General features: G+C 67.8%; 174 protein-coding genes and 2 pseudogenes (2 of these 176 running past the window's edge). 103 read left to right on the top strand and 73 right to left on the bottom strand.

Annotated elements, in window-relative coordinates:
* Together fapB and fapA are read right to left on the bottom strand one after the other, a co-directional pair.
* On the bottom strand, nucleotides 1-100 hold the beginning of the coding sequence (gene fapB / locus QSJ95_RS04125; RefSeq protein WP_285640276.1) for a fibril amyloid subunit FapB. 476 nt of this gene lie to the left of the window's left edge; only the first 100 of its 576 coding nucleotides appear in the window; it begins with the start codon at nucleotides 98-100; its stop codon lies beyond the left edge, outside the window.
* Nucleotide 101: 1 nt separating this feature from the next.
* Complete coding sequence (gene fapA, locus QSJ95_RS04120; protein ID WP_285640274.1) at nucleotides 102-548, bottom strand: functional amyloid chaperone FapA; 447 nt, start codon at nucleotides 546-548, stop codon at nucleotides 102-104.
* 605 nt (nucleotides 549-1,153) lie between these two features.
* Between fapA and QSJ95_RS04115 the strand changes: the two genes are divergently transcribed.
* Together QSJ95_RS04115 and QSJ95_RS04110 are read left to right on the top strand one after the other, a co-directional pair.
* Nucleotides 1,154-1,984, top strand: a complete 831-nt coding sequence (locus QSJ95_RS04115) for an undecaprenyl-diphosphate phosphatase (RefSeq protein ID WP_064583130.1) — start codon at nucleotides 1,154-1,156, stop codon at nucleotides 1,982-1,984.
* A gap of 16 nt (nucleotides 1,985-2,000) precedes the next feature.
* Nucleotides 2,001-2,687: a DUF1294 domain-containing protein gene (locus QSJ95_RS04110; protein ID WP_064585052.1), complete on the top strand. Its 687-nt coding sequence runs from the start codon at nucleotides 2,001-2,003 to the stop codon at nucleotides 2,685-2,687.
* A gap of 6 nt (nucleotides 2,688-2,693) precedes the next feature.
* Here the strand turns inward: QSJ95_RS04110 and QSJ95_RS04105 are convergent, their stop codons facing one another.
* Nucleotides 2,694-3,599, bottom strand: coding sequence for a LysR substrate-binding domain-containing protein (locus tag QSJ95_RS04105; RefSeq protein WP_064583131.1), 906 nt, complete (start codon nucleotides 3,597-3,599; stop codon nucleotides 2,694-2,696).
* 114 nt (nucleotides 3,600-3,713) lie between these two features.
* On the opposite strand from QSJ95_RS04105, the gene QSJ95_RS04100 reads away from it, so the two are divergent.
* Nucleotides 3,714-4,322, top strand: a complete 609-nt coding sequence (locus QSJ95_RS04100; protein ID WP_043316694.1) for an FMN-dependent NADH-azoreductase — start codon at nucleotides 3,714-3,716, stop codon at nucleotides 4,320-4,322.
* 51 nt (nucleotides 4,323-4,373) lie between these two features.
* Here the strand turns inward: QSJ95_RS04100 and QSJ95_RS04095 are convergent, their stop codons facing one another.
* On the bottom strand, nucleotides 4,374-4,847 hold the full coding sequence (locus tag QSJ95_RS04095; RefSeq protein WP_285640270.1) for a thermonuclease family protein: 474 nt from the start codon (nucleotides 4,845-4,847) through the stop codon (nucleotides 4,374-4,376).
* Nucleotides 4,848-5,453: 606 nt separating this feature from the next.
* Between QSJ95_RS04095 and tpx the strand changes: the two genes are divergently transcribed.
* From tpx to QSJ95_RS04070, 5 genes are all read left to right on the top strand, one after another.
* On the top strand, nucleotides 5,454-5,954 hold the full coding sequence (tpx, locus tag QSJ95_RS04090) for a thiol peroxidase (RefSeq protein ID WP_009621821.1): 501 nt from the start codon (nucleotides 5,454-5,456) through the stop codon (nucleotides 5,952-5,954).
* A 320-nt stretch (nucleotides 5,955-6,274) separates the two neighbouring features.
* Complete coding sequence (locus tag QSJ95_RS04085) at nucleotides 6,275-7,582, top strand: MdtA/MuxA family multidrug efflux RND transporter periplasmic adaptor subunit (RefSeq protein WP_285640265.1); 1,308 nt, start codon at nucleotides 6,275-6,277, stop codon at nucleotides 7,580-7,582.
* A complete protein-coding gene (locus tag QSJ95_RS04080; protein ID WP_043272897.1) occupies nucleotides 7,579-10,704 on the top strand; it encodes an MdtB/MuxB family multidrug efflux RND transporter permease subunit in 3,126 nt (1,041 codons plus the stop codon). The genes QSJ95_RS04085 and QSJ95_RS04080 overlap by 4 nt, the downstream gene beginning before the upstream one ends.
* Nucleotides 10,704-13,814 carry a multidrug efflux RND transporter permease subunit gene (locus QSJ95_RS04075; protein ID WP_064583134.1) on the top strand — a complete coding sequence of 1,037 codons (3,111 nt, stop codon included), beginning with the start codon at nucleotides 10,704-10,706 and terminating at the stop codon, nucleotides 13,812-13,814. Before QSJ95_RS04080 ends, QSJ95_RS04075 begins: the two co-directional genes overlap by 1 nt.
* Nucleotides 13,811-15,298, top strand: a complete 1,488-nt coding sequence (locus QSJ95_RS04070) for an efflux transporter outer membrane subunit (RefSeq protein WP_285640260.1) — start codon at nucleotides 13,811-13,813, stop codon at nucleotides 15,296-15,298. Before QSJ95_RS04075 ends, QSJ95_RS04070 begins: the two co-directional genes overlap by 4 nt.
* A 346-nt stretch (nucleotides 15,299-15,644) precedes the next feature.
* On the opposite strand, the gene QSJ95_RS04065 is transcribed toward QSJ95_RS04070, so the two are convergent.
* Complete coding sequence (locus QSJ95_RS04065) at nucleotides 15,645-16,190, bottom strand: C40 family peptidase (RefSeq protein ID WP_009621828.1); 546 nt, start codon at nucleotides 16,188-16,190, stop codon at nucleotides 15,645-15,647.
* 202 nt (nucleotides 16,191-16,392) lie between these two features.
* Between QSJ95_RS04065 and QSJ95_RS04060 the strand changes: the two genes are divergently transcribed.
* Both QSJ95_RS04060 and QSJ95_RS04055 read left to right on the top strand, forming a co-directional pair.
* Nucleotides 16,393-17,091, top strand: a complete 699-nt coding sequence (locus QSJ95_RS04060; protein ID WP_043272892.1) for an AzlC family ABC transporter permease — start codon at nucleotides 16,393-16,395, stop codon at nucleotides 17,089-17,091.
* Nucleotides 17,088-17,402 carry an AzlD domain-containing protein gene (locus QSJ95_RS04055; protein WP_009621832.1) on the top strand — a complete coding sequence of 105 codons (315 nt, stop codon included), beginning with the start codon at nucleotides 17,088-17,090 and terminating at the stop codon, nucleotides 17,400-17,402. The genes QSJ95_RS04060 and QSJ95_RS04055 overlap by 4 nt, the downstream gene beginning before the upstream one ends.
* 120 nt (nucleotides 17,403-17,522) lie before the next feature.
* Here QSJ95_RS04055 and QSJ95_RS04050 read toward each other — a convergent pair whose 3' ends face one another.
* The 3 genes from QSJ95_RS04050 to QSJ95_RS04040 are packed head-to-tail and all read right to left on the bottom strand — an operon-like array spanning nucleotide 17,523 to nucleotide 20,627.
* On the bottom strand, nucleotides 17,523-18,392 hold the full coding sequence (locus QSJ95_RS04050; protein WP_285640256.1) for a hypothetical protein: 870 nt from the start codon (nucleotides 18,390-18,392) through the stop codon (nucleotides 17,523-17,525).
* 5 nt (nucleotides 18,393-18,397) lie between these two features.
* The gene (locus tag QSJ95_RS04045; RefSeq protein ID WP_285640254.1) at nucleotides 18,398-19,198 is read right to left on the bottom strand and encodes a hypothetical protein; all 801 of its coding nucleotides are present in this window, start codon (nucleotides 19,196-19,198) and stop codon (nucleotides 18,398-18,400) included.
* Nucleotides 19,191-20,627 (bottom strand): lipase family protein, encoded by a 1,437-nt coding sequence (locus tag QSJ95_RS04040; RefSeq protein ID WP_285640252.1) that lies wholly within the window; start codon nucleotides 20,625-20,627, stop codon nucleotides 19,191-19,193. Before QSJ95_RS04040 ends, QSJ95_RS04045 begins: the two co-directional genes overlap by 8 nt.
* Here QSJ95_RS04040 and QSJ95_RS04035 point away from each other — a divergent pair.
* From QSJ95_RS04035 to QSJ95_RS04020, 4 genes are all read left to right on the top strand, one after another.
* Nucleotides 20,626-21,444: a hypothetical protein gene (locus tag QSJ95_RS04035; RefSeq protein ID WP_285640251.1), complete on the top strand. Its 819-nt coding sequence runs from the start codon at nucleotides 20,626-20,628 to the stop codon at nucleotides 21,442-21,444. The two genes, QSJ95_RS04040 and QSJ95_RS04035, sit on opposite strands and share 2 nt — an antisense overlap.
* Complete coding sequence (locus tag QSJ95_RS04030; RefSeq protein WP_285640249.1) at nucleotides 21,428-21,841, top strand: hypothetical protein; 414 nt, start codon at nucleotides 21,428-21,430, stop codon at nucleotides 21,839-21,841. The genes QSJ95_RS04035 and QSJ95_RS04030 overlap by 17 nt, the downstream gene beginning before the upstream one ends.
* A 3-nt stretch (nucleotides 21,842-21,844) precedes the next feature.
* Nucleotides 21,845-22,642, top strand: coding sequence for a hypothetical protein (locus QSJ95_RS04025; protein ID WP_285640247.1), 798 nt, complete (start codon nucleotides 21,845-21,847; stop codon nucleotides 22,640-22,642).
* Nucleotides 22,643-22,755: 113 nt separating this feature from the next.
* Nucleotides 22,756-23,295: a DUF4158 domain-containing protein gene (locus QSJ95_RS04020; protein WP_285640245.1), complete on the top strand. Its 540-nt coding sequence runs from the start codon at nucleotides 22,756-22,758 to the stop codon at nucleotides 23,293-23,295.
* A gap of 182 nt (nucleotides 23,296-23,477) precedes the next feature.
* Here QSJ95_RS04020 and QSJ95_RS04015 read toward each other — a convergent pair whose 3' ends face one another.
* Nucleotides 23,478-23,906, bottom strand: a complete 429-nt coding sequence (locus QSJ95_RS04015) for an organic hydroperoxide resistance protein (RefSeq protein WP_009622165.1) — start codon at nucleotides 23,904-23,906, stop codon at nucleotides 23,478-23,480.
* 138 nt (nucleotides 23,907-24,044) lie between these two features.
* Here QSJ95_RS04015 and QSJ95_RS04010 point away from each other — a divergent pair, with 138 nt between their 5' ends.
* The gene (locus QSJ95_RS04010) at nucleotides 24,045-24,632 is read left to right on the top strand and encodes a CGNR zinc finger domain-containing protein (protein WP_285640242.1); all 588 of its coding nucleotides are present in this window, start codon (nucleotides 24,045-24,047) and stop codon (nucleotides 24,630-24,632) included.
* Between the two features lie 3 nt (nucleotides 24,633-24,635).
* Here the strand turns inward: QSJ95_RS04010 and QSJ95_RS04005 are convergent, their stop codons facing one another.
* Both QSJ95_RS04005 and QSJ95_RS04000 read right to left on the bottom strand, forming a co-directional pair.
* Nucleotides 24,636-25,781, bottom strand: a complete 1,146-nt coding sequence (locus QSJ95_RS04005) for a YbfB/YjiJ family MFS transporter (RefSeq protein ID WP_285640240.1) — start codon at nucleotides 25,779-25,781, stop codon at nucleotides 24,636-24,638.
* Nucleotides 25,778-26,656 carry a LysR family transcriptional regulator gene (locus QSJ95_RS04000; protein ID WP_285640239.1) on the bottom strand — a complete coding sequence of 293 codons (879 nt, stop codon included), beginning with the start codon at nucleotides 26,654-26,656 and terminating at the stop codon, nucleotides 25,778-25,780. The genes QSJ95_RS04005 and QSJ95_RS04000 overlap by 4 nt, the downstream gene beginning before the upstream one ends.
* A gap of 89 nt (nucleotides 26,657-26,745) precedes the next feature.
* Between QSJ95_RS04000 and QSJ95_RS03995 the strand changes: the two genes are divergently transcribed.
* Nucleotides 26,746-27,789 (top strand): NAD(P)H-dependent flavin oxidoreductase, encoded by a 1,044-nt coding sequence (locus tag QSJ95_RS03995; RefSeq protein WP_285640237.1) that lies wholly within the window; start codon nucleotides 26,746-26,748, stop codon nucleotides 27,787-27,789.
* Nucleotides 27,790-28,069: 280 nt separating this feature from the next.
* Here the strand turns inward: QSJ95_RS03995 and QSJ95_RS03990 are convergent, their stop codons facing one another.
* Nucleotides 28,070-28,957, bottom strand: a complete 888-nt coding sequence (locus QSJ95_RS03990) for a DMT family transporter (RefSeq protein WP_285640235.1) — start codon at nucleotides 28,955-28,957, stop codon at nucleotides 28,070-28,072.
* Nucleotides 28,958-29,051: 94 nt separating this feature from the next.
* Between QSJ95_RS03990 and QSJ95_RS03985 the strand changes: the two genes are divergently transcribed.
* Complete coding sequence (locus QSJ95_RS03985) at nucleotides 29,052-29,843, top strand: AraC family transcriptional regulator (RefSeq protein WP_285640234.1); 792 nt, start codon at nucleotides 29,052-29,054, stop codon at nucleotides 29,841-29,843.
* A 206-nt stretch (nucleotides 29,844-30,049) separates the two neighbouring features.
* Here the strand turns inward: QSJ95_RS03985 and QSJ95_RS03980 are convergent, their stop codons facing one another.
* Both QSJ95_RS03980 and QSJ95_RS03975 read right to left on the bottom strand, forming a co-directional pair.
* Nucleotides 30,050-31,396, bottom strand: a complete 1,347-nt coding sequence (locus QSJ95_RS03980) for an aryl-sulfate sulfotransferase (RefSeq protein WP_285640233.1) — start codon at nucleotides 31,394-31,396, stop codon at nucleotides 30,050-30,052.
* Nucleotides 31,397-31,412: 16 nt separating this feature from the next.
* Complete coding sequence (locus QSJ95_RS03975) at nucleotides 31,413-33,761, bottom strand: TonB-dependent receptor (protein WP_043314903.1); 2,349 nt, start codon at nucleotides 33,759-33,761, stop codon at nucleotides 31,413-31,415.
* A 177-nt stretch (nucleotides 33,762-33,938) separates the two neighbouring features.
* On the opposite strand from QSJ95_RS03975, the gene QSJ95_RS03970 reads away from it, so the two are divergent.
* The gene (locus QSJ95_RS03970) at nucleotides 33,939-34,844 is read left to right on the top strand and encodes a LysR family transcriptional regulator (RefSeq protein WP_009622153.1); all 906 of its coding nucleotides are present in this window, start codon (nucleotides 33,939-33,941) and stop codon (nucleotides 34,842-34,844) included.
* Between the two features lie 414 nt (nucleotides 34,845-35,258).
* Entirely contained in the window at nucleotides 35,259-36,875 is a 1,617-nt protein-coding gene (locus tag QSJ95_RS03965; protein ID WP_285640232.1) for an alkaline phosphatase family protein, read from the top strand.
* 4 nt (nucleotides 36,876-36,879) lie between these two features.
* Here the strand turns inward: QSJ95_RS03965 and QSJ95_RS03960 are convergent, their stop codons facing one another.
* The 8 genes from QSJ95_RS03960 to QSJ95_RS03925 all read right to left on the bottom strand — a co-directional run bounded on the left by QSJ95_RS03960 (nucleotide 36,880) and on the right by QSJ95_RS03925 (nucleotide 44,378).
* Nucleotides 36,880-37,158 carry a gamma-butyrobetaine hydroxylase-like domain-containing protein gene (locus QSJ95_RS03960; RefSeq protein ID WP_009622151.1) on the bottom strand — a complete coding sequence of 93 codons (279 nt, stop codon included), beginning with the start codon at nucleotides 37,156-37,158 and terminating at the stop codon, nucleotides 36,880-36,882.
* Complete coding sequence (locus QSJ95_RS03955) at nucleotides 37,155-38,120, bottom strand: HEAT repeat domain-containing protein (RefSeq protein WP_285640228.1); 966 nt, start codon at nucleotides 38,118-38,120, stop codon at nucleotides 37,155-37,157. The genes QSJ95_RS03960 and QSJ95_RS03955 overlap by 4 nt, the downstream gene beginning before the upstream one ends.
* A complete protein-coding gene (locus tag QSJ95_RS03950) occupies nucleotides 38,117-38,971 on the bottom strand; it encodes an ABC transporter ATP-binding protein (RefSeq protein ID WP_285640226.1) in 855 nt (284 codons plus the stop codon). The genes QSJ95_RS03955 and QSJ95_RS03950 overlap by 4 nt, the downstream gene beginning before the upstream one ends.
* The gene (locus QSJ95_RS03945; RefSeq protein ID WP_061561714.1) at nucleotides 38,968-39,756 is read right to left on the bottom strand and encodes an ABC transporter permease; all 789 of its coding nucleotides are present in this window, start codon (nucleotides 39,754-39,756) and stop codon (nucleotides 38,968-38,970) included. Before QSJ95_RS03945 ends, QSJ95_RS03950 begins: the two co-directional genes overlap by 4 nt.
* Nucleotides 39,757-39,804: 48 nt before the next feature.
* On the bottom strand, nucleotides 39,805-41,211 hold the full coding sequence (locus QSJ95_RS03940; RefSeq protein WP_285640223.1) for an ABC transporter substrate-binding protein: 1,407 nt from the start codon (nucleotides 41,209-41,211) through the stop codon (nucleotides 39,805-39,807).
* Nucleotides 41,212-41,401: 190 nt separating this feature from the next.
* Nucleotides 41,402-41,647: a 4Fe-4S dicluster domain-containing protein gene (locus QSJ95_RS03935; protein WP_009622146.1), complete on the bottom strand. Its 246-nt coding sequence runs from the start codon at nucleotides 41,645-41,647 to the stop codon at nucleotides 41,402-41,404.
* Nucleotides 41,648-41,889: 242 nt separating this feature from the next.
* Nucleotides 41,890-43,632 (bottom strand): fumarate reductase/succinate dehydrogenase flavoprotein subunit, encoded by a 1,743-nt coding sequence (locus QSJ95_RS03930; protein WP_064583261.1) that lies wholly within the window; start codon nucleotides 43,630-43,632, stop codon nucleotides 41,890-41,892.
* A complete protein-coding gene (locus QSJ95_RS03925; protein WP_058071272.1) occupies nucleotides 43,629-44,378 on the bottom strand; it encodes a GntR family transcriptional regulator in 750 nt (249 codons plus the stop codon). Before QSJ95_RS03925 ends, QSJ95_RS03930 begins: the two co-directional genes overlap by 4 nt.
* Before the next feature lie 306 nt (nucleotides 44,379-44,684).
* Between QSJ95_RS03925 and QSJ95_RS03920 the strand changes: the two genes are divergently transcribed.
* Nucleotides 44,685-45,644 (top strand): alpha/beta fold hydrolase, encoded by a 960-nt coding sequence (locus QSJ95_RS03920; RefSeq protein WP_285640218.1) that lies wholly within the window; start codon nucleotides 44,685-44,687, stop codon nucleotides 45,642-45,644.
* Here QSJ95_RS03920 and QSJ95_RS03915 read toward each other — a convergent pair.
* The 7 genes from QSJ95_RS03915 to QSJ95_RS03885 all read right to left on the bottom strand — a co-directional run bounded on the left by QSJ95_RS03915 (nucleotide 45,632) and on the right by QSJ95_RS03885 (nucleotide 54,024).
* Complete coding sequence (locus QSJ95_RS03915; protein ID WP_285640216.1) at nucleotides 45,632-46,846, bottom strand: MFS transporter; 1,215 nt, start codon at nucleotides 46,844-46,846, stop codon at nucleotides 45,632-45,634. The two genes, QSJ95_RS03920 and QSJ95_RS03915, sit on opposite strands and share 13 nt — an antisense overlap.
* Before the next feature lie 32 nt (nucleotides 46,847-46,878).
* Nucleotides 46,879-47,688: an ABC transporter ATP-binding protein gene (locus tag QSJ95_RS03910; RefSeq protein WP_225617139.1), complete on the bottom strand. Its 810-nt coding sequence runs from the start codon at nucleotides 47,686-47,688 to the stop codon at nucleotides 46,879-46,881.
* The gene (locus tag QSJ95_RS03905; RefSeq protein ID WP_058489579.1) at nucleotides 47,685-48,743 is read right to left on the bottom strand and encodes a FecCD family ABC transporter permease; all 1,059 of its coding nucleotides are present in this window, start codon (nucleotides 48,741-48,743) and stop codon (nucleotides 47,685-47,687) included. Before QSJ95_RS03905 ends, QSJ95_RS03910 begins: the two co-directional genes overlap by 4 nt.
* On the bottom strand, nucleotides 48,740-49,858 hold the full coding sequence (locus tag QSJ95_RS03900) for an ABC transporter substrate-binding protein (protein WP_058489580.1): 1,119 nt from the start codon (nucleotides 49,856-49,858) through the stop codon (nucleotides 48,740-48,742). Before QSJ95_RS03900 ends, QSJ95_RS03905 begins: the two co-directional genes overlap by 4 nt.
* Entirely contained in the window at nucleotides 49,851-50,744 is an 894-nt protein-coding gene (locus QSJ95_RS03895; RefSeq protein WP_058489581.1) for a PepSY domain-containing protein, read from the bottom strand. Before QSJ95_RS03895 ends, QSJ95_RS03900 begins: the two co-directional genes overlap by 8 nt.
* A 7-nt stretch (nucleotides 50,745-50,751) precedes the next feature.
* A complete protein-coding gene (locus QSJ95_RS03890) occupies nucleotides 50,752-52,974 on the bottom strand; it encodes a TonB-dependent siderophore receptor (protein ID WP_225617140.1) in 2,223 nt (740 codons plus the stop codon).
* A gap of 144 nt (nucleotides 52,975-53,118) precedes the next feature.
* Entirely contained in the window at nucleotides 53,119-54,024 is a 906-nt protein-coding gene (locus tag QSJ95_RS03885) for a helix-turn-helix domain-containing protein (protein ID WP_082936770.1), read from the bottom strand.
* A 385-nt stretch (nucleotides 54,025-54,409) separates the two neighbouring features.
* Here QSJ95_RS03885 and QSJ95_RS03880 point away from each other — a divergent pair, with 385 nt between their 5' ends.
* Genes QSJ95_RS03880 through QSJ95_RS03835 form a run of 10 tightly spaced genes read left to right on the top strand, consistent with a single transcriptional unit; the run spans nucleotide 54,410 to nucleotide 72,065 of the window.
* Nucleotides 54,410-56,053, top strand: coding sequence for a (2,3-dihydroxybenzoyl)adenylate synthase (locus QSJ95_RS03880; RefSeq protein ID WP_058489582.1), 1,644 nt, complete (start codon nucleotides 54,410-54,412; stop codon nucleotides 56,051-56,053).
* On the top strand, nucleotides 56,046-57,776 hold the full coding sequence (locus QSJ95_RS03875) for an ABC transporter ATP-binding protein (RefSeq protein ID WP_058489583.1): 1,731 nt from the start codon (nucleotides 56,046-56,048) through the stop codon (nucleotides 57,774-57,776). Before QSJ95_RS03880 ends, QSJ95_RS03875 begins: the two co-directional genes overlap by 8 nt.
* Nucleotides 57,773-59,533, top strand: coding sequence for an ATP-binding cassette domain-containing protein (locus QSJ95_RS03870; RefSeq protein ID WP_058489584.1), 1,761 nt, complete (start codon nucleotides 57,773-57,775; stop codon nucleotides 59,531-59,533). Before QSJ95_RS03875 ends, QSJ95_RS03870 begins: the two co-directional genes overlap by 4 nt.
* The gene (locus tag QSJ95_RS03865; protein WP_285640204.1) at nucleotides 59,523-63,014 is read left to right on the top strand and encodes a non-ribosomal peptide synthetase; all 3,492 of its coding nucleotides are present in this window, start codon (nucleotides 59,523-59,525) and stop codon (nucleotides 63,012-63,014) included. Before QSJ95_RS03870 ends, QSJ95_RS03865 begins: the two co-directional genes overlap by 11 nt.
* Nucleotides 63,011-66,352: a non-ribosomal peptide synthetase gene (locus QSJ95_RS03860; protein WP_285640202.1), complete on the top strand. Its 3,342-nt coding sequence runs from the start codon at nucleotides 63,011-63,013 to the stop codon at nucleotides 66,350-66,352. Before QSJ95_RS03865 ends, QSJ95_RS03860 begins: the two co-directional genes overlap by 4 nt.
* Nucleotides 66,307-68,427 carry a thioesterase domain-containing protein gene (locus QSJ95_RS03855; RefSeq protein ID WP_285640200.1) on the top strand — a complete coding sequence of 707 codons (2,121 nt, stop codon included), beginning with the start codon at nucleotides 66,307-66,309 and terminating at the stop codon, nucleotides 68,425-68,427. The genes QSJ95_RS03860 and QSJ95_RS03855 overlap by 46 nt, the downstream gene beginning before the upstream one ends.
* Complete coding sequence (locus QSJ95_RS03850; RefSeq protein WP_225617141.1) at nucleotides 68,424-69,539, top strand: saccharopine dehydrogenase NADP-binding domain-containing protein; 1,116 nt, start codon at nucleotides 68,424-68,426, stop codon at nucleotides 69,537-69,539. The genes QSJ95_RS03855 and QSJ95_RS03850 overlap by 4 nt, the downstream gene beginning before the upstream one ends.
* 5 nt (nucleotides 69,540-69,544) lie before the next feature.
* Nucleotides 69,545-70,309, top strand: a complete 765-nt coding sequence (locus QSJ95_RS03845) for a thioesterase II family protein (protein ID WP_099049054.1) — start codon at nucleotides 69,545-69,547, stop codon at nucleotides 70,307-70,309.
* Between the two features lie 23 nt (nucleotides 70,310-70,332).
* Entirely contained in the window at nucleotides 70,333-70,653 is a 321-nt protein-coding gene (locus QSJ95_RS03840) for an isochorismate lyase (RefSeq protein ID WP_058489588.1), read from the top strand.
* The gene (locus QSJ95_RS03835; RefSeq protein ID WP_064583254.1) at nucleotides 70,650-72,065 is read left to right on the top strand and encodes an isochorismate synthase; all 1,416 of its coding nucleotides are present in this window, start codon (nucleotides 70,650-70,652) and stop codon (nucleotides 72,063-72,065) included. The genes QSJ95_RS03840 and QSJ95_RS03835 overlap by 4 nt, the downstream gene beginning before the upstream one ends.
* Here QSJ95_RS03835 and QSJ95_RS03830 read toward each other — a convergent pair.
* Nucleotides 72,047-72,964 carry an AraC family transcriptional regulator gene (locus QSJ95_RS03830; RefSeq protein WP_285640189.1) on the bottom strand — a complete coding sequence of 306 codons (918 nt, stop codon included), beginning with the start codon at nucleotides 72,962-72,964 and terminating at the stop codon, nucleotides 72,047-72,049. The genes QSJ95_RS03835 and QSJ95_RS03830 overlap by 19 nt on opposite strands.
* A 105-nt stretch (nucleotides 72,965-73,069) precedes the next feature.
* Between QSJ95_RS03830 and QSJ95_RS03825 the strand changes: the two genes are divergently transcribed.
* From QSJ95_RS03825 to QSJ95_RS03790, 8 genes are all read left to right on the top strand, one after another.
* Nucleotides 73,070-73,624 carry a carboxymuconolactone decarboxylase family protein gene (locus QSJ95_RS03825; RefSeq protein WP_009622140.1) on the top strand — a complete coding sequence of 185 codons (555 nt, stop codon included), beginning with the start codon at nucleotides 73,070-73,072 and terminating at the stop codon, nucleotides 73,622-73,624.
* Between the two features lie 54 nt (nucleotides 73,625-73,678).
* Nucleotides 73,679-74,740, top strand: a complete 1,062-nt coding sequence (locus tag QSJ95_RS03820; protein ID WP_285640186.1) for an acyl-CoA dehydrogenase family protein — start codon at nucleotides 73,679-73,681, stop codon at nucleotides 74,738-74,740.
* The gene (locus QSJ95_RS03815) at nucleotides 74,737-75,573 is read left to right on the top strand and encodes an ABC transporter ATP-binding protein (RefSeq protein ID WP_069865091.1); all 837 of its coding nucleotides are present in this window, start codon (nucleotides 74,737-74,739) and stop codon (nucleotides 75,571-75,573) included. Before QSJ95_RS03820 ends, QSJ95_RS03815 begins: the two co-directional genes overlap by 4 nt.
* Entirely contained in the window at nucleotides 75,539-76,738 is a 1,200-nt protein-coding gene (locus tag QSJ95_RS03810; protein WP_285640183.1) for an ABC transporter substrate-binding protein, read from the top strand. The genes QSJ95_RS03815 and QSJ95_RS03810 overlap by 35 nt, the downstream gene beginning before the upstream one ends.
* The gene (locus QSJ95_RS03805; protein ID WP_069865087.1) at nucleotides 76,735-77,496 is read left to right on the top strand and encodes an ABC transporter permease; all 762 of its coding nucleotides are present in this window, start codon (nucleotides 76,735-76,737) and stop codon (nucleotides 77,494-77,496) included. The genes QSJ95_RS03810 and QSJ95_RS03805 overlap by 4 nt, the downstream gene beginning before the upstream one ends.
* Before the next feature lie 81 nt (nucleotides 77,497-77,577).
* The gene (locus QSJ95_RS03800) at nucleotides 77,578-78,495 is read left to right on the top strand and encodes a ketopantoate reductase family protein (RefSeq protein WP_009622127.1); all 918 of its coding nucleotides are present in this window, start codon (nucleotides 77,578-77,580) and stop codon (nucleotides 78,493-78,495) included.
* A 410-nt stretch (nucleotides 78,496-78,905) separates the two neighbouring features.
* On the top strand, nucleotides 78,906-79,196 hold the full coding sequence (locus QSJ95_RS03795; protein WP_152604524.1) for a hypothetical protein: 291 nt from the start codon (nucleotides 78,906-78,908) through the stop codon (nucleotides 79,194-79,196).
* Between the two features lie 53 nt (nucleotides 79,197-79,249).
* The gene (locus QSJ95_RS03790; protein WP_009622125.1) at nucleotides 79,250-80,173 is read left to right on the top strand and encodes a CgnE/CgnB domain-containing protein; all 924 of its coding nucleotides are present in this window, start codon (nucleotides 79,250-79,252) and stop codon (nucleotides 80,171-80,173) included.
* Nucleotides 80,174-80,289: 116 nt separating this feature from the next.
* Here the strand turns inward: QSJ95_RS03790 and pheT are convergent, their stop codons facing one another.
* From pheT to QSJ95_RS03775, 3 genes are read right to left on the bottom strand one after another with little or no spacing between them, the layout of a single operon-like run.
* The gene (gene pheT / locus QSJ95_RS03785; protein WP_009622123.1) at nucleotides 80,290-82,602 is read right to left on the bottom strand and encodes a phenylalanine--tRNA ligase subunit beta; all 2,313 of its coding nucleotides are present in this window, start codon (nucleotides 82,600-82,602) and stop codon (nucleotides 80,290-80,292) included.
* Nucleotides 82,599-83,588, bottom strand: coding sequence for a phenylalanine--tRNA ligase subunit alpha (locus QSJ95_RS03780; protein WP_009622121.1), 990 nt, complete (start codon nucleotides 83,586-83,588; stop codon nucleotides 82,599-82,601). Before QSJ95_RS03780 ends, pheT begins: the two co-directional genes overlap by 4 nt.
* 38 nt (nucleotides 83,589-83,626) lie before the next feature.
* Nucleotides 83,627-84,370 carry a response regulator transcription factor gene (locus QSJ95_RS03775; RefSeq protein ID WP_009622120.1) on the bottom strand — a complete coding sequence of 248 codons (744 nt, stop codon included), beginning with the start codon at nucleotides 84,368-84,370 and terminating at the stop codon, nucleotides 83,627-83,629.
* A 424-nt stretch (nucleotides 84,371-84,794) separates the two neighbouring features.
* Here QSJ95_RS03775 and QSJ95_RS03770 point away from each other — a divergent pair, with 424 nt between their 5' ends.
* Nucleotides 84,795-85,925: an MFS transporter gene (locus QSJ95_RS03770; RefSeq protein ID WP_009622118.1), complete on the top strand. Its 1,131-nt coding sequence runs from the start codon at nucleotides 84,795-84,797 to the stop codon at nucleotides 85,923-85,925.
* A gap of 249 nt (nucleotides 85,926-86,174) precedes the next feature.
* Here the strand turns inward: QSJ95_RS03770 and QSJ95_RS03765 are convergent, their stop codons facing one another.
* From QSJ95_RS03765 to QSJ95_RS03730, 8 genes are all read right to left on the bottom strand, one after another.
* Nucleotides 86,175-87,035, bottom strand: a complete 861-nt coding sequence (locus QSJ95_RS03765; RefSeq protein ID WP_061561729.1) for an efflux RND transporter periplasmic adaptor subunit — start codon at nucleotides 87,033-87,035, stop codon at nucleotides 86,175-86,177.
* A 13-nt stretch (nucleotides 87,036-87,048) separates the two neighbouring features.
* Nucleotides 87,049-87,261: a DUF1656 domain-containing protein gene (locus QSJ95_RS03760; protein ID WP_009622113.1), complete on the bottom strand. Its 213-nt coding sequence runs from the start codon at nucleotides 87,259-87,261 to the stop codon at nucleotides 87,049-87,051.
* Nucleotides 87,248-89,245, bottom strand: a complete 1,998-nt coding sequence (locus QSJ95_RS03755; RefSeq protein WP_082033886.1) for an FUSC family protein — start codon at nucleotides 89,243-89,245, stop codon at nucleotides 87,248-87,250. Before QSJ95_RS03755 ends, QSJ95_RS03760 begins: the two co-directional genes overlap by 14 nt.
* A gap of 613 nt (nucleotides 89,246-89,858) precedes the next feature.
* The gene (aceF, locus tag QSJ95_RS03750) at nucleotides 89,859-91,469 is read right to left on the bottom strand and encodes a dihydrolipoyllysine-residue acetyltransferase (RefSeq protein ID WP_285640166.1); all 1,611 of its coding nucleotides are present in this window, start codon (nucleotides 91,467-91,469) and stop codon (nucleotides 89,859-89,861) included.
* A gap of 11 nt (nucleotides 91,470-91,480) precedes the next feature.
* A complete protein-coding gene (gene aceE, locus QSJ95_RS03745; protein ID WP_069865059.1) occupies nucleotides 91,481-94,129 on the bottom strand; it encodes a pyruvate dehydrogenase (acetyl-transferring), homodimeric type in 2,649 nt (882 codons plus the stop codon).
* Between the two features lie 218 nt (nucleotides 94,130-94,347).
* The gene (locus tag QSJ95_RS03740) at nucleotides 94,348-95,322 is read right to left on the bottom strand and encodes a DNA-binding protein (RefSeq protein ID WP_285640163.1); all 975 of its coding nucleotides are present in this window, start codon (nucleotides 95,320-95,322) and stop codon (nucleotides 94,348-94,350) included.
* 155 nt (nucleotides 95,323-95,477) lie between these two features.
* Nucleotides 95,478-95,792, bottom strand: a complete 315-nt coding sequence (locus tag QSJ95_RS03735) for a hypothetical protein (protein WP_043317688.1) — start codon at nucleotides 95,790-95,792, stop codon at nucleotides 95,478-95,480.
* Nucleotides 95,793-95,940: 148 nt separating this feature from the next.
* Nucleotides 95,941-96,450 carry a DUF4142 domain-containing protein gene (locus QSJ95_RS03730; RefSeq protein ID WP_285640161.1) on the bottom strand — a complete coding sequence of 170 codons (510 nt, stop codon included), beginning with the start codon at nucleotides 96,448-96,450 and terminating at the stop codon, nucleotides 95,941-95,943.
* 169 nt (nucleotides 96,451-96,619) lie between these two features.
* Here QSJ95_RS03730 and QSJ95_RS03725 point away from each other — a divergent pair, with 169 nt between their 5' ends.
* From QSJ95_RS03725 to QSJ95_RS03715, 3 genes are all read left to right on the top strand, one after another.
* On the top strand, nucleotides 96,620-97,117 hold the full coding sequence (locus QSJ95_RS03725; protein WP_285640159.1) for a sigma-70 family RNA polymerase sigma factor: 498 nt from the start codon (nucleotides 96,620-96,622) through the stop codon (nucleotides 97,115-97,117).
* 52 nt (nucleotides 97,118-97,169) lie between these two features.
* Nucleotides 97,170-98,132 (top strand): FecR family protein, encoded by a 963-nt coding sequence (locus QSJ95_RS03720; RefSeq protein ID WP_285640157.1) that lies wholly within the window; start codon nucleotides 97,170-97,172, stop codon nucleotides 98,130-98,132.
* Between the two features lie 98 nt (nucleotides 98,133-98,230).
* Nucleotides 98,231-100,657: a TonB-dependent siderophore receptor gene (locus QSJ95_RS03715; RefSeq protein ID WP_285640155.1), complete on the top strand. Its 2,427-nt coding sequence runs from the start codon at nucleotides 98,231-98,233 to the stop codon at nucleotides 100,655-100,657.
* A gap of 396 nt (nucleotides 100,658-101,053) precedes the next feature.
* On the opposite strand, the gene QSJ95_RS03710 is transcribed toward QSJ95_RS03715, so the two are convergent.
* Nucleotides 101,054-101,431: a hypothetical protein gene (locus tag QSJ95_RS03710; RefSeq protein ID WP_043317695.1), complete on the bottom strand. Its 378-nt coding sequence runs from the start codon at nucleotides 101,429-101,431 to the stop codon at nucleotides 101,054-101,056.
* A gap of 185 nt (nucleotides 101,432-101,616) precedes the next feature.
* On the opposite strand from QSJ95_RS03710, the gene QSJ95_RS03705 reads away from it, so the two are divergent.
* Complete coding sequence (locus tag QSJ95_RS03705) at nucleotides 101,617-102,162, top strand: GNAT family N-acetyltransferase (RefSeq protein ID WP_285640151.1); 546 nt, start codon at nucleotides 101,617-101,619, stop codon at nucleotides 102,160-102,162.
* Here QSJ95_RS03705 and QSJ95_RS03700 read toward each other — a convergent pair.
* Nucleotides 102,138-103,526: an aminotransferase-like domain-containing protein gene (locus tag QSJ95_RS03700; RefSeq protein ID WP_285640149.1), complete on the bottom strand. Its 1,389-nt coding sequence runs from the start codon at nucleotides 103,524-103,526 to the stop codon at nucleotides 102,138-102,140. The two genes, QSJ95_RS03705 and QSJ95_RS03700, sit on opposite strands and share 25 nt — an antisense overlap.
* Nucleotides 103,527-103,676: 150 nt before the next feature.
* On the opposite strand from QSJ95_RS03700, the gene QSJ95_RS03695 reads away from it, so the two are divergent.
* From QSJ95_RS03695 to QSJ95_RS03675, 5 genes are all read left to right on the top strand, one after another.
* Nucleotides 103,677-104,957 carry a hydroxymethylglutaryl-CoA reductase, degradative gene (locus QSJ95_RS03695; RefSeq protein WP_285640147.1) on the top strand — a complete coding sequence of 427 codons (1,281 nt, stop codon included), beginning with the start codon at nucleotides 103,677-103,679 and terminating at the stop codon, nucleotides 104,955-104,957.
* Nucleotides 104,954-105,874, top strand: a complete 921-nt coding sequence (locus tag QSJ95_RS03690) for a hydroxymethylglutaryl-CoA lyase (protein WP_061561737.1) — start codon at nucleotides 104,954-104,956, stop codon at nucleotides 105,872-105,874. The genes QSJ95_RS03695 and QSJ95_RS03690 overlap by 4 nt, the downstream gene beginning before the upstream one ends.
* A 33-nt stretch (nucleotides 105,875-105,907) precedes the next feature.
* Complete coding sequence (locus QSJ95_RS03685) at nucleotides 105,908-106,399, top strand: hypothetical protein (protein ID WP_285640143.1); 492 nt, start codon at nucleotides 105,908-105,910, stop codon at nucleotides 106,397-106,399.
* A complete protein-coding gene (locus tag QSJ95_RS03680) occupies nucleotides 106,399-107,781 on the top strand; it encodes a tripartite tricarboxylate transporter permease (protein WP_285640142.1) in 1,383 nt (460 codons plus the stop codon). Before QSJ95_RS03685 ends, QSJ95_RS03680 begins: the two co-directional genes overlap by 1 nt.
* A gap of 134 nt (nucleotides 107,782-107,915) precedes the next feature.
* Nucleotides 107,916-108,383: an aminoacyl-tRNA deacylase gene (locus QSJ95_RS03675; RefSeq protein ID WP_009622089.1), complete on the top strand. Its 468-nt coding sequence runs from the start codon at nucleotides 107,916-107,918 to the stop codon at nucleotides 108,381-108,383.
* A 15-nt stretch (nucleotides 108,384-108,398) separates the two neighbouring features.
* Here QSJ95_RS03675 and QSJ95_RS03670 read toward each other — a convergent pair whose 3' ends face one another.
* Nucleotides 108,399-109,304: a LysR family transcriptional regulator gene (locus tag QSJ95_RS03670; protein ID WP_285640141.1), complete on the bottom strand. Its 906-nt coding sequence runs from the start codon at nucleotides 109,302-109,304 to the stop codon at nucleotides 108,399-108,401.
* A gap of 99 nt (nucleotides 109,305-109,403) precedes the next feature.
* Between QSJ95_RS03670 and QSJ95_RS03665 the strand changes: the two genes are divergently transcribed.
* The 3 genes from QSJ95_RS03665 (at nucleotide 109,404) to ycaC (ending at nucleotide 111,739) form a co-directional block, all read left to right on the top strand.
* Nucleotides 109,404-110,270 (top strand): pirin family protein, encoded by an 867-nt coding sequence (locus QSJ95_RS03665; RefSeq protein WP_285640140.1) that lies wholly within the window; start codon nucleotides 109,404-109,406, stop codon nucleotides 110,268-110,270.
* 100 nt (nucleotides 110,271-110,370) lie between these two features.
* On the top strand, nucleotides 110,371-111,057 hold the full coding sequence (locus QSJ95_RS03660; protein ID WP_285640139.1) for a hydrolase: 687 nt from the start codon (nucleotides 110,371-110,373) through the stop codon (nucleotides 111,055-111,057).
* Nucleotides 111,058-111,112: 55 nt separating this feature from the next.
* Nucleotides 111,113-111,739, top strand: coding sequence for an isochorismate family cysteine hydrolase YcaC (gene ycaC, locus QSJ95_RS03655; protein WP_043317714.1), 627 nt, complete (start codon nucleotides 111,113-111,115; stop codon nucleotides 111,737-111,739).
* A 421-nt stretch (nucleotides 111,740-112,160) separates the two neighbouring features.
* On the opposite strand, the gene QSJ95_RS03650 is transcribed toward ycaC, so the two are convergent.
* Nucleotides 112,161-113,084 (bottom strand): LysR family transcriptional regulator, encoded by a 924-nt coding sequence (locus QSJ95_RS03650; protein ID WP_285640138.1) that lies wholly within the window; start codon nucleotides 113,082-113,084, stop codon nucleotides 112,161-112,163.
* A gap of 115 nt (nucleotides 113,085-113,199) precedes the next feature.
* Between QSJ95_RS03650 and QSJ95_RS03645 the strand changes: the two genes are divergently transcribed.
* The 10 genes from QSJ95_RS03645 to QSJ95_RS03605 all read left to right on the top strand — a co-directional run bounded on the left by QSJ95_RS03645 (nucleotide 113,200) and on the right by QSJ95_RS03605 (nucleotide 123,710).
* The gene (locus QSJ95_RS03645) at nucleotides 113,200-114,027 is read left to right on the top strand and encodes an HTD2 family dehydratase (protein WP_285640136.1); all 828 of its coding nucleotides are present in this window, start codon (nucleotides 113,200-113,202) and stop codon (nucleotides 114,025-114,027) included.
* A gap of 20 nt (nucleotides 114,028-114,047) precedes the next feature.
* Entirely contained in the window at nucleotides 114,048-115,208 is a 1,161-nt protein-coding gene (locus tag QSJ95_RS03640) for an acyl-CoA dehydrogenase family protein (protein ID WP_009622074.1), read from the top strand.
* Between the two features lie 25 nt (nucleotides 115,209-115,233).
* Nucleotides 115,234-116,583 (top strand): MmgE/PrpD family protein, encoded by a 1,350-nt coding sequence (locus QSJ95_RS03635; RefSeq protein WP_285640133.1) that lies wholly within the window; start codon nucleotides 115,234-115,236, stop codon nucleotides 116,581-116,583.
* Nucleotides 116,584-116,721: 138 nt separating this feature from the next.
* Nucleotides 116,722-117,912 (top strand): CaiB/BaiF CoA transferase family protein, encoded by a 1,191-nt coding sequence (locus QSJ95_RS03630; protein ID WP_043272759.1) that lies wholly within the window; start codon nucleotides 116,722-116,724, stop codon nucleotides 117,910-117,912.
* Nucleotides 117,913-117,936: 24 nt separating this feature from the next.
* Nucleotides 117,937-118,749, top strand: coding sequence for an HpcH/HpaI aldolase/citrate lyase family protein (locus QSJ95_RS03625; protein ID WP_285640131.1), 813 nt, complete (start codon nucleotides 117,937-117,939; stop codon nucleotides 118,747-118,749).
* Nucleotides 118,750-119,047: 298 nt separating this feature from the next.
* Complete coding sequence (gene eppA, locus QSJ95_RS32930) at nucleotides 119,048-119,224, top strand: EPS-associated small membrane protein EppA (protein WP_418323295.1); 177 nt, start codon at nucleotides 119,048-119,050, stop codon at nucleotides 119,222-119,224.
* Between the two features lie 385 nt (nucleotides 119,225-119,609).
* Entirely contained in the window at nucleotides 119,610-120,167 is a 558-nt protein-coding gene (locus QSJ95_RS03620) for a polysaccharide biosynthesis/export family protein (RefSeq protein WP_285640129.1), read from the top strand.
* Between the two features lie 26 nt (nucleotides 120,168-120,193).
* Entirely contained in the window at nucleotides 120,194-121,315 is a 1,122-nt protein-coding gene (locus QSJ95_RS03615) for a hypothetical protein (RefSeq protein ID WP_285640127.1), read from the top strand.
* 20 nt (nucleotides 121,316-121,335) lie between these two features.
* Entirely contained in the window at nucleotides 121,336-122,901 is a 1,566-nt protein-coding gene (locus QSJ95_RS03610; RefSeq protein WP_285640126.1) for a GumC family protein, read from the top strand.
* 11 nt (nucleotides 122,902-122,912) lie between these two features.
* Nucleotides 122,913-123,710 (top strand): CpsD/CapB family tyrosine-protein kinase, encoded by a 798-nt coding sequence (locus tag QSJ95_RS03605; RefSeq protein ID WP_285640124.1) that lies wholly within the window; start codon nucleotides 122,913-122,915, stop codon nucleotides 123,708-123,710.
* Between the two features lie 34 nt (nucleotides 123,711-123,744).
* Here QSJ95_RS03605 and galE read toward each other — a convergent pair whose 3' ends face one another.
* From galE to QSJ95_RS03590, 3 genes are all read right to left on the bottom strand, one after another.
* Nucleotides 123,745-124,707 (bottom strand): UDP-glucose 4-epimerase GalE, encoded by a 963-nt coding sequence (gene galE / locus QSJ95_RS03600; protein ID WP_064583218.1) that lies wholly within the window; start codon nucleotides 124,705-124,707, stop codon nucleotides 123,745-123,747.
* Between the two features lie 104 nt (nucleotides 124,708-124,811).
* Nucleotides 124,812-127,409, bottom strand: a complete 2,598-nt coding sequence (locus QSJ95_RS03595) for a glycoside hydrolase family 5 protein (protein WP_285640120.1) — start codon at nucleotides 127,407-127,409, stop codon at nucleotides 124,812-124,814.
* Nucleotides 127,406-128,950, bottom strand: a complete 1,545-nt coding sequence (locus QSJ95_RS03590) for an O-antigen ligase family protein (RefSeq protein ID WP_064583216.1) — start codon at nucleotides 128,948-128,950, stop codon at nucleotides 127,406-127,408. The genes QSJ95_RS03595 and QSJ95_RS03590 overlap by 4 nt, the downstream gene beginning before the upstream one ends.
* Nucleotides 128,951-129,047: 97 nt before the next feature.
* Here QSJ95_RS03590 and QSJ95_RS03585 point away from each other — a divergent pair, with 97 nt between their 5' ends.
* From QSJ95_RS03585 to QSJ95_RS03520, 14 genes are all read left to right on the top strand, one after another.
* Entirely contained in the window at nucleotides 129,048-130,424 is a 1,377-nt protein-coding gene (locus QSJ95_RS03585; RefSeq protein ID WP_285640117.1) for an oligosaccharide flippase family protein, read from the top strand.
* A gap of 102 nt (nucleotides 130,425-130,526) precedes the next feature.
* Complete coding sequence (locus tag QSJ95_RS03580; RefSeq protein ID WP_064585068.1) at nucleotides 130,527-130,721, top strand: hypothetical protein; 195 nt, start codon at nucleotides 130,527-130,529, stop codon at nucleotides 130,719-130,721.
* Entirely contained in the window at nucleotides 130,718-132,184 is a 1,467-nt protein-coding gene (locus tag QSJ95_RS03575; protein WP_064583214.1) for an FAD-dependent oxidoreductase, read from the top strand. Before QSJ95_RS03580 ends, QSJ95_RS03575 begins: the two co-directional genes overlap by 4 nt.
* Nucleotides 132,185-132,303: 119 nt before the next feature.
* The gene (locus tag QSJ95_RS03570) at nucleotides 132,304-132,921 is read left to right on the top strand and encodes an acyltransferase (RefSeq protein ID WP_285640111.1); all 618 of its coding nucleotides are present in this window, start codon (nucleotides 132,304-132,306) and stop codon (nucleotides 132,919-132,921) included.
* Nucleotides 132,914-133,867, top strand: a complete 954-nt coding sequence (locus tag QSJ95_RS03565) for a glycosyltransferase family 2 protein (RefSeq protein ID WP_285640110.1) — start codon at nucleotides 132,914-132,916, stop codon at nucleotides 133,865-133,867. The genes QSJ95_RS03570 and QSJ95_RS03565 overlap by 8 nt, the downstream gene beginning before the upstream one ends.
* Nucleotides 133,868-133,875: 8 nt before the next feature.
* Complete coding sequence (locus tag QSJ95_RS03560; RefSeq protein ID WP_064583211.1) at nucleotides 133,876-134,427, top strand: serine O-acetyltransferase; 552 nt, start codon at nucleotides 133,876-133,878, stop codon at nucleotides 134,425-134,427.
* Nucleotides 134,428-134,460: 33 nt separating this feature from the next.
* A complete protein-coding gene (locus QSJ95_RS03555; protein WP_285640109.1) occupies nucleotides 134,461-135,447 on the top strand; it encodes a glycosyltransferase family 2 protein in 987 nt (328 codons plus the stop codon).
* Between the two features lie 7 nt (nucleotides 135,448-135,454).
* Complete coding sequence (locus QSJ95_RS03550; RefSeq protein ID WP_082936927.1) at nucleotides 135,455-136,423, top strand: DUF535 family protein; 969 nt, start codon at nucleotides 135,455-135,457, stop codon at nucleotides 136,421-136,423.
* 112 nt (nucleotides 136,424-136,535) lie between these two features.
* A complete protein-coding gene (locus QSJ95_RS03545) occupies nucleotides 136,536-137,738 on the top strand; it encodes a glycosyltransferase (RefSeq protein WP_285640320.1) in 1,203 nt (400 codons plus the stop codon).
* Entirely contained in the window at nucleotides 137,735-138,925 is a 1,191-nt protein-coding gene (locus QSJ95_RS03540; RefSeq protein WP_064583208.1) for a glycosyltransferase family 2 protein, read from the top strand. The genes QSJ95_RS03545 and QSJ95_RS03540 overlap by 4 nt, the downstream gene beginning before the upstream one ends.
* Nucleotides 138,925-139,674: a WecB/TagA/CpsF family glycosyltransferase gene (locus QSJ95_RS03535; protein WP_064583207.1), complete on the top strand. Its 750-nt coding sequence runs from the start codon at nucleotides 138,925-138,927 to the stop codon at nucleotides 139,672-139,674. Before QSJ95_RS03540 ends, QSJ95_RS03535 begins: the two co-directional genes overlap by 1 nt.
* Nucleotides 139,675-139,997: 323 nt before the next feature.
* Nucleotides 139,998-141,422, top strand: coding sequence for an undecaprenyl-phosphate glucose phosphotransferase (locus QSJ95_RS03530; protein ID WP_285640100.1), 1,425 nt, complete (start codon nucleotides 139,998-140,000; stop codon nucleotides 141,420-141,422).
* 357 nt (nucleotides 141,423-141,779) lie between these two features.
* Nucleotides 141,780-142,934, top strand: a complete 1,155-nt coding sequence (locus QSJ95_RS03525) for a GNAT family N-acetyltransferase (RefSeq protein ID WP_064583205.1) — start codon at nucleotides 141,780-141,782, stop codon at nucleotides 142,932-142,934.
* 69 nt (nucleotides 142,935-143,003) lie between these two features.
* Nucleotides 143,004-144,125: a glycosyltransferase 61 family protein gene (locus tag QSJ95_RS03520; RefSeq protein ID WP_285640094.1), complete on the top strand. Its 1,122-nt coding sequence runs from the start codon at nucleotides 143,004-143,006 to the stop codon at nucleotides 144,123-144,125.
* A gap of 114 nt (nucleotides 144,126-144,239) precedes the next feature.
* On the opposite strand, the gene QSJ95_RS03515 is transcribed toward QSJ95_RS03520, so the two are convergent.
* Entirely contained in the window at nucleotides 144,240-144,584 is a 345-nt protein-coding gene (locus tag QSJ95_RS03515; RefSeq protein ID WP_285640091.1) for a cupin domain-containing protein, read from the bottom strand.
* A gap of 284 nt (nucleotides 144,585-144,868) precedes the next feature.
* On the opposite strand from QSJ95_RS03515, the gene QSJ95_RS03510 reads away from it, so the two are divergent.
* Entirely contained in the window at nucleotides 144,869-145,375 is a 507-nt protein-coding gene (locus QSJ95_RS03510) for a DUF3015 domain-containing protein (RefSeq protein ID WP_009622065.1), read from the top strand.
* 1,097 nt (nucleotides 145,376-146,472) lie between these two features.
* On the opposite strand, the gene QSJ95_RS03505 is transcribed toward QSJ95_RS03510, so the two are convergent.
* A complete protein-coding gene (locus tag QSJ95_RS03505) occupies nucleotides 146,473-148,056 on the bottom strand; it encodes a GGDEF domain-containing protein (protein ID WP_009622061.1) in 1,584 nt (527 codons plus the stop codon).
* 288 nt (nucleotides 148,057-148,344) lie between these two features.
* A complete protein-coding gene (locus QSJ95_RS03500; protein WP_043272766.1) occupies nucleotides 148,345-148,896 on the bottom strand; it encodes an RNA polymerase factor sigma-70 in 552 nt (183 codons plus the stop codon).
* A gap of 299 nt (nucleotides 148,897-149,195) precedes the next feature.
* Between QSJ95_RS03500 and QSJ95_RS03495 the strand changes: the two genes are divergently transcribed.
* The 5 genes and pseudogenes from QSJ95_RS03495 to QSJ95_RS32925 all read left to right on the top strand — a co-directional run.
* Nucleotides 149,196-162,167: a non-ribosomal peptide synthase/polyketide synthase gene (locus tag QSJ95_RS03495; RefSeq protein WP_285640083.1), complete on the top strand. Its 12,972-nt coding sequence runs from the start codon at nucleotides 149,196-149,198 to the stop codon at nucleotides 162,165-162,167.
* Between the two features lie 231 nt (nucleotides 162,168-162,398).
* Nucleotides 162,399-163,817 carry an aspartate aminotransferase family protein gene (locus QSJ95_RS03490; RefSeq protein WP_285640081.1) on the top strand — a complete coding sequence of 473 codons (1,419 nt, stop codon included), beginning with the start codon at nucleotides 162,399-162,401 and terminating at the stop codon, nucleotides 163,815-163,817.
* Nucleotides 163,818-164,234: 417 nt separating this feature from the next.
* Complete coding sequence (locus QSJ95_RS03485; protein ID WP_009622053.1) at nucleotides 164,235-164,453, top strand: MbtH family protein; 219 nt, start codon at nucleotides 164,235-164,237, stop codon at nucleotides 164,451-164,453.
* On the top strand, nucleotides 164,454-165,206 hold the full coding sequence (locus QSJ95_RS03480; RefSeq protein WP_082996403.1) for a thioesterase II family protein: 753 nt from the start codon (nucleotides 164,454-164,456) through the stop codon (nucleotides 165,204-165,206).
* Nucleotides 165,207-165,415: 209 nt separating this feature from the next.
* Nucleotides 165,416-183,689 (top strand): annotated as a pseudogene (locus QSJ95_RS32925) (non-ribosomal peptide synthase/polyketide synthase); the annotation flags it as partial.
* A 628-nt stretch (nucleotides 183,690-184,317) separates the two neighbouring features.
* Here the strand turns inward: QSJ95_RS32925 and fhuE are convergent.
* Together fhuE and QSJ95_RS03460 are read right to left on the bottom strand one after the other, a co-directional pair.
* Nucleotides 184,318-186,690, bottom strand: a complete 2,373-nt coding sequence (gene fhuE, locus QSJ95_RS03465) for a ferric-rhodotorulic acid/ferric-coprogen receptor FhuE (protein ID WP_285640072.1) — start codon at nucleotides 186,688-186,690, stop codon at nucleotides 184,318-184,320.
* A 178-nt stretch (nucleotides 186,691-186,868) separates the two neighbouring features.
* Nucleotides 186,869-188,524 (bottom strand): cyclic peptide export ABC transporter, encoded by a 1,656-nt coding sequence (locus QSJ95_RS03460; RefSeq protein WP_043319470.1) that lies wholly within the window; start codon nucleotides 188,522-188,524, stop codon nucleotides 186,869-186,871.
* A gap of 314 nt (nucleotides 188,525-188,838) precedes the next feature.
* Between QSJ95_RS03460 and QSJ95_RS03455 the strand changes: the two genes are divergently transcribed.
* Entirely contained in the window at nucleotides 188,839-189,672 is an 834-nt protein-coding gene (locus QSJ95_RS03455; RefSeq protein WP_285640065.1) for a formyl transferase, read from the top strand.
* Nucleotides 189,673-189,730: 58 nt separating this feature from the next.
* Here QSJ95_RS03455 and pvdO read toward each other — a convergent pair whose 3' ends face one another.
* The 3 genes from pvdO to pvdM are packed head-to-tail and all read right to left on the bottom strand — an operon-like array spanning nucleotide 189,731 to nucleotide 193,271.
* The gene (gene pvdO, locus QSJ95_RS03450; protein ID WP_285640063.1) at nucleotides 189,731-190,597 is read right to left on the bottom strand and encodes a dihydropyoverdine dehydrogenase; all 867 of its coding nucleotides are present in this window, start codon (nucleotides 190,595-190,597) and stop codon (nucleotides 189,731-189,733) included.
* A gap of 27 nt (nucleotides 190,598-190,624) precedes the next feature.
* The gene (gene pvdN, locus QSJ95_RS03445) at nucleotides 190,625-191,905 is read right to left on the bottom strand and encodes a pyoverdine-tailoring periplasmic protein PvdN (RefSeq protein ID WP_285640061.1); all 1,281 of its coding nucleotides are present in this window, start codon (nucleotides 191,903-191,905) and stop codon (nucleotides 190,625-190,627) included.
* Nucleotides 191,906-191,924: 19 nt separating this feature from the next.
* Nucleotides 191,925-193,271, bottom strand: a complete 1,347-nt coding sequence (gene pvdM / locus QSJ95_RS03440) for a pyoverdine-tailoring dipeptidase-like protein PvdM (RefSeq protein WP_285640060.1) — start codon at nucleotides 193,269-193,271, stop codon at nucleotides 191,925-191,927.
* A gap of 172 nt (nucleotides 193,272-193,443) precedes the next feature.
* On the opposite strand from pvdM, the gene pvdP reads away from it, so the two are divergent.
* Nucleotides 193,444-195,072, top strand: coding sequence for a pyoverdine maturation tyrosinase PvdP (pvdP, locus tag QSJ95_RS03435; protein ID WP_285640058.1), 1,629 nt, complete (start codon nucleotides 193,444-193,446; stop codon nucleotides 195,070-195,072).
* Nucleotides 195,073-195,282: 210 nt separating this feature from the next.
* On the opposite strand, the gene QSJ95_RS03430 is transcribed toward pvdP, so the two are convergent.
* The 4 genes from QSJ95_RS03430 to QSJ95_RS03415 form a co-directional block, all read right to left on the bottom strand.
* On the bottom strand, nucleotides 195,283-196,701 hold the full coding sequence (locus QSJ95_RS03430; RefSeq protein WP_285640056.1) for an efflux transporter outer membrane subunit: 1,419 nt from the start codon (nucleotides 196,699-196,701) through the stop codon (nucleotides 195,283-195,285).
* A gap of 11 nt (nucleotides 196,702-196,712) precedes the next feature.
* Nucleotides 196,713-198,692 (bottom strand): MacB family efflux pump subunit, encoded by a 1,980-nt coding sequence (locus tag QSJ95_RS03425; protein WP_285640055.1) that lies wholly within the window; start codon nucleotides 198,690-198,692, stop codon nucleotides 196,713-196,715.
* The gene (locus QSJ95_RS03420) at nucleotides 198,693-199,865 is read right to left on the bottom strand and encodes an efflux RND transporter periplasmic adaptor subunit (RefSeq protein ID WP_285640053.1); all 1,173 of its coding nucleotides are present in this window, start codon (nucleotides 199,863-199,865) and stop codon (nucleotides 198,693-198,695) included.
* Nucleotides 199,866-199,996: 131 nt separating this feature from the next.
* A complete protein-coding gene (locus tag QSJ95_RS03415) occupies nucleotides 199,997-201,010 on the bottom strand; it encodes a FecR family protein (RefSeq protein ID WP_285640051.1) in 1,014 nt (337 codons plus the stop codon).
* A gap of 284 nt (nucleotides 201,011-201,294) precedes the next feature.
* Here QSJ95_RS03415 and pvdQ point away from each other — a divergent pair, with 284 nt between their 5' ends.
* From pvdQ to QSJ95_RS03400, 3 genes are all read left to right on the top strand, one after another.
* Complete coding sequence (gene pvdQ / locus QSJ95_RS03410) at nucleotides 201,295-203,583, top strand: bifunctional acylase PvdQ (RefSeq protein ID WP_285640049.1); 2,289 nt, start codon at nucleotides 201,295-201,297, stop codon at nucleotides 203,581-203,583.
* Nucleotides 203,584-203,710: 127 nt separating this feature from the next.
* Nucleotides 203,711-204,013, top strand: coding sequence for a transcriptional repressor (locus QSJ95_RS03405; protein WP_051879225.1), 303 nt, complete (start codon nucleotides 203,711-203,713; stop codon nucleotides 204,011-204,013).
* 164 nt (nucleotides 204,014-204,177) lie between these two features.
* Nucleotides 204,178-205,509, top strand: coding sequence for a lysine N(6)-hydroxylase/L-ornithine N(5)-oxygenase family protein (locus QSJ95_RS03400; RefSeq protein ID WP_285640046.1), 1,332 nt, complete (start codon nucleotides 204,178-204,180; stop codon nucleotides 205,507-205,509).
* Between the two features lie 48 nt (nucleotides 205,510-205,557).
* On the opposite strand, the gene QSJ95_RS03395 is transcribed toward QSJ95_RS03400, so the two are convergent.
* The 7 genes and pseudogenes from QSJ95_RS03395 to QSJ95_RS03365 all read right to left on the bottom strand — a co-directional run bounded on the left by QSJ95_RS03395 (nucleotide 205,558) and on the right by QSJ95_RS03365 (nucleotide 212,020).
* Nucleotides 205,558-208,014 (bottom strand): TonB-dependent siderophore receptor, encoded by a 2,457-nt coding sequence (locus QSJ95_RS03395; protein WP_285640044.1) that lies wholly within the window; start codon nucleotides 208,012-208,014, stop codon nucleotides 205,558-205,560.
* Nucleotides 208,015-208,120: 106 nt separating this feature from the next.
* Entirely contained in the window at nucleotides 208,121-209,080 is a 960-nt protein-coding gene (locus tag QSJ95_RS03390; protein WP_285640042.1) for a FecR domain-containing protein, read from the bottom strand.
* Nucleotides 209,081-209,084: 4 nt separating this feature from the next.
* Nucleotides 209,085-209,609 (bottom strand): sigma-70 family RNA polymerase sigma factor, encoded by a 525-nt coding sequence (locus QSJ95_RS03385; protein ID WP_043315120.1) that lies wholly within the window; start codon nucleotides 209,607-209,609, stop codon nucleotides 209,085-209,087.
* Between the two features lie 128 nt (nucleotides 209,610-209,737).
* A pseudogene (locus tag QSJ95_RS03380) lies at nucleotides 209,738-209,995 on the bottom strand (site-specific integrase); the annotation flags it as partial.
* A 616-nt stretch (nucleotides 209,996-210,611) separates the two neighbouring features.
* The gene (locus QSJ95_RS03375; RefSeq protein ID WP_285640037.1) at nucleotides 210,612-210,788 is read right to left on the bottom strand and encodes a hypothetical protein; all 177 of its coding nucleotides are present in this window, start codon (nucleotides 210,786-210,788) and stop codon (nucleotides 210,612-210,614) included.
* A gap of 3 nt (nucleotides 210,789-210,791) precedes the next feature.
* Nucleotides 210,792-211,265 (bottom strand): hypothetical protein, encoded by a 474-nt coding sequence (locus tag QSJ95_RS03370; protein ID WP_285640035.1) that lies wholly within the window; start codon nucleotides 211,263-211,265, stop codon nucleotides 210,792-210,794.
* 563 nt (nucleotides 211,266-211,828) lie between these two features.
* Nucleotides 211,829-212,020 (bottom strand): hypothetical protein, encoded by a 192-nt coding sequence (locus tag QSJ95_RS03365; protein WP_285640033.1) that lies wholly within the window; start codon nucleotides 212,018-212,020, stop codon nucleotides 211,829-211,831.
* Between the two features lie 142 nt (nucleotides 212,021-212,162).
* Here QSJ95_RS03365 and QSJ95_RS03360 point away from each other — a divergent pair, with 142 nt between their 5' ends.
* The 7 genes from QSJ95_RS03360 to QSJ95_RS03330 all read left to right on the top strand — a co-directional run bounded on the left by QSJ95_RS03360 (nucleotide 212,163) and on the right by QSJ95_RS03330 (nucleotide 217,265).
* Nucleotides 212,163-213,284, top strand: coding sequence for a phage/plasmid replication domain-containing protein (locus tag QSJ95_RS03360; RefSeq protein ID WP_285640032.1), 1,122 nt, complete (start codon nucleotides 212,163-212,165; stop codon nucleotides 213,282-213,284).
* Nucleotide 213,285: 1 nt separating this feature from the next.
* Nucleotides 213,286-213,519 carry a hypothetical protein gene (locus tag QSJ95_RS03355; protein WP_285640030.1) on the top strand — a complete coding sequence of 78 codons (234 nt, stop codon included), beginning with the start codon at nucleotides 213,286-213,288 and terminating at the stop codon, nucleotides 213,517-213,519.
* A gap of 243 nt (nucleotides 213,520-213,762) precedes the next feature.
* A complete protein-coding gene (locus tag QSJ95_RS03350; RefSeq protein WP_285640028.1) occupies nucleotides 213,763-214,047 on the top strand; it encodes a single-stranded DNA-binding protein in 285 nt (94 codons plus the stop codon).
* Between the two features lie 340 nt (nucleotides 214,048-214,387).
* Nucleotides 214,388-214,645 (top strand): hypothetical protein, encoded by a 258-nt coding sequence (locus QSJ95_RS03345; RefSeq protein ID WP_285640026.1) that lies wholly within the window; start codon nucleotides 214,388-214,390, stop codon nucleotides 214,643-214,645.
* Nucleotides 214,646-214,656: 11 nt separating this feature from the next.
* On the top strand, nucleotides 214,657-215,967 hold the full coding sequence (locus tag QSJ95_RS03340; RefSeq protein ID WP_285640025.1) for a hypothetical protein: 1,311 nt from the start codon (nucleotides 214,657-214,659) through the stop codon (nucleotides 215,965-215,967).
* Nucleotides 215,967-216,281 carry a hypothetical protein gene (locus QSJ95_RS03335; RefSeq protein ID WP_285640024.1) on the top strand — a complete coding sequence of 105 codons (315 nt, stop codon included), beginning with the start codon at nucleotides 215,967-215,969 and terminating at the stop codon, nucleotides 216,279-216,281. Before QSJ95_RS03340 ends, QSJ95_RS03335 begins: the two co-directional genes overlap by 1 nt.
* 66 nt (nucleotides 216,282-216,347) lie before the next feature.
* Nucleotides 216,348-217,265 (top strand): zonular occludens toxin domain-containing protein, encoded by a 918-nt coding sequence (locus tag QSJ95_RS03330; protein ID WP_285640022.1) that lies wholly within the window; start codon nucleotides 216,348-216,350, stop codon nucleotides 217,263-217,265.
* A gap of 443 nt (nucleotides 217,266-217,708) precedes the next feature.
* On the opposite strand, the gene QSJ95_RS03325 is transcribed toward QSJ95_RS03330, so the two are convergent.
* Complete coding sequence (locus QSJ95_RS03325; RefSeq protein WP_285640033.1) at nucleotides 217,709-217,900, bottom strand: hypothetical protein; 192 nt, start codon at nucleotides 217,898-217,900, stop codon at nucleotides 217,709-217,711.
* Between the two features lie 142 nt (nucleotides 217,901-218,042).
* Here QSJ95_RS03325 and QSJ95_RS03320 point away from each other — a divergent pair, with 142 nt between their 5' ends.
* From QSJ95_RS03320 to QSJ95_RS03290, 7 genes are all read left to right on the top strand, one after another.
* Nucleotides 218,043-219,164: a phage/plasmid replication domain-containing protein gene (locus QSJ95_RS03320; RefSeq protein WP_285640032.1), complete on the top strand. Its 1,122-nt coding sequence runs from the start codon at nucleotides 218,043-218,045 to the stop codon at nucleotides 219,162-219,164.
* A 1-nt stretch (nucleotide 219,165) separates the two neighbouring features.
* Nucleotides 219,166-219,399 (top strand): hypothetical protein, encoded by a 234-nt coding sequence (locus tag QSJ95_RS03315; RefSeq protein WP_285640030.1) that lies wholly within the window; start codon nucleotides 219,166-219,168, stop codon nucleotides 219,397-219,399.
* A gap of 243 nt (nucleotides 219,400-219,642) precedes the next feature.
* Nucleotides 219,643-219,927: a single-stranded DNA-binding protein gene (locus QSJ95_RS03310; protein ID WP_285640028.1), complete on the top strand. Its 285-nt coding sequence runs from the start codon at nucleotides 219,643-219,645 to the stop codon at nucleotides 219,925-219,927.
* 340 nt (nucleotides 219,928-220,267) lie between these two features.
* Nucleotides 220,268-220,525 (top strand): hypothetical protein, encoded by a 258-nt coding sequence (locus tag QSJ95_RS03305; RefSeq protein ID WP_285640026.1) that lies wholly within the window; start codon nucleotides 220,268-220,270, stop codon nucleotides 220,523-220,525.
* 11 nt (nucleotides 220,526-220,536) lie between these two features.
* Entirely contained in the window at nucleotides 220,537-221,847 is a 1,311-nt protein-coding gene (locus QSJ95_RS03300) for a hypothetical protein (protein WP_285640025.1), read from the top strand.
* The gene (locus QSJ95_RS03295; RefSeq protein ID WP_285640024.1) at nucleotides 221,847-222,161 is read left to right on the top strand and encodes a hypothetical protein; all 315 of its coding nucleotides are present in this window, start codon (nucleotides 221,847-221,849) and stop codon (nucleotides 222,159-222,161) included. Before QSJ95_RS03300 ends, QSJ95_RS03295 begins: the two co-directional genes overlap by 1 nt.
* Nucleotides 222,162-222,227: 66 nt before the next feature.
* Nucleotides 222,228-223,145, top strand: coding sequence for a zonular occludens toxin domain-containing protein (locus QSJ95_RS03290; RefSeq protein ID WP_285640022.1), 918 nt, complete (start codon nucleotides 222,228-222,230; stop codon nucleotides 223,143-223,145).
* Between the two features lie 454 nt (nucleotides 223,146-223,599).
* Here the strand turns inward: QSJ95_RS03290 and QSJ95_RS03285 are convergent, their stop codons facing one another.
* The gene (locus QSJ95_RS03285; protein ID WP_134163431.1) at nucleotides 223,600-224,004 is read right to left on the bottom strand and encodes a hypothetical protein; all 405 of its coding nucleotides are present in this window, start codon (nucleotides 224,002-224,004) and stop codon (nucleotides 223,600-223,602) included.
* A gap of 113 nt (nucleotides 224,005-224,117) precedes the next feature.
* Nucleotides 224,118-225,350 carry an NADH:flavin oxidoreductase/NADH oxidase family protein gene (locus QSJ95_RS03280; protein WP_267852772.1) on the bottom strand — a complete coding sequence of 411 codons (1,233 nt, stop codon included), beginning with the start codon at nucleotides 225,348-225,350 and terminating at the stop codon, nucleotides 224,118-224,120.
* Between the two features lie 204 nt (nucleotides 225,351-225,554).
* Between QSJ95_RS03280 and QSJ95_RS03275 the strand changes: the two genes are divergently transcribed.
* Entirely contained in the window at nucleotides 225,555-226,550 is a 996-nt protein-coding gene (locus QSJ95_RS03275; protein ID WP_502945261.1) for an acetoacetate decarboxylase (ADC), read from the top strand.
* 324 nt (nucleotides 226,551-226,874) lie between these two features.
* Here QSJ95_RS03275 and QSJ95_RS03270 read toward each other — a convergent pair whose 3' ends face one another.
* On the bottom strand, nucleotides 226,875-227,336 hold the full coding sequence (locus tag QSJ95_RS03270; protein WP_009621970.1) for a MerR family transcriptional regulator: 462 nt from the start codon (nucleotides 227,334-227,336) through the stop codon (nucleotides 226,875-226,877).
* Between the two features lie 133 nt (nucleotides 227,337-227,469).
* Here QSJ95_RS03270 and QSJ95_RS03265 point away from each other — a divergent pair, with 133 nt between their 5' ends.
* Both QSJ95_RS03265 and QSJ95_RS03260 read left to right on the top strand, forming a co-directional pair.
* Nucleotides 227,470-228,300 (top strand): alpha/beta fold hydrolase, encoded by an 831-nt coding sequence (locus tag QSJ95_RS03265; RefSeq protein WP_009621968.1) that lies wholly within the window; start codon nucleotides 227,470-227,472, stop codon nucleotides 228,298-228,300.
* A gap of 130 nt (nucleotides 228,301-228,430) precedes the next feature.
* Nucleotides 228,431-229,417, top strand: coding sequence for an NAD(P)H-quinone oxidoreductase (locus QSJ95_RS03260; protein ID WP_285640318.1), 987 nt, complete (start codon nucleotides 228,431-228,433; stop codon nucleotides 229,415-229,417).
* Nucleotides 229,418-229,599: 182 nt separating this feature from the next.
* On the opposite strand, the gene QSJ95_RS03255 is transcribed toward QSJ95_RS03260, so the two are convergent.
* Nucleotides 229,600-230,373 (bottom strand): alpha/beta fold hydrolase, encoded by a 774-nt coding sequence (locus QSJ95_RS03255; protein ID WP_269963179.1) that lies wholly within the window; start codon nucleotides 230,371-230,373, stop codon nucleotides 229,600-229,602.
* Between the two features lie 66 nt (nucleotides 230,374-230,439).
* Nucleotides 230,440-230,686, bottom strand: partial view of a cytochrome P460 family protein gene (locus tag QSJ95_RS03250; RefSeq protein WP_285640006.1) — the 3' portion only. 257 nt of this gene lie beyond the right edge of the window; the window shows 247 of its 504 coding nt (coding positions 258-504); its start codon lies beyond the right edge, outside the window; the stop codon is at nucleotides 230,440-230,442.

The raw sequence follows: 230,686 nt of genomic DNA, 5'->3' as shown, positions 1-230,686 counted from the left end.
GACCGGCGTTGTCGATGCTGGCGTTGTTCACCAGTTGCGGGTCGGCGGCGAAGGCGCTGGAGCAGCAGAGCAGGGCGAGGAGGGTCAGGTGCGCTTTCATGTCAGCGATCTCCCGTCAGCATGCGCAGCGGCGACAGGCCCTGCTGCACGGTGCGATTGACCGAGTTGGAGATGCCGGCGCCACTGCCGCCGCCGCCACCCAGGCTGCCGGACTGCAGCGTCCGGTTGGCGCCGTTGTCCATGCCCACCAGGTTGCCGCCCGGGAGAATCCGCTGGGACAGGCTGGAGCCGCTGGTGACGCGGGCGAACTCGGCGTCGTCCAGTTCGGCGTTGCCGACCTGGCGGTTGATCTGGGGGGAGATGTTCGGATTGACGGTGATCGGATTCGGATCGGGCACCATGGTGGGACGGGTGGCGACCCGTGGCTGTACGGTGCGCTGGATGACGATGGTGCCGTCACCCGCTTGAACCGTTGGCGGCAGCGCAGCAGCGGTCATGCAGGCGAGGGAGGCGAGCAGTCCGACGATCCTTGAGTCGATGTTCCCCATGGTGGCGATCCCTTCTGGTGCGCTGTGCCCTAAACAGCAGTACCGGAGTAGAGCAGAAGCCGTGCCGCTTTTTTTTATCGCTTGAAATTCATGGGGTTATGACAGGCTGATAGAAACTTCTGAGAGAAATCTGTTTCGCCGTTGAGACAGCGGAGTGGGGTGGCACCCCCATCAAAAGTAGGGAAGGCGCTCTGGAATGGGGCTTTGCATGCGTGCGTATCAGCGATGAAACAGTTTTCTGTGATGCCATCGATATTTGCGTCATTCCTGAGGCCGGAGGACCTCCTGCTGTTTCAGGGTTGATACATGATGGCCAGGCTGACGTGCTTTTGGTACGAGTGTGCACTTTCATTTCAAGGGTTTAGGAAAGGAAATGAGAGTGTTAAGGGAATGATCGCCAGAGACGGATGTCCCATTCCATCGCTTGCTTGCGGCCGTGGCCGGAGGATGGATTGCGTCGTTGCGAGAAATTTTCGTTACACACTGACTCGCGATATCGCAATGCAGTAGCATGCCCAGCCTTTCGTCGAGCCCGTTATCGGGCGCCTCAACGGCTGCAAACAAAATAGAAGAACACGAAAAAATGCGCCTTCGGGGGAAGCAGTATGGAATTTTGGAGTGCCTTTCAGGCGTTCGTCCTGGGTGTGGTCGAGGGGCTGACCGAGTTCCTGCCGGTGTCCAGCACCGGGCACCAGATCATAGTCGCCGACCTGCTGGGCTTCGTCGGTGAGCGGGCCCAGGCCTTCAACATCATCATCCAGTTGGCCGCCATCCTGGCGGTGGTCTGGGAGTTCCGCGGCAAAATCCTCGAGGTCATCTGCGGCCTGCCCAGCCAGCCTCGCGCACAGCGTTTCACCGTCAACCTGCTGGTCGCCTTCTTCCCCGCCGTGGTGCTGGGCGTGGCCTTCGCCGACCTGATCCACCACTACCTGTTCAACCCCATCACGGTGGCGGCTGCGCTGGTGGTCGGCGGGGTGGTCATGCTCTGGGCCGAGAAGCGCGAGCATCGCATCCGCGCCGAGAGCGTCGACGACATGACCTGGAAGGACGCCCTGAAGGTCGGTTGCGCCCAGTGCCTGGCGCTGGTCCCCGGCACCTCGCGCTCCGGCGCCACCATCATCGGCGGCCTGCTGTTCGGCCTGTCGCGCAAGGCGGCCACGGAGTTCTCCTTCTTCCTGGCCATGCCGACCATGGTCGGCGCCGCCGTCTATTCCGGCTACAAGTACCGCGACCTGTTCCAGCCCAGCGACCTGCCGGTGTTCGCCGTGGGCTTCGTCACCTCCTTTATCTTCGCCATGATCGCCGTGCGCGGACTGCTGAAGTTCATCGCCAACCACAGCTACGCGATGTTCGCCTGGTACCGCATCGGCTTCGGCCTGCTGATCCTGGCGACCTGGCAGTTCAGCCTGATCGACTGGAGCAGCGCCGCTCCCTGAGGCCGCGCGGATGAACATGGAAAAGGACGGCGTCATCAGCCGCTGGGACGACGACAAGGGCTTCGGCTTCATCCGCCCGCGCGCCGGCGGCGAGGAATTCTTCCTGCACATCTCGGCATTCCGCGGCGACCGCCGGCCCCAGGCCGGCGATGCGGTGCGCTTCGTCGCAGGTTCCGATCGCCAGGGCCGCCCGCGCGCCGAACATGCGCGCCTGGCCGGGCTGGCCGTGGACCTGCCCGAGATCCGCCGCAAGCCGGCGGCGCCTGCCACCCGCGCCAAGGTCCGCAGCGGCCGGCAGATCGCCGAGCCGTCCCGGCCGAACGGCTGGGGCAGGGCGCTGGGCTGGCTCGCCGCCTTGCTGCTGTTGCCTGCGGTCGGCGCCGGCCGCCTGCTGCTCGCCGGCGCCGCGCCCTGGTGGCTGCCGGCCTACCCGCTGTTCAGCCTGGTCGCCTTCTTCGCCTACTGGCGCGACAAGCGCAGCGCCGAGCAGGGCGCCTGGCGCACGCCGGAACAGACCCTGCACCTGCTGGAACTGCTGGGCGGCTGGCCGGGCGCCTTCCTGGCCCAGCGCCTGCTGCGCCACAAGACGCGCAAGCCCAGCTACCAGTTGGTGTTCTGGGCGATAGTGCTGCTGCACCAGGTGTTCTGGCTGGACCGCCTGCTCGGTGGCGTGCTGCTGGCGCGGGTGCTGCCGGCGCTCTGAGCCGCCCTACAGCGGTTCGTCGCTGCGGCCGAAGCCCTCGGCCAGGTAATCGATCAGCGCCCGCACCGCCGGCAGCAGCCCGCGCCGGTGCGGGTACACCGCCTGGATAAAGGCCGCCGGTTCCTGCCAGTCGGGCAGCACCCGCACCAGTTGGCCGCTGGCCAGTTCTTCCAGGCAGTAATAGAGGGGCAGGGTGGTGATGCCCAGGCCGGCCAGCGCCACGTTCTTGCGCAGGTTGAAGTCTTCCGCCGCCAGGCGCGCTTCCAGGGCCAGTTCGCGGACTGCGCCGCCGGGGCCGTGCAACTGCAGGTGCACCTTGCGGTCGTTGCCGATGGCGCCCAGTACCGGCAGCCCGGCCAGGTCGTCCGGGCCCTGCAACCGGTGGCCGCGCAGCAGCTCCGGCGCGGCCACCAGCACCGCAGCGGCCGGGCGCAGGCGGCGGGTGACCAGCGACGGGTCCTCGTCGCCGGGGGCGCGCACGCGCAGCGCCACGTCCACGCCTTCGTTGACCAGGTCGACGCGCCTGTTGGTCAGCAGCAGCTCCAGGTTGACCTGCGGATAGCTGGCGAGAAAGCCCGGCAGCATGGCGTTGAGCGACGTCTCGGCCATCGCCACTGGGCAGGACAGGCGCACCCGCCCGCGGGGCTCGGCGCTGAGCTGGGCGACCACCTCGTCGGCCATCTCCGCCTCCACCAGCATCGCCTGGCAGTGCCGGTAGTAGCGCTCGCCGATGTCGGTGAGCGCCAGCTTGCGCGTGGTGCGCTGCAGCAGGCGCGCGTTCAGGCGCGCCTCCAGCTCGGCGACGCGCCGCGACAACCGCGACTTCGGCAGCCCCAGTTCGCGGCCCGCGGCGGCGAAGCCACCGGCCTCCACCACCTTGGCGAAATAGAAGAGATCGTTGAGGTCCTGCATGGGATTGTCCTGCTGGTGGGACGATTCATCGCATTTTTGCCGACTTATCGCTCATTGGCTACATGCGTAGCATCCATCCCATCGCTTCCTACCCCCATTCACAGGAGCCACCCCATGAAACTTCTGCACATCGATTCCAGCATCCTCGGCGACGCCTCCGCCTCCCGCCAGCTCAGCCAGGAAGTGGTCCAGGCCTGGGCCGCCGCCGAGCCGGGCGTACAGGTGACCTACCGTGACCTGGCCGCCGACGCCATCAGCCACCTGTCCGCCGCCAGCCTGGTCGCTGCCGGCACCCCGGCGGAACTGCGCGACGCCGCGCAGAAGCACGAAGCCGCCCTGGGCGAGAACAGCATCGAGGAATTCCTCGCTGCCGACGCCATCGTCATAGGCGCGCCCATGTACAACTTCACCGTGCCCAGCCAGCTGAAGGCCTGGATCGACCGCATCGCCGTGGCCGGCAAGACCTTCCGCTACACCGAGAACGGCCCGCAGGGCCTGGCTGGCGGCAAGAAGGTGATCATCGTCTCCACCGCCGGCGGCCTGCACGCCGGCCAGCCGAGCGGCGCCGCCCACGAGGACTACCTGAAGCTGGTGCTGGGCTTCCTCGGCATCACCGACATCGAAGTGATCCGCGCCGAGGGCCTGGCCTACGGCGAGGAACCGCGCGCCAACGCCATCAAGGGCGCCCGCGCCGAGATCGCCTCGACCTTCGCCAGCGCCTGATCCGCTGCGAGTGGAGCGACGAAGCCCCGGCAGAGCCGGGGCTTCGTGCTTTCAGGGCGTGCGCGCCGGCCGCCACAGGCCGACCTTGCGCGCCTTCGCTTCCTGTTCCTCGAAGTTGTACTGGGCGCGCTCTTCCTCGCCCTGGGGATCGTCCACCCGCCAGCGCGCCATGCCCACGGCGAGCTGCGCCCGGCCGACATCCAGGGTATGCCCGCAGCCCGGGCAGTCCGCGGGCTCTACCCACACGGCGGCGCTGATCGCGCCGGCGGCTTCCCCGCGCGGCAGCACCAGGGTGGCGCTGCGCCCCTCGGCCAGGCGCCGCAGGTTGTCCAGGGAAGCCTGGGCATAGGGTTCGCCGGCCCTGGGCGCCTCGATGCCGCGCAGACGCACATCGACGCTGCGCTCGGCCAGGCGGCAGGTCAGGCGATCGCCGCTGGCGACGGCGGTGACCTGGCAGGGGCCGTCGGTCTGGGCGAGAGCGGGGAGGGAGAGGGCGAGGAGCAGGGCGGGATAAAGCAGTCGCATGGAGCCTCCTGAGAGTGTGGTTGCAGGATAGCGTCGCAATGGGGCTGTGTCGTCGGATGGTCCGGTGCGGCTGGTGGGGTGATCGCGGACAGAGTCCGCTCCTGTCGCATGAGTGAGCATGGCTTTTCGGTGTTGAGCGAAGCGATACCCATCAGCGCAACCGCATGGGTTTCGCAAGCTCAACCCATCCTACGAAGAGCGCCCCGGTGCGGCCCGCAAGACAGTTGCTCCTACGACCGTGCTTTCCTGGAGCCGTTCGCCTGCGGTTTGCGCATTGTGGCTCAGGGAGCCTGGTGATTGCGCTTCATGCCGAACGGTTCCCTCTCCCGCTTGCGGGGGAGGGTTAGGGAGGGGGAGCGGAGTAGAGGTTTGGCAGAGGTGTGCGGGCGGAGTCCGTTGCCCTCACCCCAGCCCTCTCCCGGAGGGAGAGGGGGCTGTTCGGAGTGGGGGGAGAATCCTGAGTCATCCTTATACGCCTCACCTTACCCCGTCATTCCCGACAGATTCACTCGGACAAGTTCATGCTAGGATGACGCCCGGCCCCGAAATCCCCGGCCCCGCCGGCCTCTCCGGCGGGGCCATCCCCTCGATAGAAGGAATACCGCAATGGCTCAAGTCACCCTCAAGGGCTCCCCGATCAACGTCGACGGCAAACTGCCGCAGAAAGGCGAAAAGGCCCCGGCCTTCAAGCTGGTCGGCGGCGACCTGGCCGACGTGACCCTGGAGAACTTCGCCGGCAAGCGCAAGGTGCTGAACATCTTCCCCAGCGTCGACACCCCTACCTGCGCTACCTCCGTGCGCAAGTTCAACGTCGAGGCCAGCAAACTGGCCAACACCGTGGTGCTGTGCATCTCCGCCGACCTGCCGTTCGCCCAGAAGCGCTTCTGCGGCGCCGAAGGCCTGGAGAACGTGGTCAACCTGTCGACCATGCGTGGCGCCGACTTCCTGGCCAACTACGGCGTGGCCATCGCCAGCGGCCCGCTGGCCGGCCTGGCCGCCCGTGCCGTAGTGGTGCTGGACGAGAACGACCAGGTGCTGCACAGCCAACTGGTCGGTGAGATCGCCGACGAGCCCGACTACGCCGCCGCCGTCGCCGCGCTGAGCTGATCGCCCGCCGCAGCCCCGGCTGCCGCAGGCCCCGGATGCCGCCCCGCCCAATGGCCGGGCGGCATCTTCGTTTTTGGCGTTGTGCGGGGAGCAGCAGCCCTGGCCCTGCTGCTGTGGCAACAGTTGCGGCGCAACCTCGCCCAGGCGCCGTAACTCTCGGTAAAACAAAGGTAAATAGCGGGTAAAGAGACTTTGCCCGGCGCCTTGCTGTGCTTATCGTTCGACCCTGAAGGTATAGAAGTGTGGGCGCCGCGTCGTGGATGCGGCGCTTTGCCTTGCGCCTCGTTATCATCCCAACCTTTGGCCGCCTGATGACCGCTATGACTCCAAGCAATGGAACGCCCTCGAAACTCCGCAAGCTGCGCCCCTGGCTGATCACCGCCGCCGTCTTCGCCGCCGTGGTGGGGCTGAGCATGTGGCTGCACAAGACCAGCTCGGCGCCGGAGCCCCAGGCCGGCGGCGGGCGCGGCGCTCGCGGGGCGGCCATGGCCGGGCGCGGGCCGGGCGGGGCGGGCGGCACGGCCATCACCGTCAGCGTGGCGCCGGTGGCCAAGGGCGACCTGCCGGTGCACTACCACGCGCTGGGCACCGTCACCGCCTACAACACGGTGAACGTGCGGGCGCGGGTCAGCGGCCAACTGGTCAAGGTTCCGTTCCAGGAAGGCCAGCAGGTGAAGGCCGGCGACGTCCTCGCGGTGATCGACCCGCGGCCCTTCCAGGCGGCGCTGGACCAGGCGGTGGGCACCCTGCAGCAGAACCAGGCGCAGCTGAAGAACGCGCAGATCGACCTGGCGCGCTACAAGGGGCTGTATGCCGAGGACTCCATTGCCAAGCAGACCCTCGACACCCAGGAAGCCCTGGTGCGCCAGTACGAAGGCACCCTGCGCACCAACCAGGGCCAGGTCGACGACGCCAAGCTCAACCTCGAGTTCACCCAGGTGCGCGCGCCCATCTCCGGCCGTGTCGGCCTGCGCCAGGTGGACGTCGGCAACCTGGTCACCTCCGGCGACACCACGCCGCTGGTGGTGATCACCCAGGTCAAGCCGATCTCCGTGGTGTTCAGCCTGCCGCAGCAGCAGCTGGGCACCGTCGCCCGCCAGCTGTCCGGCAGCCAGCCGGTGCCGGTGGAGGCGCTGGACCGCAACCAGAACCTGACCCTCGCCAGCGGCGTGCTCAAGACCCTCGACAACCAGATCGACACCACCACCGGCACGGTCAAGCTCAAGGCCGTCTTCGAGAACGCCGACCAGAAGCTGTTCCCCAACCAGTTCGTCAACGTGCGGCTGCTCGCCGAGACACTGCATGGCGTGCTGACCATCCCGGCCAACGCCGTGCAGCGCGGCAACGACGGCACCTACGTGTACATCGCCGACGCCGGGAACAAGGCCAAGCGCCAGCTGGTCAGCCTGGGCACCAGCGAGAACGAGCGGGTGGTCATCACCGAGGGCCTGAAGGAAGGCCAGCGCGTGGTGGTGGAAGGCACCGACCGCCTGCGCGACGGCACCCTCCTGCACATAGTCGCCAGCGACGAACAGGCCCGCGCCGCCGCCACCGAGGAGGGCGAGGCGGCCTCGCCGAAACCCTTCGGCTCGGGCTCCCCGGCCCAGGACAGCGGTAAGAGCGAATGAACCCGTCGCGCCTGTTCATCCTGCGGCCGGTCGCCACCACGCTGTTGATGGTGGCGATCCTGCTGTCGGGCATCATCGCCTACCGCTTCCTGCCGATCTCGGCGCTGCCGGAGGTGGACTACCCGACCATCCAGGTGGTCACCCTGTATCCCGGCGCCAGCCCGGACATCATGACCTCCTCGGTCACCGCGCCGCTGGAGAACCAGCTGGGGCAGATCCCCGGGCTCAACGAGATGTCCTCCACCAGCTCCGGCGGCGCCTCGGTGATCACCCTGCAGTTCAGCCTGCAGGTCGACCTGGACGTAGCCGAGCAGGAAGTGCAGGCGGCGATCAACACCGCGCAGAGCCTGCTGCCCAAGGACCTGCCCAACCAGCCGGTGTACAGCAAGGTCAACCCGGCCGACGCGCCCATCCTGACCCTGGCGGTGATGTCCCCGGACATGCCGCTGCCGAAGATCCAGGACCTGGTCGATACGCGCCTGGCGCAGAAAATCTCGCAGATCTCCGGCGTCGGCCTGGTCAGCATCAGCGGCGGCCAGCGCCCGGCCGTGCGCATCCGCGCCAACCCCGCGGCCCTGGCCGCCGCCGGGCTGAGCCTGGAAGACCTGCAGAGCACCATCACCAGCAACAACCTCAACGGGCCCAAGGGCAGCTTCGACGGCCCGACGCGCTCCTCGACCCTCGACGCCAACGACCAGCTCAAGTCCGCCGACGCCTACCGCGACCTGATCATCGCCTACAAGAACGGCTCGCCGCTGCGCGTGCGCGACGTCGCCAGCGTCGAGGACGATGCCGAGAACGTGCGCCTGGCCGCCTGGGCCAACGACACCCCGGCGGTGGTGCTGAACATCCAGCGCCAGCCGGGGGCCAACGTCATCGAGGTGGTGGACAGCGTCAAGAAGATGCTGCCGCAGCTGCAGGCGACCCTGCCGGGCAACCTGGAAGTCACGGTGCTCACCGACCGCACCACCACCATCCGCGCCTCGGTGGCCGACGTGCAGTTCGAGCTGTTCCTCGCCGTGTGCCTGGTGGTGATGGTCACCTTCCTGTTCCTGCGCAACCTCTCGGCCACCCTGATCCCCAGCTTCGCCGTGCCGCTGTCGCTGATCGGCACCTTCGGCGTCATGTACCTGGCCGGCTTCTCCATCAACAACCTGACGCTGATGGCGCTGACCATCGCCACCGGCTTCGTGGTGGACGACGCCATCGTCATGGTGGAGAACATCGCCCGCTACCTGGAGCAGGGCGACAGCCCCCTGGAAGCGGCGCTCAAGGGCTCCAGGCAGATCGGCTTCACCATCATCTCGCTGACCTTCTCGCTGATCGCCGTGCTCATCCCGCTGCTGTTCATGGGCGACGTGGCCGGGCGGCTGTTCCGCGAGTTCGCCGTGACCCTGGCGGTGGCCATCCTGATTTCCGGCTTCGTCTCCCTGACCCTCACGCCGATGCTCGCCGCCAAGCTGCTCAAGCACATCGAGCCGGAGCAGGAAGGCCGCTTCGCCCGCGCCGCCGGGCGCTTCATCGAACGCATGATCGAGCGCTACGCCGCCGCCCTGCGCGTGGTGCTGCGCCACCAGGGGCTGACCCTGCTGGTGGCCATCGGCACCCTGCTGCTGACCGCCGCGCTCTACCTGTTCATGCCCAAGGGCTTCTTCCCGGTGCAGGACACCGGGGTGATCCAGGGCATCGCCGAGGCGCCGCAGTCGATCTCCTTCCAGGCCATGGCCAGCCGCCAGCAGGAACTGGCCAAGGTGGTCCTGGCCGACCCGGACGTGGAGAGCCTGTCGTCCTTCATCGGCGTCGACGGCAGCAACGCCACCCTCAACACCGGGCGCATGCTGATCAACCTCAAGCCCCACAGCGAGCGCGACCTCACCGCCAGCGAAGTGATCCGCCGCCTGCAGCCGGAGCTGGACAAGGTCGCCGGCATCAAGCTGTACCTGCAGCCGGTGCAGGACCTCACCATCGAGGACCGCATCGCCCGCACCCAGTACCAGTTCACCCTGCAGGACGCCGACCCCGAGGTGCTGGCCGAATGGGTGCCCAAGCTGGTCGAGCGCCTGCAGCAGCTGCCGCAGCTGGCCGACGTGGCCAGCGACTGGCAGGACAAGGGCCTGCAGGCCTACATCGACATCGACCGCGACACCGCCTCGCGCCTGGGCGTGAGCCTGTCGAGCATCGACAGCGTGCTCTACAGCGCCTTCGGCCAGCGGCTGATCTCCACCATCTTCACCCAGGCCACCCAGTACCGCGTGGTGCTGGAGGTGGCGCCGGACTTCCAGCTCGGCCCGCAGTCGCTGGAGAACCTCTACGTGCCGGCCAGCGACGGCACCCAGGTGCGCCTGTCGAGCCTGGCGAAGGTGGAGGAGCGCCACACCCTGCTGGCGGTCAACCACATCGCCCAGTTCCCCTCGGCGACGCTGTCCTTCAACCTGGCCAAGGGCGTGGCCCTGGGCGAGGCGGTGCAGGCCATCCGCGACGTCGAGGCGCAGATGCAGATGCCGGCCAGCCTGGAAGGCAGCTTCCGTGGCGCCGCCGAGGCCTTCGAAGCGTCGCTGTCCAACACCCTGCTGCTGGTGCTGGCGTCCATCGTCACCATGTACATCGTGCTGGGCATCCTCTACGAGAGCTTCATCCACCCGATCACCATCCTCTCCACGCTGCCCTCGGCCGGCGTGGGCGCGCTGCTGGCGCTGATGCTGGCCGGGCAGGACATCGGCATCGTGGCGATCATCGGCATCATCCTGCTGATTGGCATCGTCAAGAAGAACGCGATCATGATGATCGACTTCGCCCTGGACGCCGAACGCAACGAGGGCAAGCCGCCCCATGAGGCCATCTACCAGGCCTGCCTGCTGCGCTTCCGGCCGATCCTGATGACCACCATGGCCGCGCTGCTGGGCGCGCTGCCGCTGATGCTCGCCGGCGGCGCCGGCGCCGAGCTGCGCCAGCCGCTGGGCGTGACCATGGTCGGCGGCCTGCTGCTGAGCCAGCTGCTGACGCTGTTCACCACCCCGGTGATCTACCTCTACTTCGACCGCCTGGCGCTGCGCTGGGCCAACTGGCGCAAGCGCCACGGGCTGGACGTGAACAGCCCCGACGAAGGCCTGGAGCAGGGCTGATGAACATCTCCCGCCCGTTTATCCTGCGGCCGGTGGCGACCTTGCTGCTGACCCTGGCGCTGCTGCTGGCCGGGGCGCTGTCCTTCGGCCTGCTGCCGGTGGCGCCGCTGCCCAACGTCGATTTCCCGACCATCGTGGTGCAGGCGGCGCTGCCCGGCGCCAGCCCGGAGACCATGGCCAGCACCGTGGCCACGCCGCTGGAGCGCTCGCTGGGGCGCATCGCCGGGGTCACCGACATGACCTCCACCAGTTCCCTGGGCAACACCACCGTCATCGTCCAGTTCGACCTGTCCAAGGACATCGACGGCGCCGCCCGCGAGGTGCAGTCGGCGATCAACGCGGCCATGAGCCTGCTGCCCACCGGCATGCCGAACAACCCGACGTACCGCAAGGCGAACCCGTCGGACCAGCCGATCATGATCCTCACCCTGACCTCGGACACCTACACCCGCGGGCAGATGTACGACCTGGCCTCGACCATCGTCTCGCCCAAGCTGTCCCAGGTGAAGGGCGTGGGCCAGGTGAGCATCGGCGGCTCCTCGCTGCCGGCGGTGCGGGTGGACGTCAACCCGGACCAGCTCAGCCACTACGGCATTTCCCTGGACACGGTGCGCACCGCCATCGACAACACCAACGCCACCGGGCCCAAGGGCGCCCTGGAGTTCGGCGAGCGGCACTGGCAGGTGGACGCCAACGACCAACTGCGCAAGGCCAGCGAGTACGCGCCGCTGATCATCCACTACAACGCCGAGACCAACGCCGCGGTGCGCCTGCGCGACGTGGCCAAGGTCAGCGACTCGGTGGAGGACGTGCGCAACGCCGGCTTCTCCGACAACCTGCCGGCGGTGCTGCTGATCGTCACCCGCCAGCCCGGCGCCAACATCATCGAGGCCACCGACGCCATCCACGCGCAGCTGCCGATCATCCAGGACGTGCTCGGCCCGCAGGTCAAGCTCAGCGTCATGGACGACCGCAGCCCTTCGATCCGCTCCTCCCTGGAGGAGGCCGAGCTGACCCTGGTGATCTCGGTGCTGCTGGTGATCCTGGTGGTCTACCTGTTCCTGCGCAACGGCCGCGCCACGCTGATCCCCAGCCTGGCGGTGCCGGTGTCGCTGGTGGGCACCTTCGCCGTCATGTACCTGTGCGGCTTCTCGCTGAACAACCTGTCGCTGATGGCGCTGATCATCGCCACCGGCTTCGTGGTGGACGACGCCATCGTCGTGGTGGAAAACATCGCCCGGCGCATCGAGGAGGGCGACCACCCGATCCGGGCGGCCATCCGCGGCGCCCGCGAGGTGAGCTTCACGGTGCTGTCGATGACCCTCTCGCTGGTGGCGGTGTTCATCCCGCTGCTGCTCATGGGCGGCATCACCGGGCGGCTGTTCCGCGAGTTCTCGGTGACCCTGGCGGCGGCCATCCTGGTTTCGCTGGTGGTTTCCCTGACGCTCACGCCCATGCTCTGCGCGCGCCTGCTGCGCCGCGCCGAGCGGCCGCAGAAGGCCTCGGTGGCGCGGCAGAGCAACCGCTACTTCGTCGCCTTCATGCTGCGCTACCGCGCCAGCCTCGCCTGGGCGCTGGAGCACTCGCGGCTGATGGTGGTGATCATGTTCGGCTGCATCGCGCTGAACCTCTACCTGTTCGCCATCGTGCCCAAGGGCTTCCTGCCGCAGCAGGACTCCGGGCGCCTGCGCGGCTTCGCGGTGGCCGACCAGAGCATTTCCTTCCAGGCCCTGGACAAGAAGATGGCGGAGTTCCGCAACATCCTCTCCCGGGACCCGGGGGTGGAGAACGTGGTCGGCTTCGTCGGCGGCGGCAGGTGGCAGTCGAGCAACACCGGCTCCTTCTTCGTCACCCTCAAGCCCATCAACGAGCGCGACTCCGCCGAGGCCATAGTCGCGCGGCTGCGCAAGAAGCTGGCGGAAATCCCCGGCGCCAACCTCTACCTCACCGCCGGCCAGGACGTGCGCATCGGCGGCCGGCAGAGCAACGCGCAGTACGAGTTCACCCTGCGCAGCGACGACCTCACCCTGCTGCGCGACTGGGCGCCGAAGGTCGAGGCGGTGCTGAACAAGGTCCCGCAACTGGTGGACGTCAACAGCGACGCCCAGGACAAGGGCGTGCAGAGCCGCCTGGTGATCGACCGCGACCGTGCGGCCAGCCTCGGCATCGACGTGGCGGCGGTGGACGCGGTGCTGAACAACGCCTACGGCCAGCGCCAGGTGTCGACCATCTTCAACCCGCTGAACCAGTACCACGTGGTGATGGAGGTGGACCAGCCGTTCCAGCAGACCCCCGAAGAGCTGCGCCAGGTCTACGTGATCGGCGCCGACGGCCAGCAGGTGCCGCTGTCGGCCTTCACCCACGTGGAGCCCAGCCGCGCGCCACTGGCGGTCAACCACCAGGGGCAGTTCGCCGCTACCACCTTCTCCTTCAACCTGGCTCCCGGCGCGCTCATCGGCCCGGCCCGCGACGCGGTGATGGCGGCCCTGGAGCCGCTGCACCTGCCGCTGGAGATCCAGGCCAGCTTCGAAGGCAACGCCGGCGCCGTGCAGGACACCCAGAACGACATGCCCTGGCTGATCCTGCTGGCGCTGGTGGCGGTCTACATCGTCCTGGGCATCCTCTACGAAAGCTACGTGCACCCGCTGACCATCCTCTCCACGCTGCCCTCGGCTGGGGTGGGCGCGCTGCTGACGCTGATGCTGTTCCGCACCGAGCTGTCGCTGATCGCGCTGATCGGGGTGATCCTGCTGATCGGCATCGTCAAGAAGAACGCCATCATGATGATCGACTTCGCCCTGGACGCCGAACGCACCCTCGGCCTGTCGCCGCGCGAAGCCATCCTCGAAGCCTGCATGAAGCGCTTCCGGCCGATCATGATGACCACCCTGGCCGCCATCCTCGGCGCGCTGCCGCTGATCTTCGGCATCGGCGGCGACGCCGCGCTGCGCCGCCCGCTGGGCATGACCATCGTCGGCGGCCTGATCGGCAGCCAACTGCTCACCCTCTACACCACCCCCGTGGTCTACCTCTACCTCGACCGCCTGCGCCACTGGGTCAACCAGAAGCGCGGCGTGCGCACCGATGGCGCCCTGGAGACTCCGCTATGAACCGCCCGAACCCATCCCGCAGCCTGCTCGCCCTGGCGCTGTGCGCGGCGCTCGCCGGCTGCGCGGTCGGCCCCGACTACAAGCGCCCCGAGCTGAGCGTGCCGGCTGCCTTCAAGGAAGGCGAGGGCTGGCGCCAGGCGCAGCCGGCCGACCTGGCGGGCCACGGCCAGTGGTGGACGCTGTACGCCGACCCGGTGCTGGACGACCTGCAGCAGCGCCTGCTCAAGGCCAACCAGACCCTGGCGCAGTCCGAGGCCTCCTACCGCCAGGCCGCGGCCCTGGTGAAGGGCTCGCGCGCTTCCTTCTTCCCGACCATCAGCGCCGACGTCGGCAAGACCCGCTCCGGCCAGGGCGGCAGTGGCAGCGGCAGCGTGCGCCTGCCCGATGGCTCCACGGTCAGCAGTGGCGGCAGCGGCGGCATCAGCAACAGCTACAGCGCGAGCCTGGGCGTGAGCTGGGAACTGGACCTGTGGGGCAAGCTGCGCCGCCAGCTGGAAGCCGACACCGCCAGCCGCGACGCCAGCGCCGCGGACCTGGCTGCCTCGCGCCTGTCGCTGCAGTCGCAACTGGCGCAGAACTACCTGCAGCTGCGCGTCATGGACCAGCAGATCAAGCTGCTCAACGACACGGTCGAGGCCTACGAGCGCGCGCTCAAGCTGACCACCAACCAGTACAACGCCGGCATCGTCACCAAGGCCGACGTGGCCCAGGCGCGCACCCAGCTCAAGAGCACCGAGGCCCAGGCCATCGACCTCAAGTACCAGCGCGCGCAGCTGGAGCACGCCATCGCCGTGCTGGTGGGCCAGGCCCCGGCCAACTTCGGCCTGGCCGCCACCGGCCAGGTGCCGAAGCTGCCGGCGATCCCGGCGCTGGTACCCTCGCAGCTGCTGGAGCGGCGCCCGGACATCGCCGCCGCCGAGCGCCAGGTGATCTCGGCCAACGCCAAGATCGGCGTGGCCAAGGCCGCCTGGTACCCGGACCTGACCCTCAGCGCCGCCGGCGGCTACCGCAGCGGCAGTTTCCACGACTGGATCGAGACGCCCAACCGCTACTGGTCCATCGGCCCGCAGTTCGCCATGACGCTGTTCGACGGCGGCCTGATTTCCTCCCAGGTGGAACAGGCCGAGGCCAGCTACGACCAGACCGTGGCCAGCTACCGCCAGACCGTGCTCGATGGCATGCGCGAAGTGGAGGACTACATGGTCCAGCTCAAGGTGCTGGAAGAGGAGGGCGGGGCGCAGAACGAAGCCCTGGACGCCGCCCGCGAAGCCCTGCGCCTGACCAGCAACCAGTACAAGGCCGGCACCGTGGACTACAACAGCGTGGTCACCACCCAGACCACCGCGCTGTCCAACGAGCGCAACGTCCTGAGCCTCTACGGCAACCGCCTGGTGGCCAGCGTGCAACTGATAGCCGCCATGGGCGGCGGCTGGGACGCCGGCCAGATCGCCACCGAAGGCGAGAAGGCGGCCAAGGCCGATTGACCTGCGCCGAACCGCTCCTACGAAAAGCCGTGTTCGCCTGCAACGTATGATCTATCCCGGTGCGGACCCGCGCCGGACCTGTAGGAGCGGGCCCTGCCCGCGATTCGCGCGCAGGGCGCGCTCCTACATGGAACAGCGCAGGTGGGGCGGCGTAGGAGCGGATCTCATCCGCGAATCGCGCCGATATGTCCGGTTATCGCGGACAAGGTCCGCTCCTACAAGTGAATGCCTTCAGCCGTGCAGATGGCGGTTTCCCCTGCACCTTGTAGGAGCGGATTTATCCGCGATCCGCCCCCGGTGCGAGTCCGATGCACATCGCGGACGGGGGAATGGCGTGGGCGTGCCTTCAGTGCCTGAACCGCCGCGCCGTGGTGAAATTACGATCCCAATAATTGTTGCTCAACGAATCGATGCGCACCGACTTGCCGCTGCGCGGCGCGTGAATGAAGCGGTCGTCGCCCAGGTACAGCCCGACATGGCTGACCCGCGCGCCGCCATTGTGGCTGAAGAACACCGCATCCCCCGGCTTGAGCGCGTGGCGCGGCACCTGGCGGTGCTTCTGGCGGATCATCGAACGGGTGGTGCGCGGCAGTTCCAGGCCGATCTCCTTGCGGAACAGGTAGACCAGCAGGCCGCTGCAATCGAAGCCGGTTTTCGCCGAGGTACCTCCCCAGCGGTACGGCGTGCCCACCAGTTCCTGCGCGCTCTGCAGCAGGCGGTGCATGTCGCCGTCCGGGGCGCCGGGCTTCAGGCCGGGCTGCGCGCCGGGGCGGAAGAACTGCGTCAGGGCGCCTTCCTGCGCCTGGTAGCTGCGCCAGGTCGGCGCGTCCAGCAGGTCGGCCGATGTGGCCAGGGGAAACAGGCAGAACAACGACAGCAGGAAGATACGCACGACAGGGACCGCAAGGAGGTAGTGGGAGCTGTAGCCATCCTAGGTATCGGCCTACGAACGGTCAGTCGGAAAATTCATCTACTCCAGGCGGAAAGTGCCTAACACTTTCCAATGCGCCACTGGCAAGTGCGCAAGAACGTTCAAGGCGGGCGACGAAGGTTTCTGCCAAGCTGGGCGCCTTACTGCCTCGAAAGCGTCATCCATGTCAGAACAACTGCTTCCCTCCCGCGCCTTCCTCAAGGGCGCCATCGCCATCCTGCCGCTGTCCATCGCGGTGCTGCCCTGGGGCCTGCTGGCCGGCTCGCTGGCCATCGAGGCCGGCCTCTCGCCGCTGCACGGCCAGGGCCTGTCGGCCATCGTCTTCGCCGGCGCCGCGCAACTGGTGGCCATCGGCATGCTCAAGGGCGGCGCCGGGTTCTTCTCGATCATGATCACCACGCTGCTGCTGACCTCGCAGCACCTGCTCTACGGCATGAGCATGCGCCCGGTGATCGCCGGACTGCCCGGGCGCTGGCGCCTGGGCCTGGGCTTCCTGCTCACCGACGAGTTCTTCGCCCTGACCAGCCAGCACGACCGCGAGACCTTCAACCGCTGGTACGCCCTGGGCGTGGGCCTGACCTTCTACGTGGCCTGGAACCTCTTCACCCTGGCCGGCGTGCTGCTGGGCAGCAGCATCCCGGGCCTGGAGCACCTGGGCCTGGACTTCTCCGTGGCCGCCACCTTCGTGGCGCTGATCGCGCCGGTGGTGCGCAGCGTGCCGACGGTGGTCTGCGTGGCGGTGTCGCTGTTCTGCTCGGTGCTGTTCAGCTACTGGCAACTGGGCTCGGCCCTGGTGCTCGCGGGCCTGGCGGGCATGACCGCGGGCTTTGTCTGCAACAAGTTCGGCGGGAGGTCGGCATGATGGTGTGGGCCGTGATCATCGGCATGGGGCTGATCGTCTTCTTCAACCGCTACGTGTTCCTCGAGCCGCGCCTGCCCATCCGCCTGGGCAGCAACGTCCGGCAGTTCCTCGGCTTCGCCGTGCCGGGGATGCTCACGGCCATCTGCGGGCCCATCGTGTTCCTGCCCGAACACCAACTGAACCTGCGCCTGGACAACCCCTACCTGCTGGGCTCGCTGGTGGCGGTGGGGCTGGTGCTGTGGACGCGCAACACGCTGCTCAGCGTGCTGCTGAGCATGGGGGTGTTCTTCCTGTTGCGCTGGTGGTTGTAGCCGTAGACGGGGAAACACCGTGCCTGTAGGAGCAGGCCCTGCCTGCGAATCGCGCGCAGGGTTGGGGTCAATGGAATAGAACGTGCACTTAAGCTCGCGGTTTCTGGCGTGGTATGAGACCTACTTCTTTTCTGCGGCTGAACGAATAGCTTCCAACCTACGAAAATCCGGTCTGGCGCGAGAAACTTCTTCAACACTCCCGTCGGGATACTTGAATGTTACGAAATTCCCTTTCCTTTTCTCTTTGGGACCAACTGAATACACCAAGAATCTTGAGTGCAAGATTGGCTCGAATGTTACTAGGCGTGCGTCAAGTGCTTTATACATACGATAAAAATAATATCCCTCTCCTAATAGGCTGATGTCTTTCTTGTAGCCACCGATGAATTCCTCATCGATCCAAGGGTAATAGTTCTCCTCAATCCTTAAGTCGCCATCAACTTTTATATTTGCTCCCCCACGCGGGGAGGCGTTGTCATCAAAGATCACCACCACCCCGCCGCCAGCACCGTAGACAACATTCTCACCAAAGCGCTCCGGCTCTCGATAGGAAACGCCAAAGGTCACATTGCTCAGCCGCCATTGGCAGGCTCCACCGCCATCCTTGGGCAATTTGGCTTCATAGATATCGCTCTGCCCCTGGCGTGTGGGTTCGATTTCCATGTGCTGGTAACCATCGCGCTGGTAGGGGTCGCCGTAGGCGCTATGGCCGGTGAACGTGCAGAGCGTCGAGCGGTACTGAACCTCCATGGTTTTCGCTTTCAATTCCGCGGGAACCTTGACTCGGACAGTGATCTGCTCGCTGTTCGCGGGCGGAGCGAGGCTTCGATCCTTGGCGCAACCGGTCAGGCTGGCAAACATGACGATCAGAACAGCGGAGATGCGCTGTGGTGTGCGGGTTTGCCTGTATTCAGCCATGAGCTTGAGACATAGGCGATCACGGGCCCATTTGTCTTCGGGCATTATTTCGCCCTTGTCTTGTTTCGGCATGATCCCTACTTCTTTTCTGCGGCTAAACGAATAGCTTCCAGCCTACGAAAGTCCGGTCTGGCGCGAGAAACTTCTTCAACACTCCCGTCGGGATACTTGAATATTAAGAAATTCCCTTTCTTTTTCTCTTTGGGACCAACTGAATACACCAAGAATCTAGAGTGCAAGATTGGCTCGAATGTTACTAGGCGTGCGTCAAGTGCTTTATACATACGATAAAAATAATATCCCTCTCCTAATAGGCTGATGTCTTTTTTGTAGCCACCGATGAATTTCTCATCGATCCAAGGGTAATAGTTCTCCTCAATTCTTAGATCCCCGCTAACATGAATTGGAAAGCCATAGCTTCGTGAGGGCCGCTTGTCGTCAAATATTACTACCACCCCGCCGCCAGCACCGTAGAAAACATTTTCACCAAAGTGCTCCGGCTCCCGATAGGTAACACCAAAGGTCACATTGCTCAGCCGCCACTGACAGGCGCCGCCGCCATCCTTGGGTAATTTGGCTTCATAGATATCGCTTTGCCCCTGGCGTGTGGGTTCGATTTCCATGTGCTGGTAACCATCGCGCTGGTAGGGGTCGCCGTAGGCGCTGTGGTCGGTGAACGTACACAGGGTTGAGCGGTACATAACGTCTATGGTTCTCGCTTTCAATTCTGCGGGAACCTTGATCTGGACAGTGACCTGCTCACTGTCCGCGGGTGGCGCCAGGCTTCGATCCTTGGCGCAACCGGTCAGGCTGGTAAGCAGGGCAAGCAGCGCGATAGAGATGCGCTGTGGTATGCGGGCTTGCTTGTACTTAGCCATGGGTGATCTCCACATAGAGATTGTCTTCGGCCACAGCTTCGAAACGCTCCAAGGCGTCTCGGCCGCCCTCGATCTGCCGGGTACATTCCAGGGTCAAGCCAACCAAACTCTGTAATTCGAGGAACAGGCGATCACGGACCAATTCATCCTCAGGTATGAGTTCTGCGTATTTGACCATCTGATCGTTGAGCTTGCGCCGATCATTCTGGCGCTCTTGCATCCGAGATGGATTTATTGATTCAACCAATTGGCCATAGATGTAAGGCTGGTACTTTCCCATGAAGTGATTATGTATTCCCAGCAAGTTGCCGCGCTTGACATTTCGCCCTTTCGGGAAATATTTATCTTTGTGATCCGGCGAGAGCGAGGCGGTGTAGCGCTCCTGCGCGGCACGGGCTTTCTCGTCATCCTCTTTGCTGAGCGCAGGCACCAGAAATAGCTTGGCCTTGGCGGGTAGCGGTCGACTAATAACGGTATAGTAGGGAGCCCCCGGCCCCTCCCGCATTTTGTAGAACTGATTTTCGGAGCCGCGAATACGCATATGCTGCTCCGTGCGATGGAAGGCGACGATTTCACCATGATGGTAGAAAGGATCCTTTCCCCTAATAACCAGGTCAGCCATAAGCTGTGCAACGGACCAAGTAGTACCTAGGGTGGTCCCTAGCGGGCCATAGAGCTTATACAGCGAGTTTTCCAGGTCGGCTTCTGGCGGTACTTCGGGAATCAGATCGGTATCGTTGACATGGCGGAAGTGCCACATGTCATCCAGGCAGGCCACCGCTTGCAGGGTGAAGGTGCGCGGCATGCCGTAGGTGTACAGCAGCGGGTTAAGGTCTTTCAGGGAGGCCGCATGGATAAGTCCTAGCGCGCCGCCGAGGCTATGCCCGCAGATGAATAGATCACGGCGACGAGCTGCAACTTCAACTCTATCTCCCAAATCCTCAGCAAATTTCCTTCGAGCGACATCATAGGCATCGCGAAACCCCAGGTGCACATTCCCTCTGGGTGTCAGGTCGGCACAGGGTACCTTTGGCTCGCAATTGGCCTGCACCTCCGGTTTGACCGGGCGGAAGGTGACATCCGCGGCCAAGTCAGCGAAAGGGAAATTCATTTCAGTACCACGCCACCCCACCAGCACTTGCGAAGCATTAATTGCATAAAACAACTGTGTGTCGCCTTCGGGGGGCTCTCCCTTTGTGGTGTCCAGCGGTTTGGCAATAGTGTAACGCTCGCTGAAAGGCACATCGACCACAATACAAGGCGGGTTCGTGTACCCATCCCTGACCCGAGGCGTACGTGACAGGTCCAGGCACTGCCTCAAGAAGTTGGCTTGACCCTGGAATGTACCCGGCAGATCGAGGGCGGCCGAGACGCCTTGGAGCGTTTCGAAGCTGTGGCCGAAGACCATCTCTATGTGGAGATGATCCATGTCTGAGTACAAGCAAGCGCGCATACCATGGCGCATTTCTGTCGCTCTGCTCGCCATGATTGCCAGCCTGACCGGTTGCACCAAGGATCGAAGCCTGGCGCCGCCCGCGAACAGTGAGCAGGTCACTGTCCGGATCAAGGTTCCCGCAGAATTGAAAGCGAGAACCATAGACGTTATGTACCGCTCAACCCTGTGTACGTTCACCGACCACAGCGCCTACGGCGACCCCTACCAGCGCGATGGTTACCAGCACATGGAAATCGAACCCACACGCCAGGGGCAGAGCGATATCTATGAAGTCAAATTGCCCAAGGATGGCGGTGGCGCCTGTCAATGGCGGCTGAGCAATGTGACCTTTGGCGTTTCCTACCGAGAGCCCGAGCGCTTTGGTGAGAATGTTGTCTACGGTGCTGGCGGTGGGGTGGTGGTGATGTTTGACGATAGAACCCCATCGCGAAGCAATGGCTTCCCGATACATGTTGATGGCGATTTAACTATCAAGGAAAGCTATTACCCTTGGATCGATGAGGAGTTCATCGGTGGGCACAGGAAAAGAATATACTTGACTGGAAAAGGTAGAACCTACTGGATGTATAAGGCCCCTGAGGCTCGCGAGATATACTTTGAGCCGATTTTGCATTCAACCTATATCGTGTACTCGGCAGGGCCAAAAATCAAGACAAAAGAGGCTGTCACCAAGTTCACTTATCCAGACGGGAGTATTTTGGAAAATGGAGACTACGAGCCGAGATTTCAAAAATTAGAAGCCATCCGTTTAGCTGCAGAAAAAAATAGGGATCATGCCGATACAAGATGAGCAGGCCCTTGCCGTGCAACAGCGCTACATCACCTCCCTCACACCTGAAAGTCGAGAGCGCTACTTTTCCAATGGCCGCAATGCCAAGCCGGGCAACCTGCTGGGCTTGCGTAATCACTTCATGGGCAAGTATCAACCGTACCTCTATGGCCAGTTGGTGGAGTCCATCAACCCCTCTCGGATGCAGGAACGCCAGGAAGATCGCCGCAAGCTCGAAAACCAGATGATCGAATACGAAGAGCTGATGCCCAAGGACGAACGGGTCCGTGATCGCCTATTCCTCAACTTGCAGAGCTTGCTTGGCACCACCCTGGCCTGCACTCGGCAGATCGAGGGCGGCCGAGACGCCTTGGAGCGTTTCGAGGCTGTGGCCAAGACAATCTCTATGTGGAGATGACCCATGGCTAAGTACAAGCAAGCCCGCATACCACAGCGCATTTCCATCGCGCTGCTTGCCATGCTTACCAGCCTGACCGGTTGCACCAAGGATCGAAGCCTGGCGCCGCCCGCGAACAGTGAGCAGGTCACCGTTCGGATCAAGGTTCCCCCGGAGTTGAAAGCGTGGACGATGGAGGTTATGTACCGCTCAACCCTGTGCACGTTCACAGACCACAGCGCCTACGGCGACCCCTACCAGCGTGACGGATACCAAAACATGGAGATCGAACCCACACGCCAGGGGCAGAGCGATATCTATGAAGCCAGAGTACCCAAGGATGGTGGTGGCGCCTGTCAGTGGCGGCTGAGCAATGTGACCTTTGGCGTTTCTTACCGGGAGCCGGAACGCTTTGGGGAGAATGTTAGCTTCGGCAGCGGCGTTGGAGGGGTGGTGATGTTTGACGATAGAAGCCCCTCGCGAAGCTCTGGCCTCCCGATACCTGTTGATGGCGATTTAACGATCAAGGAAAGCTATTACCCCTGGATCAGCGAAGCATTCATTGGAGGACATAGGAAAACAATAAACTTGGCCGGCGAAAGTAACACCTACAGGATGTATAAAGCTCCTCAGGCTCGCGCGGTGTACTTTGAGCCGGTTCTGCATTCCAGATTTGTTATGTACTCACAACAACCCAAAGTACATAAGAAAGGACTCTACAGTTCGTTTATTTATCCCGATGGGAGCGTTGTGACAGATGGCCGCTCAGAGCCAGACTTTCGCAGGCTGGAAGCTATTCGTTTAGCCGCAGAAAAGAAGTAGGGATCATGCACAGACAAGGCGAGCATGCCCCTGCCTGCCTGCTGCAACGGGGGCAGATTGGACGTCCCCGGATCGTCGCGCCTGCCCGTTTCACTATCGAGGCTCTGTGATCGATGCCGGTCGGCTTTCTGACGCAAGAGCAGCGCGAAAGCTTTGGTCGCTATGTCGACGTCCCCAGTCGCGAAGAGTTGGAACGCTACTTCCACCTGAAGGATGAAGACAGCGAATTCATCCAGAGGCTGCGGGGCAGTCACCACCGTCTGGGCTATGCCGCCCTGCTGACTACGGTCCACTTCATGGGTGTTCTGCCGGACAAGCCTGCTGAGATCCCCGCCGAAGTCCTTCAGATGCTTTGCCGCCAACTGGCAATCACCGATCCTGACTGCCTCCAACGCTACAGCGATCATCGACGCTGGATACATGCCGCCGACATACAGAACTGCTTTGGCTATCGCCACTTCGCCGATCCGAGCATCGGATTTCGCCTGAGCCGTTGGTTGTACGCCCTGTGCTGGACGGGCTCCGACCGCCCCGGCTGGCGCGCCAGCGGCGTTCGGCGGCGAGGTCGTCGGCCCAGCGGTCCAGGTCTTTTTCGGCAGGGCGCGGGAAGAGTCGGTGCAGCAGTCGGGCGAACATGGCGGTCACCTCTGTAACTCTTTAAGTGTATTTATATGGTTACTCAAGGCTGTATTCTGCGCTCGCCTTGTAACCTGTCAATGGTTGTTTAAAGAGTTACTGCGCCATTCGTCCGGGCAGACGCAGCCCGGCATCCGGAATAGGCCTTGGCAGGGACGGGGAAAGGCGGCTGCGGCGGGCGCCGCAGCCGGGACGGGGCTCAGTCGAGGATGGTCAGAGTGACGTCGATGTTGCCGCGGGTGGCGTTGGAGTACGGGCAGACGATGTGCGCGCGGTCCACCAGGGTCTGCGCCTGGTCGCGCGGCAGGCCGGGCAGGGAGATGCGCAGCTCCACCTCGATGGCGAAGCCGGTGGGCACCGGGCCGATGCCGACCACGCCTTCGATGGACGGGTCCTTGGGAATCGCCAGCTTGTCGCGGGCGGCGACGAACTTCATGGCGCCGAGGAAGCACGCCGAGTAGCCGGCGGCGAACAGTTGCTCCGGGTTGGTGCCGCGGGCGCCGTTGCCGCCCAGTTCCTTGGGCGTGGTCAGCTCCACGTCGAGCACGCCGTCGGAGGAAATGGCGCGGCCCTCGCGGCCACCGGTGGCTTCGGCGTAGGCGCGGTACAGCACATTGTCGATGGACATGGCAGGGCTCCTGATCAGGGGAAGGGGACTGAACAGTCTTGGCCAGGCTGGCGCGGCTCGCCAGTCGCCTGACGCTGTAACTTGAAAACGCCTGGACGAGGGTTACCATGGGCTCGACACCCCGATTCCGGAGCGAGCATGCGCGAAACCACCCCCCAGCCGCCCTACATCCTCGCCGACCACCCGGTGCTGGACTTGCTCAACAGCCTGAGCCGCGCCGATGCCGCGGCCCTGTCGGTCTCCGATGCCTGGCACAGCGACGCCGACGTACAGCACTGGCTGCGCCTGCTGGGCTTGCCGGCGGAGGGCGCGGAGTTCGCCGAGGGCGAGCTGCTGGCCGCCGCCATCGAATTGCGCGAGACCCTGCGCGAGCTGGTGGGCAAGCGCAAGCGCGGCGAGCCGGCCGACCCGGCGCGCTTCAACGCCTTCCTGCGCAAGGTCGCGAGCTACCCGCAGCTGGACTGGGACGGGCAGGGCGCGCGGCTGCGCTACCAGGCCGTGAAGCCCGGCGCCGAATGGCTGCTGGCGCCGCTGGCGGAGCAGGGCGCGCAATTGCTTGCCGAGGGGGATTTCGATCTGGTCCGCGTGTGCGAGCACCCGGACTGCACCCTATGGTTCTACGACCGCACCAAGTCGCACCGCCGACGCTGGTGCAGCATGGCCCTGTGCGGCAACCGCCACAAGGTCGCCGAGCACCGCAAGCGCCAGCGCCAGGGCGACGCCTGAGGCTCAGCGCGGGCAGCTTGCGGCGGCCCGCGCCGGCTGCCAGGTACAGGCCGCCCCCAGCAGCAGGGCGGCGCCGGCCGCCAGCAGCGCCGGGCTGAAGCTGCCGTCCAGGTGGTAGAGCGCGCTGGAGGCCAGCGGCCCGACGATCTGCCCCACGCCGTACACCGCGGTCATGGCCGCCAGCATGTTGAATCGCACCTTCGCCGCCGCCAGGCGCGCGGCGGGCAGGGCGATGGTCGGCGTGCCCATGAAGGTGCCGCCCACCAGCAGGGCGCTGGCTAGGTAGGCCGGGGCGCTGTGCTGCAGCACCGGCAGGATCACGCCCAGCGCCTGCACCAGCAGGTTTGCCGCCAGCGCCCGGCGCGTGCCCAGGCGCCCGTGCAGCCAGTGCCAGAAGAAGCACGACGGCGCCGCCGCCAGGCCGAACACCGCCCAGGCCTGCAGCGGCGACAGCGCGCCGCCGCGCATCAGCAGCGGCAGGTAGGTGGCGGTGATGATGTAGCCGAAGCCGGCCAGGCCGTAGATCAGCAGAAGGCTCGCCGGCGCCATGGGCACGGCGGGCGCTACGTGCGGCGCCGTCTTGACGGGTGCGGGCGCGGGGCGGCTCAGCGCCGGCCAGGCCAGCAGGGCGAGAACGCTCCCGGCGCCGGCCAGCAGCAGCCAGATCGCCGGGCTGCCCAGGCCCGCGCCATGGCCGCCGGCGATCAGCTCGGCGGAAATCAGGATGCCCAGGCCCACCCCGGAGAACATCAGCGGCGCGCCGCCGTGGCGTTGCATCACGTGCAGCAGCCACACCGAGGCGCCTACCAGCGCCACCGCGCTGAGCACCCCGGCCAGCAGGCGCACGCCGATAGCGAACCAGGCCGGCGCCGGCACCGCCATGGCCGCCAGCCCCAGCAGGGTGCCCGCCAGGGCCACGCGGCACAGGCTCGCCGCCAGGCGTTCCGGGCAGCGCGCCAGGGCCAGCGCCCCCAGCAGGTAGCCGGCATAGTTGGCCGAGGCGGCCAGCGAGCCGCCGTTCACGCTGAGCACGCCTTCGCCGACCATCAGCGGGTAGAGCCCGGTGAAGGCGAAACGGCCGAAGCCCATGCCGATGGCCAGGATGAGCGCGGCGCTCAGCGCCAGGGCGAGTTCGCTGCGTTGCTTCACGAGGCGGCCCCCAGGGTTTCGCGGAAACGTTCGAAGGCGCCGGTGGCGTAGCCTTCGCGCCAGACCAGGAGGATGTCCACGCTCATGATCGGCAGCAGTCGCAGCGCCGGCGGCTCGCGCTGCAGGTCGAGCAGCGAGCGCGGCAGGATGCCCACGCAGGCGCCGGCGGCGACGCAGGCCAGGATGCCGTGGTAGGAGCCCACTTCCTGTACCTGCACGCGCGGGCCCTCGGCGTTCAGCCAGTCCTCGGCGATCTGCCGGTAGGTGCAGCCGCGGGCGAAGCCGGCCAGGGTGCGCACCTGCACGTCGCCCGGCCCGCGCACCGGCGGGTGGTCGCCGGGCAGGGCCAGCAGCAGTTCCTCGCGGAACACCGCCTGGCCCAGCAGGCCGCGCTCCAGGACCGCCTCGAAGCCGGGTTCGGCGCGCAGCGCATCCGGGTGGGCCACCAGTGCGCAATCCAGGCGCCGCGACAGCACGCCGTCCACCAGCGCCTGGCTGGTGCCGGTGCTGACTTCCAGTTGCACCTGCGGGCAGGCGCGGTGGTAGGCCGCCAGCGGGCCGGGCAGGCGGCTGGCGGCGGTGCTCTCCATGCTGCCCAGGCGCAGGCTGCCGCTGGCCTCGCGGGGGTGCAGCGACTGCCGCGCCTCGGCGGCCAGGGCCAGGAGCTTCTCGGCGTAGGCGAGGAACTCGCGGCCCTGGTCGGTCAGCGCCATGCGCTTGCCGTCGCGCAGGAACAGCGCCACGCCCAGGTCTTCCTCTAGCTGGCGGATGCGCGTGGTGACGTTCGACTGCACCCGCTGCAGGCGCGCGGCGGCGCGGGTCACGCTCTGCTCCTCGGCGACGCAGCGGAAGATTTCCAGGCTGGACAGGTCCATCGATGATCTCTGTTGGAGAATGTATTGCGCAGAATATTCTCCGTATGAGATTTTAAGTCAACCATCGATCACCCCAGGAGATCACCGCCATGCCCCTTCGCCAACTGCTCGGCATCGAACACCCCATCATCCAGGCGCCCATGGTCGGGGTCTCCACCCCGGCGCTGGCCGCCGCCGTGTCCGAGGCCGGCGCGCTGGGCTCCATCGGCCTGGGCGCGAGCAGCCCGGCGCAGGCCCGCGAGCTGATCGCCCAGGTGCGCGCGCTGACGGCGAGGCCGGTGAACTTCAACCTGTTCTGCCACCGCCCGGGGCAGGCCGACGCCGCCCGCGAGGCCGCCTGGGTGGAACACCTGCGGCCGCTGTTCGAGGAACTGGGCGGCGAGCCGCCGGCGGCGCTGCGGGAGATCTACCGCAGCTTCGTCGACGATCCGCAGATGCTGGAGGTGCTGCTGGAAGAGCGCCCGGCGGTGGTCAGCTTCCACTTCGGCCTGCCCACGCAGGGCTGGATCGACCGGCTGAAGGCCGCCGGCATCGTCCTGCTCGGCTGCGCCACCAACCTGGCGGAGGCCCGCGCCGTCGAGGCCGCCGGGCTGCACGCGGTGGTTGCCCAGGGCTACGAGGCGGGCGGGCACCGCGGCATCTTCGAGCGCGAGCACGATGAGCGCATCGGCACCCTGGCCCTGGTCGGCAGCCTGGCGCCGGCGCTGAAGGTGCCGGTGATCGCCGCCGGCGGCATCATGGACGGCCGCGGCATCCGCGCCGCCTTCGCCCTGGGCGCGCAGGCGGTGCAGATGGGCACGGCCTTCGTCGCCTGCCCGGAATCCTCGGCCAACGCCGCCTACCGCGCGGCGCTGCAAAGCGAGCGGGCCTGGCACACCGAAGTGACCGCGGCCATCTCCGGGCGCCCGGCGCGCGGCCTGCCCAACCGCCTGTTCAGCGACCTGCAGCGCGCCGACGCCCCGGCGCTGCCGGACTACCCCATGGTCTACGACGCCACCAAGGCCCTGGTCGCCGCGGCCAAGGGCAATCCCGACTTCGCCGTGCAATGGGCTGGCCAGGGCGCGCCCCTGGCCCGCGAGCTGCCGGCGGCGCAACTGGTGGCCACGCTGGTTGAAGAGTTGAGTCGGGCGTAGGGCGCATAACGCCTACGGCGTTATCCGCCGTTTGACCTCGGTCGACCGTCTGCTCGGTGTCGACCTGGAGATGGGTCGTCGAAATGCCCTGCTGAGCCCTGACGCAGAGGATGCGTTCGGTGTAGCGGCGGATAACCGCGAACGGTTATACGCCCTACGCTCCCTGTCGGTTCGTCGTCAGTCGCGGTGATGGGTATCGCTTCGCTCAACCCATCCTACGGGTGCCATATTTGCCGGCTGCGCCATTCCCTTGGAGGAGCGGATTCATCCGCGACAGGCCTCAGTCGGCAGCCAGACCCGCCGCCGGCCGAGGCCGCCAACGTTCTGCAAGAAGCACCCCGGCAAGAGTCAGCGCGCCGCCGTACAGGTGGTGCACGCCCAGGCGCTCGTCCAGCAGCACGGCAGCGATGGCCGCGGTAACCAGCGGCAGCAGGTTGAAGAACAGCGCCATGCGGTTCGGGCCCATCTCCTGCACCCCGCGCATCCACGCCAGCGGCGCGGCGATGGAGGCCAAGAGGCCGGCGTAGGCCACCAGCGGCAGGTTGCCGGCGTCCAGGCCGTGGTGCGGCGAGAGCAGGTACATCGGCAGCATCGCCAGCACCGCCACCAGTACCTGCAGGTACAGCAGCTGCAGCCCCGGCAGGCGGATCTGCCACTTCTTCAGCAGCACGCCGTAGAGGCCGTAGGCCAGGGTAGCCACCAGCATCATGCCGTCGCCCAGGCCGATGCCCTGGTGCAGCAGGCTGGCCAGGTCGCCGTGGGCGATCACCAGCAGCACGCCCAGCAGCGATAGCAGCGAACCGAGCACGCCGCCGGCGTTGAGCCGCTGGCCGAGCAGGGTGCTGGCAAGGCCCAGGGACATCAGCGGCATCAGCGCGAGGATGATGCCCATGTTGGTGGCGCTGGTCAGGGACGCGGCGTAGTAGGCCAGGCTCTGGTACACGGCCATGCCCAGCAGGCCGAGCACCACGATTTTCGGCAGCAGCGGGGCGATCTGTGCGCGCCGCGCCAGCAACGGGCGCAGCACCAAGGGGCTGAGCAGCACGGCCACCGCCAGCCAGCGGAAGAAACCGATCTCGGCCGGGGCGATGCGGCCCACGGCGAGCTTGTTGACCACGGTGTTGCCGCCCCAGACGAGCACGGCGAAGAGCGGGAAGAAATAGGTCATTGCAGCGGACATCTGTGACGGACGGGCGCCATTGTCCCGCCGTCCGGAATGGCGCTTATACTTCATTCCGGACAACTCGCCACGCCATCCGGACATGCCCACGAAGAAATACATCCCCCTGCCGCTGCCGGACCATGCGGCCCTGCCGGCGCCGCTGTACTTCCGCTACGACGAGTTCGGCGCCGACAGCCGCTCGGCGCCCCACAGCCACCCCTGGGGCCAGCTCAACTACGCCTCCCACGGGGTGATGCAGCTGGACGTCGGCGGCCAGCGCTTCCTCTCGCCGCCGCAGTACGCGGTGTGGGTGCCGCCGGGCGTGGAGCACGGCTGCTACAACCGCGAGGCGATCGTCTACCGCTCGCTGTACGTCAGCGCCGAGCTGTCCCGGCAACTGCCGGCCGCGCCCTGCACGCTGCAGATCGGCGACATCCTCAAGGCCATCCTTTCGGACTTCGCCGCGCGCGGGGTGAACATCCCCGAGAGCGCGGCCGACAAGCGCCTGGCCCAGGTGGTGCTGGACCAGTTGCAGGCCTCGCCGCACCACGAGGACTACCTGCCGTTCGCCCAGAGCGCGCTGCTGGGCGAACTGCTCGCCGCGCTGCAGGCCGAGCCCGGCGACAACCGTTCCCTGGCCGACTGGGCCAGGCAGGTGCACAGCACCGAGCGCACCCTGGCGCGCATGTGCCAGCGCGAGCTGGGCATGAGCTTCGGCGAATGGCGCCAGCGCCTGCGCTTCCTCGCCGCCATCGAGGCGCTGGAAGCCGGGCGCGGGGTGCAGGAAATCGCCTTCGACCTGGGCTACAGCAGCGCCTCGGCCTTCATCGCCATGTTCCGCCGCCAGGCCGGCACCACGCCGGAGCAGTACCGCGTGGCGAGCCGGGGGTGAAAGGTAGAACGGCGTAAGCGAGCCGCGCCGAGGTGCTTTTGTAGGATGGGTTGAGCTTGCGAAACCCATGCGGTCGTGGTGATGGGTATCGCTTCGCTCAACGCCATCCTACGGGGTGTTCCGTGACGCCACAGGATTCCCCTTGTAAGCGGGCCCTGCCCGCGAATCGCGCGCAGGGCGCGCTCCTACAGGTGGCGATGGACGGTTCAGCGCGCCGCGGTCACCGGCTGCGCGCCCGGCACCGCGGCCTGCACGGCCTTTTCCTCGCGCGGGGTGCCTTCCGGTACCCAGCTGTAGTCCACCGGCAGGGCGCGGTATACCCAGTTGCTTACCGCGTCGCCCAGCGGCGCCTTGCCGAAGTAGGGGCTGACGTATTCCCAGACGATCTCGCCGCCCGGGGTGACCTGGAAGAAGCGGCCGTTCTGCCCCTCGTCGATCAGGGTGTTGCCGTTGGGCAGGCGCCGGGCGCTGCTGATGAACGAGCTGAAGAAGGCCCAGCCCGGCTGCTTCGAGCTTTCCGCGGTGTACTGCCAGACGATCTGCTTCTTCTGCGGATCGATCTCCAGCACCCGCGAGCCGGAGATCACCCCGCGCTGCACCGAGGGGTAGCCGGCGTCGCCCTGGTTGTCGAACACCAGCAGGTTGCCGGCGCCGGGCAGGCCCTCGGGGATGATGTGCGCGTCGTGCTGGCCGCTGATCTGGTCCACCGGGCGCGGTAGCTTCTGCGCGTTGCGCGGGTCGATCGGCGGCAGGTTCGGGCCCAGGCGCCAGACCACCTTGCCGCTGGCCTTGTCGATGATGGCGATGAAGTTGGCGTTGCGCGAATCGAACAGCAGGTTGTCCGGGGCGAAGCGCTGGTCGCCGGCGGCGTGCCAGCGGTTCGGGCCCAGCGGCGCCAGGTTGTTGATGTGCAGGTAGTCCGGGTTCTTGGTCGCGTGCACCAGCTTGAGCTGCTCAGCGCCGAAGCCGAACTCGTGCAGGTGCTCGGAGGCGGTCCAGCGCCAGGCCACCTGGCCTTGCGGGGTGACTTCGTAGATCACGTCGTCGATCACTTCCGGCACCTGGAAGCCCTTCACCGCATGCACGCGGTTGGCCAGCACCAGGGTGTTGCCGTTGGCCAGCCGGCGTAGGTCGTGGTGCTGGCGGGAGGCGCCGCCGGGGGCCTGGTCGCCCCATTGCCAGACGGTCTTGCCGGCCCAGTCCAGCTCGCCCACGGCCTGGTTGCGCAGGCCGTTGCCGGCGGAGGCGAGCTTGCCCGGCTCGGCCAGGTCGGCGGTCTGCAGCAGCACGTGGCCGCGCTCGCCATTGGCGAGTTTCGGCTCGAGGATGGCCGAGGGGAAGCCGGGGCGGTCCCAGCGTTTCACCTCGTTGCCGTTCATGTCGATCAGGTGCGTCCTGTTGTCGGCGCCGCTGAAGATCACGTACTGATTGAAGGCCTTCTGCGGGTCGTAGCGCGTCACCCCGGTGGGGTAGACGCTGGGCGCGGCGCTGACGGCGGCGGCCAGCAGCGGGGCGGAGAGAGCGAGCAGGGCGGTGGCGCGGGCATGCTTCATGGCAGTGGTCCTCGGGTCAGAAGTCGTAGCGGGCGGTCACGCCCAGGGTGCGCGGGGTGCCCAGCACGCCGGCGTAGCCGCCGTTGGCCGAGTTCCACAGGCTGGTGTAGTAGGTCTTGTCGAAGGCGTTCTTCAGCCACAGCGACAGGTCCCAGCGGCCGTCGCCGTAGTCGCCGCGCAGGCCCAGGGCGGTGTTGACGATGGCGTAGCTGGGGATTTGCCCGTAGTCGGAGTCGTCGATGGTGCCCACGGCCTTGGAGCGGAAGGCGTAGCTGGCGGTGACGTAGGGCTCCAGGTTGTCTTCCAGGCGCCACTTGTATTCGCCGTTGGCGTTGAAGATGTACTTGGAGGCGCCCACCACCTGGTGCCCGCTGAGGTCGCAGGAGGCCGGCGCGCCGCTCTGGAAGGAGACTTCCGGCGGGCAGGGCGCGTTCTTGTACGACAGGTAGCGCACGTCGTTGTACGAGCCGTTGAGGTTCAGCGTCAGCCCGCGGACGGGCAGGGCGGTGGCCTCGAACTCCACCCCGCGCGAGCGCACGTCGCCGGCGTTGGTCAGGTAGGAGGTGCGGGTGGCCTCGTCGTAGGCGTTGGCCTGGTAGCCGTGGACCACGGTGGCGAACAGGTTGGCGTTGAGGATCAGGCGGTGGTCGAACAGCGTGCTCTTGATCCCCAGCTCGGCGTCGTTGGCCCGCTCGCTGCCCACCAGCAGGGAGTCGGCGCCGGCGGTGGGGGCGCTGGCCACGGTCAGGTTCACCCCGCCGGACTTCTCGCCGTGGGACAGCGAGGCGTAGCCCATCAGGTTGTCGTTGAAGTGGTAGTTCAGGCTGAGCAGGCCCGAGGGCGAGAAGCTGTACACCGAGAGGTCGCCGGAGTCGTAGGCGCCGGCTCGGCCGTTGCGCGCGGCCAGAGCCGCGCCGCTGACGGCGGCCCCGCCGAGGGGCGCATCGCGGCTGACCGAGGCGGATTTCTCCTCGTAGGTGCCGCGGATGCCTGCGGTGAAGTCGAGCCTGTCGGTCAGGTGCCAGGTGCCCTGGGCGAACAGCGCGTAGCTGTCGGTGTCGATGTGGCCGTCGCCCAGGCTGGTGACGTTGGCCAGCGCGCCGCTGGCGGTGCCGTTCCAGATGTCCGCCTGGGGGCCGTAGAGGTTGAAGGAGTGGTTGTCCAGGTCCTGGCCGAAGTAGTAGGCGCCCAGCACGTAGTCGAAGAAGCCGCCGGTGGGCGAGGCCAGGCGCAGTTCCTGCGACCACTGCTTGTCGCGCACCGAGACGCCGGCGTTGTAGGCCGCCGCCACGTTCAGGCCGTCGTCGTTGCGCGGGGTGAAGTCCCACCAGCGGTAGGAACTGATGGAGGTCAGCGAGAAATCGTTGGCCAGCTTCCAGTTGGCCTCCAGCGAAGTGCCGCCCTGGAACACGGTGACGCGCTGGGCGGCGTCGAAGTTGACCTTGCGGTCGTCGCCGTACACCAGCGTGGCGCCGGCGGCGCGGGCGCGCTGCTCGTAGCGGTTGACGCCGTTGAGGGTCGGCCCGGTGCTGAACAGGGTGAGGATGCCGTTGCTGGAGTTCTCCTCGTTGTAGTCGCCGATCCAGCGCAGGCTGAAGTCCTCGTCGGGCTTGTACAGCAGCTGGCCGCGGAAGCCCTGGCGGGCGCCGCCGTTGAGGGTGTTGCCGTCGAAGACGTTCTTCACGTAGCCGTCGTCGCGGGTGCGGTAGGCCGAGAAGCGCCCGGCCAGCTCGTCGGTGAGCGGCCCGGAGACCGTGGCCTTGCCCTGGAAGTAGCCGTCCTCGCCGCCGGACACCTCGACGCTGCGCTCGGGGGTGAAGCTGGGCAGGCGGGTGGAGATGTTGATCACCCCGGCGGTGGTGTTCTTGCCGAACAGCGTGCCCTGGGGCCCGCGCAGCACTTCCAGCTGCTCGATGTCCAGCAGGTCGAAGGAGGCCATGCCGGGGCGGCCCAGGTAGACGTTGTCCAGGTACAGCCCGACGCTGCCTTCCAGGCCGTCGCTGGCCGGGTTGTTGCCCAGGCCGCGGATGGACACGCTGGACTGCCGCGCGTGGACGTAGGCGACGTTGGTGCTGGGCACCAGCTGCTGCAGGTCTTGCACGCGGTAGATGCGCTGGCTTTCCAGGGTCTCGCCGCCGAGCACGCTCATGGCGGTGGGCACGTCCTGGGAGTTCTCCTCGCGGCGCCGCGAGGTCACGGTGACGGTGCCCAGGGTGCTGGCCTCGCCCTGGGCCTGGGCGGCGGCCTCCTGCGGGGTGGCTTCCTCGGCGTGCAGGGCGCCCATGGCCAGGCCGCCGGTGGCCAGCAGGATGGACAGCGGCAACAGCCGGCGGCGGAAACGGGGCGCGGAATCTCGGTGGTGCATGGAAAGGTCCTGGAGAAGAGGTCGTGTCGCGCAGGACCGGTTTGGCCTGCAATCTTTTTATTCCGTATCGATCTTTATTTATGTATTTCGATTTATTTACGGAATAAGAGATTGCCTTTATAAGAAGGCCGTCCACCTTCGGACAATTGCATTTGCCCAATATTTTTTATGTAGAAAATGCATATAGACCTTCGCCAGCTCCGCCATTTCATCGCCCTTGCCGAGCACCGCAGCTTCGTCGCCGCGGCCGACGCCGTGTGCCTGTCGCAATCGGCCTTCAGCCGCAGCATCCAGGCCCTGGAACACAGCGCCGGCTGCCGCCTGGTGGACCGCGCGAGCAAGGAACTCAACCCCACCAAGCAGGGCCTGATCGTCCTGGAGCACGCGCGCCGGCTGGTCAGCGGCGCGCACAAGCTGGCCAACGAGATCGCCCTGTTCAATGGCCTGGAGGCGGGCGAACTGCGCTTCGGCGCGGGCCCCGCGCCGGCGGCCTGGCTGGTGCCGCGGGCTATCGCCGCGTTCAACGGGCGCTACCCCAAGGCGCGGGTGGCCTTCCAGGTGGAGCACTGGCAGGTACTGGGCAAGCGCCTGCAGGCCGAGGACTTCGAATTCTTCGTCGCCGACACCCGCCATTTCGAGGCCAATCCCGAGTACCGCACCCTGCGCCTGAAGCCGCGCAAGTGGCACTTCTGCTGCCGCCCCGGCCACCCGCTGGCCGGCCAGGGGCAGGTGAGCGCGGCGCAGCTGCTGAGCTACCCCATCGCCACCAACCTCAGCCCGCCGAACATCCGCAAGGTGCTGGTGGACCTCAGCGGCCGCCCCGACTTCCGCCCGGACATCGAATGCGAGAACGGCCACGGCCTGAACGCCGTGGTGCTGGCCTCCAACGCCATCGGCATCGCCAGCGGCCCGGGGCAGGGCGCCGGCGAGGCGCTGGTGGCGCTGACGGTGGCGGAGCTGCCGGAGGACCTGGAGGAGCTGCATACCCGCTACGGCATCGTGCACCGCGCGGGGTACAGCCTGTCGCCGCTGGCGGAGGCGATGATCGGGGAGTTGCGGCGGATCGATGAGGAGACGGTTTAGGGCTTTTCGTCTTTTCGTAGGAGCGAGCTTGCTCGCGAATAGAGTTCACCGGCGGCTATGGCGTATTGGGTTTACTCCGCCCCCTCTCCCCAGCCCTCTCCCTGAAGGGAGAGGGGGCTAGTCCGTGCCGAGAACAGGAAGGTTTCAAATGGAGACCTTCGGTGTTGCCGGCTAACTCAGGAAAACCAAACCGCGCCGAACGGTCCCCTCTCCCTTCAGGGAGAGGGCTAGGGAGAGGGCGCTCTCAACCCCAATCCCCACAACTCCCGGTGAACTCCATTCGCGAGCAAGCTCGCTCCTACACCAACCCCACCCCATGCATTCCACGCATGCAAATCTTGCTGCAAATGCGTTTGCCAGAACGCCCCCGCGCCCCGCGAAATGACCGCTCCATCCGTCATCCCCGAACGTCCCATGAGCCAGCCCCAGCCCATCCGCAACGTCCTCTACATCATGTGCGACCAGCTGCGTCGCGATTACCTGTCCTGCTACGGCCACCCGCACCTGCACACGCCGAACATCGATCGCCTGGCCGCCGAGGGCGTGCGTTTCGCCCGGGCCTATACCCAGGGCACCATCTGCGGGCCGTCGCGCATGTCCTCGTACACCGGGCGCTACGTCAGCAGCCACCAGGTGAGCTGGAACGCCGTGCCGCTGCCGTTGGAGGAGCTGACCCTCGGCGACTACCTGCGCCCGGCCGGCATCCGCACCGCGCTGGTGGGCAAGACCCACGCCACCGCCAATCTCGAAGGCATGCAGGCGCTCGGGGTGGACCCGCAAAGCGAGCGCGGCCAGCAACTGGCCGAGGCCGGCTTCGAGCCCTATGACCGCAACGACGGCATCTACCCCGACGGCGAGCTGTTCGCCGACAAGCGCGAAAGCGCGCCCTACACCCATTACCTGCGCGGCCTCGGCTATGCCGGCGACAACCCCTGGCACGACTGGGCCAACGCCGCCGAAGGCGCCAACGGCGAGGTGCTCAGCGGCTGGCAGATGCGCAACGCCGGGCTGCCCACGCGCCTGCCGGAGCCGCACAGCGAAACGGTCTACGCCACCAGCCGCGCCATCGACTTCATGCGCGAGCAGGGCGACAGGCCCTGGTGCCTGCACCTGTCGTACATCAAGCCGCACTGGCCCTATATCGCGCCCGCGCCGTACCACGCGCTGTACGGCCCCGGGCAGGTGCTGCCGGCCCTGCGCGCGGCGCCGGGGGAGGAGAGCGAACACCCGGTGTACAAGGCCTTCCAGCAGCACCAGGAGAGCCTGAACTTCTCCCGCGAGGAGGTGCGCAACACCGTGATCCCCACCTACATGGGGCTCATCAGGCAGATCGACGATCAGCTCGGCCGGCTGTTCGAGCACATGCAGTCCAGCGGCCGCTGGGACGACACCCTGATCGTCTTCACCAGCGACCATGGCGACTACCTGGGCGACCACGGCCTGGGCGAGAAGGAGTTCCTGCTGGAACCGGCGGTGGGCGTTCCGCTGCTGATCCGCGACCCGCGCGCGGCAGCCGACGCCAGCCGCGGCACGGTGGAGCAGGCCCTGGTGCAATCCATCGACGTGCTGCCGACCCTGCTCGACGCCTTCGCGGTACCGCTGGCGGCGCACCGCGTCGAGGGCCGTTCGCTGCAGCCGCTGCTGCATGGGCAACGGCCGGCGGACTGGCGCGACTACGCCATCGCCGAATACGACTACGCCTTCCAGGCCCCGGCCCGCGAGCGCCTGGGCCGGCCCATCGACGCCTGCCGCATGTACATGGTGCGCAGCGAGCGCTGGAAGTACCTGGCCTACGACGGCTTCCGTCCGCAGCTGTTCGACCTGCAGGCGGACCCGGGCGAGCTGCGCGACCTGGGCGCCGAGCCGGCCTACGCGGACGTGCGCGAGCAGCACCAGCGCTACCTGTTCGACTGGCTGCGCGGCCTGAAGCGGCGCACCACCATCAGCAACGAGGAGATCGACCTGCGCGGCCAGGCCTTCCGCTATGGCGAGCCGGAAGGCGGCAAGCTGGTGCGCATCGGCGAGTGGTAGCGGCTCAACCCAGTTCGCGCAGGTAGCTCCAGGGATAGATGCCGCGCTCGTGGCCGTCGTCGAACACCAACTGTACGCCGTAGCCCTGGGGGTTCACGGCGCGCAGCCCGACTTCGGCGCCGACCAGCGTGATGCGCCCCTGCAGGCGCGCCGCGCGGCACTGCGAGCAGGGGCAGGCGCCGCGCAGGCGGGCGAAGGCGATGCGCTGCACTTCGCCGTCGCCCCAGTCGATGCGCAGCTCGCGCTCGTTGCTGGAACGGTGCAGGGCGCGGGGCGCGTTCATGCCGGCGCGCCCAGTTGGGTGAGGGCGATGCGCACGGCCTTGCGCACTTCCGGGTCGCCGTCGGCCTGGGCTGCCTGGAGAGCGGGCAGGGCGCGGATGTCGCCCAGCTCGCCCAGGGCCAGGGCGGCTTCCTTGCGCAGGTTGCTGATGGCGTGGCCGAGCAGGCCCTGCAAGGCTTCGCGGGCGGCCTGGTAACGGAGGTTGCCGAGGGCCCGCGCGGCGCGCAGGCGCACCTGCCAGAAGTCGTCTTCCAGCGCTTGCAGCAACGCCTCGCCGGCCTCTTGCAGGCCCAGCTTGCCGAGGGTGGCGGCGGCTTCCTCGCGGACCTTCCAGGCCTTGTCGCGCAATGCCGCGCCCAGCGCCGGCAGCACGCTGGCATCGCTGGCCAGGCCGAGGGCGCCGGCGGCGGCGCGGCGCACCTCGCTGTCGGCATCGTCGCTGGCCAGGGCGGCCAGGCGCGGCAGGGCCTCGATGCGCTTGAGCCAGCCGAGGATGCCCACCGCCTCGCGGCGCACGCCGGCGTCGGCATCGTCCAGGGCGGCCAGGGCCGGGGTCACGCTTTCTTCCAGGCGCAGTTCGCGCAGGGCGCGCAATGCGCTGCGGCGCACGAAGGTGTCGGCGTGCGCCGCCCAGGGCAGCAGCAGGCGCCCGGCCTCGGCGGTCTTCAGTTCGCTGAGGCTTTGCGCGGCGGCTTCGCGCACGCTTTCGTCGCTGTCGGCCAGGGCCTGGCACAGGGCCTGGACCACTTCGGGTTCCTCCCAGGCTTCCAGCAGGCGCGCGGCTTCGGCGCGCACGGCGGCGGCCGGATCAATGGTCAGCGCCCGGGCCAGCCAGGGCAGGGCCTCGGGCTCCTCCAGGTCGGCCAGTTCGATCAGGGCGATGCGGCGCACGCCGGGGTCGGCGTGCTGCAGACGCGGTTGCAGGTCGAGGATGTCGGGGTTGTCGGTCGTGAACGGGGTCATATGGCGAATCGCGCTCTTGTCGGGTCGTTGTCGGGCAGGCCCAGGGGCGTCAGGCGCGGCAGTTGGCGGCCGTCCTCGTGGCGCAGCAGTTCCAGGCAGTGGCGTTTGAGGCGGGCGAAGCCGGCGCTGGTCAGCAGCTCGGCGTGGCGCGGGCGCGGGAAGTCCAGGTGGATTTCCTCGAGGATGCGCCCCGGCCGCGGGCTCATCACCAGGATGCGGTCGGCGAGGAACAGCGCCTCGTCGATGTCGTGGGTGATGAACAGCACGCTGGTGCGCAGGCGCGTCCAGATGTCCAGCAGCAGCTCCTGCATCATCATCCGCGTCTGCGCGTCGAGGGCGCCGAAGGGTTCGTCCATCAGCAGCAGGCGCGGCTGGTTGATCAGCACCCGGGCGATCTCCACGCGCTGCTGCATGCCGCCGGAAAGCTGCGACGGCCAGCGATTGGCGAAGCCGGAGAGGCCCACCAGCTGGAGCATTTCCTCGGCCCGGGCGTGGCGTTCGGCGCGCGGCACGCCGCGCATCTTCAGGCCGAAGGCGACGTTGTCGCGCACCCGCCGCCAGGGCAGCAGGGTGTGCTGCTGGAACACCATGCCGCGCTGCGGCGAGGGGCCGCCCACCGGCTGGCCGTCCACTTCCAGGCGCCCGCCGCTGGGGCGCAGGTGGCCGGCCAGGGCGCCGAGCAGGGTGGACTTGCCGCAGCCGGAGGGGCCGAGCACGCAGACGAATTCGCCCGGCTCGATGGCGAAGCTCAGCGAGTGCACCGCTTCGAAGGCGTCGCGGCCGCTGCCCAGGTGGATCGACAGACCCTCGACGCGCACGTGCCCGGCGGGCAATTGTTCGGGCAGGCTCATGGCTTGCCTCCGGCCTGGCGCTGCCAGGGCGTGGCCAGGGCGCCGAGCTGGCGTACCAGCAGGCTGCTGGCCATGCCGAGCACGCCGATGAGCAGCATGCCGACGACGATGTCGGGGTAGTTCTGCAAGGTGTAGGACTCCCAGGTGTAGTAGCCGATGCCCCATTGCCCGGAGATCATCTCGGCGGTCACCAGGCAGAACCACGAGGTGCCCATGCCGATGGCAAGGCCGGTGACGATGCTCGGCAGGGCGCCGGGCAGCACCACTTCGCGCAGCAGCGCCAGGCGGTTGGCGCCGAGGCTGCGGGCCGAGGCGAGCAGGCGCGGGTCCACCGCCTCGACGCCATGGATGGTGTTGAGCAGGATGGGGAACAGCGCGCCGGTGAAGGTGATGAAGATCATCGACAGCTCGGCGCTGGGGAACATCAGGATCGCCAGCGGTATCCAGGCCACCGCCGGGATCGGCCGCAGCACTTCCAGCGGCGGCAGCAGGCCGTCGCGGGCCCAGCGGCCGCGGCCGATGGCCAGGCCCAGGAGCACGCCGGCCACGGCCGCCAGCAGGTAGCCGGCGAGCACCCGCGCCAGGCTCGCGCCCAGGTGCCGGCCGAGCTTGCTGGACTGCGCCAGTTGCACGGCGGCGTCCAGCACCTCGCCGGGGCCGGGGACGTTGGCGAAGGTGACCAGGCCGAGGTTCAGGTGCCGGGCGCTGGCCAGCTGCCAGAGCGCCAGGCAGGCCAGCAGCGAGGCCAGGCGCAGGCTCCAGCGGGACAGGGTAGTGAGGTTCATCTTCTTGGCTCCGCAAGGGCCCGGCGCGCGCGGCGCCGGGCGTGGACGTCAGCGGCTGGCGACGGCCTGCTGGCTGGCACCGGCGAAGTCGCGCACTTCGCCGCCGTTGCTCTGCGCGTAGCGCTCGGCCTGCTCCTTGAGCAGGAAGGCGTCCAGCGCGCCGTCCTTGCCCTGGACGAACCAGGCCTGGCTGGCCAGCAGCTTGATGCCGCTGTCGCTGGCCTGGGCGTAAACGGCGCGGATGTCCTTGCCTTGCTGCTTGAGCTTGGCCGCTTCGCCCAGGGCTTCCCGGGCCGAGGCGTAGCTGCGCACCCTGGGTTCGCCGCGCACCCACACCTGCGCCACGTGGCGCGGGTCGGCGATGGCCTTGCCGGTCAACGCGTCCGTGGCCGTTAGCGGCTGCTGGGCATAGTTTTTCAGCGCGGCGTCGTAGTCGGCGCCGGCGGCCTTGAAGGCGGCGCGGATGTAGCGGTCGTCGACGAACTGCTCGACGTTCAGGCCGCGGTCGGCCTTCTTCAGCAGCTTCAGGGTGTCGATGGCGGTGGTCACGGCCTGGCGGTACTCCGGCTTCCAGGTCAGGTCGCGGGTCTGCAGGCCGAGCGGGCCGTGGAACAGGTAGTTCACCTCGGCGGGGATGCCGGCGACCTTCTCGATCAGCTCGCTGTACTTCTCCGGTTCCGCGGCCAGCAGCTGGTTGGCCTCGTAGGTGGCGCGCAGGTAGGCCTCGACGATCTCCGGGTATTTCTGCGCGTAGTCCGCCTCCACCAGGGCGCCGTGGAAGGTCGGCGCCTTGGCCTGCGAGCCGTCGTAGATCTTGCGGGCGATGCCGCGGCTCTCGAACAGCTCGGCGAAGGGCACGAAGTCGGCATGGGCGGCGATCTTGTTGGCCTGCAGCGCGGAGCCGGCGACTTCCGGCGGCTGCGCGATGATGGTCACGTCCTTCTCCGGGTCCCAGCCCTGGGCGGCGATGGCGCGCAGCAGCAGGCCGTGGGCGGTGGAGGCGAAGGGCACGGAGATGGTCTGGCCCTTGAGTTCGGCCAGCGACTGCACCTGGGACGAGGCCGGCACCACGATGCCGTTGCCGCTGCCCTCGATGCTGCCGGAGAGCACGCTGATGAACAGGCTGCGCTTGCCAGCCGCCTCGTGGGCCACGCCGTTGAGCGAGCCGGGAAAGTCGGCCATGGCACCGAAGTCCAGCTTGCCGGCGACCATCTCGTTGGTCAGCGGCGCGCCGCTGGTGAAGTTCTTCCACTGGATGTCGTACTGCGCGTCCTTGTACTTGCCGTCGTGGGGCAGGTACTTGGGCAGCAGGTTCAGCTCGCGGACCAGCAGGCCGCCGGCGGCGCAGTTGATGGTGGTGTCCTGGGTGCCGATGGCCACGCGGAGGGTCTCGGCATGGGCAGAAAGGCTGGCGATGGCCAGCGCGAGGCCGGCCAGGGTGGTGCGCAAGGTCATGGGTGTTCCCCTCGAATCATGAGTGTTGGAATCGTCTCCGCCGCCGGTGTGCGGTGGGAAACGAGGGGGCGTTGCATCAGGCGTCCGGTGGCGTGTCCGGTAGCGTCGATGGGTATCGCTGCGCTCCACCCATCCTACGGAACACCCGTAGCCTGGGTTGAGCGCAGTGATACCCGGGTTGAGCGGCAGCTCAACGCAGCAGGTAGGGAATCTCCACCTTCACCGCGCCGGTCGGGCAGTCCTTCTCGCAGGGCATGCAGTACCAGCATTCGTCGAAGGCCATGTAGGCCTTCTGGGTGGCCGGGTTGATCGCCAGCAGGTCCATCGGGCAGACCTCCACGCAGACGGTGCAGCCCTTGTCGGCGATGCACTTGTCCTCGTCCACGGTGACCGGGGCGCTGGAGCGGAAGAAGATTTCCTGGGGTTGGTGGGGCATGGCACGGTTCCTCGTGGTGTTGCTGGCCGGTCTTGGTGCCGGTGGTCTGGTGGTTCGGGGGAGGCGGCGGCTCACCACCCTCTCCCCAGCCCTCGGCTGCGCGCCCCGCCCTGAAGGGAGAGGGGGCCGTTCGGAGGTGCTTGGTAACTTGGCGTCATCCTGAAATCTGCGGGTTCCCGCTGCACGAACAGCTCCCTCTCCCGCTTGCGGGAGAGGGCGGGGGGAGAGGGGCTCTAGGGCTCCTAGGCCGCCTCGTTCTTCACCCGCAACCGCTCATAGGCCTTCTGCTCCTCGTCGTCCAGGGCGATCAGGTACGGCTCCACCGGCTTCTTGAAACTGGTCATCTCGCCTCTCTCGTCCTTCTTCAGGTGCGCATGGCAGAACCACTCGGCATCGTTGCGCTGCGGATAGTCCACGCGGTGGTGGTACAGGCCCCAGCGGCTCTCGGTGCGGAACAGCGAGGCGCGGGCGGCCATCTCGGCGCAGTCGCGGATCACGCTGACTTCCATGGCGCGCATCAGCTCGTGGGGGTTGTTCGCCTTGAGCTGCTCCAGGTCGCGGCCGATCTCGGCGAAGCGCTGCAGGCCAATCTCCATCTTCTTCGTCACCTTCGGCGGCTGCAGGTAGTCGTTGACCATGCGCCGCAGCTTGTACTCCACCTGGGCCGGCGGCAGGCCGTGCTCGCGCCTGAGCGGGGCGAAGACGCGTTCGCGCTCGCGCTCCACCTGGGCCTGGTCGACTTCGCTGAAGTCCCGCTCGGCCACGTACTGCGCGGCGTTCTGCCCGGCGAACCAGCCGTAGGTGAAGGCGCCGAGCATGTAGTTGTGCGGCACCGCGGCCATGTCGCCGGCGGCGTACAGCCCCTTGACGCTGGTCTCGGCCTTCTCGTTGACCCACACGCCCGAGGCCGAGTGGCCGGAGCAGAAGCCGATCTCGGAGATGTGCATCTCCACCATCTGGCTGCGGTAGTCGGTGCCGCGGTTGGCGTGGAACTGGCCGCGGCTGGGGCGCTCGTTGCCGTGGAGGATTTCCTCGATGGTCTGGATGGTCTCCTCGGCCAGGTGGTCCAGCTTGAGGAACACCGGGCCGTTGCCGCCCTCCAGCTCCTGGTGGAATTCCCACATCATCTGCCCGCTCCAGTAGTCGCACTCGATGAAGCGCTCGCCCTTGGAGTTGGCGGTGTAGCCGCCCAGTGGCCCGGTGACGTAGGCGCAGGCAGGGCCGTTGTAGTCCTTGATCAGCGGGTTGATCTGGAAGCATTCCAGGTTCGAAAGCTCCGCGCCGGCGTGGTAGGCCATGGCGTAGCCGTCGCCGGCGTTGGTCGGGTTCTCGTAGGTGCCCATCAGGTAGCCGGAGGCGGGCAGGCCCAGGCGCCCGGCGGCGCCGCAGGCGAGGATCACCGCCTTGGCGCGGATCACCTGGAACTGCGCGGTGCGGCAGTCGAAGCCGAGCACGCCGTTGACCGCGCCCTCGGCGTCGGTGAGCAGCCGGGTGGCTACCAGGCGGTTGGTGATCTCCACCCGCGCGCGCTTGAGCTGGCGGTAGAGCACCTTCTTGATGTCGTGGCCCTCGGGCATCGGCAGCACGTAGGCGCCCATGTGGTGGACCTTCTTCACCGCGTAGTCGCCCACCTCGTCCTTCTCGAACTTCACGCCCCAGCGGTCGAGCTGCTCGATGGTCTCGAAACTGTGGGTGGCGTAGGCGTAGACGGCGGCCTGGTTGACGATGCCGTCGTTGGCCACGGTGATTTCCTTGGTGTACTGCTCGGGCGTGGCGTGGCCGGGGATGACGGCGTTGTTCAGGCCGTCCATGCCCATGCTGATGGCGCCGCTGCGCTTGACGTTGGCCTTGTCCACCAGCAGCACGCGCAGCTCGCGGTTGGCTTCCTTGGCCTTGATCGCCGCCATGGGGCCGGCGGTGCCGCCGCCGATGACGACGATGTCGTAGGCGCTTTGCTTGTCTTCGGGGAGGTCGCTGTGGCTCATGCTCGGGGGCCCTTGTGACGGTCGATGCGCAGGCGGTACTGGAAGGCGTCGCCGCGGTAATAGAGGTGTTCGTAGTCCAGCGGCTGGCCGTCGGCGCCGTGGGTGAGGCGCTCGATGCGCATCACCGGCGAGCCTTCCTCCACCTCCAGGGCGGCGGCCAGCTCGGCGTCGGCGAGGATGGCGTCGATGGCCAGGTCGGCATGGCCCAGGGGCAGGCCGCAATCGTTCTCGAGGATCAGGAAGATGTCGCGGCTCACCAGGTCGGCCTTCTCCAGCCGGCGGCCGACGGCCTCGGGCAGGTAGGTGACCTCCAGCGACACCAGCTCGCGGTTGACCAGGCGCGCTCGCTTGATCTGCGCCACGCTGTCGCCCTCGGCCACCTGCAGGCGCGCGGCCACCTGGGCGTCGGCCGGCACGAAGCGGAAGCTGCGTAGGCGGTTGATCACCTCGTAGCCGCGCTCGCCCATGGACTCGGCCAGGCCCTGCAGGGTGCTGACGTTCTGGAACGCCTTGGGCCGGGCGACGAAGGTGCCCTTGCCGTGGATCTTGAAGATCAGGCCTTCCTTCTGCAGGTCGCCCAGGGCCTGGCGCACGGTAATGCGGCTGACGCCATGGGCCTTGCCCAGCTCGGCCTCGGAGGGCATGCGGCTGAGCGGCGGGTAGCTGCCGTCGAGGATGCGCGTGCGCAGCAGCTCCTTGAGCTGGCTGTACAGCGGGACGGGGGAGAGGGGGAGCAGTTCGGTCATGGCTATGACTTGTTATGACGAGTTGTGGGGCGACTATAGAGGAATAAGAATCCGGGTGTGAAAGACCGGATTTGCATATGGATATATGCATGTAGGGCGTATAACCGTTCGCGGTTATACGCCGATACGCCGGGGTCATAGCCAACGCCCAGGTCAACCCCGGCGCCGCCGGGAATCAAGGCCAAACGGCGGATAACGCCGTAGGCGTTATGCGCCCTACAAAAGCCCCGCTATTCGTCCAGCGAATGAAAATGACGTCGTCACACCCCTGCTGCTAGCGTCCCGACAAAACCCCGGAGATTCGCCATGCCCCCCATCGAGCGACGCCTGCTGCCGGTCAACGGCATCCACCTGTGCGTGCACATCGCCGGCCCCGCCGATGGCCGCCCGGTCTGGCTGTTGCACGGTTTCCCCGAATGCTGGCACTCCTGGCGCGCGCAGATTCCGGCGCTGGTGCAGGCCGGCTACCGCGTGCACGTGCCGGAGATGCGCGGCTACGGCCGCAGCGACGCCCCCGAGCCCATCGAGGCCTACGACCTGCAGAGCCTGTGCGGCGACGTCCTCGGCGCCATGGACGCCCTCGGCCAGGGCCGCGCGGCGGTGGTCGGGCACGACTGGGGCGCCCTGGTGGCCTGGCACCTGGCGCTGCTCGCCCCGGAGCGGGTGGCGGCCCTGGCCACGCTGTCGGTGCCCTATGCCGGGCGGCCCAAGCGGCCGGCCACGGAAATCCTCCGCGAGGTCTTCGCCGGGCGCTTCAACTACATCCTCTACTTCCAGCAGCCAGGCGTGGCCGAGGCCGAACTGGACGCCGACATCGAGCGCAGCCTGCGCCTGTTCTTCCGCGATGCCGGCGACGACGACCCCTTCCTCCAGGACAAACCCGCCGACGCCCGCCTGTTCGAAGGCCAGCCCACGCCCCGGCAACTGCCGGCCTGGTGCGGCGAGGCGGACTTGGCGCATTACATCGAGACCTTCGCCGGCCGCGGCTTTCGCGGTGCACTGAACTGGTACCGCAACTTCGAGCGCAACTGGCGCTTCAGCGAGCCCCTGGCCGGCCGCCAGGTCGGCCAGCCGACGCTGTTCCTGGTGGGCGACCGCGACCCGGTGGCGAGCCTGGAGGCCTATACCCTCAAGCGCATGCCCGAGGTGGTGGCGGACCTCGAACAGCACCGCCTGGAAGGCTGCGGCCACTGGATCCAGAACGAGCGCCCGGCCGAGGTGAACGCCTTGCTGCTGGACTTCCTGGCGCGCCGCTACCCGGCCTGAACGGTGTCGGCGGCGGGCTCCGGCCACAGCGCCACCAGCACCAGCAGGGCGCCGACCAGCAGGTACGGCAGGCGCGGCTCGACGCCATAGAGCAGGCTGCCGGCCAGCGGCCCGAGCACCACGCCCAGGCCCTGGGCCGCGCCCATGGAGCCGGCGGTGGAGCCTTGCTCGTCGGCGTTCACCGCGTTGGCCGCCAGCGCCGAGAAGGCCGGGAACACCCAGCCCATGCCCGCCGCAGCGACGAAGAAGGCCAGCCACAGCTGCCAGGCCTGCAGCGCCAGGCTGGTGCCGGCGAAGCCGATGCCGGCCACCAGCGCGCCAATGCGGATCAGCCGCTGCGGCGCCCAGTCCAGGCGGCGCACCAGCAACTGGGCGAGGATCAGCGCCACGCCCACGGTAGTCAGCGCCACCCCGGCGGCCTGGGCCGCCGCGCCCGGCGCCAGGCCCAGGCGGTCGAGGGCGAAGAAGCCGACGGTGATCTGCGCCACCGCCACGCAGAACATGGCGACGAAGGCCACCAGCATGGGCCGGCGCAGGCGCGCATCGCCCAGGCGGATGCTCTGCGCGACGCGCTGCAGGTGGTGCTCCTGGCGCTGCAGGCGGGTGAGCAGCGCCAGGAACCCCAGCAGCGGCAGCACACTCATGGCGTACAGCGGCAGGCTCAGGCTGTGCCGGGCGAGCAGGGCGGCGATGGCCGGGCCCAGCACCATGCCCACGGCATTGGCCGCGCCCAGGCTGGCCAGGGCGGCGGCACGCTGGCGCGGCGGGTAGTTGTCGGCGATCAGCGCCTGCCCGGCGGCCGGCAGCGCGGCGTAGAAGGCGCCCACCGCGCCACGCCCGAGCAGCAGGCCGAGGAACGACAGCGCGGCGATAGGCTGCAAGCGCAGCGCGGTATCGACGAAGACCGCCAGCAGCACGTAGGACAAGGTCACCCCGGCGCTGCCCAGCAGCAGGATGCGCCGCCGCCCCACGCGGTCGCTGGCATTGCCCCAGGGCCGCGCCAGCAGCAGCCAGAGCACGCCGGACACGGTGACCGCCGCGCCGGCCTGCCAGGCCTGCAGGCCGAGCAGCCGGGCGATGGGCCCGACCAGCGAGACGAAGGCCATCATCGCCATGGTCCCGGCCATGGTGGAGAACAGCAGCGGGCGCAGGTCGAAGGGCGTGCCGGCGGAGGCCTGGGCGGCTTCGGGGGTTTCGGACATGGGGGGACTCCTGGGGTTGGTGGGAAGTGGGATCAGGGCCGCAGGCGGCCCTCGACCAGCAACAGGTTGCGGCCGCGTACCCGTTCGACGCTGCCATGCACGCCGTACACCTCGCGCAGCAGGTGTGCGTCTATCACCTCGGCGGGCGGCCCGGCGGCGGCCAGGCCGCCCTGGTGCAGGACCAGCACCTGGTCGGCGCAGGCCAGCGCCAGGTTGATGTCGTGCACCACCATCAGGCTGATCAGCCCGCGCGCCCGGGTGACTTCGACTATGGCCTCGGCCACCTGGCACTGATGGTACAGGTCCAGGGCGCTGGTCGGCTCGTCGAGCAGCAGCACCCGCGGCTGGCGCACCAGCGCCTGGGCCAGGCCGACCAGTTGGCGCTGGCCGCCGGACAGGGCATCGATGGGACGGTCCGCCAGCGCCGACAGGTCCAGCGCTTCCAGCACCTGCTCGATGCCGCGCAGGGTCTGCGCGTCGGGGTGGCCTCCGCCCAGCAGCGACAGGCTGCGCCCGGCCATGGCCGCGGCGAGTACCGCTTCGAAGGCGCACAGGCGGGTGCGCTGCGGCAGGCTCTGCGGCAAGTACACCACCTGGCGCGCGCGCTCGGCCAGGGGCAGGCGGCCGAGGTCGACGCCATCCAGCAGCACCCGCCCGGCGATCGGCTGCAGGCCGGCGATGCCCCGCAGCAGGGTGGACTTGCCGGCGCCGTTCGGGCCGATCAGGGCGGTCAGGCTGCCCGGCGGCAATGCCGGCAGGTCCAGCTCGCGCAGGATGCGCCGGGCGCCGTAGCCCATGCTCAGCCGTTCGATGCCCAGTCCGTCGATGCGCGGGGCGTTCATCGCAGGCCTCCGCGCTGGCGCAGGACGATGGCCATGAAGAAGGGAATGCCGACCAGCGCCGTGACTATGCCCACCGGCACCAGCACGCCCGGCACCAGGGTCTTGCTGGCCACCGAGGACAACGACAGGATCAGCGCGCCGGCCAGGGCGCTGGCGGGGATGAACAGGCGATGGTCCTCGCCCACCAGCAGGCGCGCGATATGCGGCGCCACCAGGCCGATGAAGCCGATGGTGCCGACGAAGGACACCGCCAGCGCCGCCAGCAGGCTGATGCGCAGCAGGCTGAACAGGCGCAGGCGGCCGACGTCCACGCCGAAGCTGCGGGCGCGCTCCTCGCCCAGGCTCAGGGCGGTCAGCGCCCAGCTCTGGCGCAGGGCGAAGGGCAGGCACAGCAGCAGCGCCAGGGCCATGGCGGCGAGCTTCTCCCAACTGGCCCGGGCCAGGCTGCCGAGGGTCCAGAACACCAGCTGCTGCAGGCTGTCCTGGCTGGCGACGAACTGCAGCAGCGCCACCAGGGCGTTGAAGGCGAACACCAGCGCAATGCCGAACAGCACCAGGCTCTCCACGCCGAAGCCGCGCCAGCGCGCCAGGGCATAGAGCAGGGCCACCGAGGCGAGGGCGAAGACGAAGGCGTTGGCGGAGATCAGGTACTGCGCCGGCACGCCCGGAATGCCCATTTGCAGAACGATGGCCAGGGCCGCGCCGAACGAGGCCGCCGCCGACACGCCCAGGGTGAAGGGGCTGGCCAGCGGGTTGTCGAGCACCGTCTGCATCTCCGCGCCGGCCAGCGCCAGGCCGGCGCCGACCAGCACCGCCATGAGCGCGTAGGGCAGGCGCACCGACCAGACGATCACCGTTTCCACCCTGGGCACCGACTCCGGCGCCCAGAGAATCTGCAGCAGGCGCGACAGCGGCAGCGCCGAGGGGCCGCTGGCGATGTCCAGGGCCAGGCTGGCGAGCAGCGCCAGGCCCAGGAGCAGCAGCGCCAGGCGGCGCCGGGCGAAGCGGCGCCGGTAGCCGGCCGCGGCGCCTTCGTGGGCAAGCGGCAGGCTCATGGCTGCAGGCTGACGGTGAACACGCCGCTGGCGGGGATCGGCATGAAGCGCCGGTACAGCTCGGCGCGGGTGCGTTCGGGGTCGAGGTCGGCGAACAGTTCCGGGTGCAGCCACTTGGCCAGGGCCTGGACGGCGACCAGGTGTTCCGGCGAGTCGTAGAAGATGTGCCACATGGCGTGCACGTGGCCTTCGCGCACCGCGCGCAGTTCGTTCAGCGGCGCCCGTCGGGCGATCTGCGCCAGGCTGTCGCGGGCCTGCTGCGGGGTGGCCGTGTAGCCCAGGGTGACGCCGCCGCGGCCGGCGCCGAAGACGCCGGTGGCCACGTATTGCTGCGGGTCGCTGGCGAGGATGTATTCGGGGTTGAGGGTGCCGATGGCGCCGGGGATGCGCCCGGCGCCGATGTTCTGCCCGCCGGCCAGCTCGATCAGCTCGCCGAAGTTGCCGCGCCCGGGCGAGCCGCAGCAGTCCTGCAGGCCGGCGAGCATGTCGACGAACAGCCTCGGGCGCTCCAGTTCGCCGCGCGCCTCGGCGCTGGCCAATGGCTCGCGCACCGCCTCGATGGCCTGCTGGTAGAAGTCGATGAACTCGGCGGCGCGCTGCTGGCGCCTCAGGGCCTCGCCGAGCAGGCGCATGCTGGGCACGGTGTTGAGCAGCGGGTGCTCGCTGAAGTCGACGAACAGCACCGCCACCCCGGCCGCTTCCAGCTGGCGCAGCGCCTCGCTGCCCGGCCCCGGGCCGTGGCCGCCGCTGAGCGCCAGCAGCACCAGGTCCGGGTGAACGGCCAGGGCCTTCTCGACGCTGAAGGTGTCGGCCGAGGTGCCGCCCACCAGGGGCACCTGGTCGGCCTGCGGGAAGCGCGCCCGGTAGGCCGCGTAGCCCTGCACGTCGAGGCCGCGGAAGTCCCCCTGCCAGCCGGCGACCCGGGCGAAGGGATCGGCGCCTTCGAGCAGCGACAGCGAGTAGATCATGCGGCCTTCGCCAAGCAGCACGCGCTTGACCTGGGCCGGCACCTCGACCTTGCGCCCGGCGAGGTCGGTGAGCGGCGCGGCCAGCGCCGGTGCGCACAGGAGGAACAGCAGCAGGCCGCGGCAGGCCTGTTTCAGGAGGCTAGTCATGGGACGGGTTTCCTTGCGTGGAGGGGAGGGCCTGGCGGGCCGGGCGGCGGCGCCACCACAGCAGCAGGCCGGTGATGTAGAGCGCGGGCAGGGCCAGCCCGGCGAGAAAGGCGGCGGCCATGCCCGCGGCGCCGAGGCCCAGCCGTCCGTGCAGGGCCGAAAGCAGCGCCTTGGCTGGCGCGGCGCCGGCGAGCCCGGGCGGCAGCGCCAGCCAGGTGCCGGTCAGGGCGATCAGCAGCAGCGGCAGGTACAGCCAACTGGCGCACAGGTTGTGCCATTCCCGCAGTCGTCGCGTGCCCTGGCTGCCGCGCCGCAGGCTGGCCGCGGCCCACCAGTTGCGGCGGCCCGGCCACCACAGGTACAGGCCGCTGAGCAGCGACAGGCAGAGCGCCGCGCCACACGCCGCCAGCAACGGCAAGCCGAGTGGCGGCGGCAGCAACAGGCTGCGGTGCAGCGCGACCACCTTGGCCAGCCACAGGTCGTCGAAGACGAAGAAGGCCCGTGGCTCGCCGTCGTAAGGGTCGAGCATGGCCACCGCGGTGCCCGCGCGGTCGCCCAGGGTGCCGAAGACCAGGGCGTTGTCGCTGGTCAGGAAGCCCTGGCGTGGCGCCGCGCTGCCGAGGATGCGGGCGAAGCGCGGGTAGGCTTGCCGGGCGCGTTCGCGCAGTGCCGCGTCGTCCAGGGCGACGGCGTCGGCGGCATGGGGCTTGGCGCTGAGCGCGGCGGCGCCCAGCTCCCAGTGCAGGATGGGCCCGCGCAGCTCCAGCAGCGCGCCGCTGGCGCCCAGCAGCGCCAGCGGCAGGCCGACCAGCAGCGCCAGCCAGCGGTGCAGGGCCAGCCAGGCGCGACGCCGGCCGGCCCTGGTCGATGCAACCCGACAGGTCATCGGCGGCCTACCAGCGGTAGCTCAGGCTGGCGATCAGGCTGCGGTCCTCGCCGATGGTGCAACTGCTCGCGCTGCAGCCGTTGTAGTAGTGCTTGTCGGTCAGGTTGCTGGCGTTGAGCGACAGGCGCAGCCCCTTGGCTTCGCGGAACAGCTGGCCCAGCTCGTAGTGCACGGCGGCGTCCAGCAGGGTGTAGGAGGGCACCGTGATGGTATTGGCCGCGTCCGCCTCGGTGCGCCCGAGGTAGCGCACCCCGGCGCCGAAACCCAGGCCGGCGAGGGGGCCGTCGGGCTGGGTGTAGTCCAGCCACAGCGAGGCCATCTTGCGCGGCGTGTTGGTCGGCCGGTGGCCCTTCTCCACGGGGTTGTTGCTCCTGGTCACCTCGGCGTCGTTGTAGGTGGCGCTGCCGATCAGGTCCAGGCCCCGGGCCAGGCTGGCCTTGCCCTCCAGTTCCAGGCCGCGCACCCGTACCTCGCCGGTCTGCACCTGGTTGAGGTTGTTGTTGGGGTCGGTGGTCAGCACGTTCTCCTGGGTCAGTTCGTAGGCGGCCAGGGTGACGAAGCCGTCGTAGCCCTTGGGCTGGTACTTCACGCCGACCTCCGACTGCTTGGCAGTCAGCGGCTTGTAGGCGTTGCCGTAGAAATCGGTGCCCAGAGAGGGGTTGAACGAGGTGGAGTAGCTGATATAGGGCGCCAGGCCGTTGTCCGCCAGGTAGACCAGGCCGGCGCGGTAGGTGAACTTCTCGTCGCGCTGCTTGCTGCCGCTGTCCGCCAGGCGATTGTCGGTGCGCGCGCTGGAGCTGTCCTGGCGGCCGCCGAGGCTGAGCACCCAGTGCTTGTCGAAGGTGAACTGTTGCTGGGCGTAGACGCCGACCTGGTCGGCGCGTTGCTGGGTCTGCGCCATGGGCCGGTCGATGGGGCCGAAGCCCTGGCCGTACACCGGGTTGAAGATGTCGATGGAGGCGGCCTTGCCGGCGCGCAGGTAGTAGTCCTCGCGGGTGCGCCGGTAGTCCAGGCCCAGCAGCGAGGTCATCTCGGTGTCGCCGATGTTCCAGCGCGCCTGGGCGTTGTTGTCCAGGGCATAGACGTCGCCGATGATGCGGAAGCGGTAGGCGCTGCGCATCAGGGTGCGCTGGTCCGCGGCCAGGCCCATGCCGCTGGCGGTATTGGTGAGCAGGTTGACGTGGCTGTAGCGCGCGCTGGAGTGCAGGCTCCAGACGTCGTTCAGGCGGTGGTCCAGCAGGTAGCCGAGGGCGTACTGGGTGCGGTGGTTGTCCAGCCCCGGCTCGTCGAGGAACTGGTTGTGCTTGATCTTGCCGTTGGGGTTGGACAGCAGGCTGCCGCGTAGCGGCACGAACACCCTTGGCGCGCCGAACTCGTCCTCGGCGTACTCGGCCAGCACGGTCAGGTCGGTGTCCTCGTTGGGGCGCCAGGTGAAGGCCGGGGCGACGAAGGTCTTGCGGTCGACGATATGGTCGGTCTGGGTGTCGCTGTCGCGGCCCAGGCCGGTGAGCCGGTAGAGGAACTTGCCTTCGTCGTCCAGCGGGCCGCTGAAGTCGAACTGGCCCTGGCGTCGGTCGTGGTTGCCGCCGACCACTTCCACCTCGTGGAAGGGCTGGTCCAGCGGGCGCTTGCTGACCTGGTTGACCACCCCGCCGGGGGCGTTCTGCCCGTAGAGCACCGAGGCCGGGCCCTTGAGCACCTCGACCCGCTCCAGGCCGTAGGGCTCGACCTTCGGCCAGGCCTGGGTGGTGGTGCCGCGCAAGCCGTCGCGCAGCATGCCGGTGCTGGAGACATCGAAGCCGCGGATCCTGATCGAGTCGAAGCGCTGCGAGGCGGCGCCGGTGGTGTCCTGCACGCCGGCGGTGTAGCGCAGCGCCTCGGCCACCGATTGCGCCTTCTGTTCGTCCATCTCCTTGCGCGTGACCACCGACAGGGCCTGCGGCACCTCGCGGATCGGCGTGTCGGTCTTGGTGCCGCTGAGGCTGCGCTGGGCCACCACGCCGGGCACCGAGCCCACCGGGCTCTCGCCGGCGCCGAGCACGGTGCTGCTGTCCAGCGACAGCACGTCCTGCTCCTGGCGCTCGTCGTCCGCGGCCTGGGCCTGGCCCGGCAGGCTCGCCAGGCCGATGCCCAGGGCCAGGGCGTGTATCGCCCCGGCCAGGCGCAGGCCGCGCGGCAGCAGGTGGGAAGGGAAGTGTAGGGGGCTGGTCTGCCCGGGGCCGGTTGCCATGTTTCGCTCCATGCTGAGAGGGGTTCAAAAATGCGAATGCGAACTTATCTCAACAAGCATTCATGGCGCCGGGGGAAAACATTGGATTGCGCGACCATTTCTTTCGATCGGGAAAAACCGCGGAACCTGCGCTCCGCCACGGGCTCAGCGCAGCTCCCGGGGCGACACCCCGAAGCGCTTGCGGAAAGCGATGGAGAAGTGCGCCGGGCTGTAGCCGACGCGGTAGGCGGCGCTGGAGACGTTGCTCTCGCCGCTGGCCAGCAGGCGGTAGGCCTCGCTCAGGCGGACCTCCTGCAGGTAGGCATAGACGCTGCTGCCGAACAGCTGGCGGAAGCCTTCGGTGAGCTTGCGCGCGTTCAGCCCCACCTGGCGCGCCAGCGTGGCCAGCGGCGGCGAATGCTGCAGGTCGCGGCACAGCAGCTCGCGGGCAGCCTGCACCCGCTCCAGGTCGGCGGAGTTCAGGCGCGCCTCGGCGGCGCTGCCCGGGGGCTGGTCGGCGAGCAGGTCCTCCAGGCCCAGGGCGGTCATCTCCAGCGCCTTGCCGCCGAGGTAGAAGGCGCGGGAAGGGCCGTGCAGCGGGCAGGTGGCGATCTGCCGGGCCAGGGCCAGCAGCGAGCGCGAGGCCGGGCGGCAGAACAGCACCGGCCCGCCGTCGTGGCGCTGGCGGAACAGCCGCTCGGGCTCCAGGCCGACACTGCGGATCGCCGGGAAATCCAGCTGCACCGTGGTGTAGCGCACCGGCACGCCGCTGGCGAACAGGTGGTCGCCGCAGAACTCGCCCTGGTTGGCCACCGCGCACAGGGTGGGGCCGCGGATCTCCACCGGGGGCAGGCCCTCGACGCGGCAGTCGAGGCGGCCGCTGAGCACCAGGATCAGCTTCAGGCCCTTCCATAGCGGCTCCTGCATCCAGCCCTGGGTCTGGACCACCACGGTGCCGGCGGACAGGGTGATGTCCGCCGCGGCCTCGCCCGCCGGGGTGGCGCCGCAGCCGGGCACGCTCAGGGTGAAGTCGCTGGGCACGCTGCGCTGCATGGCCTTGCTGCTGGACATCCTTCTCTCCTTGCCTGGCGGATGGAGGCCTCAGGCTAGCACGGCGAAGTCGATCCATGAATGAGAATTATTATTGTTTGTGCCGGTCCAGGCCGTCATGTCCCGCCCCGCGGGCCCTGCGCGCGCCCTGGCGGTGGGCGCGGGTTCCACGATCCAAAGAAAAAGGCGCGGGATCGAAGGCGGCGGTCCTTGCCGCTGGCGGATCGCCGGGATATTGATAATCACTCGCAACAATCGGAGAGGGACCTCCCCGCAGCATTGCCCGGGTGCGCCCGGCGCACCGAAGCGGCACGCCTTGCCGCCACCCATACCCCGCAGACGCCCTGTACGGCCTTCCCCGCAAGGCCGCAGGCCCGCTCATGCCCGCAACCAGCGAGGAAGCAAGATGACCACCCGCGACGACCGCATCGACTGCCCCGATTGGCCCGAGGCCTATGTCCAGCGCTACCGGGATGCCGGCTACTGGCGCGAGGAGACCTTCTCCGGCCTGCTGCGCGAGGCCGCCCGGCGTTTCGCCGAACGCGAAGCACTGGTGGAAGGGGAGCGGCGCCTGAGCTACCGCGAGCTGGACGCGCGGGTCGACCGCCTGGCCGCCGGCCTGCACGGCCTGGGCCTGCGCGCCGGGGACAACGTGCTGCTGCAATTGCCCAACGGCATCGCCTTCGTCGAGGCCTGCTTCGCCCTGTACCGCCTTGGCGCGCGGCCGATCTTCGCCCTGCCGGCGCACCGCGAGCTGGAGCTTTCCAGCTTCTGCCGCTTCGCCGGGGCCCGCGCCTACATCTGCGCCGACCGCGCCGCTGACTTCGACTTCCGCGCGCTGGCCCGGCGGCTGCAGGCGGAGCAGCCGCAGCTGCGCCACGTGCTGGTGGCCGGCGAGGCGCAGGAGTTCGTCGCCCTGGCCGACCTCTACCGCGCCGAGCCCCTGGCGTTGCCCGAGCCGGCGCCGGAGGCGGTGGCCTGCTTCCAGCTGTCCGGCGGCTCCACCGGCGTGCCCAAGCTGATTCCGCGGCGGCACCGGGAATACCTCTACAACCTGCGCGCCAGCGCCGAGCTGTGCGGCCTGGGGCCGGACAGCACCTACTTGGCGGCGCTGCCCATGGCGCACAACTTCCCCATGTGCTGCCCGGGGTTCATGGGCACCCTGTACAGCGGCGGGCGGGTGGTGACCGCCGCGCAGCCGACGCCGGAATGCTGCTTCCCGCTGGTCGAGGCCGAGGGCGTGAGCCATACCGCCCTGGTGCCGCCGCTGGCCCTGGTGTGGATGGAGGCCGCCGAGCTTCGCGGGCGCGGCCTGCCCGGCCTGCTGCTGCAGGTGGGCGGCGCGCGGCTGAGCGAGGCGGCGGCGCGGCGCGTCGGGCCGACCCTGGGCTGCCGCCTGCAGCAGGTGTTCGGCATGGCCGAAGGGCTGATCTGCTACACCCGCCCGGACGACGACGCCGAGCACCTGCTGCGCACCCAGGGCCGGCCGTTGTCGCCGGCGGACGAGGTGCGGGTGGTGGACGAGCAGGGCAACGACCTGCCGCCCGGGCAGGTGGGCCTGCTGCTGACCCGCGGGCCCTACACCATCCGCGGCTACTACCGGAACCCCGGGCAGGACGCCGAGTGCTTCACGGCCGACGGCTTCTACCGCTCCGGCGATCGCGTGGCGCTGACCGCCGATGGCTACCTGGTGGTGGAAGGGCGCGACAAGGACCTGATCAACCGCGGCGGCGAGAAGATCGCCGCGGAGGAGGTGGAGAACCTGCTGCTGGCGCACCCCGCGGTGCTGGACGCGGCGCTGGTGGCGATGCCCGACGGTTTCCTCGGCGAACGCAGCTGCGCCTTCGTGATCCGCCGCTCGGCGGCCGCCGCCGCTGAACTCAAGGCCTACCTGCGCGGCTGCGGGCTGGCGGCGTTCAAGCTGCCGGACCGCTTCGAGTTCCTCGAGGCCTTCCCGCAGACCGGCGTCGGCAAGGTCAGCCGCCGGCACCTGCGCGAGACCCTCCAGCGGCAGTACTTCACCCAGCGGGAGGCGAGCGCGCGTGGCTGAGGCGGGCTTCTCCCTGGCGGCGCTGCTGCGCCCCGTGCGCGGCCGCCTGCTGCTGGCGGTGGCGTTGCAGGCCGTGTCGGCGCTGGCCGGCATCCTGCCCTTCGTGGCCCTGGCCGAACTGGCGCCGGCGCTGCTCGCCGGGCACCTCGATGACGGCCGGGCGCCGCTCCTGGCCCTGGTCGGCGCCGCCGCGCTGCTGCTGCGCCTGCTGGGCCTGAGCTGCGCGCTGCACATGACCCACCTGGCCGACAGCGACCTGCAACTGCACCTGCGCCGCCGCCTGGCCGCCCATCTCGGGCGCCTGCCCCTGGGTTGGTACGCCGGGCGCAATCTGGCGCGGCTGAACCGGGTGCTGGTGGACGACGTCGGCGCCCTGCATCACTTGGTGGCGCACCTGCCCAACAACCTGGCCGCGGCGCTGGTGGCGCCGGCTGCCTGCCTGGCCTACCTGGCGCTGAAGGACTGGCGCATGACCCTGGTGGTGTTGCTGCCGCCGCTGCTGGCGCTGTGGCGCCTCGCCGCGCTGCGCTCGGCCGCCTACCGTGCCGACCGCCAGGCCCTGGGGGCCGCCATCGGCGGCCTGTCCCAGGCGACCCTGGGCTTCGTCCAGGGCATCGCCATGGTCAAGTCCTTCGGCCGTTCCGGGCAGGTGCAGGGCGCCTTCTTCGCCGCCGTGGAAGACTTCGCCCGCTTCTTCTCCGCCTGGGTCGGACGCTGGGCCGGGCTGGGCGCCAGCGTCGAGGTACTGCTCTCGCCGCTGCTGATGATCGCCCTGGTGCTGCTGGCCGGCAGCGGCCTGGTGCTGGCCGGCGAACTGCAACCGGTACAGCTGCTGCCCTTCGCCTTGCTCGGCCCGGCGCTGGCCGCGCCCGTGGCGGCGCTGGGGCACGGCGGCGACGCCATCGTCCAGGGCCGCGAGGCCGCGCGGCGCATTGGCGAATTGCTGGCCACCACGCCCTTGCCGCAACCGGCGCGGCCGCGCCAGCCCCAGGGCAGCGAAGTGCGCTTTGATGCGGTGAGCCTGAGGCGCGCCGACGGCAGCCTGGCCCTGGACGGCATCGACCTGGTGCTGGCGCCGGGCACGCTGACCGCCCTGGTGGGCGAGTCCGGCGCCGGCAAGTCGACGCTGGCCAGCCTGCTGCCGCGCTTCGCCGACGTCAGCGGCGGCGCCATCCGCATCGGCGGTGTGGACCTGCGCGAGATGGATGCCGCCACCCTGTACCGGCAGGTCGCCTTCGTTTTCCAGGAAGTCCGCCTGCTGCGCGCCAGCGTGCTGGACAACCTGCGCCTGGCGCGGCCCGAGGCCACCCTCGACGAGGTCAGGGCCGCGGCGCGGGCCGCGCAGATCGACGCGCGCATCGAACAATTGCCCCAGGGCTACGCCACCGTGCTGGACGGCAGCCAGGCGTTGTCCGGCGGCGAGCGGCAGCGCCTGGCCATCGCCCGCGCGCTGCTGGCCGATGCCCCCATCCTGGTGCTGGACGAAGCCACCGCCGCGGCCGACCCGGAGTCCGAGGCGGCCATCCAGCAGGCCCTGTCGGTGCTGGCGGCCGGGCGCACGCTGCTGGTGATCGCGCATCGCCTGGCCAGCCTGTGCGACGCCGAGCAGATCGTCGTGCTCGGTGGCGGCCGGGTGCTTGAGCGGGGGCGCCACGAGGCGCTGCTGCAGCAGGGCGGGACCTACGCCCGGCTGTGGGCGGCGGAGCAGGGGGGCGGCGCATGATCGTCGAACTGCTGCGCTGCCTGCAGCCGGCCCAGGCCCGGCGCCTGCGCCTGGCGGTGCTGGCCATGACCGCCGCGGCTGGCGCCCAGGGGCTGGCCCTGGGCTTGCTGCCGCTGGCCTTCGGCGAGCTGTTCGGCGACGCGCCGGCGTGGCACTGGCCGCCGGCCTTCGCCGGGCTGGCCATGCTCTGCCTGTGGCTGCGCCGGCATGCCCAGTTGCTCGGCTACCGCGCCGGCGCCGAAGCCGCCCGCGGGCTGAACCGGCGCCTCGGGCAGCACCTGGCGCGGCTGCCCCTGGAGTGGTTCGCCGAGCGCCGCGCCGCCGAGCTCAACCGCCTGGTCACCTACAACGTCCTGCAGGTGATGAGCGTCCCGGCGCACCTGTTGCAGCCGCTGCTCAACGCGGTGCTGACGCCGCTCGCGCTGCTCGGCGTGCTGGCCTTGCAGATGCCGCGCCTGGCCCTGACAGGATTGGCCGCGGCGCTGCCGCTGTGGCTGTTCTACCGCTGGGGCGTGCGCTGGGGCGGCGAGGCCGAGGAGGGTGGCGAGCGGGCGGGCACCGAGGCGGCGGCGCGGGTCCTGGAGTTCGTTCGCCAGCAGGCGTTGCTGCGCGTCAGCGGGCGCACCGAGGCCGGCTTCGCCCTGCTCGAACAGGCCCTGGAGGAACAGCGCCGCGCCCAGCGTCGCGTCCATTGGCGCACCTTCCCGGCCGCGCTGGGCCTGGCCGGCGCGTTGCAGGCGCTGTACACGCTTTTGTTGCTGGGCGGGCTGCACGCGGTGCTCGGCGGGCAGCTGGCGGCCACCGAGTTCCTCGCCCTGGGGCTGCTGGCGACCTGCCTGGTGGAGCCCATGGGCACGCTGGTGAACCTGGGCGCCACCTTGCGCCAGACGCGCCACGGCCTGCGCCAGTTGCGCCAGGTGCTGCAGGTGCCGCCGTTGCCCGAGCCCACCCGGCCGCGGCTGCCCGCCGACCCGCGTCTGCAGGCCCACGGCCTGGGCCTGGTGCGCCAGGAACGGCGGGTGCTGGACGGCATCGAACTCGACCTGGCGCCCTGCTCGCTCAACCTGTTGGTGGGCGCCTCCGGGGCTGGCAAGTCGAGCCTGCTGCGCCTGCTGGCGCGTTGCGCCGACCCGGATGCGGGCAGGGTGCTGCTGGGCGGCGTCGACCTGCGCGAGGTGGCCGCCGCCGAGCGCGATCGCTACCTGGCGTTGCTGCCCCAGGACTGCGGGGTCCTGCCCGGCAGCCTGCTGGACAACCTGCGCCTGGGCGACCCCGCGGCCAGCGATGCGACCCTGCTGGCGATGGCCCGCGCCTGCGGCCTGGACAGCCTCGCGGCACGCCTGGCCGAGGGCTGGCATGGCCCCCTGGGCGAGGCCGGGGCCGGCCTGTCCGGCGGCGAGCGGCAGCGCCTGGCCCTGGCCCGCCTGCTGCTCAAGGGCGCCCCCGTGCTGCTGCTGGACGAACCCACCGCGGCCCTGGACCCGGCCAGCGAGGCGCGCATCAACCGCCTGCTGCTCGGCCTCGCCGGCCGCCACACGCTGCTGCTGGCCACCCATCGGCCGAGCCTCGCCGAACACGCCGCGCAGATCCTCGTGCTCGACCAGGGCCGCCTGGTGCAGCGCGGCACCCACCGTCAGCTTCTGGCCCAGCCGGGCCGTTACCGAGAGCTGTTCCACGAGCGCGAAGCGGTCAACCGCTGGCGCCTGCGTGGCCCCATCCACCCAGCTTCCGCAAGGATTGCCCACCATGAACGATGACCCAGCACTGGCATGCGCTCATTCACCCCGGGCGCGCCCCGGCGATTGCCTCGCCGGCACCGATCCACACAGCCTGCGCGACTGGCTCGCGCCGGCCCTGGGCTGCGACGCCGCCGACATCGACGCCGAACTGTCGCTGATCGAACAGGGCCTGGACTCCATCAACCTCATGCGCCTGCCCACGCTGCTGGCCCGCCACGGCGTGCGCGTCGGCGTTGCCGAACTGATGGAGCGGCCGACCCTGCAAGCCTGGCTGCGCCTGTTCGCCGAGCGCGCCGGCGAGGTGGCCGGGCCGTCGCCGGTTGTGCCCGAGACGGGCGAGGGGTTCGAACTGACAGCCCTGCAGCAGGCCTACTGGCTGGGCCGCGACGAGCAGCGCAGCCTTGGCGGGGTGGCCTGCCAGCTGTACCAGGAACTGGACGCCGGCGAGCTCGACCCGCCGCGCCTGGAAGCCGCGGTACGCGCGCTGTGCCAGCGGCACGCCATGCTGCGTGCGCAGTTCCTCGCCGACGGGCGCCAGCGCATCCGCGGCGAACCGGCCTGGGCCGGCCTGCGCGTGCATGACCTGCGCCGCCTCGAGCGGGCCGAGCGCGAAGCGCGCCTGGCGCAACTGCGCGAAGCGCTGGCGCACCGCTGCCTTGACGTCGCCAGCGGGCAGGTCTTCGACCTGCAACTGAGCCTGCTGCCCGATGGCCGCAGCCGGCTGCACCTGAACCTGGACCTGCTGGTCGCCGACGTGCTCAGCTTCGCCATCCTGCTGCGCGACCTGGCAGCCTTCTACCGGGGCGAGGGCGAGACGCTGCCGACGCTGGGCATGGACTTCCCAGCCTACCTGGCGGCCCAGCGCGAGCTGCGCCGGCCGCAGCTGGCCAGTGCGCGCGAATACTGGCGTGCGCGCCTGGACACGCTGCCCGGCCCGCCGCAACTGCCCCTGGCCCAGGCCCCCGAGTCACTGGGCCGGCCGCGCTTCCGCCACCTCCAGTTCCTGCTGCGGAAGCCGCGCCTGGCGCGCCTGGAAGCCCGTGCCCGGGCGCACGGCCTGACACTGGCCAGCGTGCTGGCCTGCGCCTACGCCCAGGTCCTGGCGCGCTGGAGCGCCAGCCAGCGTTTTCTCCTCAACCTGCCGTTGTTCGACCGCCAGCCGCTGGACAGCGGCGTGGCGCACATGGTCGCGGACTTCTCCAACCTGGTGCTGCTGGAGGTGGACCTTTCCCGCGCGGGCAGCTTCGCCGGGCAGGCCGCCGCCCTGCAGGCGCAACTGCACCGGGACCTGGGCCACGCGGCCTGGTCGGGCATGGAGGTGCTGCGCGAGCTGGCCCAGCGCCAGGACGGCGAAGGCCTGGGCGCCCCCGTGGTGTTCGCCTGCAACCTCGGCGAGCCGCTGGTGGACGCGCGTTGCCGCGAAACCCTTGGCCGTCCCGGCTGGGCGCTGTCGCAGACGCCCCAGGTCTGGCTCGACCACCAGACCTACCCATTGGAAGAGGGCCTGTTGCTGAACTGGGATGCGGTCGAGGGGCTGTTTCCCGACGGCCTGCTGGAAGCCATGTTCGCCGCCTATGAGCGCCTGCTCGAAGGTTTGGCCGAGCAGGACTGGGGCCAACCCGTGTCGCTGGAACTGCCGGCGGCGCAAGCGCAGGTGCGCTACCAGGTCAACGACACCCGGGCGGACCTAGAGCCCGGCGTGCTGCACCAGGGCTTCTTCGCCCAGGCGCGGAACAACCCCCATAACCTGGCCCTGGTGGCCCACGACGAGCAGGAACGCCAGTACAGCTACGCCGAACTGGCCGAGGCCGCCCTGCGCCTGGCCGCGGCGCTGCGCGAATGGGGCGTGGCGGCCGGCGACGGCGTGGCCATCACGCTGCCCAAGGGGGCGGGCCAGGTGATCGCCGTGCTGGGCGCGCTTGCCGCCGGCGCGTGCTACGTCCCGGTGGGGATCGAACAGCCGCCGGCGCGGCGCGCGGCCATCCTGCGCCAGGCCGGCGTGTGCCTGATGCTGACCGACGCCGAGCGGGCCGGGGAGGACGCCTGGCCAGCCGGCACGGTGGTGCGCGAGCTGGCTGCCAGCCAGGCCTACGAGCCCCTGGCCAAGCCCTTGCCGGTGGAACCCTCGGCTGTCGCCTATGTGATCTTCACCTCCGGCAGCAGCGGCGAGCCCAAGGGCGTCGAAGTGGCCCACGGCGCCGCGCAGAACACCCTGGATGCGCTGCGCCGGCGCTACCGGTTGGCGGCCAGCGACCGCCTGCTCGGAGTTTCGGCGCTGGATTTCGACCTCTCGGTATTCGACCTTTTCGCCGTGCTCGGCGTCGGCGGCACCCTGGTCCTGCCGGCCGAGGCCCTGCGCAAGGAACCGACGCACTGGCTGCAACTGTTGCGCCGGCACGGCGTCACCCTGTGGAACTCGGTGCCGGCATTGCTCGACATGCTGCTGCTGCGCAACCGCGGCGGCCTCGGCCTGGGCGGCCTGCGCCTGGCCCTGGTCTCCGGCGACTGGATCGGCCTGGACCTGCCGCCGCGTCTGCGCCAGGTCGCCCCCGGCTGCCGCTTCGTGGCCCTGGGCGGGGCCACCGAGGCGGCGATCTGGTCGAATGCCCAGGAAGTCGCGGAGGTGCCGCCGCAGTGGCGTTCGATCCCCTACGGGCGGCCGCTGGAAAACCAGCGCTACCGGGTGGTCGACGGCCTCGGCCGGGACTGCCCGGACTGGGTCCCCGGCGAGCTGTGGATCGGCGGCGCCGGCGTCGCCCTGGGCTATCGCGGGCAAGCGGCGCTGACCCGCCAGCGCTTCGTCGAGCAGGGCGGCGAACGTTGGTACCGCACCGGCGACCTGGGCCGCTACTGGCCCGACGGCACTCTGGAATTCCTCGGCCGCCTGGACCAGCAGGTGAAGCTGCGCGGCCACCGGGTGGAACTCGCCGAAGTCGAGGCGGTGCTCGAACGCCACCCGGCGCTGGCGCGCGCCGTTGCGTTGGTGCTGCCCGGCGCCCGGGCCAGCCTGGTCGCCGCGGTGGTGCCGGCCGGCGGCCGCGAGACACCCGCGGAAGAGCAGCTGCGCGGCTGGGCCGCTGACTGGCTGCCGCCCCACATGCTGCCCGAACGCATGCTCGCCTTGCCCCGGCTGCCCCTGAGCGGCAACGGCAAGGTGGACCGCAAGGCCCTGGCCTGGCTGCTGCAGGAGCAGCTCCAGGGCAGCGCCCTGGCGCCGGACGAGGAACCGCTGGGCGAACTGGAAAGCGCGGTCGCCCGGCACTGGCAGGCGCTGCTGGAGGTACCGCGGGTGGGCCGCCACCAGGGCTTCTTCGCCCTGGGCGGCAATAGCCTGCTGGCCACCCGCCTGATCGAGCGCCTGGCCAGTGGCTTCGGCGTGGAACTGACACTCAAGGACTTTTTCGGCGCCGCCAGCGTCGCCGCCCAGGCCGCCCTGGTGGCGGCCCGGCAGGCGCAGCGGCGGGCGGGCGCCAACCCACTGGAGGAAGGGGCACTATGAATATCCACGCATTGCGCAACGAGCTCGACATGCTGGGCGTCGAGCTATGGGAAGAGAATGGCCTGCTGCGTTACCGGGCCCCGGCCGGGGCCCTGGACGAGGCGCTGCTGCAGCGCCTGCGCCAGGCCCGCGACGAATTGCTGCGCGCCCTGGCGGCGGAACGCGAGCAGGCCTTGCAGGGCGATCCGGCGGAGCAGGGCGAGCCCTTCCCGCTGACCGACGTGCAGGCCGCCTACCTGCTCGGCCGCAGCACGGCCTTCGCCCACGGCGGCGTCGCCTGCCACGGCTACCTGGAGTTCGCCTTCCCCGGCCTCGAGGTCGCGCGCCTGGAACGGGCCTGGAACCAACTGATCGAACGCCATCCCATGCTCCGCGCCGTGGTCAGCGCCGAGGGCCACCAGCGCATCCTGGCCGAGGTGCCTTACTACCGGCTGGCGGAGCACAGGCTGGATGCCGAAGGGCGCCGCCTGGCCGAACTGCGCGAACGCATGGAGCTGCGCCGCGCCGGCCCGGACTGCTGGCCGCTGGTGGAGCTGTGCGTCAGCCACGGCGCCGCCGGCGACTTCCTGCACCTGTCGGTGGACCTGCTGGTGTGCGACTACCAGAGCGTGCGCATGCTGCTCGGCGAACTGCACCAGCTGTACCACGGCGGCACCCTGGCGGAGCCGGCGCGGATCAGCTTCCGCGACTACGTCCTGGCCGAGCGCCGCCTGCGCGAAGGGCCGCGCTACGGCCGCGACCGCGACTACTGGCTGGCCCGCATCGACGGCCTGCCCGGCGCGCCCGAGCTGCCCCTGGCCGACGCGCAGCCGGGGGCGCGCTTCCGCCGCCTGGCCCTGCAGGTGGACGAGCGCGACTACCGCGCCCTCGGCCTCAACGCCGCCGGCGCCGGCATCGGCGTCTCCGCCGCGGTGCTCGCCGCCTATGCGGAAACCCTGGGGCGCTGGAGCCGGCGCGGCGACTTCTGCCTGAGCCTGACGTTGCTCAATCGCCTGGCGCTGCATCCCCAGGTGGAGCGCCTGGTGGGCGACTTCAGCTCGGTGGAGGTGCTGCAGTTGGACACCCGCCAGGCCGGCAGCTTCGCCGAGCGCGCCGCGCAACTGCAGGCGCGCCTGTGGGAGGACATGGACCACCGCTTGTTCTCCGGCATCGAGGTGCTGCGCGAGTTGGCGCGCCGCCGGGGGCGCGACGCCGCGCTGCTACCCTACGCCTTCACCAGCACGCTGGGCGCCGGCGGCGAAGCCGGCCGCGGCCCGTTCATGCCCGGCGCCGAGCTGGTCCATGGCATCAGCCAGACGCCCCAGGTGCTGATCGACTGCCAGGTCTCCGAGCGCGACGGCGGCCTGTGGCTGAACTGGGACTACCGCGAAGGCGCCTTTGCCGAGCCCGTGCTGCGCGCCATGTTCGATGCCTTCTGCGCGCTGCTGCTGCGCCTGGCGCGCGAACCCTCGGCCTGGGCGCTGGACGACTGCCTGGAGCTGCCCGCCACCCAGCGCCTGGCGCGCGAACTGGCCAACCAGACCGATGCGCCACTGCCCGAGGGCCTGCTGCACGAGCCGGTGTTCGCCCGGGCGCGCCTGGCGCCCCGGCATACGGCCCTGGTGCAGGGCGGGCGGAGCCTGGACTTCGCCGAACTGGCCGCGCGCGCCGAGGCCGTCGCCGCCGCCTTGCTCGACGCCGGCTGCCAGCGCGGCGAGCGCGTCGCGGTGTGCATGGACAAGGGCATCGAGCAGATCATCGCCGTGCTCGGCATCCTGCGGGCCGGCGCCGCCTACCTGCCGCTGGACACCAGCCAGCCCGAGGCGCGCCGCGAGCTGATCCTGGAGAATGCCGGGGTGTGGCGGGTGGCCACCCATTCGGCGCTGGAGGGCCGCCTGGCCTGGCCGGCGCGGATCGTCCAGGCGCTCGCCGTGGACCGCCTGCAGCCTTATGCCGGCGCGCCGCTGCCGGCCTCGCCCGCGCAGCCGGGGGAGCTGGCGTACGTCATCTACACCTCCGGCTCCACTGGCGTCCCCAAGGGCGTGATGATCAGCCACCAGGCGGCATTGAACACCCTGGCGGACATCAACGAGCGCTTCCAGGTCGACGCCGACGACCGCATCCTGGGCCTGGCCAGCCTGGGCTTCGACCTGTCGGTCTACGACATCTTCGGCGCGCTGGCCGCCGGCGCCACCCTGGTGCTGCCCGACGCGCAACGGCGCGGCGATCCCTCCCACTGGGCGGCCTGCGCCCGCGAGCAGGGCGTGACCCTGTGGAACTCGGTGCCGGCGCAACTGCAGATGCTCCTGCACTACCTGCGCTCGGAGCCCGGTGCGGCGCCGCAGCGCCTGCGCCTGGCGCTGCTCTCCGGCGACTGGATTCCGCTCAACCTGGCGGCGGAGAGCGCCGCGTCGCTGCCGCGCCTGCGCCTGGTGGGCCTGGGCGGCGCCACCGAGGCGGCGATCTGGTCGATCATCCAGCCACTGGACGAGGTGCCGCCGCACTGGCGCAGCGTTCCCTACGGCCGGCCGCTGGCCAACCAGCGCTTCCATGTGCTCGACGAGCGCCTGCGCGACCGCCCGGACGGCGTGGCCGGCGAACTCTACATCGCCGGCGAGGGCCTGGCCCTGGGCTACCTGGGCGATGCGCAGAAGACCGTGGAGCGTTTCATCCGCCACCCCGTCAGCGGCGAGCGCCTGTACCGCACCGGCGACCTGGGGCGCTACCTGGCGGATGGCAGCATCGAGTTCCTCGGCCGCGAGGACTTCCAGGTGAAGGTGCGCGGCCACCGCATAGAACTGGCCGAGGTCGAGAGCGCCTTGCTCGACTACCCGGGCGTGCAGTCCGCGGTGGTGGTGGCCCAGGGCGAGGAGGCCCTGGAGCGGCGCCTGGTGGCCTTCCTCTGCGCCGCGCCCGCAACGACACCGGCGGCCTGGCCCGGGGACCTGGCCGGGCAGGCGCGGGCGGCCGGGCAGGGCGTCGGCGCCGGGCTGGACCCAGGGCATATCCGCGAGATGTCGGAGCAGGTCGAGCGCGCCGCGCTGCTGGCCATGGCCGCCGCGTTGAAGCGGCCGGGGCTGTTCGACGACGACGGCCGTGGGCACTCCCTGGACGACATCTGCCAAGCCTGCGAGGTCGCCCCGCGCAACCGCCGGCTGATCCGCCGCTGGCTGCGCGCCCTGGTGGAGGAGGGCCTGCTGGCCTTCGACGAGGCCCGTGGCGGCTACTGCCGCCTGCAGGTCCGCGAGGACGCGTTGCGCCAGGCCTGGGCCCGCATCGACGAGCTGGAGCCGAAGGTGGGCTGGGGGCCGAGGTGCTGCGCTACCTGCGCGAGAGCCAGGAGCGCCTGCCCGAGCTGATGAGCGACCGGCTGGACCCGCTGCACCTGCTGTTCCCCGAAGGGCGCACCGAGGTGGCCGACGGCGCCTACCGGCGCAACCTCATCAGCCAGTACCTGAACCGCGCGGTGTGCGCCGCGCTGCGCCGCATCGCCGCCGACTTCGACGCCGAACGGCCGCTGCGCCTGCTGGAGATAGGCGCCGGCGTCGGCGGCACCAGCTGCGACCTGATCCCGGCGCTGGCGGGGCTGCCGGTGGACTACCAGTTCACCGACCTCTCGCAGTATTTCCTCAACGAGGCCCGCGAACGCTTCGCCGACTATCCCTGGGTGCGCTACGGCCTGTTCGACCTCAACCAGGAGCCCTGGCGCCAGGGCATCGCCGACAACTCGCTGGACGTGATCCTCTGCGCCAACGTGCTGCACAACGCCCGCGATGCCGGCCGGGTGCTGGCGCGCCTGCGGCGCATGCTGGCGCCGGGCGGCTGGCTGGTGTTCATCGAGGCCACCCGCGACACCTACCAGATCATGGCGTCGATGGAGTTCAAGGAAGGTCTCACCGAGTTCGAGGACCTGCGCCGCGAGCTGGACACCACCTTTCTGCGCCGCGAGCAATGGCAGGCCCTGCTGGCCGAGGCCGGGGCCGAAGCGCCGCTCTGCCTGCCGGAGGCCGGGGAGGCCATGTCCTGCATCGGCCAGCACCTGTTCATCGCCCGCTTCAAGGCCGACCGCCAGCGCCTAGAGCCGGCGGCGCTGCGCGAGCACCTGGCCCTGCGCCTGCCGCAGTACATGCTGCCGGCGGAGCTGCTGGTGCTCGACGAACTGCCGCTGACCGCCAACGGCAAGGTCGACCGCCAGGCCCTGGCCTCGCTGCGCACCCGCGGCGCCGAGCAGTCCGCCGCCAGCGGTGAACCGCCGCGGGACGAGCTGGAGCGCGCCATCGCCGAGGTCTGGCAGGAAACCCTGCGGGTGCCGGCGGTAGGCCGCGAGCAGGGCTTCTTCGAGCTGGGCGGCGATTCGCTGCTGGTGGCCCAGGTGGTCGGCCGCCTGCGCGAACGGCTGCCGGCATTGCGCAGCGTGCAGTGGGACCAGTTGCTGCGCCAGTTGATCAACCAGCCGACGGTGGCCGCGCTGGCCGATTTCGTCCGCGCCCGCGACGAGCTGCGGCCGGGTTCGCCGCTGGTCTCGATCCGCGAACAGGCGGCAGGCCACAAGCGCATCTTCGTCCACGACGGCAGCGGCACCCTGGCGCCCTACCGCGCGCTGTTCGGCGCCCTGGAAGGCGGCGCCGACGGGCTGGTGCTGGCCGACGTGGCCGGCTACCTGGCGCTGGAGCCCGAGCAGGCCATCCGCCGACTGGCCGAAAGCTATGCCGACACCCTGCAAGCCGCCGGGCTGCGTAGCCTGAGCATCGTCGGCTACTGCCTGGGCGGCCTGCTGGCCAGCGAGCTGGCGAGCTGCCTGAAGGCGCGGGGCGTGGCGGTCGAGGCGCTGACGGTGATCAGCAGCTACCGCGTGCCGTTCCTGATCGAGGACGACCTGCTGGCTGAATACGTGTTCGCCCGGGTGATGCAGGCCGACCCACGCGCCTTGGGCTACCCGCTGGACGAAGCCGGCCTGGAGCAGGCCATCGCCGAGGCCCTGCAGCGCACCCCGGGGCGGGTGACGCGGGGCGTATGGCAGGAACTGGAGGAGCGCCCGCAGACCCGCGACGCCCTGGCGGCCATGCGCCGGCTGGCCGCGCGCTCGCCCGGGCAGCGCCTGCAGGCCATCGCCCTGGCCATGCGCCATGCCGGCTCGCAACTCAGCGACCTGGACTGGCTCGGCGAGCAGCTGCGCGTGTTGCGCCATAGCCTGGCGGCGGTGGCGTTGCACCAGGCCACGCCCTACGACGGCGACATGCTGTTCGTCCGCCAGACCGGCGAGGTCCAGGTGTTGCCGGGCATGCATCGCGACATGAGCGCCTACTGGCGCGAGCTGTGCCTGGGCCGCCTGCAGGTGGTCGACGTGCCCGGCGACCACTTCAGCTGCATGCAGGCGCCCCACGTCCAGGCGGTGGCGCGGGCCTGCGGCCAACGGCAGGAGACACCGGCATGAATGACGCACCCATAGGCCTGCTGGGCGCCAGCGGCAGCGTTGGCCGCGAGGTCGTCCGGCTGTTGCGGCCGGGCCACCGGCTGCGCATCGGCGGGCGCGACCCGCAGGCATTGCAGCGCCTGGCCGGGGAACCGGGGGCCGTGCAGGCGCAGCCCCTGGACCTGAACGACGAAGGCGCGCTGCGCGGTTTCGTCGCCGGCTGCCGCCTGGTGGTCAACTGCGCCGGCCCCAGCTACCGGGTGCTCGACCGCGTGGCGCGGGCGGCCCTGGCGGCAGGCGCCGACTACCTGGACGTCGGCGGCGACGACCTGCTCTGGCAGCGCCTCGAAGGCCAGGTACCCGAGGGCCGTCGTGTGCTGCTCTCGGCCGGCATGTTGCCGGGGCTGTCCGGGCTGCTGCCGCGCTACCTGGCCGCCGGCCTGCAACGCATCGACGAGATGCGCTGCTACGCCGGCGGCCTGGGGGCGCTTTCCGCCAGCGCCGCCGAGGACTTCCTGCTCAGCCTCGACCCGGCCTACGGTTTCGGGCGGGCCCGCCAGGCCTGGTGCGACGGGCGCGCAGTGGCCTGGAGCGGTGCGCCCGTCGAGGCGTTGCGGCGCCCATGGAGCGGCAACCGCGACTTGCTGGCCACGGCCTACCTGGGCGCGGAGGGGCAGCGGCTGTTCGCCTCGCTGGGCGTGGCCCGCGGCAGTGCCTTCAATCTGTTCGAGGACGGCCAGTTGCTGGCCTGCCTGCGGCGCATCCAGGGGCGCGGAGCGGCGGAAAGCGACAGGGCCGGGAGGGTTGCCGAACTGGTCGCCGCCAGCCGCCTGGACGCCGCCGGGCGCACGCCCTACCAGTTGCTGGCCGTGGAGCTGAGCGGCTGCAGCGGCGGGCGCGAGGTGCAGCGCAGCGCCTGGTTGCGCGCTGGTGACGGCTCGCGCCTGACGGCGGCCATGGCGGCCTTCGCCGTGGAGTGCCTGGAGCGATTGCCTCCCGGGCTGCATTTCGCCGCCGAGGTATTGCCGCCAAGTAGCTGCCTGGAGCGCTTGCAGGCCTGGCTGCCCGAGCTGCGCCTGGGCCTGGGCGAGGCCGCCGCGGAGCGCGGCCAGGCAGTGGAGGGCGCATTGTGAGAGGGATGCCGGAAAGTCCCTGGCTGCGCCGCTTTTCTGGATTGCTGAGCCCCGGCTTCCGCCTGCTGTGCCTGCCCCATGCCGGCGGCAGCGCGAGCTTCTTCCGCGACTGGCGCAAGCACCTGGAGCCGGACGTGGAACTGCTGGCCGTCCAGTACCCGGGGCGGGAAGAGCGCTACGGCGAGGCGCCGGCGGCCAGCCTGGAGGCTATGGCCGCCTGCATCGCCGAGGCCTGCGCCGGCCTCGACGAGCGTCCGCTGGCGTTGTTCGGCCACAGCATGGGGGCAGCCGTGGCCTACGAGGTCGCCCTGGCCCTGCAGGGGCGCGGGCGGGCGCCCCTGCACCTGTTCGTCTCCGCGCACCCGCCGCCCCATCGCCAGCGTGGCGGCAGCCTGCACCGGCAGGCGGACGCGGCGCTGCTGGCGGACGTGCGCCGGCAGTCCGACGGCCTGCCCTGGGCACTGGACGAGCCGGCCGTGCGCGAGCTGTTCCTGCCGGCATTGCGGGCGGACTACCGGCTGATCGAGCGCTACCGGCGCGAGCGCGTCGAGCCGCTGGATTGCCCTGTCTCGCTGCTGCTGGGGGAGGACGACGACGAAGTGAACGATGACGAGGCCCTGGCCTGGGCCGCCGCCAGCCGCTGTGGGCTGGATGTGCGGCATTTCGCCGGCGGCCATTTCTACCTGCGCGCCCAGCGCCGCGTCGTGCTCGACCACCTCGGCGGCTGGCTCGCCAGTTACCGCGAGCCGGCCTGGCAACTGTGGCCCTGAGACCCTCGCAAGGAGCGAATGCAATGAAAACCCCGGAACAATGCGGCAGCCTCGACGACGTGCGCCTGGGCATCGACAGCCTCGACCGCGAGATCATCGCCGCCCTCGGGCGGCGCCTGGCCTACGTCAAGGCGGCGGCCCGCTTCAAGCCGGACGAGGCGAGCATCGCCGCGCCGCAGCGGGTCGCCGCGATGCTGCCCGAGCGCCGCGCCTGGGCCAGCGCCGCCGGGCTGGACCCGGCCTTCATCGGCCCGCTGTATGCGCAGATCATCCAGTGGAACATCGACCAGCAGGTGCGCCACTGGCGCCATCGGCACGGGCAGCAGGAGGACGGGCAGGCATGAGCACGGAGCCGTTCGACGAACTGCGGGCGAGCTTCAGCGCGGCCGCGAGCCAGGCCCGCGAGCAGGGCCGCCCGGTGCTGGCGGTGAGCAGCACGGCCTGCGCGGAACTCGACCCCGTCCGGCTGTTCGCCGCCAACCGCCAGGTGTTCGGCCAGAGCCTGCTGTGGCGGGCCGGGGAGGGCGCCGAAGCGATGGCCGGCTTCGGTTGCACCCAGGAGATCAGCCCGCCGCCGGCCGGGCGCTTCGCCGCCAGCGCCGAGGCCTGGCGCGAGCTGCTGGCGCGCACGAGCTGGCGCGGCGCCTGCCCGCCGCGCCTGTGCGGCGGCTTCGCCTTCGACGCCCGGGCGCCGGCTGCGCCGCACTGGCGCGCCTTCGCCAGCACCTCGCTGGTGCTGCCGCGCATCCTCTACCTGCGCCGGGCCGGGCGCTCTTTCCTGGCGTTCAGCCGCTGGCTGGAGCCGGGCGCCGACGTCGACGCCGCCGTCCGTGAGCTGCGCGCCGACTGGAGCACCTTGCTGGCGCGCTACCTCCACCGCCCGCGCTGCCCGGCAGCGCTGGAGGAGGCTGAGTCGAGCGAGGCGCTGGACGCCGGGGACTGGCAGGCGCGGGTGGCGGCGGCGGTGGCGCGCATCGTCCAGGGCGAGCTGCGCAAGGTGGTGCTGGCCCGCGAAGTGCGTCTGCACGCGGCGGGCGGCTTCCCCTGCGGGCAGGTCCTGGAGCGCCTGGCCCAGGCCGGCCCTTCGGCCTGCCTGTTCGCCTTCGACCGCGGCGGCAGCTGTTTCCTCGGGGCGACCCCGGAGCGCCTGCTGCGAGTCGCCGCGGGCGAGCTGGACACCGTGGCCCTGGCCGGCACCCTGGCGCGTGGCGCCACGCCCCAGGAGGACGCCCGCCTGGGCGCCGCGTTGCTCAACAGCGCCAAGGACCGCCACGAACATGCGCTGGTGGTCGAATGCCTGCGCGAGGCGCTGTCGCCCTATTGCGAGCGCCTGCACATCGAGGCGCAGCCGCGCCTGCACCGCCTGGCGCGGGTGCAGCACCTGCTGACGCCGGTGCGTGGGCAGCTGCGCCCGGGCGTGGACGTCCTCGACCTGGTCGCGGCCCTGCATCCCACGCCGGCGGTGGGTGGCCTGCCGCGGGAGGCGGCGCTGGAACACATCCGCCGCCACGAGGGCATGGAGCGCGGCTGGTACGCCGCGCCGGTGGGCTGGTTGGACGCCGCGGGTGACGCCGAATTCTGCGTGGCGCTGCGCTCGGCCCTGGTGCGCGGCGACACGGCGCACCTGTTCGCCGGCTGCGGAATAGTCGCGGCCTCCGAGCCGCAGGCCGAGTACCGGGAAACCTGCCTGAAGTTGCGCACCATGCAGGACGCGCTGGCGCCGCTGGCGCAGGCGCCTCAGCGCCGGCTGTCCTGATCGTGGCCGCGCCGGTACGCCCCCGGCTGCTGCCCGGTGCTCTTGTGGAAGGCGCGGGTGAAGGCCGCCACCGACTGGTAGCCGACCGCCGCGGCCACCTCGGCCACGCTCTGGTCGGCCTTGAGCAGGCGGCAGGCCTGGCCCATGCGCAGGGCCAGCAGCACCTGGCCGGGGGATTGCCCGCAGGTCTCGTTGAAGCGCTTGAAGAAGGCCGAACGCGACAGCCCGGCGCAGGCGGCCATGTCCTCCAGCGTCCAGGGCAGTTGCGGTTGCTCGATCATCCTTTCCAGCAGGCTGGCGAACTGCGGCTGCCGGGCCAGGGCCACCAGGCCGCCGAGGCCGGGGTTGTCCAGCACCTGCTGGCGCAGCACGTAGAGGAACAGCAGGTGGCTCAGGCGTTCCAGCAACTGCTGCGAGGGCGCCGGCTGGCGCGCGCATTCCTCCAGGATCAGTTCGAACAGGCTGCGCGCGGCGCGTTGCGAGGGTTCCTCGGCGCGCAGCACCAGGTAGGCGGGCAGCGCCTCGATGATCAGCGCCGAGAGCCCGGAGTGGAAGTGGAAGAAGCCGCAGACCAGGCCGACGCCGTCCTCGGCCTGCAGCTCCAGGGCGGTCATGGCCTGGCGCGGCTGGCAGGCGGCGGCCTCGGCGCTGGCGGCGTCGGACAGCCGGTAGGGCAGGTCGCGCAGCAGGAACACGGCATCGCCGCCCTCCAGGCGCACCGGCGCCTCGCCCTCTAGGTGCAGCCAGCAATGGCCCTGCACCACCAGGTGGAAGCTGGCCCGCGCCAGGCCCTGGGTGGAGGCGTGCCAGCCGCCGCAGTAGCGGCCCACGTGGAACAGGCTGGCATCCAGCTCCAGGCTGTCTAATAACCAATCGACAAGGGGGCTCGACGAAATCATCTAATGAAAAGACTCAGGAGCAAGTGATAGCGACTTTAGAATATTGAACGGTTTTCTTATTACCAACAGACTTTTTCGACACCTACCGCACACGGAGTCGAACCCATGTCCCGCCTGCCCATCCAGACCCTCGACAGCGCCCCGGAAGCGGCAAAGCCGTTCCTGCAGAACGCGCTGAAGAACTCCGGCTTCATTCCCAACCTGCTCGGCGTGCTGGCCAACGCCCCGGCCGCGCTGGAGACCTACGTCACCGTCTCCGGCCTCAACGGCAAGGCCGAGCTGGGCCTGGCCGAGCGCGAGGTGGTGCAGCTGATCGCCGCCACCACCCACGGCTGCGACTTCTGCGTGGCCGGGCACACCGCGGTGGCGGCCAACAAGGCCAGGCTGCCTGAGGAAGTGATAGCCGCCCTGCGCGAACAACGCGAACTGCCGGAGCCGCGTCTGGAAGCCCTGGCCGCCTTCGCCCGCGAGGCCATCGCCAGCCGTGGCGCGGTCAGCGACGCGGGGCTCGCGGCCTTCCGCGCCGCCGGCTTCAGCGACGGCAATGCCTTGGAAGTGCTGCTGGGCATCAGCCTGGCGACCCTCTGCAACTTCGCCAACGTACTGGCGCAAACGCCGCTGAACCCCGAGCTGGGCAAGTACCGCTGGGAAAAGGCCTGAGTTGCGCATGACCGGGCGGCGGCCCCGCGGCCGCCCGCCAAAAGGAGAGCGACCATGCTCGATTCGACCCTGAGCCACTGGCTCGACGCCCAGGCCGAGGCCCTCGACCTCGGCCATGCCGACCCGCAGTCGGTGCTGCCGAAACTCGCCAGCGCCGGGCTGTTCGGCATCGGCGTGCCCGAGGCGCGCGGCGGCGCCGGCGGCAGCCTGCTCGATGCGGTGGAGGCCATCGCCGCGGTGGCCGGCCATTCGCTGACCGCCGCCTTCGTCTTCTGGGGCCAGCGCGCCTTCATCGAATACCTGCTGCAGAGCCCCAACCAGGCGCTGGGCGAGCGCCTGCTCGGCGAGCTGCTGGATGGCCGCCTGGCCGGTGCCACCGGGTTGTCCAACGCCATGAAGTTCCTCTCCGGCATCGAGAGCCTGCAGGTGCGGGCCACCCCGGCCGACGACGGCTGGACCCTGGACGGCCGCCTGCCCTGGGTGACCAACCTGCGCAAGGGCCACTTCGTGGTGGCCGCGGCCATCGAGCGCGAGGGCGCGGCGCCGCTGGTGGCGGCCATCCCATCGGCCAGCGCCGGCCTTGCGCGCTCCGACGACCTGCAACTGCTCGGCCTGCAGTCGAGCAACACCGCCGCCCTGGATTTCGACGGCGTGGCGCTGCCCCGCGAGTGGCTGCTGCACGACGACGCCCGGCGCTACCTGCCGCAGGTGCGCCCGGCCTTCCTCGGCCTGCAGTGCGCCATGACCATCGGCCTCGCGCGCCGGGCCCTGGAAGCGGTGCGCGAGCACCTGGGCGGCAGCCGCTCGGTGCTGCGCGAGGAAGAGGAGCGCCTGCGCGGCGAACTGGACGGCCTGGTCGAGCGCCTGCGCGCGGGCCTGTCCAGCGGTGAGTTCAGCGCCGAGCCGGCGCGGCTGTTCCGCATCCGCATCGGCCTGGCCGAAGGCGCCGCCGCGGCGGTGCAGCTGGAGCTGCAGGCCAGCGGCGGCAAGGCCTACCTCAGCCGCCACGGCGCGGCCTTCGCCCGGCGCTGGCGCGAGTCGGCCTTCGTGCCCATCGTCACGCCCAGCCTGGTGCAGTTGCGCACTGAGCTGCAGCGCCAGGAGGCGCGGGCATGAGCGAGGTGCTGCTGCAGGCCGCCGGCGTCGCCCTGGGCTACCCCGAGGGCAAGGGCTGGCGCAGCGTGCTGGAAGGCTTCGAGCTGAGCCTGGCGCCGGGGGAGGTGGTGTCCATCCTCGGCCCCAGCGGCGTCGGCAAGTCCAGCCTGCTGCGCGTGCTGGCCGGGTTGCAGAAGCCGGCGGCGGGCAGCGTGCGCCTGCTCGGCGAGGCCATCGATGGCCCGCACCCGCGCGTCGCCGTGGCCTTCCAGGACCCGAGCCTGCTGCCCTGGCTGAGCCTGGAGAAGAACGTCGCCTTCGGCCTGGACTTCGCCCGCCAGCCGAAGCTGGACAAGGCTACGCTGCACCAGCGCGTCGACCAGGCGATCGCCGCGGTCGGCCTGCAACACGCGCGCGGCTACCTGCCGGCGCAACTTTCCGGCGGCATGGCCCAGCGCGCCGCGCTGGCCCGCTGCCTGGCGCGCCAGCCGCAGGTGCTGCTGCTGGACGAACCCTTCGGCGCGCTGGACGAAGTGACCCGCGCCGACATGCAGCAACTGCTGCTGCAGGTGATCCACGAACGGCGCACCGCCGCCGTGCTCATCACCCACGACATCGACGAGGCCCTGCTGCTCTCCGAACGCATCCTGCTACTGGGCGACACCCCGGCGCGGACGTTGGGCGAATGGCGCATCGACCTGCCGCAACCCCGTGCGGAGCTGGTCGAGGAACTGGGCGCGCTGCGGGTCGAGATCCTCAAAACCCTACGGCGGGCGAGCCGATCCCACGCGAATTCCCACCCTGCGCCGGAGGCTGCCCATGTGCCTGGACGATCCCACTCATTCTCGACGTGACATTCTCAAACTCGCTGCGCTGCTCTCCGCGGCCGGCGCGCTGCCGCTGCTGACCAGCCTGCGCGCCCGCGCCGCCGCCGAGCCGGACGCCCCGGTGCGCATCGGCTACCTGCCGATCACCGACGCCACGCCGCTGCTGGTGGCCCACGCCAACGGCCTGTTCGAGGCCGAGGGCATCAAGGCCGAGCGCCCGGTGCTGCTGCGCAGCTGGGCGCAGGTGATCGAGGCGTTCATCTCCGGGCAGGTCAACGTCATCCACCTGCTGTCGCCGATGACCGTCTGGGCCCGCTACGGCAGCAAGGTGCCGGCCAAGGTGGTGGCCTGGAACCACGTCGGCGGCTCCGGCCTGACCGTGGCGCCGGACGTGACCGAGGTGAAGCAGCTGGGCGGGCGCACCCTGGCCATCCCGTTCTGGTACTCGATCCACAACGTGGTGCTGCAGCAACTGCTGCGCGACAACGGCCTGGCGGCGGTGAGCAAGCCGGCCGACGCGGCGCTGGCGGCCAACGAGGTCAACCTGGTGGTGCTGCCGCCCTCGGACATGCCGCCGGCCCTGGCCAGCGGGCGCATCGCCGGCTACATCGTCGCCGAGCCGTTCAACGCCCTGGCGGAGAACCTCAAGGTCGGGCGCATCCAGCGCTTCACCGGCGACGTCTGGCGCAACCACGCCTGCTGCGTGGTGTTCATGCACGAGCACGACCTGAACGGCCGCCCGGAGTGGTCGCAGAAGGTGGTCAACGCCATCGTCAAGGCCCAGCTGTGGACCCGCGACAACCGCGCCGAGGCGGCGAAGCTGCTGTCCAAGGACGGCGCCAACCGCTACACCCCGCACGCGCCGGAAGTGCTCGGCCGGGTGCTGGCCCCGGCACCCGGCGAGCGCGAGAAGTACCTGGCCGACGGCGCCATCCGCCATGCCGACTGGCACGAGGAGCGCATCGACTTCCAGCCGTACCCGTTCCCCAGCTACACCGAGGAACTGGTCAGGCGCCTGAAGGACACCCTGATCCAGGGCGACAAGGGCTTCCTCGCCGCGCTGGACCCGGCGCACACCGCGCAGGATCTGGTGGACGACCGCTTCGTGCGCAACGCTCTGGCCCAGGTCGGTGGCCTCGGCGCCTTCGGCCTGCCCGAGGGCTTCGCGCGCAGCGAGGAGATCACCACGTGACGGCGCCGGCACTCTCTGGCCGCCGCCACTGGCTGCTGGGCCTGGCCGGGCTGCTGGCGCTGCTGGGCCTGTGGTGGAGCGGCGTGCGCCTGTTCGGCGGCGACGGCCTGGGGCAGCTGTTCTCGCCCCAGGCCACCCTGGCCAGCCTGGGCGAGCTGCTGGGCCGCGCGGAGCTGTACCAGCACGTGCTGGTGAGCCTCAGGCGCGTGCTCCTCGGCCTGCTCCTGGCGCTGGCGGTGGGCGTGCCCCTGGGCCTGCTGGTGGGCGCCTCGCGCAATCTGGAGGCGGCCACCACGCCGGCCTTCCAGTTCCTGCGGATGATCTCGCCGCTGTCGTGGATGCCCATCGCGGTGATGCTGATGGGCGTGGGCGACCAGCCGATCTACTTCCTGCTGGCCTTCGCCGCGGTCTGGCCGATCCTGCTCAACACCGCCGCCGGCGTGCGCCAGCTCGACCCGCGCTGGCTGCAGCTCTCCCGCAGCCTCAGCGCCACGCCCTGGGAGACGCTGCGCAAGGTGATCCTGCCCGGCGTGCTCGGCCACGTGCTGACCGGCGTGCGCCTGGCCATCGGCATCCTCTGGATCGTCCTGGTGCCCTGCGAGATGCTCGGCGTCAGCGCCGGGCTGGGCTACTACATCCTCGACACCCGTGACCGCCTGGCCTACTCGGAACTGATGGCCATGGTCCTGCTGATCGGCGCCCTGGGCTTCGCCCTCGACGCCCTCGCGCGCAGCCTGTACCGCCGGCGGGCGGGCTAGGTCATGCATTTTCCCGGCACTGCGTCTATATACAGGCAATGAGCCGGCGCCATCGCGCCGGGCAGCCGAGGAGGGTGGGCCATGCGCATTCTGGTGGTCGGGGCGGGTTCCACGGGTGGTTTCTTCGGCGCGTGCCTGGCCCGGGCCGGGCGCGACGTGACCTTCCTGGTGCGCGCCGGGCGGGCGCACCAGTTGCAGCAGGAAGGGCTGCAGGTGTTCAGCCCCCATGGCGATTTCGTGCTGACGCCGCAACTGGTCGGCGCCGAGCACCTGGACGGGCCCTACGACCTCATCCTGCTGACGGTGAAGGCCTACGCCCTGGAGGCGGCGCTGCGCGACATCGCCCCGGCGGTGGGGCCGGGCACGATGATCCTGCCGGTGCTCAACGGCATGCACCAGGTCGACGCCATCGTCGATCACTTCGGCCGCGGGCCGCTGCTGGGCGGCGTGTGCAAGATCGCCAGCACCCTGGACGAGCGCGGCCGCATCGTCCAGTACGGCACCCTCAACGAGCTCTCCTACGGCGAGATGGACGGCGCCCGCAGCGAGCGCATCCTGCGCCTGGACGCACTGCTGCAGGACGCCGGCTTCGACGCCCGCCTGAGCCCCGACATCCACCGCGAGATGTGGGAGAAGTGGGTGCTGCTGGCCGCCCTGGGCGGCATCACTTGCCTGATGCGCGGCAACGTCGGCTCGGTGGTCGCCGCGCCCCAGGGCGAGGCCTTCGTCAACCGCCTGCTGGACGAGGTGGTGGCGGTGGTCCGCGCGGTGGGCCTGGAACCGCGCGATGCCTTCCTCGCCGAGGCGCGCCGGCAGCTGACCCTGCACGGCTCGCCGCAGACCTCGTCGATGTACCGCGACCTGGTCGGCGGCCGCCCGGTGGAAGCCGAGCAGATCATCGGCGACCTGCTCGGCCGCGGCCAGGCGGCCGGGCTGGACCTGCCGCTGCTGCAGGCGGCCTTCGTGCACCTGGCGGTGTACGAGCAGGGGATGGGCTGAGCGAGGTTGGAAGGACCAGTCGCTTCCTGAGTGCCTGCAGGAATAGGCCAGGCGTTGCAGGCAGCACTATAGCGGGGTGGCAATCGGATGGCCATTTCGATATCCGCCTGCTGGCCTCATCCGACGATCCTGAGTACTCCCCCCTGAGCGGACGGAGCGGTGCGCTTTGGGCCTGGCTATCCATCCATGGCGGCCATTGCCAGGGGCGGAGCCGGCAGATACTGGCAGCCGGATAACGCTGCTATTCATGCTCTCCACACGCCCTGGCACGAAGCGAGTCCGAGTCACTCATGGAATAACGGGCCATCGGACATCAGCACGAATGAGCGTTATCACACCAGAGTGAAATCCCCTCAGGACTCTCCAATAATCCGGGGCTTATGGAGGAAACCTCCTGTCAGTACTTTCAAGTGTCTTCCAATATCATGGGTTTATTGTTCCTTGTTGATATCTATAGCTGGCGGGCTGTTGAGATTTTTTGTTTCGCCTCCTTCCTGTTCGATCGGATAGTTGGAAAGTTCTCTATAGAGAATTACGTTGGTTTCCGTCGGGCGCTGATCTGGTTCTGTGCCTGGCTTAATCAAGAAAATCAACTGGAGACTGAAAACATGAAAAATCAAAACAGTGATGCTCTGGACGCCTCGGGGTTTAGTTGGCCGCCGCTTTCCTGGTCGCCTGCGCATGACGAGACGTCCATCTGAGTGCTGAATGTGAGGGAGGCGAAAGCCTCCCTCACTAGTGGAGGAGATGTGAGATGCATAGACAAAATGGAATTCTTGATCTATTCGACTCGAGTGAAGTCATCATCCTTAGCGACAACGAGACGTTTAATTCGCTGGTTTCCGAGCAGGGTTGGCCAACGGCAAATTTGGCTGAGTTATCGCGTGCTCCGCAATGCTCCGTGGTTTTTTCATTCAGTGATGCCGCAGCAATCCGTTCGCATGATTTGGCTGCACAGTATCCGGAGTCGCGGATGGTCTTTTGCGCTCTTCACGTCTTCGATGCTTCGCTGGAAACCGCCCTCTATTCCTTCGATCTCATGTGCGCCAGCGATTTCAAAAACGCATTGGAAAAACAATGCATTGCAGCGGAAATGATGGAAACCTCTTCTCGTTTGCGACTTTGTGGGCAGGGTGCCGATGGCTGGGTCGATCTGGACAGCTCGGTCAAGCCTTACGCGCTGCTCAAGAGTGTCGAGGGGCCCTTCGTTCATTCGGTAGCGGAGTTCTTCGAAGTGCACCACGCGCATTTGCATAGGAAGCAGGCCGCGCCCTTTTGGGTGAGTGGTGAGTTTTTGGTATCAGGCGTGCTTTCAGTCATGCGTCCGACGGGGCGACTCCCTTATGAAAACTCCACTCGTGACGTGGATGCATTCGTGCAGAAAGTGGCCGCCGCCAACTCGGTAAAAATGATCGTCACTGACAATAAGGTGACGTCATTTTGCATTGATGCCGAGGAACAAGTAGATTTCCTGCGAATTTTGGGTGGTGATCGTCAAGAGTTGGTAACAGAGTTTGCGATAGGTGTGAATGAAGCGATCGAGGAGAAAATCGACTATGCCAGAAACTCCCAGTTGAATGAGGGTATAGAGGGTATTCACCTGGCAATTGGTGACGGTGTTTCCGGATATCACATCGATTTTCTGTGCCCCTCGGTTGGTGTTGAAGTAGAAGGGTAAGTATTGGGGGCGGAATATGCACTTCGTTATGAGGTGCATATTCCGCCCGTTGAGCAGCTGGACTTGCAGGAAACTTGGCGACGTCCGCCGTAAAAGAGCAGGAAATGGTGACTTCGCTATTCTCGAAGTGAGATTCCTTCTCCCAGAATGGCCTCCCTTGTTTTCCTCATTAACTCAACTATGTCTGCTTCGGTCAGTGAACGTTCCGGGTGCCTGAACGAGAGGCGTACCCCCAGACTCATCGTTCCTGCTGGCAGGTTTTCCCCTTCATAGCGATCAAATAGGCGGATTTCTTCCAGCAGGGGCGCGCTAGACATCTTGATCAGTTGTTCCAGTATCCGATATTCGTAGCCTCTTGGCAGTAATACCGAAATGTCCCGTTCCGCGGCGGGGTGGCGCTGGAGACTTGAGAATGTCGATGGATTGCTTGGCAGGGGCAGATCGAGTTCCGCCAGATAGATTTCTTTTCGCCCAAGCCTGTCTTCCAGGCTCGGGTGGATTCGCCCCGCATGGCCAATGACCTTGCCACCGTAGCCTATGCTGGCCGTGATGCACGGGTGTAGACCAGGTACCGTCGCCGGGCGCCAGTCGAGGCTGATATTGGCGCTAGCGGCCAAGGATTGCAGGATTCCTTTCAACAAGAAGAAATCCACTTTCCTTCCAGGGAGCCAGGAAGGTGCCTCGAAATGGCCGCATACCAGCAGCCCGATCTTTTCTTTTTCCTGCTTGCCGAAGACATGGCCGATTTCGAATAGCATGAGGTCGGTTTGCTGGTGATTGTTCCTGGCCAACTCCAGCAACCCCGGCCATAAGCTGTTTCTCAGTACGGATTTTTCATTGCTGAGGGGTTTGGTGAGTGCTACGCGCATCCCCTCGGCATCGAATACCTGATGCTCCTGGGGGCTGATAAACGCGTAATTTATCACCTCCTGGAAACCCGAGGCGGCCATCCAGCCGCGAATCGCGCGATGAGTGCAGTCGTTGATTCCTGGCGTGAAGTCCAGCTTCGGCAGTGTTTCCGGGATGTGCTCATAACCAACGAGTCTGGCAATCTCTTCCACCAGATCTTCTTCGTGCTGTAGATCGAACCGCCAAGTGGGTGGGATAACCTCCCAGGTCCACTTTGCGGGCGAAATGACACACCCTAGGCTGCCCAACAGCCGCTGCTGAATCTCCTCTGGAACATCCAGGGCCGCTATCTGTAGAAGTCGGGAGGGACGGTAGTGGATTGGCGCGCGAATGACGTCCGTTCCTGTGTCCACCATGCATTCACTCCTGTTGCCGCCCGCCAGTTCCACGATCAGCGCTGCCGCGCGGGCCAATGCGATGGGAGCCAGATTCGGGTCGACCCCTCGCTCGAAGCGGTACTGGGCATCGCTACCCAACTTGTGTCTCCTGGCACATCTGCGGACGGCCTGCGCATCGTAGTTCGCCGCCTCCAGAAGCAGGGAGGTGGTGCTATCGTTGATTTTTCTCGACATGCCCACCACCACTCCCGCCAGGCCAATGACTTCATGGCGCCGAGAGGAGAGTTGGGCGCTTACCACCATATCGGATGAAGTGAGTTGAACGGTTGTGCCGTTTCCCAACTCCAGGCTCTCTTTGGGGGACGCCCGTCGAACGGCAATCGAGATCATGTCCTGCTTTCGGTCGTAGGCCTGGAGCGGCTGGCCCAACTCGAAGGTGACGTAGCGGGTGATGTCGCTGACGTTGTTCTCCGGTGCCAGGCCTAGGGCGACCAGGCGGCGTTGAAGCCAGATCGGGCTGGGGGCGGGCCTGACTTCGTCAATGCTTGAGGCGACGAGACGCTTGCAAAGCGCGTCGGTGTAGAGGCGTAACGGTTTTTGCGGCGCACTGGCTGGTGCGGGGGCTGGGTTCTTGTACGGGATTTGCAGTTTGGCGGCAAGATCGCGAGCGACGCCCAGGATACTCAGGGCGTCAGCGCGGTTGGGCGTGACTTCCAACTCGAATACGACCTCGGGAGGCCAGTCCAATTTCATGCCAGGCGACATATCGGCGCCGAACTTCAAGGTTTGTTTTCCAGTCTCCGGCAGCGCTACGTCCGCTGTCGTGCAGATCGACGCCAAGGTCGCGGGTGTTCTGCTTCCCGGCAAGTCCGGGGGCGGTGTCGTTACGGATTCGGGAGGAAGGAAGACGACGCCAACTCGGTCGCCCTCGGTGAGATCGGGCAAGTCGCTGAGAACTGTATGGGTTGTGTTTCCGTCCCGGAGTTTTACCGGCCTGGGTGTCAGATTTGGCGCCAGTGGCGCGAGCGTTTCCACTTCGACGACAACGGCTGTTCGGGGGAGGCCGGCGAGTTGGATGCTCCTCTCGACATTCAAGCCAATGCCACAAAGCAGTTCGGCAGTCTCGGCGGGAGAGGGCAGGCCTGGCACCCATTCGGCCAGCCAGGAATAGGGCACTTTCATACGGCTGTCCCCCGAACCTGGCGGAGGAAACGAGTGTCATTCTGATGGAAGTAGCGAATGTCTGGAATTCCATAGGCAATCATTGCAAGGCGTTCGATACCCAGGCCGAAGGCGAACCCGCTGACGTTTCGATAGCCGACGCCCTCTAGAACATTGGGATGCACCATCCCGCAACCGCCGAGTTCCAGCCATTCCTGCTGGCCGCTGCGAGGGTTGTGCCACCAGACTGAAAATTCGGCCCCGGGTTCTACGAAGGGAAAGTAGGAGGGTTGAAGGCGGGTTTTCGCGCTGTCACCAAACAGGGCTGTCGCTACGGCGTTGATGGCGCCCCGCAAGTCACTCATGCTGATGCCCTCGCCCACTACCAGAGCTTCCAATTGATGAAACTGGGCTTCATGGGTCTGGTCTACCGCCTCGTTGCGAAACACCTTGCCGGGGGAGACGACCCTGAAGGGTGGGGCGTGGGTCTCCATGTAGCGCACCTGGACCGAACTGGTGTGTGTTCTGAGCAGACGGCCGTCGTGAGTCCAGAACGTATCCTGGGTGTCTCTGGCGGGGTGGTCGTCGGGGAAGTTGAGCGATTTGAAGTTGTAGTGGTCGCTTTCCAGTTCCGGGCCCGCGATAACTTCGTATCCCAGCGACTGGAAGATATCCAGCAACCGGCCGATGGTGCGGGTTAGAGGGTGCAGGCCTCCACAGGAGAGCGCGGCACCAGGGAGGGTGACATCCACGGACTGGTCGTTCAGGGCTTGCAACCTGGCTGCCGTCGCTAGATTGTCCTTCTGGATTTCTATCGCACCTAGGCAGTTTCTCTTCAACTCATTGAGACCTGCGGCCACCGATGCTCGCTCTGCTTCGGGCAGCTCTTTGAGGCGACTGAGTTCTCTGGTAATTAACCCTGACTTTCCTAGGTATTTTACTCTGAGTGTGTTCAGTTCCTCGATTGTGCTGGCCTTGTGTATTTCCGCGAGAATGTTTTCTATCAAGGTTTTTTCTCCTTGTTTTCCTGATCGGTGCTGGCTGGCTATATCCAGCCGTGGCTGATCGCGTGGCTCAAGGCTTGTGCGCGAGAGGTGACTTGGAGTTTCTTGTAGATATTCGAGAAGTGAAACTTCACGGTGGGCTCCGAGATAGAAATCAGCTGTCCTATTTCCCATGCTGTTTTCCCCATGGCGGACCACTTCAGTACCTCGAGTTCGCGGTCGGATAAAGGACTGCCACGGGCGTGCAGGCATTCGACCAACGCGGTCCGAATGGCCGGAGCTAAGGCACTGATAACGTATTTGTCTGTATCATCCAGTTGGTGGCTTTCCGTCAGGACCGAACAGATGACTGCCGAGTTTGTCTTCGCTGACTTCTGACAGGGTGGGGGAAGGTAGATGAACTCATGGAGGGACTTTCCTTCGGCGCTGCCATGGCCGATTGACTCCGGGCCCGGCGGCTTTGCCGCTTTCCACCAACGCGAGGAAGGGCTTTTCATTAAAGGGATCAATGAGCGTGGAGTGATATTGGACGCATAGGGCGGATGGCTCTCTGCAATGCCGTCCGAGTGGCGGGCCGACTCTATCGACAAAATAAGTGCTGGCGTTTCGCCTCCGCTTATCTGGAGAATGCTTACCTGGACCACCTCAAGGGCCTGGCGCATCCAGATAATGGCCTTTTCGACTGCGTCTTTGTTCTTCTCGGTAACACAGGTGATGACATGATCGGTCAGTGCTTCTTGGTCTTCTGGGCTCAACCATATTTTTGTCGTCTGTTTTTCTTTCATGGCAATGTCCCTTGCTGTTGTGTCCGATAGCTTTCCTTTTTCCGGGTTACAGACTGCCTTGCGGCGCCCTCAATGAAGAATTGCGTCGTTTCAGATTGTGGCAGGTCGGCGGATTTTTCAATTGACGACTTGCCAGGTGATTATCCACTTCTTTGTACGAAAAGTATTAGGTGTGTGAATTTTCTGTTTGGTTCTAATGGATAGGGATTACTGGGTGTAACTTTTTGAGGAGTTTTTAGGGTTGACCGTGAAAGTTCCTGTCTTGGATTGCAGCGTTTACCTTTCGTGTCGAAGAATTTTCTTGCAAGGTTGTCTGAGCCAACAAAATCTTCAACCTGTGGCTGCGGCATCTAAAGCCTTCTGGCTCGGCAGACGGGCGCGCATCGGGTAAGGTGCGCGCTTGCCTTGTCGTCCGGGAGGGACCATGTCGTCAGACCCCGCGCAGCCGCGCCTGCGCCGCGCCGATAACGATTCCCGCCGCGCCGCCCAGGTCCTGGGCCTGTGCCTGCCCGGCGACGTGGTGCTCTACCTGTTGCTGCCCATGTACGCCGCCGACTTCGGCGTCAGCCTGGCCCAGGCGGGCATCCTGCTGGCGGCCAACCGCCTGGTGCGCATCGTCGGCTACGGCTGGGTGGTGCGCTTCTACGCCCGCCACGGCGACCGCGCCACCTGCAGCCTGGCGGCCTGCGCCTCGGCGTTGTGCGCGCTGGGGTATGCGACGCTCTCCGGCGTCACCGCGCTGCTGGTGCTGCGCCTGATGTGGGGCCTGAGCTACGCCAGCTTCAACCTCAGCACCCAGACCCTGGCCACCGCCGAGGCCCAGGGCGCCGCGCGCCGCGCCGGGCGTTCGCGGGCGACCATTTCCATCGGGCCAATGCTGGCGCTGCCGCTGGCGGCGCTCATGGCCCAGGCCTGGGGGCCGCGCAGCGTGTTCTTCGTGCTCTTCGCCAGCGCGTTGCTGGGCCTGTGGCGGGCGCGCTCGCTGCCGGCCCGGGGGCACGACCTGCATACCCCGAGCGGGCGCCGCCTGCGCCTGCCGGACAGCATCGCCACCTGGTCCTTCATCGAGGGCGTGACCCTCGACGGCCTGTTCATCTTCGGCCTGTCGCTGTACGCGGAAAGCCACCTGGGCGGCACCGGCGTGCTGGTGGCGGGCATCCTGATGGCGGTGCGCTACCTCAGCGAGATGCTCTTCAGCCCCTTCGGCGGCCGCCTGGCCGACCACTTCGGCGCGCTGCGCATGCTGGTGACGCTGTCCCTGGCGACTTCGGCGGCGCTGCTGGTCTTCGGCAGCCACTGGCTGTTCGTCGGCGCCTTCCTGGTCCTGCTGCTGCGCGCCCTGCAGCTGCCGCTGGTGATGACCCTGGTGGCCCAGCGCAACCCGCAGAACCGCATCCAGGCCCTGGCCGGCAACGCCGTCTGGCGCGACATAGGCGCGGGCCTGGGGCCTATGCTGGCCGGCGTGCTGCTGCCGCTGGTGCCGGCCTTCTGGGCCTACGCCGGCGCCGCGGCGGTGCTGGCGCTCAGCGCGCTGGGGTGTGCCTGGCGGCGTTGAGCGTGTGGGTTCGATCGCGGACGGAGTCCGCTCCTACCCCTCCGGCAAACACAATGCCCGTAGGATGGTGTTGAGCGAAGCGATACCCATCGCCATGACCGCATGGGTTTCGCAAGCTCAACCCATCCTACGAAGAGCGCCCCGGCGCGGCCTGTAGGAGCGCGCCCTGCGCGCGATTCGCGGGCAGGGCCCGCTCCCAGGGAATGGTGCGGGCGGGGCGGCGTAGGAGCGGATCTCGTCCGCGATGCTCTAAGGGCTGGCTTCGATATTGACCGTGGCGGTCATGCCGGCGCTGAGGTGGATGTCCTTCGGCACCTCCAGCAGTTCGATGCGCACCGGGATGCGCTGGGCCAGGCGCACCCAGTTGAAGGTCGGCTCGACGTTGGCCAGCAGCTGGGTGTCGGGCAGGGCGTTGCGGTCGGTGATGCCGCTGCTGATGCTCTGCACCCGGCCCTTGAGCACGCGTTCGCCGCTCATCAGCGTCACCCGCGCGGGCTGGCCGACGTGGATGCCGGGCAGCTTGGTTTCCTCGAAGTAGGCGGTGACGTAGAACGAGCCCTGGTCCACCAGGGCCATGGCGGCCTGGCCGGTCTGCGCGTAGTTGCCCTGGGCCAGGCGCAGGTTGGTCACCTGGCCGTCGCGCGGGGCGCGCACCTCGCTGCGCTGCAGGTTGATCTCGGCCAGGCGCGCCGCGGCCAGGGCTTCCTGGTACTGGCTGTTGGCGATGTTGGCGTTGAGCTGCGCGGTCTCGCGGTCCTCGGCGCTGATCGCCGCGCTGGTCAGGCGCTTGCGGCGGTTGGCTTCGCTCTGCCGCAGCAGGTATTCCTGCTTGCGCGTCTCGGCCAGGGCGCGGGCCTGGTCGAGGTTGGCCTGGTAGCGGTCGCGGTCGATGCGCATCAACAGGTCGCCGGCCTTGACCTTCTGGTTGTCGACGATGGGCAGCTCGGTGACCCAGCCGGACACGTCCGGGGCGATCACCACCACGTCGGCGCGCACCCGGGCGTCCCGCGTCCAGGGCGAGAGCATGTAGTAGCGCCACAGCCAGAGCCCCGCCAGCACGGCGGCGGCGACCACCAGCAGGGTGGTCAGCACTCGCAGGAAGCCTCGCACGCAACGCTCCTCGTTATCCGTTGACGACGCCGGCGCACCAGGTGACGGCGGCCAGCAGCAGGGTGAACAGGGCGCAGTCGAACAGCGCCTCGTGCCAGATCCAGCGCCCCGCCGGCGTGGCCTGCAGCAGCTTGCGCAGCGCGATGGTCAGGGCCAGGGCGAGCAGCGCGTAGAGGAACATCGGGCTGACGTAGACGCCGCCCAGGGGCTGTTCAACCAGGGCCATGCTCGTCCTCCAGGCGGCACCAGGCGCGCCAGGTGTTGCTCAGCTGGCGCAGCGCGGCGCGGGCCAGGCGGTTGTTCTCGGCCAGGTGGCCGGGGTCGCTGCGCAGGGCGGCGTCCAGTTCGTTGCAGAGTTCGTCCAGGCGCGCCTCGCGCCCCGGGGCCGGGCCGGTCTGGAACAGGTCGCCCAGGTTGTCGAGGAAGGCCTGCCGGCGCTTGCGCAGCACGCCGCGGGCGCCGGCCAGGCAGTGGCGCAGGTGCAGCAGCTCGCTGCCCATGTCCAGCGCCAGCAGGCCGTCGAGCCAGCGCCGCTGCATGGCCTGGGGCAGCAGCGCGTAGTGCCGCGCCAGGCGGATCAGGCGGTCGGCCATGCGCCCGCCGAACCAGCTTTCCGCCTGCTCCAGCGGGTAGCGGGTGAGGCGCCCCAGGTCCAGCGCCATGGCCTGGCCCAGGCGGCGGATCACCCAGTCCGGCGGCAACGCCAGCAGGCGGAACACCATGGCGGCGAAGCCCACGCCGATGACCGTGGCCTGGGCCGAGTTGAGCAGGCTGGCGAAGTCGTAGTGCATGTCGTTGCGCGGCGCGATGAAGGTGATGAACTGGATGGCGAAGGTGGTGGCGGTGCCGATCAGCGCCGGCGGCCCGGCCATGCCCAGTGCGGCGAAGAACAGCGGCACGCCCAGGGCCATGCACAGCAGGGGGAAGCCGTTCCACTGCGGCAGCAGCCACTGGTCCACCACTATGGCGGCCAGCAGCGCGTAGAGGATGCCGCGCAGGAAGCTCATGCTCAGCTCCACGGCGTTGTCGCGGTTGGCGAACAGGCTGCAGAGGATGCCGGCCATGAGCATGCCGCCCACCGCCGCCGGCCAGGCGCTGGCCAGCCAGAAGGCGGCGATGCCCAGCAGCGCCAGGGCGCTGCGCAGGCCGTAGAACAGCGCCATCAGCCAGTCGCGGTGCCAGGACAGGCCGCTGCTGGCATCACCGCTGAACTCGCCGCTGGCCACCCCGGCGGCGGCCTTTTCGGCGGCTTCGACCTTGATCAGCAACACCGCGCAGCGCGCCAGGCAATAGCGCAGGTCGTTGTCCAGGGCCTCGTCGGCGCTGGCCTGCAGCAGGCGGTCGCGCAGCGCCTGCAACTGTTCGGGGGCGTGGCGCGGCAGCAGTGCTAGCAACTCGTCGAGCCAGGGTTGCAATTGCGCTTGCGCTTCGGGCGAGAGCACCTGCCGCTGGCGCGATGCCCCGCGGGCGGTGCGCAGCAGGCTCAGCACGTCGCGCGACAGGGTGCGCAAGGCCAACGCGCGACGCTGGCCCTGGTGCCCTTCGAACCAGGCGTGGTCGCGCTGGGCGTCGGCGGCGACGATCCGGCCGAGCAACTGGAGGATGCCCTCCGGCTCGCGGGCCTGGCCGCGCAGCGCGTTGGCCGCCGCCTGCAGAGCGGCGTCCAGGGTTTCGCGGGCGACCCGCGCGAGGTTTTCCTCGACCCGCTGCGGCCACAGGGTGGCGCTGACCACCGAGGCGCAGACGATGCCCAGGCAGATTTCCGTGCAGCGCGCCACGGCCTGGTCGAACACCTGCAACGGCACGTTGATCGCCGGCAGGGCGATGATCGCCACCGTGTAGCCGGACAGCACGAAGGCGTAGGAGACGTGGTTGCGCAGCAGGGTCGAAGCGGCGGTGCACAGGCCCATCCACAGTGCCACCACCAGCAGGAACAGCCAGGGCGTCTGGGCGAACAGGGCCATGATGAGCACCGCCATGCTGGTCCCGACCAGGGTGCCGAGCAGGCGGAACAGGCCCTTGGCGACGACCATCCCGGACAACGGCTGGGACACGATGAACACCGTCATCAGCGCCCATTGCGGCTGTTCCAGGTCCAGGCGGAAGGACAGCCAGAGGGCGATGCCGCCGGCCAGCAGGGTCTTGCCGGCGAAGCGCAGGGCAGGGCCGCTGGGGGCGATGAAGGCGGTCAGGGCAGGGCTGGCTAACACGGCGTCGACAGGCTCCGGCTGAGGCTTGCGGCCCGCTCAGGTGGCGCGCATCAAGGGCGCGCGGCCCCGTTATCGGGAAGCATAGTCGATGGGGGCGGTTCGCTTTGGGGCATGGGGGTTAGAGGGAAGGAGGTTGGCAGTGGAGTGCGGGTGGCGTCCGTTGCCCTCACCCCAGCCCTCTCCCGGAGGGAGAGGGGGCCGTTTGGAGCGGGGGGTGAGTTCGGAGTTGTCCTGTACTCCTCACTCCCCCCGCCATTCCCGCGAACGCGGGACGCGGCTCCATCACCAACAGCGCTTGCGCTGGCCCGAAGGGAAATAACCCAGTGCTTTGCACGTGGGTTCAGGGAATTTGGTGATTGCGCTTCACGCTGAACGGTTCCCTCTCCCGCTTGCGGGGGAGGGTTAGGGTGGGGGAGCGGAGTAGAGGTTTGGCAGTGGAGTGTCGGCGGAGCCCGTTGCCCTCACCCCAGCCCTCTCCCGGAGGGAGAGGGGGCCGTTCGGAGTGGTTGGCGAAGACGGAGTTGTCCTGGGACCCCTGTGCGCCCTGCGCGCGATTCGCAGGCCGCACCGGGGGCTCGCTCCTACGAAAAGCGTTGATAGCCGGCGGCGCGGGTCACAGCAGCAGCGTTCGGATGTCCCCCAGCAGTTCGCCCAGGCGTTTGGTGAAGCGCGCCGCGGCGGCGCCGTTGATCACCCGGTGGTCGTAGGACAGCGACAGCGGCAGCATCAGCCGCGGCTGGAAGGCCTTGCCGTCCCACACCGGCTGCATAGTCGCCTTGCTCACGCCCAGGATCGCCACTTCCGGCGCATTGACGATCGGCGTGAAGCCGGTGCCGCCGATGTGGCCGAGGCTGGAGATGGTGAAGCAGGCGCCCTGCATGGCGTCGGCCGAGAGCTTCTTGGTGCGCGCCTTTTCCGCCAGTTCGGCGGCTTCGGCGGCCAACTGCAGCAGGCTCTTGCGGTCGACGTCGCGGATCACCGGCACCAGCAGGCCGTCCGGGGTGTCCACGGCGAAGCCGAGGTGCACGTACTTCTTGCGGATCAGCGCCTTGCCGCTGGGGGCCAGGGAGCTGTTGAAGTCCGGCAGTTCCTTCAGCAGGTGCGCGCAGGCCTTGAGCAGGATCGGCAGGATGGTCAGCTTGGTGCCGGCCTTTTCCGCCACCGCCTTCTGCGCCACGCGGAAGGCTTCCACCTCGGTGATGTCGGCCGACTCGAACTGGGTCACGTGGGGCACGTTCAGCCAGCTGCGGTGCAGGTTGGCGGCGCCGACCTGCATCAGGCGGGTCATGGCCACTTCTTCCACTTCGCCGAACTTGCTGAAGTCCACTTCCGGGATCGGCGGGATGCCCGCGCCGCCGGCGCCTGCCACCGCGCCTTTCGGCCGTTGCAACTGCTGCTTGACGAACAGTTGCACGTCTTCCTTGAGGATGCGGCCTTTCGGGCCGGTGGCCTGCACTTCGGCCAGCTCGACGCCGAACTCGCGGGCCAGCATGCGCACGGCGGGGCCGGCATGGACCTTGGTGCCGTCGCGGCTGGGTGCGCCCACCGGTGGCGGCGCCTCTGTCTTCGCCGGCGCGGCGGCGGGCTTGGCTTCCGGCGCAGGTGCTTTCGTCGCTACCGGTGCCGAGGGTGCTGCTGCCGGGGCCGCATCGCCCTCGGCCTCCAGTTCGAGGATTTCATCGCCTTCCTTCAGGGTGTCGCCGAGCTTCACCTTGAGGGCCTTGACCACGCCGGCGGTGGGCGAGGGGATCTCCATGCTGGCCTTGTCGGATTCCAGTGTCAGCAAGCTCTGGTCGGCCTCGATGCGCTCGCCCACCTTGACCATCAGCTCGATGATCTCGCCCTGGCCGTTGCCGATGTCCGGCACGCGCACCGTCCGCACGCCGCCACCGCCGCTGGCCCGGGGCGCCGGCTCGGGCGCTGCGGCCGGTGCCGCCTTGGGTTCCTCGGCGGCCGGGGCGGGTGCCTCGGCCTGGGTTTCAGTGGCGCCACCCTCGGCCTCCAGTTCGAGGATTTCGTCGCCTTCCTTCAGGGTGTCGCCCACTTTGACCTTGATGCTTTTCACCACCCCGGCCTTGGGCGCGGGGATTTCCATGCTGGCCTTGTCGGATTCGAGGGTCAGCAGGCTCTGCTCGGCCTCGATCTTGTCGCCGACCTTGACCAGCAACTCGATGACTTCACCCTGGCCGTTGCCGATGTCGGGTACGCGGATCAGCTCACTCACAATGCTTCTCCTCAGCAGTCCAGGGGGTTGCGCTTGTTCGGGTCGAGGCCGAGCTTGACGATGGTCTCGGCGACCACCTTGGGCTCGATGTCGCCGCGGTCGGCCAGGGACTCCAGCGCGGCCAGGACGATCCAGCGGCGGTCCACCTCGAAGAAGTCGCGCAGCTTGCGGCGGCTGTCGCTGCGGCCGAAGCCGTCGGTGCCCAGCACCTTGTATTCCTTGCCCGGCACCCACTGGCGGATCTGCTCGGCGTACAGCTTCATGTAGTCGGTGGAGGCGATGACCGGGCCCTTGCGGCCTTCCAGGCATTGCTCGACGTAGCTCAACCTGGGCTTCTGCTCCGGGTGCAGGCGGTTCCAGCGTTCGGTGGCCAGGCCGTCGCGGCGCAGCTCGTTGAAGCTGGGCACCGACCAGACGTCGGCGCCGATGCCGAAGTCCTCGCGCAAAATCTTCGCCGCGGCTTCCACCTCCCGCAGGATAGTGCCCGAGCCCAGCAGCTGCACGTGGTGGGCGGCGCCCTTCCTGTCCTCCTCCAGCAGGTACATGCCGCGGATGATGCCTTCCTCCGCGCCGGCGGGCATCGCCGGGTGCGGGTAGTTCTCGTTCATCACGGTGATGTAGTAGAAGATGTTTTCCTGCTCCTGCAGCATGCGCCGCGCGCCGTCGTGGATGATCACCGCCAGCTCGTAGGCGTAGGTCGGGTCGTAGGTGCGGATGTTCGGGATCACCGAGGCGAGCACGTGGCTCTGGCCGTCCTCGTGCTGCAGGCCTTCGCCGTTCAGGGTGGTGCGCCCGGCGGTGCCGCCGAGCAGGAAGCCGCGGACCATGGCGTCGCCGGCGGCCCAGGCCAGGTCGCCGATGCGCTGGAAGCCGAACATCGAATAGAAGATGTAGAACGGCAGCATCGGCTGGCGGTAGTTGCTGTAGGCATTGCCGGCGGCGATGAACGAGGACATGGCGCCGGCCTCGGTGATGCCTTCCTCGAGTATCTGGCCCTTCTTGTCCTCGCGGTAGAACATCAGCTGTTCCCTGTCGACCGGCTCGTACAGCTGGCCCACCGAGGAATAGATGCCGAGCTGGCGGAACATGCCCTCCATGCCGAAGGTGCGCGCCTCGTCGGGGATGATGGGGACGATGCGGGGGCCCATTTCCTTGTCCTTGAGCAGCTGCGAGATGATCCGCACGAAGGCCATGGTGGTGGAGATTTCGCGGTCGCCGGTACTGTCGAGCAGGGCCTTGAGGGTGTCCAGCGGCGGCACCGGCACGCTGAAGGCGTTGCCCGGGCGGTGCGGCACCGAGCCGCCCAGCTCGGCACGGCGCTCGGCCAGGTACCTGGCCTCGGCGCTGCCGGGCTCGGGTTTGTAGAAGGGCACTTTCTCAAGGTCCGCATCGCGGATCGGGATGTTGAAGCGGTCGCGGAAGGCGCGCAGGCTGGCCACGTCTATCTCGTGGATGTTGTGGGCGATGTTCTTCGCCTCGCCGGTGCCGGTGCCGTAGCCCTTGATGGTCTTGGCCAGGATCACGCTCGGCTGGCCCTTGTGGTTCACCGCCGCGTGGTAGGCCGCATAGACCTTGTAGGGGTCGTGGCCGCCGCGGTTGAGGTTCCAGATTTCCTCGTCGGAGAGGTCCTTGACCATCTCCAGCAGCTCCGGGCGGGTGCCGAAGAAGTGCTCGCGCACGTAGGCGCCGTCCTTGGCCTTGTAGTTCTGGTAGTCGCCATCCACCGCCTCGTCCATCCGCGCTTGCAGCAGGCCGGCGGTGTCCTTGGCGAACAGCGGGTCCCAGAGACGGCCCCAGATGACCTTGATGACGTTCCAGCTGGCGCCGCGGAACACGCCTTCCAGTTCCTGGATGATCTTGCCGTTGCCGCGAACCGGGCCGTCGAGGCGCTGCAGGTTGCAGTTGACCACGAAGATCAGGTTGTCCAGCTTCTCGCGCCCGGCCAGGGAGATGGCGCCGAGGGACTCGGGCTCGTCGGTCTCGCCGTCGCCGAGGAAGCACCACACGCGCTGCTGGCCCGGGGGGATGAAGCCGCGGCTTTCCAGGTACTTCATGAAGCGCGCCTGGTAGATCGCCTGGATCGGCCCCAGGCCCATGGACACGGTGGGGAACTGCCAGAAGTCCGGCATCAGCCAGGGGTGCGGGTAGGACGACAGGCCGTGGCCGTCCACCTCCTGGCGGAAGTTCTCCAGCTGTTCCTCGCTCAGGCGCCCCTCGATGAAGGCGCGGGCGTAGATGCCGGGGGAGGCGTGGCCCTGGAAGTAGATGAGGTCGCCGCCGTGTTCCTCGGTGGGGGCGCGGAAGAAGTAGTTGAAGCCGATGTCGTAGAGCGTCGCCGAGGACGCGAAGGTGGAGATGTGCCCACCCAGGGACGGGTCCTTGTGGTTGGCGCGCATCACCATGGCCAGGGCGTTCCAGCGCACCAGCGAGCGGATGCGCCGTTCCATGAACAGGTCGCCGGGCATGCGTGCTTCGTGGGTCACCGGGATGGTGTTGCGGTACGGGGTGGTGATGGCGTAGGGCAACTGGGTGCCGGTGCGGCTGGCCAGCTCGCCCATGCGCGTCATCAGGTAGTGGGCGCGCTCTTCGCCTTCGCGGTCGAGCACCGACTCCAGGGCGTCCAGCCACTCCTGGGTTTCAACGGGATCGATATCGTGCATTGCGGAATACCTTGCCGGTTGCGATAGGTCCACGCTTGTTCAGCGCCCCGGGCAATCCCCCGGCCGAAGGGGCCGGAAAGCCGCTGGACCAATCGCCGGCAGGGCCGACGTCCCGGCTTGCGGGAGGCTGCTGGTCGCTGCGAAAGAAACCCGGGTGGTCGCTATAGCCTAGCTGGCAAGACGCGGGGCGCCACCGGCAATAAGTCGCAGAAGGCCCTTCAGGGCGCGCCCGGCGCTTCGTCGCGCAGCGCCAGGCTCAGCTCCTGCAGGCGCTGTTGCAGGGCCTGCAATTGCCGGGACTGCTCGCGGCCGTGCTGTTCCAGGCGCGCCAGTTCCTCGCCCTGGACCAGGTTGCGCTGCTCCAGCACCGAGCGGGCGCCTTCGGCCTGGGCCCGCTCCTGGCGCAGGGCTTCCATCGCCAGGGCGTGGCGGGCCAGTTGTTGCTGCTGTTCCTGCTGCTGGTCGCGCAGCAGGCGGGCCTCGGTGAGCAGGCGCTCGTTGTCGCGGTTCAGCCGCGTCAGCTCGTCCTGGCGCGCGGTCAGGTGCTGCTGCGACTGGCGCAGTTCTTCCGTCAGCTGCTGCAGCTGGGCCTGGTGCTGGCGTTGCTCCTGTTCCCGCTGTTCCTTCGTGGCCTGGCGCTGCTGCTCCAGGGCGAAGCGGGCGTGGTTGTGCTTTTCCTCCAGCGAGGCGATCTGCGCGTCACGCTCGCGCAGGCGGGTTTCCAGGTCGCCGGCGGCCTGGCGCAGGCGCGCGCTGGTCAGCTCGCCCTGGTGCTTCTGCTGGCGCGTCTGTTCCAGCTGCTCGCGGGTTTCCCGCAGTTGCGCCTCCAGCGCCTGGTTCTGCGCCTGCAATTGCTCGATGCGCGCTTGGGCGTTACTGATCTGCTGCTGATAGTCCAGGCGCTCGCGGGACAGCCGGGCGCGGTCCTCGGCCACCGAGTCGCGGGCTTCCTGCTGCAGACGCTCGGCCAGCTGAGTGACCAGATTGCCCAGTTCCTCGCTGAGGGAGAGGGGATGCCCGGTCGTGCCGCCGGCTTCCGCCTCCAGTTCCTTCAGGTAGCGGTGGATGGTGGTCTTGGAACCGGTGTTGCCCAGCTCGACGCGCAGGGCATCGATGCTCGGGTTTTCCCCGCGGGCCAGTATGGCCATGCGTGCTTTCTGTACCAGTGCCTTGTTGATTCCGCCCCGTGCCATGGCCGCTCCAGTGATTTCGTACCGTACTACGTAGCATGTAATTACATACTAAAAATACGCGATGCGAAAGCGCCCAATGCGCCGCCCCTGAGGGCGGCGCGTAGGGGGTGGGATTCGAAGGTCGATGAGCTGAGTGGGGCGGACGTGGCGCCGGTTCAGCGCCGGCGGCTCACCAGGCAGACGGCGGCCAGTGCCCCGCAGGTGGCGGCGAGGATGAGCGCGACCTGCCAGGGATGCTCGCTGGCATAGTCGCCGCCGCGGCGCAGCGCGCGCCGGCCCTGGTAGGCCAGGCGGTCGCCGATGGCCTGGCAGTCGTCGCTCAGGTGGCGCAGGCGCGCCTTGAACGCGGGGATGTCCTTGGCGGCCAGCTCGCGGCCGCCATCGAGCAGCGCCGTCAGCTCGTCGACCAGGTTCTGCAGTTCGGCCACGCTGTCGTGGCGGCGGGAGGGAAACCATCGATGCGGGGTCATGGGGTTCTCCTGTGGTGTCTTCGGGCGGCCTGGCCCGGGGCGTTGCCCGGCGCCGTCCGCGGTTGATCGTCCTCAGTAGGTTTAGCCGGTTTCCTTCGGCAGAGGCCGGCGCCCGACGAGGGTTCGGGGATTCGGATGGCCGCGGCGCTCAGCCGGAACCATGGGCCTGGGCCAACTGGCGGGCCATCTGCAGGTGCAGGCGCAGCACCGCCAGGTTGTTCTGGGCGAATTGCCGCAGGTCCTCGTCCTCGGTCTGTTGCGCCGCTTCGCTGAACAACTGCAGCGCCTCTTCCTGGGCGCGGACCTGGCTGCTGGCGAAGGCCGCGTCGAAGTCGTCCTGGCGCGCCTCCAGGTCCTTCAGCCTGGCGCGGCTGGCCTCGTCGGGCCCATCCGCCAATTGCAGCCGGCGGCTTTCGGCCAGGGTCTTGAGCTGGACCTGGGCCTTGGTGTTGTCGTCGATGAGGTGGACGGCGAAGGTCTTCACGTCCGCCGAGCGGCTCTTGCTCAGCGCCAGCTTGGCCGCGCCCACATTGGCCAGGCTGGTGGCCGAGGCGCGGCTGACGAAATCCTGCACCCCGGTATCGGCCGCCAGCAGTGGTGCGGATACCAGCAGGGCGCCCCAGAGCAGGGCGCCGCGGAGGATACCAGTGCCTTTCATGTTCGATGCTCCTTACTCGTTGCGTTGCGTCTACATGGGTTGACGGGCGCAGGCGCCCCGGGGTTCCGGAGGCTTGCCGGGGAAATGCCGCGGGAAGGTGCCGGGCGGAGATTGCACGTGGAAAACAGGAAGCATTACCATTTGCTGATTCTTCGCGTTTATTCCTCCCATGCCCGCCAAACCCCCGCGCAAGCCTGGCCTCTTCGAACACTACGAGGAGCTCATCGGAGCCTGGACCCGCCGCCTGCGCAATCGGCACGAGGCGGAGGACCTGGCCCACGACACCTACCTGCGCCTGCTGGAAGCCCCGCAGGCCACGGTGGCGCAGCCGCGCGCCTACCTGCACCGCACGGCGCGCAACCTGGCCATCGACGCCTTCCGTCGCGAGCAGGCGCACACGCCGGTGGGCATGGAGCACCTGGACGAGCACGAAGCGCCCGACGGCGACCCGGAGACCACCATGCACGCGGTACAGCTGGCCAGTTCCATCGAGCGCGCCCTGGCCGAGCTGCCGGCCAATTGCCGCAAGGTATTCGTCTGGCAGAAGCTGGAGGGGCTGTCCCAGGCGGAAATCGCCGAGCGCCTGGGGCTGAGCAGGAACATGGTGGAAAAATATATGATCCGTACCCTGCGCCACCTCAGGGACCGCCTGGGCGACACACCGTGATGAAGGACCAGCCAGTGAAACCGAGCCCAAGCACCTCGCCGGGGAGCGCCCCATGGCGTTGACCGAACAACCGCGCGACGCCGCCGCCCGCTGGTTCGCGCGGGTGCAGGACGGCGCCCTGGACGCCGCCGAGCAGGCCGCCTTCGACAGCTGGCTGGCGACGCCGGAACACCGCCACGAATTCGAGCAGCTGCAGCGCCTGTGGGGCGCCGCCGACCTGATCCCGGCGCAGCGCCTGCGCGAACTGGCTGCCGACGAGCCGGTCGCCTTGCGTCCGCAAAAGGCCCGGCGGCGCTGGCCGGCGTTCGCCGCGGCGGCCTGCGTGGCCGGGCTGGCCGCCGGCGCCGCGCTGTTCAGCGGCTGGGGCCGCGACTACAGCGCCGAGTTCCACACCGCCCTGGGCGAGCGCCGCCAGGTGGAGCTGCCCGACGGCAGCCAGTTGGAGCTCAACGGCAATACCCGCCTGCAGGTGCGCTTCCACGACCTGCGCCGCGACGTGACCCTGGAGCGCGGCGAGGCCATGTTCAGCGTCGCCCATGCCGCCGACAGGCCCTTCGTGGTCGACGCCGGCCTGGGCGCGGTGACCGTCACCGGCACGCGCTTCGACGTGCGCCGCGACGCCGACGAGGTGCGGGTGGCGGTGGAGGAGGGCAAGGTACGGGTGGCCGGGCGTGAAGCGGCCAGCGCCGAGCAACTGCTGACCGCGGGCCTGGGCACGCACATCGACGCCCAGGGGCGGGTGGCGCCGGCCGCGGCCACCGACGTCGCCGCGCAGACCGCCTGGCGCGACGGGCGCCTGGTGTTCAACGGCGCGAGCCTGGCCGAAGTGGCCCGCGAGGTTTCCCGCTACCGCGCCCAGCCGCTGCGCGTCGGTAGCCCGGAAGTGGCGAAGATGCGCCTGACCAGCGTGTTCCGCGTGGACGACACCAACGCCTTGCTGATGGCGCTGCCGCACCTGCTGCCGGTCAAGGTGCGGACCTTGGTCGACGGCTCAAGCGAAATAATTCTCCGTTAGATTCAGGTTTTCATCGCCCTGTTTCGTCTTCCCCGGCAAAGGCTCGCAAGGCCCGTTTCCTGCGCGCCGCCATTGGGACCTCAAGGAACAGGAACATCGTGACCAACCCTCCGCTCCGCCGCTCCAACCGCACCGCCCGCTACCTGCTGCCGCTGGCCCTGAGCCTGGCCATCGCCGCCGCCATCGGCCAGGCCCAGGCCGCCCAGGTGGACATCCGCCCGATGCCGCTGAACGACGCGCTCAAGCAACTGGGCCAGCAGACCTCGCTGCAACTGTTCTTCACCCCCGACCTGGTGGAAGGCAAGCAGGCCCCGGCGGTCAGCGGCGAGCTGACCCCGGAACAGGCCCTGGAACGCCTGCTGCAGGGCAGCGGCCTGGACTACGAAGTGGTCGGCAACGGCATCGTCCTGCGCAAGCGCGCGGCCGGCGCCGACGAACCGCTGCAGATGGAATCTTCCGAGGTGAAGGTGGTCGGCGACTGGCTGGCCGACGCCCAGGAGCGCGACGTGCAGAACCACCCCGGCGCGCGCACCGTGGTGCGTCGCGAGGCCATGCAGGAGAAGGGCGTGGTCAGCGTGCGTGAAGCCTTGCGCGGGATTCCCGGCGTGCAGGTGCAGGACAGCAACGGCACCGGCGGCAGCGACGTCTCCCTCAACGTCGGCGTGCGCGGCCTGACCTCGCGCCTGTCGCCGCGCTCGACCATCCTCATCGACGGCGTGCCGGCCGCCGTGGCGCCCTACGGCCAGCCACAGCTGTCGATGTTCCCCGGCGTGGCCGGCAGCTACGACAGCATCGACGTGGTCCGCGGCGCCGGCTCCGTGCGCTACGGCCCGCAGAACGTCGGCGGGGTGATCAACTTCGTCACCCGCGCCATCCCCGAGAAGTTCTCCGGCGAAGTGGGCACCACCGTCGAGCACGCCGGCCACGGCGGCTGGAAGCAGATGCACAACGCCTTCATCGGCGGCACCGCGGACAACGGCATCGGCATGGCCCTGCTGTATTCCGGGGTGAAGGGCGACGGCTACCGCGACAGCAACAACCACAACGACATCGACGACGTCACCCTGAAGACCCACTGGGCGCCCACCGACGCCGACGACTTCGCCCTGAACCTGCACTACTACGATGGCACCGCCGACATGCCCGGCGGCCTGACCCAGGCGCAGTACGACCACGACCCCTACCAGTCGGTGCGCGACTACGACAACTTCCGCGGCCGCCGCAGCGACGGCTCGTTCAAGTGGACGCGCAAGATCGACGAGCTGACCCAGCTGGAAGTGCTGACCTACTACAGCGACAGCTTCCGCGGCAGCGACATCGCCAACCGCGACCTCAAGACCCTGGCGTCCTACCCGCGCGACTACCACACCTTCGGCTTCGAGCCGCGCGTCTCGCGAATCTTCTTCGTCGGCCCGACCACCCAGGAGGCGAGCATCGGCTACCGCTACCTGAAGGAAGACATGGAAGAGCGCGCCTCCCAGGTGGCCCTGGTGAACAACGTGCCGACGCCGCAACCCGGCGCCGACGGCCACATCTACCAGGACCGCACCGGCGGCACCGAGGCCAACTCGCTGTACATCGACGACAAGATCGACATCGGCAACTGGACGGTCACCCCCGGTATCCGCTTCGAGCGCATCTCCACCGACTGGCAGGACCGCCCGGTGCTGGACAACAAGGGCAAGCCGGTGCAGGCCAAGAGCCGCAGCAAGGACTACAACGAGCCGCTGCCGGCGCTGAGCGTGATGTACCACGTCTCCGACGCCTGGAAGCTGTTCGCCAACTACGAGACCTCCTTCGGCAGCCTGCAGTACTTCCAGCTCGGCCAGGGCGGCCGCGGCGACCAGACCGCCGACGGCCTGGAGCCGGAGAAGGCGCGCACCTACGAGATCGGCACGCGCTACGACGACGGCGCCTTCGGCGGCGAGGTGACGCTGTTCTACATCGACTTCGACGACGAGCTGCAGTACATCAGCAACGATGTGGGCTGGACCAACCTGGGCGCGACCAAGCACCAGGGCATCGAGACCTCCGCGCACTACGACCTGGCCGCGCTGGACCCGCGCCTGGAAGGCCTGACCGCCTACGGCACCCTGACCTACACCCGCGCCACCTACGAAGGCGAGATCCCCGGCTTCAAGGGCCGCGACCTGCCGTTCTACTCGCGCCAGGTAGCGACCCTGGGCCTGCGCTACGTGCGCGACCGCTGGACCTACAACGTCGACGCCTTCGCCCAGTCCGCCCAACGCGCCCCCGGCCCGAGCACCAATGCCGACGGCAGCTTCACCCACAACTACATCACCGAACCGACCGCCGACGGCCAGTACGGCGACATCCCCGGCTACGCCCTGTGGAACGCCCGTGTGGGCTACGACTTCGGCCCGCAACTGTCCAACCTCAAGCTCGGCGCGGGGGTGAAGAACCTCTTCGACAAGGAGAGCTTCACCCGCTCCAGCGACAACAACGCCGGCATCTACGTCGGCCAGCCGCGGACGTTCTTCGTGCAGGCCAGTGTGGGGTTCTGAGGGGACAGTTCGGCGTCAGCCGGAAACTCCGATGTTGCCGGCTGGCACGGTATTTCGCCTGAGCACGGAAGCCCCCTCTCCCTTCAGGGAGAGGGCTGGGGAGAGGGAACGGAGTTTGATCCGAGGTACGGTGTTTCTCCGGACGCCATGTTTCCCCCTCCCTAACCCTCCCCCGCAAGCGGGAGAGGGGACTGTCCGGTGTGAACAGGAAGTCCTGAGTCAGCCGGAAAGGTCTGCACCGCGCTCGCGTTCCGTAGGATGGGTTGAGTTTGCGAAACCCATGCTGTCATGGCGATGGGTATCGCTCCGCTCAACCCATCCTACGCCGGGGTTTCGGCTGGCACGGCTTCTCGTAGGAGCGCGCCCTGCGCGCGATTTCGCGGGCAGGGCCCGCTCCTACGCGCTGAACCGGCGAATCGCCTCCAGCACCGTATCGCGATCACCACGCAAGGGCTGCCTGCCCAGGTATTCGACGAACCGCGGATCATCCAGCAGCGCCAGGAAACGCCCACCATCCTCGGTCAGTCGCTCGCCATCGCTGGGAGTGCCGACCTCGTTGCCGTGGTAGATGCCCTCCAGCAACCCCAGGCGGCGCAACAGGTCGGTGAGGATCAGGGCGTTGGCGATGACCACGTCGGCATCCGGCGTTTCCGCGCCCAGGCGGCGGTGCAGTTCGGCGTGGTAGTGGCGGGCGATGGCCTCCACCGGGAAGGGCCCGCCGTCGGCGCGAAGGGCGCCGTCGAGCAGGCGCCGGGTCAGTTCCAGGTCGATCATGGCTTGGCCTCCGTCACTGCGCGCGGTCTCCTCGCATGGATATTTCAATGGTTCCGCAGCCGCCTTGAGCGGCGGGCCGGCCCTGCTCGTAGTAAAGCAGGCGCCAGGGCTGCCGTCAGCGCAGGTGCCGACAGCGCCAGGCTGCGCTAGGCTGGCGAACCGTCATCGCCCGAAGAACCCCCGCCATGCCGACGCCACCCGTGGAGTACCGCCTGACGACCCGCGACGCCGTGCTGGTGCGCCCCAGCCTGGCGCTCTGCGAGCCCTTGCGCCGGGCGCTGCAGGACAGCTACGCGGAGCACGCGCCCTTCCTCGACTGGGTGACCCCGCAGGTGAGCGCCGAGCAGGTGCTGCGCTCGCTCAAGGGCGCCATCGCCAACTACGCCGCGCCCTTGGCGGAGAAGCGCCTGTTCCTGCTGTCCGCCGACCGCGCCGAGGTGATCGGCTGCATCGGCCTGCAGCCGCGGGGCAGGGGAGAGAGCTACGTGATCGGCTACTGGGCCAGTTCGCACTTCGCCGGCCAGGGCTACCTGAGCGCGGCGCTGCGCGAAGTCTGCGGGCAGTTGCCGCGGGCCCGGCTGTACCTCACCACGTCCTCGGCCAACCCGCGCAGCCAGCGCCTGGCCGAGGCCGCCGGCTTCCGCCTGGTGCGCACCCTGCGCGGGGTGCGCAACGATGCCTGGCACGGCACCCAGGACACCCTCATCTACCGCCGCGAGCCACCGGCCTGACGCACGCAGGCGGCGAACAGCGGGTCCGGCAGGTAGGCCACGTTCAGGCGCAGCCAGGGGTTGGCCTGGCCGCGGTCGGTGCTGAAGATCGCGCCCGGCGCCAGGGCCAGGCCCTGGGGCAGCACGTCGCGGGTGAAGGCCTCGGCGTCGTCGATGTGTGGGAAGCGCGCCCACAGGTACAGGCTCTGCTGCGGGCGGCACAGCACTTCGGCGCCCAGCGCGTCCAGCACCGCGAGCCCGGCGTGGGTGGCGGCGGCGACCTGGGCCTGCAGGCGGGTGAGGTGGCGCAGGAAGTAGCCTTCGCCCAGCGCCACGTCCACCGTGCGCTCGCATAGCTCCGAGCAACTGGTGTGCAGCAGCATCTTCAGGTCCGCCAGCTCCTCGATGCGCTCGCGGCTGCCGGCGATGAAGCCGACCCGCAGCGAGGCCGAGATCGACTTGGAGAAGCTGCCGACGTAGAGCGTGCGGCGTAGCTGGTCGAGGGTGGCGACCTTGATCGCCGAGCTGGGCTTGAAGTCGGCCATGGCGTCGTCCTCCACCAGCAGCAGGTCGTGCTCGTCGGCCAGTTTCAGCAACTGGTGCGCCTTCACCGGCGAGATGTCCGAGCCGGTGGGGTTGTGCCCCACCGACTGCAGGAAGAACAGCTTCGGCCGCTCGCGGCGCAGCAGTTGCTCCAGCGCCTGCAGGTCCGGCCCGTCGGCCAGGCGCGGCACGCTGAGCATGCGCGCGCCCTGCAGTTGCAGCTTGCCGAACAGCGGGTAGTAGCCGGGGTTCTCCACCAGCACCGCGTCGCCGGGGGCGACGAAGCGCCGGACGATCAGGTCCAGCGCATGGTTGGCGCCGTGGGTGGTGAGGATCTGCCGTGGGTTGCCGTCGATGGCGTAGCCGGCCAGGCGGCGCACCAGGCTCTGGCGCAGGGCCGGGTTGCCCAGGCGGTTGCCGTAGCGGAACAGCGAATTGGCGTCGGTGCGCAGCACCTGGCGGGTGAAGCGGTCCAGGCGCATGTCCTGCAGCCAGGCCACCGGCGGGAAGCCTTCGCCCAGCGGCGCCCGGGCCGGCTCGTGGACGAACTGCTGGCGCATCATCCAGATGGTGTCCAGGGCGCGGGTGTAGGGCAGGGGTTCCTCGGCCTCGCTGCTGCGCGGGGCGCTGGCGCGGACGAAGAAGCCCTTGCCGTGGCGCGCCTCCACCAGGCCCTGGGCGGCCAGCAGCTCGTAGGCGGTGATCACGGTGTTCTTCGAATGGCCGTGCAGGCGCATGTATTCGCGCAGCGAGGGCAGGCGGTCGCCGCGCTGCAGCGCGCCTTCGCGGATCTGCCGGGCGAGGGACTGGGCGACCTGTTCGGCGAGGGTCTGGCGGGGCACGGCGGTCTCCGGGGTGTCATGGGTACAGTGTGGGTACTGTTGGGGCGAACTGTACCTTCATCGGCGGGACCAGTCATAGCACCTTGGGGCCTCGGGCGGCCCGGCGCCACCCGCACCCCACTCCACACAAGAATGACAATGGACACCCCGATGCTCATCGATTCCCGCCTTCCCGCATTCCGCAACCTGTCGCCACGCCAACGTCTCGACCACCTCGCAGCCCTGTTGCAGCTGCCCGAGCTGCAGCACCTGGCCACGCCCGGCGCACTGCCGCTGGAGGTGGCCGACGGCATGATCGAGAACGTGATCGGCACCTTCGAGCTGCCCTACGCGGTGGCCAGCAATTTCGTGGTCAACGGCCGCGAGCTGCTGGTGCCGATGGTGGTGGAGGAGCCGTCGATCGTCGCCGCCGCTTCCTACATGGCCAAGCTGGCCCGCGCCGGCGGCGGTTTCCAGACTTCCAGCAGCGCGCCGCTGATGCGCGCCCAGGTCCAGCTGGTGGGCCTGGGCGACCCGTTCAACGCGCGCCTGGCGCTGCTGCGGCACAAGGACGAGATCGTCGAGCTGGCCAACCGCAAGGACCAGCTGCTCAACAGCCTGGGCGGCGGCTGCCGCGACCTGGAAGTGCACTGCTTCGCCGACAGCCCGCGCGGGCCGATGCTGGTGGCGCACCTGATCGTCGACGTGCGCGACGCCATGGGCGCCAACACGGTGAACACCATGGCCGAGGCCGTGGCTCCGCTGATGGAGCGCATCACCGGCGGCCAGGCGCGCCTGCGCATCCTCTCCAACCTCGCCGACCTGCGCCTGGCCCGGGCCCAGGTCCGTATCGCCCCACAACAGTTGCAGTCGCCGGACTACAGCGGCGAAGCGGTGATCGAGGGCATCCTCGACGCCTACTGCTTCGCCGCCGTCGACCCCTACCGCGCGGCCACACACAACAAGGGCATCATGAACGGTATCGACCCCCTGATCGTCGCCACCGGCAACGACTGGCGCGCCGTGGAGGCGGGCGCCCACGCCTACGCCTGCCGCAGCGGCCACTACGGCTCGCTGAGCACCTGGGAGAAGGACGCCGAGGGACACCTGGTGGGCAGCATCGAGATGCCCATGCCGGTGGGCCTGGTCGGCGGCGCCACCCGCACCCATCCGCTGGCGCAACTGTCGCTGCGCATCCTCGCTGTGCGCAGCGCCCAGGAACTGGCCGAAATCGCCGTGGCCGTGGGCCTGGCGCAGAACCTCGGGGCCCTGCGCGCCCTGGCCTGCGAAGGCATCCAGCGCGGCCACATGGCCCTGCACGCGCGCAACATCGCCCTGGTGGCCGGCGCCCGCGGCGAGGAAGTGGACTGGCTGGCGCGGCGCCTGGTGGAAGCCGGCGACGTGCGCGCCGACCGCGCCGTGGAACTGCTGCGCGAAAGGCGCGGCGCATGAGCGGCTTCGTCAGGATCGTCGAGGTCGGCCCGCGCGACGGTCTGCAGAACGAGCCACAGGTGCTGCCGGTGGAGGCGCGCATCGATCTGGTCCGGCAACTGGCGGACGCCGGGCTGCGGCACATCGAGGCCGGTGCCTTCGTCTCGCCGCGCTGGGTGCCGCAGATGGCCGGCAGCGACGAGGTGCTGCGGCGCCTCGGGCACCGGCCCGGGGTGCGCTTCAGCGCCCTGGTGCCCAACCTGGTGGGCCTGGAGGCAGCGCTGGCGGCCGGCTGCGAGGAGGTGGCGGTGTTCGCCGCCGCCTCCGAGGCCTTCTCCCAGCGCAACATCAACTGCTCCATCGACGACAGCCTGCTCCGCTTCGAGCCGGTGCTGGCGCTTGCCCGCGAGCGGGGCGTGCGGGTGCGCGGCTACGTGTCCTGCGTGCTCGACTGCCCCTACAGCGGCCCGGTGGCGCCGCAGCAGGCCGGCGAGGTGGCCGAGCGCCTGCATGCCCTGGGCTGCTACGAGATCAGCCTGGGCGACACCCTCGGCAAGGGCACCCCGGACGCCACCGCGCGGCTGCTGGAGCATTGCGCCCAGCGCCTGCCGCTGACGGCGCTCGCCGGGCACTTCCACGACACCTTCGGCATGGCCCTGGCCAACCTGCTCGCGGCGCTGCAGGCCGGGGTGCGCACCTTCGACAGCTCGCTTGCCGGCCTCGGCGGCTGCCCCTATTCGCCGGGCGCCGGCGGCAACGTCGCCACCGAGGACGTGCTGCACCTGCTGCACGGCATGGGCTACGCCACCGGTATCGACCTGCCGGCCGTGGCCCGCCTGGGCACCCTCATCAGCCGCCGCCTGGGCCGGCCCAACGCCTCGCGCGCCGGCCGCGCCCTGGTGGCCGCCGAGCGCCGCAGCACCGCGCCCGCACTCTGACAACAAGAAGCCCGGCAGGGCAGGAGACTCACCATGGACACCCGCGACAGGGCGCCGCTGCCAGCGCCGAACCCGCATCCCGATTCCCGCCTCTACGAGGTCTGGGGCGACACCGTCGACAGCCGCCACCTGGCCGGCGCCATCGCCATAGGCGCGCTGGTCAGCCTGGGCGCCTTCCTGCTCGCCGAGCGGCTGTTCCTCGGCCTGGTCGAATCCGTGCAGATGGCCCGCGCTTACGCCATGCTGGTGGGCATCCTCGGCTGCCTGGCCGGCGGGGCGATCAGCGCCGTACTGTTCAAGCCCAAGCGCCGGGTGGTCGAGCACGTGGCCGACGCCGCCTGGCGCGAGCGCGCCCTGCGCGAGCTGGAGGCCGAATACGGCGGCCTCGGCGAGCTGGACGACCTGCCGCCGGAAGTGCTGGCGGAGCTGAAGGAAGTCCAGCTGTACGAGCTGTTCGCCCAGGCGAGCGCGTCCCGGGAGAAGCCCGCGCCCGCCGGGCTGCCGGCAACGGGAGGGGCGGCCTGATGGAGCTTTTCATCGAGCAGTTGCCCATCGCCCTGCTGATGGCCGTGACCGGTGCGCTGCTGTTCGCCGCCATCGGCCTGGTCTCCGGCAGCGACGAAACCACCACCCTGGCGCCGCTGACACTGCTGGTGGTTCTGCTGGGCGTGGCGCCGGCCGGGGTGTTCGCCTTCTTCCTCGCCGGCGCGGTGGCCAAGCACATGACCCACGCGGTGCCCACGGCGCTGCTGGGCATCCCCGGCGACACCATGGCCACGCCGCTGATGCGCGAGGCGAACTTCCTGCGCAACCTCGGCGTGCCGCACATCGCCCTGCGCAAGATGATCTCCGGCGCGGTGCTGGCGGCGTTCCTCGCGGTGCCCCTGGCGGTGCTCTTCGCGGTGCTGCTGGCGCCCTTCGGCGCGACCATCAAGCAGGCGGCGCCCTGGGTGTTCCTCTGCGCGGCCCTGGCCATCGCCTGGTTCTCCGCCGGGCGCTGGGCCGCGCTGCTGGCCCTGGGGCCCTTCGTGCTGCTGATAGTGGCGCTGCAGGCGCTGACCGCCCAGCACGGGGTGAAGCTTACGGTCAGCTACTTCCTCGGTATCGCCGTGGGGCCGCTGATCGTCTCGCTGTTCGCCCTGCTGGCGCCGGCCGAGCGCCAGCACATGCGCCGCAGCGAGCCGCGCACCTTCGCCCTGGCGCCGGACGTGAAGGGCTGGGACGGCTACTTCCCCAACCCGCTCAAGGTGCTCGACCGCCGCCAGACCGGCTGGACCCTCGGCACCGCCGCGCTGTCCAGCGCCACCTTCGTGTTCAGCCCGGTGGCCATGACGGTGATCCTCGGCGAGGTCGTCGGTTCGCGCATCCGCCACGCCTACCACCGCCTGACCTCGGTGCTGGCCGTGCGCAACGGGGTGACCGAATCCACCTACATCGCCGAGGCGATGATCCCGCTAATCGCCTTCGGCCTGCCGCTCAGCCCGGTGGCCGCGGGCCCGGCGGCGCCGCTGTTCAACGCGCCGCCGCGCTTCCACGTGGACGCCGCCAGCGGCCAGGTGCACAACCTGCACAGCCTGATGGGCCCCTGGGAATTCCTCGTGGTCGGCCTGCTGGCGGTGCTGGTGGCGGCGCTCGTCGCCTATCCCTTCGCGATGAACTTCGCCCACCGCGCCGCCGCTTTCGTCGCGCGGCGCGTGAGCCACGAGGCGGTGATCGCCACCTTCGTCGGCCTGGCCCTAGTGGTCGGCCTGTGGGAGGGCGGGCTGCTGGGCCTGCTGGTGATCCTCAGCGTGGGCCTGGTCGGCGGCCTGCTCGGACGCTTCCTGGGCTTCAACATCGGCGTGCAGTTCATGGGCTTCTACACCGCCGTGCTCAGCGTGCCGGCGCTGCTCGCGCTGGCCGGCTGACGCCCCTGGTCGGCCCGCCGCCCGCGCCGGGGCGGCGGCGCTAGACTGGAGCAAACGGGGGCGGGAAGCCCCCGCCAGCCGGCCGCGCCGGCGCCACGGGGCAGTGGGGCGGCGCCGCTTCCCGGAGGTGAGCCATGAGCATGTCCAGTCGCTTGCAGAATTGCCTGTCGCAGCATCGCAGCCGCTACGATCTGCTGCCCCACGCCACGTCCATGACCACCCGCGAGGCCGCCCGCCGCGCCGGCGTGCCGCCGCAGCAGATGGCCAAGCCGGTGATCCTCGACGACTTCCAGGGCCACTGGCTGATGGCCGTGGTGCCGGCCAGCCGCCAGGTCGACCTGCACAAGGTGCACAAGCTCACCCGGCGCAACTGGCGCCTGGCCCGCGAGGGTGATTTCTCCGCGCGCTTCGAGGACTGCGCGCCCGGCGCCATCCCCGCGGTGGGCAGCCTGTTCGGCCTGGAGACACTGATCGACGAATCCCTGGGCGAGCAGGCGGACATCTACTTCGAGGCCGGCGACCACAACGCCGTAGTGCACATGAGCGGCCGCCAGTACCTAGAGCTGATGCCCGAGGCGCGGCAAGGGCGCTTCTGCGAATAGCCGGGTCGGTGGGCGTCAGGCCATGTCGCTGTGGGCGAAGCCTTGGCCGAGGAAGTCCAGCAGGCCGCGCACCGACGGCAGCAGGCCGCGCCGCGACGGGTAGACGGCATGCACGATGCCGGTCCGCGGCGCCCAGTCCGGCAGCAGGTTGACCAGGCTGCCGTCGGCCAGTTGCTCGCGCACCACCACCGAGGGCAGGTGCACGGCGCCCACGCCGGCCACCGCCGCCTGGCGCAGCGCCATCAGGTCATCGGTGATCAGCCGCGGCTGGTAGCGGGCCTGGGCGCGCACGCCGTCGGGGCCGTCCAGCTGCCACTGGTAGTCGCGCTGCGGCGAGCCCCAGTGCAGCGTCGGCAGCGCCGCCACCTCGGTGGGCGAGGGGCGCTGGCCCAGGCGCTGGCGCAGGGCTGGCGCGCCCACCACCATCTGCCGGCTCTCGCCCAGCACCTTCATCACCAGCTCGCTGCCTTCCAGCGGCGGGAAGCGCACACGCAGGGCGATGTCGAAGCCTTCCTGGATCAGGTCCACCTGGCGGTTGGTGGCCTCCACCTGCAGCTCCACCAGCGGGTAGCGCAGCATGAACTCGGCCAGCATCGGGCCGACCCAGAAATTCAGCAGCGCCGTGGGGCAGCTCAGCCGCACCCGGCCCTGGGGCTCGGCGCGGTGGCGCTCGATGACCTCGGCGGCGCCCTCGGCCTCCACCAGCATGGCCAGGCAGTGGCGGTGGTAGTCCTGGCCGATCTCGGTCACCGAGAAGTGCCGGGTGGAACGCTGGATCAGGCGCACGCCCAGGCGCTCCTCCAGGGCGGCGACGCGCCGGCTGAGCTTCGACTTGGGCTCGCCCAGGGCGCGCCCGGCCGGGGCGAAACCGCCATGCTCGACCACCTGGGCGAAGTAGTAGAGGTCGTTGAGGTCTTCCACGGCGCTGTTCTCCAAATGGAACGCTGAAGGTGATTTTCGCAGTCTACCGGCTATAGCGTTGCAGTTCTAAGGTGGCTCCAGACTCTCAGGAGGCACCCCATGAAAGACATCCTCGGCATCTACAGCGCCCCGCGCCCGCACTGGGTCGGCGACGGCTTCCCGGTCCGCACCCTGTTCTCCTACGACCGCCTGGGCGACCAGCTCAGCCCCTTCCTGCTGCTCGACCACGCCGGGCCGCAGGACTTCCCCGGCGACGGCGCCCGGCGCGGCGTCGGCCAGCACCCGCACCGCGGCTTCGAGACCGTCACCCTGGTCTACCAGGGCGAGCTGGAGCACCGCGACTCCAGCGGTGCCGGCGGACGCATCGGCCCCGGCGACGTGCAATGGATGACCGCCGGCGCCGGCATCCTCCACGAGGAGTACCACGCCCCGGCCTTCAGCCGCAGCGGCGGCACCCTGCACATGGTGCAGCTGTGGGTGAACCTGCCGGCGCGCGACAAGCTCACCGCGCCGGCCTACCAGACCCTGCTGGACGCCAGCATCCCCCGCGCCGAGCTGCCCGGCGGCGCCGGCCAATTGCGGGTGATCGCCGGCGACTACCGCGGCCACCGCGGCCCGGCCCACAGCTTCAGCCCGCTGGATGTCTGGGACCTGCGCCTGAACGCCGGCAAGGCCTTCGAGCTGCGCGTCGAGCCGGGCCGCAACACGGCGCTGGTGGTGCTGCGCGGCAGCCTGCGGCTGAACGGCGGGCAACGGGCGGAGGAGGGCCAGCTGGTGCTGTTCGAGCGCCGCGGCGATGCCATCCACGTTGAGACCGAAAGCGACGCCCTGGCGCTGCTGCTGTCCGGCGAGCCGCTGGACGAACCCATCGTCGGCTACGGCCCCTTCGTCATGAACAGCCGCGAGCAGATCGAGCAGGCCCTCGACGACTTCCGCCGCGGGCGTTTCGGACAGATGGCCGGCTGAGCGTCACGTGCCGGACTCGGCCAGCGCCTAGTCTGGTTGGATGCCCGCGCCGGAGCGCGCGGGCCGTTCGGGCAGGACGCCCATTTGCGAGGAAACGAAAATGAGCCGATTCGGCAACGTCGCCAACTTCAACGGCCAGCGCCCGGTGATCGACCCCGACGACACCGCCATGCTGCTGATCGACCACCAGAGCGGGCTGTTCCAGACGGTCAAGGACATGCCCATGACCGAACTGCGCGCCAACGCCATCACCCTGGCGAAGATCGCCAGCCTGGCGAAGATCCCGCTGATCACCACAGCCTCGGTGCCCCAGGGCCCCAATGGCCCGCTGATCCCCGAGATCCACGAGGCCGCGCCGCATGCGCAGTACGTGGCGCGCAAGGGCGAGATCAACGCCTGGGACAACCCCGACTTCGTCGCCGCAGTGGAGAAGACCGGCAAGAAGACCCTGGTCATCGCCGGCACCATCACCAGCGTGTGCATGGCCTTCCCGGCGATCGCCGCGGTCAACGCCGGCTACCGGGTGTTCGCGGTGATCGACGCCTCCGGCACCTACTCCAAGGCCGCCCAGGAAATCACCCTGGCCCGCGTGGTGCAGGCCGGCGTGGTGCCCATGGACACCGCCGCGGTGTGCTCGGAAATCCAGCGCACCTGGAACCGCCCCGACGCCGCCGAGTGGGCCGAGGCCTACAGCCACATCTTCCCGCACTACCGCCTGCTGATCGAAAGCTATGCCAAGGCCCAGGCGGTGGTGAGCAACCACGAAACGCTGGATTCGCAGCGCTGACGACACCCCTTGCCCGGCGCGGGCCGGGCGTTTCCCCCAGCAAGAGGAAAGCGCAATGAGCAAGCCCTATGTTCGCCTCGACAAGACCCAGGCCGCCGTGCTGCTGGTCGACCACCAGGCCGGACTGCTGTCCCTGGTACGCGACATCGAACCGGACAAGTTCAAGAACAACGTGCTGGCCCTGGCGGACCTGGCCAAGTACTTCAAGCTGCCGACCATCCTCACCACCAGCTTCGAGAGCGGCCCCAACGGCCCGCTGGTGCCGGAGCTGAAGGAACTCTTCCCCGACGCCCCGTACATCGCCCGTCCGGGCAACATCAACGCCTGGGACAACGAGGACTTCGTCAAGGCGGTGAAGGCCACCGGCAAGAAGCAACTGATCATCGCCGGCGTGGTTACCGAAGTCTGCGTGGCCTTCCCGGCGCTGTCGGCCCTGGAGGAAGGCTTCGACGTCTTCGTGGTGGCCGACGCTTCCGGCACCTTCAACGAAGTCACCCGCGACGCCGCCTGGCGCCGCATGGAAGCCGCCGGCGCGCAACTGATGACCTGGTTCGGCGTGGCCTGCGAACTGCACCGCGACTGGCGCAACGACATCGAGGGCCTGGCGGCGTTGTTCTCCAACCACATCCCGGACTACCGCAACCTGATCACCAGCTACAGCACGTTGACTGCTGGGAAGTGAGTCTGGGGCGCGCCGGTGCAGCGGTGCGCGCGGACCCACAGACCGCCGACCGGGGACGCCCGGTTGGCGGTTTTTTGGCTGAGCTTCGAGGGCGAAGTCCGTAGCCCGGCTCCCTGAGGGGCCGTTCGTGCCACCGGGACGTCCGGCGAGGCCGGTGAGTCCAATCGCGGACAAAGTCCGCTCCTACCCAAATCGGCGGGCACGGCTTTTGCTCTTCGTAGGAGCGCGCCCTGCGCGCGAATCGCGGGCAGGGCCCGCTACGGTTCCAGGAAGCACGGCTTTTCGTAGGATGGGTATCGCTTCGCTCAACACCATCCTACGGGGTGGTTTGCCGGCGGGCGTAGAAGCGGACTCTGTCCGCGATTCGGCGGATAACGCCGTAGGCGTTATGCGCCCTACGAACGCGCAGCCGAGGGCGCTCTTAAACCCCATCCGCAACCGCCCCCACGCTACCCCCATCCCCCACCCGCCGCAGCAACTCCACCAACGTCCGCGCACACCCCGGCAACGCCTCGCGCTCACGCATCAATACACTGCGCTCACGCACCACCCAGGGCTCGTCCAACTGCAGGATGCTCAACCCCATGCTGCGCTGGTGGCGGCGCGCCGCGGTTTCCGGGAGTACGCCGATGCCCACCCCGGCCTCGATCATCCGGCAGGCCGCCTCGAAGCTGGCCACCTGGATGCGCAGGTTGAGGGTGCCGCCCAGGCGCTCCACCTGCTCGCGCAGGAAGCTCTGCAGGGTGCTGCCCTCGTGCAGGCCGACGTGGAAATAGCCGAGGGTGTCGGCCAGGGTAGGGCGGCCCAGGCTTTCCAGGGCATGGCCGGGCGGCACCACCAGCACCAGGTGGTCGGTGCTGAAGTGGAGGATCTCCAGGCCCTCGGCGCGCACCGGGCCGGCGACTATGCCCAGGTCCGCCGAGCCGTCGAGGATGGCGCGGACGATGTCGCGGTTCAGGCGCTCCTGCAGGTCCACGGTGACGGCGGGGCGCTCGGCGAGGAAGCCGGCCAGTACCTCCGGGAGGAACTCGGTGACCGCCGTGGTATTGGCGAAGATGCGGATGTGCCCGGCCTGGTCGCCGCCCTGTTCGCCGAAGTCGTCCTTGAGCCGTTCCACCTGGCGCAGGATCAGGCGCGCGTGTTGCAGCAGGCGCTGGCCGCTGGGAGTCAGCTCCACGCCGCGGTTGTCGCGGTACAGCAGACGGCTGTCGAGCTGGCCTTCCAGGGCCTTGATGCGGGCGCTGGCGGCCGCCGCCGAGAGGTGCGCGCGGCGGGCGCCCTGGGTCAGGCTGGGGGATTCGGCGATATGCACGAAGAGGCGCAGGTCGGCCAGGTCGAAATGCATGGTGAAGGTATCCGGGTGGCGTTCGGTTTCGGTTAACGCCGGATTATGGAAATGCGGATTCTCGGAACGCAAGCCCCTCGGCATCCTGTTCGGAAACTTCCACGGAAGAGAAACCATGAGTGAAATGTCCTACGCAGCCTGGATAGGCCGCACCCAGGAAAGCCAGGAAGAACTGAGCACACTGCTGGTCAGCCGCCTGGCCGCCACCCTCGGCGAACCGGCCCCCGCCGCCGGCGAGGCGCTGCCGCCGCTGTGGCACTGGGCATTCTTCCAGGACGCCGTGCCCGAGGCCGGCCTGGGCGCCGACGGCCACCCGGCGCGCGGCGGCTTCCTGCCGCCGGCGGACGGGCGCAACCGCATGTGGGCTGGCGGCCGCCTGGAGTTTCACGAGCCGCTGCTGGTCGGCCACGAAGCCAGCCGGGTGACCACCATCCTCAAGGCCGAGGAAAAGCACGGGCGCACCGGCGCGCTGCTGTTCGTCACCCTGCGCCACGACTACCTGCAGGACGGCCGCCTGGCGCTGCGCGAGGAGCAGGACATCGTCTACCGCGAACCCAGCCCGCCCAAGCTCGGCGGCACCGAGGCGCTGCCCGAAGGCGCCTGGTGCGAGGCGGTCGAGCCCAGCCCGGTGCTGTTGTTCCGCTACTCGGCTGTAACCTTCAACGGCCACCGCATCCACTACGACTGGCCCTACGTCACCGGCGCCGAAGGCTACCCCGGCCTGGTAGTGCACGGCCCGCTGATCGCCACCCTGAACCTGCGCGCCTTCTGCCGCGCCAACCCCCAGGCGCGCCTGCGCCGCTTCGCCTACCGCGGCCTGCGCCCGCTGATCTGCCCCGAGCCGTTCGAGCTGGGCGGCCGCCCCAGCGGCCCCGGCAAGGCCGAGGTCTGGGCCGGCAACGCGGCCGGCATCGCCCAGCGCGGCGAAGTGGAATTCGACTGAACCCCCATCGAGGAACCCCCATGAGCAGCACCCCGGAAGAACTGCAGGCCATCCGCGAAGGCGTGCGCGCCCTGTGCGCGGAATTCCCCAGCGCCTACTGGCGCGAGATCGACGAACGCAAGGGCTTCCCCGAAGCCTTCGTCAAGGCCATGACCGAGGCCGGCTGGCTGTCGGCGATGATCCCGGAAGAGTACGGCGGCTCCGGCCTGGGCCTGGCCGAGGCCTCGGTGATCCTCGAGGAAGTGAACCACTGCGGCGGCAACTCCGGGACCATCCACGGGCAGATGTACAACATGTTCACCCTCCTGCGGAACGGCAGCGAGGAGCAGAAGCGTTATTACCTGCCGAAGCTGGCCAGCGGCGAGCTGCGCCTGCAGTCCATGGGCGTCACCGAGCCGACCACCGGCACCGACACCACCAAGATCAAGACCACCGCCGTGCGCCAGGGCGACAAGTACGTCATCAACGGCCAGAAGGTGTGGATCTCCCGCGTGCAGCATTCCGACCTGATGATCCTGCTGGCCCGCACCACGCCGCTGGCCGAGGTGAAGAAGAAGGCCGACGGCATGTCGATCTTCCTGGTCGACCTGCGCGAGGCCATCGGCAACGGCCTGACCGTGCAGCCGATCGCCAACATGGTCAACCACGAGACCAACGAGCTGTTCTTCGACAACCTGGAAATCCCCGCCAGCAGCCTGATCGGCGAAGAGGGCAAGGGCTTCCGCTACATCCTCGACGGGCTCAACGCCGAGCGCACGCTGATCGCCGCCGAGTGCATCGGCGACGGCCGCTGGTTCATCGAGAAGGCCAGCCAGTACGCCCGCGACCGCGTGGTGTTCGGCCGCCCGATCGGGCAGAACCAGGGCGTGCAGTTCCCCATCGCCGAGGCGCACATCGAGGTGGAAGCCGCCGACCTGATGCGCTGGAAGGCCTGTGCGGAATACGACGCCGGGCGCAACGCCGGGGCCGCGGCGAACATGGCCAAGTACCTGGCGGCCAAGGCCAGTTGGGAGGCGGCCAACGCCTGCCTGCAGACCCACGGCGGCTTCGGCTTCGCCAACGAGTACGACGTGGAGCGCAAGTTCCGCGAGACGCGCCTGTACCAGGTGGCGCCGATCTCCACCAACCTGATCCTGTCCTACGTGGCCGAGCACCTGCTCGAACTGCCGCGCTCCTTCTGACCTGCGAGCCCAAGGACGACAAGCGATGAACAATACCCACGCCCTGGCCGAATTCCTCGCCGGCCTGCGCTACGAAGACCTGCTCGCCGCGGTGGTCGCGCGCACCGAAGACCTGTTCCTCGACTGGCTCGGCTCGGCCCTGGCCAGCCAGGGCCGCCACCCGATCCCGCTGTTCCAGCGCCATGCACAACGCATGGGCCCCGTGGACGGACGCAGCCGCGTGCTGGTCGACGGTTCATCGACTTCGGCGTACTTCGCCGCGCTGGTCAATGGCGCCAGTTCGCACCTGGTGGAACAGGACGACCTGCACAACAGCTCGGTGCTGCACCCGGCCACGGTGGTATTCCCGGCAGCCCTGGCCGCCGCCCAGGACCTGGGCAAGTCCGGCCGCGAGCTGATCCTCGCCAGCGTCGCCGGCTACGAGGCGGGCATCCGCATCGGCGAGTTCCTCGGCCGCTCGCACTACCGCATCTTCCACACCACCGCCACGGTCGGCACCCTGGCCGCCGCCGTAGCCGTTGGCAAGCTGCTGGGCTTCGACAGCCGCCAGTTGGTGAACTGCCTGGGCAGCGCCGGGACCCAGGCCGCCGGGCTCTGGGAGTTCCTCCGCGACGCCGCCGACTCCAAGCAGCTGCACACCGCCAAGGCCGCCGCCGATGGCCTGCTCGCCGCCTACCTGACCGCCGATGGCCTGAGCGGCGCGCAGAACATCCTCGAAGGCGAGCAGGGCATGGCCGCCGGCATGTCCAGCGACGCCGACCCGCGCCGGCTGGTGGACGGCCTGGGCAGCCGCTGGGCGCTGGTCGAGACCTCGTTCAAGTTCCACGCCTCCTGCCGCCACACCCATCCCGCGGCCGACGCCCTGCTGGCGCTGATGCAGCGCGAAGGGCTGCAGGCCGAGGACATCGCCCGCGTCACTACCCGCGTGCACCAGGGCGCCATCGACGTGCTCGGCCGTGTGGTGGTGCCGCAGACGGTGCACCAGGCGAAGTTCTCCATGGGCACGGTGCTGGGCTTGATCGCCGTGCACGGCAAGGCGGGGCTGGTGGAGTTCGAGCAGTTCGCCCTGCAGGACCCGCGCGTGGCCGCCTTCCGCGACAAGGTGGGCATGCAGCTGGATACCGAAGTGGACGGCGCCTACCCGCAGCGCTGGCTGGGCCGCGTCGAGGTGCTCACCAGCGACGGCCGCCAACTGCACGGCGGCATCGACGAGCCCAAGGGCGACCCGGGCAACAGCCTCAGCCGCGCCGAGCTGGAAGACAAGTTCCGTCGCCTGCTGGCCTTCGCCGGCACCCGCGGCGAAGCCGAGGCCAGCCGGCTGATCGACGCCAGCTGGCGCCTGCACGACCTACCGAGCCTGGAAGCCTTTGCCTGAGTAGCCCACGGCCCGGGCGGGCGGCCTCCGGAACCCGGGGGTTCACAGAGCGCGGGGCGCCGCCCGCCCGGGCCGTGGATACACACCGACAGCGCCGCGCCGTCCATGGCGGCGGCGCACGAGACACCTGGAGCACCCATGAACCCGCGTCCCCTCGACGGCATCACCGTCATCAGCCTGGAACACGCCATTGCCGCGCCGTTCTGCACCCGCCAGCTGGCCGACCTCGGCGCCCGCGTCATCAAGGTCGAGCGCCCCGGCGTCGGCGACTTCGCCCGCGGCTATGACGAGCGCGTGCGCGGCATGGCCTCGCATTTCGTCTGGACCAACCGCTCCAAGCAAAGCCTGGCCCTGGACCTCAAGCAGGGCGAGGCCCACGCCGTGCTGGAGCAACTGCTGGAACAGGCCGACGTGCTGGTGCAGAACCTCGCGCCCGGCGCCGCCGCGCGCCTGGGGCTGTCGTTCGAGGCGCTGCACGAACGCTTCCCGCGCCTGATCGTCTGCGACATCTCCGGCTATGGCGAAGGTGGCCCCTACGAGCAGAAGAAGGCCTACGACCTGCTGATCCAGAGCGAGAGCGGCTTCCTCTCGGTCACCGGCGGCCCCGGCCCGGACGAAATGGCCAAGGCCGGCTGCTCCATCGCCGACATCTCCGCCGGCATGTACGCCTACAGCGGCATCCTCTCGGCGTTGCTGTTGCGCGGGCGCACGGGGGAGGGCAGCCGGGTGGAGGTCTCCATGCTCGAAGGCATGGCCGAGTGGATGGGCTTCCCCATGTACTACGCCTTCGAAGGCCAGGCGCAGCCGCCGCGCGCCGGCGCCGCCCACGCCACCATCTACCCCTATGGACCATTCCCCGCCGGCGACGGCAAGAACGTGATGCTCGGCGTGCAGAACGAACGCGAGTGGAAGGTCTTCTGCGAAATGGTGCTGCGGCGCCCGGAACTGGCGGAAGACCCGCGCTTCACCGCCACCAGCCTGCGGGTGGCCAACCGCGACGCCCTGCGCGCTCTGATCATCGAGGCCTTCGCCGGGCTGAGCGCGGCGCAAGTGGTGGAACGCCTGGAACAGGCGCAGATCGCCAACGCCCACGTCAACGACATGCAGGGCCTGTGGAACCACCCGCAACTGCAGGCCCGCGACGCCTGGCGCGAGATCGACAGCCCGGTGGGCCGCCTGCCGGCGCTGCTGCCGCCGGCCCGCAGCAATGCCTATGCGCCGCGCATGGACGCCGTGCCGGGCCTGGGCGAGCATACCGACAGCCTGCTCGCCGAGCTGGGCTACAGCGCCGCCGACATCCAGCGCCTGCACGAGCAGGGCGCAGTGTGAGCCGAACCTGACCAAGGACCCCGCATGAGCCCCATCGTCCGTTCCGCCCTGTTCGTCCCCGGCAGCCGCCCGGAGCGCTTCGCCAAGGCCCTGGCCAGCGGCGCCGACGCCGTGATCGTCGACCTGGAAGACGCCGTCGAGGCCGCGCTCAAGGCCCGCGCCCGCAACGACCTGGCGGCCTTCCTCGAAGCCAATCCGCAGGCCCGCGTGCGAGTGCGGGTGAACGCCGCCGGGCACCCCGAGCACGTTGCGGACCTGGAACTGTGCCGCCTGCCGGGAGTGGCGGGCATTCTTTTGCCGAAGGTCGAATGCGCCGACGACCTGCGTGCCGCGTCAGCCTGCGGCAAGCCGATCTGGCCATTGATCGAAAGCGCCCGCGGCTTGCTGGCCGTGGGGGAAATAGCCGCCTGCGCCGGCGTCGAGCGCCTGACCTTCGGCGGCCTCGACCTGGCCCTGGACATCGGCATGAGCAGCGGCACCGCGGCGGCCGCCATGGTCTACGACCAGGTGCGCCTGAGCCTGCTGCTGCATTCGCGGGTCAACGGCCTGCAGGCGCCGCTGGACACCGTCTACCCGGCCTTCGACGACGCCGAAGGCTTCGCCGCGACCCTCCGCCACGGCCGCGACCTGGGCCTGGTGGGCGCGCTGTGCATCCACCCGAAGCAGGTCGCCGTGCTCCACGCCGCCCTGGCCCCCAGCGCCGAGGAACTGGCCTGGGCGCGCCGGGTGCTGGCCGCGGCCGAAAGCGGCGCGGCGGCCTTCCAGGTGGACGGCCAGATGGTCGACGCCCCGGTCCTGGCCCGCGCCCGCCGCCTGCTCGCCAACGCGGGCGGTTGATTCAGCGGGTCTTTCGCTACTCTGCCATCCGGCGTCTTCCGGCTACCGCCGGTCGCGCCGGTTGTGCGGTAAAACGATCCCTGTGCGCTCCTCTGCCGACGCCTCCCTCCGCGCTGACGCAGACCTGCTCCAGTGTCTGCGAGCGTCGACGTTTTTTTGACGAAAATCGTCATATTCCATTGGGATTTACTATTGTGACGCTCCATTGACGTAGTGGCCATGTGCTAATAAGCTCGGTCCAGGCACCAGAAAATCCCGCGTCCGACAAAAATAATGATCCTCCTTGCAGGGGTGGTTTATGCGCTCGACGTTGCTCATTAAATCCATTTTTTTGTTGATACTTCTGTGTGGTGTTGCCGGAACCGCCGATTCTTATATCAATCAAACCGCGGCTGTGCCGGCTACAAGTGTCGCCTGGGTCTTCGCCTCGGCATTGATTGGTTTTGTCGCTGTTGCCAATCGACGTAAGGTTTAGCTTATATCTGATTGATATATATGAATATTGTAAGGATTATATTTTAATTTATTTGCAATTACCGACATTGCTTCGAATGTCGAGGCTGCTCTCTTCCGATATGCCGGTTGTAGTTCTGGATATTTTCGCTGGTATATCGGGCACTGGCTGAAACTCTCCAATTAGTCCTGGTTTCGGCCTGTTTGACCGCAGCTTGTTTAATCCCGGACTGTTGCTATATTCCGTTAGCCCGTCGTCCCTAACCGTGCAGTATCGACGGGGGGCCGACCTCCAGGAAGGTCGCGGCGGTTGCAGCAGGTCGTTCCAACCGCGAAGGAGAGGGAGAGGTTGCGCCCCGCTTTGCTCGTGAAGTGCTTTGCATGGCTACCTGACCGGAGGGATCCCGATGTCGCGTTTGCTGTTTTCAGTGCTGTGCGCGCTGGTGATCTGGCCTTGTGCCGGCAGCGCCGACGAAAGAAACGCTCCTTACCTGCTGAGCCCCGGCGACGTGATCATGGTGTCCGTATGGCGCGAGGAAAACCTGCGCCAGGAAGCCAAGGTATTGCCCGACGGCAGCATCACCTTCCCGCTGGCAGGGCGGGTCGAGGTTGCGGGGCTGGACGCCACCACGGTGGCGCAGAAGGTCGCCGCCAAGCTCGAACAGTACCTGCCCGACCCGAATGTCAGCGTCGTGGTCACCAGCATCGCCGGCAACCTGGTCTACGTGCAGGGCAAGGTGATCAAGCCCGGCCCGGTGCAGATGGAAGGTCCCACCGCGGTGCTGCAGGCGCTGAGCATGTCCGGCGGCCTCGACAAGTTCGCCGACGAAGACGCCATCAAGGTGGTGCGGCGCAAGGGCGATATCCAGCAGGTGCTGCCCGTGCGTTACCGCGACCTGATTTCCGGGCGTGACATGTCCACCAATATCCAACTCCAGGCTGGCGACACGCTGGTCGTACCCTGACCTTGCGCGATGCATTGGAGCTTACCGTGCCTTTGCTGCGAACGACTGGCGTTGCGACGGCGATCCTGATCCTGCCGTTCCCGGGGCTGGCCCAGGCTGCCATCTGGCACAGTTCGGTAGCCGTGCCGATGAGCGTCGAGTACGACAGCAACCCGCAGCTGATGACCTCCGGCGAGAAGGGCGCGACGAGCACCAGCATCGCTCCGGAGTACGACCTGGTCGGTACCTACGGCCGCGATCAGTTGCACCTGGGCCTGGGGGTGACCGTGCTGCGTTCCTCCGACACCAGTGTCGTTTCCGACCGTGAGGACCCCGACCTGGCACTGGGCTGGGAGCGCGAGACCGAGCGTGGGCGCTACGGTTTCACCGGGCGCTACGTCGAGAACTCGACACTGTCGAGCGTGGTCCAGCAAACCGGCGTGGTCACCACCGACGGCACCCAGAAGCTGTATTCGCTGGGCGGCAACTGGAGCACCGCGCTCACCGAGCGCAACACCCTGAGCAACGAGACCGAGTACCGCAACGTGCGTTACGACATCTCCACGCTGACCGACTACGACGAGTTGTCGACCCGCTTCGACTGGACCTATGCCTGGAACGAGCGCACCGACCTCTTCACGCGCTTCTCGGCCAAGCGCTACGAACCCGACGACAGCCTCGACGGCAACGACGCCTCGACCAACGACTACAGCCCCTCGGTCGGGGTGAAGTATCAATTCTCCGAGCGCCTGCAGGGTGGCCTGCGCGCCGGGGTCAACAGGCTCTCCGGGGCCGAGGGCGGGACCAGCGGAGAGGGCGGCTTGGAGCTTCATTACCAGGGAAAGCGCCTCGATGCGAGCATCGCCGCGGATCGCAGCAGTGTCGCCAGCGGGGAGGGCGGTTACGCCGAAGTGGACCAGGTGCAGGGCGCCTGGAGCTACGCCGTCGACGAACGCAGCCAGCTTGGCATGGACGCATCCTGGCAGGACAGCAAGGGCTCCACGCCCAACACCCTGCGCAAGGTCGGCGCCTGGGCCAGCCGCGAGCTCTCGCCTTTTTGGCTCGTGCGCCTATCCTTGGTGTACCAGGAGCGCCAGCAAGACGGTCTGCCCGATGCCACCGGCAAAGTCCTCGGGCTTAGCCTGACCTATAGATTTCCCGACTTCTGAATTTCAGCAGTGTGGCCAACATGAAATCTGAATACGAGCTGACGATCAACGACTACCTCGCCATCATCAAGGACCGGGCCCTGCTGCTGGGCCTGAGCGGCGTGCTGATCCTGGCGGCGAGCGTGGCGGTGGCGATTTCCATTCCCCCGGTCTACGAGTCCTCGGGCACCATCCTGGTGGAGTCCCAGCAGATTTCCCCGGACCTGATCGCGGCGAACAACAACAGCTACGCCGACGAGCGCATCGAGGTCATCCGCCAGCGCGTGATGACCCGCGAGAACCTGCTTCGGATCATCGACAAGTACAACCTGTACGCTGGCAGTGGCCGGCAGCTGAGCGAGTCGGACAAGATCGACCAGATGCGCAACTCGATCACCGTCACCACCCTCAGCACCTCGGTCAAGGGCCGTGGGGAAGTGACGGTGGCCTTCCAGGTCGCCTTCGACGACAGGCGTCCGGACCTGGCCAGGGACGTGGCCAACGAACTGGTCACGCTGTTCCTCGACGAGAACATCAAGCAGCGCACCGAGCGCGCCAGCGAGACCACCGAGTTCCTCAGCCAGGAGGCGAACAAGCTCGGCGCCGAACTGGCGAGCCTGGAGAACCAGTTGGCGGATTTCAAGCAGGCCCACGCCAACGCCCTGCCCGAACACCAGGAGCTGCGCATGAGCATGCTGTCGCGCTCGGAGCTGGAGTTCCGGGAAGTCGACCGCGACTACAAGGCCGCGCAGGAAGAGCTGCGCTACCTGGAGCTCGAGCTTTCCGCGGCCAGCGCCGGGGTGCCCAGCAAACCCGAAAGAGCCGACGCCACCGCGGCCGAGCAGCCGGAAGACCTGGCCAGCCTCAAGGCGCAGTACGTCCGGCTGCTGGCCAGGTACAAGGAAGCGCATCCGGACGTGCAGGCGGTCAAGCGCAAGATCGATGCGCTCCAGGCCGCCGGCGGCCGCGCCGGTGCGGTGTCGCCGGTCAGCCTGGACGTCGCCAGGGCCCAGGCCAAGATCACCGCCGCGCAAGGGCGGATCAAATCCCTGGCCGACCAGAAGCGCGAGCTCATCAAGAAAATGGACGCCTACGAGGCCGAGATCATCGAGACTCCGCAGGTGGAGCGCGGCCTTGTCACGCTGATGCGCGACCACGACAACGCGCGCAAGAAGTACGAGGAAATCCGCGCCAAGGAAATGGCCGCGAAGATTTCCGAAAGCCTGGAACAGGAGAACAAGGCCGAGCGCTTCGTCCTCCTGGAGCCGCCATTGATGCCTGAGAAACCGGTCAAGCCGAACCGCAAGAAGATCGTCGCCCTGGGGGTCTTCCTCGCTCCGGCGGGAGCCGGCGCGCTGGTGATGCTGCTGGAGATGCTCAACCAGCGCGTGCGTGGCGTCGACGCCCTGCAAAGCGTGCTGGGCCGCCGCGTGCTGGCCGCCATCCCACGCATTCCCACCCAGGAGGAACTGGCCCGGCGCAAACGCTGGTGGCGGATACTGGTCGTCGGCGCGCTGGTGCTGATCGCTGTCGTCCTGGTGCTCCTGCACCTCTTCTACATGCCCCTGGATCTTCTGTTGTTCAAGACCATGGCCCGGTTCACATAGGAAAAGCAGTGATGGACAGAAATACCCCGGCTCACGATAACAGCCAACAGCAGTCTCCACCCGCGCCCTCGCATGCCGTCTCCCCGGCCGTGCGGCCCGATGTGCCGGGCCAGTTCGATTACGTGCAGACGCGGGTCGTGCCGTTGCGGGCGGAGCATCTGGAACGCAACCGCATCGTCGCCTACAACAAGAACTCGAATATGAGCTGGACCTTCGACCTGCTGCGCACCCAGGTCCTGCAGGCCATGGAGGAAAACGGCTGGCGCACGCTGGCGATCACCTCGCCCACGCCTGAGGCCGGCAAGACGGTGCTGGCCATCAACCTGGCCATGAGCATCGCCCACCACACCACCAAGACTGCGCTGCTGGTGGACTTCGACCTGCGTCGCCCGCGGGTCGGCGCCTGCCTCGACCTGCCGATGGAAAAGTCGCTCAACGAGCTGCTGGCCGGCGAGGCCCGCCTGGAGGACGTGCTGGTCAACCCGACGCTGCCGCGCTTCGTGGTGCTGCCGACCCGCGAGCCGATCCCGCTGTCCACCGAGGTGCTCTCCTCGCCGCAGGTGAGCGAGCTGATCGGCGACCTGCGCGAGCGCTACGACTCGCGGATCATCATCTTCGACCTGCCGCCCCTGCTCAGCTCCGACGACGCCATCACCGTGCTGCCGAAATTCGACTGCGTGCTGCTGGTGGTGGCCAACGGCATGAACAGCAAGAAGGAGATCGAGGACAGCCTCTACCACCTGGCGAACGCCAACCTGATAGGCGCGGTGCTGAACAAGGCCGAGCTGCAGACGCGTACCTACTACTAGGCAGGCGAGGCGGGTAGGCGGGCGGGGTGGGCCATCAGCGCCAGGGGTATTTCCGTTCCCAGTTCCAGGCGTGCGCCAGTATCTGCTCCAGCGAGGCGTAGTGCGGCTGCCAGCCCAGCACCGCGCGGGCCCGGCTTGCGTCGGCCACCAGCCGCGGCGGGTCGCCGGCGCGGCGTGGCGCATCCAGGGTGGCGATCTCGCGGCCGGTCACCCGGCGCGCCGCGTCTATCACCTGTTGCACGGAAAAGCCCTGGCCGTTGCCGAGGTTGAAGGCGCCGCTCGCGCCGCCCGCCAGCAGGTAGTCCAGCGCCTGCGAGTGCGCGCGGACCAGGTCGGCGACGTGGACGTAGTCGCGGATGCAGGTGCCGTCGGGGGTGTCGTAGTCGCGACCGAACACCGTGACCGCCGCGCGCCGCCCGGAAGCGGCCTGGAGCACCAGTGGCAGCAGGTGGGTTTCCGGCTCGTGGCATTCGCCCAGCAGGCCGTCGGGGTCGGCGCCGGCGGCATTGAAGTAGCGCAGGCTCACTGACTTCAGCCCGTAGGCTCGGTCGAAGTCCTCGAGCACCTGCTCGACCATCCACTTGCTGCGACCGTAGGGGTTGATCGGCGCCTTGGGATGCGCTTCGTCGATGGGCACGTACAGTGGCTCGCCATACACGGCGGCGCTGGAGGAAAACACCAGGCGGTTGCTGCCGGCGCGGCGCATGGCCTGCAGCAGCGTCAGGGTCGCCGCGAGGTTGTTCTGGTAGTACTTGCCCGGGTCGCTGACCGACTCGCCAACCTGGATGAAAGCGGCGAAGTGGAACACGGCGTCGAAGCGGTGTTCGGCGAACAGCGCATCCAGCGCCTCCGCGTCGGCGATGTCCAGTTCCAGCGCGGGCCGGCGCGGGCCGGCGGAGAAGTTGTCGGCCACCACCACCGTATGGCCGCCGTCCTGCAAGTGCTTGACCATGTGCGAACCGATATAGCCCGCGCCGCCGACAACCAAACACTTCATATGACGCTCCTGGAAGCTGTTGCTGCGTGTGATCGTCCTGGATCCGAGCGGGCGGGCCCGTCTGGTGGCAATGTGCCGGTGCAAGCCTTGGTGACTCTAGTCAGCTATTTCAGGAACAGCCAGTTGGACATCTGCCGGCCATCGAGCTGGATGGCGTAGCGCCCGTCATGGTAGGGCGCCGGCAATTCCTTTGGCGGCGCATGGGAGCCCTGGCTGAACAGCCTCAGCCCTGGCGGCGCCTTGATGATCAGCGTGCCTTCGATGGGCTCGACATGGAACGGCGTGGACTTGCCGTCGCGGGGCACCGCGCGGGTTCCCAGCGATATCAGCAGTTGCTTCGACTGGCCGAAGGGCGCGCCGTCGAGGCTTTGTACCACCACGCTGGCGTAGGGCGTGGCGAGCTGGACCTGGATGTCGGCGAGGCCGATCGACTTGCCGCCGAGCCAACCGGTGGCCGCCTGGGTCAGCGGCGTGTCGATGGTGTACAGGCCCTGCCGCCAGTCGCGCCTGAGCTGGCCGGTGTCGGAGGTGGCTTCGCCGGCGTCGGCCGGCAGCAGCGACTGGTCCGGGTCGTGCAGCAGCTGCGCGTCGCCGGCCAGCGGGCTGGGTTGCAGCCAGGGCAGCTCCGGAGTCTGCGGCATGGCGATCTGCAGCCGGCCTTTCTCCGCGGCAGTGCGCAGCAGCACGGAGCTGTCCGGGGTGATGGCCTTGTTGAACAGGGTGTCCGGGGTGGGTGCGAAGAGGTAGGTGGTTCCGGCCGGGCGCACGTCTCCGCGGCGGTAGAGCAGGGCGGCGGCGGGGAAGGTGGCGAGCAGCGCAGGGTCGTTGTAGGCGTGCCAGTTGTCCGCCGTTACCCATTGGCCGGTCATCGATTCCTGGCTGTAGGCGTATTGCACCAGCGCGTCCCAGCCCTGGTAGCTGGCGGTTCCGGCGATGTACAGCGGCAGCGAATGGCGGTCGGGCGTCGGGAAGGGCTCGGCGTTCCACTCGGTGACGGTCAGCGGCTTGCCGGCGACCTGGCCGGCGGCGATCCAGTCCAGCAGGTTGGCGCTGGTCAGCGGGTTCTTCTCCAACTGCCCGGGGCCGCCGTAGCTGTGGACGTCGATCAGGTCACCGCTGGTCAGGGCCGGCAGCGCGCTCAGGCCGTTGCCGCCCCAGGTGCTGGTGGTGACGATCGGGACCTTCACCCCCAGGCCGCGCAGGTGCTGGATCATGTCCGCGTCGAAGCGGCGCTCCAGGTCGTTGAGGAACAGTTTGCCGGGGCCCGGCTCCCAGGAGCGCCAGGTCTGGTCCCCGGGCAGCTCGTGCTGGCTGGCGAAGGCCCGGGCCTCGGCCATGTACAACCGGTTGTGCTTGGGCACGCCCTTGTCCGGCAGCAGGGCGTTGCCGAAGTGCTGGGTGATGTCATTCTCGTTGGTGAGCAGCACCGCGGCGATCGCCGGGTCGTCCTTGTAGGCCAGGCCGGTGTAGGCGTTCACGTGGGTCAGGTAGGCCTCGGCGAAGCGCTTCATCGCCTGCTGCATGGTGATGTTGACGTAGGCGTAGCCCTTGAGCCCGGCATAGCCACCTTCATCCTTGTCCAGCTCGTCGAAGCCGTAGATGCCGTCGTTGGCGGTGACTCCCCGCCCGACGTGCATGTCCAGCCAGACGTAGATGCCTTCGTCCTTCAGGCACTTGATCCACCAGTCGAGCTTCTTCAGCGAGTCCGGGTCGAGGTGCTGGGTGTCGCGGATGAGCCGGCTGTCGCCGAAGATGTTCGGCAGCACCCAGGGCGAGTCGTGGTGGTGCAGGCGCACCAGATTGAAGCCCAGGGCCGACAGGCGCTTGGCCTGCTGCCGAATCTCCTCGTCCGGGGTGCCGAACAGCGTATAGGCCGAGAGGTTGGTGCCCCAGAAGCGCACCGGGGTGCCGTCGGCGAAGCGCAGCTGTTCGCCGTCGGCCTGGAGAAAACCGTGCTTGCCCGCGGGCGTTTCCCCGGCGTTAAGGAACGACAGGTCGACCGGCGAGGTGCGCCAGTCGACCCGGTCGTCCGGCCACTGTGTCGGGTCGGCCAGGCCGAAGCGTTCGGCAAGGGTCGGGCCCAGCGCCACGTCGCCGGCCAGGCTGAGCACTGCCTTGTAGCGCTGGCGGCCGGGCCTGATGCTGCCCTTGTAGAAGAAGGTGCGCACCTCGGAGCGGTTGCCGCGCTCGAAGTACAGGCTCGCCAGCGCCGGCTCGAAGCGCATCTCGATGCGCCGCCCCTGGCCGTCCTTGCCCCAGGACCAGCCGCGGTTGCCGGGCAGCAGCTGCGGCTCGCCCATTTCCCCGAACAGCGCCGGGTCGAAGTTGAAGATCAGGCCGCCGCCGATCACACCGGTATGCAGCTTGTGCGCGTCGAGGTCGATGTTCCAGGTCAGGGTGTGTTCGTCGGTCTTGCCGATGTCGGCGGTCAGGTCGAAGTCGAGTGCCTGGGTGCTGCCTTTCAGGGTATAGCTGTAGGGGCCGTTCACCTGGAAGCGGGGGGCCAGGTAGACCCAGGCCCAGCCGGCCCCCCAGAAGTTGAGCGAAGCGCCGACCACGGTGCCGCCGCCGCGGGTCACCAGCGGCAGGCCGCTGCGGTCGTCGACGCTGGCGCTCCAGTCCGTCGCCCAGGCGCCGAACGACAAGGCCAGGCCCAGCAGGGCCGGGAGCCGCGCGAGGGTGCGGCGAAGTGCTGTGCTCATGGGGTTTGCCCGGGGCGAAGGTTGCTGTTCGTCGCCACGGCGACCGTTGCGCTGCGCGTGCGCCTGACGCGGCTCGCCATCTGGATGTAGGCCACGCCCAGCCCGCCCACCGACCAGTACACCACCGGGATGACCGTGATGCTGCTGACGGTGAAGATGATCACCAGTATCCCGCCCAGGGTCGCCAGCAGCGTACGCCCGAGCCGGCACATTTCATCGTCCTTGTCGGGGAACCCGCGCATGGCCTTGAAAATACCCAGCGCGACCGTGGCGAAGAACGCCACGAACAGCGCCAGGCCCACGAGGCCGAACTCCAGCGCCAGGCCAATGTAGGTGTTGACGATGTCGATGATGCCCTGGCCCTGGATCATCGATTGCATCTCGGGGGTGTTGCGGTAGTCGAAGGAGCCCAGCCAGGGGTTGCGCTGGATGACGATCAGCGAGTTGTCGATCAGGCGTTCGCGGTAGGTGATGTTGTCCTTCTCCAGGGTGCCGATGAAGGGCAGCATGTCGATCAACTTTTCCCCGCCGGGCAGCACGGCCAGCAGCGGAATCGCCAGCACCCCGGCGAGCGCCAGGAGCATCAGGCGCTTGACCGCATTGCGGCCGGTGGCGAGGTAGCCGGCGATGATGACCCCCACGCCGATCCAGGGGCCGCGGGACATGGGCGCGAACAGCCCGCCGGCCAGCAGCAGGGCGCCCAGCCGCCGCAGCAGGCGGCTGCGCACGTAGCCCTGGAGGAACAGGTAGAAGCCGATGGTCACGCTGATGACGTAGCCCAGGGCGATGGCCTGGCCGGTGGAGGCGCTGGCGCGTAGTGAGCCGCCGCGGTCCAGATAGCTGCTCATGTCCCACTGCAGGCCCAGGGCGCCGATCAGCGAACTGTATAGCAGCCAGTGCCGGGCGAACTCGAAGACGCCGATGAGCGAGAGCAGCAGGCCTGCGAGCACGAAGCCCAGCAGAGCGTCCTTGAAGTCGCCGACTGTCCGCAGTGCGCGGCTGGCGAGGTAATAGGGGAGGAAGACATCGGTGAACAGGTAGAGCGACTGGCGCAGGGTATCGGTGAGCGTGGTTTCGCGGAAGTAGAGCAGCGCGGCCAGCAGCAGGCTCGCCAGCAGCAGCAGGTCGGGCAGGGTGCGCCCGAAGGAAACGGCATCGGCCTGTCTGCCCGAGGTGAGGAGCGCGGGCAGCAGCACGCACAGCGTCAGCAGGCGGACATAGTTGAGGTCCAGGAGATAGTTGACCAGGCCGAAGCCGGGCACCGCTATCGACGTCGGCGGGATAAGGAACAGCAACAGGAAGAACAGGGCCATGGGGTTGTGCTCACGTCGCTGGGCGACGACCAGCAGGGTCGCGGCGATGCCGGCGAAGGCCCAGAAGTTCGGCGAGAGGAAGGCCAGCAGCGTCAGCACGAACCACAGGTTGCGCCGCCGTGCAAAGTCACCGGAGGGGATCAGGTCCGCGGCGGCGCGGCGGGCGAGGGTGAAAACGGCGATGGCCAGAACCAGAATGACGACCAGTGCACGATAGTGTTCAGGCATGGGCTACGGGGACCTGATCCCTGGTGGGCGACGGCTAGCGACATGGCAAATTGAGACTATAGTCACTTCCTAGTGACCGGCTCGGGAAATGATGCTTATGTCTTCGATTGGGTTGTCGCCCTCCGTGAGCCTTCGCCGGCGGGCCATGTCAGCCGGGATGTGGAACATCGGGGCGCTCATCGCTTCCCAGGTGATCCGTCTGGGCGGCAACCTGATCATCTCTCGCCTGCTGGTGCCGGAAATGTTCGGCATCATGGCCATCACCACCACGGTCTCGGTGCTCCTGCATCTGTTTTCCGATGTCGGCCTGCGGCAGAACATTGTCCAGAGCCCCCGTGGCGACGACCCGGTCTTCCTCAATACCGCCTGGACGGTGCAGATTCTGCGCGGCTCGGTGCTTTTCGTCCTGACCCTGGTATTGGCCCTGCTGGCCTGGGGCAGCCAGGCCATCGAGCTGTGGCCGGCGAATTCCACCTATGCCGCACCGGAGCTGCCGCTGGTGCTGGCGGTGACCGGCATCGGGGCGATCATCTCCGGCTTCCAGTCGACCAAGGGCGACCTGGCGGTGCGGACCTTCCAGCAGAAGAAGGCGGTGCTGATCGATCTGGCGTCGCAGCTCGCCGGCCTGGTGGTGATGCTCGTGCTCGGCTACCTCACCCGTTCCATCTGGTCGCTGGTGGCCGCAGGGCTGATCGGCAACCTGGCCTACGTGATTCTCAGCCACCTGCTGTTCCAGGGGCCGGACAACCGCCTGCAATGGGACCGCTCGGCCCTCCAGGAACTGGTGGCCTATGGGCGCTGGATTCTGTTGTCCTCGGCCGTGGGGGTGCTGGCCATGTACGGCGACCGCATCTGGTTCGGCGGCAGCATGACGGCCAGGGAACTGGGGGTCTACTCGATCGCGGCACTGTTGGTCGGGGCCTTGCAGACCGCGCTGCTGAGGCTGGTCAGTGCGGTGGCGTTCCCGGCCTTCTGCGAGGCTGCCCGCAGCGATGACAAGGTCAGGCTGCAGGCCTTGTACTACCGCTTCCGGCTGCTCTTCGACGTGACCCTGCTGTTCGGCTGCGGACTGTTGCTGGTCATCAGCCCGCTGCTCATCGGCTGGCTGTACGACGCCCGTTACGCTGAGGCCGGCCGCACGCTGGCCATTCTGTCGCTGTCCTTCTTCGTCCTGCGCTACACCCTGGCGCATCAGGTCTGGCTGGCCCTGGGACTGACCAAGTACCAGGCCATCGACAACATCATCCGCGTCGTTTCGTTGTGGACGCTGCTGCCACTGTCGCTGGCCATCGGCGGGGCGGACTACGCGATCTGGGGCGTGGCTCTGCATACCTTGCCCACCCTGGTGCTGATCGTCTACGTCAATCGCCAGCTGGGCATCTTCAGCCTGAAGCGTGAACTGGTCGTGTTGCCGATGCTGGGGGTGGGGGTGTTGTGTGGCGAGCTCGTCATGGGGCTCGCCAAATGGCTGTGAGCGGGAGCGCCGGACGACCGATGCCACGGAAGGCCGGAGGCGGGTAGCAGGTTGGTGTCGATGGGGCGGGTGCCTACATCACTTCGACGGGGGCAGGGGGTCATGAGAACAATGAATGTCGGCGCTTCGCTGCTCGCTCGCAGGGACTTTCTCCGAGCCTGCGCGCTGTTGGGCCTGGGGGGCGCGATGGCCGGGCTTTCCCGGGGCGCGGCAGGCCAGGCCGCCGCCGAGCCCGGATTCGTCGTCATCAACGGCTGGGTGCTGCCCGCCGCGTATTTCCGGACGGCGAAGGCATGATAAAGGACTATCAGTCGCAAAAGGATTTCCGCGACACCTATGACTTCTGCATCCTCGGTGGCGGGCCAGCGGGCATCACCCTGGCGTTGCGCCTGGCCGGGGCGGGCTGGAGCGTGGTGCTCGCCGAGGGCGGCGGGCGCGAGTATTCGCAGCGCTCGCAGGCGCTCTACCAGTGCACCACCTCGGGCCTCGACGCCTTCCCCGAGTCGACGCGCCTGCGCTTCCTCGGCGGCACCTCCAATCACTGGGCCGGGCGCTGCCGTCCATTCGAGCCGTCCGACTTCGCCGTGGCGCCGCCAGGCGACCTGCCCGGCTGGCCGATCGCCTTCGCCGAGATCGAGCACTACCTGCCGGCGGCCATGGCCATCGTCGATCTGCCGCCGGGCACCAGCTTCAAGGCCATCAACACGCAACTGGACGGTGGCGAATTCAGCGCCGACTGCTTCCTGCTCAGCCCGCCCACGCGCTTCGCCCAGAAGTACGACAAGGCATTGCGGGAGGCCCGCGGGCTTGATCTCTTCATCAACTGCAATTGCGTCGACCTGGTGTTCGATCGCCAGGCGGGGCGGGTGACTGCCGCGCTGGTGTCCGATTACGACCTGCACCGGCAGCCGCTGAAGGCTCGCCAGTACATCCTGGCGATGGGCGCCATCGAGAATGCCCGGCAACTGCTCAACAGCCAGTCACTGGTGGAGGGCGGGGTGGTGAGCCGGGACGGGCTGGTCGGGCGCTGCTTCATGGAACACCTGAACATCGAGCTGGGCACATTCATCCTGCGCGACGGGCAGAGCCGGGAGCCACGCCAGTACTACACCACCGACGCCTTCGTGCTGGCGCGACACGCGGGCAAGGGCAACGTGTCCATGACGGTGCTGTCGGAGGTGAAGGCCTATGGCAGAACCGCGGAGATCAAGGACTTTCTCGAAACCCTGACCTGCGAGATAGGGGTAGCGCACAAGATCGACTACATAGCCAAGTTCAACTGCCCGGGCGACGGTGTCATCAGCACCATGATCGAGCAGTTCCCCAATCGGCAGAGCCGCGTCTCGCTGATCGAGGAACGGGATGAGCTGGGGATGCCCAAGGTCAACGTGAATTGGCAGCTCAGCGCCGATGACAGGAACACCATCAGGTCCATAGGGCTGGAAGTGGCCAAGGGGTTCGCCGAGACGGGCGCTGGCTTCGTCAAGCTCAACGACTACGTCTACGACTTCTCGGTGCCGCTGAAGCTGATTCCGCATGCCCATCACATGGGCACCACCCGGATGGCCGCCTCGGCGGATGTCGGCGTGGTCGACACCAACTGCAAGGTGTTCGGCACCGACAACCTCTATGTGGCGGGCAGCAGCATCTTCTCCACGGGCGGCGCCTCCAATCCGACGATGCCGCTGCTGCAGTTCGCCCTGCGTCTGGCGGACCATCTCGATCGCAAGATGAGGACAGCCATGCCGGGTAGCGCCTGAACGCGGTTGCACGTGGGAAGTATCGATGGCGCGGTCCGCAGCAGGCGGCCGAGGCCGGCAGGGACCGAGCGGGTATCCGGCTCTGGTGCAGTTTCACAGCGGTAAGCTTGGGAGGCAGGATGAATCGATGGCTGAGGAGCGCTTTGACCTACTTCGCCATGTCGACGGGGCGTGGACGCTCGCTCTACAAGATGTTGTGCAGGCCCGATGGCGTCGAATGGGCCAGGTACCTGGCGCGCTGGGGTTCGCTGCATTCGATGGGCGACAGCGTGTACATCAGCAGTGGCTGCAACATCACCGACCCGTCGCTGGTGCGGCTGGGCAACAACGTCGGCCTGTCGGACTGCACGCTGTTCGGGCATGACGGCGTGGTGCTGCTGTTCGAGGCCTGCTACCAGGTCAAGCTCGACTCGGTGGGCGCCATCGATATCCGCGACAACAGTTTCGTCGGCCACGGCGCCATCATCATGCCGCGGGTGACCATCGGCCCGGACTCCATCGTCGCCGCCGGCGCCATCGTCACCAGGGACGTTCCGCCCGGCACGGTGGTCGGCGGCAACCCGGCCAAGGTGATCTGTACCACCACGGAACTGCTGAAGAAGGTCGAGGAGCGTTGCGCGGACTACCCGTGGATGGATCTCATCCGCCAGCGCCGGGGCTGTTTCGACCCGGTGCTGGAGCCGACGCTGGCGGCGATGCGGGCGCAGTACTTCTTCGGCGGAGGGGCCAATGAATAGCAAGCCCTTGGACGTGCTGATCGTCAACTACAACACCGCGGCGCTGCTGCAGCCGATGTTCGACGCGCTGCGCCAGGCGGACGCAGCGAACCAGGCGAGCTTCCTGGTGGTGGACAACGCCTCCGCCGACGATTCGCTGCAGCGCCTGGCCGAGGTCTGTCCGGAGGCGCTGCTGGTGGCCAACCCGACCAACGTCGGCTTCGGCCGCGCCAACAACCAACTGGTCGAGCACCTGCAAGGCAAGTACGCACTGCTGCTCAACACCGACGCCTTCCTTTCCGCCGACACCCTGGCCAAGACCCTCGACTATATGGAGAACCACCCCGAGTGCGGCGTGCTCGGGGTGCGCCTGGTGGGGCGCGACGGGGTGCTGCAACCCTGCTGCCGCTACTTCCCGACGCCGCTGAACATCTTCGCCGTGCGCACCGGGCTGGGCCGTTTCCTGCCTGGCCTGCGGATGGTCGACGACATGTCCTGGGACCACGCCTCGGTGCGCGAATGCGACTGGCTGCCCGGCTGCTACTACCTGGTCCGCCGCGAGGTGATCGAGCAGATCGGTCTGTTCGACCCGCGCTACTTCCTCTATTTCGAGGAAGTGGACCACTGCAAGCGGGTCAAGCAGGCCGGCTGGAAGGTGGTGTACTACCCGCACACCACCGTGGTGCACATCGGCGGCGAGAGTTCGAAGTCGAACGCCGGGGTGGAGTCGACCGGCCGCCAGGTCTCGACGATGCAGATCGAAAGCGAGCTGCTGTACTTCCGCAAGCACCATGGCGTGGCCGGGCTGGCGCTGCACATGTTGCTGGTGAGCCTGGGCGACGCCATCCTTGTGCTCAAGGCGCTGATCAAGCGCCGTTGGTCCTCGGTGGCCTGGGCCTGGCGGCATACCCGGACCACCTGGGGGCTGCTGTTCGACACCCGTTTCGCCAGCCGGCCGACACGCTAGGGGGCAGCATGTTCGAGAACATCCGCGCCGACTTGCGCGCACACGGCGGCGACTGGGCCGCCCAGGGTTTCTGGGTGATGCTGGTGTACCGCTTCGGCCGCTGGCGCTACGGGGTCCGCCCGGCGCCGCTGCGCAAGCTCCTGTCGTTCCTCTACAAGGTGCTGTTCAAGCTGGTGCAGATCCTCACCGGGGTGGAGCTGCCGTGCGAGGCGGTGGTCGGGCGCAACTTCGTCATCGACCATTTCGGCGGCATCGTCGTCAGCGGTTACGCGCGCTTCGGCGACGACTGCCGCATCCGCAACGGCGTGGTGGTCGGCCTGAAGAACGTCGGCAAGCCGATCGCCCCGGTGTTCGGCAACAACGTCGACATCGGCGCCGGGGCCAAGGTGCTGGGCGATATCCGCATCGGCAACAATGTGGTGATCGGCGCCAACGCGGTGGTGCTGGTGGACGTGCCGGACGATTCGCTGGCGGTGGGGGTGCCGGCTACCGTCAGGCCCCGGCGCTCGGGCGGGGAGCCTGGCAACACCCGGGAGGCATTCGATGCGGCGTCGCGCTGAGCGGACCAAATCAGTGGCCGAGGGTGCTGCCAAATGAACGTCTCGGGCAATGGCATCGGCGTGGTGGTCATCGGCCGCAACGAAGGTGCGCGCCTGGAGCGCTGCCTGGTGTCGCTGACCGGTGGGGCGGACAAGGTGGTGTACGTCGACTCCGGCTCAACCGACGGCTCGCTGCAAATGGCGCAAGGCCTGGGCGTGGAGGTGCTGGCGCTGGACCTCGCGCTGCCGTTCACCGCGGCGCGGGCCCGCAACGAAGGCTTCGCCCGCCTGCGCCAGGGTTTCCCGGCGTTGCGCTACGTGCAGTTCGTCGATGGCGATTGCGAGGTGGTCGCGGGCTGGCTGCCCAGCGCCCGGGCCTTTCTCGACGCGCGCCCGGAGGTGGCGGTGGTGTGCGGCCGGCGCCGCGAGCGCTTTCCCCAGGGTTCGATCTACAACTGGCTGTGCGACCTGGAATGGGACACGCCGGTGGGCGAGGCCAAGGCCTGCGGCGGCGACGCCCTCATGCGCGCCGAGGCTTTCGCAGCGGCCGGTGGCTACCGCTCACAGCTGATCGCTGGCGAGGAGCCGGAACTGTGCGTGCGCCTGCGCGCGGCCGGCTGGAAAATCTGGCGCCTGGACCGGGAAATGACCCTGCACGACGCCGCCATGACCCGCTTCGGCCAGTGGTGGCAACGCAGCCTGCGCGGCGGCTACGCTTTCGCCGAGGGCGCCGCGCTGCACGGCGCGGCGCCGGAGCGGCACTGGCTGCGCGAATCGCGCCGCGCCTGGTTCTGGGGCCTGGGCCTTCCGCTGGCGAGCCTGCTCGGCGTGGCGCTGCTGGGCTGGCCCGGCCTGCTGCCGCTGCTGGCCTACCCGCTGCAGGTGCTGCGCCTGGCCCGGCGCGGCGGGCATTCGGCGAGGGAGAACTGGCTATGGGCGTTCTTCCTGGTGCTGGGCAAGTTTCCCGAGATGTGCGGACAAGTGAAGTTTCTCCTGAACCGGCTCGGCGGCGGCAAGGCCGCGCTGATCGAATACAAGTGAGATGCCCATGACCTGGTGGCCGATAGCCAAGAGCCTGTTCACCCTGCACCCGGGGTACTCCCTGCGGGCGCTGAACAACAAGTACAAGCTGACGGTGCTGGTGGTACGCCAGTGGCCGGGCCTGCGCGCCTACCTCGCGCGGCTGTCGAACGCCCTGGGCGCCGGTGGCCTGCGGCGCCTGGGGGAGGACTGCGTCGGCGTCGTGCAGTGGCCCTACATCAGCCGGCTGTGGGAGGCGCCGGTGCGCTTCGACGTGCTGGCCTCGCATTACGAAGAAGTGGCGCGGCACCACCGGCAACTGTTGCTGCTGGGACGCGACGAGCGCCTGGTGCTGTTCGACCTGGCGGCCTATTCCGCCGGCTGCACCCTGGTGCTGGACCGGCCCTTCTGGTTCATGCGCGAAGGGGAGCTGGTGCTGAACCTGTTTCAGGGCGAGCTGCGGGTGGCCTCCCTGGCGTTCACCCTGTGCCGCCTCGAGGGCGAGCTGTGCATCTTCATCGGCGCCGTGCAGGGTATCCACAAGGGCGTGGACAGCGAGCGCTCGCTGGAGATCTACCGGGTGCTGACCAAGGACTTCGAGGGGCTGCGGCCACGGAGCCTGCTCATCGAAGTGCTCAAGTGCCTCGCCCGGCATGTCGGTGCCACCCGGTTGTACGCGGTGGGCGACGGCTACCGCCATCATCGCCACCCGTACTTCGGTGCGGAGAAGGCCAGGGAGCTGCCGACCGACTACGACGCGATCTGGCGGGAGCACGGCGCGACCCCTTCCGAGCGCGAGGACTTCTTCGCCATGCCCCTCGCCGTGTCGCGCAAGCCGGTGGAGGAGATTCCCTCGAAGAAGCGTGCGATGTATCGCCGCCGGCATGAACTGCTGGAGCAGATATTCGCCCGCGTGGAGGCCGCGCTGCCGGTCAACGCGCGGGCCGCCACGGAGCCTTGGCAAGGGACTGTCCAGGCCGCCGGCCCGACGCCCTGAAGCGCGCCGGGGGGCAGGGCGGAAGCGGCGGCGTGGCCTCGATTGACCTTTGGACCGGCTGTACTAACTTGGGGTGGGGAAATTCAGCGCGATGACCTTCGACTCGGCGCCCATGCGCATCACATATTTCATCAACCAGTACCCCAAGGTGAGCCACAGCTTCATTCGTCGCGAGATCCTGGCGCTGGAGCGCCAGGGCTTCGAGGTCCAGCGCATCGCTCTGCGCGGCTGGGACGCCGAACTGGTGGACGCCGAGGACGTCGCCGAGCGCGAGAAGACCCGCTACGTGCTGCGTGACGGCGTGCTCGGGCTGTTGCGCCCGCTGCTGCAAGCGCTGCGCGCCGAGCCACGGCGCTTCCTGGCCAGCCTGTGGCTGGCGCTGCGGATGGGCCGCCGGGCCGACCGCCCCTGGCCCTACCACCTCATCTACCTGGCCGAGGCCTGCTGCGTCGTGCAATGGACGCGGGCCTTCGGCGGTGCGCACGTGCATGCCCACTTCGGCACCAACTCCGCCGAGGTGGCGATGCTCGCCAACGCCCTCGGCGGGCCCGCGTACAGCTTCACCGTGCACGGCCCGGAGGAGTTCGACAAACCGCAGTTCATCCACCTGGGCGAAAAGGTCCGGCGCGCGGCCTTCGTCGCCGCGGTCAGCTCCTACGGCCGCAGCCAGCTGTTCCGCTGGGTGGCGCACCGTCACTGGGCCAAGGTCAAGGTGGTGCACTGCGGACTGGAGCGGGTGTTCCACGAGGTGCCGGCAGTGCCGGCGCCGGCGTTGCCGCGGCTGGTCTGCGTGGGCCGGCTGTGCGAGCAGAAGGGCCAGTTGCTGCTGCTGGAAGCGGCGCGGCGGCTGGCCGAGCGAGGGCTGGCGTTCGAGCTGGTGCTGGCGGGCGATGGCGAGATGCGCGCGGAACTCGAAACCCTGGTGGCCCGCCACGGCCTGCCGGCCCAGGTGCGGATCACCGGCTGGATCAGCAGCGCCCAGGTGCGCGAGGAAATCCTCGCGGCGCGCGCCCTGGTGCTGCCCAGCTTCGCCGAGGGCCTGCCGGTGGTCATCATGGAAGCCATGGCCCTGCGGCGCCCGGTACTGACCACCGCCGTGGCAGGCATCCCCGAGCTGGTGCGGCCGGGGGAGAACGGCTGGCTGTTCCCTGCTGGCTCGGTGGAAGAGCTGGCGGCGGCCATGGCCGACTGCCTCGGGCAACCACCGGAGGTGTTGCAGCGGATGGGCGAGGCAGCCCATCGGCGGGTGCTGGAGCGTCACGACATCGATACCGAAGCGGCCAGGCTGGCTGGCTTCTTCCGGACGCCGGCATGAGCGCCCTGCTGGGGTGGCTGCTGGGCGCCGTGGTGCTGCTGGCCTGTCTGCCGCTGTCGGTGTTCCTCGCCCAGGTGCTGCTGGCCTGCCTGCCGGCGGCGTGGCCGGCGCCGCCGCCGAAGCGGCCACGGCCGAAGCTGGCGGTGCTGGTGCCGGCGCACGACGAGTCCTCGACGATACAGGCGACGCTGGCCGGCCTCCGCCCGCAATTGCGCGATGGCGACCGCCTGCTGGTGGTGGCGGACAACTGCACCGACGACACCGCCGCGCTGGCCCGCGCCGGCGGCGCGGAAGTGCTGGAGCGGCGCAACGGGCAACTGCGCGGCAAGGGCTACGCGCTGGACTTCGGCATCCGCCACCTGGCTGCGGACGCGCCGGAAGTGCTGGTGATCGTCGATGCCGACTGCCTGGTAGGCGAGGGCGGCATCGAACGCCTGGCGCTGCGCTGCGTCCACGCCGGGCGTCCGGCGCAGGCGCTCTATCTGATGCACGCGCCGGAGGGCGCGGGGCTGAAGGTGCGGATAGCCGAGTTCGCCTGGCGCGTGAAGAACCTGGTGCGGCCGCGGGGCTGGGCGCGGCTGGGCCTGCCTTGCCAACTGATGGGCACCGGCATGGCCTTCGTCTGGCGCGACCTGGCGCTGGTCGACCTGGCCAGCGGTCATCTGGTCGAGGACCTGAAGATGGGCCTGGATTTCTGCCGTCACGGCAAGCCGCCGCTGTTCTGTCCCGAGGCGCTGGTGAGCAGCCGTTTCCCCGGCAGCGATGAAGGCCTGAAGGCCCAGCGCACGCGCTGGGAGCATGGCCACCTGGGGGTGCTGCTCGGCGACGCGCCGCGGTTGCTGGCGGAGGCGCTCGCGCAGGGCAACGGCAAGCTGCTGGCCATGACCCTGGACCTGCTGGTGCCACCGCTGGCCCTGCTGAGCCTGGCGCTGGCCGGGCTGTTCGGCCTGTGCTGGCTGGTCTTCCTGCTGGGCGGCGCGTTGGCCCCGGCGCTGCTGGCCAGCGTCGCCCTGGTGGCGCTGGCCGGCGCCGTGGTGCTGGCCTGGAGCCGCTTCGGCCGGGGGCTGATCGCGTTCTCCGTGCTGCTCTATGCGCCGTTCTACGCGCTGCGGAAAATCCCGCTGTACCTGGGCTTCCTGATCCGCCGCCAGGTCGACTGGGTGCGCTCGAAGCGGGACGACGGCTGATGCGCGCCCCGGCCTGGCGGAACCACTGGCGAGCCATCCTCGGCAAGCTCCGGGTAGTGGCCAGCCCTGGCGAGGAGCAGCGCCTGCTGGAGGCGTTGAGCGCACCGGGGGCGTCGGCTGTGCTCGGCTTCGTGAACGCCCACGCGATGAACCTGATGGCGGACGACATCGAGTTCTACCGGGCGTTGTCGGCCGCCGACGTGCTGCTGCGCGACGGCAGCGGCATGGCCATCCTGTTCCGCCGCGCCGGCCTGGAACCGGGGTTGAACATGAACGGTACCGACCTCATTCCCAAGCTGCTGGCGGCCTTCGCCGGGCGCCGCGTCGCGCTCTGGGGCACCGAGGAGCCGTACCTGGGGAAAGCCGCGCAGCAGTGCCAGGCGCTGTACGGGGTGCAGGTGGTGTCCGTGCAGCACGGTTTCGCCGAGGCCGGGACCTACCTGGCGCTCGCCCGCCAGACGCAGCCGGAGTTGGTGCTGCTGGGCATGGGAATGCCCAGGCAGGAGGCCATCGCCGCCAGGCTGGCCGCCAGCGGCCAGCCGTGCCTGATCGTCTGCGGCGGAGCGATCCTGGACTTCCTCGGCGGCAAGGTCAGCCGCGCGCCGGGCTGGCTGCGGCGCCTGGGCTGCGAATGGCTGTTCCGCCTGCTGCGCGAGCCGCGGCGCCTGTTCGCCCGCTACGTGCTGGGCAACCCGCTGTTCCTGCTGCGCACCCTGGCCTGCGGACGTGCGGCGGCAAAGGATGGCTGAGTGAACCACCACCTGCGGATTGTAGTGCTACATTGATATCAAGCGTGCCGGAGGACCGGCTTCCGTACCCAACGGGTGGCGCCAGCGGCCTTGCGGGGACCGGCATCCGGCGCCGGGCGTGGCTCGGGTGGTCGACAGGTCAGGGAGGATCTTCCCGGATGTACTCAGTACTTCGCTGTCACTCTCCATATGCTCATTACGCGGCTCCGGCTGCCTCTCGCCCCCGCTTTAGCGGCGGGCGTCGGGACGCTTGCGAGGGGTTGGCCGGTGCGCCGGCTGTCGGTGGGAAAGCGTTCGCTGTCTCGAATCAGTGAGGTCGACCGATGATTTTCGAGCCCAGGAGCAGCCGTTCCCTGCTGCAGCGCCGCAGCAGCATCAGCAACGCCATCCAGGCCGGCCTCGACGGCGTGGCCGTGACCGGTTCCGCCTGGCTGCTGATCTACTACCACATCGGCTACATGACGTCGGACTACGTCATCATGCTGCTGTTATTGCTCGGCGCGCTGGCGGTCATCTACGACCACTACGCGATCTACCGCAGCAACGTCCGGCTCTCGGTCAAGGCCTTCAAACTGTTCAAGGCCTGGTCGGCGACTTTCTGCTTCCTGGTGGTCATGGCCTTCCTCACCAAGCAGAGCGAGCAGTATTCCCGGCTGCTGGTGGGCGAGCTGTTCGTCATCGGCTACGCGGTACAGCTGTTCCTGCACTTCGTCGTGCGCGAGGTGCAGAAGAAATTCCTGGCGCTGCCTTCGCGCCTGGAGAACGCGCTCATCATCGGCGGCGGCGAGCTGGCCAGCTTCCTGCAGCAGAAAATCAGCAACAATCCCTGGCTCGGTGAAAGGATCGTCGGCTGCGTGCTGATCGACAAGGACGCGGCGGGCGCCGGAGAGGGCTTCGAGGGGCTGCCGCGGCTGAACGTGCTGGGGGATCTCTCCGACCTCGACGAGATCATCGCCCGGCACGCCATCCGCACCGTGTACTTCGTCACCCCGCTGGAGGGCTCCGAGGTCATCAACACCGTCTACCTGAAGCTGCTGGACAAGTACATCTCCATCAACTGGGTGCCGGACATCTTCTCGCTGCGCCTGATCAACCACAGCGTGCGGGAGATCGCCGGGATTCCCGTGCTGACCCTCTCCGAAACCCCGCTGATGGGCACCGGGCTGTTCCTCAAGACCCTCGAGGACAAGGTCCTGGCTGCGCTCATGCTGCTGTTCGCGGCGCCCTTACTGCTGCTCATCGCCCTGGCCATCAAGCTCGACAGCCCGGGCCCGGTGTTCTTCCGCCAGGAGCGCAAGGGCTGGAGCGGCGAGGTGTTCCGCATCTGGAAATTCCGCAGCATGTTCGTCCACGAAATGGAGGACGGCGTGGTCAGGCAGGCGCAGCGCAACGACCCGCGCATGACCCGCGTCGGAGCCTTCATCCGCCGCACCAGCCTGGACGAGCTGCCGCAGCTGTTCAACGTGCTGGCGGGCGAGATGTCCCTGGTTGGGCCGCGCCCGCATGCGATCCAGCACGACGCGCAGTATTCGCAGGACATCACCGACTACTTCGCTCGGCACAACATCAAGCCGGGTATCACCGGCCTTGCGCAGGTGCGGGGCTTCCGCGGGGAAACCCGGGACATCGAGCAGATGATCCAGCGCGTCGACTCGGATATCGAGTACATCAACAACTGGTCGGTATGGCTCGACTTCATCATCCTGGTGCGCACCCTGTTCGCCTTCACCGGCAAGCAGGCCTATTAGGTTTCCTTTTGGATTTACGCAGGCGAGCCTATTTGTCTGGCGTCAAAAAAACCAACTTTCCGGGTTGCCGATAATGCAACTTTCGATTGAGAAAGAGTGCTGCGTGGCAATATTCATTTCCTTCGAATTACCGCGCCGAAGCAGGAAAGTTGACGCCATAAAATAGATGACCGAGGTTGCCACCGGACCGCTTGCAAAGTCTCTAGCCAGCATCTTTACTCGACCTGGACCGTAGATGTTACTGAATGTGACGTTGTCGAGTATTTCTCTTGTCAGAATCAAGTTAGGTTAATTGAAGTTTCCCTTCGATCTTTTCCGTTCTTCCAGATGGATAACTCACAGGAAGTCGATGAAGAAATGAAAGAGAACCTGGCGATATTGATCCGGAAACTCATCCCGCCCTCCCTGCGCTATGAGATAAGGAGCGCCCTGACCTGGTCGCGGGACATTCTCGGGCGCGCCTGTTTCTGGCGCTGGGAGGTCTCCCGCTTCCGTCTGCAGAACGACAGCGACTACGAAGTCCTCTACGTCGGGCGGAAAACCCGGCGCGACATGGCCAAGCTGCTGATCGGCGGCAAGCCCCTGGCGAGCGCCGAGGAAGGCGGGGAGGGCGCGGCTACCGAAGCCTCGTCCCATGTGGTGGTGGTCAGCGAAATGCCCAGCGCCGGCGCACTGTCGGTGCCGCACTACCTGAGCGCGGTGGTCCCCCTGGGGCGCCCCCTGGAGGAGATCACCGCCCAGTACGACGGCGAGCTGCGCCGCAACCTCCGCAAGTGCCGGCCGCTGTACCGCATGCAACAGGCGCTGACGGACGAGCAGATCGACCGCGCCAACCGCGAGATGCTCCAGCCCTACGCCCAGGCGCGGCACGGGGCATTCACCAAGCAGTTCGACACCAACGACCTGTTCCGCATCGCCAAGACCGTCGGCCGGCTCGACCTGATACTCAAGGGCGACGACGTCGTCGCCTGTCACTTCGGCTGCGTGATCACCCGGGCCGGGAAGCGCTACTGGAGCACCCTGCGCTTCGGCTACCCCGAGGCGGTGTTCTCCGATGCCAAGCGGTTGCGCGAGGTCAACTCCATCACCACCTTCTTGGCGCTGGAGTGGGCCATCGAGAATGGCTTCGACTACTACGATATCGGCCACTGCCTGGCCCGGCCGGACGACGGGCTATTGAAGTGGAAGCGCCGCCGCGGCGGCGACATCGATACCCTGGGCAACCACGCCTACATGTTCGTGCGCCTGCCCAGGACCGGAAGGGCCCAGTTCCTCTGGGATTCACCGCTGTTCGCCGTGGAAGGCAGGAAGCTGACCCTGCACCTGGGCCTGCCCGACGGGCCGAGCGACGAAGAGATCGTCGAGCGCTATCGCGAAATGGTCTTCGGCGGGCTGTTCAAGATCTACCTGTATTGCACGGCGAATCCGCGCGAGCGACTGCTGGAGAGCCTGCGCGAGCGCTATGCGCACTTCCAGTCGCCGCCGATCATGGAAAGAATTCCCTCCAACTGAGCAGCACCATGCCCGGGGAACCCGCCCGCGGCCTGGCCATCGGTCGTGTCACCGAAGGATGGTCCCACCATGCAAAGCGATACCTCGCAAGCCGGTGCCGCGGTACGTTTCGCCGGCAAGAACTGGAGCCTTGCCGCCTACTGGCATATCGCGCGGAGACGGCTGGCGCGAAAGCAGTCGGAAAACCTCAAGAGCGTGGCAGCCAAGTCCTGGGACATCGCCCCGCGCGAGACCACGCCGGCGCCGCCGGCCTTCTTCCTGCCCAACCAGTGGGAGCGCGTGACGGGATGGGAAGAGAAGCTCTTCTTTCCCTACGAGCACCCCCGGCGGACCATGGAGGGCCTGGGCAGCATGGAGCAGCATCCGACGCGGGGCTACCTAATCAAGGACGTGTTGATGATCGACGGGACCCTCTACAAGGACGGCGCGAGCTTCTGGCTGTCCTCCACCCGTCCGCGCTGGCTGCCGCGGATCAGCGTGGAGAGGGAAGTCGACCGTGGGGCGGTCTATTGCTCGCCCTATGGCAACCGCTGGTTCGGCACCTGGCTGGCGGAGGACTGCCTGACCTATGCGCTGGCCCGCGACGAAGGCCTGCCGGTGACCATCGCACCTTCGGCCAGGTACCCGCTTTACCCCCAGATGCTGGATTACGAGGCCTGGCTGGACATGCAGCCGACACGCCTGCACAGCGCGTTCTTCCGCGAGCTGGTGCTGTTCGACGACTTCGGCCACAACAGCCACCAGCATCTGCGCTACCGGGCGATGGGGGAAAAGCTGCTCGCCCACGTGAACTACCAGGCGCACCCCGGCGTCTTCATCTTGCGCGGCGAGACAGGCGACCTGCGCCTGCTGGTCAATGAAATGGAAATCGCCGAACACCTGCGCAAGCACCGGGGCTTCCGCATTCTCGACCCGACGAAGAGCGACCTGCCGACCATAGTGGCGACCTGCGCCGGGGCCAGGGTCGTGGTGGGCGTCGAGGGCAGCCAACTGGTGCATGGCGTCAACGTGCTGCCGCCAGGCAGTGCGGTGCTGGCGTTGCAACCGCCGAACCGGTTCGTGTGCTTCTACAAATACCTGACGGACCGTGACCACCAGCATTTCGGCTTCGTGGTCGGGACGCCCGAAGGCGAAGGCTTCAGGATCGACCTGGAAGAGGTGGAGCGCACGCTGGACCTCTTCCCCGCATGAGCCGGTAGCTGAGCCTCGGCAGGCGCACCCTGGGGACAGGAAAGCGCCGGCGCAGGATGGGTGGGGCACCAAGCGATACCCATCCTACGAGCGCTTCGGCGCGCCGTAAGCCAATCAGGCAAACACGAAATACTTGCGCACCGTCTCCACCACTTCCCAGGTGCCTTTCAGCCCCGGCTCGATGACGAACACGTCGCCGGCCTTCAGGTGCACCGGCTGCTCGCCCTCGGGGGTGATGATGCAGTAGCCGTCGAGGAAGTGGCAGTACTCCCACTTCTCGTAGTTCACCTCGAACTTGCCGGGGGTGCAGATCCAGGTGCCCATGATCTTGCTGCCGTCCGCCGAGGTGTAGGCATTGAGGTTGACGGTGTGCGGGTTGCCGCCGATGCGCTTCCACTTGGTGGCATCCAGCACGGGGGTGGGGCAGGTTTCGCGCAGTACGGTGATGAAGTCGGACATGACAGCTCCAGGTCGGTGGGATGTGGCCCGCCACCATAGGGGCAACGGCCACGCCGGAGTTGCCTGGATTCGACGCCGATGTGCCTGGAAACGCTGCGGCCTTGACCCGTGGCAATCCATGCGAGGGGTGTTCCTGTATTCATTGTGCGAATCCTGCCGCCGGTAGGTTTGAAACCTGGCGATTCCTTGCCTACACCTAAAAGCGAGCCAGACTGTTGCAGCGACGCTGCGCAGCCGGGGAGTAGGGCACGCCAAATACGTCAAACGACCAAGGAACGACATCCATGACAAGCAAACTGCTCGGCAAGAGTGCGATCTTCGCGGTTCTCGGCGCCGCCAGCCTGTTCGCCCAGGCGGACCAGGCCGGGGGCAACGGCTGCGGTTGGGGCAACATGCTGTTCGAAGGGCAGCGCGGGTTGTTCCCGCACCTGCTGGCTACCACCACCAACGGGACTTCGGGCAACGCCACCTTCGGCCTGACTTCCGGCACCAACGGCTGTAACTCCGATGCGCGGCTGGGGTATGGCGGTCGTTCGATCTTTGCCATGAACGGCATGCTCGACAACATTGCCGAGGATATGGCCAAGGGGCATGGAGATGCGCTGGATGCCTATGCCACCCTGCTGGGGGTGCAGGCTCAGGATCGTGCGCATTTCGCGCAGGTTACTCAGCGGCACTTTGGGGAGATCTTCGCCAGTAAGGATGCGACCGGGGAGCAGGTCTATGCCAACACCTTGGCGGTGATGCAGCGTGATCCGACGCTGGCGCGCTATGCCAAGCAGCCTGCCTGAGGTTCGCGTAACGAGGCTGTTCACTTAAGAGAGAATGCCGTTTCTCTTCATGGGGGAAACGGCATTTTCATGTGGGGTGGGGCTAGGGCTTCGATTTTTAACTCGTCATTCCCGCGAACGCGGGACGCGGCTCCATCGCGAACAGCGCTTGCGCTGGCCCGAAGGGGAATAACCCAGTTGCCTTCTTGCTCGGTGTAACGCGCCGCTCCGAGTCTGCGGACATTTCTCGTTTCGCCCCCTCGGGCGAGTCCCTTTTGTCAATCGCCACAAAAGGAACCAAAAAGGCTTGCCCCGACATACGGGCCCGATGGAGCCGGGCTACCCTCGCGAATTCCCCCGCCACGGAGGCCCGCCCCGAGGGTACGTCCCTGTAGCCCATCGGGGCTCTCGCGACATCCATGTCGCATGACCTCCTGAGCGCGGGTTTCGTTCGGCCTTCTGAAGGGGCACTCCGGTGCGCTCGGATATTCCTCTGGAAATCCTGCTCTTCGTAGGAGCGAGCTTGCTCGCGAACCCCGCAGTCACTGGGTTATTCCCCTTCGGGCCAGCGCAAGCGCTGTTCGCGATGGAGCCGCGTCCCGCGTTCGCGGGAATGACGGGGATAGATAGGTGCTTCAGGATAACTCTGGATTCTCCCTTCGCTGAGGACAGCCCCCTCTCCCTTCAGGGAGAGGGTTGGGGAGAGGGCGCTCTTGAAGCCAGCGCCTACGCCACCGGCAAACCCCGTTCGCGAGCAAGCTCGCTCCTACAGTCATGATGGCATCGGTGTATCGGCCAACGGCGTATAACCGCGAACGGTTATACGCCCTACGAACCTGCCGGCTGACACTGCGTTATCCACCCACGCCGAACAGCCCCCTCTCCCTCCGGGAGAGGGCTGGGGTGAGGGCAACGGACTCCACCAACACTCCGCTACCAAAACCTGTAACTCCGCTCCCCCTCCCTAACCCTCCCCCGCAAGCGGGAGAGGGGACTGTTCGGTGTGATGCTCAACCACGAACCCGCCTGAAATAGCCAATGGCCAACGGCGTATAACCGCGAACGGTTATGCGCCCTACGTTCTGGCGCGCTACCGCCGGATGCTCCGGGCCGGGCCCTCAGGACGGATGAGGCTGCGCCACGCCAACCGGCCGCTCGTCCGCCACCATGACGCGGTTGCGGCCGGCCTGCTTGGCCTGGTAGAGCAGGGCGTCGGCGGTCGCGAGCACCGCGCCGACGTCCGTCCGTCCCTCGCTGCTGAAGGCCACGCCCAGCGACAGGGTCACCCGCCCCACCTGCGGGAAGTCCGTGCGTTCCGTCGTCAGGCGGATGCGCTCGGCGACTTCCGCCGCCACGCCGAGCGAGGTGGCCGGCAGCAGCAGGATGAACTCCTCGCCGCCGGCGCGGCACGGCAGGTCGCCGCTGCGCGAGTTGCACCGCAGCACCTCGGCGAAGGCTTGCAGCACCTGGTCGCCGGCGGCATGGCCGAAGGTGTCGTTGACCTGCTTGAAATGGTCGATGTCCATGCTGATCACCGCGAAGGGCTCGCCGCGCGCCACCCAGCTCGCCAGGGTCGCCTCCAGCGCGCGGCGGTTCGCCAGGCCGGTCAGCGGGTCGCTCTGGGCCTGGCGGTTGAGCTGGCCGATGCGCTCCTGGGTCATCTGTCCGCCGATGATCAGCGCCCGGCGGATGCGCCAGGCCTCGAAGTACCAGGCGCGCACCCCCTCGATGCGCTCGGTGTTGTCCAGCTGCGCCGCGTAGTCGGCCAGCCGGCGCAGGGGATGGCTGATCCGCGCGGCTATCCACCACAGCAGCGGGAAGCCGAGCAGGATCATCGGCACTATCCCCGCCAGCACCTGCAGCATCAGCGCGCGCACGGCGCCGAGGGTGACGCTCAGCGGCTGCTGCGAGACCACGCCCCAGCCGCTGTCCGGCACCGCCGCGTAGCCGGCGAGCATCTCCAGGCCCTCGTGATTGGTGACCTGCATGGCGCCGCTTTCGCCGCGCAGCGCGGCGTCCACCGCGGCGTTGACGCCGATCGTCTGGCCGATGCGCTCGCGCTCGGGGTGGTAGAGCAACTGGCGCTGCTCGTCCACCAGGTAGACGAAGGAGGTGTCCTTCTGGAAGTGCCGGCTGACGATGTGGTTCAGCGAATTGGCGCGGTTCAGGTAGATGGTCCCGCCGACCAGGCCGAGGTAGTCGCCGCGGGCGTTCCACACCGGATGGGAGACGAACACCACCCGCTCGCCGGACTGCGAATGGAAGGCCGGGCTGATCATCGCCTGGCGCATTTCCAGGGGGCGCTTTGAGAGGATCTTGCGCCCATTGGCGCTGAGCCACTGGGGCAGGGCGCTGAGGATCCGCCCGGTCGCGTCGACGATGACCACTGTATTGAAGCTGCCGTCCTGGCGGGCCAGGCGTTCCACCTCGGCGCCGCGGACCGCCGCATCGGCGAAATCACGCCCGAGGACAGTCGCGCTGTAGGCCAGGCGGTCCAGGGACGAGGCGAGGCTCTGGTTGATGCTCAGCGCAACCTTGGCCGCATAGGCCCGGTTGTGTTCCAGCGCACTGAGGACCAGCGTCTCCCGCTGGATCCGGTAGGTGGCGAACAGGTCGTTGGCCAGGGTCGCGATGGCCGCCAGCGAGGCGAACAGAAGGATCAAGGTGCGCAGGTTGAGCCTGGGCATGGGCCCCAAGGACATGGTGGATTCCGTCGATACTGTGGAGATCGCCGCGCCATCCACCCGGGCCGGACACGCCTGGCGCGAGCGCGCTTTCGAGGGGCTCGATGCCGTGGCTGGAGGCGGGTGGATGGCAGACGCCAGGGCGCCATTATGGACAAGGCCGGGCGCCGCGCCGGGGGTATTGGCGGAGATTCAGGGGCGGGGGCTGTAAAGCAGGAAGATTCCGTCGGGAATATGGGACAGGTCGGGGGCGGCTGCCCCTTGCCCCGGCGATGCATGGCATCCGGCACCGGGGCGCAAGGGGCTTCAGGCGCGGCGGGCGGGCTGTTCGTCCTTGGCCACGCTGGCGCAGCAATGCAGCAGGGCATCGCGGATCATGAAGTTGACCAGGGTCGGGGAAACCCCCAACTCGCGGGCGATCTCCTTCTGCTGCACGCCGTGCAGACGGTACATCTCGAAGGCGTAGCGAGTGCGCTCGGGCAGCTGGCTCAGGGCCTCGTCGATCTGTTCGAGGGTGTCGAAGTTGATGTGCAGGGTTTCCGGCGTGGCGCCGTAGGCCGCCTCGGCCTCCATCAGCTCCTGCGGCGCGCCGGTGTGGCGCTGCTCCAGCGCCTGCTTGCGGTAGTGGTCGATGGCCAGGTTGCGCACTACCTGGAACAGGTAGCTCATCTGCGCCTTCAGCGGAATGGAGGCGCCGGAGGCGTTCTGCAGGCGGAAGAAGGTGTCCTGCACCACGTCCTCGGCATGGGAACGGCAGCCGAGGAAGCGCGAGGCGAACTTGACCAGGATGGAACGATTCTCGATGAAGGTCGCGACCAACGGGGAGGCATAACGGGAGGTGGGCAGTTCATCCAGCATGAGAATCACCTAGCGGCAGTGTGGGTGGGCAAATCGCTAGTCAGGTACGCATCCAGCGAGCCGAGCCGGAAAGTATTTGAAATGAGAATCATTGTCAACAATTGTAAATGAATGTTCTTGCTGGCCGGAAAGCCCCGTGCAGACTGGCTTTGTGCCATCCGGGCGGGCTCGCCGACCTAGCTGAGAACACTAATTATTTCGAATGATCGTCCGTACACCTCTGAGAGAACCGGCTGAAGGCCCAAGTGGGACTTTTCCGGTCGATGACCAGTCGCGGTTGCACTCAGCAGGAAATCCAAATGGACGCGTTCGAACATCCCTCCTCAATGGCCCAGGCCCTGCGCCAGCGTGCCGGCACCCAACCCGATCGGCTGGCCTTGCGCTTCCTGGCCGAAGACGGCGCCGGCGACCTGGTGCTCAGCTACGCCGAGCTGGACCGCCGCGCCCGCTGCATCGCCGCCGCCCTGCAGGCCCGGGCGGGGCAGGGCGAGCGCGCGGTGCTGCTGTTCCCCAGCGGCCCGGACTACGTCGCCGCCTTCTTCGGCTGCCTGTACGCCGGCATGGTCGCGGTGCCCGCCTACCCGCCGGAGTCGGCGCGCCGCCACCACCAGGAACGCCTGCTGTCGATCATCGACGACTGCGCGCCGCGCCTGGTGCTGACCCAGGCCGAACTGCGCGGGGCGTTGCTGGAAGGCTGCCCGGCGCTGTCCGGCGCCGCCGCGCCGCAGCTGCTGTGCGTCGACGAGCTGGACCTGGCCGGCGCCGAGACCTGGGTGGAAACCGAGGTCCGCCCCGAACACATCGCCTTCCTGCAGTACACCTCCGGCTCCACCGCGCTGCCCAAGGGCGTGCAGGTCAGCCACGGCAACCTGGTGGCCAACGAGCGGCTGATCCGCGGCGGCTTCGGCATCGGCGCCGACGATGTGATCGTCAGCTGGCTGCCGCTGTACCACGACATGGGCCTGATCGGCGGCCTGCTGCAGCCGGTCTACAGCGGCGTGCCCTGCGTGCTGATGTCGCCGCGCTACTTCCTCGAACGCCCGCTGCGCTGGCTGGAAGCCATCAGCCAGCATGGCGGCACCGTCAGCGGCGGGCCGGACTTCGCCTACCGCCTGTGCACCGAGCGCGTCAGCGAGTCGGCCCTGGCCGGGCTGGACCTGAGCCGCTGGCGCGTGGCCTTCTCCGGCTCCGAACCGATCCGCCAGGACAGCCTGGATAATTTCGCCGCCAAGTTCGCCGCCAGCCGCTTCGAGGCCTCCAGCTTCTTCGCCTGCTACGGCCTGGCCGAGGCCACCCTGTTCGTCAGCGGCGGCCAGCGCGGCCAGGGCATCGCCGCCCTGGGCGTGGACGAGGCGGCCCTGGCGCAGAACCGCATCGAAGCGGGCAGCGACAGCGTGCTCATGTGCTGCGGCCGCAGCCAGCCGGAACATGCGGTGATGATCGTCGACGCCACCGATGGCGCCGCCCTGGACGAGAACCGGGTGGGCGAAATCTGGGCCGCCGGGCCGAGCATCGCCCACGGCTACTGGCGCAACCCCGAGGCCAGCGCCAAGACCTTCGTCGAGCGCGACGGCCGCACCTGGCTGCGCACCGGCGACCTGGGCTTCCTGCGCAGTGGTGAGCTTTACGTCACCGGGCGCCTGAAGGACATGCTCATCATCCGCGGCCACAACCTCTACCCGCAGGACATCGAGCGCGCCGTGGAAACCGAGGTGGATGCCGTGCGCAAGGGCCGCGTGGCCGCCTTTGCCGTGCAGGTCGATGGCGAGGAGGGCATCGGCATCGCCGCCGAGGTCGGCCGAGCGCTGCAGAAGCGCATCCCGGCCGACGCCCTGATCGACGCCATCCGCCAGGCGGTGGCAGAGGCCTGCCAGGAGGCGCCGAAGGTGGTGGCGCTGCTCAACCCCGGCGCGCTGCCGCGCACCTCCAGCGGCAAGCTGCAACGCTCGGCCTGCCGCACGCGCCTGGCCGACGGCAGCCTGGACGCCTACGCCGTCTACCCCGGCCAGGCACCCCGGGCCGAAGCCGCGCCGGAGCAAGGCGCCGATGCCTTGCAGGCACGCATCGCCGAACTCTGGCGCGAGCACCTGGGCGTCGAGCGCGTAGGCGCGGACGACAACTTCTTCCTGCTCGGCGGCAACTCCATCGCCGCTGCCCAGGCCATGGCCGCGCTGCGCGAGGCCCTGGGCGTCAACCTGAACCTGCGCCTGCTGTTCGAGGCGCCGAGCCTGGCCGCCTTCAGCGCCGCCGTGGCTGCTCGCCTGGCCGATGGCGCCGCGGCGGAAGCGCCCATGGCCCAGCTGCCGCGCGGCGGCGACCTGCCGCAATCCGCGGCCCAGCGCCGCCTGTGGCTGAACTGGCAGATCGAGCCCCGCGGCTGCGCCTACAACATCCCCGGCGGCCTGCTGCTGCGCGGCGAACTGGACGAAGACGCGGTCTACGACAGCTTCGCCCGCCTGGTGCAGCGCCACGAATCGCTGCGCACACGCTTCCTCGAACGCGACGGCCAGGCGCTGCAACGCATCGAGCCGCGCGGCGAGTTCCATTGGCAGGTGCTGCAACTGGACGCCGGCAAAGCCGAACAACGCCGCGAGGCCGAGGCCCGCGAGCCGTTCGACCTGGAAAAGGGCCCGCTGCTGCGGGTGAGCCTGGTACACCTGGACGACGACCTGCACCAGCTGTGGGTGACCCTGCACCACATCGTGGCCGACGGCTGGTCGCTGAACCTGCTGCTGGACGAATTCGCCCGCCTGTACGCCGAGGCCCTGGGCGGCCAGGCCGCCGAGCTGGCGCCGCTGCCGGTCGGCTATGCCGAGTTCGCCAGCTGGCAGCGCCAGTGGCTGGAGGCGGGCGAGGGCGCCCGCCAGCTGGGCTACTGGCGCGAACAGCTGGGCGAGGAAGCCCCGGTGCTGGAACTGCCCACCGACCACCCGCGTGGCAACGCCGCCTCGCCGGCGGCGCGCCTGAGCCTGCGCCTGGACGACAAGCTCGGCCAGGCCCTGCGCGAAGCGGCCCAGGCCAACCAGGCCAGCGTCTTCATGTGGTTGCTGGCGGCCTTCCAGGCCCTGCTGCACCGCCACAGCGGGCAGGCCGACATCCGCGTCGGCGTGCCCAGCGCCAACCGCCAGCGCCAGGAAGTCCAGGGGCTGGTCGGCTTCTTCATCAACACCCTGGTGCTGCGCGCCACGCCCGCCCCGCGGCAGGCCTTCGGGCAATTGCTGGCCCAGGTGCGCGAGGCCACCCTGGGCGCCCAGGAGCACCAGGACCTGCCCTTCGACAGCCTGCTGGAAACCCTGCCGGGCCACGGCGGCCAGCCGTTCCAGGTGCTGTTCAACCACCAGCAGCGCGACCTTTCCGCCCTGCGCCGGCTGCCCGGCCTGCTGGCCGAGGAACTGCCCTGGCACAGCCGAGAGGCCAAGTTCGACCTGCAATTGCAGACCGAGGAAGACGCCCGCGGCCGCCTGCGCCTGAACTTCGACTACGCCGCCGAACTGTTCGACGCCGCCAGCATCCAGCGCCTGGCCGACCAGTACGTGGCGCTGCTGCGCCAGGTGGTGGCGCAACCGCAACTGTGCCTGGGCGACATCGCCCTGGCGACGGACGCGGAACTGGCGCGCCTGGAGCAGTGGGGCAGCGCGCCCTGCGAGCCGGCGCGCAGCTGGCTGCCGGAACAACTGGAACGCGAATTGCCGGCCCATGCCGAACGCGTGGCGCTGCAATGGGACGGCGGCGAACTCAGCCACGCCGAACTGCACGCCCAGGCCAACCGCCTGGCCCACTACCTGCGCGACAAAGGCGTGGGCCCCGACGTGCCGGTGGCCATCTGCGCCGAACGCTCGCCGCAGCTGCTGGTGGGCCTGCTGGCCATCCTCAAGGCCGGCGGCGCCTACGTGCCGCTGGACGCGGACTACCCCGCCGAGCGCCTGGCCTACATGCTCGACGACTGCGGCGCCAGCCTGCTGCTGACCCAGTCCCACCTGCTGGAGCGCCTGCCGAGCCTGGAGGGCGTCGCCACCCTGTGCTTCGACGGCCTCAAGCTGGACGGCTGGCCGAGCAGCGCGCCGGGCCTGCACCTGCACGGCGACAACCTGGCCTACGTCATCTACACCTCCGGCTCCACCGGCCAGCCCAAGGGCGTGGGCAACACCCACGCGGCCCTGGCCGAGCGCCTGCAATGGATGCAGGCCACCTACGCGCTGCAGGCCGACGACGTGCTGATGCAGAAGGCCCCGGTGAGCTTCGACGTTTCGGTGTGGGAATGCTTCTGGCCGCTGCTGGCGGGCTGCCGCCTGGTGCTGGCCGGCCCCGGCGAACACCGCGACCCGGCGCGCATCGCCCAGCTGGTGCGGCAGTTCGGCGTGACCACGCTGCACTTCGTGCCGCCGCTGCTGCAACTGTTCATCGACGAGCCCGGCGTGGAGGAATGCACCAGCCTGCGCCGCCTGTTCTCTGGCGGCGAGGCGCTGCCGGCGCAGCTGCGCGACCGCACGCTGCAACGCCTGCCCGGCGTGGCCCTGCACAACCGCTACGGCCCGACGGAAACCGCGATCAACGTCACCCACTGGCACTGTTCGCTGGAGGATGGCGCGCGCTCGCCCATCGGCCGGCCGCTGGGCAATGTGGTCTGCCGCGTCCTCGACAGCGAACTCAACCCGCTGCCGCCGGGCGCCGCCGGCGAGCTGTGCATCGGCGGCGCCGGCCTGGCCCGTGGCTATCTGGGCCGCCCGGGGCTGAGCGCCGAACGCTTCGTCGCCGACCCGCTGGGCGTGCCCGGCGCACGCCTGTACCGCACCGGCGACCGCGCGCGCTGGAACGAGCAGGGCGTGCTGGAATACCTCGGCCGCGAGGACCGCCAGGTGAAGCTGCGCGGCTTCCGCATCGAGCTGGACGAAATCCGCGCGCGCCTGCTGGCCCAGCCCGGCGTGGCCCAGGCCGTGGTGCTGATCCGCCAGGCCGGCAATCTCGGCAGCCAAGTGCTGGGCTACTACACCGCGACCGCCGATGCCCCGGCCGAGGCCGAACACGGCCAGGCCCTGCGCACTGCATTGCAGGCAGCGTTGCCGGAATACATGGTCCCGGCGCAACTCATGCGCCTGGACAGCATGCCCCTGGGCCCCAGCGGCAAGCTGGACCTGAAGGCCCTGCCCGAACCGAGCGGGCAGCAGCGCGAGCACGTCGCCCCGCGCGACGAAGTGGAGCAGCGCCTGGCCGCCATCTGGAGCGAAGTGCTGGGCCTGCCGCAAGTAGGCCTGGACGACGACTTCTTCGAGCTGGGCGGGCACTCGCTGCTGGCCACCCGGATCGTCTCCCGGGCGCGCCAGGCTTTCGCCATCGAACTGCCGCTGCGCGAGCTGTTCGACGCCAGCCGCCTGGGCGCCTTCGCCGAGCGGGTGCGCCAGCTGCGCGCCGCCGGCAGCCGCGACAGCCAGGGCGCGATCCGCCCGGTGGACCGCAGCCAGCGCGTGCCGCTGTCCTACTCGCAGCAGCGCATGTGGTTCCTCTGGCAACTGGAGCCGGACAGCCCGGCCTACAACGTCGGCGGCATGGCGCGGCTGCGCGGCGCGCTGGACCTGGACTGCTTCGAGCGCGCCCTGCAGGCCCTGGTGCAGCGCCACGAGACCCTGCGCACCCGCTTCCCCAGCGTCGACGGCGTGCCGCACCAGCAGGTGCAGGCGGACAGCGAGCTGCGCATGCAGCGCCTGGACTTCTCCCACCTCGATACCGAAGCCCGCCAGCAGGCCCTGCAACAACTGGCCGACGACGAGGCGCACAAGCCCTTCGACCTCGAACAGGGCCCGCTGCTGCGGGTGTACATGGTCCGTCTGGCCGAGGACGAGCATTACCTGGTAGTGACCCTCCACCACATCGTCACCGAAGGCTGGGCCATGGACATCTTCGCCCGCGAGCTGAGCGCGCTCTACGAGGCCTTCCTGGCTGGCCGCGAATCGCCCCTGGCGCCGTTGCCGGTGCAGTACCTGGACTACAGCCTGTGGCAGCGCGACTGGCTGGAGGCCGGCGAACGCCAGCGCCAGCTGGACTACTGGACCGCCCAGCTGGGCGAGGAGCACCCGGTGCTGGAACTGCCCGGCGACCGCCCGCGGCCGCCCGTGCAGAGCCACCGCGGCGACCTCTACCGCTTCGACCTGGCGCCGCAGCTGGCCGAGCGGGTACGCCGCTTCAATGCCGGCAACGGCCTGACCCAGTTCATGACCATGACCGCCGCCCTGGCCGTACTGCTGTACCGCTACAGCGGCCAGCAGGACCTGCGCATCGGCGCGCCGGTGGCCAACCGCATCCGCCCGGAGAGCGAAGGGCTGATCGGCGCCTTCCTCAACACCCAGGTGCTGCGCTGCCGCCTCGACGGGCAGATGAGCGTGGCCGGGCTGCTGGAGCAGGTGCGGCAGACGGTGATCGACGGCCAGTCGCACCAGGACCTGCCCTTCGACCACCTGGTGGAGGCCCTGCAGCCGCCGCGCAGCGCCGCCTACAACCCGCTGTTCCAGGTGATGTGCAACGTCCAGCGCTGGGAGTTCCAGCAGACCCGCCAACTGGCCGGGATGACCGTGGAATACTGCGTCAACGACGCCCGCGCCACCAAGTTCGACCTCAACCTGGAAGTCACCGACCTCGACCAGCGCCTGGGCTGCTGCCTGACCTACAGCCGCGACCTCTTCGACGAGCCGCGCATTGCCCGCATGGCGCGCCACTGGCAGAACCTGCTGGCGGCGATGATCGCCGACCCGCAACAGCGCCTGGGCGAGCTGCCGATGCTGGATGCCGGCGAGCAGGATGCGCTGCTGACCTGCAGCGGGCCGCAACTGAGCGATACCCTGCACGGCCTGTTCGCCGCCCAGGCCGCGGCCACGCCGCAGGCCCCGGCGCTGACTTTCGCCGGCCAGAGCCTTAGCTACGCCGAGCTGGACGCCCGCGCCAACCGCCTGGCGCGCCTGCTGCGCGAACGCGGCGTGGGCCCGGAAGTGCGCGTCGGCCTGGCCCTGGAACGCTCGCTGGAAATGGTCGTCGGCCTGCTGGCGATCCTCAAGGCCGGCGGCGCCTACGTGCCGCTGGACCCGGAATACCCGCTGGAGCGCCTGCACTACATGATCGAGGACAGCGGCGTGCGCCTTCTGCTCGGCCAGCCGGCGCTGTTCGAGGCCCTGGGCGCGCTGCCCGAAGGCGTCGGCCGCTGCTGCCCGGCGCAGGAGGGCGAGGCCCTGGCGGCACTGGACGACGGCCCGCTGCCGGCCTTCGCCCAGCCGCAGCACCTGGCCTACCTGATCTACACCTCCGGCTCCACCGGCAAGCCCAAGGGCGTGGCGGTGTGCCACGGCGAGATCGCCATGCACTGCCGCGCGGTGATCGAGCGCTTCGGCATGCGCACCGACGACTGCGAGCTGCACTTCTATTCCATCAACTTCGACGCCGCCAGCGAGCGCCTGCTGACGCCGCTGCTGTGCGGCGCCCACGTGGTGCTGCGGGCCCAGGGCCAGTGGGGCGCCGAGGACATCTGCCAGCTGATCGCCGAGCACCGCGTGAGCATCCTCGGCTTCACCCCCAGCTATGGCAGCCAACTGGCCCAGTGGCTGCAGACCCAGGGCCGGCAGCTGCCGGTGCGCCTGTGCATCACCGGCGGCGAGGCGCTGACCGCCGAGCACCTGCAGCGCATCCGCCAGGCCTTTGCGCCGCGCTACTTCTTCAACGCCTACGGCCCCACCGAGACGGTGGTCATGCCCCTGGCGGCCCTGGCCCCGGAGCAGGTGGAAGCCGGCGCCGGCGTACCCATCGGCAGCCTGGTGGGCGAGCGCAGCGCCTGCCTCCTCGACGCCGACCTGGCCCTGGTGCCCCAGGGCGCCGGCGGCGAGCTGTACGTCGGCGGCGCCGGCCTGGCCCGCGGCTACCACGAGCGCCCGGCGCTGACCGCCGAGCGCTTCGTGCCCGACCCCTTCGGCGCACCCGGCGGGCGCCTGTACCGCACCGGCGACCGCGTGCGCCAGCGCGCCGACGGCCAGGTGGAATACCTCGGGCGCATCGACCAGCAGGTGAAGATCCGCGGCTTCCGCATCGAGCTGGGCGAGATCGAGGCGCGCCTGCAGGAACACCCGCAGGTGCGCGAGGCGGCCGTACTGGCCATCGACGGGCCGAGCGGCAAGCAACTGGTGGGCTACGTGGGCTGCGCCGAAGCCGGCGCCGACGAGGCGGCCCAGGCCGACCTGCGCGAGGTGCTCAAGGCGCACCTCAAGCAGCAACTGCCGGACTACATGGTGCCGGCGCACCTGGTGCTGCTGGAGGGCCTGCCGCTGACCGCCAACGGCAAGCTCGACCGCCGCGCGCTGCCGGCGCCGGACGCCAGCCTCGGCCAGCGCGCCTACGAGGCCCCGCGCAGCGAGCTGGAACGCCAGCTGGCGGCTGTCTGGGGCGAGGTGCTGAACGTCGCCCAGGTCGGCCTGGACGACAACTTCTTCGAGCTGGGCGGCGACTCCATCCTCTCCATCCAGGTGGTCAGCCGCGCCCGCCAGCAGGGCATCCAGTTCAGCCCGCGCGACCTGTTCCAGCACCAGAGCGTGCGCAGCCTGGCCGGCGTCGCCCGCAGCGCCGGCGCCAGCCTCGCCGAGCAGGGCGAAGTGCAGGGCGAGAGTGCGCTGACGCCGATCCAGCAGTGGTTCTTCGAACTGCCCCTGGAGAACCGCGCGCACTGGAACCAGTCGCTGCTGCTGGAGCCGCGCCAGGCGCTGGATGCCAAGCTGCTGCGCCAGGCCCTGGTGCAACTGGTCAAGCACCACGACGCGCTGCGCCTGACGTTCCGCCAGGAGGACGGCCGCTGGCATGCCGAACACCGGGCTGCGGACGATGGCGCCTGGCTGCTCTGGCAGGCGCAGGTGGCGAGCTTCGACGACTGCGCCGAAGTCTTCGAGCGCGCCCAGCGCAGCCTGGCCCTGCACGGCCCGCTGCTGCGCGCGGTGCTGGTGGACGGCCCCGGCGCCCAGCGCCTACTGCTGGCGATCCACCACCTGGTGGTGGACGGTGTGTCCTGGCGCGTGCTGCTGGAAGACCTGCAGCAGGTTTATCGCCAACTCGCCGCCGGCGAAGCGCCGCAACTGCCGGCCAAGACCAGCGCCTTCCGCGACTGGACCGCGCGCCTGCAGGCCTACGCCGGCAGCGAGCCGCTGCGCGAGGAACTGCACTGGTGGCGCGGCCAACTGGACGGCGCCCCCGGCGCCTGGTTCTGCGACAACCCGCAAGGCCGCAACGACGAGGCCCTGGCCCGCAGCCTGAGCCTGCGCCTGGACCGCGAGCGCACCCGCCAGCTGCTGCAGCAGGCGCCGGCGGCCTACCGCACCCAGGTCAACGACCTACTGCTGACCGCCCTGGCCCGGGTGCTCTGCCGTGTCAGCGGCGAGGCCTCGGTGCTGGTGCAGCTGGAAGGCCACGGTCGCGAGGCGCTGTTCGACGACATCGACCTCAGCCGCACGGTCGGCTGGTTCACCAGCGCCTTCCCGCTGCGCCTGGCGCCTGCTGGCGAGGCGGGCGAGGCGGGACTGGCGGCGTCGATCAAGGCGATCAAGGAACAGCTGCGCGCCGTGCCGCACAAGGGCCTGGGCCACGGCGTGCTGCGCCACCTGGGCGACGAGGCCGGGCGCCGCGCCCTGGCCGAGCTGCCGCAGCCGCGCATCACCTTCAACTACCTGGGCCAGTTCGACCAGAGCTTCACCGACGACGCCCTGTTCCGCCCGCTGGACGAGCCCACCGGGGCCATCCACGACGCCGCCGCGCCGCTGCCCAACGAGTTGAGCGTGGACGGCCAGGTCTACGGCGGCGAACTGGTGCTGCGCTGGACCTACAGCGCCGAGCGCTACGAAGAGCAGACCATCGCCGAGCTGGCCAACGCCTACCGCGACGAACTGCAGGCGCTGATCGCCCACTGCCTGGGCGACGACGCCGGCGGCCTGACGCCGTCCGACTTCCCCCTGGCGCGCCTGAGCCAGGCGCAGCTGGACGCCCTGGCGGTGCCGGCGGCGCAGATCGACGACGTCTACCCGCTGACGCCCATGCAGGAGGGCCTGCTGCTGCACACCCTGCTGGAGCCGGGCACCGGCATCTACTACATGCAGGACCGCTACCGCATCGACAGCGAGCTGGACCGCGAGCGCTTCGCCGCCGCCTGGCAGGCTGTGGTGGCGCGCCACGAGGCGCTGCGCGCGTCCTTCTCGTGGAACGCCGGCGAGGCCATGCTGCAGGTGATCCACAAGCCCGGCCGGCTGCGCATCGAGTTCCTCGACTGGAGCGAACTGCCCGCCGACGGCCACGAGGAACGCCTGCAGGCCCTGCACAAACAGGAGCGCGAGGCGGGTTTCGACCTGCTCGAGGCGCCACCTTTCCACCTGCGCCTGATCCGCCTGGGCGCGGCGCGCTACTGGTTCATGATGAGCAACCACCACATCCTCATCGACGCCTGGTGCCGCGGCCTGCTGATGAGCGATTTCTTCGAGATTTACGCCGCCCTGGGCGAGGGCCGCGCGCCGCAGCTGCCGGCCGCGCCGCGCTACCGCGACTACATCGCCTGGCTGCAGCGCCAGGACCTGGAGCATTCGCGCCGCTGGTGGCAGCAGAACCTGAACGGCTTCGAGCGCGCGACCTACATCCCCAGCGACCGGCCGATCCTCCACGAGCGCGCCGGGGAAAGCGGCGGGATGATCGTCGGCGACCGCTACACCCGCCTGGATGCCACCGACGGCGCGCGCCTGCGCGAACTGGCGCAGCGCTACCAGCTCACCGTCAACACCTTCGCCCAGGCGGCCTGGGCCCTGGTGCTGCGGCGCTACAGCGGCGAACGCGACCTGCTGTTCGGCGTCACCGTGGCCGGGCGCCCGGTGGGCCTGCCGCAGATGCAGCGTACCGTGGGGCTGTTCATCAACAGCATCCCGCTGCGCGTGCAGCTGCCGGCGCCCGGCGCGCGGCAGACGGTGCGCGACTGGCTGACCGGGCTGTTCGAACGCAACCTGGAACTGCGTGAGCACGAGCACCTGCCGCTGGTGAGCATCCAGGAAGCCAGCGAACTGCCCAAGGGCCAGCCGCTGTTCGACAGCCTCTTCGTGTTCGAGAACGCCCCGGTGGAAGTGGCGGTGCTGGACCGCGCGCAGAGCCTGAAGGCCAGCTCCGATTCCGGGCGCACCCACACCAACTTCCCGCTCACCGTGGTCTGCTACCCCGGCGACGACCTGGGCCTGCACCTGTCCTACGACCAGCGCTACTTCGAGGCGCCGACCATCGAGCGCCTGCTCGGCGAGTTCAAGCGCCTGCTGCTGGCCCTGGCCGACGGTTTCCATGGCGACGTGGCCGAACTGTCGCTGCTGGGCACTGAGGAACGGCGCTTCCTGCTGGAGGACTGCAACCGCAGCGAGCACGCCTACCCGCTGGAGCAGGGCTACGTACGCCTGTTCGAAGCGCGGGTGGCCGCGCACCCGCAGCGCATCGCCGCCAGTTGCCTGGACCAGCAGTGGAGCTACGCTGAGCTGAACCGCCGCGCCAACCGCCTGGGCCACGCGCTGCTGGCCGCCGGCGTCGGCTTCGACCAGCCGGTGGCCCTGCTCGGCGAGCGCGGCCTGGACCTGCTGGGCATGATCGTCGGCAGCTTCAAGGCCGGCGCCGGCTACCTGCCGCTGGACCCGGCGCACCCGACGCAGCGCCTGACGCGCATCCTCGAACTCAGCCGCACGCCGGTGCTGGTGTGCAGCGCCGCCTGCCGCGAACAGGCCCTGGCGCTGCTCGCCGAACTGGGCTGCGGCAGCCGCCCGCGCCTGCTGGTGTGGGACGAGGTGCAGCACGGCGCGGCCGCCGAGCACGACCCGCAGCGCTACAGCGGGCCGCGCAACCTGGCCTACGTGATCTACACCTCCGGCTCCACCGGCCTGCCCAAGGGCGTGATGGTGGAACAGGCCGGGATGCTCAACAACCAGCTGAGCAAGGTGCCGTATCTGGCGCTGGGCGAGGGCGACGTGATCGCCCAGACCGCCTCGCAGAGCTTCGATATCTCGGTCTGGCAGTTCCTCGCCGCGCCGCTGTTCGGCGGCCGCGTGACCATAGTGCCGAACGCCATCGCCCAGGACCCGCAGGCCCTGCTGGAACACGTGGTGGAGCAGGGCGTGAGCGTGCTGGAAAGCGTGCCCTCGCTGATCCAGGGCATGCTCGCCGAGGAGCACAAGGCATTGCCCGGCCTGCGCTGGATGCTGCCCACCGGCGAGGCCATGCCGCCGGAACTGGCGCGGCACTGGCTGCAACGCTACCCGCAGGTGGGCCTGGTCAACGCCTATGGCCCGGCGGAGTGCTCGGATGACGTGGCCTTCTTCCGTGTCGACGCGGCTTCCACCGAGGCCACCTACCTGCCCATCGGCAGCCCCACCGACAACAACCAGCTGTACCTGCTGGATGCCGAAGGCGACTTCGAACTGGTGCCGCTGGGCGCGGTGGGTGAGCTGTGCGTGGCCGGCACCGGCGTCGGCCGCGGCTACGTCGGCGACCCGTTGCGCACGGCCCAGGCCTTCGTCCCGCATCCCTTCGGCGCGCCGGGCGAGCGCCTGTACCGCACCGGCGACCTGGCGCGGCGCCGCGCCGACGGCGTGCTGGAGTACGTCGGGCGCGTCGACCACCAGGTGAAGATCCGCGGTTTCCGCATCGAACTGGGCGAGATCGAGGCGCGCCTGCACGAGCTGCCGGAGGTGCGCGAGGCGGCCGTGGCGGTGCAGGAAAGCGCCGCCGGCAAGTACCTGGTCGGCTACCTGGTGCCCGCCGCGACGGTAGTAGAGGAGGGCGCCTGGCTCGAACAGGTGCGCCAGCACCTGCGCGCCGACCTGCCCGACTACATGGTGCCGCTGCACTGGCAGGTGCTGGCGCGCATGCCGCTCAACGCCAACGGCAAGCTCGACCGCAAGGCCCTGCCGGCGCTGGACATCGGCCAGGCCCTGGCGCACGCCTACCAGGCGCCGCGCACCGAGCTGGAGGCCACCCTGGCGCAGATCTGGGCCGAGGTGCTCAAGGTCGAGCGCGTCGGCGTGCTGGACAACTTCTTCGAACTGGGCGGGCACTCGCTGCTGGCCACGCAGATCGCCTCGCGGGTACAGAAGGCCCTGCAACGCAACGTGCCGCTGCGGGCCATGTTCGAGTGCAGCACGGTGGAGGAACTGGCCAGCTACATCGAGGCCCAGGCAGCCAGCGCCATCGACGAGCGCAAGGCGGCGCGCCTGGACGACCTGATGTCGCAGCTGGAAATGCTCTAGCCCGGCACTTGCCGCGGGGCCGCCGAGGCCCCGCGGAGGTATCGCGAAACACCTGCAGCCCACGCGCGGTTCGTCGCGCGCAGGCCGCCCTGCGTCCGCGGAAAGAGCGCCGGGGCAGGGCGCGGCCGGCGGTAAATCCCGAGCGCCGCGCTGCGTTATTCACTACAGCCGCTCCGCCATCGCGGGGCACCCGTCAACCGTGGCACACCACCACGTCTCGAGGTTGAAGACATGCAAGTCGCTACCAGCGTCATCGATGACCAGCCTGCCCATGCCGAACCGGCCGCGGGCGAAACCCTCTACGAATTCACCGAATCGCCGCTGCTGGCGCGCCAGCGCCACCAGGAGTCCAACGCGCGCAGCTACCCGCGGCGCATCCCCCTAGCGCTGAAGAAGGCCCGCGGGCTGTACGTCGAGGACGTCGAGGGCCGCCGCTTCATCGACTGCCTGGCCGGCGCCGGCACCCTGGCCCTGGGCCACAACCACCCGGTGGTGATCGAGGCGATCCAGCAGGTGCTGGCCGACGAACTGCCGCTGCACACCCTGGACCTGACCACCCCGGTGAAGGATGCCTTCGTCCAGGACCTGTTCGGCCTGCTGCCGCCACAGCTGGCGCGCGAGGCGAAGATCCAGTTCTGCGGGCCCACCGGCGCCGACGCCGCGGAAGCCGCGCTCAAGCTGGTGCGCACCGCCACCGGGCGCAGCACCGTGCTGTCGTTCCAGGGCGGCTACCACGGCATGACCCAGGGCGCCCTGGGGCTGATGGGCAACCTGGGGCCGAAGAAGGCCCTGGGCGCGGTGCTGGGCAACGGCGTGCAGTTCCTGCCGTACCCCTACGACTACCGCTGCCCCTTCGGCCTCGGCGGCGAGGCCGGGGTGCGCGCCAACCTGCACTACCTGGAGAGCGTGCTGAGCGACCCGGAAAGCGGCGTGCCGCTGCCGGCGGCGGTGGTGCTGGAAGTGGTGCAGGGCGAGGGCGGCGTGGTGCCCGCCGACCTGCAATGGCTGCGCGGCCTGCGACGCATCACCGAGAAGGCCGGGGTGGCGCTGGTGATCGACGAGATCCAGACCGGCTTCGGCCGCACCGGGAAGATGTTCGCCTTCGAACACGCCGGCATAGTCCCCGACGTGGTGCTGCTGTCCAAGGCCATCGGCGGCAGCCTGCCGCTGGCGGTGGTGGTCTACCGCGACTGGCTGGACACCTGGCAGCCCGGTGCCCACGCCGGCACCTTCCGCGGCAACCAGATGGCCATGGCCGCCGGCTCCGCGGTGATGCGCTACCTCAAGGAACACGACGTGCCCGGCCACGCCGCGGCCATGGGCGAGCGCCTGGCCGAGCACCTGCGCATCCTCCAGCGCAGCTACCCGCAGCTGGGCGACATCCGCGGCCGCGGGCTGATGCTCGGGGTGGAAGTGGTCGACGCCGAAGGCGCCGCCGACAGCCTCGGCCACCCGCCGGCCAACCCCGCGCTGGCCTCGCGCATCCAGCGCGAATGCCTGCGCCGCGGGCTGATCCTCGAACTGGGCGGCCGCCACGGCGCGGTGGTGCGCTTCCTGCCGCCGCTGATCATCAGCGCCGAGCAGATCGACGAAGTGGCCCGCCGCTTCGCCCACGCCCTGGCCGCGGCGGTGCCTGCCGGCAAATTGTAAGCGGGCCCTGCCCGCGAAATCGCGCGCAGGGCGCGCTCCTACAGGCTGACGCCGAGCTTCCCGCCTCTCGTTTGCGAGCAAGCCGAGGCACCTTTCGTAGGATGGGTTGAGCTTGCGAAACCCATCGGACCCTGGTGATGGGTATCGCTTCGCTCAACCCATCCTACGGGGCTTTCCTGAAACTGTAGGAGCGGGCCCTGCCCGCGATTTCGCGCGCAGGGCGCGCTCCTACATGGGAATGGCGCGGGTGGGGCAGCGTAGCGGATCTTATCCGCGAATCGCGCCGGAACCCCCGGCTATCGCGGACAAGGTTCGCTCCTACGAAGAGCCTCGGCACCTAATTTTCCCCCCACCCACTTCGTTAACCCTTAGCGGCCACCCCCGGGGCGGCCGGCCCATCCAGTTGAGGAAAGCGCAATGACTTCTGTATTCGACCGCGAAGACATCCCATTCGAAGTGGTGGTGAACCACGAGGAGCAGTACTCCATCTGGCCGCAGTACAAGGAAATCCCCGCCGGCTGGCGCGCCGTGGGCAAGAGCGGGCTGAAGAAGGACTGCCTGGCCTATATCGAGCAGGTCTGGACCGACATGCGCCCGCTGAGCCTGCGCCAGCACATGGACAAGGCGGCCGGCTGAGTGGCGCTGCGACTCTTCTGCCTGCCGTACTCCGGCGCCAGCGCCATGGTCTACAGCCGCTGGCGGCGCAAGCTGCCGGCCTGGCTGCAGCTGCGCCCGGTGGAGCTGCCGGGGCGCGGCGCGCGCATGGCCGAGCCGCTGCACACCGAGCTGGCCGGCCTGGCCCGGCAGCTGGCCCGCGAGCTGCACGACGAAGTGCGCCAGGGCCCCTACGCGGTACTCGGCCACAGCCTGGGCGCGCTGCTCGCCTGCGAGCTGCTCTACGCCCTGCGCGAGCTGGGCAGCCCGACGCCCCTGGGGCTGTTCGCCTCGGGCACGGCGGCGCCGTCGCGGCGCGCGGAATACGACCGCGGCTTCGCCGAGCCGAAGAGTGACGCCGAGCTGATCGCCGACCTGCGCGACCTGCAGGGCACCCCCGAGGAAGTGCTGGCCAACGCCGAGCTGATGAGCCTGACGCTGCCCATCCTGCGCGCCGACTTCCTGCTCTGCGGCAGCTACCGCCACCAGCGCCGCGCGCCGCTGGCCTGCCCCATCCAGGTGCTCGGCGGGCGTGCCGACAAGGCCAGCGAGGAACAGCTGCTGGCCTGGGGCGAGGAAACCTGTGCCGACTTCGAACTGCAACTGTTCGACGGCGGGCACTTCTTCATCCACGAGCAGGAGGCCACCGTGCTGCCCTGCATCGAGCGGCGCCTGCAACGCTGGCGCGCGGGCGAGGGTTCGCTCGCTCCGCTGGCGCAGGCCGCGACCTTCTGAGCCCATCGGCAACGCGCGGGCCGGGTGCTGGCGACGGCACCCGGCTTTCGCCGCTTCCTGCTTATAACTATTTGATATTTAGGTAGAAATTATTTCCTGCCGGCAGTCCCGATCAGCGCCGCGAAGCTAATTTTCCGCCGTTCCTGTCCGTTCCCCATGAGCCCACTCGAGCCCTGGCGCTCGTTGCCCACGTGCACGGAAGAAGACAGATGAACGCAGAACAGTCCCTGAAACTCGCCCGCCGCTTCATAGAGCTGCCCCTGGAAAAACGCCGGATGTTCCTGGACAGCCTGGCCGCGGAAGGCGTCGACTTCTCGCTGTTCCCGATTCCGGCCGGGGTGGAGAGCGTCGAGCGCAAGCGGCCTTCCTACGCCCAGCAGCGCATGTGGCTGCTCTGGCAGCTGGACCCGCACAGCGGCGCCTACAACCTGCCCGGCGCCGTGCGCCTGCAGGGGGCGCTGGACCGCCAGGCCCTGGAGCGCGCCTTCACCAGCCTGGTGGAGCGCCACGAGACCCTGCGCAGCGTCTTCGTCCCGGATGCGGACGGCACCCCGTTGCTGGCGCCCATGCCCGGCGAGCTGCGCGTGGCCTACGAGGACTTCAGCGCCCTGGCCGCGGACGAGCGGGAAGCGCGCGTGCGCGAGGAAGCCCAGCACGAGTCGCTGCAGAGCTTCGACCTGGGCCGCGGCCCGCTGCTGCGGGTGCGCCTGATCCGCCTGGGCGAGCAGGAACACGTGCTGCTGCTGACGCTGCACCACATCGTCTCCGACGGCTGGTCGATGAACCTGCTGATCGAGGAGTTCGGCCGCTTCTATAGCGCCTATGCCGAGGGCCGCGAGGCGCAGCTGTCGGCGCTGCCGGTGCAGTACGCCGACTACGCCCTGTGGCAGCGCAGCTGGCTGGAGGCCGGCGAGCAGGAGCGCCAGCTGGACTACTGGCGCAAGCAGCTTGGCGAGCATCACCCGGTGCTGGAACTGCCGGCCGACCACCCGCGCCCGGCCCAGGCCAGCTACCGCGGCGCCCGCTACGAATTCGCCGTGGAACCGGCGCTGGCCGAAGCGCTGCGCGCCGCCGCGCGGCAGCAGAGGCTGACGCTGTTCATGCTGCTGCTGGGCGGCTTCGACGTGCTGCTGCAACGCTACAGCGGCGAGGGCGACCTGCGCGTCGGCGTGCCCATCGCCAACCGCAATCGCGCCGAGGCGGAGGGGCTGATCGGCCTGTTCGTCAACACCCAGGTGCTGCGCGCGGTATTTGACGCGCAGACGCCGGTGCGGGACCTGCTGGCCCAGGTGCGCGACAGCGTGCTGGGCGCCCAGGCCCACCAGGACCTGCCGTTCGAACGCCTGCTGGACGCCTTCCAGGTGGAGCGCAGCCTCAGCCACAGCCCGCTGTTCCAGGTGATGTACAACCACCAGCCGCAGGTGGCCGACATCGAGGCCCTGGACGACGTGGCCGGCCTGCGCCTGAGCCGCCTGGACTGGCAGAGCTGCACCACCCAGTTCGACCTTTCCCTGGACACCTACGAGAAGGGCGGCCGCCTGTACGCCGCGCTGACCTACGCCACCGACCTGTTCGAGGCGGCGACCATCGAGCGCATGGCGCGGCACTGGCAGAACCTGCTGCGGGCGATGATCGACGAGCCGCAGCGCGCGGTCGGCGAGCTGCCGATGCTGGATGCCGGCGAGCGTGAAATGATCCTGCAGCAGTGGAACGCCACGGCCGCCGAATACCCGCTGCAACGCGGCGTGCACCAGCTGTTCGAGGTACAGGCCGAGCGCCATCCGGATGTGCCGGCGCTGGCCTTTGGCGAACAACGCCTGAGCTATGCCGAGCTAAATGCCCGCGCCAACCGCCTGGCCCATGCGCTGATCGAACGCGGCGTCGGCCCGGATAGCCTGGTCGGCATCGCCGTGGAGCGTTCCATCGAGATGGTCGTCGGCCTGATGGCGATCCTCAAGGCCGGCGGCGCCTACGTGCCGCTGGACCCGGAATACCCCGCCGAGCGCCTGGCCTACATGCTGGAAGACAGCGGCGTGAAGCTGCTGCTGAGCCAGTCGCACCTCGACCTGCCGCTGGCCGAGGGCGTGCAGCGTATCGATCTGGATCAGGACGGCGACTGGCTGGAAGGCTACAGCGACACCAACCCCGATATGGTTCTGGACGGTGAGAACCTCGCCTACGTGATCTACACCTCCGGTTCCACCGGCAAGCCGAAAGGCGCGGGCAACCGCCATCGCGCGCTGACCAACCGGCTGTGCTGGATGCAGGAGGCCTATGGTCTCAACGCCGGCGACACGGTATTGCAGAAGACGCCGTTCAGCTTCGACGTCTCGGTCTGGGAGTTCTTCTGGCCGCTGATGACCGGCGCACGCCTGGTCGTCGCAGCACCAGGCGATCACCGCGATCCGGCGAAGCTGGTGGAGCTGATCAACCGCGAAGGCGTCACCACGCTGCACTTCGTGCCTTCGATGCTACAGGCCTTCCTGCAGGACGCCGCAGTCACCAGTTGCTCCAGCCTGAAACGCATCATCTGCAGCGGCGAAGCGCTGCCGGTAGACGCCCAGCAACAGGTCTTCGCCAAACTGCCGCAGGCCGGCCTGTACAACCTCTACGGCCCCACCGAGGCCGCCATCGACGTCACCCACTGGACCTGCGTGGAGGAGGGCAAGGACGCCGTCCCGATCGGCCAGCCCATCGCCAACCTGGGCTGCCATATCCTCGACGGCAATCTGGAACCCGTGCCGGTAGGCGTCCTGGGCGAACTCTACCTGGCCGGCGAAGGCCTGGCCCGCGGCTACCACCAGCGCCCATCACTGACCGCCGAACGCTTCGTCGCCAGCCCCTTCGTGCCCGGCGAGCGCATGTACCGCACCGGCGACCTGGCGCGCTACCGCGCCGACGGCGTGATCGAATATGCCGGCCGCATCGACCACCAGGTGAAGCTGCGTGGCCTGCGCATCGAACTGGGCGAGATCGAGGCACGCCTGCTGGAGCACGAACTAGTACGCGAGGCAGCAGTGCTGGCCGTGGACGGCAAGCAACTGGTCGGCTACGTCGTGCTCGATGCCGAGCAGGACGACTGGCGCGAAATCCTGGCCGCGCATCTGGCCGCCAGCCTCCCGGAATACATGGTCCCGGCGCAGTGGCTGGCCCTGGAAGGCATGCCCCTAAGCCCCAACGGCAAGCTCGACCGCAAGGCACTGCCCAAGCCCGACGCGACCGTGGCCCAGACCGACTACGTGGCGCCGCGCAACGAGGTGGAGCAGCGCCTGGCGGCCATCTGGCAGGACCTGCTGGGCATCCCCCAGGTCGGCCTGGACGACAACTTCTTCGCCCTGGGCGGCGATTCCATCATCGCCATCCAGGTAGTCAGCCGGGCGCGCCAGGCCGGGCTGCAGCTGAGCCCGCGCGACCTGTTCCAGCACCAGAGCGTGCGCGGCCTGGCCCAGGTCGCCCAGCCCCTGACGGCTACTCCGGTGGAACAGGCACCAGCCCATGGCGAGGCGGCGTTGGCGCCGGTGCAGCATTGGTTCTTCGAGCAAGCCATCCCCGAGCGCCAGCACTGGAACCAGTCGCTGCTGCTGCAGGCCCGCCAGCCGCTGGACGGCGAGCGCCTGGAGCGCGCGCTGCTGCGCCTGCAGGAACACCACGACGCCCTGCGCCTGCGTTTCCGTGAAGAAGACGGCGTGTGGCACCAGGCTTATGCCGAACAGGCCGAAAGCCCGCTGTGGCGCCGCCAGGCCGCTTCGCCCGAGGCGCTGGCCGCGCTCTGCGAAGAGGCCCAGCGCAGCCTGGACCTGCAACAGGGCCCGCTGCTGCGCGCGCTGCTGGTGGACCTGGCCGACGGCGGCCAGCGCCTGCTGCTGGCGATCCACCACCTGGTGGTGGATGGCGTGTCCTGGCGCATCCTGCTGGAAGACTTGCAACACCTGTACGCACAGCCGGACGCCGAGCTGCCGCCGCGCAGCAGCGCCTACCAGGCCTGGACCCGCCAGTTGCAGGAACAGGCCCGACAACGCCAAGACGAGCTGGCCTACTGGCAGGCGCAACTGGCCGACGCCCCGCGCAGCCTGCCATGCGACAACCCGCAAGGCGCGCTGGAGAACCGTCACGAACGCAAGCTCGCCCTGACCCTCGACGCCGAACGCACCCGCCAGCTGCTGCAGGAAGCCCCGGCGGCCTACCGCACCCAGGTCAACGACCTGCTGCTGACCGCCCTGGCCCGGGTGATCTGCCGCTGGAGCGGCGAGGCCAGCGTGCTGGTGCAGTTGGAAGGCCACGGCCGCGAGGACCTGGGCGGCGGGCTGGACCTGAGCCGCAGCGTCGGCTGGTTCACCAGCCTGTTCCCGCTGCGCCTGGCCCCGGCCACCGACCTCGGCGCCTCGATCAAGGCGGTCAAGGAACAGCTGCGCGGCGTGCCGGACAAGGGTGTCGGCTACGGCCTGCTGCGCTACCTGGCCGGCGCCGAAAGCGCCCAGGCCCTGGCGGCGCTGCCGCAGCCGCGCATCACCTTCAACTACCTGGGCCAGTTCGACCGCCAGTTCGACGAAAGCGCGCTGCTGGTGCCGGCCGCGGAAAGCGCCGGCCAGGCCCAGGACCCGCGCGCGCCCCTGGCCAACTGGCTGAGCATCGAAGGCCAGGTCTACGGCGGCGAGCTGAACCTGAGCTGGGCGTTCAGCCAGGAGATGTTCGCAGAGGCCAGCGTGCAGCGCCTGGTGGACGACTACGCGCGCGAGCTGCAAGCGCTCATCGACCACTGCCGCGACCCGCGCCACGCCGGGGCGACGCCCTCGGACTTCCTCCTGGCCGGGCTGGGCCAGGCGCAACTGGACGCGCTGCCGCTGGACCTGGCCTCGGTGCAGGACCTCTACCCGTTGTCGCCGATGCAGCAGGGCATGCTGTTCCACAGCCTCTATGCGCGGGAGGAGGGCGACTACGTCAACCAGCTGCGGGTGGACGTGGAGGGGCTGGACGTCGAGCGCTTCCGCGATGCCTGGCAGGCCGTGGTGGCGCGCCACGAGGTGCTGCGGGCCGGCTTCCTCGGCACCCTGGAGCGCCCGCTGCAGTGGGTCCGGCGGCAACTGCAGGTGCCCTTCGCGGTGCTCGACCTGCGCGGCCGCGACGACCTGCCGGCGGAACTGCAGCGCCTGGCCCTGGCCGAGCGCCGCCGCGGCTTCGACCTGGCCGACGAGCCGCTGCTGCGCCTGACCCTGGTGCGCACCGGCGAGCGCAGCCATCACCTGATCCACACCCACCATCACATCCTGCTGGACGGCTGGAGCAATTCGCGGCTGCTCGGTGAGGTGCTGCAGCACTACGCCGGGCAGGCGCCCGCGGCACCGGCGGGGACCTTCCGAGACTACATCGGCTGGCTGCAGCGGCGCGACCTGCAGGCCGAAGAGAGCTTCTGGAAGGAACAGCTGGCCGAGCTGGAGTCGCCGACGCGGCTGCTCCTGTCGCTGCCTGCCGCGGACGCTGCGCAGGCCGGCCACGGCCTGCTGCGGCGCGACCTGGAGCGCCCGGCCAGCGAGCGCCTGCGGGCCTTCGCCCAGCGCCAGAAGGTGACCGTCAACACCCTGGTGCAGGCCGCCTGGCTGCTGTTGCTGCGCCGTTACACCGGGCAGGACACGGTGTGCTTCGGCGCCACCGTGGCGGGCCGCCCGACGGAGCTGGCCGGTATCGAGGAACAGGTCGGCCTGTTCATCAATACCCAGCCGGTGGTCGGCAGCCCGCAGGCGGAACAGACGGTGGCCGAGTGGGTGGCCCAGGTCCAGGCGCGCAGCCTGGCCCTGCGCGACTTCGAACACACCCCGCTGTACGAGGTGCAGAGCTGGGCCGGGCGCGGCGGCGAAGCGCTGTTCGACAGCCTGCTGGTGTTCGAGAACTACCCGGTGGCCGAGGCCCTGCAACAGGGCGCCCCGGCCGGGTTGCGCTTCGGCGAGGTGGACAACCGCGAGCAGACCAACTACCCGTTGACCCTCGGCGTGCACCTGGGCGCCACCCTGGCGCTGCACTTCAACCATGACGCCCGCGTCCTGCCGGCAAGCGTGGTCGCACGCCTGGCCGAGCATTTCGTCAATCTGCTCGTGGCGTTGTGCGAAAACCCACAGGCGCGCCTGGCCGAGCTGGAAATGCTCGGTGAAGTGGAGCGCGCGCAGATTCTGCAACGCTGGGACCACACCGCGGATCACTACCCGAGCGATCGCTACATCCACCAACTGGTGGCGGACCGCGCCGCGGAAACGCCGGACGCAGTGGCGGTGATCTTCGCCGACCAACCGCTCACCTATGGCGAGCTGGATACCCGGGCCAACCGCCTGGCCCATCGCCTGATCGAACTGGGCGTGGGCCCGGAAGTGCGGGTGGCCATCGCCATGCGTCGTTCGGCGGAGACCATGGTGGCCTTCTTGGCCGTGCTGAAGGCGGGCGGTGCCTATGTGCCGCTGGACGTGGCCTATCCGCGCGAGCGCCTGCTGTACATGATGCAGGACTGCGCGGCGGCGCTGGTGCTGACCCAGAGCGATCTGAAAAGCCAACTGCCGCTGCCGGAAGGACTGCCGACCCTGGCCGTGGATCGCGCCGAGGAGTGGCAATCCCGTCCCGCTACCGCGCCGAGCGTGGCATTGCACGGCGACAACCTGGCCTACGTGATCTACACCTCCGGTTCCACTGGCCTGCCCAAGGGTGTGGCGGTGTCCCACGGGCCGCTGGTGTCGCATATCCGCGCCACCGGTGAACGCTACGAGACGAACCCTTCGGACTGCGAACTGCACTTCATGTCCTTCGCCTTCGACGGTGCCCATGAAGGCTGGATGCATCCGTTGATCAACGGCGCACGGGTGCTGATCCGTGACGACAGCCTGTGGCTGCCGGAGCAGACCTACGCGCAGATGCACCGTCATCAGGTCACTTTGGCGGTGTTCCCGCCGGTGTACCTGCAACAACTGGCGGAACATGCCGAACGCGACGGCAACCCGCCTCCGACCCGTGTGTACTGCTTCGGCGGCGATGCCGTGCCGCAGGCGAGCTATGACCTGGCCTGGCGAGCGCTGCGCCCGCAGTACCTGTTCAACGGCTACGGCCCCACCGAAACGGTGGTGACGCCGCTGCTGTGGAAGGCCCGAAAAGAAGACCCGTGTGGAGCGGCCTATGCCCCGATCGGCACGCTGCTGGGCAAACGTCGCGGCTACGTGCTGGACGCCGAGCTGAACCTGCTGCCGGTAGGCCTGGCGGGTGAGCTGTACCTGGGCGGCGAGGGCGTGGCGCGAGGCTATCTGGAGCGCCCGGCACTGACCGCCGAACGCTTCGTGCCGGACCCCTTCGGCAACGGCGAACGCGTCTACCGCAGCGGCGACCTGACCCGCGCCCGGCCGGACGGCGTGGTCGATTACCTGGGCCGCGTGGATCATCAGGTGAAAATCCGCGGCTTCCGCATCGAACTGGGTGAAATCGAAGCCCGCCTGCTGGAGCAGGACGCGGTGCGCGAGGCAGTGGTACTGGCCCGCGACGGCGCCAGCGGCAAGCAACTGGTGGGCTACGTGGTGCCGACCGAACCGATCCCGGTCGAACAACGGCACGCCCTGCGCGATGAGCTGAAAGCGGCGCTGAAGGGCAGCCTGCCGGAGTACATGGTGCCCACGCAGTTGCTGTTCCTCGAAACGCTGCCGCTCACACCCAACGGCAAGCTGGACCGCAAGGCGCTGCCACAACCGGACATCAGCGAGCTGCAGCAGGACTACGTGGCGCCGAGCAGCGAGCTGGAGCAGCGCCTGGCGGCGATCTGGCAGGCAGTGCTGAAACTGCCGCGGGTGGGGCTGAAGGACAACTTCTTCGACCTGGGCGGCCACTCGCTGCTGGCCACCCAGGTCACCGCGCGGGCGCAGGACGAACTGGGCGTGAACCTGCCCCTGGCGCTGATGTTCCAGAGCGAAACCCTGGAGGCCTACGCGGCCTCGGTGGCGCAGTACGCGCCCAGCAGCGACGCGGACTTCGACGATCTCCGCGACTTCATGACCGAACTCGAGGCAGTGTGACATGCAACCCGACAAGAACCTGGACCTGGCCCAACGCTTCGTTCGCCTCCCCCTCGAGCAACGCCGGCTGTTCTTCCAGAAGCTGGTGTCGAAGAACATCGGCCTGTCGCAGCTGCCGATCCCCGTCACCCGCCACGAGGCCGCGGCGCTGCCGCTGTCCTATGCGCAACAGCGCCAGTGGTTCCTCTGGCAGATGGCGCCGCAGAGCGCGGCCTACCACATCCCGGCGGTGCTGCGGCTGCGTGGCCGCCTGGACCTGGGCGCCCTGTGGCGCAGCTTCGAGACGCTGATCGCGCGCCATGACACGCTGCGCACCCGCTTCCGCCAGGAGCAGGACCAGGCCGTGCAGCTGGTGGACGCCGAACTGCCGTTCGAGCTGCCTTGCGAAACGCTGGCGGGATGCAGCGAGGAGACCCTGCAGGCCCATATCGAGGCGGAAATCCAGACGCTGTTCGACCTGCAGCGCGCCCCGCTGCTGCGGGTGAAGCTGCTGCGCCTGGCAGCGGACGATCACGTGCTGGTGCTGACCCTGCATCACATCATCGCCGACGGCTGGTCCATGGCGCGGATGGTCGACGAGCTGGTGCAACTGTACGCGGCGTACAGCGAAGGGCGCGAAGCGAACCTGGCGGAACTGCCGATCCAGTACGCCGACTACGCCCTGTGGCAGCGCTGCTGCATGGAGGCCGGCGAGCGCGAGCGCCAGCTGGCCTACTGGCGCGAACAGCTGGGTGGTGCCCAGCTGCCGCTGGAGCTGCCCAGCGACCGTTCGCGGCCGGCGGAGCAGAGCTATCGCGGCGGCGAGGTGGACATCCCGCTGCCCGACGAGCTGGCCCACAAGCTGCGCGAACTGGCCCAGCGCCGCGGCGTGACCCTGTTCATGCTGCTGCTGGCGTCCTTCCAGAGCCTGCTGAACCGCCATTCCGGGCAGGCCGACATCCGCGTGGGCGTGCCCATCGCCAACCGCACCCGGGTGGAAACCGAGGGGCTGGTCGGCTTCTTCGTCAACACCCAGGTGCTGAAGGCGGAGTTCGCGCTGCACACCACCTTCGACGACCTGCTGGCCCAGGTGAAGCAGCGTTCGCTGGAGGCCCAGGCCTACCAGGAACTGCCCTTCGAACAACTGGTGGAGGCACTGCAGCCCGAGCGCGACCTGAGCCACAGCCCGCTGTTCCAGGTGATGTACAACCACCAGAGCGAGAGCCGCGGCCAGGCGCGGGAGCTGCCCGGCCTCAGCGTCGAGAGCCTGCCGCGCGAGGCGCGTACCGCGCAGTTCGACCTGACCCTCGACACCTTCGAGTCCGAGCGCGGGCTGCGCGCCTCGCTGACCTATGCCAGCGACCTCTTCGAACGGTCCACCGTGGAACGCCTGGCGGACCACTGGCGCAACCTGCTGGAAGCGGTCTGCGCCGACCCGCAGCGGCGCATCGCCGAACTGCCCATCCTCGGCGCCGCCGAGCGCCACCAGGTGCTGCATGAGTGGAACGACACCGCCGCGCCTTACCGCCAGGCCTGCCTGCACGAACTCTTCGAGGAGCAGGTGGCGCGCACGCCGGAGGCCCTGGCGCTGATCGACGGCGAGCACGAATACAGCTACCGCGAGCTGAACCAGCGGGCCAACCGCCTGGCCCACAAGCTGCGCGAGCTGGGCGTGGGGCCGGAAGCGCTGGTCGGCATCGCCATGCAGCGGCGCCTGGAGATGCTGGTCGCGCTGCTGGCCACCCTCAAGGCCGGCGGCGCCTACGTGCCGCTGGACCCGGAGTATCCGCAGGAACGCCAGGCCTACATGCTGGAAGACAGCCAGGCGCGCCTGCTGCTGACCCAGCGCGCTTTGCTCGCCCAGCTGCCGCAAGGGGGCGCGGCGCAGGTGCTGGCGGTGGACGACCTGGCCCTGGAGGCCTATTCCCAGGACGACCCGCGCCACCTTGCCAGCCCGGAAAACCTGGCGTACTGCATCTACACCTCCGGCTCCACCGGCAAGCCCAAGGGCGTGCTGATCGAACACCGCAACGCGGCGGCCCTGGTCGGCTGGGCCCGCTCGGTCTACAGCCGGGAAGACCTGCAGGGCGTGCTGGCCTCCACCTCGATCTGCTTCGACCTCTCGGTGTGGGAGTTCTTCGTCACCCTGGCCTGCGGCGGCTTCGTGGTGCTGGCCGACAACGCCCTGGCGCTGCCGGAGCTGCCGGCGCGCCAGCGGGTGCGCCTGGTCAACACGGTGCCCTCGGCCATCCGCATGCTCTGCGAGGCGGGGCAGATTCCCGACTCGGTGCGCATCGTCAACCTGGCGGGCGAGCCGCTGGCCCAGGCGGTGGTGGACAACCTCTACGGGCTCGGCCACATCGAGCGGGTCTACGACCTCTACGGCCCCTCCGAGGACACCACCTATTCCACCTACACCCTGAGGGCCCCGGGCGGCAGCGCCAACATCGGCCGCCCGCTGGCCAACAGCGGCGTGCACCTGATCGACGCCAGCGGCGAGCCGGCCGGCATCGGCAAGGGCGGCGAGCTGTGCATGGTCGGCGCGGGCCTGGCCCGTGGCTACCTGAACCGGCCGGCGCTGACGGCGGAGAAGTTCCTCCCCGACCCCTTCGCCGCGCAGGGCGGCGGCCGGCTCTACCGCACTGGCGACCTGGCGCGCTACCGGCCCGACGGTGTGATCGAGTACCTGGGGCGCATCGACCACCAGGTGAAGATCCGCGGCTTCCGCATCGAACTGGGCGAGATCGAGGCGCGCCTACTGGAGCAGGACGCGGTGCGCGAGGCGGTGGTGCTAGCCCGCGACGGCGCCAGCGGCAAGCAGCTGGTGGGCTACGTGGTGCCGGCCGCAGGCGTGGCGGCCGGGGACCCGCGCGAACTGCGCGAGGCCCTGCGCACGGCATTGAAGACGAACCTGCCGGACTACATGGTGCCGGCGCAGCTGCTGTTCCTAGAAGCGCTGCCGCTGACGCCCAACGGCAAACTGGACCGCAAGGCCCTGCCGCAGCCGGACGCGAACGAGCTGCAGCAGGATTACGTGGCGCCGCGCAGCGAACTGGAGCGGCAACTGGCGGCCATCTGGCAGGAAGTCCTCAAACGCCCGCAGGTGGGCGCGACCGACAACTTCTTCGAACTGGGCGGCGACTCCATCGTCTCTCTGCAGGTGGTCAGCCGGGCGCGCCAGGCGGGCATCCAGTTCACCCCCAAGGACCTGTTCCAGCACCAGACGGTACAGGGGCTGGCAAGCGTGGCCCGGCGCGCCGAGGGGTTGCGCGTGGAGCAGGGCGCGGTCAGCGGCGGCCTACCGCTGACGCCGATCCAGCAGTGGTTCTTCGGCCAGGACATCCCCACGCGCCAGCACTGGAACCAGTCGCTGCTACTGGCGCCGCGCCAGCCCTTGCAGATCGAGCCCCTGAAGGCCGCGCTGCAGGCGTTGCTGGCGCACCACGACGCCCTGCGCCTGCGCTTCGAGCGGCATGACGGCGCCTGGCGCGCCGAATTCAGCGCGCCGCAAGCGGACGCGGACGTATTGTGGCGCCGCCGCCTGGCCACGCCGGAGGCGCTGGAAGACGTCGCCAACCAGGCACAGCGCAGCCTGGACCTGCAGCAGGGCCCGCTGCTGCGGGTGGTGCTGGCGGAACTGCCCGGCGGCGAGCAGCGCCTGCTGCTGGTGATCCACCACCTGGTGGTGGACGGGGTGTCCTGGCGCGTGCTGCTGGACGACCTGCAACAAGCCTATGCCCGGGCCGTTGCCGGGCAGCCGGCGGAGCTGCCGGCCAAGACCAGTTCGTTCAAGGCCTGGGCCGAGCGCCTGGCCGCCCATGCCCAGGGCGCAGCCGCCGCAGCGGAACTGGCCTACTGGCAGGCCCAGCTGGCCGGCGTGAGCGACGAGTTGCCCTGCGCCAACCCGGCCGGCGGGCGGCAACAGAAACACGTCGCCTATGCCTGCACCCGCCTGGACCGCGACTGGACCCGCCGCTTGCTGCAAGAGGCGCCGGCGGCCTACCGCACCCAGGTCAACGACCTGTTGCTGACCGCCCTGGCGCGGGTGATCTGCCGCTGGAGCGGGCAGGCGCAGACCTTGGTGCGCCTGGAAGGCCATGGCCGCGAAGAGCTGTTCGAGGATATCGACCTGACGCGCACCGTCGGCTGGTTCACCAGCATGTACCCGGTGCGCCTCAGCCCCCGGGCGGGGCTGGCGGATTCCATCAAGACGATCAAGGAGCAGTTGCGTGCAGTACCCGGCAAGGGGCTCGGCTACGGCCTGCTGCGCCACCTGGGTTCCGACGAGGCGAGGCGGGCGCTGGAAAGCCTGCCGAGCGGGGCGATCGTCTTCAACTACCTGGGGCAGTTCGACCAGAGCTTCGACGCCGAGGACGGCCTGTTCGTCCCCGCCAAGGAAAGCAGCGGCGCCGGCCTGGACGAGAATGCGTCGCTGGACGGCCTGCTCAACCTGAACGGCCGCGTGTACGACGGCGAACTGAGCCTGGACTGGGGCTTCAGCCGCGAGGTGTTCGACGAGCGGACCATCCAGCGCCTGGCCAGCGAGTACGCCGACGAGCTGCGCGAGCTGATCGGCCATTGCTGCGCTGCGGCCAACCGCGGCCTGACACCCTCGGACGTTCCCCTGGCGCGCCTGAGCCAGGAGCAGCTGGACAGCCTGCCGCTGCCGGCGGCTCAGATCGCCGACATCTACCCGCTGTCGCCGATGCAGCAGGGCATGCTGTTCCACAGCCTGTACGAGCGCGAGGGCGGCGACTACGTCAACCAGATGCGCGTGGACGTGGAGGGCCTGGAGGTCGAAGGCTTCCGCCGTGCCTGGCAAGCGGCGGTGGATGCCCACGACGTGCTGCGGGCGGCGTTCATCAGCGAGCTGGCGCAACCGCTGCAGGTCATCCGCCGGCAGATGCCGGTGCCGTTCGCGGTGCTGGACTGGCAGGGCCAGGCGGACCTGGGCGCGCGCCTGGACGCCTGGGCGAATGCCGACCGTGAACGCGGCTTCGACCTGGCGGAGGAGCCGCTGTTGCGCCTGACGGTGATCCGCACCGGCGAGCGCAGCCACCACCTGATCTACACCTGCCACCACATCCTGCTGGATGGCTGGAGCAACTCACGGCTGCTGGGCGAGGTGCTGCAGCGCTATGCCGGCCAGCCGGTCGGCCGCGCCGCGGGCGGCTATCGCGACTATATCGCCTGGCTGCAGCGGCAGGACCCGCAGGCCAGCGAAGCGTTCTGGAAAAACCAACTGGTGGAACTCGACGCGCCGACGCGGCTGACCCACGCGTTACGCCCGGCCCTGGCGACGGGGCAGGCCGGCCACGGTTTGTACAGCCAGGTGCTGGATGAGGAGCGCACGCGCCAGCTGGGCGAGTTCGCCCGCAGCCTGCGGGTGACGCTGAATACCCTGGTGCAGGCCGCCTGGTTGCTGTTGCTGCGCCGCTACACCGGGCAGGACACCGTGTGCTTCGGCGCCACCGTGGCGGGGCGCCCGGCGGAACTGGCCGGCATCGAGGAACAGGTCGGCCTGTTCATCAATACCCAGCCGGTGATCGGCAGCCCCCGTGCGGAACAGACCGCGGCCGAGTGGATCGCCCAGGTGCAGGCGCGCAGCCTGGCCCTGCGCGACTTCGAGCACACCCCGCTGTACGAGGTGCAACGCTGGGCGCGGCTGGGCAACGAAGCGCTGTTCGACAGCCTGCTGGTGTTCGAGAACTACCCGGTTTCCGAGGCTCTGCAGCAGGGCGCCCCGGCCGGGCTGCGCTTCGGCGAGGTGGGCAACCACGAGCAGACCAACTACCCGCTGGCCCTGGCCGTGCTGTTGGGCGAGCGGCTGGAAGTGCACTACAGCTACGACCGCCGGCACTTCGACGAGGAAACGCTCGGCCAGGTGGCCGGGCACTTCGGCAACCTGCTGGTGGCGTTGTGCGAAAACCCGCAGGCGCGCCTGGCCGAGCTGGAAATGCTTGGTGAAGCGGAGAGGGCGCAGATTCTGCAACGCTGGGACCACACCGCGGATCACTACCCGAGCGACCGCTACATCCACCAACTGGTGGCGGATCGTGCAGCGGAGACGCCGGATGCGGTGGCGGTGATCTTCGCCGACCAGCCGCTGACCTATGGCGAGCTGGATACCCGGGCCAACCGCCTGGCCCATCGCCTGATCGAACTGGGCGTGGGGCCGGAAGTGCGGGTGGCCATCGCCATGCGTCGTTCGGCGGAGACCATGGTGGCTTTCCTTGCGGTGCTGAAGGCCGGTGGTGCCTACGTGCCGCTGGACGTGGCTTATCCGCGTGAGCGCCTGCTGTACATGATGCAGGACTGCGCGGCAGCGCTGGTGCTGACCCTGAGCGATCTGGAGGTCCAGTTGCCGCTGCCCGAAGGACTGCCGACCCTGGCAGTGGACCGCGCCGAGGAATGGCAATCCCTTCCCGCTACTGCGCCGACTGTGGCGTTGCACGGCGACAACCTGGCCTACGTGATCTACACCTCCGGCTCCACCGGTCTGCCCAAGGGCGTGGCGGTGTCCCACGGACCGCTGGTGTCGCACATCCGCGCCACTGGTGAACGCTACGAGACGAACCCTTCGGACTGCGAACTGCACTTCATGTCCTTCGCCTTCGACGGCGCCCACGAAGGCTGGATGCACCCGTTGATCAACGGCGCCCGCGTGCTGATCCGCGACGACAGCCTGTGGCTGCCGGAGCAGACCTACGCGCAGATGCACCGTCATCAGGTCACTTTGGCGGTGTTCCCGCCGGTATACCTGCAACAACTGGCCGAACACGCCGAGCGTGACGGCAACCCGCCGCCGACCCGTGTCTACTGCTTTGGCGGCGATGCCGTGCCGCAAGCGAGCTACGACCTGGCCTGGCGAGCGCTGCGCCCGCAGTACCTGTTCAACGGCTACGGCCCGACTGAAACGGTAGTGACACCGTTGCTGTGGAAGGCCCGCAAGGAAGACCCGTGTGGCGCCGCCTATGCCCCGATCGGCACGCTGCTGGGCAAGCGCCGTGGCTATGTGCTGGACGCCGAGCTGAACCTGCTGCCGGTGGGCCTGGCGGGTGAGCTGTACCTGGGCGGCGAAGGTGTGGCGCGGGGTTATCTGGAGCGCCCGGCGCTGACCGCCGAACGCTTCGTGCCGGACCCCTTCGGCAACGGCGAGCGCGTCTACCGTAGCGGTGACCTGACCCGCGCCCGGCCGGACGGCGTGGTCGATTACCTGGGCCGCGTGGACCACCAGGTGAAAATCCGCGGCTTCCGCATCGAACTGGGCGAAATCGAAGCCCGCCTGCTGGAGCAGGATGCGGTGCGCGAGGCGGTGGTACTGGCCCGCGACGGTGCCAGCGGCAAGCAACTGGTGGGTTACGTGGTGCCGACGGATGAGCTGGCAGCCGAGCAGCGGCACGCCCTGCGCGATGAGCTGAAAGCGGCGCTGAAGGCCTGCCTGCCGGAGTACATGGTGCCAGCGCAGCTGCTGTTCCTCGAAACGCTACCGCTGACGCCCAACGGCAAGCTGGACCGCAAGGCCCTGCCGCAGCCGGATATCAGCGAGCTGCAACAGGACTACGTGGCGCCGCGCAGCGAGCTGGAGCGGCAACTGGCGGACATCTGGCAAGAGGTGCTGAAGCTGCCGCAGGTGGGCCTGAACGACAACTTCTTCGAACTGGGCGGCGACTCGATCATTTCCCTGCAACTGGTGAGCAGGGCCCGCCAGGCGGGGATTCGCTTCACGCCGAAGGAGCTGTTCCAGCACCAGACCGTGCAGGAACTGGCACGGGTGGCCCGGCGCACGGAGGAAGCCGCCGTCGACCAGGGGCCGGCCAGCGGTACGTTGCCGCTGACGCCGATCCAGCGCTGGTTCTTCGAGCAGGACATCCCGCAGCGCCACCACTGGAACCAGTCGGTGCTGCTCGCGGCGCCAGGCAAGGCCTGGGACGGCGAGGTGCTGGAGCGGGCGCTGAGGGAGCTGGTGATCCACCACGATGCCTTGCGCCTGGCCTTCGACGCCGGCTCGGCGCGCTACCGGGACCTGGCCGAGGTGCAGGCTGCCTGGGAACAGGCGGGCATCCTCTGGCAAGCCGAGCTGGATGGCCCGGAAGCGCTGGAGGCCCTGGGCGAGGAGGCGCAACGCAGCCTGAACCTCGCCGGCGGCCCGCTACTGCGGGCGCTGCTGGCCACGCTGGCCGACGGCAGCCAGCGCCTGCTGCTGGTGATCCACCACCTGGTGGTGGACGGGGTGTCCTGGCGGATCCTGCTGGAGGACCTGGAAAGCGCCTATCGCCAGCTCGCCGCCGGCCAGCCGCCGCGCCTGCCGGCCAGGACCAGTTCGCTGCAGGCCTGGGCCTTGTGCCTGGCCGAACATGCCGGCAGCGGCGCGCTGGCGCAGGAGCTGGACTACTGGCGCAACGAACTGCAGGGCGCCGATCCGACGCTGCCCTGCGACAACCCCGAGGGCTCCCGCCGGCAGTGCGATGCGCAGCACGTCCAGCTGCGCCTGGACGCCGATATGACGCGCAATCTGCTGCAGGTGGCGCCGGCGGCCTACCGCACCCAGGTCAACGACCTGCTGCTCACCGCGCTGGCCCGGGCGGTCTGCCGCTGGAGCGGCCGCGACCATGCGCTGATCCAGCTGGAAGGCCACGGCCGCGAAGACCTGTTCGAGGGCATCGACCTTTCGCGCACGGTGGGCTGGTTCACCAGCGTCTATCCGTTGCGGCTGGTGCCGGAGCAGGACCCCGGGCGCTCGCTCATGGGTATCAAGGAGCAATTGCGCGCGGTGCCCGGCAAGGGCATCGGTTTCGGCCTGCTGCGCTACCTCGGCGACGCCGCCAGCCAGCAGGCGCTGCGGGCCTTGCCGGAGCCGCGGATCACCTTCAACTACCTGGGGCAGTTCGACGGGCCGGGCGCCGGCGATGGCGAGCCGGGCCACAGCTTCTCGACGGAGCGCGCCGGCGCGGACCTGAGCGAGCAGGCTCCGCTGGGCAACTGGCTGAGCATCAACGGCCAGGTGTACGACGGCGAGTTGAGCCTGACCTGGACCTTCAGCCGCGAGGTGTTCCAGGGCGAGGGTATCGAACGGCTCGCCGGGGACTACCGCCGTGAACTGGAGGGGCTGATCGAGCATTGCTGCCAACCGGGCAGGGGGGCGCTGACGCCCGCCGACGTGCCCCTGGCCGGCCTGACCCAGGAACAGCTGGATGCGCTGGGCCTGGAGGCGGCGCGGGTCGAGGACATCTACCCGCTGACGCCGATGCAGCGCGGGATGCTGCCCGAGGCGGTGCACGAGCAGGGCGACTTCATCTGCCAGCACACCCTCGGCGTGCGCGGGCTGGACCCCGAGCGCTTCCGCCGGGCCTGGCAGGCCACCCTGGATGCCCACGGCATGCTGCGCACCGGCTTCGTCGCGGCGACCGCGCAGCGCCAGCCGTTGCAGGTGGTGTACCGGTCGGTGGAGGCGCCTTTCACCCTGGTCGACGGCCGCGGGCTGACGCCCCTGGAAGTGGAGGAGCGCCTGCTCGAAGACCGTCTCGCGCCCTTCGACATGGCGAAGGCGCCCTTGCTGCGCCTGACGCTGGTGCGGCTCGCCGACGACGAATACCGCGTGGCCCTGACCAGCCACCATATCCTGCTGGACGGCTGGAGCGCCTCGCGCCTGTACGAGGACATCCTGCGGGCCTACCTGACTGGCGCCCCGGCACCCGTGGCGGGGAGCTTCCGCGACTACCTGGCCTGGCTGCAGGGCGTGGACCACGAGGGCGACCGCCGCTTCTGGCAGCAGGCGCTGACGCGCCTGGACGCGCCCAGCCTGCTGGCGCCGACGGCGAGCGGGGGGGCCTGCGGGCACGGACACCTGTTCTTCGCCCTCACGCCCGAACGCAGCGCGGCCCTGGGCGAGTTCGCCCGGCAGCAGCGGGTCACGGTCAATACCCTGGTGCAGGCGGCCTGGCTGCTGTTGCTGGGCCGCCGGCTGCAGCGCACGACGGTGGCCTGCGGGGTGACGCTGTCCGGCCGGCCGGCGGAGCTGCCCGGCATCGAGCGGCAGCTGGGGCTGTACATCAACGACGTGCCGCTGGTGGCCGAGCTTGCGCCGGAGCTGAGCATCGCCCAGTGGCTGCAGGCGCTCCAGGTGTTCAACCTGCGCATGCGCGAGCATGGCTACGCCTCGCTGGCCGAGCTGCAGCAATGGCATGGCTCGGAGCTGTTCGATACGGTCATCGTGTTCGAGAACTATCCGGGGGAGATGTCCCAGGCGGAGGAGGGCAGCCAGGCGCTGCAGTTCCTCGGCATGGGCCATCACGAGCAGACCAGCACGCCGCTGACGTTGTACGTCGAGCTGGACAAGGTCTGGGGGTTCCACTTCGACTACCGTCTCGATCGCTTCCAGGCGGCTGTGGTCGAGTCGTTGGGTGCGGAACTGCAACGGCTGCTCGCCTGGCTGGTGGAGGCGGCTCCCTCGATGCGGCTGGGTGAACTGGAGGGTGAAATCGCCTGAGCCCTTGGGGGTCTGGCGAACCAGGCTCCCTCACCCCAACCCTCTCCCGGAGGGAGAGGGGGCCGTTCGGCGTGGGCGGGGAGGTTTGGCGTCAACCTGTAGCGGGCCTTGCCCGCGATTCGCGCGCAGGGCGCGCTCCTACAGGGGAATGGCTTGGCTATTTCAGGCATAATCGTTCGTGGTTATCCGCCCTACGACTCCGTGCCGAGGTGCTTTTCGTAGGACGGGTTGAGCTTGCGAAACCCATGCGGTGCTGGTGATGGGTATCGCTTCGCTCAACGCCATCCTACGACGGCGCCGGGCCCCTCACCCCAACCCTCTCCCGGAGGGAGCGGGGGCCAGGCCGTGCCACCGTCAGGCCCTGTTCTCCCTGCACCATTGGCATCCGCGACACCCATGGTCTCCATGGAATGCCTTCCTTCCCATGCGCTCCGAACCAGTCCCCTCTCCCTTCAGGGAGAGGGTTAGGGAGAGGGTGCTCTTTCGTCCCGCGCCAACTCCTTCCGGCAGGCCGATGCCCAACGACGATGGCGCTGTGTTTGCCTACGAAAAGCTGGGGAGCAGAAATGACGACGGGGGCCTGGCCCCCGTCGTTTTTGCCGCGTGACGCTTAGAACTTGTAGCTGAGGGTGCCCATCAGGTTCCTGGGGGCGCCCCAGACGCCCTGGCCGTACCAGTTCACCGCAGTCTGGTACTTCTCGTCGAACAGGTTGTTGACGTTCAGCTGGGCCGAGACCTGGGGCGTGATGTCGTAGCGGGCCATCAGGTTGGCGACCAGGTAGTCGGACTGTTCCTGGCGCTGGCCTTGGGGCCCTACGCCGTCGTAGTAGATGCGGCTCTGCCAGTTGGCGCCGCCGCCCACCGTCAGTTGCTTCCATTGCCCCGGCAGGCGGTAGGTGGTGAACAGGCGTGCCATGGTGCGCGGCAGCTGGGTGTTCACGTCGTTGTCGTCGGAGTCCTTGGCGCTGTAGTGGGTGGCGAAGAAGAAGGCGTTCCAGTTCTCGGTGAGCGCGCCGGACAGTTCGAACTCCACGCCCTTGGAGGTGGCGCCGTCGGTGGCGTAGTAGGCCGGGCTGTCGGGGTTGCCGGGCACGGAGTAGCCGACGTCCTGCTGGCCGAGGTTGTCCTGGACGATGCGGAAGGCAGCCAGGGAGGCGTTCAGCCTGCCGTCGAGGAACTCGCCCTTGATGCCGGCCTCGTAGGCGTCGCCGGTGACCGGGTCGAGCCAGGCGCCGTTGCGGTCGCGGTAGTCCTGGAAGTTGAAGATGCTGGTGTAGCTGGCGTACAGCGAATAGTTCTGGTTCAGGTCGTAGACCAGGCCGGCGTAGGGGATGAATTTGTGGTCGCTGTAGTCGTATTCGCCCGAGGAGGCCCAACCGGCGCCTTCGCGGTCGTACTGGGTGAAGCGGCCGCCGAGGATCAGCTTCAGCGGGTCGGCCAGGGACAGGCGCAGGGCGGCGTAGCCGGCCTTCTGCTTGGTGTGGTTGCGCTCGGAGAGTTCGCGGTTCTCGTAGTCCCACTCCGGTTCCGCCACGTGGCCGAAGTCGTACACGCTGACCGGGGATTGCCAGGGCGTCTTGTTGCCGATCCAGTCGAACGAGTACTTGTGGTCGAAGTAGGTGGCGCCGACCACGGCCTCGTGGGTGCGCCCGAACAGTTCGAACGGGCCGGACAGGCGCAGGTCGGTGCTCTGCTGCTTGCGCTCGCCGGGGAAGCGCGACTGCGAGGGTTCGGCGTCGATCAGGCCGGTCTCCGGGTCGGGAAAGCCCCAGTTGAAGATACGCGCGTTGTCCACTTCGTTGCGGTTGTGCATGACGCGGAACTGCGCCTGCCAGTCGTTATCGAAGCGGTGCTCGAGGTTGGCGAAGAAGTTCTTGACCTCGACTTCCTCGGTGTTCCACTTCGGCGCGATGCTGAACGAGCGGCTGTAGTGGGTCTTCGAGCCGTCGCTGTTCCACAGCGGCACGCCGCCGTAGGTCAGGCCGTCGGCGTCGGACTTCTGGTAGCTGGCGCCCAGGCTCAGGGTGGTGGCGTCGGTCAGGTCCACGTCGACCACGCCGTAGATCACGTGGCCCTCGCGGGAATAGCGGTCGAAGAAGTTCTTCTTGTCCTGGTAGGCGCCCACCAGGCGGCCGCGCACGTTGCCGGTGGGCGTCAGCGGGCCGGACAGGTCCAGGGTGCTGCGGTAGTTGTCCCAGGAGCCGGCGCTGACCTGCGCCTCGCCGCGGAACTCCTTGCTGTCGGCGCGCTTGCGCACCAGGTTGACCGAGGCCGAGGGCTCGCCGGCGCCGGTGAGCAGGCCGGTGGCGCCGCGGACGATCTCGATGCGGTCGTAAATGATGGCGTCCAGCTCGGACTCGCCCGCGGCGTAGTTGCTCTTGTAGTAGCTGGAGATGCCGTCGTACTGCAGGTCGTTGATGAAGAAGCCGCGCGAGGCGAAGACGGTGCGCTCGCTATCCAGCTGCGGCGCGGAGATGCCCGGCGCGTTGGCCAGCACGTCGCCGAGGGTGGTCATGTTCTGGTCGTCCATCCGCTGGCGGGTGATGACGCTCACCGACTGCGGCGTCTCGCGCGTCGACAGCGGCAGCCCGGTGGCGGCGGCGGTGGCGCCGGTGGTGTAGGAACCGGTGCCTTCGGTGGTGGTGGCCAGGCGGTTGCTGACGATGGTGGTGGCGCCCATTTCCAGGCTGCCGTTGTCACCGCCGAAGCTGACGGTGGCGGTATCCCCCTCGATGTGCTGGGCGGCCCCGGTGCCCTGCAGCAGCTCGGAGAGGGCCTGGGACGGCTCGCGCTTGCCCCTCAGCGCCTGGCTGCGCTTGCCGGCGACGTCCTCGGGACGGTAGAGCACCTGCAGGTTGGCCTGCTTGCCGAAGGCCTGCAGCGCGCTGCCCAGGGACTGCGCGGGAATGTCGAAGTTGACTTCCTGGGCCTGGACGTAGCCCGCCAGCGGCAGGCTCAGGGCCACGGCCAGGGAGTGCGGCATGAGCCTGCCGCCGAGGTAGCGCCGAATCAGGACGGCTTTGCTCAAGGGGGATAAGGCGTAGTGTGCTGGCATGGATGATTTGCTCTTTTAATGTTTTTGGCAGATGTGAAAAGGCAAATTGGCCCGGAACATTTCCCGTTGTCGCGGGCCAGAAGGCTCTGGTCCGGAAAGTTGGAACTTACACTTCGGCGGCCTCCCGTTCGTGGATGACTTGTCCCGCCGCCAGGCGAACCAGCTGGTCGGCGGTATGGAAGTAGCGATCGTCGTGGGAGATCACGATGATCGTCTTGCCCTGCTGTTTGAGTTCGGGGAGCAGCTCGGTGTAGAACACGCGGCGGAAGGCCGGGTCCTGGTCGGCCGCCCATTCGTCGAACACCAGCACCGGGCGGTCGTCGAGCCAGGCGTTGATCAGCGCCAGGCGCTTGCGCTGGCCGGTGGACAGGTCGGTGGTGGTGAAGCTGCCGTCGCGGATGCCGACCTTGTGGGCGATGTCCAGGCGCTCCAGGTAGCGGATCGCCTGTTCGGGGATTTCCGTGCGCCCCCTGAGCAGTTCGTCGAACAGGTAGTAGTCGGTGAACACGGTGGCGAACAGCTGCCGGTAGTCGTCCCGCTCGCCATCGCCGACGGCCTGGCCGTTCAGGCGTATCTCGCCCTGGTGCGGGTTGTACAGGCCCAGCAGCAGCTTGATCAGCGTGGTCTTGCCGCAACCGTTCTCGCCGACGATGAAGACGATCTCGCCCTGGCGGATGGTCAGGTCGATGGGGCCGAGGTGGAAACTCTGGCCGCCGGCCGCCTGCGGGTAGTCGTAGCGCACCTGGCGCAGCTCGATCTGTTCCGGGGCCAAGTTCGCCGGGGCGGCCGCCTTCGCCAGCAGCTGCGGCTCGGCGGACGAGAAGCGCCGCGACAGCTCGTTGATGCGCATGAGCGCGACCTTGGCCTGGCTGAGCCCGGGAATGTTGGTGACCAGCTGCTCCAGCGGGGCCTTCATGTAGAGCATCACCAGCACGAAGCCGCCGAGCACGGTTTTTTCCGTGGCGGGCCAGATGGCCAGGAGGGCGATGGCCATGCCGATGACCGCGAAGAACAGCATGGAGCCGAAGCTTTCCGCGCTGATGAAGATCGAGGCGGCGCGGATGTTGGCCTTGCAGATGCGTTCGGTGCTGTCGTGGATCTGCCGGTCCAGCAGGTCCAGGCGGCGCTCGCGCTGGATGCGCAGCTCCTTGGCGCCGGCGGAGATCGCCTGGTAGTGCTTCTGCAGCTCGTCCTCGCCGTCGCGGGCCGCCTGCAGGCTGTGGGTGCCGAAGTGGTGCGCCAGGTACTGCGCGCCGCTGCCGATGATCACCGTGAGCACCGTCACCGCGAGAATCTGCCAGGACAGCAGGGCCAGGTAGCCCAGGCAGCCGAGGGTCACGCTCAGGGCGATGAGCATGGGCGCCACGCTCAGGGCGAAGATGCTCAGCGAGCTGACGTCCTTGAGCAGGACCGGTATCAGGCGGTGGGCGCGGTAGCGCTCCAGTTGCTCGATGGGCGCGCAGAGGATCCGCGCGGCGAGCTCGCGGCGCAGGGTGGCGACCACGCGCTGGCCGATGTAGTTGGTCAGCAGCTTGGAGAGCGTGGAACAGGCCAGGGTCGTCACGCAGAGCAGGGCGAACACCAGCGCGATGCGCAGGTTGGGGCCGCCCTCGATGTTCATCGCGGTATTGATGGTGGCCAGCAGGGCCGTGATGCTGAGGCCGCCGGCGACCCCCAGCAGCACGGAAAGCAGCAGCTGGGGCCAGAAGGGCTTGAGGAGCGTCAGGGTTTCATGGGTGAGGCTTTCGGCTGTGCGGGGCATGGGCTTCTCGGATGCCTGCTGGGCAGGAACTCAATGGCATGGCGCGTCGAACTGGAAAGACGAGGAACGGCCCGCCGGATTTAGTGCAAAGACGAGCAACTGGCCATCTGATTTAGCCGGCTGTGCGCCAGGTCCGCCTGGACGCCTGCGCCGGGGGCCGGCGAACCGCTCGGCGCGCGCGGATAAATTCGCCCCGGGGTCGTTCGTTGCCCTTAGTGAAGTGCGGGTAGCGGGGGCTCGCTGCCCCGGCCCGCCGAACCCACGGCGCGCGCCCGCGTGCGCCAAGCCGAGCCATGCCCAGGAAAGAAACCACCATGAAGAAACGCAAACTCGCCTATATCTGGTCGCTGCGTAACGCGGCTGCGGACAAGGCCGGCCAGTACGTCCCCTACAAGGGGGAAGAGCGCTACATGAAGTCGGTGCTGGAGTTTCTCGTCGAATCGCTGAACCGGACTTCGCTGGGCGAACAGTACGAGCTGGTCGGCGTGATCTACGACGACGACCCGCAATCGCCGCGCGACCAGGAAAAGATCAAGGACTATGGCTTCGCCTACCAGCCGGGCCGGCAGTGGTTCTACCCGGCTGACCTCGAGGTCCAGGGCAGGCGCTTGAACGACCTGCTGCTGAGCGTGCCTTCGACCTATCGCCGGCACCCGCGCGGCACGCCCGAGCACATCGCCGGCAAGCAGGACTTCGAACGGCGCCTGCACGACACCCTGGTGGAACTGGGCACCGATGTCGCGGTGCTGGACGGCCTGCTGGTGATCCTCGACGAGCTGGTGCGCCCGGGGGCGCCGTTCGTCCGGCGGATCATGAACATCCATCCCGGCGTGACCCGCGAGGACTCGCCCTACGAGCGCCGTGGCGCCTATGCGACCCTCGATGCGCTATACGGCGCGCGGGGCGAGAAGGTGGTGAACTGGACGACCATGGAGAAGGTCGCGGTGGAGCCGCTGTACTGGACCGGGGCCTCGTTCCACTACGTGGACAACGGCATCGACTCCGGCGAAGTCTTCCACGACGTGCTGAAGACCGAGATTTCCCCCGAGGACAGCATCCTCGAGCTGCGCTGGAACAACTTCAACAACAGCCTGTTCCCGGCCCTGCACGAAGGGCTGGCGCTGCTGGCGGAAAAGCAGGGCGACTGAGCGCGGCAGAGTGGTTGCCAGGGCCGGCACGGCGATGGTAGTGCCGGCCCTGTCACATTCAGGGCTTGTTCACCAGCTCGCGGGCGACGCGGAAACCTATCCAGTCGCCGCGGTCGCTCTTGTAGGCGTTGTTGCGGTTGCCCGAGCGGGAGAAGATCGGCGCCTCGCCCCAGTCGTTGCCGCGGATCTGCACCAGCTTGCAGTCGCTGTCGATCCAGGCGCTGCCGTCGCTGGGGGCGCCGTCGTAGTTGTCGTGCCAGCAGTCGGCGACCCATTCGTAGACGTTGCCGTGCATGTCGTACACGCCGAAGGCGTTGGGCGGGAAGCTGCCCGCCGGCGAGGTGAAGTTGTAGCCGTCGGCGGCACCGTAGGTGTTGGCGTGCTTGGCGATGCTGTACTCCTTGCCTTCGTCGAAGGGGAACGGGAAGGGCCCGGCGCTGCCGGCGCGGGCGGCATATTCGCGTTCGGCTTCGCTGATCATCCGGTAATGCTGGCCGGTCTTCTTCGACAGCCAGGCCGCGTAGCCCTTCACGTCCTCGTAGTCGACGCACACCGCCGGCTGGCGCGGGCCCTGCCTGTAGCGCGGCTTGCCGGCGATGCATTCGCGGCCGGGGCGGGTGTCGCCGTTGGCCAGGCGCACGCCGGTGGCCTTCAGGTAGGCGTCCAGCTCGGCGGCGGTGACCTGGTAGCGGCTGATGGCGAAGGGCCGGGCGAAGGTCACGGTGTGCAATGGGCCTTCGTCCGGCTGGCGGCCCGTCTCGTCGTCCGGGGTGCCCATGGTGAAGCTGCCGGCGGGCAGCACCACCATCTCGGGGCAGTCCTTGCAGTCCTTGAACACGGCGCCCGGCTTGTGCGCCTCGGCGGCGAAAGCGGTGGGGGCGGCCAGGAGCAGGGTGGCCAGGGCCAGGGGCGGTAATGCGTGCATGGCGGTTCTCGTGAAGTGGGAAGCGGGTCAGGCGAGCTGCGGAGCGAGAATGTCCAGCACCCGGTCGATCTGCGCCTCGTCGTTGAGCAGGCTGGGCGCCAGGCGCACCACCGGGCCGACGTCGCGGTCCACGGCGTCGCTGATCACCTTGTGCGCCATCAGGTGCCGGGCCACGGCGTCGCAGTCGCGGCCGTCGACGCGGAAGAAGGTGAAGCCGGAGGAGAGTTCCGGACTGGTCGGCGTGACCAGGCGCACTTTCGTGTGCTCGGCCAGGCGCTGCTTGAGGTAGCCGTTGAGCTGGTGGATGCGCGCCTGGACGTCGGCCTTGCCCAGCTGCAGGTGCAGCTCGAAGGCCTTGCCCAGCGCCAGGCGGTGCTCGAAGGCGTGGTAGCCGCCGGGGGTCATCAGGGTGCCGAAGCTGTCGGCGCGGGTGAAGGTGGGGATGCTCGGCACCAGGTGGTCCTGCAACTGCTCCTCGCGGGCGATGATGACGCCGGTGCCGCGCGGGCCGAACAGCCACTTGTGGGTGCCGGCGATGAAGTAGTCGCAGCCGAAGTCGGCGAAGTTCGCGTCCTCCACGCCGAAGCCGTGCACGCCGTCGACCACGTAGATGATCCGCTCGGCGGCGTCGCGGTTGCGGTTGGCCTCGGCCACCAGTTGGCCGATCTCGCGTACCGGCAGCTTCACGCCACTGCCCGACTGCACCCAGGTCATGCCCAGCACCCGCGTCTCGGGGCGGATGTTGCGATGGATATTGGCGAGGATTTCGTCGGCCGAGGCCCGGTACGGGTCCTTGAACAGGGGAAATTCGCGTACCTGTGTGCCCATGCGCTTGTGGCGGTATTCCAGGGTGGTGTAGGTGGAATAGTGCTCGTGGCTGGAGGTGAGGATTTCCTTGCCCGGCGCCACCAGCAGGCCGCCGTAGATGGCCGCGAGGCCGTCGGTGGTGCTGCCGGTGAGGGCCACCTGCGCCGGCTTGACGCCGAAGTAGCGGCCGGCCCAGGCGCGCGCCTCGTCCTCGTATTTCCAGACCTCCTCGCGGTCCCAGTCCACCGCCTCGCCGGGGTTGGCGTTGAAGCGCGCGCGCAGCGCGTCTATGGCCTGTTGCACCGGGCGTGGGTGCGAGGCCAATAGGAAGTTGGCGAAGTGCAGGTAGTCCGGGTCGAGGTCGAATTGCCGGCGCAGGGCCTGCCACTTGTCCGCGCCGGCCGGCGCGGCGGCGGCCAGGGCCAGGTCGGAGGTCTGCAGCAGGGGCAGGCCGGCGGCGAGCAGCCCGGCCTGCTTGAGGAAGGTACGGCGGTCGTTCATGGAATGTCCTTGGCGCGGTTCAGCGGGTGGCGACGGGCGGCTTGGCGCGCTTCTGCACCTCGCCCCATACGCGCAGGAAGTTGCCGCCCCAGAGCTTGGCGATGTCGGCGTCGGAGTAGCCGCGGGTGATCAGCTCGGCGGTGACGTTGCGGATTTCGCTCTCGTCCTTCCAGCCGTCCAGGCCGCCGCCGTCGTTGAAGTCGGAGCTGATGCCGACGTGGTCGATGCCGACCTTCTTCACCGTGTAGTCGATGGCGTTGACGAAGTCGGCCAGGCCGGCCTTGGGCTCCTCGTCGAGGATGCCGTAGAGACTGCTGGCGTATTCGCCGAACTTCTTCTCCGGCCAGATGGCGATCACCGGGTCGCCGGGCATCAGCGCGTAGTCCAGGCCGGCCAGCGGCGGCAGGTCGAAGCGCGCGCGCAGGGCGTCGAGCTTCTCCAGGGTGGGCTTGCTCAGCGGGCGCAGGTAGGCCGGGAAGCCGACCACCTGGATGACCCCGCCGCTGTCCTTGATCAGCTGCATCTCGTGGTCGCTGAGGTTGCGGCGGATGTCCACCAGCGCGCGCGGCGCCGAATGCGAGGCGACGATGGGCGCGCGGCTCAGGGCGGCGACCTGCTCCAGTGCCCTGGTCGACATCTGCGAGACGTCGATGATCACCCCCAGGTCATTGAGCCGTTGCACCGCCTGCTTGCCCAGGGGCGAGAGGCCGCCCAGGGCGTCGGGCGAATCGTTGAAGAAGGGCAGGGGGCGGGAGGAGTCGGACCAGCTGTTGTTGCCCACGTAGTTGAAGCCGAACATGCGCACGCCACGGGCGGCCCACAGGTCCAGCTGGGACAGGTCGTCGCCCAGCGGGTAGGCGTTGAGCATGCTCATGACGATGGCGAACTTGCCTTCCATGGCCAGGCGGCGGAAGTCCTCCGGCGTGTAGGCGATGCCCACCCGCTCGGGAAAGTCGCGGACCATGCCGGTGAGAATCCTGTAGCGGATTTCCTGCTGGTGCCGCGCCTCGTCGACGAAGCCCGGCGTGGGCTTGTGCGGGGCGTCGGGGCCGCTCCACATCTCCGGCCAGCCGAAGATCGCCAGGGCCGCGCCGGACAGGCGGCCACGCCCGGCCTTGACCAGGTCCAGCTGCGAGGGGCCGTCGCGGTCGGCCTCGTGGCCCTCGGTGCCGAAGTCCAGGGGCACGGTCACCCGGCTGTCGAAGGACAGGATGCGCTCGTGCAGCGCCTCGGCGTGGGCCATCACCTCGCGCGGGTAGGGCTGGGCGCGGGCCAGCAGCAGCCAGGCCGCGGCGCCCGCCACGAGGGCCAGTACGAGCAGGGGCAGGGTGAGCCAGAGGATCTTTTTCGTGCGGGTGCTAGTCATTGCCGTCCCAGTCAGCGTTGGAGTCGGATGGCAGCCCGGGGCAGGGCATCGCCTGTGGGGGAGGACGAGGCGTGCGGGCGGAAATTTAGCGCCGGCGCACCGCTAAATTTGCCGCCGGGCCGACCGTTCTAGCCTCGGTACAGCCTGCTTGGCGACGGACACAGGACGGACGATGACGGTTTCTCGACGCGGTTTCATGGCGGCCCTGGCAGTGACGGGGGCGGCGGCGTTGCCGACGGCGGCTTACTTCGGCTACCGCGAACTGCAACGCCGCGAGCTGGACGCGCGGGAGCCGGAGACGCCCGGCGAAGCCAGCCTGGAAACCAGCGCCGGCGCCGAGCTGCGCCTGGCCGACCGCCTGCGCGGCATCTGGGACCTACGCCTGCTCGATGCCGGGCAGGGGCTGCCGGGCCTGCCCGCCGAAGGCCTGCAGTTGATCCTCGACTGCGGCCCATGCGGGCGCGGGCTGATCGGCTGGCTGGACACCCCGGAGCGCCTGCGCGGCACGGAACCGCCGCGCTACCGGGTGCTCGGCGACCTGGTCGGCGCCAGCTCGGCGAACATCCGCTGGCGCCTGCTGGGCGAAGGCAACACGCCCAGCCACGAATGCAGCGCCGTGTTCGACGAGGTGTGGGACAACTTCGCGAATGCCGGTGACGGCACCCTCAGCGGCCGCCTCCAGCGTCTGGACCGCGACCTGTCCCTGCCGCAGCAGGACTGCCGCTTCGTCGCCAAAAAGCAGCCCTTTCCCCTGGCCCGCGAGCGCCTGCCGCTCAACGAGGCGCTGCTGGCCTGGCTGGTGTCGCCGCAGCACCGCCTGTTCCACCAGCTCTGGCACGCCTCGCGGGACAAGTGGCACCACCTCGACGAGGCCCAGCGCAACGCCCTGCGCGGCGTGGGCTGGCAGCCCGGGCCGCTGGACGCCGAGCGCGACGCGCGCGGCCGGCACAAGGACCGCAACGCCTCGGGCATCGATTTCCTCTTCATGCACCGCCGCATGCTGGCCAAGGCCCGTTCGCTGCAGGACCTGCCGTCCTGGCAGCGCCTGCCGCCGCCGGCGGTGCCGCTGGAATACGACCGCGCCGGCTTCATCCGCTACTTCGAGAACGCCGACGGCTGCTCGGTGCCGCCGGCCTGGGTGGCGGTGGACGATGACGAATACAGCCAGTGGCTGCACGACCTGAAAAGCGCCGACGCCTACCACGGCAACTTCCAGGTCTGGGAGTCGCAGTACCAGGACCCGGCCTACCTGGCGAAGCTGACCCTGGGCCAGTTCGGCTCGGAACTGGAACTGGGCCTGCACGACTGGCTGCACATGCGCTGGGCCAGCGTGACGCGCGACCCGTCCAACGGTGCGCCGCTGATGACCGACCGCAACTACGCCGACTTCGCGCCGCGCTGGTTCCTGCGCGAGAACGACTTCCTCGGCGACCCCTTCTCGTCCCACGTGAACCCGGTGTTCTGGTGCTTCCACGGCTGGATCGACGACCGCATCGAGGACTGGTTCCGCGCCCACGAGCGCTTCCACCCGGGCGAGGTGCGCCGCGCCGAGGTGCTGGGCATGCCCTGGTTCGCCCGCGGCCGCTGGGTGGAGATCGACGACCCCTGGCTGGGCCCATCCACCCACGGCTGCGGCCTCTCCGACCTGCAGGCGAGCAGCAGCGACCTGGCCCTGGACGTGGAGACCATGAAACTGGCGCTGCGCGTCATCCTCACCGAAGACGACGAGCGCAAGGGCTGGCTAAAGCGCGCGCCGCGGCGGCCGTGGTATGCGCGCAACCTGAAGCTGGCGGAGCGCTGAGCGGGGCACGCCCGGCGCGGCCTGCGAGACAGCTGCTCCTGCGGGTGCGGGTTTCCTCGTAGGATGGGTTGAGCGAAGCGATACCCATCGCCATGCCCGACCGTGCGCCGGCCCCAACCGCACCGCTCCCTGTAGGAGCGCGCCCTGCGCGCGAATCGCGGGCAGGGCCCGCTCCTACAAGTTACCGGGAGGCACGGTTCGAAGGCCGGATCAGGGGGCGTTGCGCGCCAGAGGCGCGGCGGCGGCGTCCCAGCCGCCCCCCAGAGCCTTGAACAACCCCACCGCCGCCTGCAGGCGCGCCAGGCGCAGCTGCACCGCGGCGTCCTGCGCCTGGTAGAGGGTGCGCTGGGTGTCCAGCACCGTGAGCAGGGTTTCCGCGCCGGCCTGGTAGCGGCTGTCGGAGAGTTCGAAGGCGCGCTGCGCCTGTTCCAGTTCCTGCTGCTGCCAGTGCAGCTGGCGGTCGATGCCGTCGATGCCGTTGAGCGAGCGTTCGGTGTCGGCGAAGGCGCCGAGGATGGCCTTGCGGTAGTTCTCCAGCAGCTCGCGTTGCAGCGCCAGGCGGCGGTCGCGCTCGGCGCCCAGGCGGCCGTGGTTGAAGATGGGCGCCAGCAGGTTGGCGCCCAGGTCGTAGTAGGAGGTGCGCAGCAGGTCGGAGGCGTGGTTGGCGCCGGAGGACAGGTTGGCCGTCAGCGTCAGGCTGGGCAGCATGGCGGCGCGGGCCACCTGTACGTCGGCCTGGGCCGCCGCCAGTTGCGCTTCGGCGCGGGCGACGTCCGGGCGGCGGGTGAGCAGTTCGCTGGGCAGGCCGGCGCCGACCTGCGGCCACTGCACGCTGTCGAACGGCTGCCCGCCGAGTTTCAGGGCCGGCAGCGGTTCGCCGATCAGGGTGGCCAGGGTGACCTGGGCATCGCGCTCCTGCTGTTGCAGCAGCGGCAACTGGCGTTGCTGGGCGGCCACCAGGCCGCTCTGCTGGGCCACTTCCAGCTCGGTGGCGGAGCCGGCCTCGCGGCGGCTGCGCACCAGGCCCAGGACCTGCTCGGCGTTCTCCAGGTTGAGCCGGGCGATGCGCTGCTGTTCGCGCAGGGCGAGCACCTGCAGGTAGGCGTCGGCGACCCCGGCCACCAGCGTCAGCTCCACGGTGGCGCGGTCGTACTCGCTGGCCTTGAGGCTCTGCAATGCGCTGCGGTAGGCGGCGCGGCGGCCGCCCCAGAAGTCCACTTCGTAGCTGGCACTGAGGCCGGCGCTGAAGGTATCCACCGCTTTGTCGTCCTCGCTGGCGTCGATGCCGCTGTAGCCGGCGCCGTGCAGCAGCTTCTCGCGGGTAGCGCCCAGTTGCGCGTTGACTTCCGGCAGCAGCGGCGCGCCGGCGATCACCGCGCTGGCGCGGGCCTGGTCGACGCGGGCGATGGCCGCCGCCAGGTCCTGGCTGTTGTCCAGGGCACGTTGGACCAGGCCGTCCAGCTCGCCGGCGCCGAAGCGCGTCCACCAGCGCTGCAGCTCGCCGCGACGGGTGTCGCCGGCGCCGTACTGCCAGGCGGGCGGGGCGGCGATGCCGCTGTCGAGGGGTTGCGGGGCGCCGGCGCAGGCGCCCAGCAGCAGGCAGGCGGGCAGTAGGCTCAGGGCTTTCATTCGGGTGTCCGTCATTGGCTGGCCAGGGCGGCCACCGGGTCGAGGCGGGCGGCCTTGCGCGCCGGCATGAAGCCGAACACCAGGCCGGTGGCCAGGGCGCAGGCGAAGGCGCCGAGGATGGCCGCCGGGGAGAAGGCCACCGCCACCTTGCCCAGCAGCAACGCACCGCCGATGCCCAGGGCGATGCCGACGCCGGCCAGGCCGCCGACCACCGAGAGCAGCGTGGCCTCGGTGAGGAACTGGCGCAGGATGTCGCTCTGCCGCGCGCCGGTGGCCATGCGAATGCCGATCTCGCGGGTGCGCTCGCGCACGGTCATGAGCATCACGTTCATCACCCCGATGCCGCCCACCAGCAGGGAGATGGCGGCGATGGAGCCGAGCATCAGCGACAGGGTGTTCTGGGTGTGCGCCTCGGCCTGGATCAGCGCGGCGTTGTTGGTCAGCTCGTAGTCGCGCTGGCCGCGGTGCAGGCGCTGCATCAGGCGGTCGATGGCCTTTTCCGTCTCGTGCACGCGGCGGGCGTCGGCGGCGGCGATGATCACGTATTCCGGGTTGCGCGTGCCGAACAGGCGGATGCTGGCGGCGGAGTAGGGCACGGCGATGCGGTTGTCGGCGTCCTGGTCGCCGGAGCTGGAGCCCTTGGCCTGCAACACGCCGACCACCTGGAAGGGCACGTTCTCGATGAGGATGTAGCGGCCGATCGGGCTGGCGCTGCCGAACAGCTTCTCGCGCACCTTGGCGCCGATCACCGCGACCGTGGCGGCGTTGGCTTCGTCGCGCTCGGTGAAGTAGCTGCCTTCGCTCACCGGCCAGTTGAGGATGGCCGGGAAGTCGGTGTTGTTGCCGCCGACGTAGGCGTGGTAGTCGAGGCTGCCGTGGCGCACCACCAGTTCGCCGCCGTTCACCGGCATGGCCATCTTCACCTGGGGCAGGGTGGCGATGGCCGCGACGTCGTCCAGGCTGACGATGCCCATGGGCGTGCGCGGGTTGGGCGAGTAGCCGCTGAGGTAGATGATGTTGGAGCCGAAGGCGCCCATCTGCGCCATCACCTGGCGCTTGCTGCCTTCGCCGACGGCGAGCATCACCACCACCGAAGCCACGCCGATGACGATGCCCAGCAGGGTGAGGGCGGTGCGGAAGCGGTTCAGCCACATCACCCGCCAGGCCGCGCGGATGGCTTCCAGCAGCTCGGCGCGCCAGGCCCCGGCGGGCTCGGTGCTGCCCTGCAGCAGGCGCTCGCGCAGCTCCTCGGCGCGCAGGCCGGGGGTGGCCGGTTGCGACGGCGCGCCATTGGCGCTGTCGCTGACGATCTCGCCGTCGAGCACCTCGATGACGCGCTTGGCGCGGGCGGCGACGTCGCGGTCGTGGGTGATCAGGATCACCACGTGGCCCAGGGCGGCCAGCTCGTCGAGCAGCGCCATGACCTCGGCGCCGCTGTGGCTGTCGAGGGCGCCGGTGGGTTCGTCGGCGAGGATGATGTGGCCGCCGTTCATCAGGGCGCGGGCGATGGAGACGCGCTGCTGCTGGCCGCCGGAAAGCTGCTGCGGGCGGTTGCCGGTGCGCTCGCCCAGGCCCAGGCGCTCCAGCAACTGGCGGGCGCGGCCGTGGCGCTGCAGGGCCGGGGTGCCGGCATAGATGGCCGGCATCTCGACGTTTTCCTGGGCCGAGGCCGAGGGGATCAGGTGGTAGCCCTGGAACACGAAGCCGAAGGCCTCGCGGCGCAGCCAGGCCTGCTCGTCGCTGTCCAGCTCGGCGACGTCGCGCCCGGCGAACAGGTAGCGGCCGCTGCTGGGGCGGTCGAGGCAGCCGAGGATGTTCATCAGCGTCGACTTGCCGGAGCCGGAGGCGCCGACGATGGCGACGAACTCGCCGGGGTGGATGCTCAGGGAGATGCCGCGCAGCACCTCGACCTCGGGGCTGCCGTTGCCGCCGTAGCGCTTGCGTACGTCGCGCAGTTCGATCAGCGGGATGTCCTGGAGGGTTTCGCTCATTCAGCCCTCGCCATTGTCCGGGGCGGCCATCAGCAGGCGTTCGCCTTCCTGCAGGCCGGACAGCACCTGGACGTGCAGGCGGTCGCTGATGCCGGTCTCGACCTTGCGGCTCTCCGGCTTGCCGTTGCGCCCCACCACCCAGACGTGGCGGCCACCCTGGCCGTCTTCATGCAGCGCGGCCACGGGCGCGGTGAGGGTGCCTTGGGCGGTGGCGGCGACGAAGAACACCTGGGCGGTCATTTCCGCCATCAGCTGGTGGTCGCTGTTGTCCACGTCCACCAGCACCGTGTACAGCACCACCCGGCCGCTGCCGCTGGAGCCGCTGGCGGAGCTGCTGCCGGTGCTTTCCTGGTTGTTCGGGTCCAGCGGCTTGGGCGGCACCGGCAGTATCTGCCGCACCGTGCCGCTCCAGCGCCGCTGCTCGCCGGCGAGGGTGGTGAAGTAGGCCGGCATGCCCGGCTTGACGCGGCCGATGTCGGCCTCGGAGACCTGGGCCCAGACGGTCATCGGCGAGAGCTTGGCGATGCGCAGGATCAGCGGCGTCTGTTGCTGGGCGTTGAGCGTCTGGCCCTCGCGGGCGTCCACCGCCACCACGGTGCCGGACATCGGCGCGTAGATGCGCGTGTAGCCCAGCTCGGCCTCGTCGCTGCGCAGGGTGGCCTTGGCCTGGTGGATCTGCGCCTGGTACATGTCTATCCGCGCCTGGGTCGCCTGCACCTGCGCGTAGGCGGTCTGCACGTCTTCCTCGCGGGTGGCGCTGGCGGCGGCCAGGCGCTGCTGGCGCTGGTACTGCTGGCGCGCCAGCAGGTGCTGGGCGCGCTGCTCGGCCAGCTGCGCCTTGAGCACTTCGATGGAGTAGCGGCCGGCGTCGACCCGCGCCTGCTGGGTGGAGGGGTCTATCTCCACCAGCAACTGGCCTTCCTTGACCTCGTCGCCGGGCTCCACGTGCAGTTTGAGTATCTGCCCCGATGCCTGGGCGCCGACGTCCACGTAGCGCCGTGGCTGCAGGGTGCCGAGAGCGGTGACGCTGCTTTCGATGTCGCCACGGGTGACCGGGGCGGTGATCAGGTCATCGCCGCCGAAGGGGTGGGTCTGCCAGGCGGCGACGGCGAGCAGGGAGGTAAGGAGGGCTGCGATCAGCAGTATGCGACCAGTACGACGGGGGCGTTTCATTCGGGGTTCCGGCCAGGGCTTGGAAGGCATGCCGCCGCGGGGGCGCGGCCAGGCATGCGCTTTCGGGAAGACGGATGATGCCCAAGGAAATTTAGCGCCGACAGGGCTGGCGGAGCTTTATTCGCGCTCTGTTACAACTGCGCGTAGCGGCTGCTGATGCGGATGCTGCCGTTGTCCAGGCGCTGTAGCTCGACCGGCAGCACCCGGGGCAGGGCATTGACCAGTTCCTGCAGGTTGCGCGTGCGGTAGGTGCCGCCGATGCGCAGGTTGGCCACCGTCTGGTCGGCCAGCACCAGCGGGGCGTCCAGGTAGCGGTTGATCAGCGGCAGGGCGGCGCCCAGCGACAGGTCGTCGAGCACCAGGCGGCCGTCGCGCCAGGCCAGGACCTGGACGGGGTCGGCGCTGGCCACCAGGGGCTGGAGCATGCCGGCGCGGTAGCTGGCCTGCATGCCGGGGGGCAGGCTGCTGTCGTTGCCGTCCTTCTCGCTGCGCACCCGCACCGAGCCTTCGGTGACGGTCACGGTGACCTGGTCCTGGTACTTCCACACGTCGAAGCGCGTGCCGGTGACGGTGATGCTGCCCTTGGCGGCGCGCACCACGAAGGGGTGGCTGGCGTCGTGGCTGACGTGGAAGTAGGCCTCGCCCTGGTCCAGCACCACCCGGCGCACGTCGCGGAAGTTGGCATAGGACAGGCGGGTATTGAGGTTCAGCTCGACCTCGCTGCCGTCGGGCAGCAGCACTTTGCGCAGGGTGGCGTCGGCCTGGTAGCGGTGGTAGCTGTCCGGCACCCAGCCCTGCAGCCAGCCCAGGTAGCCGGCGGCCGGCAGCACCAGCAGGGCGAGGGCGGCGGCGCGCAGTTGCCTGCGCCAGGAACGCCGGCGGCGCCCGGCCTGTGCGGGCGGGCGCGGCGGCGGCGGGCGGCGGCCGGCAGTGCGCGGGGCGGGGCGGGCTTCCAGCAGGTGCGCGCTTAGCTTCCAGATCTTCTCCACTTCGGCGTACTTGGCCGCATGCCGCGGGTCGCTTTCCAGCCATTGCTGGAACTGCGCACGCTCGGCATCGCTGCAGTCCGGCTCGTGCAGGCGCATGCACCAGTGCGCGGCGGCCTGCGCCACGGGATCGCTCGAAGGGGAAGGGGGGGTAGTCATGAGGGGGCCGGTTGAACCTTGCCGCGCCTGGATCCGGCGCCGCCATGGCGGAGGGATGATGGGCGCAATTATAGGAGAGCTCGCATCCTACGGAAAGCCGCGGCCGGGCGCCAGCCACCCCGATCCAGCCTTGCCGGGGCGCCTACGGCGGGCGTCGGTAAAGTTTCCCGGGTGCGCTTCGTTCCCTGAATGCCGGCGTTCGGGGCGGAGCATTCATGCCGCCGAAGGCCGCGACTCCCAGTCGTCCTGCGCCATCCGCGGCGCGCTCGTACAGAGATGAATCGATGCAAAAGCGCACCCTCGTGGCCGGCCTCGCCGGCGCCTTGCTCGGCCTGCTGCCCCAGGCCCAGGCCGACATCGCCCGCCCGGCCGCCCTGGCCGCCGACATCCGCTGGACCGCCTACGGCGTACCGCACATCCGCGCCACCGACGAAGGCGGCCTGGGCTTCGGCATCGGCTACGCCTACGCTCGCGACAACGCCTGCCTGCTGGCCGACGAGATCGTCACCGCTCGCGGCGAGCGCTCGCGCTATTTCGGCGCCGAGGGCGAATCCTCGGCGCAGGTCGGCAACCTCGCCTCGGACGTCTTCTTCACCTGGCTCAACCGCCCGGAAGCGGTGGAGGCCTTCCGCAAGGCCCAGTCCGCGGAGGTGACGCAGCTGCTGGAGGGCTATGCCGCGGGCTTCAATCGCTTCCTGCGCGAGGCCAGCGCCGACACCACCAGTTGCCTGGGCCAGCCCTGGCTGAAGCCGATCGACAGCGGCGACCTGGTGCGCCTGACCCGTCGCCTGCTGGTGGAGGGCGGTGTCGGCCAGTTCGCCCAGGCCGTGGTGGCCGCGGCGCCGCCGGGTGCTGCCAATGCGGCTTTGACCGGCGCGGAGGGCTTCCGCCTGGCCGATCAGCGCCGCGAGCGCTTTCGCCTGGAACGCGGCAGCAACGCCATCGCCGTCGGCGCGGAGCGCTCGGCCAGCGGCCACGCCCTGCTGCTGGCCAACCCGCATTTCCCCTGGCAGGGCGCCATGCGCTTCTACCAGCTGCACCTGAGCATCCCCGGCAAGCTGGACGTCATGGGCGCGGCGCTGCCCGGGCTGCCGGTGGTGAACATCGGCTTCAACCGGCACCTGGCCTGGACGCACACGGTGGACACCTCCAGCCACTTCACCCTCTACCGCCTGGAACTGGACCCGCAGAACCCGCTGCACTACCGCCTGGACGGACGCTGGCAGCCGCTGGAGAAGCGCGTGGTGAAGGTCCAGGTGCGCGGCGCCGACGGCCAGTTGCAGACGGTCGAACACAACGTCTACGAGTCGGTCTACGGCCCGGTGCTGGTCTGGCCCGGCAAGCTCGACTGGAGCGCCGGCGAGGCCTATGCCTTGCGCGACGCCAACCTGGGCAACACCCGGGTGCTGCAGCAGTGGTACTCGATCAACCAGGCGCGCGACGTGGCGGACCTGCGCCACCGCGTGGAGTCCCTGCAGGGCATTCCCTGGGTGAATACCCTGGCCGCCGACGAACACGGCGACGTGCTGTACCTGAACCAGTCCGTGGTGCCCAACCTGACCCCGGGGCAGCTGCAGGCCTGCGCCATTCCCGCGCTGGTCGCCGAGGGCCTGCCGGCGCTGCAGGGCAACCTCGGGCGCTGCGGCTGGAGCCGCGACCCCGGTGCGGCGCAGCCCGGCATCCAGCCGGCCACGCAGTTGCCGGCGCTGGTGCGCCGCGACTTCGTGCAGAACTCCAACGACAGCGCCTGGATGACCAACCCGGCGGCGCCGCTGGAAGGCTTCTCGCCGCTGGCCAGCCGCCAGGACCAGCCCCTGGGCCTGCGCGCCCGCTTCGCGCTGCAGGCCCTGCAGGGCAAAGGCTCTATCGACGAGCCGCTGCTGCAGCGCTTGGTTACCGGCAACCACGTCTACGCCGCCGACCTGGTGCTGCCCGACCTGCTGCAACTGTGCCGCCAGGCGCAGGAAGCAGCGCTGTCGTCCGCTTGTGGCAGCCTCGCCAAGTGGGACCGCAGCGCCAACCTCGACGCCGGCCCGGGCTTCGTCTATTTCCAGCGCTTCATGACCCACTTCGACGGCCTGGAGGGCGCCTGGAAGGTGCCGTTCGACCCCGCGCGCCCGTTGCAGACGCCCAGCGGCATCGCCCTGGACAAGCCCGAAGTGGCGAAACAGGTGCGCGAAGCGCTGCTGGCCGCGACGAAAGAGGTGCATGAGCTGGGGCTCGACCAGCGCCAACGCTGGGGCGAAGTGCAGGTCAGCAGCACGGCCAAGCCGCCAATTCCGATCCCCGGCGGCGACGGCCACCTGGGCATCTACAACGCCATGCAGAGCGTGCCCCAGGGCGACCACCTGGAGGTGGTGAGCGGCAGCAGCTACATCCAGCTGGTCAGCTTCACCGCCGAGGGCCCGCAGGCCAAGGGGCTGCTGGCCTTCTCCCAGGCCAGCGAGCCGCGTTCGCCGCACCACGCCGACCAGACCCGGCTGTTCTCGCGCCAGGCCTGGTCGCCGCTGCCCTTCACCGAGGCGCAGATCGACGCGGACCCCACACTCCGGGTGGTGCGCCTGGCGCAATGAAAGGAGGTGTACGCCCATGATTTCCAATGAGCTTCAGGTACCTGCGCAACGGATTCGAGCATGCAAGAGGAGGGCGGCGCACCCGCAGCACTGGCTGCGCCCGGCCCAGGGGGACAAGGAGAAGCCAATGACCCAATCCAGAGCCAGCGAGCCCGCCCGGCGGATTCTGGCCCATGCCGGCCTGCGCACCAGTCTGCCGCGGCTGGTGGTGTTGAGCGCCTTCCACGAGCAGGACGCCTATACGGTGGAAGAGCTCTACCAGCGCCTGCGCGAGCCGACCAACTCCATCACCCAGGCCTGCGTGCAGAGCACCCTGCGCAGCCTGGGGCGCAGCGGCGTGCTGGTGCGCGATGCGCAGCGCCGCTACCGCCTGGCGCCCTCGTTCTCGATGGCGCTGGACGAAGAGGGCGAGCGTCGCCGCCTGCAGTGATGCGTCTGCGCCGCTGGAATTCCTACATAAAATGCCAATGAGACGCATTCTAAATTTCCGCAAAGCGGTCTCGTCTTTCTGAAACAAGGCGCCGATGCGGCGTCTCCATGGGCCGGCGAACCGCCGTCGCGCCTCCTGGCAAACGGGCTAAGGATATTGGCAGCATGAACCAGATGATCACCCCCACCTACGACGTTCTCGGCATCGGTTTCGGGCCTTCCAACCTGGCGCTGGCGATCGCGCTGCAGGAGCAGGCGCAACGCGAGGGCCTCGACTACCACGCGCTGTTCCTCGACAAGCAGGGCGACTACCGCTGGCACGGCAACACCCTGGTGGCGCAAAGCGAACTGCAGATCTCCTTCCTCAAGGACCTGGTGAGCCTGCGCAACCCCACCAGCCCCTACAGCTTCGTCAACTACTTGCACAGCCAGGGGCGCCTGGCGGACTTCATCAACCTCGGCACCTTCTACCCGTGCCGCATGGAGTTCAACGACTACCTGCGCTGGGTCGCCCGGCACTTCGCCGAGCAGGCCCGCTACGGCGAGGAGGTGCAGCGCGTGGAGCCGGTCGCCGGCGCCCACGGCATCGACCTGCTCAAGGTGGTCTCGCGTGATGCAGAAGGCCACGAGAACTTCCGCCTGGCGCGCTCCATCGTCCTCAGCACCGGCGGCACGCCGCGCATCCCGCAGGCCTTCGCCAGCCTGCGCGGCGATGCGCGGGTGTTCCACCATGCGCGCTACCTGGAGCGCATGGCCGAGCAGCCCTGCGTGCGCCACGAGTCGATGCGCATCGCCGTGGTCGGCGGCGGGCAGAGCGCCGCCGAGGCCTTCATCGACCTCAACGACAGCTATCCCTCGGTGCAGGTCGACATGATCCTGCGCGCCGCCGTGCTCAAGCCGGCCGACGACAGCCCCTTCGTCAACGAAATCTTCGCGCCCGACTACACCGACCTGGTGTTCCAGGAGCCGGAAAGCGAGCGCGAGAAGCTGATCGCCGAATACCACAACACCAACTACTCGGTGGTCGACCTCGACCTGATCGAGCGCATCTACGCCATCTTCTACCGCCAGAAGGTTTCCGGGCAGGCCCGCCACGGCTTCCTCTGCCGCCGCCACGTCGAAGGCGTGCGCGCCGACGCCGCCGGCGTGCACCTGAGCCTGCGCGACAGCGCCACCGGCGAGGTGGAACAGAAGCAGTACGACGCGGTGATCCTGGCCACCGGCTACGAGCGCAACTCGCACCGCGAACTGCTGGCGCCGCTGCAGGCGCACCTGGGCGACTTCCGCGTCGACCGCGACTACCGCCTGCAGACCGACGCGCAACTGCGCGCACCCATCTACCTGCAGGGCTTCAGCCAGGCCAGCCACGGCCTCAGCGACACCCTGCTGTCGGTCCTGCCGGCCCGCGCCGAGGAGATTTCCGCGTCGCTGTTCCGGCACCTGCAAGAACAGCCGGCCGGGCGCACGGCTGCTGCGCAGACGGCCGAGACTGCCTGAGGCAGTTCCATTACCGGGCCGCCTGCACTGGCGGCCCGGAGGTTCGCCTCAGAAGTCGTAGCGGGTCGTGAGCATCAGGTTGCGCGGCTCACCGTAGTAGCCGGTGTTGTAGAAGCCCAGGTTGCTGAAGTACTTCTTGTCGAACAGGTTGTTGACGTTGAGCGTGGCGGACAGGTGCTCTGTGACCTGGTAGCGCGTCATCAGGTCCACCAGCCAGTAGCTGCCCTGGGTGTATTTCACCGTTTCGTAGTTCTGGTCGCTGACGTCCGTCCAGATCTTGCTCTGGTAGCTGGCGCCGCCGCCCACGGTGATCTGGTTCAGCTCGCCCGGCAACTGGTAGGTGGTGTACAGGCGGAACAACTGGTCCGGGTTCAGGGTGCGCAGGCGGCTGCCGTCCTTGTCTCGGGTGACCGCGTGGCTGTAGCCAGCCTGCATCTGCCAGCCCGGGAGGATCTCGCCGGAGATGTCCGCCTCGAAGCCGCGGGTCCTGGTGCCGTTGACGCTGTCGTAAGCGATGCCGCCGGAAGGGGTGACATCGGTGGTCTCGACCGCGAGGTTGTCCTGCTGCGACTCGAACACCGAGAGGCTGGCGTTGAGCCGGCCGTCGTAGAACTCGCCCTTCACGCCCAGCTCGTAGCTCTTGCCTTCTTCCGGGTCCAGCGGCTTGTCGTTGATGTCGCGCAGTTGCTGCGGCTGGAAGATGCCCGTGTAGCTGGCGTACACCGAGTAGTTGTCGTTCAGGTCGTACACCGCGCCGAGGTAGGGCACCACCACGCCGCTCTTGCGGGTGCTCTGCGGGGTGACGTAGTAGCCGTACTGGCTGTCGGAGATCTGCTCGGCGCTGTCGTGGTAGTCGGCTACGCGGGCGCCGGCGATCAGCGCCAGGTCGTCGGTCGGCTTCAGGCGCACGGTGCCGTAGTAGCCGGACTGGTGCAGCTGCGAGTAGTTCTTCAGGTTGGCCTTGGAGCCCCAGTCCGGCTCGGGGAACTTGCCGTTCCAGGTGAAGATGTTGGGGATGCTCGGGTCGTAGGGGGTGGGGTAGTCCCAGTAGCCGTTGCCCTTGGTCACCGAGCGCGTGGCGTTGTAGCCGAACACCGCCTCATGCTCGCGGCCGAACAGTTCGAAGGGGCCGGAGGCGTACATGTCCACCGAGTCGCGGCGGGTGTCGCCGGTGTACTTGCCGTGGAACAGGATGGCGCCTTCGCCGGTGAGCGGGTCCGGGTAGCCGCCGCCGGCAGAGCCCAGCGGGGCGTGGTAGCCGCTTTCCTGGTGGTTCAGGTGCAGCTTGAGCGTCCAGTCGTTCTCCAGCGTGTGCTCGAGGGTGGCGAAGACCGTGCGGTTGTACTGCTCCCAGGAACTCCAGTTGGCGCCGGGGTTGAAGGAGCGCGGGAAGTCGGTCTTGGAACCGTCGGAGTAGAACAGCGGCACGCCGGCCCAGCTGGAGGCTGTGGGGGTGGTGTCCTGGTAGTCCATGCCGATGCTGAACAGGGTGCTCGGCGTCAGGTCGGCTTCGAGGATGCCATAGTAGGTGGAGTTCTTCTGCTCGTAGCGGTCCAGGTAGGAGTTCTTGTCCTGGTAGGCCGTGACGAAGCGTCCGCGGATGTTGCCTTCCTCGGTCAGCGGGCCGCCGACGTCCAGCTCGCCGCGGTAGTTGTCCCAGGAGCCGGCGCCCAGCGACAGGTGGCCGGCGAAGCTGCGGGTCGGGCGCTTGCGGATCAGGCTCAGGGCCGCGCCGGGCTGACCGCTGCCGGTGAGCAGGCCGGTGGCGCCCTTGATCACCTCGATGCGGTCGTAGATGGCCATGTCGCTGAGGGTCTTGCCGTCGGCGTAGGCGGTATCCAGGTAGGAGGGGATGCCGTCGTACTGGAAGTTGGTGATCTGCGAGCCGCGCGCCCAGTAGGCGCTGCGCTCGCTGTCGAGCTTCTGCACGGTGACGCCTGGGGTGCGCTTCATGACGTCGTCGATACTGTTGAGGGCGAAGTCGTCCATCTGCTGGCGGGTCATCACGTTCACCGTCTGCGGCGTCTCGCGCGGCGACAATACCAGGCGCGTGGCGGAGGCGATGGTGCCGGGGGTATAGGAGCCGCTGCCCTCGGTGATGCTCCCCAGTTGGTTGCTGAGCACCGTGGTCGCGCCCATTTCCAGCGCGCCCTCGCTGCTCGGGCGGGGCATCAGCATGTAGTGGCCATCCTCGTTCTGCACCGCTTGCAGGTCGCTGCCGGCGAGCAGTCGGGCCAGGGCGTCGGGCACGTTGTAGCTGCCCTCCAGGCCCTCAGTGCGGTGTCCGCGGGTCAACGCCGGGTCGAACGACAGGACGATACCGGCTTCGGCGGCGAAGCGCGTCAGCGCCTGGCCCAGGTCGCCCTTGCTCAGGTGATATTGGCGCACTGCGCCCTCATCGGCTGCGGCGTGCACGGGCGCGGCCAGGGGCAGGAGGAGGGTGGAGCAGAGGAGGGCGCTACGAATACCAGCCGACAGCGGGCGGACTGGGAAGGGTGTTTTCATCGTTGAGTGTTCTCTTCGGTTGGCTGGCGGGCGATCTGCCCGTTGCCCTTGAGTCGAACGAGAACGAGAAGAAATATCATCGCGGCAAAAATATTTTTCGCTCGCCTCAGCGCGCCGTCACCGTGACCCAGAAGCGCGTACGCCGCTCGATGCGCACCGGCAGGCTGTTGGCCAGCGCACGCAGGGCCTGGTCGGTGTCGTTCAGCGGGAAGGTGCCGCTGATCCGCAGGTCGGCTACCGCCGGATCGCAGCGCAACCAGCCGGCACGGTAGCGTCCCAGCTCATGCAGGAAGTGCGGCAGGCTCTGGTCGTTGGCGATCAGCAGGCCGCGCGTCCAGGCATCCTGGCCGGCCTCCAGGGGCTGCACCGGGCTGGCGGCGAACGCATCGAAACGGCATTGTTCGCCGGCCGAAAGCAGCACCTCCCGGCCGCGACCGGGGGTTATGCGCACCCCGTGCTCGAAGACCGCCACCTGCGCCTTCTCATCGACCAGGCGCACCGAGAAGCGCGTGCCCAGGGCCTGCACGCGGCCCTGCGGGGTCTGCACGTACAGGGGGCGGCCGGCGGGGTCCGCCGCGGTGTTGAGCAACAACTCACCGCGGCGCAGTACGATCAGCCGCTGCCGGGTGTCATAGACGACGTCCACGGCACTGTCGGTGTTGAGCTGCAGTTGCGAGCCATCGGCCAGGGTCAGTTTCGGCCGCTCGCCGGTGGCGCTGCTGTAGTCGGCAAGCCAGGCCCGTTGCTGGTCGGTGCGATAGCCATCCCAGCCCAGCGCGCAGGCCCCGGCGAGCAGGACGAAACCCTTGAGCGCACGGCGGCGGCCGCCCAGGCGTTCCTGCTCGGCCAGCTCCAGGGCGCGGCCGGACACGCCAGTGGGAATGGCCGACCACTGCTGTTGCAACCCCTGCGCCTGGGCCCAGGCCCAGCGGTTGTCCGGCGAGGCTTCCAGCCAGACCTGCCAGGCGGCCTGGCATCCGGCGCCGGCATCCTCGCAGCGCAGCAGGCTGTACCAGTGAGCGGCCTGTTCGAGGGCGGCCAGCTTGCGGGTATCGAGGGAGTTCATGGCGTCAGAGTCCGGTGCGCAGGCGATGCAGCAGGCATTGGTGCATCGCCTTGGCGATGTAGCGGTTGACCGTGGCCAGGGACAGGTCCAGGCGTTCGGCGATCCGCTTGTAGGGCATGCCGTCGAACTGCGCGAGGAGGAAGGCCTGGCGCACCTTGGGCCCGAGGCCGGCAAGCATGGCGTCGAGTTCGCAGAGCGTTTCCAGCAGGATGGCCCGGGTTTCCTCGCTGACCTCCACGGCCTCCGGCTGTTCGGCCAGGGCCTGCAGCCAGGCGCGTTCCAGGCGGGCACGCCGGAAGTGGTCGATCATCAGGCGCTGGGCGATGGTCGCCAGATAGCTCTTGGGCTCGCGCACGGCTTCGATGCGCGCCGCGGCATCTTCGGCAGTCAACACCCGGATGAATACGTCCTGTACCAGGTCGGCCGCCAGTTCGCGGCAATCGACGCGAGGACGGAGCCAGCCCTGCAGCCAGCGATGGTGCTCCTGGTAGATCTTGCTCACCTGCTGCTTGAGGGCGGGGCTCGACATGGGGAGTGGGGCTCGGTGATACAAATGGGATTTATTATCATTTTAGGTGTGGCGCGGTCATCCCGGCAATATGTCGTGCTGGTTGAAGAGCATGCTGTTGAGAGCTCGGGGAATGCTTTTCCTGAATATCAGCGCTTGATTTTCAGCCCCTTCACCGAATGCGCGCGCTGTTCGTCCAGCGAGTTGTAGTAGGTGTTCTGCGTGGTGCTCAGGCTGTTGTGGCGCAGGTCGGCCTGCAGGTCCTTCATGTCGCGCAGCGGCGCGTCGAAGGTGGCCGAGGTGTGGCGCAGCCAGTGCAGCGAGACCGAGCGCAGCTGGTCCACTTCGTCGTCGCTCCAGCCTTCGGCCGCCATGCGTTGCAGCGCGCGGTCGAACAGCGCCTGCAGGTGCAGTCCGGCGCATGAGTGTCGTCGTGCGTTGCATGCTGCGTTTACGTGAAAAGCGTGACGAGGATTGGCCGCGAGGTTCGCAGATTTCACGTAGCGTCGCGTTGGTGTTGGCAGCTTCGAATGGGTTGCCTGCGAATCCGTTTGGGGAAACGTGGAATGATCGAGCGCCGAGTCTGCGGTTCGAGCGGAGCTGCCATGGCAGATCGACGGATCGACTCAGGGAAGATGCCGAGACGGGCAAACGAGCGGTTTTCCCTGGTGAATTCTGCAGGGGCCATCTGCAGCTGCGCTTATCCATGACTTCGCATAATGTCGTGACGTTACGTTTAATCTGGTCCGGACGATGCTGATAAGCTCCGGGCCGGATTTAATGTAACGTCGATTATGCGATGGCCCTTCTCGATATCCCCGAATTCCTGTTACGTGACGCGAAACTCTACGCCCCTGGTCGTGATGACCTGGGCGCGGTCTGCCATGTGCTCGAGGACTATGGGCGAGTGGTAGGGGAGTTGCGACAAGCTCGGCGTCGGGCTCGCCAACTCGATGAGGAAGGGGCTTTGTTGGATGACCGCCTGGAAACTCTCCAGGCGGCCTGTCGTGCGATCTTGGACCTTTAGGGTTGCTTGGTCCTGGCTTCGCGTTCCTTGCGCTCCTGGGTGGCTTCCCAGGTCTCGCCAGTGCGTAGCCAGTGGCGTATGAAGCCATAGCCGACGATGGCCATGAATGAGCCGGCAAGGATGATGACTGCGAGGATGGTGACGACCAGGCCTATCGTGATCTGAGTTTCCATGGCTTATTTTCCGTTACGTTGCGCTATTTCTTCGACGATGCGATATTGGCGGCCTTTCGTGGCGCCGAGGATCTTGTTGTCGATCACCCGGTCTAGCTGACGGCTAGCCTCTTCACGGTCCATTCCGCACACCAGGTTTGACCACTTGCCGGATCCGCTGCGCCCCTGGAGCGTCCAGGCCCTTTCCGTTTTCTCTGGCTTTTCGTTACGTGACGTCAATTGAGCTTCCAGCTCCTTTATTTTTTCGTTGGCTCGGCCGAGCTTCGCCGCCAGTTTGTCGCATCGGTCGAGCGTGCTGATTAGGGCTGCGTTGAGGGCTTCGTAGTTTTTTCCGTTACGTTGCGCTTTTTGGCGTTCACGGTAGGCGCGCTGCCGTTCTGCGCTGGTCTTGGCTTCGCCGGTGACCGGCCGGCCTCGGCGGCGTTTTGCTTCGCCGAGGTCCAGCTCGCGGGTGTCGTTGTCGCCTGGCTGTTTCATGGTGCTGTGCTCCGTGCTGGTTGGCATGGAGTAATTATAGTTACGTAACGATAAACAGGCGAGCGTAACGTAACGATAAATCGACCGTTCGTCGGCAATATTCGTTACGTAACGATAACTTGGCTCGCCTCGCTCGGCGGCTGGCTCGCGAGGCGCCGGGCTTCTCGCCCCTCCGAGCCCACCCCGCGCCATGATTACCCCTACGGCGCGTATCGCGGCCCGTCACAGAGCACCTCACATGGTGCGCATTGCGTGCTGGCAGATCTCCGCGGAATGTTCAGGCCGTTTAGCCCAGCGAGCAGCGCTGCCGGGCTTCCAGTCGGTTACAGCCAGAGAATTACTGCAGTAGCGATGGCTACGACGGCGCCTACGATGGCCCATGAGGGCGTTTTCAGGCTGCGTGGCTGCTTGGGGTGCTGGATGGGTTTGTGTGGCTTCCTGGGCGCTTTGCGCGCCTCGTTGAACCATTCCCGGTCCTGTAGGCCCATGGTCGTCTCCGTGGCTGGGCAGGGTGGGGGTGCTGTAACACCCCCACTTTGGTATGAAAGTCCATACTTTCCGGGTCAATCTTTCCCCAGTACCGCCTCGCGGTACGCCTTGATGTCTTCGGCACGCAACGTCCCCAGGTGCTTCCAGATCAGGGCGCCCAGCAGCTCGCTTTCTTTGAAATCTTCCTTTCGCTCAACGATGAGTTTTATCCGCTTGGCGCTAAGCGCCTCCTCGGCTTCGTCCCTGAGTCGGTAGGTCTTTGCCACGTGATGTCGCCTCGCTATCACTTGTGATTTCTGGTGAGCGTGATTCTGGCATGTGTTGCAATGTGATTTGTGATTCGGTTATAAAGCGCCCGAAGATCACTTGTGATTTTGCGATAAATCACTTTCAGGCTCGGGATTGCCGATGTTTATCGACTGGATCAAGGCCTATCAGGACTACCCGTTTGACCTGCCGCACCGGGCCGGGTTGATCCTTCGCCGCTTTGACGCCGAAACGGAAGAGCTGTTGAGCGAAAGCGCTCCGGCCTTCCTGGCGGAAGGTAGCTACTGCACCACTTTCCGCATTCACGTCTGCGGTCGTCGCCTGACTGTCGATGGCAATCCCTCGCGAATCAATCGCTTGGACAACGTCTACGGGCTCAAGACGTTGGGCGAGTGCTTCCGGGTGATCAATTCGATTCTGGTCGAGCTTGGGCTGCCTGCAATGACGGCGTGCGCCCGCGTTCAGCGCCTGCAGGACGGTGATGCCTTGGCTGATGGCGTGGTGCTGCAGCGGCTCGACCTGACCAGCAATTTCTACGTAGGGCAGGGCAACGAACGGGCCTACCTGCGAGGCATCTCCAGCCAGCGCTATCGGAACTCGATTGCGTACCTGTACCCGGATGGCAACACCGTGGTCTGGACGCCCAAGGGTGGCGAGAAAGCGGGGCGCCTGGTCTACCCAGGCAACTACAACAAGGCGGCCGAACTGGACGCCCATCTACTGCCGAAGGTCAAGCGTGCCTTCGGTGAAGACTCCGACGAATACCGATACGTCCGCCAGCTCCGCGACTGGTGTGCCTCGGTCGGCATGGTCCGCTCTGAGATCAAGCTGCGTTCGGAGTTTCTTAAGCGGGAACGCCTCTGCTTTTGGGGGCTGTTCGATGAGGGGGAACTAGAGCGGATACACGGCGATTTTTTGAAGGTGGGCGAGAAGATGAGCTTGAGCGCGTTTGACCCGGTGAGCATCACCCAAGAACTGATCCGCCAGAAGGTTTGCCCGAATGTGCAAGCTGCTGGCCGTACCGCGAGCATCGCTTACGAGTGGATGCATGGTGCTGTTTTTGACTTCGAAAAGTCGTCGGTGAAGACCCATCGTGCCCGTCTTCGTCGCATCGGCATCGATATCAAGCTGCCGTATGACTCCACCCGTTGCGGCGTGGTGTTTATCCGCAATGTGCGCGAGGTTGAACGAATTTTCGACGTGCCGCTGCCGGGCTTCTACCGCCCCGCGGTTGTTCCGTCTCACCTGCGCCTGGTGGCTTGAGATGTTGTTCGCTGACTTCGACAGCATTGAACGCATGCTCTGGTCTGTTCGCAATGGCCGATGCCGTACCGACGTTTCTTTCGACACCGGTCGTTTGCTTGGTTACTTGGCCTGCCTGTTCTGTCATGGCCATATCGACAGTTTTGCCCTTGAGCGTCTGGATGCGTTGCTGTTTAACGCCCAAGACCATGCCATGGCCGTTATTTACGATCTTGAAGCTCAGGGGTGGGCGTGATGCAACGAATCCGCCTCCAGGGCTCCCCCCAAACGCTCGCCGACCAGCACCGTGCTATGCGGGCTCAGATCGCGGCGAACACCACGTCTTCGCAGGCTCTGGTCGAGTCAGTGCCTGTTCCTGTCCTGCAGCTGGCCAAGCCGGTCCGCGAGTGGACGACCATTGTTCGCGAGTCAGGCACGCCCTGGCTCGGCGACGCCTTCGGGTTCTAACCCGTCCCTTCTGACACCGAGGAAAGTATCCATGCTCAACGTCCGTTTCGAAGTCACTTCCACCGATGTCGACGTTAAGTCCGGCACCAATGCCCGTGGCCCCTGGCAAATTCGCGAGCAGGAAGCCCATATGTTCAAGGGTGACGACAAGTACCCGGAAAAGGTCGTCCTGGCCCTGGACGATGGCCAGCAGCCGTACCAGCCCGGCGTGTATGAGCTCGACGAGAAGTCGCTGTGGGTTGGCAAGTACAAGCAAGTCCAGCTTCGTGTCCGCCTGAAGCCCATCGCTTCAGCATCGCTGAAGCAAGCCAGCTGATTGGGGAGGCCCGTCATGTATCGCTACCTCGGACTCTTCGTCGTGGGCCTTCTGGCGGGCTACCTCTGGGGCCTGTCGGACACCGTAGCCCCCTACCTGGAGGGCCATCACGCGTGGATCCATCAAGCCCAATAACCCTGGTCGATCTGTACTACTTGCTGTGTGTCGGGCTCTGGATTGGGGCCTTTGGCCACGGCTATTCCGCGGGAGTCACCACGTGACTTACGCGCTTTATGCAGGCGGTGGAGCTGTTGTTTTCTGGTTCACCGGCTACGCGTACGGCAGCGTCGTCCGTTTTCTACGGCGCATCTTCGGCAAAATCCAATAGGAGTAAGTCCCTATGCCCATGTACCAAAGTGTCAAAGAACGCGCCAAGGCGGCCGCCCTGCGCGCCTCGGTGGCCACTGTCGTGCTCTTCCCTGTCCTCGCCATGGCGGATGATGATCCGATCACCCCGGCCATCACCAGTCTGCAGGCGAAGATCCTGACCTACATCACCGCCGGTATCGCCGCGTGTGTCGCGCTGCTGCTGGTCTCCCTGGCTGGTGACATCGGCATCGGTGTCGCCAAGAAATGGCTGCGGAAAGGCGCGAGCTAAGGGAGGGCGCCATGAGAAAGGCGATCGTTATCCTGGCGACTTCGGTCGCCTTTCTTCTTTCTGGGCAGGCGTTTGCCGTTCGGCAGACTATTGATACGCCCTTGGAGGGGGAGTTAATTCGTAGTGCTGAAACGGTTGATACGTTATCCACCGGATACAAGACATATAAGAATGTTCCTACAACCATTCCGCTTGGGACTAAAGCTGTTACCGTTCCAGTTAAGGCTGTTCGCACTGTTCCTGTTAGTCGTGTCACTTCTCTTGCCAGGTCTGGCTTAAAGAACAATCTTGCTAGTGTTGCTCTTAATTTGACGGTTATTGCTGCTATTGAGGGTGTTGGCTGGGTTATGTCCGATGACAATACTAAGCTACAGAAGATTACTTATCAGACTTCTACAGGCCAGGATGTTACCACTGGATTAACCATTAATCCCCAGCAGATTTGTAATTACCTTCCTGCCTCCCAAGTTATTGGCCATAGCTTGGTTACTACCTATCAGGGGGTTACTTGGATTGTTGTCGGTGCCAGTACTATTTCTGATCTTCCTTCCGGTTACTCCTCGAATCAGAACTATTGTACTAATTCTTCCCTGGGCTATACATTTGACTCTCAGGGTAATTTCCCGGCTATTGGTTCTAAGCCTTATGCTGTTGGTGATGTAACAAGCCATAAATCAGATTTGACCGATAGTGATTGGTCTGTTCTTGATGGATTTATTAAGGGCAAGGATGGTGTTTGGCAGAGGGATTTAAGTTCTGGCATTTGCGATTCCCTTCCTAATCCTCAAGCCTGTTATGAGTCCTTGCCTGATACTCGCATTTTGACTGGCCCTGAGACTGTAACGGCGCCTCCATCTACCTCTACGTCCACCTCTTCTGATGGCACTACAAAAACCACTACACAAACGCCATCGGCGACTATTACTTATGGTGATACTTATATTGATTATGAGCCAACTATAACCACTACTACCAATACCACTAACAACAACGGTACTACTACTGAGACAGAGACTTCTGATGCGCCTACAGTTCCTGATGCTCTTGCCGGTATAAATGATCCGCTTGGCGGTCTTCCTGGCGAAATTGAAGGGCAGGGGAGTTCTATTTCTCCGCTGGGTTATCACTCTTGGTTTTCCATGGGCGGTAGTTGTAAAGAGCATTCCTTTGACCTTCCGGTTGTTGGTGTTCTGACCACTAATTACTGCCCTATTCATGAGGCCTATGTTCGCCCCTTCCTGGCCTTCATGTTTGCTCTCTGGACGTGGCACTACTGCTTCCAGATATGGCGGGAATCTGTGACTCGCGTGAGGGCTGACTGATGAATGCTGTTGCTGCTGTTCTTGTTGCCATCTTCACTCGCGTTGCGGCCTTCTTGGCCCAGCGCCTGGGTTACAAGTTCACTATTCGCATGATGGTGGCCACGGCATGGCTCGCTGCCGCCGCCGCGTTCGTGGTGGCTGTTACGGCTCTCCAGGGCGGCCTTTATGTAATGGCGCCCGGCTGGGTTCAGGATGCGCTTGATCTTCTGCCGAATAATACGACGGCATGTATAGCGTGTATTGCCGCGACATATGCGGCCGCCTGGACCTATCAAGAGATTACAACGCTGATAACCATCAAGGGCAAAGTCTGAGGAAGGGAAGGGGAGGTGTTAGCCCGTAGGGCTGATACCTCCCCTTGCCTTCCGATTGGGGTGGATATGACTGTTTATTTCGTTACGGGAAAATTGGGCTCGGGCAAGTCGCTAGTGTCTGTTGGCAAGATTCGCGATTACATGGCGGCGGGGCGTCGTGTTGCGACCAATCTTGATATTTGGCCTGATGAGCTTTTTACTAATAATAAGGCGACTATTATTCGTCTTCCTGATAAACCTCGCGTTGAAGACATGAATGCTTTAGGGGAAGGTTATGAATCTGAGAACCCTCGCGATAATGACGAGTCTCGCTATGGCCTTATTGTTTTGGATGAATGCGGAACTTGGCTTAATTCTCGCGAGTGGAACGACAAGGGAAGGCGACAGCTCATTGACTGGTTTCTTCATGCTCGAAAGAAGCGTTGGGACATTATCTTTTTAATTCAGGATATCGAGGCTTGTGATGGTCAGATTGTTCGCGCTCTTGGTGAGCATGTTGTTATCTGTCGTCGTATGGATAAGTACCGCGTTCTTAAGTTACGGCTTCCACGCTTCCATGTGGCCTCGGTCTATTATGGTCGTCCAGATCGCGCTAACTTTGTTGAGCGGTGGGTTTACCGTGGTTCTGATTTATTTAACGCTTACGACACGCGGCAGGTTTTTGATGATGGTGTCGAATTCTACGATAAAGGTCCTGTCGATATGCGTGCTCCTTACACTGTTCTCAGTGCTTGGCATCTTAAGGGGCGTTATGTGAAGCCTGTTGCTGAATTCAAGCCCTGGACGATTTCCAGGGCTCTTGGATTGCTGCTTTTGCCGGTGTTTGCGATATGGGTTTTGGTTGATCTTGATGGTTTTGAACGGGTTGCTTTGCGCCGCCATGAACGTCTTGTCTTGGAGCGTCGTCGTATTCGCCAGGAAACATTGCGTGAGGCGCTTGATCCGAATGTTTATCCGAAGTTGCCGGGCAATCTGGAGGCTTGAATGAGTAAGGGCGCTATTTTTACTGCGTTTGGATTGTTAGCTGCCATGTACCTGGTGGGCTTTTTGACCTGTGCGGCGCTTGTTGTTGGTGCTAGGGTTCTAGTTCTTTGACTGGGAGGTGGTTATGGGGCTTTATGACCGTGAATGGATGCGTCGTGACAACTTGGTTGATTCGACTGGTGAGCTCAAGGTTGCTGGTGGGCGTTGGGTTCCACCAGCGCGCTGGAAGTCAAGGTTGTATCGGCTGTTTGGTCGGACGGCGCCTGATCGTTGGGTTCCGCATAAGGGTTGATCTGTTGACCTGCAGGTTGATCAGGCGTAGCGTGGATTGCGTGGCCCGACGACCACAGACCTTGAAACCCTTGGAGCGACCTCCAGGGGTTTCGTGCTTTCTGGGCGTGCGTAACACCCCCACTTTGGTATGAAAGTCCATACTTTCCGGGTCAATCTTTCCCCAGTACCGCCTCGCGGTACGCCTTGATGTCTTCGGCACGCAACGTCCCCAGGTGCTTCCAGATCAGGGCGCCCAGCAGCTCGCTTTCTTTGAAATCTTCCTTTCGCTCAACGATGAGTTTTATCCGCTTGGCGCTAAGCGCCTCCTCGGCTTCGTCCCTGAGTCGGTAGGTCTTTGCCACGTGATGTCGCCTCGCTATCACTTGTGATTTCTGGTGAGCGTGATTCTGGCATGTGTTGCAATGTGATTTGTGATTCGGTTATAAAGCGCCCGAAGATCACTTGTGATTTTGCGATAAATCACTTTCAGGCTCGGGATTGCCGATGTTTATCGACTGGATCAAGGCCTATCAGGACTACCCGTTTGACCTGCCGCACCGGGCCGGGTTGATCCTTCGCCGCTTTGACGCCGAAACGGAAGAGCTGTTGAGCGAAAGCGCTCCGGCCTTCCTGGCGGAAGGTAGCTACTGCACCACTTTCCGCATTCACGTCTGCGGTCGTCGCCTGACTGTCGATGGCAATCCCTCGCGAATCAATCGCTTGGACAACGTCTACGGGCTCAAGACGTTGGGCGAGTGCTTCCGGGTGATCAATTCGATTCTGGTCGAGCTTGGGCTGCCTGCAATGACGGCGTGCGCCCGCGTTCAGCGCCTGCAGGACGGTGATGCCTTGGCTGATGGCGTGGTGCTGCAGCGGCTCGACCTGACCAGCAATTTCTACGTAGGGCAGGGCAACGAACGGGCCTACCTGCGAGGCATCTCCAGCCAGCGCTATCGGAACTCGATTGCGTACCTGTACCCGGATGGCAACACCGTGGTCTGGACGCCCAAGGGTGGCGAGAAAGCGGGGCGCCTGGTCTACCCAGGCAACTACAACAAGGCGGCCGAACTGGACGCCCATCTACTGCCGAAGGTCAAGCGTGCCTTCGGTGAAGACTCCGACGAATACCGATACGTCCGCCAGCTCCGCGACTGGTGTGCCTCGGTCGGCATGGTCCGCTCTGAGATCAAGCTGCGTTCGGAGTTTCTTAAGCGGGAACGCCTCTGCTTTTGGGGGCTGTTCGATGAGGGGGAACTAGAGCGGATACACGGCGATTTTTTGAAGGTGGGCGAGAAGATGAGCTTGAGCGCGTTTGACCCGGTGAGCATCACCCAAGAACTGATCCGCCAGAAGGTTTGCCCGAATGTGCAAGCTGCTGGCCGTACCGCGAGCATCGCTTACGAGTGGATGCATGGTGCTGTTTTTGACTTCGAAAAGTCGTCGGTGAAGACCCATCGTGCCCGTCTTCGTCGCATCGGCATCGATATCAAGCTGCCGTATGACTCCACCCGTTGCGGCGTGGTGTTTATCCGCAATGTGCGCGAGGTTGAACGAATTTTCGACGTGCCGCTGCCGGGCTTCTACCGCCCCGCGGTTGTTCCGTCTCACCTGCGCCTGGTGGCTTGAGATGTTGTTCGCTGACTTCGACAGCATTGAACGCATGCTCTGGTCTGTTCGCAATGGCCGATGCCGTACCGACGTTTCTTTCGACACCGGTCGTTTGCTTGGTTACTTGGCCTGCCTGTTCTGTCATGGCCATATCGACAGTTTTGCCCTTGAGCGTCTGGATGCGTTGCTGTTTAACGCCCAAGACCATGCCATGGCCGTTATTTACGATCTTGAAGCTCAGGGGTGGGCGTGATGCAACGAATCCGCCTCCAGGGCTCCCCCCAAACGCTCGCCGACCAGCACCGTGCTATGCGGGCTCAGATCGCGGCGAACACCACGTCTTCGCAGGCTCTGGTCGAGTCAGTGCCTGTTCCTGTCCTGCAGCTGGCCAAGCCGGTCCGCGAGTGGACGACCATTGTTCGCGAGTCAGGCACGCCCTGGCTCGGCGACGCCTTCGGGTTCTAACCCGTCCCTTCTGACACCGAGGAAAGTATCCATGCTCAACGTCCGTTTCGAAGTCACTTCCACCGATGTCGACGTTAAGTCCGGCACCAATGCCCGTGGCCCCTGGCAAATTCGCGAGCAGGAAGCCCATATGTTCAAGGGTGACGACAAGTACCCGGAAAAGGTCGTCCTGGCCCTGGACGATGGCCAGCAGCCGTACCAGCCCGGCGTGTATGAGCTCGACGAGAAGTCGCTGTGGGTTGGCAAGTACAAGCAAGTCCAGCTTCGTGTCCGCCTGAAGCCCATCGCTTCAGCATCGCTGAAGCAAGCCAGCTGATTGGGGAGGCCCGTCATGTATCGCTACCTCGGACTCTTCGTCGTGGGCCTTCTGGCGGGCTACCTCTGGGGCCTGTCGGACACCGTAGCCCCCTACCTGGAGGGCCATCACGCGTGGATCCATCAAGCCCAATAACCCTGGTCGATCTGTACTACTTGCTGTGTGTCGGGCTCTGGATTGGGGCCTTTGGCCACGGCTATTCCGCGGGAGTCACCACGTGACTTACGCGCTTTATGCAGGCGGTGGAGCTGTTGTTTTCTGGTTCACCGGCTACGCGTACGGCAGCGTCGTCCGTTTTCTACGGCGCATCTTCGGCAAAATCCAATAGGAGTAAGTCCCTATGCCCATGTACCAAAGTGTCAAAGAACGCGCCAAGGCGGCCGCCCTGCGCGCCTCGGTGGCCACTGTCGTGCTCTTCCCTGTCCTCGCCATGGCGGATGATGATCCGATCACCCCGGCCATCACCAGTCTGCAGGCGAAGATCCTGACCTACATCACCGCCGGTATCGCCGCGTGTGTCGCGCTGCTGCTGGTCTCCCTGGCTGGTGACATCGGCATCGGTGTCGCCAAGAAATGGCTGCGGAAAGGCGCGAGCTAAGGGAGGGCGCCATGAGAAAGGCGATCGTTATCCTGGCGACTTCGGTCGCCTTTCTTCTTTCTGGGCAGGCGTTTGCCGTTCGGCAGACTATTGATACGCCCTTGGAGGGGGAGTTAATTCGTAGTGCTGAAACGGTTGATACGTTATCCACCGGATACAAGACATATAAGAATGTTCCTACAACCATTCCGCTTGGGACTAAAGCTGTTACCGTTCCAGTTAAGGCTGTTCGCACTGTTCCTGTTAGTCGTGTCACTTCTCTTGCCAGGTCTGGCTTAAAGAACAATCTTGCTAGTGTTGCTCTTAATTTGACGGTTATTGCTGCTATTGAGGGTGTTGGCTGGGTTATGTCCGATGACAATACTAAGCTACAGAAGATTACTTATCAGACTTCTACAGGCCAGGATGTTACCACTGGATTAACCATTAATCCCCAGCAGATTTGTAATTACCTTCCTGCCTCCCAAGTTATTGGCCATAGCTTGGTTACTACCTATCAGGGGGTTACTTGGATTGTTGTCGGTGCCAGTACTATTTCTGATCTTCCTTCCGGTTACTCCTCGAATCAGAACTATTGTACTAATTCTTCCCTGGGCTATACATTTGACTCTCAGGGTAATTTCCCGGCTATTGGTTCTAAGCCTTATGCTGTTGGTGATGTAACAAGCCATAAATCAGATTTGACCGATAGTGATTGGTCTGTTCTTGATGGATTTATTAAGGGCAAGGATGGTGTTTGGCAGAGGGATTTAAGTTCTGGCATTTGCGATTCCCTTCCTAATCCTCAAGCCTGTTATGAGTCCTTGCCTGATACTCGCATTTTGACTGGCCCTGAGACTGTAACGGCGCCTCCATCTACCTCTACGTCCACCTCTTCTGATGGCACTACAAAAACCACTACACAAACGCCATCGGCGACTATTACTTATGGTGATACTTATATTGATTATGAGCCAACTATAACCACTACTACCAATACCACTAACAACAACGGTACTACTACTGAGACAGAGACTTCTGATGCGCCTACAGTTCCTGATGCTCTTGCCGGTATAAATGATCCGCTTGGCGGTCTTCCTGGCGAAATTGAAGGGCAGGGGAGTTCTATTTCTCCGCTGGGTTATCACTCTTGGTTTTCCATGGGCGGTAGTTGTAAAGAGCATTCCTTTGACCTTCCGGTTGTTGGTGTTCTGACCACTAATTACTGCCCTATTCATGAGGCCTATGTTCGCCCCTTCCTGGCCTTCATGTTTGCTCTCTGGACGTGGCACTACTGCTTCCAGATATGGCGGGAATCTGTGACTCGCGTGAGGGCTGACTGATGAATGCTGTTGCTGCTGTTCTTGTTGCCATCTTCACTCGCGTTGCGGCCTTCTTGGCCCAGCGCCTGGGTTACAAGTTCACTATTCGCATGATGGTGGCCACGGCATGGCTCGCTGCCGCCGCCGCGTTCGTGGTGGCTGTTACGGCTCTCCAGGGCGGCCTTTATGTAATGGCGCCCGGCTGGGTTCAGGATGCGCTTGATCTTCTGCCGAATAATACGACGGCATGTATAGCGTGTATTGCCGCGACATATGCGGCCGCCTGGACCTATCAAGAGATTACAACGCTGATAACCATCAAGGGCAAAGTCTGAGGAAGGGAAGGGGAGGTGTTAGCCCGTAGGGCTGATACCTCCCCTTGCCTTCCGATTGGGGTGGATATGACTGTTTATTTCGTTACGGGAAAATTGGGCTCGGGCAAGTCGCTAGTGTCTGTTGGCAAGATTCGCGATTACATGGCGGCGGGGCGTCGTGTTGCGACCAATCTTGATATTTGGCCTGATGAGCTTTTTACTAATAATAAGGCGACTATTATTCGTCTTCCTGATAAACCTCGCGTTGAAGACATGAATGCTTTAGGGGAAGGTTATGAATCTGAGAACCCTCGCGATAATGACGAGTCTCGCTATGGCCTTATTGTTTTGGATGAATGCGGAACTTGGCTTAATTCTCGCGAGTGGAACGACAAGGGAAGGCGACAGCTCATTGACTGGTTTCTTCATGCTCGAAAGAAGCGTTGGGACATTATCTTTTTAATTCAGGATATCGAGGCTTGTGATGGTCAGATTGTTCGCGCTCTTGGTGAGCATGTTGTTATCTGTCGTCGTATGGATAAGTACCGCGTTCTTAAGTTACGGCTTCCACGCTTCCATGTGGCCTCGGTCTATTATGGTCGTCCAGATCGCGCTAACTTTGTTGAGCGGTGGGTTTACCGTGGTTCTGATTTATTTAACGCTTACGACACGCGGCAGGTTTTTGATGATGGTGTCGAATTCTACGATAAAGGTCCTGTCGATATGCGTGCTCCTTACACTGTTCTCAGTGCTTGGCATCTTAAGGGGCGTTATGTGAAGCCTGTTGCTGAATTCAAGCCCTGGACGATTTCCAGGGCTCTTGGATTGCTGCTTTTGCCGGTGTTTGCGATATGGGTTTTGGTTGATCTTGATGGTTTTGAACGGGTTGCTTTGCGCCGCCATGAACGTCTTGTCTTGGAGCGTCGTCGTATTCGCCAGGAAACATTGCGTGAGGCGCTTGATCCGAATGTTTATCCGAAGTTGCCGGGCAATCTGGAGGCTTGAATGAGTAAGGGCGCTATTTTTACTGCGTTTGGATTGTTAGCTGCCATGTACCTGGTGGGCTTTTTGACCTGTGCGGCGCTTGTTGTTGGTGCTAGGGTTCTAGTTCTTTGACTGGGAGGTGGTTATGGGGCTTTATGACCGTGAATGGATGCGTCGTGACAACTTGGTTGATTCGACTGGTGAGCTCAAGGTTGCTGGTGGGCGTTGGGTTCCACCAGCGCGCTGGAAGTCAAGGTTGTATCGGCTGTTTGGTCGGACGGCGCCTGATCGTTGGGTTCCGCATAAGGGTTGATCTGTTGACCTGCAGGTTGATCAGGCGTAGCGTGGATTGCGTGGCCCGACGACCACAGACCTTGAAACCCTTGGAGCGACCTCCAGGGGTTTCGTGCTTTCTGGGCGTGCGTTCTTACCTGGGGCTTCGCATAATGTATATTATGTTAAATTTAATATCTGTTCATGGAATCCTGAGCCAATCCTGGCAAGGTCTCCTCCTCGCAAGCTCTTTCGCTTCTTCTTGCCACAAAGGCAATGCCTGACTATCGACGTCTACCAGCAACAACGATTCCGGGCTGAATGATCGTTGAGCCGCTCTTGCGCCTTTCATGCCGCTCTCGTCGGCATCCAGGCGTTCCACGGCGAATTTAATAAAGCGCCCTTCGTCCTCGATTTCCCGCAGCCGTGGAACTAGCCGGGCGCCAGGAGCAATTCCAGTTGCTGCAGGTCGCTGCGGGAAAATTCCAGCAGCTCGTCGATCATCGATCAGTCGCTCCTTCAACGGCATCCACTGCGGGACATAGAACAGGTAGCCGTTGACCACGCAGCACACCAGGCCGCAGGCCATGATCGCCAGGGCGTTCATGATCAGCAGTTACGAGCGGCGGTGCATGGTAGTTCTCCCCATTCTGGCTACTCTGGCCTATTCATGGGAGCGCCTGATCCAGCCGTATCTCCGAGGAGCCCCCCGGCAAATGATCAGCCGACAAGCCCCCTCACCCAGCGCCGATAGCGCCAGGTGCGAACCTGCGTATCCAGCTGCTGCTCCAGCAGCGCCAGCGCCGGCGCGACATTCGGGTTGGCCAGCTTGCCGAGGCTCAGGCGGCGCAGTTGGTGCTTCACCATCGCCATGTAGCCGATCGACGCCAGCACCTTGTTCTTCCAGGTGATGGGCCTGAGCATGGGCGCGCTTGCCTGCCCCGCCCGCCAATCCCTGGGCAGGTTGGGGTCGATGGCCAGCGCGGTGCCCATGCCGACCATGTCGATGCCGCTGTCCAGGACCTGCTCGGCCACCGGCAGCCGGCGCACGCCGCCGGTGACCATGACCGGCATCTTTGCAACGGACGAGATGTCCTTGGCGAACTCCAGGAAATAGGCCTCCCGGGCCAGGGTGCGGCCGTCGCGGGCCTGGCCGTGCATCGCCGGCGCTTCGTAGCTGCCGCCGGACAGCTCGATCAGGTCCACGCCCAGCGGGTTGAGCAGCGCGACCACCTGCTTCGCATCGTCCGTGCTGAACCCGCCGCGCTGGAAGTCGGCCGAGTTGAGCTTCACCGACACGGCGAACCCGGGGCCCACGGCTGAGCGGACTTCCCTGACCACGTCGAGCAGCAGCCGGGCGCGGTTCTCCAGCGCCCCGCCCCACTGGTCCGTGCGCTTGTTGGTGATCGGCGAGAGGAACTGGCTGATCAGGTAACCGTGTGCGGCATGGATCTGCACGCCGGTGAAGCCGAAGCGTTCGGCGAGCACGGCCGTCCTGACGAAGCGCGCCTTGACGTCAGCGATGTCCGCCTCGGTCATCGCCCGCGGCGGTATGAACTGTTTGGAGAAGTTGCCCAGGTCCATGGGGACTTCCGAGGGCGCGATGGTGTCCTGCTTCAGGGCCGCGGGCATCTGCCGGCCCGGATGGTTGATCTGCATCCACACCTGCCCGCCGTGGGAGCGGGCGGCTTGCGCCCAGGCCCGGAAGCGCTCGCCGAAGCGCTCGGACTCCAGCACCACCCCGCCCGGCCCGGTCATGGCGCGGCGGTCGATCATGACGTTGCCGGTGATCATCAGCCCGACCTCCCCTTCGGCCCAGGTGCGGTAGAGGCGGATCAGGGCGTCCGAGGGCGCATGGTCCTTGTCCGCCATGTTTTCTTCCATGGCGGCTTTGGCGAGACGGTTGGAAATGACGGCCCCATTGGGCAGGGTCAACGCAGTGAACACTGTCATCACAGGCTCCAGGATTGGCGACTGCCGCACCGTAACCTTTAAGTCAACTTTAATGTCAAGGGTGTTTTCGCGTTCCGTGCCAACCACTCGGAATCCGGGATTGCAGGGGCTTGACCTTAAAGTTCAGTTAAAGGTTAGGGTTCGCCGGCAAGCTGCTGGCCAGCGTGCCGCAAGCCCCACGTCTAACCCTGGAGAGAGTGAACAGTGAAACTCGGAAGTGTTGCCGCGATAGCCGGACTTTTCGTCAATGCCCTTGCAGCCTCCGCATGGGCCGAGGTTCCAGCGACCGAAAGCACGATGATCGACATCGCCGGCCATGAAGTGCCTGTGGTGAAAGGCGGGTTGTACGACCGCTACCGTTCGAACCCGCCCCTCTCGGTGATCGCCGCCGAGGCGCCGGACGTCGACCTGAGCTGGTTCAAGGGGCTCGCCAAGACGAAGGTGGACATAGGCTTCGAATCCTACTCGCCGAACTTCTACTACAAGAACAGCCGGGTCACCGCCGTCTACACGGCGGACATCGACAAACTGAGGGAGCTGATACCCGCCAAGGTCCTGGAAAAGGTGCAGCCCCTGCAGGTCTGGCCGGGGCGCGGCCTGGTGGCATTCACCGCCTACTCCTATCACTACTGCGACAACGACAGCTACAACGAAGTCGCCCTTTCCATCATCACCAACAAGCCTGGCCGCTCGAACCTCGGCCCCCTCACGCTGGTTGGCCAGTCGCTGTCCAAGGATTATTGGGGGTACGTGCTCAAGCTCCCGGTGAACACCGAACTCGCAAGGGTTCGTGGCGTGGTTGGCTACAACCTGCCGAAGTGGCTGACCGGCATCGACGTCACGGAGGATGCGCACAAGGTGACCTACGACATCGTCGATAGCCGGACAGGCAAGGTGGATGTGGTGTTCCAGGCGGCCAAGCTTGCCGAACTTTCGCAGAAGGACGAGTTGGTGACCAACAGCTTCACCAATACCGACCGGAACGGCGAGCTGACCTATGGCTACGCGGTGTCGCGCCAGCTCAGCCATGCCTCCAGCAGCGACGGGGATTCGGCGCGGCTGATCCTCGGCGACGGCGAGCTTTCCAGCTACATCAAGTCGCTGAAGCTCGGAAAGATGCTGAAGTACGAGTACGTCCCGCAGTTCCAGAGCGCGCTTTATGCGCCCAAGCCGCTGGGCGCGCTTGTCGGCAAGAACTGACCAGGCGTAGGGCGGATAACCGTTCGCGGTTATCCGCCGTTTGACCTTGACCCCCGGCGCGCCGCGGATTCCATCCGCGATCGCGGACAAGGTCCGCTCCTACGAAAAGCCGTGCTCGCCTGCAACGTAGGAGCAACTGTCTTGCGCCGAGGTGCTCTTCGTAGGATGGGTTGAGCTTGCGAAACCCATGCGGTTGCGCCGATGGGTATCGCTTCGCTCAACGCCATCCTACGAAAAACCGTGCTTCCTGGAACGTAAGCGGACTCTGTCCGCGATTCGGCGAATAACGCCGTAGGCGGAGAAACAACCGGGAGCTCCGATGGCTCACTCGGCAGAAACGCTACCGACCTTGGCCTGCCTACGGACCGGCATTGCCACACTGCCCTCCTCCCGCAGCCGCTCCAGCACCCGCTGGGTGTTGTCTGCGCACTGCATCCCTTCCGGCTTGCTCTCGATGCTCTCGATGGCCACCAGCAACTGCGCCTTGTTCTGCTCCAGGCGCTTCTGCAACACCTCGATCTCGCCCACCTTGCGCCTGAGGCCCTCCAGCAGTTCGCCATGCTGCCAGCCACTGGCGTTCAACGGCAGCAAGGGACGGATCTCCTCCAGCGAGAAGCCCGCGCTCTGGGCGCCGGTGATGATCTCCAGGATCACCAGCGTCTCCGGCGCGTAGTCGCGGTAGCCATTGGCCTTGCGCTCGACCGAGTTGATCAGGCCGCTGGCCTCGTAGAAACGAATGCGCGAAGGCGCCAGCCCACTGAGCTTCGCCAGCTCTCCAATTCTCATGCCGCACCCTCGAAAAAGCGTTGACCTTAAAGCTTACTTTAAACCTACAGTGATTGGACGGCCAAGCGATGGGGCGTTCACGCGGTGTCGCATCGCTGGTCACCGAACTCCACCTCACACAGGAGATGCGAACATGGGATACGTCACCACGAAGGACGGCGTCGAGATCTTCTACAAAGACTGGGGCCCCCGCGATGCCCAGGTGATCCACTTCCACCATGGTTGGCCGCTGAGCGCCGACGACTGGGATGCCCAGATGCTCTTCTTCCTGGCCAACGGCTTCCGCGTCGTCGCCCACGACCGCCGAGGGCATGGGCGTTCGAGCCAGGTGTGGGACGGCCACGACATGGACCACTACGCCGACGACGTGGCCGCGGTGGTCGATCATCTCGGCACCCGGGGCGCGGTTCACGTCGGCCACTCCACCGGCGGCGGCGAAGTCGTCCACTACATCGCCCGCCATGGCGAGGACCGTGTTTCCAAGGCCGCCATCATCAGCGCCGTCCCACCGCTGATGGTGAAGACCGACAGCAACCCCGGCGGCCTGCCCAAGGCGGTTTTCGACGACCTGCAGGCCCAGCTCGCGGCCAACCGCGCACAGTTCTACTACGACGTGCCCGCAGGCCCCTTCTACGGCTACAACCGTCCAGGCGCGAAGCCTTCGCAAGGCATCATCTGGAACTGGTGGCGCCAGGGCATGATGGGCTGCGCCAAGGCCCACTACGACGGCATAGTCGCGTTCTCGCAAACGGACTTCACCGAGGACCTGAAGAAAATCACCATCCCGGTCCTGGTGATGCATGGCGACGACGACCAGATCGTCCCCTATGAGGATTCGGGCCTGCTCTCGGCGAAGCTGCTTCGCAACGGCACGCTGAAGACCTACTCAGGCTTCCCCCACGGGATGCCGACCACCGAAGCCGATACGATCAACGCCGACCTGCTCGCCTTCATCCGCGGCTGACGAGCCCGGGAGCCAGGTGCGCCTATCCTGGCTCCCCTTCTTTCCTGGCCGATCAGATCGGCCATTTCCACGCTGCGTCAATGCTTATACCGAGGTTCGCAATATGAACGCGCCCAACATTCCTTCCCAGATGACAGCCATTGAGATCAGCCGCCCGGGAGGACCGGATGTTCTGGTCCCGGTCCAGCGGCCCACTCCCCGCCCGAGCGAAAGGGAAGTGCTGATCAAGGTGCATGCCGCCGGTGTGAATGGGCCCGACGTCCTCCAGCGCAAAGGCCTCTATGCTCCGCCGCCTGGCGCCTCGGATATTCCCGGGCTGGAAATATCCGGCGAAATCGTGGCGCTGGGCGCCGAGGTAAGCAATTTCGCCATCGGTGACAAAGTGATGGCCCTGGTTCCCGGTGGCGGCTATGCCCAGTACGCCGTTGCAGACGAGCGCACCACCCTCCATCTGCCCGAGGGCTTGAGCCTGGAAGAAGCGGCGGCCTTGCCGGAAACCTTCATGACCGTCTGGACCAACCTGTTCCAGCGAGGGCAGTTCAAGGCCGGGGAAACGGTGCTGATCCATGGCGGCGCTTCCGGCATTGGCACAACGGCCACCATGCTGGCCAGGGCTTTCGGCGCCTCGCAGATTTTCACCACGGTGAAGAACGAGGAACAGCAGGCTGCCAGCCGGTCTCTGGGCTCGGATCACCCCATCGACTACACCCGGCAGGATTTCGTGGCAGAGGTCCTGCGCGAGACCGGGGGACGAGGTGTCGACGTGGTGGTCGACATCATCGGCGGGGACTACGTCGATCGAAACTTCCAGGCAGCGGCCATGAACGGCCGCATCGTTCAGATCGGGCTGGTCAAGGGGCCCGCGGCTACCGTCAATTACTTCCAGATGCTGGTGAAGCGCCTGACGCATATCGGCTCGACCCTGCGTTCTCGAAGCCACGACGAGAAAAAGGCGATCATCGATGAGCTCGAGAGCCAGGTCTGGCCCCATGTCCGCAAGGGCGAGGTCAAGCCCCTGGTTTTCAAGGTCTTCGGCCTGACGCAGGCAAGTGCAGCCCATGAGTTGATGGACTCGGGCCTGCATATCGGCAAGATCGTTCTCGCAAGCCAGCCTTGACGATCCGACCGGCTCGCCATGAAACCTCGGCGAGGCCGGTCTCCCCGCTATCTCCTTTTCCCTGCATCTCATAGCGACGCCGTTTCCCGGAGCCTGCGCGGGAAAGACCAGGGGCCAGCGAACTGGGTGTCGCTGGCCGCTCCGCAAGGAGCGGCCAGCGCCGTCACCGGCCGAGCGAACCTTTACAGCGAAGCCGCAGCCTTCTCGATCGACCGCGCCACCGCATCGGGGTGCGAGACCATCACCACGTGGGAGGCGCCGCGGACCACTTCGACGTCTTTCGCGTGGGCCCGCTGCGCCATGAAGGCCAGGGCCTGCGGGGGGATGTTGCGGTCCTGGTCGCCGTAGACGAACCACGAGGGAATGCGCTGCCAGGCGGCGGCGCCGGCCTTCTCGTTCAGCGCGGCCTCGGTGACCGGGCGCTGGGCGGCGGCCATCAGCTTGGCCTGCGCGGCGGGCACGTCGGCGGCGAACTGGTCGTGGAACTTGTCCTGCTGGATGTACAGGTCCTTGCCGCCGCCGGCGAGCGTCACCGGCGGCGCCAGGGTCGGGCCGAGGGTGCTGCCGGGGAACTTGCCGGCCAGGTCCGCGGCGCTCTCCCCCGCCTCGGGGGCGAAGGCGGCGACGTAGACCAGCGCCTTGACGTTGCCGGCGTCGCTGGCCGCGGCGCTGATGACGTTGCCGCCGTAGGAGTGCCCGACCAGCACCACCGGCGTCTTCAGGCTGGCGAGGATGTTGGCCACGTAGGCGCCGTCGCTGGCGACGCCGCGCAGCGGGTTGGCGGCGGCCACCACGGTGTAGCCGTCGTGTTCGAGGATGCGCGTCACGCCGTTCCAGCTGGAGGCGTCGGCGAAGGCACCGTGGACCAGCACCACGGTGGGTTTCGCGGCGGCGGACGCGCCAGCGGCCATGAGCAGGCCGGCGGCGCAGGCCAGGGCACCGAGGGTTGTTTTCATCGGGGTTCTCCTTGCAGGGGAATGAGGCCGGGGCGCGCGGCCCCGGCCGGTGGTGGGGAATCGGCGCTAGGGCGCGTAGCGGGTGAACACCAGGTCATGGTTCTTCACCCGCGCCTGGTGGCAGGCGTAGCAGGTCTGGTGCTGCGCCTCGTCGGCCGGCTTGCCGTCGATGAAGCGGGCGAAGCCCCAGCCGCCGGTGGCCGCGTACTTCTTCGAGTCCTTGACCATGAACTGCACGGTGGTGGCCGCGCCGGGGATCGAGGCCGGCTCGAACTCCGGCGACTGCACGTGCTTCCAGGCCAGCTTGGCGAGC

Origin of the sequence: Pseudomonas sp. NBRC 100443, from assembly GCF_030268185.1 — a bacterium.
In the GTDB taxonomy this organism is placed as follows: Bacteria; Pseudomonadota; Gammaproteobacteria; order Pseudomonadales; family Pseudomonadaceae; genus Pseudomonas; species Pseudomonas citronellolis.
Note: the sequence above shows the minus strand (reverse complement) of the source record. Positions and strands in the feature narration are given on the sequence as shown.

Bases quoted from the DNA above. Each gene is read 5' to 3' on its own strand.
- fapA (WP_285640274.1), bottom strand. From the start codon at position 548: ATGGGGAACATCGACTCAAGGATCGTCGGACTGCTCGCCTCCCTCGCC.
- QSJ95_RS04115 (WP_064583130.1), top strand. From the start codon at position 1,154: ATGGAATTTTGGAGTGCCTTTCAGGCGTTCGTCCTGGGTGTGGTCGAG.
- QSJ95_RS04110 (WP_064585052.1), top strand. From the start codon at position 2,001: ATGGAAAAGGACGGCGTCATCAGCCGCTGGGACGACGACAAGGGCTTC.
- QSJ95_RS04105 (WP_064583131.1), bottom strand. From the start codon at position 3,599: ATGCAGGACCTCAACGATCTCTTCTATTTCGCCAAGGTGGTGGAGGCC.
- QSJ95_RS04100 (WP_043316694.1), top strand. From the start codon at position 3,714: ATGAAACTTCTGCACATCGATTCCAGCATCCTCGGCGACGCCTCCGCC.
- QSJ95_RS04095 (WP_285640270.1), bottom strand. From the start codon at position 4,847: ATGCGACTGCTTTATCCCGCCCTGCTCCTCGCCCTCTCCCTCCCCGCT.
- tpx (WP_009621821.1), top strand. From the start codon at position 5,454: ATGGCTCAAGTCACCCTCAAGGGCTCCCCGATCAACGTCGACGGCAAA.
- QSJ95_RS04085 (WP_285640265.1), top strand. From the start codon at position 6,275: ATGACTCCAAGCAATGGAACGCCCTCGAAACTCCGCAAGCTGCGCCCC.
- QSJ95_RS04080 (WP_043272897.1), top strand. From the start codon at position 7,579: ATGAACCCGTCGCGCCTGTTCATCCTGCGGCCGGTCGCCACCACGCTG.
- QSJ95_RS04075 (WP_064583134.1), top strand. From the start codon at position 10,704: ATGAACATCTCCCGCCCGTTTATCCTGCGGCCGGTGGCGACCTTGCTG.
- QSJ95_RS04070 (WP_285640260.1), top strand. From the start codon at position 13,811: ATGAACCGCCCGAACCCATCCCGCAGCCTGCTCGCCCTGGCGCTGTGC.
- QSJ95_RS04060 (WP_043272892.1), top strand. From the start codon at position 16,393: ATGTCAGAACAACTGCTTCCCTCCCGCGCCTTCCTCAAGGGCGCCATC.
- QSJ95_RS04055 (WP_009621832.1), top strand. From the start codon at position 17,088: ATGATGGTGTGGGCCGTGATCATCGGCATGGGGCTGATCGTCTTCTTC.
- QSJ95_RS04050 (WP_285640256.1), bottom strand. From the start codon at position 18,392: ATGCCGAAACAAGACAAGGGCGAAATAATGCCCGAAGACAAATGGGCC.
- QSJ95_RS04045 (WP_285640254.1), bottom strand. From the start codon at position 19,198: ATGGCTAAGTACAAGCAAGCCCGCATACCACAGCGCATCTCTATCGCG.
- QSJ95_RS04035 (WP_285640251.1), top strand. From the start codon at position 20,626: ATGTCTGAGTACAAGCAAGCGCGCATACCATGGCGCATTTCTGTCGCT.
- QSJ95_RS04040 (WP_285640252.1), bottom strand. From the start codon at position 20,627: ATGGATCATCTCCACATAGAGATGGTCTTCGGCCACAGCTTCGAAACG.
- QSJ95_RS04030 (WP_285640249.1), top strand. From the start codon at position 21,428: ATGCCGATACAAGATGAGCAGGCCCTTGCCGTGCAACAGCGCTACATC.
- QSJ95_RS04025 (WP_285640247.1), top strand. From the start codon at position 21,845: ATGGCTAAGTACAAGCAAGCCCGCATACCACAGCGCATTTCCATCGCG.
- QSJ95_RS04020 (WP_285640245.1), top strand. From the start codon at position 22,756: ATGCCGGTCGGCTTTCTGACGCAAGAGCAGCGCGAAAGCTTTGGTCGC.
- QSJ95_RS04015 (WP_009622165.1), bottom strand. From the start codon at position 23,906: ATGTCCATCGACAATGTGCTGTACCGCGCCTACGCCGAAGCCACCGGT.
- QSJ95_RS04010 (WP_285640242.1), top strand. From the start codon at position 24,045: ATGCGCGAAACCACCCCCCAGCCGCCCTACATCCTCGCCGACCACCCG.
- QSJ95_RS04000 (WP_285640239.1), bottom strand. From the start codon at position 26,656: ATGGACCTGTCCAGCCTGGAAATCTTCCGCTGCGTCGCCGAGGAGCAG.
- QSJ95_RS03995 (WP_285640237.1), top strand. From the start codon at position 26,746: ATGCCCCTTCGCCAACTGCTCGGCATCGAACACCCCATCATCCAGGCG.
- QSJ95_RS03990 (WP_285640235.1), bottom strand. From the start codon at position 28,957: ATGACCTATTTCTTCCCGCTCTTCGCCGTGCTCGTCTGGGGCGGCAAC.
- QSJ95_RS03985 (WP_285640234.1), top strand. From the start codon at position 29,052: ATGCCCACGAAGAAATACATCCCCCTGCCGCTGCCGGACCATGCGGCC.
- QSJ95_RS03980 (WP_285640233.1), bottom strand. From the start codon at position 31,396: ATGAAGCATGCCCGCGCCACCGCCCTGCTCGCTCTCTCCGCCCCGCTG.
- QSJ95_RS03975 (WP_043314903.1), bottom strand. From the start codon at position 33,761: ATGCACCACCGAGATTCCGCGCCCCGTTTCCGCCGCCGGCTGTTGCCG.
- QSJ95_RS03970 (WP_009622153.1), top strand. From the start codon at position 33,939: ATGCATATAGACCTTCGCCAGCTCCGCCATTTCATCGCCCTTGCCGAG.
- QSJ95_RS03965 (WP_285640232.1), top strand. From the start codon at position 35,259: ATGAGCCAGCCCCAGCCCATCCGCAACGTCCTCTACATCATGTGCGAC.
- QSJ95_RS03960 (WP_009622151.1), bottom strand. From the start codon at position 37,158: ATGAACGCGCCCCGCGCCCTGCACCGTTCCAGCAACGAGCGCGAGCTG.
- QSJ95_RS03955 (WP_285640228.1), bottom strand. From the start codon at position 38,120: ATGACCCCGTTCACGACCGACAACCCCGACATCCTCGACCTGCAACCG.
- QSJ95_RS03950 (WP_285640226.1), bottom strand. From the start codon at position 38,971: ATGAGCCTGCCCGAACAATTGCCCGCCGGGCACGTGCGCGTCGAGGGT.
- QSJ95_RS03945 (WP_061561714.1), bottom strand. From the start codon at position 39,756: ATGAACCTCACTACCCTGTCCCGCTGGAGCCTGCGCCTGGCCTCGCTG.
- QSJ95_RS03940 (WP_285640223.1), bottom strand. From the start codon at position 41,211: ATGACCTTGCGCACCACCCTGGCCGGCCTCGCGCTGGCCATCGCCAGC.
- QSJ95_RS03935 (WP_009622146.1), bottom strand. From the start codon at position 41,647: ATGCCCCACCAACCCCAGGAAATCTTCTTCCGCTCCAGCGCCCCGGTC.
- QSJ95_RS03930 (WP_064583261.1), bottom strand. From the start codon at position 43,632: ATGAGCCACAGCGACCTCCCCGAAGACAAGCAAAGCGCCTACGACATC.
- QSJ95_RS03925 (WP_058071272.1), bottom strand. From the start codon at position 44,378: ATGACCGAACTGCTCCCCCTCTCCCCCGTCCCGCTGTACAGCCAGCTC.
- QSJ95_RS03920 (WP_285640218.1), top strand. From the start codon at position 44,685: ATGCCCCCCATCGAGCGACGCCTGCTGCCGGTCAACGGCATCCACCTG.
- QSJ95_RS03915 (WP_285640216.1), bottom strand. From the start codon at position 46,846: ATGTCCGAAACCCCCGAAGCCGCCCAGGCCTCCGCCGGCACGCCCTTC.
- QSJ95_RS03910 (WP_225617139.1), bottom strand. From the start codon at position 47,688: ATGAACGCCCCGCGCATCGACGGACTGGGCATCGAACGGCTGAGCATG.
- QSJ95_RS03905 (WP_058489579.1), bottom strand. From the start codon at position 48,743: ATGAGCCTGCCGCTTGCCCACGAAGGCGCCGCGGCCGGCTACCGGCGC.
- QSJ95_RS03900 (WP_058489580.1), bottom strand. From the start codon at position 49,858: ATGACTAGCCTCCTGAAACAGGCCTGCCGCGGCCTGCTGCTGTTCCTC.
- QSJ95_RS03895 (WP_058489581.1), bottom strand. From the start codon at position 50,744: ATGACCTGTCGGGTTGCATCGACCAGGGCCGGCCGGCGTCGCGCCTGG.
- QSJ95_RS03890 (WP_225617140.1), bottom strand. From the start codon at position 52,974: ATGGCAACCGGCCCCGGGCAGACCAGCCCCCTACACTTCCCTTCCCAC.
- QSJ95_RS03885 (WP_082936770.1), bottom strand. From the start codon at position 54,024: ATGTCCAGCAGCAAGGCCATGCAGCGCAGCGTGCCCAGCGACTTCACC.
- QSJ95_RS03880 (WP_058489582.1), top strand. From the start codon at position 54,410: ATGACCACCCGCGACGACCGCATCGACTGCCCCGATTGGCCCGAGGCC.
- QSJ95_RS03870 (WP_058489584.1), top strand. From the start codon at position 57,773: ATGATCGTCGAACTGCTGCGCTGCCTGCAGCCGGCCCAGGCCCGGCGC.
- QSJ95_RS03865 (WP_285640204.1), top strand. From the start codon at position 59,523: ATGAACGATGACCCAGCACTGGCATGCGCTCATTCACCCCGGGCGCGC.
- QSJ95_RS03860 (WP_285640202.1), top strand. From the start codon at position 63,011: ATGAATATCCACGCATTGCGCAACGAGCTCGACATGCTGGGCGTCGAG.
- QSJ95_RS03850 (WP_225617141.1), top strand. From the start codon at position 68,424: ATGAATGACGCACCCATAGGCCTGCTGGGCGCCAGCGGCAGCGTTGGC.
- QSJ95_RS03845 (WP_099049054.1), top strand. From the start codon at position 69,545: ATGCCGGAAAGTCCCTGGCTGCGCCGCTTTTCTGGATTGCTGAGCCCC.
- QSJ95_RS03840 (WP_058489588.1), top strand. From the start codon at position 70,333: ATGAAAACCCCGGAACAATGCGGCAGCCTCGACGACGTGCGCCTGGGC.
- QSJ95_RS03835 (WP_064583254.1), top strand. From the start codon at position 70,650: ATGAGCACGGAGCCGTTCGACGAACTGCGGGCGAGCTTCAGCGCGGCC.
- QSJ95_RS03830 (WP_285640189.1), bottom strand. From the start codon at position 72,964: ATGATTTCGTCGAGCCCCCTTGTCGATTGGTTATTAGACAGCCTGGAG.
- QSJ95_RS03825 (WP_009622140.1), top strand. From the start codon at position 73,070: ATGTCCCGCCTGCCCATCCAGACCCTCGACAGCGCCCCGGAAGCGGCA.
- QSJ95_RS03820 (WP_285640186.1), top strand. From the start codon at position 73,679: ATGCTCGATTCGACCCTGAGCCACTGGCTCGACGCCCAGGCCGAGGCC.
- QSJ95_RS03815 (WP_069865091.1), top strand. From the start codon at position 74,737: ATGAGCGAGGTGCTGCTGCAGGCCGCCGGCGTCGCCCTGGGCTACCCC.
- QSJ95_RS03810 (WP_285640183.1), top strand. From the start codon at position 75,539: ATGTGCCTGGACGATCCCACTCATTCTCGACGTGACATTCTCAAACTC.
- QSJ95_RS03800 (WP_009622127.1), top strand. From the start codon at position 77,578: ATGCGCATTCTGGTGGTCGGGGCGGGTTCCACGGGTGGTTTCTTCGGC.
- QSJ95_RS03790 (WP_009622125.1), top strand. From the start codon at position 79,250: ATGCATAGACAAAATGGAATTCTTGATCTATTCGACTCGAGTGAAGTC.
- pheT (WP_009622123.1), bottom strand. From the start codon at position 82,602: ATGAAAGTGCCCTATTCCTGGCTGGCCGAATGGGTGCCAGGCCTGCCC.
- QSJ95_RS03775 (WP_009622120.1), bottom strand. From the start codon at position 84,370: ATGAAAGAAAAACAGACGACAAAAATATGGTTGAGCCCAGAAGACCAA.
- QSJ95_RS03770 (WP_009622118.1), top strand. From the start codon at position 84,795: ATGTCGTCAGACCCCGCGCAGCCGCGCCTGCGCCGCGCCGATAACGAT.
- QSJ95_RS03760 (WP_009622113.1), bottom strand. From the start codon at position 87,261: ATGGCCCTGGTTGAACAGCCCCTGGGCGGCGTCTACGTCAGCCCGATG.
- aceE (WP_069865059.1), bottom strand. From the start codon at position 94,129: ATGCACGATATCGATCCCGTTGAAACCCAGGAGTGGCTGGACGCCCTG.
- QSJ95_RS03740 (WP_285640163.1), bottom strand. From the start codon at position 95,322: ATGGCACGGGGCGGAATCAACAAGGCACTGGTACAGAAAGCACGCATG.
- QSJ95_RS03735 (WP_043317688.1), bottom strand. From the start codon at position 95,792: ATGACCCCGCATCGATGGTTTCCCTCCCGCCGCCACGACAGCGTGGCC.
- QSJ95_RS03730 (WP_285640161.1), bottom strand. From the start codon at position 96,450: ATGAAAGGCACTGGTATCCTCCGCGGCGCCCTGCTCTGGGGCGCCCTG.
- QSJ95_RS03725 (WP_285640159.1), top strand. From the start codon at position 96,620: ATGCCCGCCAAACCCCCGCGCAAGCCTGGCCTCTTCGAACACTACGAG.
- QSJ95_RS03720 (WP_285640157.1), top strand. From the start codon at position 97,170: ATGGCGTTGACCGAACAACCGCGCGACGCCGCCGCCCGCTGGTTCGCG.
- QSJ95_RS03710 (WP_043317695.1), bottom strand. From the start codon at position 101,431: ATGATCGACCTGGAACTGACCCGGCGCCTGCTCGACGGCGCCCTTCGC.
- QSJ95_RS03705 (WP_285640151.1), top strand. From the start codon at position 101,617: ATGCCGACGCCACCCGTGGAGTACCGCCTGACGACCCGCGACGCCGTG.
- QSJ95_RS03695 (WP_285640147.1), top strand. From the start codon at position 103,677: ATGCTCATCGATTCCCGCCTTCCCGCATTCCGCAACCTGTCGCCACGC.
- QSJ95_RS03690 (WP_061561737.1), top strand. From the start codon at position 104,954: ATGAGCGGCTTCGTCAGGATCGTCGAGGTCGGCCCGCGCGACGGTCTG.
- QSJ95_RS03685 (WP_285640143.1), top strand. From the start codon at position 105,908: ATGGACACCCGCGACAGGGCGCCGCTGCCAGCGCCGAACCCGCATCCC.
- QSJ95_RS03680 (WP_285640142.1), top strand. From the start codon at position 106,399: ATGGAGCTTTTCATCGAGCAGTTGCCCATCGCCCTGCTGATGGCCGTG.
- QSJ95_RS03675 (WP_009622089.1), top strand. From the start codon at position 107,916: ATGAGCATGTCCAGTCGCTTGCAGAATTGCCTGTCGCAGCATCGCAGC.
- QSJ95_RS03665 (WP_285640140.1), top strand. From the start codon at position 109,404: ATGAAAGACATCCTCGGCATCTACAGCGCCCCGCGCCCGCACTGGGTC.
- QSJ95_RS03660 (WP_285640139.1), top strand. From the start codon at position 110,371: ATGAGCCGATTCGGCAACGTCGCCAACTTCAACGGCCAGCGCCCGGTG.
- ycaC (WP_043317714.1), top strand. From the start codon at position 111,113: ATGAGCAAGCCCTATGTTCGCCTCGACAAGACCCAGGCCGCCGTGCTG.
- QSJ95_RS03650 (WP_285640138.1), bottom strand. From the start codon at position 113,084: ATGCATTTCGACCTGGCCGACCTGCGCCTCTTCGTGCATATCGCCGAA.
- QSJ95_RS03645 (WP_285640136.1), top strand. From the start codon at position 113,200: ATGAGTGAAATGTCCTACGCAGCCTGGATAGGCCGCACCCAGGAAAGC.
- QSJ95_RS03640 (WP_009622074.1), top strand. From the start codon at position 114,048: ATGAGCAGCACCCCGGAAGAACTGCAGGCCATCCGCGAAGGCGTGCGC.
- QSJ95_RS03635 (WP_285640133.1), top strand. From the start codon at position 115,234: ATGAACAATACCCACGCCCTGGCCGAATTCCTCGCCGGCCTGCGCTAC.
- QSJ95_RS03630 (WP_043272759.1), top strand. From the start codon at position 116,722: ATGAACCCGCGTCCCCTCGACGGCATCACCGTCATCAGCCTGGAACAC.
- QSJ95_RS03625 (WP_285640131.1), top strand. From the start codon at position 117,937: ATGAGCCCCATCGTCCGTTCCGCCCTGTTCGTCCCCGGCAGCCGCCCG.
- eppA (WP_418323295.1), top strand. From the start codon at position 119,048: ATGCGCTCGACGTTGCTCATTAAATCCATTTTTTTGTTGATACTTCTG.
- QSJ95_RS03620 (WP_285640129.1), top strand. From the start codon at position 119,610: ATGTCGCGTTTGCTGTTTTCAGTGCTGTGCGCGCTGGTGATCTGGCCT.
- QSJ95_RS03610 (WP_285640126.1), top strand. From the start codon at position 121,336: ATGAAATCTGAATACGAGCTGACGATCAACGACTACCTCGCCATCATC.
- QSJ95_RS03605 (WP_285640124.1), top strand. From the start codon at position 122,913: ATGGACAGAAATACCCCGGCTCACGATAACAGCCAACAGCAGTCTCCA.
- galE (WP_064583218.1), bottom strand. From the start codon at position 124,707: ATGAAGTGTTTGGTTGTCGGCGGCGCGGGCTATATCGGTTCGCACATG.
- QSJ95_RS03595 (WP_285640120.1), bottom strand. From the start codon at position 127,409: ATGAGCACAGCACTTCGCCGCACCCTCGCGCGGCTCCCGGCCCTGCTG.
- QSJ95_RS03590 (WP_064583216.1), bottom strand. From the start codon at position 128,950: ATGCCTGAACACTATCGTGCACTGGTCGTCATTCTGGTTCTGGCCATC.
- QSJ95_RS03585 (WP_285640117.1), top strand. From the start codon at position 129,048: ATGTCTTCGATTGGGTTGTCGCCCTCCGTGAGCCTTCGCCGGCGGGCC.
- QSJ95_RS03580 (WP_064585068.1), top strand. From the start codon at position 130,527: ATGAGAACAATGAATGTCGGCGCTTCGCTGCTCGCTCGCAGGGACTTT.
- QSJ95_RS03575 (WP_064583214.1), top strand. From the start codon at position 130,718: ATGATAAAGGACTATCAGTCGCAAAAGGATTTCCGCGACACCTATGAC.
- QSJ95_RS03570 (WP_285640111.1), top strand. From the start codon at position 132,304: ATGAATCGATGGCTGAGGAGCGCTTTGACCTACTTCGCCATGTCGACG.
- QSJ95_RS03565 (WP_285640110.1), top strand. From the start codon at position 132,914: ATGAATAGCAAGCCCTTGGACGTGCTGATCGTCAACTACAACACCGCG.
- QSJ95_RS03560 (WP_064583211.1), top strand. From the start codon at position 133,876: ATGTTCGAGAACATCCGCGCCGACTTGCGCGCACACGGCGGCGACTGG.
- QSJ95_RS03555 (WP_285640109.1), top strand. From the start codon at position 134,461: ATGAACGTCTCGGGCAATGGCATCGGCGTGGTGGTCATCGGCCGCAAC.
- QSJ95_RS03550 (WP_082936927.1), top strand. From the start codon at position 135,455: ATGACCTGGTGGCCGATAGCCAAGAGCCTGTTCACCCTGCACCCGGGG.
- QSJ95_RS03545 (WP_285640320.1), top strand. From the start codon at position 136,536: ATGCGCATCACATATTTCATCAACCAGTACCCCAAGGTGAGCCACAGC.
- QSJ95_RS03540 (WP_064583208.1), top strand. From the start codon at position 137,735: ATGAGCGCCCTGCTGGGGTGGCTGCTGGGCGCCGTGGTGCTGCTGGCC.
- QSJ95_RS03535 (WP_064583207.1), top strand. From the start codon at position 138,925: ATGCGCGCCCCGGCCTGGCGGAACCACTGGCGAGCCATCCTCGGCAAG.
- QSJ95_RS03530 (WP_285640100.1), top strand. From the start codon at position 139,998: ATGATTTTCGAGCCCAGGAGCAGCCGTTCCCTGCTGCAGCGCCGCAGC.
- QSJ95_RS03525 (WP_064583205.1), top strand. From the start codon at position 141,780: ATGAAAGAGAACCTGGCGATATTGATCCGGAAACTCATCCCGCCCTCC.
- QSJ95_RS03520 (WP_285640094.1), top strand. From the start codon at position 143,004: ATGCAAAGCGATACCTCGCAAGCCGGTGCCGCGGTACGTTTCGCCGGC.
- QSJ95_RS03515 (WP_285640091.1), bottom strand. From the start codon at position 144,584: ATGTCCGACTTCATCACCGTACTGCGCGAAACCTGCCCCACCCCCGTG.
- QSJ95_RS03510 (WP_009622065.1), top strand. From the start codon at position 144,869: ATGACAAGCAAACTGCTCGGCAAGAGTGCGATCTTCGCGGTTCTCGGC.
- QSJ95_RS03505 (WP_009622061.1), bottom strand. From the start codon at position 148,056: ATGTCCTTGGGGCCCATGCCCAGGCTCAACCTGCGCACCTTGATCCTT.
- QSJ95_RS03500 (WP_043272766.1), bottom strand. From the start codon at position 148,896: ATGCTGGATGAACTGCCCACCTCCCGTTATGCCTCCCCGTTGGTCGCG.
- QSJ95_RS03495 (WP_285640083.1), top strand. From the start codon at position 149,196: ATGGACGCGTTCGAACATCCCTCCTCAATGGCCCAGGCCCTGCGCCAG.
- QSJ95_RS03490 (WP_285640081.1), top strand. From the start codon at position 162,399: ATGCAAGTCGCTACCAGCGTCATCGATGACCAGCCTGCCCATGCCGAA.
- QSJ95_RS03485 (WP_009622053.1), top strand. From the start codon at position 164,235: ATGACTTCTGTATTCGACCGCGAAGACATCCCATTCGAAGTGGTGGTG.
- fhuE (WP_285640072.1), bottom strand. From the start codon at position 186,690: ATGCCGCACTCCCTGGCCGTGGCCCTGAGCCTGCCGCTGGCGGGCTAC.
- QSJ95_RS03460 (WP_043319470.1), bottom strand. From the start codon at position 188,524: ATGCCCCGCACAGCCGAAAGCCTCACCCATGAAACCCTGACGCTCCTC.
- QSJ95_RS03455 (WP_285640065.1), top strand. From the start codon at position 188,839: ATGAAGAAACGCAAACTCGCCTATATCTGGTCGCTGCGTAACGCGGCT.
- pvdO (WP_285640063.1), bottom strand. From the start codon at position 190,597: ATGCACGCATTACCGCCCCTGGCCCTGGCCACCCTGCTCCTGGCCGCC.
- pvdN (WP_285640061.1), bottom strand. From the start codon at position 191,905: ATGAACGACCGCCGTACCTTCCTCAAGCAGGCCGGGCTGCTCGCCGCC.
- pvdM (WP_285640060.1), bottom strand. From the start codon at position 193,271: ATGACTAGCACCCGCACGAAAAAGATCCTCTGGCTCACCCTGCCCCTG.
- pvdP (WP_285640058.1), top strand. From the start codon at position 193,444: ATGACGGTTTCTCGACGCGGTTTCATGGCGGCCCTGGCAGTGACGGGG.
- QSJ95_RS03430 (WP_285640056.1), bottom strand. From the start codon at position 196,701: ATGAAAGCCCTGAGCCTACTGCCCGCCTGCCTGCTGCTGGGCGCCTGC.
- QSJ95_RS03425 (WP_285640055.1), bottom strand. From the start codon at position 198,692: ATGAGCGAAACCCTCCAGGACATCCCGCTGATCGAACTGCGCGACGTA.
- QSJ95_RS03420 (WP_285640053.1), bottom strand. From the start codon at position 199,865: ATGAAACGCCCCCGTCGTACTGGTCGCATACTGCTGATCGCAGCCCTC.
- QSJ95_RS03415 (WP_285640051.1), bottom strand. From the start codon at position 201,010: ATGACTACCCCCCCTTCCCCTTCGAGCGATCCCGTGGCGCAGGCCGCC.
- pvdQ (WP_285640049.1), top strand. From the start codon at position 201,295: ATGCAAAAGCGCACCCTCGTGGCCGGCCTCGCCGGCGCCTTGCTCGGC.
- QSJ95_RS03405 (WP_051879225.1), top strand. From the start codon at position 203,711: ATGACCCAATCCAGAGCCAGCGAGCCCGCCCGGCGGATTCTGGCCCAT.
- QSJ95_RS03400 (WP_285640046.1), top strand. From the start codon at position 204,178: ATGAACCAGATGATCACCCCCACCTACGACGTTCTCGGCATCGGTTTC.
- QSJ95_RS03395 (WP_285640044.1), bottom strand. From the start codon at position 208,014: ATGAAAACACCCTTCCCAGTCCGCCCGCTGTCGGCTGGTATTCGTAGC.
- QSJ95_RS03390 (WP_285640042.1), bottom strand. From the start codon at position 209,080: ATGAACTCCCTCGATACCCGCAAGCTGGCCGCCCTCGAACAGGCCGCT.
- QSJ95_RS03385 (WP_043315120.1), bottom strand. From the start codon at position 209,609: ATGTCGAGCCCCGCCCTCAAGCAGCAGGTGAGCAAGATCTACCAGGAG.
- QSJ95_RS03375 (WP_285640037.1), bottom strand. From the start codon at position 210,788: ATGGAAACTCAGATCACGATAGGCCTGGTCGTCACCATCCTCGCAGTC.
- QSJ95_RS03370 (WP_285640035.1), bottom strand. From the start codon at position 211,265: ATGAAACAGCCAGGCGACAACGACACCCGCGAGCTGGACCTCGGCGAA.
- QSJ95_RS03360 (WP_285640032.1), top strand. From the start codon at position 212,163: ATGTTTATCGACTGGATCAAGGCCTATCAGGACTACCCGTTTGACCTG.
- QSJ95_RS03355 (WP_285640030.1), top strand. From the start codon at position 213,286: ATGTTGTTCGCTGACTTCGACAGCATTGAACGCATGCTCTGGTCTGTT.
- QSJ95_RS03350 (WP_285640028.1), top strand. From the start codon at position 213,763: ATGCTCAACGTCCGTTTCGAAGTCACTTCCACCGATGTCGACGTTAAG.
- QSJ95_RS03345 (WP_285640026.1), top strand. From the start codon at position 214,388: ATGCCCATGTACCAAAGTGTCAAAGAACGCGCCAAGGCGGCCGCCCTG.
- QSJ95_RS03340 (WP_285640025.1), top strand. From the start codon at position 214,657: ATGAGAAAGGCGATCGTTATCCTGGCGACTTCGGTCGCCTTTCTTCTT.
- QSJ95_RS03335 (WP_285640024.1), top strand. From the start codon at position 215,967: ATGAATGCTGTTGCTGCTGTTCTTGTTGCCATCTTCACTCGCGTTGCG.
- QSJ95_RS03330 (WP_285640022.1), top strand. From the start codon at position 216,348: ATGACTGTTTATTTCGTTACGGGAAAATTGGGCTCGGGCAAGTCGCTA.
- QSJ95_RS03320 (WP_285640032.1), top strand. From the start codon at position 218,043: ATGTTTATCGACTGGATCAAGGCCTATCAGGACTACCCGTTTGACCTG.
- QSJ95_RS03315 (WP_285640030.1), top strand. From the start codon at position 219,166: ATGTTGTTCGCTGACTTCGACAGCATTGAACGCATGCTCTGGTCTGTT.
- QSJ95_RS03310 (WP_285640028.1), top strand. From the start codon at position 219,643: ATGCTCAACGTCCGTTTCGAAGTCACTTCCACCGATGTCGACGTTAAG.
- QSJ95_RS03305 (WP_285640026.1), top strand. From the start codon at position 220,268: ATGCCCATGTACCAAAGTGTCAAAGAACGCGCCAAGGCGGCCGCCCTG.
- QSJ95_RS03300 (WP_285640025.1), top strand. From the start codon at position 220,537: ATGAGAAAGGCGATCGTTATCCTGGCGACTTCGGTCGCCTTTCTTCTT.
- QSJ95_RS03295 (WP_285640024.1), top strand. From the start codon at position 221,847: ATGAATGCTGTTGCTGCTGTTCTTGTTGCCATCTTCACTCGCGTTGCG.
- QSJ95_RS03290 (WP_285640022.1), top strand. From the start codon at position 222,228: ATGACTGTTTATTTCGTTACGGGAAAATTGGGCTCGGGCAAGTCGCTA.
- QSJ95_RS03285 (WP_134163431.1), bottom strand. From the start codon at position 224,004: ATGAACGCCCTGGCGATCATGGCCTGCGGCCTGGTGTGCTGCGTGGTC.
- QSJ95_RS03280 (WP_267852772.1), bottom strand. From the start codon at position 225,350: ATGACAGTGTTCACTGCGTTGACCCTGCCCAATGGGGCCGTCATTTCC.
- QSJ95_RS03270 (WP_009621970.1), bottom strand. From the start codon at position 227,336: ATGAGAATTGGAGAGCTGGCGAAGCTCAGTGGGCTGGCGCCTTCGCGC.
- QSJ95_RS03265 (WP_009621968.1), top strand. From the start codon at position 227,470: ATGGGATACGTCACCACGAAGGACGGCGTCGAGATCTTCTACAAAGAC.
- QSJ95_RS03260 (WP_285640318.1), top strand. From the start codon at position 228,431: ATGACAGCCATTGAGATCAGCCGCCCGGGAGGACCGGATGTTCTGGTC.
- QSJ95_RS03255 (WP_269963179.1), bottom strand. From the start codon at position 230,373: ATGAAAACAACCCTCGGTGCCCTGGCCTGCGCCGCCGGCCTGCTCATG.